The following is a 230686-nucleotide window of genomic DNA, read 5'->3' as shown; positions in this document are numbered from 1 at the left end:
AACAAAACACTGGTACTGTATTGACTCAGACAGCCAAACTGATGGTGGCAGCAACAGCGCAGTCGCAAGCTGATGTGACTTATTTAACGATTGATAGTCTTCAATCTTTAGACGTAACACAATCTGCTGAGCGGGTGGTTAAGGTTAAAGTTTATAATAGTAGTGGTGCTGTTGTTGCCAATAAGGACATTAGTCTAGCCTTAAGCAAAGCCTTTAATGGACTTAGCATTAAAGAAGGAAATAAGCTCACCACAAATGCAGCGGGTGAGGTAAGTTTTACAGTGGTTTATAATGCTGCGCAGGTATCCACTGCTGATAAGGCTGCACTAGAGGCTCAGGGACTGACATTTACTGCAAGTTATACAGGTAGTCAAGGTACGGTTTCCCAAAGCTCTATGCTGGCTTATTATACATTGCCTGCCAATATTTCACGTATGGATCTGCTGGTTGACAAGGGTGCACTGGTGGTTGACTCAATCACCGCCCAGACTGTCAATGCCATAGCAATATTAAAAGATAACCAAGGTAATCCTATTGCCAATCGCCAAGTGACTTTAGCACTGGATAATACCGCTCTGCAAAACGGGGTTAGCTTTGCGGGTGCCACAGGCGGTCTAACCGTAGTTAGTACCAATGCCGCTGGTCAGGTCAGTATAGCTATTAATGTTCAGCCAGGCAGCACAACCAGTATTAATGCTTTGGTCGCTTCCGGTATTGGCATTGGTGCATCAGCAGTTCAGGGCGATGGCAGCGGGACAATTACCCAAAGTACCAAAGTTAGCATTTTGTCATCAGCGGCATTGAGTGAAGTAGGCTATTTGACTGCTACAAGCTCTGACAGCATTGCTACAACAGGTGGAACATCAGTCATTACAGTTAAGGCCTTTAACAGTAGTGGCACAGCGCTTAAAGACAAAACAGTTGGCCTAAAACTTGATGTTGTTCCGACCGGGCTAGATATTAAAGTTGATGCAGCTAGTAAGGTAACAGCAGCCGATGGCAGCGCTAAATTTAAGATTACCTATATTGCTCCAGCAGGCTTGAGTGAAGCGCAAATCAAAGCATTGCTGGCAGGTATTAATGCCACAGCAATTTATACTAACAGTGCTGGCACTAACACTACTCAAAATACAGTAGTGCAGTTCTATGCCGATGAAGTTAATATTTCACGCATGGATCTGGTGGTCGAAAAAGGCTTGGCTTTAGTTGTTAATACTACTACGACTCAAACTTTCCTGACCACCGTGACGCTTAAAGATAAAGATGGAAATCTGATTAAAAATCGTCAGGTCTCTTTATCATTGGATAATTTAGGGGCTGATAATAATATATTATTGACCAGTGTAAACTTTAAGGATGTGATTGGCGGCTTAACCGTTGTCAAAACAGATGCTAATGGTCAGGCTGTTGTTGCTTTAGAAGTGCGTACACCAACCAAAGAGTCCATAGAGGCGCTAGTCGCTTCTGGGATTGTTATTCGTGCATCAGCAGTTCAGGGCGATGGCAGCGGGACAATAACTCAAACTCTAAAAATGAATGTACTGTCAGAAGCGACTAAAAATGAAGTGGGCTATTTGACTGCTACAAGCTCTGACAGCATTGCCACAACAGGTGGAACATCAGTCATTACAGTTAAGGCCTTTAACAGTAGTGGCACAGCGCTTAAAGACAAAACAGTTGGCCTCAAACTCGGTACAATTCCAGCTGGACTAGATATTAAAGTTGATGCAGCTAGTAAGACCACGGGATTAGATGGTAGCGCGACCTTTAATGTAACTTATACTGCACCGACCACCTTAACTGAAGCGCAAATCAAAGCATTGCTGGCAGGTATTAATGCCACAGCAATTTATACTAACAGCGCAGGCACTAACACTACTCAAAATACAGTAGTGCAGTTCTATGCCGATCAGGTCAACATTGCACGCATGGACTTGGTAGTAAACAAGGGCGCATTGATAGTTAATACAGAAAATGGTGAAACTGTACAAGCTGTAATAACATTAAAAGACAGTGCAGGTAATGCAATAAAAAACCGTCAAGTGATCGTCGCATTAGATAGCATTGCCCTGCAAAATGGGGTTAGCATTATTGATGCAACCGGTAGCTCGCGCGCTGTACAAACAAATGACGATGGTCAGGCAATTGTTGAACTGAGTGTTAAGCCCGATACTGCTGAAAAAGTCGCTACTTTGGTGGCTTCCGGTATTGGCATTGGTGCCTCTGCCGTACAGGGCGATGGCAGCGGGACAATCAGTCAAAATATTAAGATCAACGTCGTTTCACAGGCAGCGTTAAATGAGGTGGGCTATTTGACTGCTACAAGCTCTGACAGCATTGCTACGTCAGGCGGGACATCAGTCATTACAGTTAAGGCTTTTAATAAAGATGGCACTGCATTAACAGATAAAACCATCAGCTTGAAGCTCAATAATGTGTTGGCTGGCTTGGATGTTAAAGTTACTCCAGCGAATGCAACAACTGATGCCAGCGGTGCAAAATTTACTGTAACCTACACACCAGCTGGTGGCGGTGTAAGTGCTGATCAAATCAAAGCATTGCTGGCAGGCATTAATGCCACAGCGACTTATACTAACAGTGCTGGCACTAACATTACTCAAACTACCATTGTTCAGTTTAATGTCGATGCTAATAACGCAGCAACTGATATTCAGCGTTTAGAACTAATTGCTTCTAAAGGCGTGGTACGGGCAGATAATGATACATTAACGTTAAGCGTGAAAGCGTTCAACAGCAGTGGGACAGTAGCAGCGAAGAAGAAAATTTCATTAGGATTAAATCTGGCTGCTGCTGCAAATGGCGTAACGCTGTCATCAAGTACTGCTACTACTAATGCTAAAGGTGTGGCTACTTTTACACTGAATATAAATAACGTCGATGAGCAAAAGATTAAAAATCTGGTCGCTAATGGTATTGACTTAGCTGCTGCCACCATACTCAGTGATGGGACAACACTAATTCAAAATACTAAAGTAATGGCGCAATCCCCTGAATCTGCAAACCCTTCAGTCGTTGGGCTTCAGGTTATCCCATCCAAGCAAACAGTTTCAACATTAGGTGACAGTACAGATATTGTAGTTCGTGCTGTAGATAAGGATGGCAATGCACTAAAAGACAAGGATATTACTTTTGCATTGGCACCTAATTTAAGCTCACGGGTCACAGTAGACCAAGCTACTAAAATTACTAACTCTAATGGCTATGTTACATTTAAGGTGAGTGTAGCCGCTGGGACTGATCCGGCCGAGCTTGATCTGGTACAAAGTGGAATTACCTTTGCTGTTAATACCTTAAATACTGATAGTCCAATTCCTGTGACGCAGGTTGGTAAAATCAACGTGACTGTTCCACAGGAATCTACCAATCTAACTATTAGTAGCTCAAAACCATCATTACTATCTACAGGTGATAGCGCAGAGATTTATACTAAATTGGTTGACCAAAATCTCAAACCAATCAAAAACTCGCCTGTTGCTTTGACAGTAGTGGATTCTGCTTTAAATGGCGTAACCATTGAGGGTGCTAATAATGCAATCACTGATGCTAGTGGTAATGCTAGGTTCAGTATTAAACTGACTAAAATTACTGGTGCACAGTATCAGGCTTTATTAGCTAACGGTGTTACTGTTCGTGCTTCTATCACCCTTTCTAATGGTGTGGTTAGGACTCAGGATGTGCATCTAAATGTCAATGAGGCCATTAGTCAGTATCATCTGCAAATTGATCCTGACAATAATAGTTTAAGTGTTGATGGTGACAAAACACTGGTGGTAGTAACGCTACTTGATAGTGCCAATCAGCCGGTCAAAAATAAAAATGTCAGCTTAACTGTAAGAAATACTGCAGCTGGTATTGTGATTAATGGGACTGGCAGCGGAATTACAACCTTACCACAAACCGTTACTACGGATGAACTAGGGCGCGCTTTCTTCATGGTGAGTACGCCTACCGGCAATTTCGATAAGGATCTGCTGATTGCTAGCGGTATCTTATTAGAAGCTAGCCATACAGAGGAAAATGATGCAGTTACCACCCAAGTAAGCCGTTTGGCTGTTTTCAGGCCATCAACCTCACCGTCGCAAACCCAGCCGGCTCGCTATAGTCTGCGGATTAGTTCTGCCAAGCCTACCCTGAATGTTCGTAATGATAGCAGTGACGTTACTGTGACCGTGGTGGATGCAAACGGGGGAGGAGTATCCGGTCAATATGTGACCTTAAGCCTTGCGGACTTTGCTCGTAATGGTGCATCAATCCTTGGTGCATCCGGTTTAACAACTGATACTAATGGCCAAGCTGTATTTAAGGTAAAAGTGGACGAAACTACCCGTGCACAGACTTATAGCGCAACTGATTTTGCAAGTGATGATTTAAACGTCACTGCAACCTTTAAGGAAAACGGTTATTTTGATGCGGTGCAAAGTGGACGCATTAATGTTGTGCAGGCTATGATCCAGCAACCTGTTGCCTCAATTGTAATTGGGGTTAATCCTACCGAGATAAGTGCATCAAGTGATGGGGTATACTACACACGTAATCTGTCGGCAAGCGTTGTTGATTTTGATGGCAAGCCGTTGGCCAATCAGGAAGTTGCTCTTGATATCACACCATTGAGTTATGTTAAAGGTGCATATTCATGGGATCTAGTGACAGATGCACTGGGTAATCAAAGTGAAAAGTGGGTATATCATGATACCGTGACTTGTGCTGCTAGTGCGGCTGGAACAGCAATAACCAATACTCAGGTAATCAATATTCCGGTAAAAGTACCTACATTCCTGGGTAGTCAAGGAACTACGGCTACTTATACCACTGATGCGGAGGGTAAATTTGACTTTACCATTCGTTATCCGAAGATTTATTCACAATGGTTGAATATACGTATTGGTGCAGCTTCTACAGTAACTACATTGCCGACTAGAACAGTTTATGACTTAGGATTACCGTCCCTTGCTAATGATTATAGTACTGATGGAACTTATGGTCCTAATTTAATTAGCCCATATGGTACTAATTTTACCTGTCCATAATAGTCCTTTGATAAAAAACGGCTCCCAGAGCCGTTTTTTATTACCTATTTTTATCTTATAAACCTGTGCCAACACTAACCGTAGCCGTAGGCCTAATCTGCAAATTCTAACAGGCACTTAAACTTATAAATGTCATCAATAAAACAATACTCAGTCTAATCATCAAGTAGATCCATCTGCTTAGCCAGTTGATACAAATTGCTGGAACGATTACCGGTACGGCAAAACATTAAAATAGGTTTGGGTAGTTCATTGTAGTGGCGGGCAAAGGCTTCAACATCGAGCTGGCTAATTTGCCCAGCCACTACGGGCTGAAATACATAATCAATGCCGACATTTCGCGCTGCTTCTTCAAGCTGGGCACTGGTAGGTTGATCATTACCACCCTCAAAATCCGGACGGTTATTGATTAGGGATTTAAAGCCCTTTTGTGTCACTTCCACCATATGTTCAGGATAAAGCTGTCCTGCAAAACCCACTTGATCGGCCATTTTCGATTCCCCATTCATTAAAAAAATATATGGCTAAACTTTACCTAAGTTAAGGCAGTGTCAACAAATAATTTCAGCAAAAATATGTTGATGACTGGTTAAATGATGAATCTTCTATTCTATACTGTAACTGGAAAACAGGGATTAAAACCATGAGCCATCAATGTTTAGGCATCTACTTCTAGGACAGAGGAATAATAAATGGGACAGTACAGCATAGAACCATTATTTTTAAAAAGCAGCGGAGAAACACTGGGCGCGGATTTTTATCGACCTGCCAAGGTACGTAGGCCTGCGGTCATTATGATGGCGCATGGCTTTGCAGGAGAACGCAAGTTTAGCTTACCCGATACAGCCGTCGCCTTTGCTGAGGCAGGCTACGCGGTTGTATTATTTGATTATCGCGGATTTGGTGGCAGTACTGGCAAGCCACGTGAGCTGGTGTCAGCGCCCAATCATGTGGCAGACTGGAAGGCTGTATTAGCACAGGTAAAAAAGCGTAAGGACGTGGATACCTCACGTATTGTGCTGTGGGGCATGTCCATGAGTGGTGGTCATGTGATTACAACAGCTGCGCGGGAAAAGGGGATTGCTGCCATTATTGGGCTGGTGCCGCATGTGGATGGTTTTGCCAGTGCCATGATGTATCCCAAGCATCTGCTGCCGCGCGCCACGGCTTTGGCCTTGCAGGATCTGGCTGGCTCCAAGATTGGTCGTGACCCGATTCGTATTCCGGTGGTGGCTGAGCAAGGCGTGCGCTGTCTAACCGGTGATGACTGTTATGAAGGCTATATGCAAATGGTACCCAAAGGCAGTAGCTGGGTAGGGTTAGTGCCGGCCCGCATTATTATTACCGTAAATCAGTACCGGCCTACCAAGGAAGCAGCCAGGGTTCAGTGTCCAGCATTAATCTTCGGTGCACAAAAGGACAGCTTAATTCCGCTATCTGCAACCCGGAAGGCGGCAGCAAAGATCAAGCAGGTTGAATATCTGGAATGGCCGATTGGGCATTTTGATTTGTTGCAGGGTCGCTGGTTTGAAGAAGGGATTCGCGTGCAACTGGCTTTTTTAAAGAAACATATTGGTTAACGGATAAATTTACAGGATAAGATCATGATTGTTACCTGTCCGCATTGTCTGGCAAAAAACCGGCTGGAACAAAGCCGTTTGGGTGAACAGCCCAAGTGTGGTCGCTGCCATGAAGTGTTGTTAAGTGGTAAACCGGTGGAGCTGAATGATCAAAACTTTCAGCAATTTATCAGTTCTACTGAATTGCCTGTACTGGTAGACTTCTGGGCGTCATGGTGTGGGCCATGCAAGATGATGGCGCCGCATTTTGAACACGCTGCCGGGCAACTGCACGCTGTTCAGTTTGTTAAAGTCAATACTGAGCAGGCAGCCACGACAGCGCAACAGTTTGCCATTCGCAGTATTCCGACACTGGTAATATTAAAGCAGGGTAAGGAAGTGGCACGGCAGGCGGGCGCCATGACCTCAGTACAAATTCAGCAGTGGATGCAGGCGCATCAGTAATTTTATCAGGTACTTAATTGACTAGGGTGAACTATGCCAGAAGGTGATTTATCTTTACAGGTGATTCCAATGCCTGCGGACACCAATTGGAATGGAGATGTATTTGGAGGCTGGCTGGTTTCCCAAATGGATTTGGCCGGGGCCGTACATGCGCGCAGGCTTTCCCGCGGGCGTGTTGCGACCATTTCAATTAACAATATGGTGTTTCATGTGCCAGTTAAGGTGGGTGAGGTGTTGGCCTGTTATACCCGTATTGTCAAAAAAGGCACGACATCAATGCAGGTCATGGTAGATGTTTGGGAAAGTAACGATATTGAAAATCCGGTGCTGGTGACCAATGGTATTTTTACTTATGTGGCCATTGATGAGCATGGTAAAAAACGTCCACTGCCATAATTAGCTATAAATATTCAATTTACTTGAATAAAAAAGCTGCCCGTCAAATTGATCGGGCAGCTTTTTTAGTGATCAGGCTAAGTTTAAGCCATTAAGCCATTAAGCCTGTTTCTTTTTCTTGGGAAGCCATGCCCAGTTCATGGTGCATTGAATGGGTGACTGGCCAGATTCATCTACAACTGTGATCGGAACAATCAGCTCACCCTTTTCATTGTCTGCAATATACTGGCGCTGCTCATCACTCAAGGTCGCTGTGGCTACCAAATCCCCTTTTGCAATACGTTTATAATCCACATGCAGGGACTTGATCAGCATGATGCGGTTATCCGGTACATTCAGACCCACCACAAAACCTGTGGCAGTTTCAGCCAGCAGAGCCATGGCCGCAGCATGAACGCCCTTAATATGGTTTTGCATTGGGCGCTTGTTTTTAATACTGACCACGACTTTTTCCGGGGTGACATGCTCATAGCGAATCCCGGCAGTGCCTACCATAGGGACAATAGTGCCAAATGCTTTGGAAATGGCAAAAGTACGCATGGATTCAGGCAGTTTTGAGGTGGCATTCACCACTTTCATCATACGGTTTGGTTTGGTCATAAAATTTCCCCAAAATTGTGAAGTAAAAAGATGTGAAGTAAAAAATTGTGAAGTGAAAATCAGTCTTTGAAATTGTTAAATTGAAGGGGCAAACCAAATTGCTGTTCTTTAAGAAATGCCATAACCTGTTGCAAGGTATCACGTTTTTTGTCGGTAACCCGGATTTTATCGCCCTGAATGGATGATTGTGCCTTAATGCCACTTTCCTTGATTGCCTTGTTGATTTTCTTGGCGGTATCAGAATCAAGGCCATCTTTAAGCTTGATCACCTGAACAGTGTGCTTGCCTGAGGCAGTCATTTTTTGCGGGTCCAGACTTTGCAAATCAATTTTGCGCTTGTGAAAGTGGTTTTCCAGCATGTTATAAACCTGTTCAACCTGAAAGTCGCTTTCGGCACTGATCTTGATTTCCTTGGCTTTTTCATTTAGCTCAATAGTGACTTCGGAACCACGGAAGTCAAAGCGGGTCTGGATTTCTTTTTGGGTATTCTGAACCGCGTGGTTGACTTCAAAAATTTCCAATTCCGATACAATATCAAATGACGGCATGATTTATCCTTTACATTGAGTGGAAAATTATTGTAAGAATGCTAGGTGGTATTGTAGTTTTTGCCAAGTGCTGATTGTAGTCAAGGAGTGTATAAATGATTCGCAAGCTTGAAATTACGACCTTTAATTTCCCGGACAATGCAGTCATCTGGGATGTAAGGGACGCCAAGGCTTTTGCTGAAGGCCATGTGAAAGGTGCAGTAAACCAGCCAATTAATGATTTATCTGCGGATCAGTTAAGCCGGATTGATGCGGGTCAGCCAATTTATGTGTTGTGTGGCGGTGGTAGCAAAGCCCCCCGAGCTGCCGAGCTGCTACATTCTTTTGATGAAAACCGCGATATTGTGGTACTGATGGGGGGCACCCGAGCTGCCAAAGCTGCTGGCATGGAGCTTGAGCAGGGTCAGTAATTTATTCAATACCATTTTGCCTGCGAGTTTGAGCAAAACGATTAGGATCAACACTCGCAGCCACGCTGGCTGATATTGGCCAGACTTCACCCAGTAACTGGGCACATATCAGTTCAGCGCAGAGTGGCGCAAAGCTAAAGCCTTTTGAACCCAATCCTGTAAGTGTCCATAAACCTGCATGCCCGTTAATCTGGCCTGCAAGCGGTAAATAATCCGGCGACTGGGCGCGAATGGCTGCACGGCCTTGCCATGTGCTAATGGGTGGAAAGCTGTCGGCAGTGGCTGGTGCAATGGCCTTGATTAAATCAAGGTTATGCTGATGGTCAGCCAGCCGGATATCAGTCTGGTTATCCTGGCGGATAAACGAGGCACCCAGTAAAACAGTAGCTTCATGTTCGGGCTGGTTAAGCTGGGCTATATAGCCGCCATACGTCATGGGCAAAGGCAGGTCAGGCATTTTACCAGGCTTGCTAAACCATGAAACCTGTCCCCGAATTGGCTTTAGTTGCGGTAACAGGTTGCAGAGTTGCGGACTTGCTAATGCCGTACAGATCACCACATGATCATAAATGCCCGAGCTTTCATGTTTATTATTAATTAGTTGCCATTGTGCGTTTTGCGAAGGTATATCCAGGGCCTTTATCTGGGAAATTTCTACCTGATGTTGCTGAATCGCAGAATTTTGCAGAATGACTTGCGCTAGCCGGTGCGGGTTAAGTAAGCCTGCTTGTTTAAACCAGATACCGGGTAAGGCACTGCCAGAGTCAGTCTGAGAGGGCTGCCCAATAACCTGTGATGGCGCTAGTCCTTCAAGGATGTCTTGGTGGTAGGCGCTGGCTTTATCCAGTTCCTGCTCAGCACGCTTGTCCAGAATATGCAGCGTGCCGGTTTTTTCCACCACACCAGAAAATTGCTGCCAGTAGCGCAGGCTAAATAGGCAGCCTAGATTCAGGAGATTGCCAGAAAACTTTGTCAGTGAAATCAGTTTGGGTGCAAGCAATGCACGGGGATTGCCGGAGGCACCTGCCAGTGGCTGTTCCTGATCATACAAATCGCAGGTGTAACCACGGCTTGCCAAGGCATGCGCCATGGATAACCCGGCAATGCCAGCCCCAATAATGGCAATCTTGGGTGGCGCTTGCACTGATGCAGTGGTAGTGACTGCTTCATCTTCAGGGAGTAGCCACCATGCTTTGAGCATTTCACGTTTGCGGCCAAAACCAGCAGGCCGGGTGACCTTAATGCCAAACTGGCGTAAGCCCTGCTTGACCACTCCGGCTACGCTAAATGAGGCAAACGTGGTGCCGGGGCCGGAAAGCCGGATTAGGTGTTTTAGGATATTGTCCTGCCAAAGTTCCGGATTGCACTTAGGTGCAAAGCCATCCATAAACCACGCATCAACCGGATGACTAGTTTGAATTTCTGGCAGGCAGTCCGCCGCATCCCCAAGCCACAGATCAATGGAAAAGCGCTCGCCAGCAAACACCAGCCGATGACAGCCGGGCAGGGCGGGTGGATACTGGGCAATGAGCTGCGTCGATAAATGAGCAAGCTCGGGCCATGCTTTTAGGGCACGCTGTAGGTCATCACGCGATAGCGGAAATTTTTCTACGGTAATGACATGCAGGCGACTGTGGTTGTTAGGCCGGTATTGCTGCCAAAGCTGCCAAAGCGCCAGAATGTTTAAGCCCGTACCAAAACCGGTTTCGCCAACACAAAAATACTGATGCGATTGAAGCTGTGCCAAGCGCTCAGCCAGTTCATTGCCTTGCAGGAATACATGCCGGGTTTCGGCCAGTCCGTTGGCTTTGGAAAAATACACATCGCCAAACTGCTTTGATGCCGGAATTTCAACGCCGTCCTGAATGATCCAATCAAGTTCGGCATGTAGGATGGGAGCAGTCAGGCTGGAGGACACGCGTATTAAATCCAAAAAAAAGACAATTAAAACTAAAGAGGCCAAGCGCTAGTGCAGTCATTTTATCGAACTGCGCTTGCAACAAGGGCGAGATGAGGCTAAATAAATCTGGTAAAAGCCTAGATGGAGCTAATCCTGCTTGTTCAGGCGTTACTTTGCATCGGACAGTCAGATATAGCATCAGTAACAGGACAACCCAGACTTTTCACGGTCATTACCAGCGACGGGTACGTTTGCTTAAAATATAGTTAGCCAGAATAAATCCAATAAACGCCCCAACGGCCAAAGTCACGGCCCCATACAAAAACATTTGCGCACTACGTTCACTTTGCAATACCTGCACTTGCACAGTGAGATTGTCATTCATCAGTTGCAGTTCCTGATTACGCGCTAGCGCATCCTGATTGGCCTGTTCCAGTTGAGCCAGCCGGGCAGTATTCTGCTGGATTTGCTGGTGCAATTGCTGGTTAATGACAATCCCGGTAGAGGTAGCAGTTTTTGTGCTCGCAGTTTTGGCACTGGCAACAGGAGCTGCGCAGGCCAGCGTGCTCAACAACATACCAGCCAGCAGCAGCCAGCCTGTTAAAATTACCTCAATTGTGCGTGGCAGCATTACGGCAGGGCCTTAATAAATGGCTTAACATCAATCTGGCTATACACACCTTCGATTAAGTAGGGTTCCTCGGCCAGCCATGCATCCAGACTGGCGCGATCCGGAAAATCCAGCACCAGCAGGCTGCCATAAAATCCCTGAGCGGTATCTTCTGCATTTTTTGGACAAGGCCCGGCCAAAATAACCCGGCCTTGTTCATTAAGGGCTTTTAAACGCTCCAGATGGCGTGGCCGAACTTCCATCCGTTTGGCCAGCTGGTCAGGGGCATCAGTGCAGTGAATAGCAAATAAAGGCATGCGGTTTCTCGGGATTTAAATAATGATGCGCTTAGCTTTCGTTGCTGGAAATCTTGATGTGTTTTCTCAGGATGACCATTTGGGCAATCAGGAAGCTAAACATGACAATTATATCGCCGAATGCGGTAAATTCGCCCCAGTATTTGCCATTAAAAAAGATAAAAGCAAAGAAAATATGCAGTGATGCCATGAAAAAGAAAAACAGCCCCCACGCCAGATTCAACTTTTTCCAGTTGCGGTCATCAAGTTCAAACACCGGGCCAAACAGGCGCTGAATGAGCGGCTTACGGTCTTTCATCAGCATTGGGCTAAGCAGGAAGCCAAAGCCAAACACCACGTTAATGATCACGGCTTTAAGGCGGATATAAAAATCATCACTGAGCATCAGGGTAATGCCGCCAAAGATCACTGTCATGCCCAGCACAAACCATTGCGATTTTTCCAGCCGGAACTTCTGGAACACCAGTAGTGCGCCATAAACCACCAGTGTGGAAATGAGCAGGGCACAGGTGGCCACCAGAATGTTGTTGTTATCGGGCGCACCACTACTGCCAACAAGCTGTAGCAAGGGATGGCTACGGTCTGCCGGATCGGTGGTTTTGTAGAAGTAAAAGAATATAATTAATGGAACATAGTCCAATAGGGCTTTCATGCTACAGTGTCAGCCAGGTCAAGTTAAAGTGCCGAAAGTATAGAATATGCAACGCATGGATTTACATACCCACAGCCATTTTTCTGATGGAACTTTGTCACCGGCAGCCCTGATTGAGCATGCTAGTTGCAGCCGTGTGGATATGCTGGCACTAACTGACCATGACACACTGGATGGACTGCCTGAAGCACGGCTGGCTGCTACAGAGCATGGTGTCACGCTGGTGGAAGGTGTGGAAATTTCCAGCCAGTGGCACAAGCCGAATAAAAAAAATTCGTTTGGTGTACATATTGTGGCGCTGGCCCCAAAAAATCTGGCACCGTTGCAGGAATTATTGGCCGAGCAGCAGCAGATTCGGGCTAACCGCGCTGTGCAAATTTGCCAGAAACTGGAAAAAGCAACCAAGACTGATCCGTGGCCTGAAGTGCTGGCACTGGCGGATGGCCGGGCAGAAGGCGTTACCCGCTCGCATATTGCCAGCTGGCTGGTGCAAAAGGGCATTGTGGCGCGGCAGCAACAGGCCTTTGACCAGTATTTAAAAGAAGGTAAAACGGCATTTGTGCCGCTGGCCTGGGCAGAGATGGATCATGTGCTAAACATCATTAATGCCAGTGGTGGGCAGGCTGTGCTGGCACATCCCACCCGTTATGGCTTATCGGCCACCCATATTCGGTATCTGGCAGGTTTGTTTAAAAGTCTGGGTGGACATGCCATGGAGTTACCATCAGCTGTTGAGCCACCCGCAACCCGCGCCATGATGGATTACCTGATTGCCCAGCATGACCTGGCGGTATCGGTTGCCAGTGATTTTCATGGCAGCAATATGCCGTGGCTGAAGCTGGGACAAGTGCCTGTGGTCAAGGAAAACCAGCGTGGTGTGTGGGAGCAGTTTTAGCTTGCCTGTTTCAGTGATCTATGATTGATCAGGTCAGCACATGATTGACGGGCTGTAGCGGTGTAGGAATATCGGCAGCATTTAAACCCGTTAAAATATCAATTTCCATGGTGCGCAGCAGGGCATCCAAGGGCAGGTCATTTTTTTCCAGTCCAAAAGGTTCTTCCAGTTCACTGCCCAGTGCATCCAGCCCAAAAAAAGTATAAGCCAGCAAACCCACAACAATTGGGGTAAAAAAGCCAAGACTATGCGCCAAACCAAACGGTAACAGCAAACAAAACAAATAAGCCGTGCGGTGTAACAGCAAGGAATATGCAAAAGGGAGCGGCGTTGACACAATTCGGTCACAGGCTGCCTGTACACCCGCACACTCTATTAAATGGCTGTTCAGTTGCACATAGCAAATGTCAGATAGCTCATCATTTTTCAAATTTTGCATTAAGACGTGATGTGCCAGCATTAGTGCATATTGCGGAGGATTGCTGTGCTGCTGGATTTCCTGATATTGGGCTGGACTAAGCCATTGTTGCACTGCGGTAGACAGCGGAATTTTGCGCAATCTGGCCAACAGTGCATAATTAAATACCAGTACATACTGCATCAGTTGCTGGCGTTGCGCAGCTGGCAACAGTTGGCTATTGCGGTCCAGATGTCGCACTTGGGCAATCAGGTTGCCCCACAGCTTGCGCGCTTCCCACCAGCGTTCATAACAGGCATTGTTGCGAAATACCAGAAAGATAGACAGGGTCAGGCCAATCAGGGAAAACGCTGCAATCGGCACATCAGCCAGTGCATGAATCGTCCAGTGATTGAGTAGCAGTAACAACGCAGACAAACCAATCACTGTTAAAAGTTGCGGCATGATTTGCGGCAATATCGAGCCTTGCATGGCCAGCAGCAGCCGGACTGAATTGGGACGTTCACGAACAATCATAGTGCCACAAACCTGTAAATTTTAACCCGGCATATCGCCCTGTTCAGCAAAGGATAACACCCTGTCCTGACCTACAATCACATGATCCACCAGCTTGACATCCAGTAGCTGGCAGGCATGGGCCAATTGCAGGGTAAGCTGATGGTCAGCATGGGAAGGGTCGGCAGGTGCATCGGGATGATTATGCGCCACAATCAGGTTCACTGCACGATGCGTAAGCGCCAGTCGCATGATTTCCCGAATATGCACACTGCACTGGGTAATTGAGCCATAAAAGATTTTTTCAAACTGAATCAGGCGCAACTGGCTGTCCAAGAACATGGCTGCAAATACCTCACGTGGTTCATGGCGTAATTGCTGCGAAAAATACTGTTTTACCAGTGCGGGTTCATCCAGTTGGTGATGCTGTTGCAACTGATGGCCAACATAGCGCCGACCCAGTTCCAGTGCTGCCATCAGGTGCGCGACCTTGGCTTCACCCATCCCATGACAGGCCAGCAGCTGCTCCTGACTGGCATTCAGCAGGTCAAACAGGCTGCCAAATTCGCCAATCATGCTGCGGGCCATTTCAATGGCAGAGGCACGTGCGCTTCCCGTGCGCAAAAAAATCGCCAGCAACTCTGCATCGGACAGTGCAGCAGAACCTTGCTTTAACAGTCGTTCACGCGGCCGTTCAGAGACAGGCCAGCATTTAATACTCATTATTGTTCCGTTTATTTGTGGTCATGATGGCTACAATGTTCTTGTCGTTCTGTTTATAAAAATCTTTGATTTCTGGTTGTCACAGGTTTTAAAGCGTTGCCATTTTAATATGAATGTCTGGTTTGGAGCCAAGGTTTTATTTGGGTAAAAAACACTTTAGTGCTATTGTGTGCGCCATGTTGCAGGTGCGAAACAACAGGTACGGGAAAACAGCATGAGCACGACATCAAGCCAAGACAATATAAATCAAGATGGTACAAATCCGGATATGGATCAGGCTGGCCAGCAGGCTGGTCGCATTGTATTGGGCGTTACTGGCGGTATTGCAGCCTACAAAAGCGCCATACTGGTACGCCGTCTGAAAGATGCCGGGTTTGATGTGCGTGTGGTGATGACGCAGGGCGCGCTGGCATTTATTACCCCACTGACTTTTCAGGCGTTGTCCGGCAATCCGGTACATACCACCTTGCTTGATCCGGCTGCCGAGGCAGGCATGGGCCATATTGAACTGGCACGCTGGGCCGACCTGATTCTGATTGCACCTGCCAGCGCCAATACGGTTGCACGGCTGGCGGCTGGGTTGTCTGATGACTTATTGACAACTATAGTGCTGGCCAGCAAGGCTCCAGTCTGGCTGGCGCCCGCCATGAACCAGCAAATGTGGGCAAATGCACTGACCCAGCGTAACCTACAAACCCTGACTGATTATGGCATGCAGGTGATTCAGCCTGATGCTGGCGAGCAGGCCTGTGGTGATGTGGGATTGGGCCGTATGCCAGAACCTGAGGCACTGGCGATACAAGTGGCCAACTATTTTCAACAGCTTGCCCAGCCAGCACACCATCAGCCAAAAATTCTGGCAGGGCAGCATGTGGTGATTACTGCCGGGCCAACCCGGGAAGCGATTGACCCGGTACGTTATGTCAGCAATCACAGTACCGGCAAAATGGGCTTTGCCCTGGCGGAAGCCTGCCGTGATGCAGGTGCCAAGGTTACCCTGATTGCAGGCCCGGTCACTTTGCCAACGCCGCAGGGAATTGAACGCATTGACATTGGTTCGGCACAGGAATTATTGGCCGTGTGCTTAAAAGTGGTGAATCAGGGCTGTGATATTTTTATTGCAACCGCTGCTGTGGCTGATTATCGCGCCGCCGAAGTTTCACCGCAAAAAATTAAGAAAGCCGGTGAACAGCTCACTATTCAACTGGTCAAAAACCCGGATATTGTGGCCACAGTTGCCCAGCAGGAAAAACGTCCGTTTATGGTGGGTTTTGCGGCAGAAACCCAGCACATGGAACAATATGCCAGTAGCAAACTGGTGAGCAAAAAGCTGGACATGATTGCAGTGAATGATGTGTCCCGTTCGGATATTGGCTTTGGCAGCGACCACAATGCCATGACCGTGTTTTTTGCGGAAAACTATCACTTGGTGCAGCAGCATCTGGACAAGGCGTCCAAAGCGCAGATTGCATGGCAACTGGTGGAATGTATTTCCAAGGCGCAGAATAAGGTCAAGGAATAGATTCACAGTGCTATCAGTGCTTATTTCTTGAGTAGATGAGTTACATATTTTAGAAAAAATTTAAAACCAGCAGTAATTTAGAGTTATCACATGAAAATAATAACCTATCAGCAAGATCCACTCATTATGACTGTGGATAACGTTTTTACACCTGAAGAGTGTAAAAATTTGATTGAGTTTAGCCATCGTCATGAATATGACTTGGCAACTATCACACTTAGTCGTACACAATCTGAATTAAGGCAGGAAGTGCGTAATAATCAGCGCGTAATTTATGATGATGTCGATTTCGCTGAAAAAATATTTAACAAAGTTAAAAGCTTCTTACCGCCTTCGTTAAATGGATGGCAATTACATGGTTTAAATGAACGATTCAGATTTTATTTGTATGAAGCAGGCCAGACATTTAAACCGCATTATGACGCTTCTTATGAAGTGAATGATTGGTATAGCAGCCAGTTAACTTTATTAATTTATTTAAATGAAAGTTATTCAGGTGGCGAAACGATTTTCTATCGTGACAGCGGCATGCTTAAACCCTGTTCAGAAACTCAGGTTGCATCCATCGCTCCAAAAGTTGGACAGTTACTAATTTTTAAACATCAACAGTTGCATGAAGGTGCTCCAGTCGTAACAGGGCAAAAATATGTCCTTCGTACAGATGTTATGTATCAGCACTAGGCAATTAAAAATTAATTTATCCACAATATAAATTAGTATTCATTCAGCACCCAGCCACTTAAAAAAGCAAAATACTCACGCAGCCAGGCGTTATAGCGCATGAATAATGGCGTTGGTGCGCTAATCATGGTCACCTGCTGATAACCCTGTTTTCTGGCAATCGCTGCTGCCCGAATGGTATGAAAGTCACTGGTAACAATAGCCACCGGATCAGTCAGACTGACCTGATGCTGCGCCAGTATGCCTTTGCTGTTTTTCAGGTTGAGTTCGGTACTGGTGCTTTGATCTTCCAGCACCATGTGTGACGAAGGAATCGCATAATGCTGGTGGAGATAACGTGCCATAATCACAGCTTCAGCTTCCCGTTCGCCAAAATCAAGCCCGCCACTTAAGATGAGTAATGCCTGCGGTGAAGTTTTCGCTACCGGCACAGCAGCATCAAGGCGCTTGGCCAAAGCTGCGGATGGCTTGCCGTTTTCAACGCCGCTACCCAGAACAATGATTACTTTAACAGGAGTGCTTTCAATGGTGTGGGTGATGTTTTGCTGAATCGTCAAGGCAAACCAGCCCAGACTCACACACCAGAGTGCAAACAGGGACCAGCCAGTTTTCCAGAGTCGTTTGATGTAAATGTGTTGATTGAGCCATCGATGGATTTTATGCCATCCAATAGCGTAAATGATAAAAACGGTGCCAATGAGCAAGGGCAAGACAATACCAATGTGCACTTTTTTCTGAATGAGTAAATACAAGCTGTCCAGAAGTAAAACTAAGCCTAGGATCAGCAATAAAAATCTTGGTATGAAACTAATGAGTGAACGATAAGGAATCATAATTTTTTTAAGGCAGCTTTTTTTGGATTGTTAGTAAGCATCTATAGTAATAAGTTCGGGATAGCCATAAAGCTGGCTGGTATAAAAAAGCCACAGCAAAACTGTGGCTTTTAACAGCGCTAAACGAAATTAGGCATTGCCAGTAGCAGCTTGCTGTTGTTCCTGCTGGGCACGCGCCAGATTTTCAGCAAAGGCAGCATCAAAGTTGATCGGTGCCAGCAGCAGTTGCGGGAAGCTGCCTTTGGTCACGATGTCATTGATGGCTTCACGTGCAAAAGGAAACAAAATGCTTGGGCAATAAGCACCCAACAGTTGCGGTAATTGTTCCTGATCAATATTTTCCATCAGGAAAATGCCGGCTTGCTGAACTTCGGCAATAAACGCGGTTTCCTGCTGGTTTTCAGCGCTGACGGTTACTTTTAATACCACTTCATAATGAGTGGTATCAATTTGCTCAGCGCTAGAGGACAGGTTGATATTTAACTCAGGCTGCCATTCTTTGGTAAATACTTTAGCGCTGGGTACTTCAAATGAAAGATCCTTGGCGTAAATACGCTCCAGTGCCAGTTGTGGTTGAGCTTGTTGTTCACTCATAAACATGTCCCTAATCTAATGTCGTTAAACGTGTTGCAGTAAAAAAATCGGTCTAGGCCGATTAGCCATTATTGGCGTTAAGCAATTCGTCCAGCTTGCCCTGTTTATCCAGTGCGTATAGCTGATCGAAACCCCCAATAAACTGATCATTAATAAAAATTTGCGGTACAGTACGATGCTTGGTGCGTGCCATCAGTTCGGAACGTACTTCGCTGGGTTCCTTGTTCAGGTCAATTTCTTCATACGCAATATTCTTGCGTTGCAATAACTGTTTTGCACGGACACAGTACGGACAAACTGTTGTGGTATAAACAAGAACATTGGCACTCATGATCGTACTCCAGTCAATTTCTACTTGATTTCTATTCTGTCAAAAACAGCAGTCCGTTAAAAACGGCTAGCGTGCCTTAACAAGCGGTAAGCCCTGCGCTTTCCAGTTAGCGATGCCACCGTCCAAACGATAGCATTTGGTATTGGCAATCATTTGTACAGCAGAACCTGCGACCTGACCCATGTTGCAAATCATGACAATTGGACGATCACTCTCGCGCAGCTCTTCAACATGGTTTTTAAGCTGGCTGAATGGAATATTACGGCTTCCACTAATGTGTCCGGCCTTAAAGTCCTTTGCATCACGCAGGTCGATTAATAAAGCATTTTCACGCTGAATTAAAACGCCAAGGGACTGAGGAGATATCTTGTGGCCGCTACGACGGTTTTCAAGGATAAAAAACAAAACAATCAACACCCCCAGAATTCCAAACAGGAAGGGATGATTTTGCATAAACTCTAGCCAGCGTTCCACAGTGCACCTGATCACATCTAAAATTGCACACAGTATACCGATAATCTGCTGCTTTTTTGCAGGGTTTTATATGATTGCTTTGTTTTAAGCCAGCCATAGGAACATAGCCCTAGTCCTAAAAATAGGGCGCTATGTTTAAATCATAGAATCAGTAAGGATGTTTCAGACACTTTAACTGTCATTCTCGCGGACTTCGGCTTCCAGCCGGTTCAGGCTTTTAAGGCGACGTTCCAGAATTTCGCCGCGCTCGCTGGCGGCCAGCAAGGCACAGCCAGGTTCCTGCCGATGCATGCAGTTGCGGAACTTGCAGGTGCCATAATAATCCTGCATTTCAACAAAACCAGCCCGGATGGCATCGACATCAAGATGCCATACACCAAATTCACGAATGCCCGGCGAGTCAATCAGTGCGCCACCGTCCGGCAGGGGAATCAGTTTGGTGGTGGTGGTAGTATGCTGACCCAGTGCTGAGTTTTCAGAAATAATATTGGTTTTTTGCAGGGCATTGGGTGCCAGCACATTAATCAGTGAGCTTTTACCCACGCCGGACTGTCCCACGAACACCACAGTCTGCTGTGCCAATCGGGCTTTCAGGTTTTCCAGCCCCTCGTGTTTATTGGTGAGCATGGTTTCATAACCCAGTGCCTGATATTCCTTCAGCAATTGATACAGCTCGTCATTCTCCTGAAGCAGGTCAGATTTGTTGAGCACCAGCAGCGGCCTGATCCCGGCCTGTTCACACGCCACCAGATATCGGTCAATCAGCAGCGGTGAGGGTACTGGGAGCGGGGCAAATACAATCACAATCAGACTAACGTTGGCGGCAACCGGTTTTACCTTGTGATAGCGATCCGGACGGGTTAGCAGGGAAGACCGCGGATGCATGGCATTAATGACACCCAGCCCTGTATTGCTATCGGCCTGCCAGCGTACCCGGTCACCAGTGACCAGCAACTCCAGATTGGTGCGGGTGTGACAGCGCCAGACTTCACCTTCTATTACAGGACGCCAGAACGGTTCAGGTTCACCATCCTTAACTATAGGAGGGCTTTGCTGTTCAGGAACTGACAATGCCTGAACTTCAAGCTGGCGGCCATAATGCGCCACGACCAGTCCTTCAAGCTGCTGACTGTCATCAATATCATGCTGGCGGCGTTCCTGCTGTGCCTGCATGCGGCGTTCCTGTTGTTCAGTCAGGCGACGTTTGCGGATTAAAGCCATAAGCCTAAAAAAGCTCCATAACGAGGGTCAGTCCCATTTTTGGGTGCATAGGAAAGTTGCAGTGGAAAACTGCCTGTTAGTATACGGTCTAATTAATAAGGCAGGTAAATAGTTTTATCAGTGTAAAAAGTGAAAGAGGGTACGTAGTTGAATCAGCCTGTTTTTAAATTTTTGTTGTCAAAGCTGATTTTAATGAGAAAACAAAGTGCGCTTAAACTAAAAACCCCGCACCTTTCGATGCGGGGTTCCTTCAATTGCCCACTGCTAAGAGCAGGCAACAGAACAGGGACCATTAATATAGCGGAAAATACTAACCTGAGAAGCAGCAGGGAATGACTGGACAGTTTGTCAACAGCAGCATAGAAGGACTTGACGTTTTTAAAATATCAATTTTATATAAAAATATAATAGTTTTCAGTATAGCTGATCCTGATTGCAAGCAATTGGCTCAAAACTTCATTTTAAAAGTCAGTTTGGTCAATAAGTGCACATGCAAAGCTATGCTTTATGACAAACAGTCATCGCTAACTTTCCTGAGCCATTAAAATTGTTGTGAATTTTTTTTATTCATGTAGCAAGACCTGTGAGTTTGCTAATATAACTCTTTTAGCATAAGACTTGTGGATGCAACACTGATGAGTAGCAGCGATCAACGCTTGATATGGATTGATTTGGAAATGACCGGTCTGGATACCGACCGTGATCATATTATTGAAATTGCTACCATTGTGACTGATGAGCATTTGAATATTCTGGCCGAAGGCCCGGTGCTAACAGTGCATCAGAGTGATCAGGTGCTTAATGCCATGGATGAATGGAATACGCGCCAGCATGGTCAGTCCGGCCTGATTGAGCGGGTGCGCCGCAGTACCTTAACCAGTCAGGATGCGGAAGCACAAACCATTGCCTTTTTAAAAAAATGGGTAGACCCCAAAAAATCACCGATGTGTGGTAATTCCATTTGTCAGGATCGCCGCTTTATGCACCGTGAAATGCCGGCACTTGAGCAGTATTTCCATTATCGCAATCTGGATGTGTCGTCGGTTAAGGAGCTGGCACGTCGCTGGCGTCCCGAGATTATGTCTGGCCTGAAAAAGCAGGCAACCCATCTGGCGCTGGATGATATTCGTGATTCGATTCGCGAACTCAAGTATTACCGTGAATACTTTTTTAGAATCAATTAATACTGCAAACTCAATTTATCAATAAAAATAAGCAGATAGCATATTGGCATTTTGTTGTATGTTATCTGACTTTTATCACAGTTTGTTGTAAGAGTAATGATTTAGTAGACAAAATTTTCTGAGAACGCTATTGTCAAGGCTACAAGGAAGTAGCGGTTAATTTTATGCCAGTTCAACTGTAATATAAAAACAGCCTGGCAAGTTTAACCATTCAGTTGTCCCACGCAAATGAGGACAGTGTTATGGGGTTTAACAATAGCATTGTAAGGTATTTTGACGATGTGCTGGATTGGACGCCGGTACGCAAGTCACTGCTGGTTTTGGTCATTTTGATCGTTATTTTGGTGCACTACTGGGTTTTTCAGGTGTACCAGATGTACTTTCCCAGCAAATATATTAACTATAAGGTGTTAACCACCCTGCAATGGGGCTTGCCGTTCCTGATTTTTCTGACAGGCTTACTGGTATATGTGGGCAAGCAGGTACAGGACAAGGAGTGGGCACAGCAATTATTTGCCTGCATTAGTACATTTTATTATTCAATTTCGCTGGTGATTCTGGGCTACACCATTGGTCTGTCCAATATTACTACCGGACTGGTGATGGCAGGCGCACCGCTGTTTGGCTTTGTGCTATTCCAGCGTCATATTGTTTATGCAGCATTTGGCACGGCAGCGGTATTGATTATTGTGCTGTCGGCATTAAGTGCCTATGGCCATATTCCCTACGGTCCCTTATTCAAGCCTGAGTTTTTTTATGCTTTTAAGGCACGGCCGTTTTACCTGTTGTGCATGATTTATTTTGCCTTGCCGCATTTTATTACCATTTTCGGCTTTTGTGATTTGTTCTTTATTCGCTGGCGGCAGCGTGAGCGCAATATTCACCATATCAGCATTACGGACAGCCTGACCAATTTGTATAACCGGCGTGCCATTACCCATTGTCTGGAAAATGCACTGGCACAAAACGCCGAGCTGGTGTATCCCGTTTCTGTGGTACTGCTGGATGTTGATTTTTTCAAGAAAATTAATGATGCGCATGGTCACTTAATTGGCGATAAAGCCTTGCAGGTGGTGGCTGCTACCCTGCAAAGTACATTACGCAAAGCCGATCAGGTGGGGCGCTATGGCGGTGAGGAATTCCTGATTGTGTTAAGCCAGACTGAGCTAGAGCAGGCGGTAATTATTGCAGAGCGTTGTCGGGTAGCGATCAGCAATGCCTATGTGAGTGATGAACAAGACCAGCGCTTGCAGGTAACGGCCAGTTTTGGGGTGAGTTGCAGCGAACAGTGTGGTTATCAGTTGGACAAAATTGTGCGCCAGGCTGATAAATATCTGTATGAAGCCAAGCATCAGGGTCGTAACCAGGTGGTTTCAATTTTAAATACAATTCGCACCTAACTCTTCATATAATGGTGATAAAGACATGCTGTAATCTGTCTAATCTGTAGTGCAACCCAATAAAGAGAAAGAAGATGCAAAGTAATAATCCAATGTTTAAAAAGGTCGGGTTTGAGGCGACCTATACTGAGCCGATGACGGTATCCGGGGCGGTCAATAAAGCGGTACTGATGACTGGTGTGGCCACTGCCATTGCTTTGGTGTTTTATTTTTACTGCCTGAATCTGGGCTATATCAATAGTCCGGCCATGCTGGGTGCAGTGGTTGGTGCAATTGGTGGGTTTGTTCTGGCGCTGATTATGACTTTTAAACCACATACCAGCAGCAGTCTGGCTTTGCCGTATGCGGTGCTGGAAGGCCTGTTTCTGGGCGGTATTTCAGCTGCTTATGAATACCGCTATCCGGGTTTGCCGCTGATTGCCGTGGCTGCAACCTTTGTTACCACATTTGGCCTGTTAGGGCTGTATAAAGCTAAAATTATTCAGGCTACTGAAAAATTCAAGGCAGTAGTGCTGTCTGCAACCCTTGCCATTCTGATCTTGTATCTGGTGCAATGGGTCATGGTGCTGGCATTTGGCAATAGCATTCCTTTCCTGTTTGAAAATGGCATGATTGGCTTAGGCTTTGCGGCATTTGTGGCAGTTATTGCCTCATTAAACCTGATTCTGGATTTTGATCTGGTTGAGCGTTCTGCTGAATATCATGCGCCTAAATATATGGAATGGTTTTGTGGTGTTGCGCTACTGGCCACCCTGGTCTGGATGTATATTTCATTCCTGCGCCTCTTGGGTATTATCCGTTCCAACTAAAACACAGTCGCGTTATATCAAGCCTCAGGACAGAAATGTTTTGAGGCTTTTTCATTGGGCCAGCCTTAAATGTGCGACAATGGCTTATTCTGACCGTATTTATTCTGTTGAGCTTCTCGTACTTAACAAAAACGGGGGCGAGGAAAACCAAGCGTATGACATCTGACTTATCCAGCAACTCACCCGAGCAGGCCATCACTTATTTAAATAGCTTAAAGCAAACCGCGCTGGATGAAGAGGCATATGCCTTTATTCGCAAAACCTTGACTAAGTCCAATGAAGCCAGCACTTATACGCAGGCGTTTAGTCTTTTATACCAGCGTTATGAAGAAATGCTACAGCAAGCTACTATTGCAGCGTTTGGCTTAAATGACTTTCAGGCCAAGAAAATACTCTACAAGAAAGACCGGATTCGCCTGTTTAAAAAACATGGTATTGATTTTAATGCACTGGCGGGTGCTGATGCGATGAATACCCTGTCGCTGATTGTGAACGCTTCCCACTATGAGGGCTTGGTCACTGAAGCACTGGCCGATAAATTTCCATACTGGAAGGAAGGCTTTGCTATGGTACAACTGGATCAGGCCTATAAAAAACTGGTGCCACAGTGTATTGAGCACCAGCAAGCATTACTGGATGCCTTAATTAATGTGCTACAAGCGCAGCACTGAACAGGCTATCGTTTTAATTACCCGCAGCACTAAAGCTTAGCTGCGGGACAGTGATGCAGCTTAGGCCATCACGTTATCTTTTTGCGCTAGGGCACGTTGTACCGCAGGACGGGCTTTTAGGCGCTCAATCCATTGATTCACATGTGGATATTCAGCAATACTAATGTCTTGCCATTCCCAGCTTAAGGCCCAGCCAATCATGGCCATGTCAGCAATCGAATATTCACCTGCCACATAGTCACGGTCTGCCAGACGCTTGTTCAGCACACCATACAGCCGTTTGGTTTCATCCACATAACGATTAATGGCATAGGGAATTTTTTCCGGCGCAAATCGGTTAAAGTGATGGTTTTGTCCCAGCATCGGGCCAAAGCCACCCATTTGCCACATCAGCCATTGTTCAACTTCAATCCGCTGACGTTCATCCTGCGGATAAAATAAACCCGTTTTACGTCCCAGATACTGCAAGATTGCGCCGGATTCAAAAATTGAAACTGGCTGGCCATCCGGGCCATTGGGATCAATAATGGCGGGCATGCGGTTGTTGGGCGAAATGTCCAAGAACGCTGGCTTAAACTGATCACCCTTGCGAATATCCACCAGTTGAATGTCGTATGGAAGCTGCATTTCTTCCAGTGCAATGGTGATTTTATGGCCATTCGGAGTAGGAAAATAAAAAAGCTGGATGGGAGCTTGTGTGCCTGTTGTCATATTGGAACCAAAGTATTTGCTATCAAGAAAGATATAACGCGTCGCTTTTTGAATATCAAGTTTAATCGCGTATGCCTAAAAGTTAGTTTTTCCACCAACATCGTTTTATCTGCGTTGATCAGACAAATTAACCAAGGTCTGGCAACAATAAATGTTCTTTATTAAAAAATTCTGCTATAAGTTCCTTTTTGGAACCAATGCATTAATAAACAGATTTGTTTTATTTATAGCCTTGTTGAGAGCATTAAAGCTGTACAGCAGAAATGTTTAAGCCGGTCAGACGTGGCAGTATGGATAAATAAGTGATGAATACTAAAGATTTAACATCACCAGTGATTCGCCAGCGTTGTGCGGTGGTCATTGGTGTAGGCGCATCTCAGGGAATTGGTGCGGCAGTCTGCCGTCGTATAGGCCGCGAAGGTCTGCTGGTGTATGTAGTAGGGCGTACACTGGAAAAACTGGACAGGGTGGTTGCTGAAATTCAGCAGGCTGGTGGACAGGCAGAAAGTTATATTCTGGATGCTACCAAGGCCAGTCAGGTAGAAGCATTATTTAGCCATATTAACGCACGCCAGCAGGCTATTGATCTGGTAGTCCACAATGTGGGCAGTAATATGCCATCGCGGTTTTTAAAAAGTAGCCTGCGCTTTTTTGACAGCATGTGGCGTTTGACATTTTTATCAGGCTTTCTGGTGGGTCAGCAAGCGGTTAAAACCATGCAACAGCAGGGATACGGAACCATTATTTTTACCGGTGCCAGTGCTTCAGTTCGTGGCAAGCCTTATTTTGCAGCATTTACTACAGGCAAGGCTGCATTAAGAGCCTATGCCCAAGGTCTGGCAAAGGAATTAAATCCGCAAAATATTCATATTGCGCATGTGGTGGTTGATGGCATGGTGGATGGAGAACGTATTAATAAAGCTGTGTTTGGTCTGGGGCGCATACTGCGTAAAACGCGAGGCTCTGGCGGCTTAGATATTGAAGCCATTGCAGAAAACTACTGGATGCTACATCAGCAGGCTAAACCTTTATGGACGCATGAGCTGGATTTACGGCCTTATAGTGAGAAGTTTTAATGAATATTTTCAAAAGAAAAAAATCATCACAACAGGGTTGTATCGTGGTTATCGGTAGTGGTGTCGAGGCCTTATCTCAGGCATTGCTGCTGCAGGCACAAAGTCAAAAATTGGCACTGTATCAGGTGCGTCATAGTCAGCAAGACAATACGCTGCAATTTGAGGCGCTAGATCAACTCACCGATGTGAAAGCTAACTTGATTGATTCTAAAGCCGTGGCACATTTATTTAAAAAAATTAAACAGGCTGGCCATGTGGTTGAGCTGGTGGTATTCCAGCCTGCGCCACCTCTTGAAATGGCAAGCACTGATCTAACTTCGGAAGACATGCAACAACGCTGGCAGCACACGGGTTTAAGTGCCATTAATATTGCGCAACATGCCATTAAACCCATGCTGCCGCGTCAGCGGGGAAAATTTATTATACTCGGTTCAATGCATGCCAGTGCACCAGACTCAGGCTGGCTGGCAGATGGCGCAGTGCACGCCGGTAACCGGGCTTTACTGCAATCACTGGCCCGGGAGTTTCAGCCGCAGGGAATCCAGTGTTGCTATGTCACATTATCAGGCTGGAGCACTGAAAACAGGCAAACTGCACAAGCCATTGCACAAACCTGCTGGCACATTTATCAGCAACCCCGTTCAGCGTGGAGTCAGGAATTAAGTGTATGAAAATAACTGCCATTCTAATAGGTTGATGTCAGCCTGATTTATAAAAAAGGGCTGATGAATTCAGCCCTTTTAATTAGCGATTTATTCAGGCATTAACTGACCTTGTCACCCGGCTTGGCACCAGAATCCGGTGATAAGAGGAAAATGCCTTCGCCATTGCCTGCGGCCAGCACCATGCCATTGGAAATCCCAAAACGCATTTTACGCGGGGCCAGATTAGCCACCAACACGGTTAAACGGCCCACAAGGCTTTCTGCTTCATACGCGCCGCGAATTCCACTAAATACATTGCGTGGTTCTGCTTCACCGACATCCAGCGTCAGTTGCAATAGTTTGTCCGAACCTTCTACCGTTTGCGCATTGAGGATTTTGGCAACCCGCAAGTCTACCTTTAAAAAGTCATCAATCTTGATACTGTCACTGGCCGCTGTATCAGGTTTGTTGGTAGTCGTTTTACCGTCTTGCTTGGTAGATGCTGGTTTGGCAGCTTTAGGCGGTGTAACTGGTGCAGCTGTGCTGGTTAATGATTCTTTGGATGCTTCCACCATCAGCTCTACTTTGGCTTTATCTACCCGTTGCATCAGCGGCTGGAAGGTATACACCTCATGATCCAGCAAAACCTGCTGACGCGAGGCAAAATCCATGCTGTCCAGTTTAAAGAACAGTTGCACCTGTTTGGCAAGAGTAGGCAAGACTGGTGCCAGATAGACCACCAGCTGGCGGAACAGGTTAAGGCCGACGGAACAGACATCCTGTACTTCAGTGTACATGCCATCCATTTTGGCCAGTGCCCAGGGTTTTTTCTCGTCAATGTACTGGTTGGCTTTGTCAGCAAGACTCATAATGTCACGAATAGCCGTGCTGAATTCGCGTGCTTCATAAGCCTTGCCAATTGATTCACCGGCATCAATAAAGCTTTGCACCAGCTCAGGTTCACTGCACAGTGCGGACATTTTATTGTTGTATTTGGTGTTAATAAACTTGGCACAGCGGCTGGCAATGTTCACCACTTTACCCACCAGATCACTGTTTACCTTTAAAATAAAGTCATCAAGGTTCAGGTCGCTGTCTTCCACTTTATCCGACAGCTTGTTGGCAAAATAATAGCGCAGGTATTCTGGGTTCAAATGCTCCAGGTAGGTTTCAGCCTTGATAAATGTACCGCGTGACTTGCTCATCTTCTGGCCGTTTACCGTCAAAAAGCCATTCACAAAAATACCCGTTGGTGTGCGATAGCCAGCACCTTCCAGCATGGCTGGCCAGAACAGGGCATGAAAATACACAATATCTTTGCCGATAAAGTGATACAGCTCAGCCGTACTATCCTTGCCCCAGTAATCCATAAAGGTCAGGCCAGCCTGTTTCCCGGCATGCGTGCTGACATAGTTCTCAAAGCTGGACATATAGCCAATTGGCGCATCCACCCAGACATAAAAATACTTGCCTGGCGCATCCGGAATTTCAAAGCCAAAATATGGCGCATCGCGCGAGATATCCCAATCATTTAAACCGGCTTCAAACCACTCATTCAGCTTGTTGGCAATACTTACTGGCAAGCGATTTGGCGTGCGGGTCCAGTCCTGCAAATACTGCTCAAAATCGGGCAGTTTAAAAAAGTAATGAATCGATTCTTTTTCAATTGGTGTGGCGCCACTCAACGTGGAATAGGGGTTTTTAAGCTCGGTGGCATTATAGGTGGTACCACACACTTCACAGGAATCACCATATTGATCCGGCGCACTACATTTGGGGCATTCACCCTTAATAAAACGATCAGCCAGAAATAAGCCTTTTTCCGGGTCAAACAGTTGCTTGACCGGACGGGTGCTGATATGACCCGCATCACGGTTTTTAATATAAATTTCCTGTGAGCGCTGGCGGTTTTCTTCACTGTGCGTGGAATGATAGTGATCAAAACTGATATCAAAGCCAGCAAAATCCCGTTCGTGTTCACGCTGTACCTGTGCAATTTGCTGCTCTGGCGTCACGCCATTGGCCTCGGCTTTAAGCATAATTGCAGTGCCATGGGCATCATCCGCACAGACATAAGTTACCTGATGGCCCATGGCGCGCATTGCACGTACCCAGATATCAGCCTGAATATAGCCTAATAAATGGCCTAAATGGATGGGACCATTGGCATAGGGAAGCGCATTCGTGACTAAAATGCGACGTACAGAATATGGCACGGGCTTATACTCTCTTGGTAGTCTTATGATAGCGGTTAATATAACATGCTTCACCGCTAAAATTGCCCGCTGTTGACCTGTTTGGAGTTGTCGTTATGTCGTGGTTTAAACCTTTTAAAATGGAATTTGCGCCATTTGCTGAGTTCGGAAATCCGCAGATTGATGAAATCCTCAAAAACCATTACTTACCGAATACCCAGCATACTGTTCTATCGCTAGTTACCCAGCGCCAGCAGCAAAATGATGTGCTGGGCTTAACGCTTAAGCTGCCAGCGGGTTATCAGGTCACCTCAGAAGCTGACTTTGAACAGTTACATAACAGTCTGGCAAGTGATCTGGAAAAAGCTGGCATTCGCGAGCTTAACCTGCATTTTGTGACGCAAAAGGCCAGTGGAAGTCAACAACAGCAAAGCCAGGTTAATTTACCCCCAGTGACTAATGCACAAGCCCAATCTGCTGTTCAACGTCAAACAGCACACGCTGAAGCAGGCCGCAGTGAAGCCGTACAGCGAGAAGATCAACTCACCGCAAAGCGTCCGGCACCACCCACCCAAAGCCAGCTACAAGCCCATCCACGCATTAAACACGTGATTGTGGTGGCGTCAGGTAAAGGCGGTGTAGGCAAGTCCACCACGACGGTGAACCTGGCATTAGCCTTGCAGCAAACGGGTGCCAAAGTCGGCGTGCTGGATGCTGATATTTATGGCCCAAGCGTCCCAACCATGCTGGGCACAGCAGGCAAAACCCCGCTGATAGAAAACGAGCAGTTTATTCCATTAGAAGCGTTTGGCATGGCGGTGTTGTCCATTGGCAACTTAACGGGTGACGACAACACTCCTGTTGTTTGGCGCGGCCCCAAAGCAACAGGCGCACTAATGCAACTGTTTAACCAGACAGCATGGCCTGATCTGGATTACCTGCTGATTGATATGCCACCGGGCACAGGTGACATTCAACTCACACTGGCGCAACGTATTCCAGTAACGGGTGCTGTAATTGTCACCACACCGCAGCATGTGGCGTTAATGGATGCGCAAAAAGGGATTGAACTATTTAATAAAGTCAATATTCCAGTGCTGGGCGTGGTGGAAAATATGTCCACGCATGTGTGTTCCAATTGTGGCCATACTGATGAAATCTTTGGTACAGGCGGCGGTGATAAATTAAGTGCTGCCTATCAGGTGCCCTTATTGGGTCGTTTGCCGCTTAACGCCAGTATTCGCCAGAATGCAGATCGGGGCACGCCCAGCGTGATTGCAAAAGACAGTGCCAATGATAACGTTGCCAGTCACTATAAAGACATTGCGCTGGCCATGCTGGTGCAACTAGCTAAAATTCCCAGTCGCGAGCGAGATAGTAACCGCATTTTTTAATGAATCGCTTGGGCAGGAATTTTTAACCCACCACTTTTTTGCAGGCTGCTTTTTAAGGTAAAGTAGCCGCAATTTTTTAAACCATATCTGGGAAAATCAATGAGCATTAAATCGGATCGCTGGATTCGTGAAATGAGCGAAAAACATGGCATGATTGAACCCTATGCCGACAATCAGGTGCGTCTGGATGGCAATGGACAAAAGCTGATTTCTTATGGTGTGTCCAGTTATGGCTACGATGTGCGCTGTGCGCGTGAGTTTAAAGTCTTCACCAATGTACATTCAGCCATTGTCGATCCCAAGAATTTTGACGAAAAAAGCTTTATTGATATTGAATCCGATGTTTGTATCATTCCACCTAACTCTTTTGCCTTGGCACGTACCGTTGAATACTTCCGCATTCCACGTAATGTACTCACCATTTGTCTTGGCAAGTCTACCTATGCGCGCTGCGGTATTATTGTAAATGTCACACCACTAGAGCCAGAGTGGGAAGGCCATGTCACACTGGAGTTTTCCAATACCACCAACCTGCCAGCACGTATTTATGCAGGTGAAGGCGTGGCACAAATGCTGTTTTTCGAAAGTGATGAAGTTTGTGAAACCAGCTATAAAGACCGTGGCGGCAAGTATCAGGGGCAGATTGGGGTAACTTTACCTAAAGCCTGATCCTTGACCAGTGTAGTGATAAGAAGTAAGGGTGGTGATACCATACATTCACCCCCTTATTTTAAGGGAGTTTTAAGAAAACTCTTTCTATATTAGCTTCAAGGATAGATGGAAAAATAACCCGACGAGCGGTTATGTTAATTAAGATATTGTTTTTAATGAAATTAATTTTGAAAGTAAAAACAAAAGACTGCTTAAATTAAAGCGATCAGCAAAACATTTTTGCATTTTGCCAAATAAGCCTCATAATATAAAGTGTAGTACTGTATACCGTACTATAGACATCAAAAGGAACAATAATAATACCTTTGATGTATGAGGACCAAGAGGATTGAACTGCTTTAATGCAGTATGGCAATTAAGAAGGAAGGCTAGGTAGCATGTCTCATCTACGTTTACGCGTTAAATCTGGTTTTAGACTCAGTGCGTTGGCACTATCCATCGGCCTTTCTTTAATGTCGTCTCGTGGTTTTGCACTTGAAGCACTGGATGATGATAGTCTGGCCGATTCTACAGGTGAAGGGATTGCTTTTTTGCCAGAAAATGCCTCAATACGTTTAAATGGTGCTGATACAAATAATAGTGGCGCTGGCACTTATGATACTGGTTATATTCGCCTGATTCCTGTAGGTCCTTTAACCGCTACCGCTGCTGCCAGTGGTGCGGGTAAAGCCGATGTCTTTATGTATGGTTTGGCAATTTCTCAGTCTAACAAAGCCTATAATGCAGCACGAGATAGTACCGATACAAACTCCAGATTTTCCAGAACAATTGATTCATGGGGAAGTGCCATCAACCCATGGCTTTTGAAAGTAACTACAGATAGTGGTATTCCTAATTTTTCCACAACAGACAGTGGCACCTATAGCGTAAGTTATTTAAATCTGGAAGCACCACTATACCATGCCAATATTGCTGGCCTTTCGGATGCTGAAAAAAGTGCCTATAACCTGAAACTGGGTTTTTGGGCTGATGCATTTGTGCGAGATCCCAGCGTTGTTGAAAATATGAGCGCAACAGGCACACAATTTAATCTTGGTGGAGCTGGCCGTGCCAACCGTCTCCGGTTACAGGCGATCTGGGACGGATTAAGTATTAATGGCAGCAATATAAAAATGTTCCAAACGCTTGGTGGAGCAACTAACACTGGTGGAATGAGTACATTTTATAACAATACCTTAGGCTTATCAGGTTTATTACGCTTTAATAGTAATGATGCTGGCGTTTTACGTTTGAGTACCCAGGAAACAGCTACTTCAAGTAATTCAGGTTTATTGGATACACCAGCTATTAATGGCGGCGTTGCACCAACCTTTAATGACAAGGAAGGTATTTATATTTATAAACCCAATATTAACTTAGTACTGGGTAGTTTATATCAGCCACTGGTACTAGGCACTGATGGGCAAAATATTACTTTGGAAATTGCCAGAATTCCAAATAAGGCAAGTATTTATAATCAGATTTATACCAATTATGCCAACCCTGCAGATACTACTTACTTAGGTTCAACCTGTAGTCAGTTTTACTGTGGCAGTAAGGTTGATGGTGTGGCTAATGCAACCTACCAGGGCAATAATGCTACTCATAGTAGTATTACCATGGGTGATGTGGTTTATAACAATACCAGTCGGACAATCACTGCCAGCACCGCTGCCGATGCAAAAGGAATTACCTTTAGTAATGGTACAGGCACAACTACCAATTTAGGTTCAGCAGTCATTGATGGCTTGTTGATTCAGCATCTGAAGTTTACGACTAAAGGCTTATAAGGATATAAGATGAAAACCGTAATTTTATTATCTTCTTTATTGCTGTCAGCTTCAGTGAATGCTGCACTTGAGCCACTGAATAATACCGACTTGCAGCAAGTTGAAGGGCAGGCAGGTGCAGATATCAGTTTGAATTTATCCTTGAACCAGTCTAGTCCTGGCGTTTTTGATACCACGTTATGTAGTGACCTAAAATTCTGTCGTCTGGGTATTGCATTAAATAATCGTTCTACGACTGATGGAAAAAAGCTTTGGCTAGTGTTTAAAGGGATTCAGGGGACGATTAATATTCAACAAGTTGCACTGGATGGTGTTGACCTTATTTACGGTTCGACCGTTAAACCTGCTATCCAGTTAAGTTTTAATCCATTAAAACCGATTCAGTTCCGTAATGTTGGCTTTAATTCAGTGTCTATTGAAACAGATACCGTTGCGAATGAAGGGGCAGGTAATATTCCTGGCTATTTGGCCACAGGGACATATACAACTGCAGGATTTGATGCCAATCGCGAAAAGGGTTTTACCGGCCTGATGATTAACGGCAATCTTTCAGTAGCAGGTACTATCAAAATATTCAGTTGTGACAGTTCTCATCCACGCTGTTAATAAATATTGGTTCAGGGATTATGGCCATGACATTTAAAAATGTAACTTCTCGCAAATTTGCATTATCTACTTTAGCCAGCAGTTTAATGATAATGCAGCTGCCTGCGTACGCGTTACAGGAAATGAATGAACAGGATATGCGCAAAATAGATGGTCAGGATGGCATCTATATTGGCACTGAATATGACCGAATTGATGTTGATAAGGTGTATTGGGAAGATAAAACCGGTACTGCCGGAAATACTGAAGAAACCTTGCGCGGTTATGCCAATGGCATTTCTATTACGCCGGCTGTTGCAGGACAAAAAATCGGAACAGAAATTAAGATTAATACGGGTAGTAACGGGACTACAGCTGGTATAGATCTGGATGTAAATTCAACCTTAGGTACTGTAGCTGCTGATAGTTTTCAGATCTGTAATGGATCAGGTGGGAACTGTGGCCCCAGTATTGGTAGCATGGCAATCCAGTCCAGCACACCCGTACAGTTTCATTTAAATAGCCAAAATGGTTTATTTAGTGAAGCTGGCCAGGCTGAATTAACCTTGGGCCTAAGAAATATCAATATTTACTTGGGTCAGAAACAAAGCGCAAGTGTTACCAATCAGTTGATTATGAGAAATTTTAATTTTAATTTCTATGGTAAAGGTAATATGTTTGTTAGCGATTCTGGAGGTTTACGCTTACAAACAGGTTCAACCGGGTATGTTGATTTTACTCGGGTTAATGATCCTCAATATACAGGTGGTACTTTTGGAGGAACGAACTCTGGTTTAAATCTTGAGTTTATGCATAAGTCCAATGTAACTGCTGGTACTTATAATACAGATAATGCCAAAGGAATTATTCGTGCGGGTGCTAGTGGCCGCATGAAAAATGCTTATTTAGTTGTTCGTGGTACTGATGCACGAGATGTAGCAAATCCTGCTCTAGGGTTTGCATCTAATAATGCAACTAGCCCGACCAGTGGTACCAATGCCAGTATTATTGGCAGTACTGGTATTGCAATAAGAATGAAAGGTGAATTTACACGGGATGCTGCAGATGCAGGGGGCGGATCACCTACTACATTAGAGTTGGGCGGTGCAGGTAAGAATGCGTATGGTGTGGAATTTGGTAAATTAACACCGCTCTTAACACGTACAGCAGTTAATGGTGGGTTAAATACAGGTCGTGCATATTTTGACAGTGGCGATGTGTATATTAATCTTGCAAATACAAAAACTTTGAACATGCCTGCCAACGATGTCCTAAATACATCCAAAATTGGTAATAGTGATTACTTAACAAAAACAACTGACTATACCCAGCAAATACATGGTGATGCTACTAATCCATATAGCGTGGTTATAGGTGTCCGTGGTCTTGAGTTCCAGGCGTTAGCACGGCAAGCACGTTTTATTGCAAGTAATGATATTACTGGTGCTGCAAATATACCAACCACCACTGTAGGGCAGTGGGGTATTGGCTTACCAATCTATAATTTAAATGCCAATATTGCTACCTATGGAACAACCTATACTGGTTTGTTGCCAGATGGCACAAGTGTTACAAATTCTGAGCGCTTGGGTTTTGCAGCTGCATTGAGTACACAAGGTGTCAATAAGGAAGTAGGTAGTACTGGTTTGGATGCCAATGGTGCAATTGCCGGAAGTAAAACCACATCTATCTTTTTGATTGATGGTGGGCCAAATGCCAATGATGGTAATAATCCAACCGATTATTATTTTGGGTTGCGTAATATTGATATGTATCTCAAAGGATACGGTAGTATTGGCGTAGAAAATGGCAAATTGAACGTAAAATTACCCAATTTATTGATGGCGATGTCGGCAGAGATTGCTGCAGGTTATTTACCAGGCGCAAAATCTAAAACAGTGGGTACGAACTATTATTCGCCAATTAATAATTTCCTTCAGAAAACTGATGTACTGTTTGGTTTGAAAATTAAACTAAATGGAGATATGAATTTTGCTTTGGTTCCTAGTGAAGCAGGTTCTCTTTCAGGCCCACAAGATGGAGCTAACCGTTTAGGATTTGTTGGTTCCTATTTGGTAGATAGTGGTGCAATACAGATTGTAGAACCAGTTGACGGTTCGATTCTGGGATTGGATAACCTATCAGGTAGAATTGGTTTTGATAATGCCATTGTAGTTAACAAGGATAATGTTGGCTTTAATTTTGGTCTTAATTTTAATCCAAATAAACTAGCTACAGAAGTTTTCCGTGTAAAAGATATTAATATGTATCCTTCCGGTGGAAATGCTCAGCGTTTAGGCGAGATGGTCATTACTGGCGGTAGATTAAATGCCAATATGACAATTGTTCCGCGTAATTAAATTCTAGATTTCTAATTTTATATGAGCCGGATCTATAAAGATTCGGCTTTATTTTTAACAGTTATATAATTAATTTCTATAATATTATTTACTCATTAGAATGAATATTTTTTCAATAAATCTGCTTAATTTAGGAAATATGAATCATAAATGGATAAATTTTACTTAAGCTAAACAATACGGCAGCATGAGTCCACCTTTAGTACAAGTTCCTGCCCTAATATCACTCGTCAGATGGAACATTGGATGAAGGAAACATGTCTGGTATTAAGTCAGTAATGTTAAGTCGTACAATAATAATGAGTAGTATCACTTTGAGCTTAAGTATGCTTGCAGTAGAGTGTTACGCAGCATCAAACTTAAAACTATTAAATGATGATGAGCTTTCCCAAGAAACAGGTCAGGGATTACTAAATTTAAATTATATTGCACCAAATCAGTCAAGTAATCCTAATACAGATATAGGATTTTATCGATTGGGCGTTGAAGGTGAAATTGCACTAAATGCCAACGTTAATAAGTTACAGTTAGGCTGTGGTGGCTCCAAAGGCGTTGGCTGTGATATTGACATTGACCAGGTACGTCTTACCGGGGTTGATGCAACAAGTGATACTGATTCTGGGCCAGGCACTGACTTTTTATTAAATAATCCTTTTATTGAATTTGCCATTAAAAATCCTGATTCTGCATCTACACGTGAAATGGTAGGCCTGCGTTTAGGCGCTTTATCAGCATTAGGCAAGATGAGTTTCGGTAGTAATGCCAATACAGCATCATTAAGTGATGATACAGGTATTAATAGCTTAAGTGGTGATATTGGTGTCACAGTAACAAATGCTGTATTAAATAATGTAAAAGCTTGTACTTTCCAGCTTTTTGGAGGGTGTCAGCTGGCTTTAAGTGGTTCTGCAACTGTAGCAAATTATGCAACCACATTGTTAGCCAATCGTAGTTCTAGCTTTAATTTGACTGGCATGAGTGCGAAAGCTTCTTCAAGCTTATTAGGTTTAACATTATCCAATGTAAACATGAATAACATTCCTTATAGTACTGTACACCAGTTGATTGTAGCTAATGCTGATGGTACAGCGACTAGCAATGCGTATTTATCATTACAGAGTCAAGCTATAAATTGGCAAAAGGTGGGGGATGGCACTTGGAATACCACAGCAGCACAGAAGGGTTGGTGGTTATCTATTCCTGAAACTCAGGTTAGTAATTTAACGATTACTCAGGAAGTCCAATTAGGCTTGATTGAAGCGGGCAGCGGTGCATTAGGTATTCCAGTAAATCTAGATGCAGTAGATTTAGGACAAACTCCAGTGGACAACTGCTATGGAGGCCTAACATTTTGTTAGAGTATATATAATACTATAGACTTTATTTATTAGAACATAAGAACCAAGTCTTATTTTTAATAATACAGGTTATGATATGTAAAAAAACATATCATCTATCGTATTCTTATTCCTATTTTGGTCAAAATTTGTTAAGTTATTGTGATCCTATCTCCATATTCAAGGATAAAGAATATGTGGCAAACAATAATTAACTTAATAGTCTATATTAGTTTTACTATATTAAGCATTAGTAATACAGTCTATGCAGATTCTACTTTGCAAGCTTTAGATGACGAGGCTCTTGCAGCTGAAACTGGGCAAGCTTTATTCAACTTGTCTTATTTAGCGCCTGGACAAGCTGGTAATCCTATGACTAGTGGGTCAGGAATAGGATTTTATACTCTAGGTATGGAAGCTGAATTAAGCATAAATGCTAACATTAAAAAGCTCCAAGCAGGTTGTGGTGGTATAAATGGTGCCAATGGATGTGATTTAGATATTGATAATTTTTCACTAGGATGCATTGCTAATAGTGCTGGTACATGTATTTCTCTTCCTAAGACAGGAAATCAAATTGATGGCGCAGTAACTGATAATTCAATAGCCAATCAGTCACAGATGAAAGATTTTGTTTTAACAAATCCTTTCTTTCAATTTGCTATTAAAGATCCTGATACTGCATCTACTCGGGAAGTGGTAGGAATTAGAATAGGTGCTTCTAATGTTAAAGGCCCCATGAGTTTTGGTCAAATCAATAGTTTCAGCGGATATTTAACAGTGACCGCTAATCTTTCAATGATTGGTGGTGATAATGTTGCTGTTACATGTCGTTATCCAGCAAGTTGTATAGCTCCAGGCGCTAATACTTCTGGAATTCGTAATAATGGAGCAAGCAGTTGGGGTGCTCCTCAAACAGGAAATATTTTTACAGGTGTTCGAGGCGGAAAAGGCACGCCTTCTGGAGGATATTTAGGTTTGGGGGATGATATGATTTTGGATATTGGATTAGCTCATATCCGCTATCAAGAAGCATTGGTTAGTTATCAAACGGTTAATCGTACTGGCATTGGAGTATTATTAAACGGTAACCGTCAAACCCAAGCTCAGTTAGCAGGTATTAATTTAGCTGGTGTTGTAAATAGTATCGTGTATGGAAATACTGATGGAAGTACGACAGTAGGAGCAAGTCCCCTAGAATTAAGTGACTCTGATGCAGGAGCTTTAGTTGGAGCTTTTGGACCTACATTATTGCCTTTATTACGTGGAGGTATCGCTGATCAAATTAAACGACAGCTAGCTCAAGGTTTATTAATTTATAATTCAAATTCGACAAGCAATCAGACTACTATTAATGGAAAATCAGATGAACAAATTCATGCTGATTTGAATAGTTATATTCTTCCTTATAATGTATCAAATCTCCATCAGGCAAATGTTGATTCACCTCTATTTGGGTTATCTTTACAGCAACGAAGTATCCAGTATCCCGGTTATGCAGCAGCTGTAGCTAGAGGTTGGTCGATGTATATGCCAGATGCATTTACTTTAAATATTAATAGTCCTGTGGCTACTCAATATAATTCAGCTGGTACTATCACTCAACAAGGTTTAATTAATAATATATTGCAAAGTAGTAATGCTCGTGATGGGAACATTGTGGGCTTGGAACCTGCTTATCGTACTTGCTATGGCGGAATAACCTATTGTTAGTTATAGTAAAAAAGCGGCATTAGCCGCTTTTTTACTTTTTGTAATCATATAGGCAAAAATTATAGATTAAATATAAAAAGAGTCTTCTTATGCCAATTTGATAAAAATCAAAATTTGCTATTGTATAAATAATAACCCACTATCCCAAACGGAATGGTAGATAAAATGATTCTAAAACGGACAGGGCTGAGTGCTCTCATGCTTATAAATAGTCTGGGAGTAGCTTATGCAACTACTACTTTGCATCCTCTCAATGATGAAGAACTTGCCGCTCAATCAGGTCAAGCTTTATTCAATTTGTCTTATTAGGCACCTGGCCAGACTGGAAATTCTAACTCAGGAATTGGTCTTTATAAGTTAGGATTAGAGGCAGAAGTAGAATTAAATGCAAATATAAAGAAACTACAGTTGGGTTGTGGAGGAGTTAACGGAGCAGGCGCCTGTGACATTGATATCGATAATTTAAGCTTAAGTGGGGTTTCTGAAACGAGTGATGGCCGAGCTAGTTCTTCAGCCGTTCTCACCAACCCATTTATTCAATTAGCGATTAAAAACCCTACAAGTGCATCTACTAGAGAGTTAGCGGGCATTAGGTTAAGCGCTGAGAAAATCATTGGCATGTTAACTTTTGGTACAGAGAATTCTAATCAGCTGAATGGTATTAATCGGCTAAGTGGTTACCTGGAAGTCGCGCAAACTACAGGGACGGCATTGGTGAATGGCTTTGGTGATAGTATGGTAGCGGGGGAAGCGGCTAGAGGTCAGTTAAAGCAATCTGATGGGTATGATGCAATTACTGGTAAAGCTTGCTGTGCGCTCTTCATCCCTCTAAACTTTAAAACAACTGCTTATAATTTGAATCTTCGTGACAAAGCTACAGGTAGTAATATCTTAAAAGGTGATTTAGATTTACCTCAGCAAGCCATTACTGGAAGACGAATAAATAGTGCTACTTTATATGCAACTGCTACGGTGCGAGATATTGACTTAAGTGGTACTCTTAGTGCACAAGCTGCAGGATTCATCGGCCTAAATGATAAGACAACAACAGGACTTATTAAAAATTTAAAAGTAGATGCAACTATTAATGAAAATTTAGGTCTGTTTCACAAGATTGATTTAAATGGCACTCCTGCCTCGTTATCATTGCAATCGCAAGATATTAAATGGCCAGGAGCAAAATCTGTGGCGCAGCGAGGTTGGTGGCTGGAATTCTCTAATCCGGTTGAGATAGGTAAAATTGATCCTGTAGAGACAGTTGATATTCCAAAGGCCACTTTAAATGAAGCTTTTAGACAAGTAAGTAACTATCTGGATGATAATCCCGTGCAGTGTGGAAAATTAGCTGCTACAAGCTGCCTTCTGGGCAGTGCCATTCCAGTGGGTACAGTCGATTTAATAAATGCTCAGCATGCTTCTATGCCGTTAAATAATTTACAGTTAGTGAAACAAGATTTTGCTCCAAACTGCTATGGTGGTCGTACTTTCTGCTAATTATTTCATTTTAATAAAAAAGCGGCCTAAGCCGCTTTTTTACTACCTTCAGGTTTATAGCCTGACAAATTCAACAATTTGCTCAACTGCTTCTTCAAGCACTGTTGCTGTCACTGTGGAGTCAGCCTGAGCTTGCTCACTTATTAATACGGTGATGCCTGTATTGCGCAGTAAAGCAGCTTCATGATCATTCAATTTAGCAGTAGCAATAGAAACAATACCGCGCTGCAATAACTGTCGCTCTAAAGCTTCAGTTTGACCAAGCAAGTTAGATGGCAATGCTAAAACTGCGGGTTTTTGACCCAGACGGGCTGCACGCTCTTCAGCGCTGACTGGACGCTGTTGATCAGACAGTTGCACTGAATCTTCAATCATGCCTGCGCCAATAGTGACGTTGCTCAGGCGATCAATAAAGATAAACGCGCCGGTATAACGGCTATCGGCATAGCGATCAAAAGCAATGGGCGCGTCAAACTCCACCACTACATCGGCAATACCATTGAGTTCAACCTGCTCGGCAGCATTTTGTGCCAGCGTGTTCACATCAACGCGGTAGTTAATCTGGCTGACAATGGCTGGTACGCTTTGAGTACCAACCTTAATATTATACAGCTTGCCTTTAACCAGTGGCTGTTCAGTCATCCACACTACAGTGGCCCGTACCGCACGTGAAATCAGCGGTGCACTCTCGGCATGGGTAAGCATGTTGCCACGGCTAATGTCAATTTCATCATTCAAAGTCAGCGTAACAGCTTGCCCGGCAAAGGCCTGTTGCAGGTTACCATCATAGGTCACAATTTCCTTAACAGTGCTGCGCTTGTTTGATGGCAGCGCTACAATTTCATCACCCACGCGCACCGAGCCCAAGGCGACAGTACCCGCAAAACCGCGGAAATCCAGATTTGGACGATTCACGTACTGTACGGGGAAGCGGAAATCACGCTTGGCCGTATCCCGGTTGATCTGCACAGTTTCCAGAATCTGCATCAGGGTCTGGCCGGTATACCATGGCGTATGTTCTGATGGGTTAACCACGTTATCGCCCTTCAATGCAGACATCGGCACGAAGTGAATTTCACTGGGCTTGCGGTTGCCTAACTGGTCAACAAAATTCAGGTAATCCTGTTTAATTTCATCAAAACGAGTCTGGGAATACTCCAGCAAGTCCATTTTATTGATTGCCACAATAATGTGCTTAATGCCCAGCAGGCCAGCAATATAGCTGTGACGGCGGGTCTGGGTTTGTACCCCATATCGCGCATCAATCAGAATAATGGCAAGGTCACAGGTAGAAGCACCAGTGGCCATGTTGCGGGTGTATTGTTCATGTCCCGGCGTGTCAGCAATGATGAACTTGCGTTTTTCAGTGGAGAAATAACGGTAGGCCACATCAATGGTAATACCTTGCTCGCGCTCAGCTTGCAGGCCATCAACCAGCAGCGCCAAGTCAGGAGCATCACCAGTAGTACCCACTTTTTTACTGTCACGGGTAACGGCTTGCAGGTGATCTTCATAGATCAGCTTTGAATCATACAGCAGGCGGCCAATGAGGGTGCTTTTACCATCATCCACATTACCGCAGGTTAAAAAGCGGAGCAGGTCTTTTTGTTCATGCTGCTTTAAATAGGCCAAAATATCCTGGCTAATCAGCTCGGACTGATGAGACATTCAAGTAACTCCAAAAATTCTATACGGTGGCTTCTACACAATGGCTATACGGCAATCAGAAAAACAGTAGCGTGGCATTCCATGTGATGCCAGCACCAGTGTTTTTCATTAGGCAATTTTCATTAGAAATAGCCTTCCTGCTTTTTCTTTTCCATTGAGCCGGCTTCATCATGGTCAATCATGCGGCCCTGGCGCTCTGAACTGGTGGTCAGCAGCATTTCCTGAATAATTTCAGGTAGCGTATCTGCGTTAGATTCAACCGCACCCGTTAATGGATAGCAGCCCAGCGTACGAAAGCGCACCGATTTCATTTGAGGCACTTCACCCTCGCGAAGTGGCATGCGCTCATCGTCCACCATAATCAGGGTGCCGTTACGCTCAACCACCGGACGCTCGGCTGCATAATACAATGGAACCAGCGGAATTTGTTCAAGGTAGATATATTGCCAGATGTCCAGCTCAGTCCAGTTAGACAGTGGGAACACGCGAATACTTTCGCCCTTGTTCACTTTGCCGTTATAGATATTCCACAACTCAGGACGCTGATTTTTGGGGTCCCAGCGATGCTTGGAATCGCGGAAGGAATACACGCGCTCCTTGGCACGGGATTTTTCTTCATCACGACGTGCACCACCAAAAGCAGCATCAAACTGGTATTTGTCCAGTGCCTGCTTGAGTGCCTGCGTTTTCATGATATCGGTATATTTGGAGCTGCCGTGGGTAAAAGGGTTGATGCCCGCTTCACGACCTTCCTTGTTCTGGTGAACAATCAGCTCAAGCCCCATTTTGCTGGCCATTTGATCACGGAAGGTAATCATGTCCCTGAATTTCCAGCCGGTATCTACATGCAATAGTGGAAACGGGAGTTTGGCCGGGTAAAATGCTTTCATGGCCAGATGCAGCATGACCGCAGAATCCTTGCCAATGGAATACAGCATCACCGGATTATCAAATTCGGCTGCAACTTCACGAATGATGTGAATGCTTTCAGCTTCAAGCTGTTTCAGATGTGTGAGTCTTTCCTCAGTCATTTATTTACCCAGCAAGGACTAAATTTTAAACGCAGTATTGTAACACGTTTTGTCTTGGGCTATGGCGGCTTTTACAGGAATCAGACTCAGATAGGCTGATAAGTGATATTGATAAAACTGCTAAATGCGCGGGTATTGATTAATTTTGGTTAGAATAATAGGGGTCAGAGAACTTAGAGATCATTTTGAAATTCGTCTAGCCAGAGAAATTTAAAAATAAAGGTTTCAGGAAATAAAAGAAGTAGATAGTCAGTTGAAGGTTAAAACCATGAGTGTAATAGTAAGGCTGATCCAATAAAAGCGGTGCTTAGGCAGTCCTAAACACACGCTGTTTTTCACGCGACCAGTCCCGATCTTTTTCGGTTGCACGTTTATCATGCAATTGCTTGCCTTTTACCAGCGCAATTTCACACTTAACCAAAGCACCTTTCCAGTAGCACGCCAGTGGTACACAGGAATAGCCCTTTTGGTTGACCGCACCTATCAGTTTTTCGATTTCACGGCGCGACAATAAAAGCTTGCGGGTGCGATTGGCTTCAGGAACTACATGGGTTGAGGCAGACAACAGTGGCATGATCTGGCTGCCGAACAAAAATGCCTCGCCATTTTTAAAAATGACATAACTTTCGGACAGGTTCATTTTGCCGGCACGTAGGGATTTAACTTCCCAGCCCAGTAGCGACATACCAGCTTCAAATTTTTCTTCAATAAAATAGTCGTGACGGGCACGACGGTTCTGGGCAATCGTACCGCCCTGATGCAGTTTTTTAACAGTGGCTTTATTCATATTCATCAAGAATCCAATAAGAACACTAGTTTACCTAATTTTGGCGGCTGGCTTTAGTTAATTTTGGTTATAGCATTAATCAATCATGCTGGCTTCGCGTTAAAAACAAGTTTTTGCTAAACTAGGGCAAATTTATCGGCAACCGAGCATAAGCAATGGCCACTAAAGTACTTTATCCGGGCACATTTGATCCTATTACCAATGGCCATGTTGACCTTGTTGTGCGTGCCTCCAAGATGTTTGATGAAGTGGTAGTCGCCATTGCAGCAGGTCATCATAAAAATCCGGTCTTTAGTCTGGAACAGCGGGTTGCACTGGCACAGCAATCATTAAGTGATCTTAAAAATATCAAGGTGATTGGGTTTAGCGGCTTACTGGTGAATTTATTTCAGGAACAGCAGGCAACCGCAGTGCTGCGTGGTTTACGTGCGGTGTCTGACTTTGAGTATGAATTTCAGCTGGCCAATATGAACCGTCAACTGGATAGCCAGTTTGAATCGGTGTTTTTAACCCCATCCGAGCATTTGTCTTTTGTATCATCGACATTGGTACGTGAAATTGCCCGGCTTAAAGGTGATGTCACCAAGTTTGTGCCTAAAGTCGTATCTGAAGCCTTTGCCCAAAAACATGCACAAGGTGGCTGGTAAAAAAGGCAAGTAGTTTTACTGATAAACCCGGGATAAACCATGGCCTTAAAAATTACGCTGGAATGCATTAATTGTGATGTGTGCGAGCCGGTTTGTCCCAATCAGGCCATTTATATGGGTGAGGAGATTTATCAGATTGATCCTGACCTGTGTACCGAATGCGTGGGACATTTTGATACGCCACAATGCCAGCTATTTTGCCCCGTAGACTGTATTCCGCATGACCCTGAGCATGTGGAAAGTCGGCAAGCGCTGATGCAAAAATATGAAGGGTTGCAGGCTTTGCAAAATGAGCCTGCAAAACCCGAGTAAAAAAACCTTTGAAAAGTAACAGCGCAAGGCTGTTTTTTTTGTTACCATGCGCGCCTTGAAGTGAGTTGGACGGTCGCTGCTGTGGAGGTCTTCGTGACTAAAGCAGGGGAGGAAAGTCCGGGCTTCATAGGGCATGGTGCCAGGTAACGCCTGGGCGGTGAAAGCCGACGGAAAGTGCAACAGAGAGCAGACCGCCAGCTTGCTTAGGCAGGTTGGTAAGGGTGAAAGGGTGCGGTAAGAGCGCACCGCGTGTCTGGTAACAGGTCACGGCATGGTAAACCCCACCAGAAGCAAGACCAAATAGGAATCCCTTGGCGTGGCCCGCGTTGGATTCGGGTAGGTTGCTTGAGCGTATTGGTGACGATACGCCTAGAGGAATGATCGTCCTCGACAGAACCCGGCTTATAGACTCACTTCAAGCCTGATTACTGAAAACAATTTGGTTTATTTGCCTGCTTTTTATGCGCGCACGCTGAAAATAGGCTTGACGGCAGTCGAAGAAATAATGATAATGCGCACAGTTTAAGGCTATGTAGCTCAGTTGGTTAGAGCACAGCACTCATAATGCTGGGGTCGCAAGTTCGAGTCTCGCCATAGCCACCATTTTATAGGTCACTCACCCGAGTGACCTTTTTTTATGCCTGTTTTAAGCCGTCTCAAATAGGATCAAAACCCTTGCTGTTAAAGCGTTTCAATAAAATCGTAATGGTATCGGGATCTTAATTAGAACTTTTTTGCTGTCTCATTCAGCCTCAATAAATCTCAACATAGATTAATTTTTTGGTATTGCCGCAACTGGCGAAAGACGGCAGAAGCCGCTTTTGACAAGTCACTGGTCAGTAGTAGACAGTAATTCACTGATAGGCGCAGGGGTGTTATAGCTTAAAACTTACCTCAGCCATTGTTTAATAAGGCTTAAGCAATGACATCAGCTGGGCTTGACCATTGAACAAACCCCCGTAAATAACCAGCATGAATATAAGCCCCAGCAGGCAATGAAACATGATGTCGTTGGCTTTCATACTGACAGGCGCTTCCATTAATCAACTCATCCATTATCATAACGATTTTATGTTTAATAAATAAAACAGTTTTATCCAGATTGATAGAAATGCTATCTGTTTTATTCATTATTTATTTTATACAAGGTAAGTGGGGCATACCATACAATGAACAAAACGCCTTTTATTGTCATGTGGAGTATTCTGCTTGCCGGCATAGCAATGACATTATTTGTGGTTAACATCGCCTTAAATCAGCCCTGGTTTGGTTTTACGTTAACGCTGGATCAGCAGCATGTGGTGGTGGATCGTATCAATAAACCACTGGTGGGTGTACAGCGTGGGCAAGTCATCCAGTCCATTGCCGCCGCAGATGGCCAGAACAGGATAATACTGACCAGACAGGATGTGATAGAAGACCCTGACCAGCTGGAAACCTATACGCAAGGAAGGCAGTTTTTTGTCCGTCAGCATCACATCGCAAGCCTGCTACGCCAATCGCACATCACTATGCAATTTGCCGATGGTAGCCGTATGCTGCTGAATGTAGAACCCAGTCGGCCATTAACAAGTTTGGCTGCTGTATTTTGGGTGCAAATGCTGGTGGGACTTTGCAGTTTTTTAATTGGCGGCTGGGTATGGGGCATGACGCCCAAGCGCTATACCACGCTCATCCTGTTTATTGCTGGTTGCTGCATTATGGTCGCTGCATTTTCAGCAGCCATTTATAGCAGTAGGGTACTTGCCTTACCAGCGCCTTTATTTGAACTGTTATCCAACGCTAACCATACCGGTGCCGTACTGTTTAGTATTGCACTGGTGTTGCTGTTTTCCAACTATCCTAGCGCCCGCCTGTTGCCTGCTGGCTTGCAAATTTTGTTTGCGGCCAGCGCATTCTGCTGGTGGCTATGCGATATGTTTAAGATGGTTTTTTCAGGGCCTCCAGTAGGTGCCTTTATGCCAATGCTCATTGGCATGAGCCTGATGCTGCTTTTGAGCTGGCTGCAATACCGCAAGGCAAGATATGATCCGGTTACTCAGGCGGCCTTGCGCTGGTTTGCTTTGGCGATTGCGCTTGGCGCAGGTGTTCCTGTGCTGCTGATGAGTATGCCAAGCCTGCTGGGAATGCAGGCAGCAATGTCACAGGGCTATGCTTTCCTGTTTTTTCTGCTGATTTATGTCGGGGTAGTGCAGGGAGTAGCACGTTATAAGCTGTTTGAACTGGAAGGCTGGGTATTTCGTATCCTGTTTTACCTGTTGGGCGCTTTCTTGCTGGTGACACTGGATGCCCTGCTGATTGTAGTGACGGCCATTGATCAGACGCCTGCATTTGCAATTTCTTTGTTACTGGTTGCCCTGATTTACCTGCCACTACGCGATATGCTGGCACGGCGATTTTCCCGCCGTCGCTCGATAGACCGGGAAAAGCTGTTTCAGCAGGTGGTCAGCCTTTCTTTAAGCCCTGCCGATAATCAGACTGTTAGTGCCTGGCAGCAATTGCTGAAAAACCTGTTTAATGCCCTGCATGTTGAGAGTGAACAAAACGTATCACCAGCCGATATGCCGCAGGTGCAAATTAAAAATGAAGGAATAACACTGTGTATTGCTGCAATTGGCTATTTGCCACAAACACAATTGCATTATGCCGCAGCGGGCAGACGCCTGTTTGCTGCTAGTGATCTTGCCTTGGCAAATGAGCTATATCATATGCTGCACTATGCGCTACAAGCCCGGGATGCCTATGATCTGGGGGCCAGTGAAGAGCGCAGCCGGATTGCCCGTGACCTGCATGATGATATTGGCTCAAGACTGTTATCAGGACTGTATCAACAGGATATTAAACAGACCAAACACATTATCCGGCAGTCCATTGCAGATATGCGTACCATTATTAGTGGCATGACGGGTGCAGGTCTGGCGCTTGAAACAGTGGTAAATGCGCTGCAGCAGGAGATTAGCCAGCGCTTGCAGGAAAGCCAGATGACGCTACAGTGGCATACTGATATTGAAGATGGATTGATTCAGCTCAATTATCAGGTCTATAAAAACTACAGTTCGATATTGCGTGAGTTGATCACCAATCTGATCAAATATGCAGAAGCAACTGCGGTGTCCATCCAGATTACTTACAAGCAGGGCAAGCTTTACACTTGTCTGGCGGATAATGGTGCTGGTTTTAACCCTGAAACGGTAAATGGAACAGGACAACAAGCGGGCAATGGTTTGGCTAACCTGCGGCAACGGATTATCTTATTAAAAGGTCAACTGGAGTTTCAGGCTGCTAAAGCGGGACAGGGAACCGAAGTGCATCTTATGGTTCCTTTAGCCTTATGCAATACAGAAAATGTGTAATGCAAACAATAGTGGAAATGACATTGTAATTCGTAAAACTGATACTTGAGTCGTGATTTTAGTATAAAAAATAATCAATATACTAAAGAGGTGCTGTATAATACAAAGCAGGATAATTTTATCCTCATACCTTCAAGGATTCTAATGCCGCATTATACGAGACTATCGTATGCGAGCACCTCCACAGCTTTACCTTCCATGATCAGAGAGCATTTGATTACCCTTACAAAAGATGCTGAGAAACATACCGCCAGTGGAGAAATGGCGGGAATATTAATATATGGCAATGATTATTTCTTTCACTGCATTGAGGCGCCGGCTTCCTGTATTGACAAGATTTATGAAGATGCAATCCAGGGATCTTTTTTTAAGGAAGTTAAATTATTAAAACGCGAGCTTATTGATGAGCGCTGGTTTAGCCATTGGGAGGTTAAATATTTTTTAAAAGAAGAACGGTTAAAACAACTGTTTTTAAAATATCAGCTTTCAGAGTTTAACCCTTATCGCCTGGAAGGCGCTTTACTTGATGAGTGTCATGCCTTGCTTAGAGAGTATGGGAAAATGATACCCGGCAATCATCTTCAGCATTTCGATAGACAGAGTCAGGATAAAGAGGCCAGCGCAAAACAACAGCTGGAAACCTATTATCATGCCTTGGCGTTTATTGCATTTATTGTGCTGCTCTTCCTGCTTTGCTTCATCTTTTATCATTGTGGCGTCTTTAATGGCCAGAGTGTAAAACCCATGTCTTAAATTAACAGGGTATCTTGATTTATAGAGATACCCGTTTTGTGGGTTTAATAGTAATGAATCCTGCAAATAGCCAATATAAATAACCAGCACAAATAGCTAGAACAACGTAAAAGCAGAAGCCAGGTTTGAGGGATTTTTCAAACTTTCTTAGTGCCTTCGTGTAATGCTTTGGGCCGTATTTGTATTTAATGTAAGGCAGCGCAAATTATTGCCCTGTGATAAAACAGCTTAACTAACTAAACCTTCTGCCTATTTAGATTGTAACAAGATAAGCCTGCTTACCTTCTTTACCCAGACATTGCCAAAACAGGTATAAGGTCTTATTTGAACAACAGTGTAAGTGGGCAAGGAGCGTACCTTGGAAAGACCAGAGTAGCTGGTTAAAAACTTAAACAAACTAAGGTAGGTGTAATGTGGCTAATCAATCCAATAATCAAGGTAATAATCGTGGTAGCAACCAGAATAGTAAAAATGATGACAACCGCCAGGGCAATCAGCATCAGCAGCAAGGCGGTCAAGGTCAGCAACAATCTGGTAGTAACGGTGATACCTCCAACCGCGGCTTTGCCAGTATGGACCCAGATCGTCAGCGTGAAATAGCCAGCGAAGGCGGACGTGCAGCTCATGCCAGTGGCAATGCCCATGAGTTTAGCGCTGAAGAAGCCCGTGAAGCCGGCAGCCAGAGCCATAAAAATGATGGCAACCAGGGTGGTCAGCAAACCCAAAGCAATAGCAGTGGTGGCCAGCAGGGCGGCCAGGGCGGTAGTAACCAGCAAAGCCAGAGCAATAGTAATAGTAATAGTGGTAACCAGCAAGGTGGCCGTGGGGGCAATAATGCCAACCAGCCTCGCGACGAGGATGGCCAGTTCACCAGCAAGCAAAACCGTTAATTACTCATTTAACATCAGTACTTTATTCTTTTTTGTAGCATAGCCATCCTGACAGGTGGTTATGCTTCCAATCTCTATCTAGCACTCATGTTTCCCATAATAATCATTATAGGGAGTGCTAGAGCATGCCTACTAAAGTCCGCTTATTTTTAATAATCAGCATTATTGTATTTTTCCCCCTGACAGCAAATGGGTCGCCATTAGCTCCGGAGAAACACTGCCATTTATTCAGCGATATAGTAATTGCCAATTGCGTCAAACAGGGCAAGCTGGGCACAAGGTGCGCGTCCAGACTCACTAGTGGCAAGCAGGAGTGTTTAACCCGGAATCAGCCTTCCCTGCAACAAAGACTACAAGACCTCCCCACACCAGAAAAATCCCTGGGAATCCTTACACCTGTTCCCACGCAGGCTAAGTCTACTACTGATTAAGTTTTTAACTTACAGCTCGCATTTCCCTTAATTTACAATCAATGGATGAGTCCAACATGAACAAAGATGATGACTTACTGCGCAAGCAGGCATTGCTTCACCAGCAACAGCAACAACAGCAAAATGAAATTCCAGTACAACCTGAGGAAAAGCCCGCCCATATTGAGGAAATAGAAGCGCCACGCGCGCTAGACGATGCACCAGAGGAGGACGCACAGCCATTAGAGCAAGAACAGGACATTATTCCGATTACACCTGTGCTCAGTCAGCAGCCTAACCAGCAACCAGCGGAAAGTGAAGATAAGGTTCAGCCCAGCCCGGTTGGCCGCCATTTGCCTTAGAAATGCGAATGGCTGAGCTGGCAATACTTGATTTGGAACGCACCGCCTTATTAAATAAGGTGAGTGTCCATAATGGATCATACTAGCAATTGAACAAACCAACAATTGATCAAAATAACAATTGATCAAACCAATAATTGATTAGGCCAGCTCAGCAGCGGTTACTATTTTTTCTTACTTTTCTTACTTTTCTTACTTTTCTTACTTTTCTTACTTTTCTTACTTTTAAATCAATGCCTAAACACCTAATGGAGGCTCAATAGTTTTAATTAAAGTAATGAACCCTATGCAAGATACTTAAGTCTTCCAATGAACTTATCTTAGCTAGGCTTTGCCACTACCACGCCATAGATTCGCGCTAGGGGCTGTCCATCATAATCTTCCACTAAACTGGCTCCATTGATTTCCAGTACTAAAACCTGATCACCGGACTTTGGCACCAGATCACAATTGATATAAATTAATTCGCCGCTAATCACCGTACTAAAAATATGCGAATGTTCTGGGTGCTGAGTTGTTTGCATGGTGGTTGCCGAAGCATTTTTGCTTTCCAATGTCATTATGATTACCTCTTTACAGCGAAACGACTATCAGGCCCGAACGACTCAAACTTAATCACCCGTAGCTTGCCATTATCAATTAAACGGCTGAGAAAAACGCAGGTTCTATGGCTGGGCGTTTGGCCAGACGCTCAAAGTCATGCACATCGTGTGAGCAAAAAATATCAATTTCCTGACTGTGTGAGGCGCGTAACTGGCGCAAGCGATCCTGATTACCCAGACGTGCTGGCCGGTCTTTTTCCAGCATAGTTTGATAAAAGCGCAAGCCTGGGGTACAGCAGGGTTTTACCGGGTTGATCTCATCGTGATAAAAATAAGCATCGGCAGCATTGAGCAGCCATTTATCTTCGGATTGAATGGCAATCCCGGCATGGCCAAAGGTATGGCCGCGTAAAGGTACAAATAAGATTTCCGGTGGTAGGCCCTCTAAATCACGGACTGTTTCAAACCCATACCAGTTCTCGCCAACCCCTTGATCATAAACACGCCATTTGTTCTGATAGTGCCACTGCTGTGGCCGGAAGCGCTGTCGATCCAGCCAGGTTTTTTGGGCAAGGGCATAGTCACGCTCATCTCGCATCATGTGCACCGTGGCATGTGGGAAGTCATCAAGACCCCCGGCATGATCAAAGTCCAGATGGGATAACACAATGTGCCTGACATCACGGGGATCATAGCCCAACCGTTCGATTTGCCGGATTGCTGTCATTTCTTCCCGAAATTCAGGCTTAACCAGAAAACGAAAAAACCAGCCAAGGCGGGTGCGCGGAGAGGCAATATCCTTTAAACCAAAGCCGGTATCTACCAGCACCAGACTGTTGGCAGTTTCTATTAATACACAGGTACAGGTTAAGCGACCACGTAAATGCCCGTAGGAAAAACCATCCATGAGTGCCCCGCCCAGTGGACAGGTTGAAATACTGTTCAGGTAGTGAATACGCATGAAGCTTAACCTTTTTTAAAATCCATCCTGTTTTTATCATGCTGAGGTTGGCTACTCAGTGTGAGTTGCTTAAAAAACAGCTTATGCAAGTAAGGGAATGAATAATTCTTGTTAAGGTACAGGGCTATAATAAGTAGTGAAAGAGCTTAACTAAAACAGGCAAGGGTTTCATGCAGTTCGTGCAAACCAGAACTATAGCAGTCAGTAACGTGCCGAGCCGACGCTAGGCTATTAAATAGGATCGTTAATACTGAGCTTATCTTTCCATGTATAAGTTTGATCGTGTTTGTAATAAATAAGAGGATAGCTTTTATTTCAGACTGGTATCCATTTTTATGGATTACTTAGACGATTGGGCCTACAAATGAGTTTATAATGTATTTTATCTACACTATTATACTGCATTGTAAAATATAAGTTAATTTGGTTTTGGGAATTATGTTGTCTTATGTCATGTTCCCAGAGTGAAAATTATACTATGCTATTGTTTTGAGCAATTTAATTGTTTATGGATCTAATTTTTAGCATGTCTATTCTGTAGCTTAATTTAATCTTCATAGCAGCTTATGAGAAAACTATTGAAAAGCATTTTAGTTAAAGAAGATAGCCTATTACACGGGTTATCACATGAAGCAGAAAACACTTTAGAGCATGCCGTGATCATCATGCAGGAGCTGGCACGCTGGTTGATTAAGTCCGGGATAGGATATACAGAGTTCTCTGCAGTGCTAAAACCTGTTTTTTATAATGAAGCTATTCGGGAAATTGAAAGACTCAACCAGAAAAAGACAGATTCATCAATTAGCCTGCTTTCTGGACTGAATAGACGGGATGTCAGCACATTACGACATAATAATAATGAGGTGCACCAGCTCATTCAGCATTTTACCGAGCCTGCCTGGGCGATTAGTGTTCCTGCCAGGGTGGTTGGCTTATGGATCAATGATGGCTTACCTGAAAGTATTCCCTTGTCTGGCCGTGAGATGAGTTTTGAAAGTCTGGTAAAAAAAGTATCTACAGAAAAGCATCCCCGTTCAATTTTACTGGAACTAAAACGCATCGGAATAGTCAAAGAGGAAAACGACAGGGTTATATTGCAGACCAATAGCTTTACACCGTCTCCAGAAAAAGATGAGTTAAAGCAGCTATTTGCGGCCAATATCACTGATCATCTGGCAGCAGGGATTCATAATGTGGTCGAAAAGGAAAATAAGTTTTTAGAGCAAGCGATTTTTGCAGATGAATTAACCCTGAAATCAATTGAGCAGCTCAAAGAAACCAGCATTAAATTATGGAATGAGATGTCCAGGCAGATTCTGGCAGAAGCCATTGAGTACTGTAGGCAAGATGAAGGTAAGCAGGATGCTGTTCTTAATTTCCGCTTAGGTATTTTTCAATATGATAATAGTGATGAATAAGCGGTTATTGATTCCATATTTATGATAAAAACTGCTTCCATTATAAGCATGCCGCTTTTAATGGCCGAAGAAAAGGCAAGCCAGACAAGCGATGTTTGATTAATGCGCTGGGTCTGATTGTTCAGGTAGCTGATTAATTGTCATTAATTTTACATTAATCGAATGTATAGTTGGGAAAAGTGATGCAGGCCACAAAGTTTTATTTCCTAGTTTGTAGTGTATTATTTTTATCGGGCTGTGGCGACGAGAATTCGACTGCGGGTGTAAGTCTGGGAGGTTCTGGTACAGGTTATCCTCAACCGCAGCCTCCCATAGATATTCCAACTGTGCCAAACCCATCGCCACCTATTGAACCTTCATCGCCGAATGAACCACCCCTTGAGCCAACGCCACCTGTTGCTCCGGCACCAGCGCCGCCTCCGCCACCACCTATTGTTTCCAAACTTAAATTTGTTAATCCTGGGGTAGTAAAGCAGCGTTGTGAAGGTATTGAGCGTTCGATTCAGTTTGAGAGTATTGAGACAGGTGAGTTGCTGGAAGAAAATGTGAAGAAGGCAGTTTTACCGCAGCCTAATACAAATTCTAACAATATGGCGGTGCGCATGTCTGTGTGCAATGTAATGCCAGAAGCAAGATTTGAGCATGTAAGCTCATGTACTAGTCCAGTTAAATTATTGGATTTTAAGGGTGATGTAATGCCAGCTCAGGCCAATTTTACGTGCTCATCAGGTGAAAGCTTAGTTGTTTATCAGCCTTCCGAATGCAAGGTATCACGCTATGAGTTTGCTGTACCAACGCACACTGCACAGTGGTACTTATCTTATGAAAGCAGCTACTCAAATAAAGCCACTCAAAGTAATCTGAATTCATGTTTACCGATGATTTATCGGTTTAGCGTTGTGGCAGAGTGATAGAGAAGTTATTATCTAATGATAATAACTTCACAGCAATTCAATCATGGTTTTAAGGCTACTCTAAGAAAGAGCCATCGCATGTCCCGATGGTGCAGCTAAAGATAAGAATAATTATCATTAAGTACAAAAAGCATACAGAGAATTTAACATTTATCCAATAAAAATGTTCAATTTGCACATATTTTCATTAGAATGCCCTTGCTACACCTACATTCTCTTCACGATTAGAGATGCAAACCATTTGTAAGGGTACAAGTATGAATAAGATTTATAGAGTTGTCTGGAATGCTTCAACAGGCGCTTGGGTGGCTGTTTCAGAAACTGCAAAAAGCAAAACAAAAAGTCGTTCAAAAAAAGCCGGCGTTGTGACAACTGGCTTGGCCAGTTTAGTACTCGGTTTTGCACCGCAGGCTTTTGCTGAAACTGGAACGGGTGGTGGCACTGGTACTGGCACAGCAATTTCCAGTTGTACAGGAACCACAGGTGCAACCAAGCAGGCAACAGCCTCAGGCGGTAATGCGGTTGCAATTGGCTGTAATACCACAGCCGGTAGTGATTCGGGTATTCTGGATCGCCAAAATCCATATAACAATAGTACTACTGCCAATACCAACAATATCAAGTGGAGTACTGATAATGGTTATACCGGTGGCAGTACAGCCATTGGGACTGGCGCTGAGGCTGCTGGCTTGGCCACTGCCTTGGGTACTTATGCCAAAGCAACCAATACCGCGGCTGTCGCCATTGGTGTTGCGGCTGCATCTACTGGTAATACCTCATTGGCGATTGGACGTCAGTCCACTGCAACGGCTGATTATGCGCAAGCGATTGGTAACGTATCTGCTGCCACAGGTAAAGGTTCGCTGGCAGTAGGTCATTCTGCAACAGCAACTGGTTACCGCGCAATTGCCATTGGTTCACCTGATATTGAAAATGCTGGCAGCAGTGGTAGTGGACAGTCAGGAACAAATTATCAAACTACCGGTCAAACGAAAGCAACTGCCCAGGATTCTATAGCATTTGGTGGTGGTGCACAGGCCACTGCAAATAATGCGCTTTCAATTGGTGCCTTTTCACAGGCTACTGCTGAAAAATCAGTTGCCATTGGTACAGGTGCAACAGCAACTGCTGCCAATGCGGTAGTTATTGGTGAAGGTGCCAACACTAACGTGGCAGGCGGGGTTGCACTGGGCTTAAATGCGCAGGTAACTGGTATAAACAGTGCGGCCTTGGGTCTGAATTCTGTAGCCGCAGCACAAACCGGCTCAGCTTTCCTGACCAATACTGCTGCAACAACGCAGGGTACTGTATCATTCGGTAATACAACAACAAAGCGTCGCCTGACCAATCTGGCTGATGGTGCAGCAGCCAGTGATGCCGTTACTGTTGCGCAATTACAAAAACAGAATGATCTGAGTAATCAACAGGGTGTTGATACCGCAGCAGCATTGGGCGGTGGTTCAAAGTATGATGCAAGTACTGGTGGCATCACTGCACCTAGCTACAGCGTAGACGGTACGACAGTAGGTAATGTAGGCGCGGCGATTTCCAATGTTGATGCGCGCACAACGGCAAACAGCAGCAACATTACTACTTTGCAAAATCAGACCTTTAAAATTCAGGCCAATAAAGATACTGCAACTGCTGTAGGTGCAAACGATACAATTACCTTTGCTGATGGCAATAACATCAATATTACCCGTACTGGTAATACCATTAGTGTTGCCACCTCAGCAACCCCGACCTTTACTACCGTAACTTCGACTGGTGCAGCAAGCATCGGTGGTGCTTTAACGGTTACTGGAGCTACGACCGTCGGTGGTACGTTAACCACGACAGGTGTTGCCAACTTAAATGGTGGCGCTAGCTTAAATGGCAATCGCTTAACCAATGTTGGTGCAGCAACTGCTGGTACAGATGCTGTTAACCTTGATCAGTTGAATAATGCGCTTTCCGGTGCAGGCAACGCTGATGCTCTGGGTGTTAGCGTTGCAACCAATCTGGGCGGTGGTGCAGCTTATGACAAGACAACAGGTGCTGTTAGCGCGCCAGATTATGTACTGGACACTGGCAACAATGATGGCAGTACAACCACTTACAACAATGTAGGCGATGCCTTGGGTAACATCGATGGCCGCACCACTACCAATACCGCAGACATTGCTGACCTGACATCAGGTAAAGCTGGTCTGGTTCAGCAAGCCAGCAATACTGCTGAAATTACTGTCGGTGCAGGTACGGGTGGCACCAGCGTAAACTTTGCCAATGATAAAGGTAGTGATCGTCAGTTAACGGGTATTGCCAGTGCAGGTGACTATACCTTGGCTGGTAATGCCAACAATGCTGTAAATGCAGGTGATCTAAACAGTGCAATTGGTGATGTTACAACTACCGTAACCAACACAGGCTTTAACATTACCAGCAATGGTAGTGTGGCCAGCGATAACGTAAAACTGGGTGAAACAGTTAACTTCACCAATACAGATAGCAATCTGGTGGTAAGCCATACCAATAATGCCGTGAACTATAATCTGGCAGATAACGTTACTGTTGATAGCCTGACTGCAAACGATGGCAAGGGCAATGTCAGCACAGTAACAGCGACAGGCACTAATGTCACTGATGGCACCAATACTGCTAATTATGCGGCAACTGGCATTACACTGACCAATGCGGCTGGCAAAGACACCATCCTGGAGAGCACTGGTCTTACAATTAGTGGCGGCCCAAGTATTACAGTGGATGGTATTGATGCTGATGGCAAGACTATTAGTAATCTGGCTGATGGGACACAGGCAAATGATGCCGTAAATCTGGGTCAGCTCAATACTGCTACTGCAGCTGTTGATGCCAAAACTGATACCTTGGGTGCAAGTACAGCAGCCAGTTTGGGTGGTGGCGCAACCTATAACAAAACTACAGGCACCATTGATAAGCTGGGTTATGTGCTGGACGATGGCAGCAATACTGCTACCACCACAACCTACAACAATGTAGGCGATGCCCTAGGCAATCTGGATGGTCGTACTACTACCAACACCGCAGACATTGCTGACCTGACATCAGGTAAAGCCGGTCTGGTTCAGCAAGCCAGCAACACCGCCCAGATTACTGTCGGTGCAGGTACGGGTGGCACCAGCGTAAACTTTGCCAATGATAAAGGTGAAGCCCGACAACTGACCAATGTTGCCAATGGTAATGTCGCCACTGGTTCAACCGATGCAGTTACGGGTGATCAGTTAAATAGCAACGCCCAGTCAGTGGCTAGCGTGATAGGTGGCAATGCAATCAATAAAGCCGGTGTGATTACCACTACCAATATTGGTGGAACTGGTAAAAACACGATTGATGGTGCAATTGACAGTGTACGTCAGTCTGCCAACGCAGGCTGGAATGTGACTGCCAATGGTACAGGGTCTACCAGCAGCAATATTGGTCCTAATGGTACCGTGACCTTTAATGGTGACAGCAACCTGACCGTGACTCAAAATGGTACAGATGACAACGGCAGTGTTAATGTTGCACTGAACAAAGACATTAGTATTAATACTATAACTGCGGATGACGGTAAGGGTAACAGCACTGTACTAAGCACAGATGGCACCTATGTAACCAATGCAGCTGGTAGTGCAGCCCGCTACAATGCGGATGGCATCACAGTAACTGATGCAGTTGGTAATTCAACTGTGGTAAACCAGACAGGCTTAGGTTTTACTGATAGCAAGGGCAATGCAACTGGCCCAAGCATTTCTGCAGGAGGTATCAATGCGGGTGGTCAACGCATCACCAATCTGGCTGATGGCACAGCGCTGGATGATGCTGTTACTGTAGGTCAGGCGCTAAATGCAGCACAAAGTTTGGGTGACAGCGTTGCAACCAATCTGGGCGGTGGCGCGGTCTATAATCCGGCTACTGGCACCGTAACTGCCCCAACCTATACATTGGATGATGGCAGCAACACTGGCACCACTGCTGACTTTAACAATGTCGGTGATGCCTTAACCAACATTGATGGCCGTACTACTACCAACACCGCAGACATTGCAAACCTAACCGATAACCTAAACAACGGTACTATTGGTCTGGTTCAGCAAGCCAATAACACCGCAGAAATTACTGTTGGCAAGGATTCCTTGGGAACAACGGTTAATTTTGCTAATGCCAACGGTGATGCGCGTCAGCTAACTAATGTGGCCGCTGGCAGTGTTGCAGCAGGTTCAACTGATGCCATCAATGGTGATCAGTTAAACAGCAGTACTCAGTCTGTAGCGGATGTGATCGGTGGTAATGCCACTAATAACGGCGGTGTAATCACTACCACTAATATTGGTGGTACTGGTGAAAACACCATTGATGGTGCCATTGATAACGTACGTCAGGCTGCCAGTGCAAATGATGCCAAGACTGATGCATTGGGTACTAGCACAGCAGCCAATCTGGGCGGTGGTGCAGCTTATGACAAGACAACAGGTGCTGTTAGCGCGCCAGATTATGTACTGGACACTGGCAACAATGATGGCAGTACAACCACTTACAACAATGTAGGCGATGCCTTAACCAACCTCGATGGTCGCACTACTACCAATACCGCAGACATTGCTGATCTAACCAGCAACCTGAACAATGGAACTATTGGTCTGGTTCAGCAGGCTAACAATACGGCCTCTATCACAGTCGGTAAGGATTCCTTAGGCACAACCATTGACTTTGCCAATGCCAACGGTGATGCGCGTCAGCTAACCAATGTTGCCAATGGTAATGTTGCTGCTGGCTCAACCGATGCAGTTACGGGTGATCAGTTAAATAGCAACGCTCAGTCGGTCACTGATCTGATTGGTGGAAATGCATTTAATAATAATGGTTCAGTCTCTGCCAGCAATATCGGTGGAACTGGTGAAAATACCATTGATGGCGCAATTGAAAATGTACGTCAGTCTACTCAGGATCTGTCTGCTGGTGCCGTACAGTATGAGCGCAACCTGGATGGCAGCGTAAATTATGACCGTGTCACCTTGAATGGTAACAACGGTACTGTGCTGGGTAATGTAGGTTCTGGCGAAATCAGTGCAAGCTCTACTGAGGCTGTTAATGGTAGCCAGATTCATGCGGCCAACACCTCTATTGCCAATGCACTGGGTGGTAACGCAACACTTAATACCGATGGTACTGTGTCAGCGCCTACCTATACATTGGATGATGGCAGCAACACCGGCACTACTGCTGACTTTAACAATGTCGGTGATGCGTTGGGTAACCTCGATGGCCGTACTACTGCCAACACCGCAGATATTGCTGATCTGGCCAGTAACCTGAACAATGGTACTATTGGCCTGGTTCAACAAGCCGGTAATACCGCAGAAATTACTGTTGGCAAGGATTCTCTGGGTACAAGCATCAGCTTTGCCAATGCCAACGGCGAAGCCCGTCAGCTCCGTGATGTTGCCAATGGTGTAGATGCTACTGATGCAGCCAACATGCAACAGTTAAAAGACCTGACCACAGCACTCGGTGGTAATGTTGATCCAAACACCGGCGTGATTATTGCACCAGAGTATACGGTGAATAATTACAGTATTGACCCAAATACCGGCATGATGATTGTTACCCCATCGGTGGTAAACACTGTAGGTGATGCGCTGAACAGCATTGGTGGCCAGATTAATAACCTGCAAACCAGCGACGTTGGGATTAAATACTTCCGTACCAATTCTACGCAGAGTGATGCTGTAGCGCTGGGTGAAGACAGTATTGCCATCGGGCCAGTTTCAGCAGCTCAGCAGCAGGGTAACCGCACTATTTCCATGGGTGTGGATGCCAGCAGTGCAGCAGATAGTGCAATAGCAATTGGTGATGGTGCCAATATTGCACAGGGCGCTGATCAGAGTATCGCTATTGGTAATAACGCGCAGGTAAATGGTGAGCAATCCATCAGTATTGGTACTGGTAACATCGTGAACGGTGACCGTTCCGGTGCGATTGGTGATCCAAGCATTATTAACGGCAGTGACAGCTATTCGGTTGGTAACAACAATACCGTAAATAGCGATGACACCTTTGTACTGGGTAATAATGTTACAACCACAGTAGATGGTTCTGTTGCGCTGGGTTCCAATTCTGCAGCAACCACAGGCGCTGGTGTAGCGGGTTATGCCCTGCAAGCAGCATCAGCTGCGGATCAGCTTGCAATTGCGGCAACCACCAGTACTACAGGTGCTGTGGCAGTCGGTGATGCAGCCAATGGTGTTTACCGCCAGATTACAGGTGTTGCACCAGGTACAGAAGATTCTGATGCCGTTAACCTGGCACAGTTAAAAGCCGTAGACAATGCATTAGCCAACTTAACCAGCGGTATTGGCAATGGCAGCATTGGTCTGGTACAGCAAGTGGGCATTACTGCTCCAATTACAGTGGGCGCTGCAACCGGCGGCACGATAGTGAACTTTGCTGGCACCGACGGTAATCGTCAATTAACAGGTGTTGCAGCCAGTGGCCAAAATAACGCTGCTGCAACCGTAGGCCAGATCAAGGATATGGCCAGTGCATTGGGCGGCGGTGCTGCTGTTAATGCAAATGGCACATTGACGGCTCCAACCTACAATGTACAGGGCGGCACCCAGAGTAATGTGGGTGATGCACTGGGCGCACTCGACACTGCACTGAATGATGTCAAAAATGCTAACCAGTCTTTAAGTAATGCTGCTGTTCAGTATGATAAAAATGCTGACGGCACAGTGAACAAAGGCCAGATTACTTTGGGCGGTGGTGCAGATGGCACGACATTGACCAATGTTAAAAATGGTGCGCTGACAGCCGGTAGTAAAGATGCAGTAAATGGTGGCCAGCTCTATGAAACCAATCAGCAGGTTAATAATCTGGCCAGCCAGATTAACAACGGTTCAGTTGGTCTGGTTCAGCAAGCTGGTAATACAGCACAAGTGACTGTTGCTGCAAATACTGGTGGCACTTCCGTGAGCATGGCCGGTACAAGCGGCAACCGTACTGTGACAGGTGTTAAAGCCGGGGCCGTAACAGCCACCAGCAGCGATGCAATAAATGGTGCCCAGCTCCATGCGTCCAACACCAGTGTCGCCAATGCGCTGGGTGGTGGTGCGGCAGTAGATGCCAGTGGCAACATTACAGCGCCAAGCTATCAGGTGGCTGGTGAAACAGCCACTAATGTAGGCGATGCGTTAACCAAACTTGATAATCAATCCAATGCTTTAAGCAACCGCTTGGATCAGGCGTTCTACCGTACCAACGAGCGCATTGACAAAGTTGAAAAACGTGCCAATGCCGGTATTGCAGCAGCGCTATCAATGGAATCTGCACCATTTGTACCGGGTAAATTTACTTACTCGGTTGGTGCTGGTTTCCATGGCGGTGAAAACGCAGTTGGTGCGACCTTGCGCCGCACTTCGGATAGCGGTCGCTGGAGTCTTACCGGTGGTGTAGCTGCTGCGTCTGAAGGCGGAGCAAGTGCCCGTATTGGTATCAGTGGCATTATTGACTAAGGCATGGACCGGAGAGGTGATTGAGTTTCTGAATCACCTCTTTCAACCGATTTGAGAGAAAAAACTATGAAAATTATTCTGAAAAGTATGGTATTCGCTGGTGTGGTTGGTTTGTCAGCATGCAGTAGCGTTCCGATGTTCACGCCGCAGCAACCGGAAGCATTTCCATCTGTCGCCCAAAGTCCATTAAAAGGCCTGCAACGCTACGATGTTAGCCAGGTACAAAAACTGGATATTGGCCTGCATAAGGACCAGGTAAGACAGTTGTTAGGTAATCCTCATTTCCGTGAGGGGATTTTTAGCCCCAAGACATGGAATTATGCCATTGGGCTACAGCAGTCAGGCTCTAAGGAATACCAGAACTGTCAGCTAAGAATTAACTTTGATAAGCATAACCAGGTTCAACAGTTGAGCTGGAAAGATCAAAGCTGTGCTGACCTTGTAAATGCGACAACTTAACTGAGCTTTTATTAATAGTAAAAAAACTAATTCCATGAATTAGAAGGTTTTACGCACTATTAATGATTAAAAAGTCCTGAGTAATTCAGGGCTTTTTAATAGGTTAACAGTAATTCTCAAATGAATTTGAGTAAGAATAATCAATGGCATGCAATTTAAAGTTGCTTGTGATAGTGGATAGCTTAAATGCCAATACTAATCGTGATTTTGAATATATTTGCAGTCATCTGTTTTATCTTGACTTTATACTGGTTAATAAAAGATATTGTAGTAACGAACAAAGAAAATAAAAATTAAATCAGTTAATTAAAAAGGCGTTAGACATATTCACCTATGCGAAATGATGACTCAAAACAGTTTGGCATTTTCTTCTAGAGGATAATGTAATCACAATACTAATGTTTTTGGTGCATTACAGCGTTTTTATCTGATGAGTTATATATCTGAAACTTCATAACGTGAGGATAAACAGAATACTTAATGATGTGATCCTATAAATAATATTTTGATTTTAAAAATAAAAAATTTAAAACTGAGGCATTAAAGGCCATACTACATAGTCTGCATAATATTTAACTTTTAGCCTTTTATAAAATAATTGAACCCCGCTAAAAATAAAAAATGTGTTGTGTGAACATTTTTGCTATGCTGTTATTTCGCTTTACTGGTATTCAGCTTAACAATTGAATAATTTTAAAAAGTTTGAACAGTAAAAGATTTACCATGACGCTGTGATAGAGATGATTTAGTGAAGAAGTTTATACTTGTCTGCTCGGTATATGGATTATGTTTACTTACAGGCTGTGGTAACGAAGATAACCCTTTAAGCGCAGGTGGAGTAAGCCTGGGAGGCACAGGTACGGGTAGCCCTAGCACAGGCAGCACGATTCCGCCTACTTTGCCGGGTCAGGGTCATGTGGTTTTTAAGCCTGATTTCTATAAGGTGACTTATCCTGACAATGCCCAGCAAAACTGTGCAGGTATACAGCGTTCATTCCGTTTTATTGATAAAGAAACCGGTCAAGTGATTCCAGCGGGTGAACAACGTATCATTCCAAAAGTTACTGATATAGACCCGACCAATATGGTTCTGCAAATCAGGGTGCAAAATACCACCTCACACATCATGTATGAATATCATAATGCCTGTGCATTGCCATTTAAGTTGGTTGACGATCAAGGCTATGAGCACTTTAGTAATCAGCAGTTTAGCTGTTCCAGTGGCGAATCGATCCACATTATTCAACCACATGAATGTAAAACCTACGAGTTTAAATTTGATTTGCCAAAACAACTTCAGCAATGGCAGCTTAACTATCAAATCAGCTATGAAACTCAATATTCAGCTGATATTTCGCTAAAAAAAGATCACCAGTCTCAATGTGATGCTCTTCAGACCAGTATTCGTGCAGAGCCAAGCGATGATGATTCCTCTTCAACATCGGCTGATTCTGTTCAATCAGATGTAAATAGTACAGATGACCCCTGCAATATCGAGTAGTAGGATGGGCTTTAATAAGTCTATTGGCATGCTAAGTTGTTTATGTGGATAGTCCTTAGACTGAAAAGTCGCGGCTCTTAATATTGACCAGTAAATTATGAGTTTGTTGCTAATTCAGCATATCCCAAGCAAATTTATGTTGTTAATTCATCAACTACTATTTAAATAAAACATAAACTGCTGAAAATTATTAAAAAAATAATGGCATGGAAATTGTCATATATCCATAGGCAACCTCAGTGCTTTTTAAGCATGCGTTCTTTGAGCTATGGAGCTAAATAGTATGAGCAGAAAAATTCGATTAGGGGCATTTATTCCAACCACCGGCCAGCATGTAGCAGCATGGCGATTGCCGGAGTCCCAGCCAGCACGCGCGCTGGATTTTGAATATGTGAAGGAAATTGTCCAGACCGCCGAGCGTGGCTTGTTTGATGCCTATTTTCTGGCAGACGGTTTATCGGTCAATTTCGGTGCCAGTGAAACCATTGGCGTGAGTGACAAAGTGGCAGGCTTTGAACCAGTCACATTGTTTGCTGCATTATCCGCTGTAACCAAGCATATCGGTTTTATTGCAACAGCATCTTCAACCTACGAAGAACCGTACTTGCTGGCGCGCAAGTTTGCCTCCTTGGATCACATTAGCAATGGACGGGCAGCATGGAATGTGGTGACTACCGCATCAGAATCTGCGGCTTATAATTTCGGTTATGACAAGCAGCCTACCCATGCTGACCGTTATGAGCGGGCGCAGGAATATGTTGAGCTGATTCAGAAGCTCTGGGATAGCTGGGAAGATGATGCGTTTTTATATAACAAGGACACTGGCATTTTTTATGATATTGATAAGCTGCATCATCCTAACCATAAGGGCAAATATTACTCGGTCAAAGGTGCGCTAAACGTGCCACGCTCGCCTCAGGGTTATCCGGTGATTGTGCAGGCAGGTTCATCTGAGCCGGGCCGTGAACTGGCTGGCCGCTATGCTGAAGTAATTTTTACGGCGCATCAGGATCTAACCAGTGCGCAGGCGTTTTACCGTGATGTTAAAAGCCGTTTAGCCAAATATGGCCGCCACCCTGAAGAGCTGCTTATTCTGCCTGGAGTATCAGCTTTTGTGGGGAAAACCGAAGCAGAGGCACGGGAAAAATATGAGCAAGTTACCAGACTGATTCGTCCTGAAGCAGGGCTTGCCTTGCTCAGTGGCTTAACAGGCGGCTGGGACTTGTCCAAGTATGATCTGGATGGCCCATTGCCTGAATTGCCAGAAACCGAAACCCAGATTAGCCGTCGTGCCCTGATTATTGATATTGCCAAGAAAAATAATTACAGCATCCGCGAGTTGTATGAGTGGGTGGCAGGAGTGCGCGGACACTGGCAGCTCATTGGTACGGTTGAGCAGGTGGCAGACCAGTTACAGGAATGGTTTGAAAATGAAGCTGCGGATGGCTTTAACGTATTGCCACCGACCACACCCGGCGGTTTGAATGATTTTGTTGATCTAGTGGTGCCAGAGCTGCAGCGTCGTGGCCTGTTCCGCACCGAGTACGAAGGCAAGACCTTAAGGGAAAATCTGGGCTTGGCACGTCCAGAAAACCAGTATGTGCTGGCAAAGCATGCGGCCAAAGCGTCTTGAGCTGGAGACAATAAAATGTCCGTTTTATTTGAGGCAGAGCAGCGCCAACCAGCGCATGAGGTGGACGCACTGTTTGTACAGCGTTGGTCACCCCGTGGTTTTAAACAGACAGAAATTGACCATGTAACCTTAAAACAGTTTTTTGAGGCTGCACGCTGGGCGCCGTCGGCATAGAATTCACAGCCGTGGCGTTTTGTTTATGCGCTTACCAATACGCCACACTGGAATACATTATTTGGAACCCTGTCTGAATATAATCAGTCATGGGCAGCACAGGTTTCAGCGCTGGTACTGGTCTTGTCAAAAAAGACATTTTTGCCGCCAAATCAGCAGGATGCAGTGAATTTAACCAGTCATTCCTTTGATACAGGCGCAGCATGGGCGCATCTGGCCTTGCAGGCATCCTTGAAAGGCTGGCATACCCATGCAATTGGTGGTTATGATCAGGCACAGGTACGCCAGCGTTTGCATATTCCTGAAGACTATCAACTGGAAGCGATTATTGTGATTGGTCAGCAAGGCAGTAAAGATCATTTGCCGCAAGGCTTGCAGGCTAGAGCACAACTAACCGACAACAACCGACGCCACGACGATCAATTGATCGTTTTGTGGCCGAAGGAAAATTTTTATTTAACGAATAGATGAATCAATAAAAATGCCTGAACCCTAAACACTGATGGTTTCAGGCATTTTTTACAGGATTAAATGAATGCAATATAGAAAACTGGGTACAACCGATATTGATGTCAGTGTGATTGCATTAGGTACGATGACATGGGGCGAGCAAAACACTGAAGCCGAGGCGCATGCGCAACTGGATTATGCCATTGGGCAGGGGGTGAATCTGGTTGATACGGCCGAGATGTATCCGGTGCCGCCACGCCCGGAAACACAGGGTTCAACCGAAAAATATATTGGAACATGGCTGCAAAAAACAGGAAAACGCGGCCAGATCATCCTGGCAACCAAAGTGGCAGGACGGGTGCGTAATGCTGGACAGGCCGGAAACGTGCGTGGCGGCCAAACCCGTCATGACCGTGCCAATATCGAAGCGGCACTTAATGACAGCTTAAAGCGCTTGCAAACTGATTATGTTGATCTATACCAGTTGCACTGGCCTGATCGAACCACCAATTTTTTTGGTCAACTGGGCTATGAACACGTCGAGGATGAAGACACTGTACCGATTGCAGAGACCCTGCAGGTATTGGATGATCTGGTGAAGGCAGGCAAGATCCGGCATATTGGCCTGTCCAATGAAACGCCGTGGGGGGTTAACCAGTTTTTACGCATTGCCGAGCAGCAAGGACTAGCCCGGGTTGTTTCCATACAGAATCCCTATAGCTTGCTCAACCGTACGTTTGAAATTGGCAATGCCGAAATTTCCATTCGTGAAAATGTGGGTTTACTGGCCTATTCACCACTGGCGTTTGGGCATTTAACCGGGAAATACCTCAATGGTGCCAAGCCAGCAGGCGCCAGAATCACGCTGTTTGAACGGTTTGCCCGCTATAAAAGCGAGAATGCAGAACAGGCAACCCAGGCCTATGTTGATTTAGCCCAAGCCCATGGCCTTGACCCGGCACAGCTGGCGCTGGCTTATGTCAACACCCGCCGTTTTGTAACTAGCAATATTATTGGGGCAACCAACCTTGCGCAGCTTAAAACGGATATTGACAGTATTGATGTGCGCTTATCTGATGAGGTGTTGCAGGAGATTGAAAGGATTCACCAGTTGTTCCCAAATCCAAGCCCTTGATCAATTAAAATGAGTGGCTATAGATAAACTAGTTATTGGTGAATACGAATTAAATACTTTTTACCGATAATATTATAACGATTATTTGGTATCAAACTAAAATAGCCATAGAACACTTTAAAAAACCTGCCAGTTTTACAATAAAATGTAGGATTGGCAGGTTTTTTTATTTTTAATTTTCCTATTGATCATAATAGATATTCTATTAATTTTTTATTCTAGATAATGTTAATAATTTGACAGAGTTAAGGTGAGTTGTTGGCATAATCATTAACAGAGACAGTAAAAAGCTGTTTATTAGAATCTACAGAGGTTATTTAAAATGAGCCAGCTAGCAATCGCCAATACCGATGTCCACACCCATATACCTAGCCATGCAGATCATGCCTATAATCCCGAATATCAGTACCAGCATATTCAGGTAAATCCCGTTACCGTACGAATCGGTGCCGAAATTTCTGGTGTAAAACTGGCAGGTGATTTAAGCAGTGATGTGGTATCAGAAATTCAGCATGCCTTATTAAAACATAAAGTCATTTTCTTTCGGGGCCAGCAACATTTAACCGATTTGGAGCAGGAAGCATTTGCCAGTTTACTGGGCAATCCGTTAAATCATCCGAGTGTCCCGATTAAAGATGGCACAGCGCATACCTTGTCGATTGATTCACGCGGTGGCCGTGCTGATTCATGGCATACCGATATTACGTTTTTGCCCAATTATCCTAAAGCCTCGATTTTAAGAAATGTGGTAACCCCGGATGTGGGCGGTGATACAGTCTGGGCAAACACCACTTCAGCTTATGCAGGCTTACCCCCAGTGTTAAAGACGCTGGCGGATAGCTTAAGGGCAGTGCATACCAATGCCTATGATTATGCCGATCATGGTGTACCGCATCATGCTGAAAATACGGTAGAAAACCGCAAACTGTTCAGGACTGCGGTAGAAATTGAAACCGAACATCCGCTGGTGCGTGTGCATCCTGAAACAGGTGAAAAAACACTGGTACTTGGCCATTTTTTTAAGCGTTTTAGTGGACTAAATAGCACGGATTCGCGCTATTTATTTGAGGAATTCCAGAATCATATTACCCAGTGGGAAAACATTGTGCGCTGGCGCTGGGCCGTAGGTGATGTGGCGATTTGGGATAATCGTGCTACCCAGCATCGTGCCATCAATGATTATGGCGATGCGCTGCGGGTGGCTTCCCGGGTAACGATTGAGGGAGATATCCCGGTTGGGGTAGATGGCCGTCCAAGTCAGGTGATCAAGAATGTCAAAAATCAGGATATTTCCAATTTACGTTCAGAGGAAGGACGGATTTATGAAAAGGCATCCTGAGTTTAAATTGCCTGCTTTAATCTTAATTAGTACATAGCATTTTTAAAAATAATATTTTATCAATAAAACATCGTGGCTTAGTCTTAACCGGATTAAGTCATTTTTTATTTTTATGATGTTTCATCAGGATAGTGAGCCTAACGCACGGCAACGGCTGAGTGCAATTTTACAGCAGGATGCGGCGTTTAGCGCATTCAGTCAGGACGCTCAGCAGGCGCTGTGTGATCAAGCTATTGTTAAAAAATTTAATTCGGGACAATTGCTGTTAGCACATCAGCAAGTGGTCGAAGACATTTATGTGCTGTTAAAAGGCACCTTGCAAGTGGGCTGGTTGCAACAGGATGGCCAGCTCAAGATCAGTGATTATATGACCCAGCATTCTGTGTTTAATCTGGTGGCGGTATTACAGCATCAGGCTGTCAATTATGATTTTTTTAGCATGGGGCAGGTTGAAATTGCCATATTGCCCGGATCAGTATATATCCAGCAACTCAGGCAGCAGCCCCTGGCCCTCTGGCAGGTGTTGCAGTTAATGAGCCAACGTATGTATGGATTATTTGAACAAAGCCGCTATATCCAGACTGCCAGTTTAACCCAGAAGATTGCCTATTATTTAAACCGCTTATATAGCCAGTATGGTGAGGTAAAAAACCATCCCGGCCTGATTCATTTAAAAATCCGCCAGCAGGATTTTGCCGAGCAATTTAATATTTCCAGACAAACCCTGCATAAAAGCCTGCAATGGTTTTTTGCCGAAGGAATTATTGAGTGGAATTATAGTCAGGTGCGTATTATTGATTTAAATCGAATACGGCAGTTATCAAGGCTGGATTAATGTAAGGGAAGAATAGATTAAGTTAAGATATTTTATTCATCAAATCTATTGATAATAAATCGAGAAATATCTAATCAACTTAATGTAGCGTTTTCAACTGATCAAAAGAAATTTAATATTTCCTGGTTTCAAAAATTTCATCTCATCGAAAGTAAAAAAAATGGCTTGGACCACCCGGCCATTTTTATTTTTTTAGGTTTGATTTTAATAAAAGAATTTAACTTTTTATCCCCTTTATCTAAAAAACGCATTTTGATTGCCATTTTAAAGATGAATGTGAATAAGCACCATGCTGATTTCTCAGCACATTGGGCGTTGTAAAACACGCACCTCATCAATAAATTTTAAAATAATTCAATAAAAACAAAAACTTATTTATTGGCACACTTGTTGAAATAAGAAAAGGGACAAAACAGTTTGGTTTTAAATCAAACCAGAGATCGTTATTTAATTTAGGGGTTTTAACGTGAAGCACACTATTTTGGCAGGTTCCATTGCCATTGTACTGGCGGGAGTTGTGCCAAGTACCACCGTCTGGGCCGATACCAGTCTGGAAGAAAATCTGGCGCAATTGCAGGCTCAACTGGTGGCATTGCAGCAACAGGTTGATGCGCTCAAGCAGCAAAAAGCAACCGACAATACAACTGCTTCTGACACATCGGTGACTTCAGCCACTGACGAAAATGGCGAGGAAGATACTTCAATTCAGACTGCAACCCAAAGTGATCTGGCTGGATTCAGGACTGATCTGGAAAATTATAAATACGATGATGGTCGCCAGTATGAGCGCAAAACGGTGAAATCAACCCGGGATACCACGCTGTATGGCACGGTTCAGGTGCGTGCACAGGGACAGGATGAATCCACGACAGCAGGCAATCCGGCACCCAATAGCGCCCGCCGTAATACCTTTGATATTCCAACTGCCCTGATTGGGGTACGTGGCAACTTATACCGTGATTATAAGGAAGGCAAGAATCTGGAGTATCAATTGTCATTTAGCTATGGCAAGCGTACGACTGCAACGGGCAGTGCCAGTGATCTGAATCTGGCTGATGCATTTGTGCGCTACCACTTCACCTCAACCAATGGCGGGCTGGAGATTCCCAAACTCAATGTCACCTTTGGCCAGCAGCTTATTCCGTTTGGGTTGGACCCTCAATCGCCCGAAGATTTACGGCCCACCATTAATGTGGCTACAGGTCTGGCTCAACTGGGATTGTTTAATCGCCAGAGCGGGCTGATTTTACGCGGTGATGTTAAGCCCTTTGTGGATTATGGCTCCAACTATCGCGCACCGTTACTTGAGTATGCGCTGGGGGTGATCAATGGCAATGGCACCAACAAGCTGGATGACAATAACCACAAGGATTACATTGGCCGCCTTGCATTCACCCTGCCTGTGGACTACGCCAGCATTTTCCGTGAGCTGAAATTTGGTACGTCCTATATCAAGGGTAGCAAGAATGTGGTCAACGGAACCACAGTTCTGGATGGTAATGGCCGCAATGACCGGCTGGGCTTTGATGTGTATTACAACCATGCGCCATTTGGTGTGACTTACGAATATGTGCAGGGCCGTTCGGATTATGCCACTGCCAGCGGCAATGCCAGTGAAGTCAAAGCGGAAGGGCATACCGCCACCCTGTTTTATACCCTGGGTGACCAGTTTTATAACAGTATCAAATCCGCCGCCAAGTTTGATGATTCATGGCCAAATTCCATTCAAACCTTTTATCGCTTTGACACTTATAACCCGAATAAAAGTGCTGATGTGACCGGCATTGCCGGGCAAGGGCAAGGCAAAGTCACCATTCAGACACTCGGACTGAATTTCTTCTTTGCCGAAACCACCAAGTTTCAGGTGGGCTTAAATCACTGGGATTATGCCCATGAAACCCCGGTGCAAAAAGACTTTAACGAAGCACAGGCCCAGTTCCAGTACACCTTTTAATTTCACTGTGAGAGTTTAAACATGAAACAAATAACACGACGTTTTTTAATTGCTGCAACCGCTGGATTATTTTTAAGTGCAGGCTTGCCTGCGCTGGCTGATGTGGGTAAGCCGGTTGAAATCCGGCTGGGTGTGCCGGGTGCTGGTGTGGGTGGCAAGCCAAAAGTGGGTTATTCCTTTGTGGCCAGTGCGCACTTGCGTGGTGTGCTTGAGGAAGAATTTAAAAAAGATGGCATTAAGGTCAAGTGGATCTTCTTTCCCGGTGCAGGGCCTGCCTTAAATGAAGCATTAGCCAATGGCAAAGTGGATTTTGGTGCAGGGCATGGTGACTTGCCTGCCATTGTAGGGCGCTCCACTGGACTGAAAACCAAATTGCTGTTTGTGGCAGGACGTTTTGGCCCGGTTTATTTTACGGTTCCCGCAGATTCATCCGCAAAAAGTCTGACGGATTTAAAAGGCAAAACCATTTCTGTATTCAAGGGAACCAATGCCCAGTTAATTCTGGGACGCTTGCTGCGCAAGTACGGCTTTACGGAAAAAGATTTTCGCATCATTAGCCAGGATACCTATTCTGCCCAGACTTCACTGGCCACCGGGGATATTGACGGCACCATTACCAGCCCATGGACACTGGAATCACGCGGCGTGGCCAAGCGCATTATTGAAATACGCAAAGACCCAAATTTAAACGGGCCTTTGAGTTTCTGGGTAACCGAGGATTTTGAGAAAAAATATCCAGGTGTCGTGCAGCGTGTGGTAACCACCCTGATCAAGCAGGATGAGTGGAGTTCACGCGAAGCTAACCGTGATGCGCAGTACAAACTGTGGGCACAAAGTGGTACGCCTTATCTGGACTATAAAAAAGACTGGGCTGATGCTGACCTTAAAGACCGCAATAGTCCTTACTGGGATGATTATGCGATTAATTCACTTAAAAAATCTGTACAGCAATCCATTGATTTTAAATTGATCCGTCGTCCTGTCACTGTCGACAACTGGATTGAACCGAAATACCTCAATACTGCCTTAAAAGAGCTGCATCTGGAAAATTTCTGGCCGCGTTTTGATGTGAATGGCAACAAGGTGGCAGGCACAGGTACAGGCAAGTAAATCAATGAGTTGTGAGCATCTGGTGGCTGGTACACCAGATGCGCTTTAGGGTTCTGGCTGGGTAAAAGTTGATGGGTATGTTGATGGTTATTGTGGATAACAATGTATGGCAAAGCACTGGTTATTAAATAAAGTGGAGAAAAACCGGTTCTTGCTGGCCTTTATGCTGGTGGCTTCAACCGCTGGGCTTGGCGTCGGCACCGCCCAGATTGCAGTGTCGTTGTATGCGGTGCATTTGCATGCTTCCGAAGTACAACTGGGCCTGATTGCTGCTGCGCAAAGCATTGGCATTTTACTCATGGGAATTCCTACCGGAATCCTGATTAACCGTTTTGGCCCGTTGCTGCTGTTTGCCCTGGGTAGCCTGCTGGCCGGGCTATGGTATGGCCTGATTCCAGCGGTGGGGCAGGTGTGGTTTCTGCTGGGCTGTATTGTGCTGGTGAGCTTTTGCATGCCGCTGCGGTTTATTTCACTCAACACCGTATTCATGAGTCAGCTAAACCGGCTGGGCACAGTCAAGGCAGGCTGGTTTCGTGGCACGCACATGATTGGTTTTATGCTGCTTGGGCCACTGCTTGCGGTATGGCTGAGTAACCATTTAGTACCTAGTGGCGTGTTTGCAGTGATTGCACTGCTATTTACGGTGCCGGTGTTCTTGTCGCCACTGATTTTTTCAGGTTATGAAGTTGCAGGTAAACAGGCACCCAAGCTGAGTTTTCAGCTCATTGGCCAGCAACTCTCGCTGTTCAAGCGCGACATTACCTTGCGTTTTACCAGCTTGTTTGAACTGCTGGACAGTGCCGTGATGGGCTATTTCACCTTTTTTATTGTGGTGATTGCCATCCGCAATTATGGCTTTAGCCCGGCAGTTGCTGCCAGTCTGGTGACGCTATATGGCGGGGTATACATGGCAGCGCTGTTTGGGATGGGCGTGGTGGTGCAGGCACTGGGTGAAAAACGCGCTTACCAGCTGGGTTTTGGGCTGGTGGCAATAGCCTTGCTTTGTCTGGCTTTACCACTGTCTGCCTTCTGGTTATGGCTGGGTTCGCCACTACTGGGTGTTGGTTTAGGCACACTCAATGTCATTAACCTGTCGGTATTTGCCCGCATCGGCCAGCATCTGGGCATGGCCAATGTATCCGCCGTATCGCTGACCTGTGGGCCGTCCGGCAGCATGCTCGGTAGTTTGATTGGTGGCTGGCTGGCGCACCTGTGGGGTTTGCAGGCAATCTTTTTCCCTTTATGTGCAGTATTTGTGGCTTTGGTGGTGCTAGTGCAGTTCAAACATCCGTTTGTCCGCGCTGTGGTTCCGGCCAAAGAACCCAGAATCGATATTTTAACCAATTCGTATGAGTGATCTTTACCATGAGCGTTCTTGAGTATGAAGAAAAAACAGCAGGACAGGACTGGCAATGGTCATCCCGTCTGGTTTACCACGCCAAGCGTTTAGGCATACGCCTGAATCTTATGTTGCTGGGTTTGCTGGTTCCGCTGTTGGTATTGGCCTTGTGGACTACGGTCTATCACCAGCAGTGGCTACCTGAACAGATTTTGCCTAGCCCAAAACTGGTCTGGCAAACCTTTATTGAACTCAGCCAGTCTGGCGAGTTACCAGATAACCTGCTGATCAGTTTAAAACGGATTGGCTGGAGTGTCTTGGCTGGCGGCTCAGTCGGCTTGATTCTGGGCTTTGCGATTGGCTTATCGCGTCGAGCTTACTTGTATCTTTATCCAACCTTTAACCTGATTGCCCAGTTCCCGGTGATTGGCTGGATTCCCTTGTTGCTGATTTTCCTGGGTATTGGTGAAAGCTTGAAAATTGTGGCGATTTCACTGGCTGTGGTCGTACCCGTAATGGTCGCCACCTATAAAAGTGTGCTGAATGTTTCTGCAAAATTGCTGGAAGTGGCCAGAGTCTACGAATTCAACCAGTGGCAAACCCTGCAAAAAGTGATTATTCCTGCGGCATTACCCAGCATTGTGGGTGGCTTGCGTCAGGGCGTGATGCAAGCGTGGTTGGCACTGGTATTTGTGGAGTTGCTGGCCAGTAGTGAAGGCATTGGCTACCTGATCGTCTGGGGGCGGCAACTGATTCAGCCCGATATTGTTTATATGGCAATTATCGTGATTGGCATCATTGGCTTTTTGCTGGACAACATGTTGCGCCTGATTGAGCAACGCTTTAATCGCTGGCAACGCAAGGCATTTTAAGGGGCAGATCATGGCACATACTAAATCATCACCTTCCTTTAACTGGCGTGGCTGGGTTATTCCGGTTCTGTTTATTCTGTTATGGGCGCTGGCGTCCTGGCAGCACTGGCTTAACCCAAAACTTATTCCTGCGCCAAGTGCGGTCTTGCATGTGGGCTGGCAGCAGTTATTTACGGCAGCGTTCTGGCAGGGTGTTGGAGCTAGCCTGCTGCGTGACTTAAGTGGCTTTGCCGTTGGCAGTTTTCTGGGAATTGCTTTTGGCATTTTAATTGGCGTATCGCGCTGGGCCAGCTATCTGTTGGCGCCCAGTTTTAATGTATTGCGTCAGGTGTCCCTGTTTGCCTGGCTGCCCTTAATTTCCACGTTTCTGGACTATGGCAATAGTGCCAAGGTCTTGTTTATCACACTGTCAGTATTTTACCCGGTGGCGCTGCATACGCTGGCAGGGGTTAATGCCATTCCGTTACAGCAATATGAAGTAGCACGGGTGTATCAGTTTAGCCCCTGGCAATTACTGCGCAAACTGATTCTACCTGCCGCAGCACCGCAGATTTTTGTGGGTCTACAGCTTGGATTGATCTTTGCGTGGCTGGCCACCATTGGCTCGGAATTTTTGCTGGCCAGCTATGGCGTAGGTCTTGGCAATATTGTGATCAATGGCCGCGCTGCGCAGGATGTGGGACTGATTGTATTTGGCCTGCTCACCATTGGCATTATTGGTGTGGGCTTAAACAGTGTGGCTGTATATCTGGAACGTCGCTGGCTGGTTTGGCGTCAGCAGGGTTAGGAGAAAATCAATGATATTAAATAAACGAATTGCGGTATTGGCCCTTGCTCTATCTAGCCTATTGACTGCCTGCAGCAAGCATTCAGAAGATCAGTCTGCACGTGTAGGGCAACCTGTCACCGAGTTACGCTACCAAAGCCTGCCTGGCACGGTCAGCTTGCCTGAACTGGCTGAGGATCTGGGCTATTTAGGGCCATTGAAGCTCAATTATGTGGGTAGTGTACAGGGCGGCCCACAGGATCTACAGGCACTGGCGACGGGTGATGTCGATGTGGCCACTGCATTTAATGGCGCCATCATTAAGCTGGCTGCTGCCAATGTCAAAATTAAATCCGTGGTGGGTTCCTACGGCAGTGACGACAAAAGCTGGGTGGGTTATTACGTCAAGGATGATAGTCCCATTCATACTGCCCGTGATTTGATTGGTAAAAAAGTCGCGGTCAATACACTGGGCGCTCATTATGAATTTGTCTTGAAGGACTATCTGGCCCAGCAGGGCTTATCGCCTGAAGACATTAATAAGGTTGAACTGACCGTGCTCCCGCCTGCCAGTACCGAGCAATCTTTGCGGGCAGGACAGGTGGATGCTGCGTCGCTGGTTTCCGTGTTTCAGGATAAGGCACTGGCACGTGGCGGCATTCGCAAGGTGTTTTCCGATACCGATTTATACGGCAGCTTTACGGCGGGTAGCTATGTGTTTACCCAGCAGTTTATCAAGGATCATCCCGACACCGTGAAGCAGTTTGTCACAGGTGTGGCCAAAGCCGTGGAGTGGAGCAAAAGCACGCCACGCGAACAGGTTATTGCCCGTTTTAAAGCCATTATTCATAAACGCAAGCGGCAGGAAAATGACCAGTTTGTGCAGTACTGGCACAGCTTTGGCGTGGTGGATAAAGGTGGGCTGCTCACTACAGCCCAATTTCAGCGCTGGATTGATTTGTTTGTAAAACAGGGCCTGCTAAAGCCCAATCAAATTGAGGCCAATAGTCTGTTTACCAACCAGTTTAATCCGTATGCCACTCAAGCAAGCCCTACAGCCAGTGAGAAATAACATGAGCACTCAAATAAACCCGGTCAATAAATTACGGATCATCAATGTGCATAAAACCTTTCCTGCCAAAAAAATCAAAGGTAAAAAACAACAGGCTGATGATTTTGTGGCGGTTGATAACGTATCACTGGATGTGAAAACAGGTGAATTTCTGGCCATTGTTGGCCCTAGTGGTTGTGGTAAATCCACCTTGCTGGATTTGCTGGCCGGCCTCACCACGCCCACCAGCGGACAAATGACCATTGACGATAAACCCATCACTGGGCCTGCGCTGGACCGGGGCATTGTGTTTCAGCAATATGCCTTGTTTCCGTGGCTAACCACGTTGGAAAATATTGAATTTGGCCTTGAAGCCAAAGGGGTGGACAAGACCGAGCGCCGCAAAACTGCCCGGCATTTCCTGCAACTGGTGGGCCTGTCTGATTTTGAACATCATTATCCGGCAGAACTGTCCGGTGGCATGAAACAGCGCGTTGCCATTGCCCGCAGTCTGGCTTATGACCCTGAAGTGCTGCTGATGGATGAACCGTTTGCCGCGCTGGATGCCCAAACCCGCGAAACCCTGCAGGCAGAGCTATTGAGAATCTGGCAGCAAACCGGCAAGACCATTATTTTTATTACCCATAGCATTGATGAAGCCATTTATCTGGGGCAGCGCATTGCCATCATGACCTCACGGCCGGGTCGCATTAAACAGGTTATTGACGTGCCTGCGTCTTTACGTAGCAAGCATGAGGATGTGCGTTCGCGCGCCGAGTTTGGCCAGTTAAGACATCAGGTCTGGACGTTGCTGCGTGAAGAAGTGCTCAAGGCGCAGCAACAGGAAAAAACCAAACAGCGGGTTGCGTGATTACGCAGATGATTTAAAGCATTCGGGAGAATAATGATGTCTGGCACCAAACATACACAAACGCTGATCTTACCCAAAACCACCTTAAAAGCGCCGCAAGTGGATTTCAGTATTTTTTATACTATCTTTAAGCGCTCCATTGCCATTGTGGTATTTCTGGCCTTATGGGAAGTGTTACCACGCGTGGGCGCAGTTGACCCGGCATTTTTGCCGCCATTTTCCGTGGTCATGCAAACCGGCTGGCAACTGACGTTAAACGGCCAATTACTGGCACATTTGCAAGCCAGCTTGATTCGTTCACTCAGTGGTTTTGTAATTGCCATTATCATTGCCATTCCATTGGGGCTGGCGATTGGCTGGTATAAACCATTTTCTGACCTGATTAGTCCTTTGCTGGAGCTGTTTAGAAATACAGCCGCGCTGGCCTTATTGCCGGTCTTCATTCTGTTTTTGGGGATTGGTGAAACCTCCAAGATTGCACTGGTGATTTATGCCTGCAACTGGCCGATCCTGCTGAATACCGTCAGTGGGGTACGCAATGTTGATCCCTTACTGATTAAATCAGCACGCACCATGGGTCTTGGGCCGGTAAAACTGTTCCGTAAGGTCATCCTGCCTGCTGCGGTTCCCACCATTTTTGTAGGCATTCGTCTGGCGGGTGCATTTTCAGTGTTGATCCTGATTGCCGCTGAAATGATTGGTGCCAAAGCAGGGCTGGGTTATCTCATTAATTATGCGCAATTTAATTTCCAGATTCCGGAAATGTTCTTTGGCATTGTCATTATTACTGTCGTAGGGCTGATGTTTAATTACAGCTTATTGCTGATTGAACGACGCTTAACCGCATGGAAAACAGAGCGTTAATTGTTGATGGATGGCGTAATGCTGCCCAGTTTGCTGATTTCATGGATTATTAAGAATGATTAGTGATTTCTAACGCTCAGTGGATTCATGCAATATAACTGACTGGATTTCATGAGAATAGAACAGCATTATGTCAGTATTAACTCATCCTGATTCACGCCGGTTATTTCGGTCAGAGCGTGCCACTGCCATGGTCTATGAAGATCAGAAGTCCTGCGAGTTACTGGAAAGAATAGAACAGATTGCACCCAGCGAAGCCAGTGTGCTGATTATTGGCGATACCGGAACCGGCAAGGAACTGGTTGCCCGGCATGTTCATATGCTCAGTCATCGGTATAATGGGCCATTTATTGCCGTGAATTGTGGGGCATTTACCGAATCGATTGCCGAAAGTGAACTCTTTGGTCATGAAAAAGGTGCCTTCACTGGGGCCATTCATAGCAAGGTCGGCTGGTTTGAGGCCGCCAATAATGGCACCCTGTTTCTGGATGAAATTGGTGATTTGCCCTTAACCCTGCAAGTTAAACTGCTGCGGGTGCTACAGGAACGGGAAATTTACCGGGTTGGCTCACTTAAACCGATTAAACTCAACGTCCGGGTGATTGCCGCAACCAATGTCCGGCTGGAAGAATCGGTGCAGGCTGGCAAGTTCAGGGAAGACCTGTACTATCGCCTGAATGTGGCCTTATTGAGAATTGCACCGCTGGCGGCCAGGCCAGGCGATATTTTGCCGCTGGCCCGCTATTTTGTGCAGGATTATTGCCAGCGTCTGGGCTATCCGCAGGCTTCATTTAGTGCCAGTGCTGAGCAAAAATTACTGCGTCACACTTATCCGGGCAATATCCGTGAGCTGGAAAATGCCATTCACCATGCCTTGCTGGTGTGCAAAAACCATCAGATTCAACCTGCCGATTTTTGCTTTTCCTCTTTAACTGGGCAATCACATCTTGATGTAGAGCAGGCCCGCTCAGGTTTGATCAAAACAGACCTGCTGCCCAAGCAACACTTACAGCAGGCCCTGTTAAACCTGTTTGAATCCGCTTCAGTGCATTCCGGGGAAATACTGGATCAGTTGATTGAAGAAGCCACGATTCAGGTCGCCTATGAATACTGCCACCGCAATCAGGTGCAAACTGCCAAACTGCTTGGGATTAGCCGTAATATTATCCGTGCCCGCCTGATTAAATATGGCCTCATTGGTGAAGAGCGCAGCTTGTCTGTCAAAGCAGCTGACAAGCTGGATTTGGCATTCAATTAATCCTGCTGTGCTGCGCTTTATGCGCCCTGAATGAATCAGCATTAAAAATGCATCAGCATAAAAAAAGCTATCCCTGGATAGCTTTTTTTATAGGTTACTCAATTTGCTAAAACGGACGATTACCCGCCAGACTCACCCGTTTGAGCAAGCGGCGCTGTTCAGCCGGAAATGCAGTGCGTGAATGCAAGGTGACTTGGTTGTCCCAGTACACAATATCGCCGGTTTCCCATTGATGCTCATAGCGATACTTTGGCTGCACAATGTGCGCACGCAATTTTTCAATCAATGCGGCGCCACGCTGGTCATCATAGCCGACTACTTCAACTTCCGTGTGGGTATCCAGATAAATCCCGCGCTTGCCACTTTCAGAATGAGTGCGCACCAAGGGATGAGGGAAAGCGGCGCCCAGCACAGGTTGGTTAGAAAAGCGGTATTTGGGGAATGGCCCACCAGACTTGATCCGCAAGAAGGGATTATAGGTAATTAACTGAAGCTGGTCGATTTCCTGTCGGGCATCATCATCCAGATCTGCATAAGCCTGCACGGTGTTGTACCAACTGGTTGCACCGCCATCTTTGGGCAATTCAATGGCATACAGCAGTGAGCCACTGGAAGGCTGGGGTGTCCAGTGATGGTCGCTGTGCGGAGTCAGTTCGCCATGACCCGTATAATCCCCGGCGCCTACTGCATTGGATACAGGCACGACATCAGGCGGTAAACCGGTATCGGTCTGAGTGGCCAGTACCGGAATATCAGCGGGTGGTTTAAAAATGGCACCAAAATAGCTGGCAAAAGACAGCAATTGCTCATCTTCTAATTGTTGCTGTTTAAACACCAGAATCAGGTGTTCATGCAAAGCCTGTTTAAGCGCCAGAATCACTTCAGCACTTTGCGGCAAACTGGCGTTAATTCCAGTAACAATTGCCCCTAAAGCACCTTGAATTGGCGTAATACGCACGGTATCCAGGGTTTGAATGCTGTGCTCATACCAGCGCGGGGCCTGAGCAATGGAGCTGGAAAGTTGGGTTAAAGCTGACATGATATAACCTCATAACATAACTTATTATTAATGGCTGATAATAGCTGTTCATTAATAATATGAAAGGTCTGATAACTTTGGATTAATGAACTTAAATTAGTTAATCCGGCTTAATAGATTTAATAAAAAGCAAAGTAAATATAATGACTTATACTTTTATTTAAAAATGATTATTTCTGATTAACTTAGCTTATTTTAACTATGTATTTTCCATGCTAAAAAATAATCTGCACATGGCAGATTATTAGAGATAACAGATTTAAATTTTTTGCTTTACCATGAAAACTGAAACTCCTCAAAGCGCTGTCTGGTTAAGGAAAGCTCATTAAGCTGGTCTAGGGAAAACTGGCTAAAATCCCTTAAAATATCATGTTTAATGGCTGTCAGCCGGACACTATCCCGCTGTCTGGGATGCGGTAAATCAACCGACACAATTCGCTTGATTTTGCCGGGATTGGGCTGCATCACCACCACACGGTTACCCAGAAAAACCGCTTCTTCAACGTCATGGGTGACAATAATCATGGTGATTTTTTCAGTGTGCCAGATGCGTTGCAATTCCTGTTGCAAGTTACTTCGGGTCAAGGCATCCAGTGCGCCAAATGGTTCATCCAGCAACAGGATATTGGGACGGTTAACCAGACTGCGGGCAATTGCCACGCGCTGACTCATACCGCCTGACAACTGCGATGGATAGGCATTCTGAAAAGCAGTCAGACCGACCAGTTCCAAATGCTCATCAATGGTTTTATCCTGTTCACTACGGGATAATTTGCTGTTTTGCAAGGCAATGCGGATATTGTCGCGCACCGTTAACCACGGAAATAAACGGTGATCCTGAAACACAATGCCGCGCTCAAGACTGGTGCCCTGGATCGGCTGGCCATCAATCTTGATGTTCCCTTCAAACGACGGTTCCAGCCCTGCCAGCAGGCGCAGCAGGGTGGATTTCCCGCAGCCGCTACTGCCAACAATGCCGATAAATTCGCCCGGTTTAATATCCAGTGAAATATATTCCAGCACGGGTAATGGTGCTTCACCGGCACGGCTATAGGTTTTATTGACATGCTGTATTAAAACAGCACCGGTTGATTGCTGGGTCATGGTGTACTTATCCCTTCTGTTTTAATGCTGGAATAAACTGGTTTACAGAGCAGGCTAAAGCTTTGCCAGCGAAACTTCAGTGGATTTGATCAGCACAATCACTTCACTGCCCACTTGCAGGTTCAGGTCTTTTACAGAGCGCGTGGTGATAACCGAGGTAAACAGGCCCGGTGCTGCTTCCACGTCCACTTCCGACACCACAGGGCCTTCAATAATTTCCTTAATAATTCCCTTAAACTGATTGCGTACATTAATTGCAGAAATAGTCATGGTTAAATAGCTCATATCAATGGATATTAAGAGCATAAACAGTTATTTATTATTTAAAAATGAATTATTAGGAATAACAAAAGCTAAAAATATGATTTTGACAATTTATTAATTTTATAGTTTTGTTTAAATGAAAATAAGCATCCCAATAAAATTAATTATTAAGATGCTTGTCATTTTATATTATGGAACGCTGTTAGTATATAACTAAAATTAGCCTAATAACGCTATCACTTCATATGATAAAAACTGCATCCAAAGATTAATATATCAGCTTGGCTAATTGATGGTTGAAATCATCCATTCACCACTTTAAATGTGGCTGGGTTACGCTGTTCGACAGGCAATTCCTGTCCTGCGCCTGCAATACCGGAAGCCTGTGCAGATGGCAGGACAGCAGGTTGGGCAATGGGCTGGTTTAATTTAACTGTACCCTGTTTATGTTGCCCATTAGTCTGGCGTGCAGGCAGGGTAGCGGCATACTGAAATACTGGCAGGGCACGAGTGGCAGCCAGTTTAATGCGTTCCAGCAAGACACTGCTGCTAACCTGATAATTGGTAAAATCCTGATCGGTGGCATACACCCCAATAGGCAGGGTTTGTGCCTGAAAGAAGCTAAACAGGGGACGCAGTTGATGTTCAAGCACGAGCGCATGCCGGTCACTACCGCCCGAAGCTGCGAGTAGCACAGGCACATCCACCAAAGCAAACTGGTCGACAAAATCAAACAGATGCTTAAACAAGCCCGTAAAGGATGCCCGGTATACCGGTGTACCTACGATCAGGACATCAGCAGTTTCAATGGCAGATAAGGCCTGCTGCACACTGGCTGGCAAATCATTACGGCTAATCACACCACCCAGGCCCGTGCCAATTTCACTGAGCTTAATATAGTGCACATTAATAGCAAGGGCATTTTGTAATTCGTTGAGAATGGCATCAAGCAGGCTTTCGGTTTTGGAGGGCGTATTTAAACCACCGGATACGGCGACGACCTTTAGTGGACGAGGCTGCTGATAATGACTCATGGGAGAACTCCGCTGCATTTTAATAAGTGCAAACCATAAGGCGAAATCCATGCCAATTATAGAGTCATTTAAATTCAATGGGTTATAAAATAAAATTGTTGGAAGGCTGGTGAGAAATAATTAAAACTGCTGATCAGGTGTTGAAATAATAGCAGTTGTTGCATCAGGTTTTATGGATCAGAAAGTCATGGAAGCCTATCGTCAGACGGTGCACCAATTCATACCTTTGCATTACAAGATCATTTAACCAACTAAAATATGCTGCTGGATTTAAGCATGCGTAGGCTAGCCTGCTGCATTGTCCTATAACTTATATATTCAATTTTAGGCCACTCACCCGAGTGACCTTTTTTGATGCCTGTTTTAACCAGTTTCAGCAGACTGGTGTCTTAAGCTATCTTCTAGCTTACACTACAGAAAAAAGTGCTAATTCCTGTACATCAATAGTGGCTAGAGCTGCTCAAAATGCAAGCCAGCGTATTGGGTAAGGCGTTCAATAAACCGTTGGTCAAACATCGTGGCGGGTGTCCAGAAACCACCCTGACGACCAGTTTTATTGCCGTCCTGAGCATGATCAAGTGCCAGGCTAATCGCAGCCTGACCCAGCATTTTGCCAGTAGAGCCATAGCCGGGATCGCGGTCACCCGTCACCTTGGTTCGGATTGTTTGTCCTGCATCGCTTTGGCCAAAAAAGCGCAAATCAAAACGGCCTGAGCGCTGCTCCTCAATACTTGGGCCTTCACCGGGTTTGGGCAGCAGGAAACGCTCCATCAACTGGCTTATGGGTTTGCTGACTGCACCCAGCATGAATGCACCAAGCCCCGCCACAATACTGGTGGCTTTTAGGCGACCCTTAAAGCCGTCACCAGTCAGCATGGCTTCGTTATAGCTAAAATTTGTGCCATACGCATCATTGGACAAGGCATTGGAGCGATGCACCACACGTTCATTCACAGCGGCCATGACAAAAGGCGCAATCCATGCCTTAAAATCTGGATCATATTCGGCAGATTTTACGAAGTGCTGCCGTGTAATAAAGCCATGATTTTTGGGACATAGTGCATAAGGATTAAGCAATTCCTTGCGTAATACCGGGTCAGCCGCTGCTTCTTGCACCACATTAATCAGGCTGGCCACAGTACCACCTGAAGCGCCGCCTTTTAGGGTTTTAACCCGCATCTTGATCTGGGTTGCAGGTTGTTGCCATTGCTGCATGGCCTGCTGTTGCAGGAAATAAACACCCATATCTGAAGGCACAGAATCAAAACCACAGCAATGCACAATTCGTGCACCGGACTGCTGGGCAGCGGTTTGATATTTTTCAATCATTCTTTTGATCCACTGGGTTTCGCCAGTCAGGTCACAATAGTCCGTACCACTTTCCACACAGGCTTTGATTAGCGGTTCGCCATACAGGGCATACGGGCCAACAGTAGACACTACCACCCGGGTTTGGGCGCAAAGCTGCTTAAGCTGATCTGCATTGCTGGCATCGGCAATAATAATCGGTACGGACTGTCCGCCATCACCCAGCGAGGTTTTAACCTCCTGCAATTTGGATTGTGAGCGTCCGGCAATGGCCCAGCGCAGGGTTTCTGTTGCGGTTGACAGATATTCAGCCAGATACTTGCTCAGGATTTGCCCTACAAAGCTGGTGGCGCCGAAAACAACAAGATCATATTGTGGTGTGGTCATGGTTTTTCCTTTTTAGCCCTGATTTTCAGATTTAATGTCAAGTTTGGTTTTAAGTGTATTCCAATGACTGTAATGGTGTTGGCATATTCAGTACCAGTTGTGCATCTTTAACTACATCCACATCATGGTTAACCTTGTGATGAATGGATTGGACAAAATAGCATCGCTAGCACGCCAGATCACTGCGGTTAGAACGTACTATAAGTTTTAAGCTCACTTTAAGGTCAAGCCCAAAAATACAAGTTTTTTTAATAGGCCTAAAAAGGGTAGGTGTGGCTTGGATGCAATTTTAAAATGATTTAGTTGGAATGAAAAAACGGGTTGACATTAAAGTTCACTTTAATCTTAGAGTGTAAGCTGAATCAAATAAGGTGATTGATATGAACGTGTTTGACCGCTTAGTACTTCCTAATGGTTCAACGATTCCCAACCGTCTGGCCAAGGCTGCCATGGAAGAAAACATGGCAGACTGTGAACAGGCGCCATCTGGGCAACTGATGCGGCTCTATCAGGCCTGGGCTGATGGCGGTGCTGGTTTGATTATTTCCGGCAATGTGATGGTGGATAGCCACGCCATGACTGGGCCGGGTGGCGTGGTGCTGGAAGATGATGAATATCTGGCGCAGTTTAAACAGTGGGCGAAAATTGGCCGCTCTAAAGGTGCCCAGTTCTGGTTGCAGATCAATCATCCCGGACGCCAGATGCAATCAAATCTGGGTCAAACCACCTATGCACCCTCTGCCATTGCGCTGGATTTGGGCAAAATGTCTAATCGTTTTGATATGCCACAGGCAATGTCCCAGCAAAAAATTGAAGACGTGATTCAGCGTTTTGCCACAACGGCCAAACTGGGTCAACAGGCTGGATTTACTGGCGTGGAAATTCATGCCGCACATGGTTATCTGCTCAGCCAGTTTTTGTCTCCATTAAGCAATCAGCGTAATGACCAGTGGGGTGGTTCCCTTGAAAACCGGGCGCGCCTGCTGATTGAAATTGTTAAGGCGGTGCGTGCCGTGGTTTCCCCACAGTTTGCAGTGGCCGTAAAGTTAAATTCGGCAGATTTTCAGCGTGGCGGGTTTAGTAGCGAAGATGCGCAGCAAGTGGTCATAATGCTGAATGAGTTGGCTGTTGACCTAGTGGAACTATCCGGTGGCAGTTATGAAGCGCCCGCCATGCAGGGACAGGCGCGTGATGGCCGTACGCTGGCACGCGAAGCCTACTTTCTGGAATTTGCCAAGGAAATCCGTAAGGTGGCGCACATGCCAATCATGGTCACGGGTGGAATCCGTCGTCTGGAGGTGGCACAGCAGGTGATTGATAGTGGTGTTGACATGGTCGGGATGGGCACCGCATTGGCAATTGAGCCTAACCTGCCCAGTCAATGGAAACAGGGTAAGGCTACAGCACCTGAATTAAAGCCAATTGAGTGGAAAAACAAAACATTGGGATCACTGGCCAATATGGCTGCGGTGAAGTTCCAGTTGCGTAAACTCAGCCAAGGTAAAGCACCTGATCCAAAGATTTCACCATTGTGGGCCTTGATCCTGCAACAAGCAGCCATGGCACGTCGTACCCGTCAGTATAAAAGCCGCATGGCACGCCGTTTTTCCAGTTAATTAATCCCTAAGCCATGCCCAGCCAGTGTTATTTCAGGCAGGCTGGGCGGGTGCTCGTAGGTGTTCACATCATTAATTTAAGTCTGGAAAATAGGCCTTAAATAAACGCTCGGCATTTTCCTCACAGCTCACATCATCAGGTTTATTGTTAATAACCTGAATCAGGCTCAGCAGGTGCTGTTTATTTTCGGCCAGTTTTCTTTCCAGCGCTTCAATTTCACTGACTTTATGGCTCAGGCTTTCAATGAGCTTGTCATGGTTCCAGCGCGACAGATTTTCCGGCAATCCCTCACACGGTAATCCTTTACCGGGCTTACCCGGCAAGTCTTTTTTGGGCAAAAGGGATTTGATTTCAGTCAGGGAAAATTCTGCCTGCTGGGCCTGTTTAATCAGCCGCAGTTGTTGCAGGTCTATATCGCTGTATTCACGATATCCATTTGCCTGACGTTTGGCTTTGGGCAGCAGTTTGATTCGCTCGTAATAACGGATCGTTGGCGTATTGAGTCCACTTAAGCGGGACAGTTCACTAATGTTCATCTGAGCTTTTCCAGTTTTAGCCTTCAAAAGCCAGCGCTCTATCTAGAATATGAGCAAGAAATTTTAGCTCAAATAATGCTTCGTTCAGCCCATGTCTCAATGCTTTTAACTGGCAGTTACCAACAGTTACTAGGGTGGTAAGTTTTTTTCCTTCGAAATATCTATTCTTAAGTAAATATTAAATAATAATGATAATTAGTATCATTTATGTTTTTATTGTGATAGTTTGTTGCCGAAAATTAAGTGTCTGTATTTTTGGGCTTTAAAGGCTTGCCCTCTGGCTGACAGGGATTGATGAAACAAGCTAAAGCTTGTGTAGTTGCAGGTCATCTGGTCGGGCAGGCATTAAGAAAAATACATGCGCTGGTTGAATTGGCTATTTGTTGAAAGCACTGTATTGAAGGGTTGCGCTGATATGTTTAAAACTTCTCATTCCACCATGAAGCCATTATATGTGGCCATGCAAATGGTATTTCTGACCTCGGGTTGTCTACTGGGCGAAACGGTTATCGCCGCAGAAACTACGGCTGATAATGCAGGTAATGGTCAAAACACAGAGCTATCAACAATTGTAGTTACTGCTAACAAAACTGCGGTAACAGAAGGGTCAGACAGTTATACCGCCAGTTCGGCCAGTACCGCTACCAAGCTTAATCTTTCTTTACGCGATACACCGCAAGCGGTAAAAGTCTATACCCGTGAGTATCTGGACGACAGAAATATTGAATCTTTGCAGGAGTTGATGAGCACGGTGACTGGGGTTACCGCATCACGCACGGATGAGCGCCAGAGTTATTATGCGCGTGGTTTTCAGGTGGATTATTCGCTGATTGATGGTTTACCCAGCACGCTGAACCTGTCTGAAGGCGATCTTGACCTGAGTATTTTTGATCGGGTAGAGGTGGTAAAGGGTGCTAATGGTTTAATGACCGGGGCAGGCAATCCAGCCATTGGCTTAAACCTGATTCGCAAGCATGCCAATGCCCGGGAATTAACCGGCAGTGTGAATGCTTCTGTCGGCTCATGGAACAGCTATTCCAGTTCTGCCGATATTTCAGCGCCATTAAATGCTGACGGTTCTTTGCGCGGCCGGGTATTTGTAAAGCATTCGGATGAAGATTCCTACATGGATTTTTATGCCAGAGAACGCAATGTGGCCTATGGCGCGATTGATTATGATATTACCGACACTACCAGTTTATCGCTGGCAGCTACCTATCAGGAACTCAACCGTGATGGTATTCGCTGGGGTGGCTTGCCGGCATTTTATAACGATGGCAGCCGTACCAAGTTTGACCGTTCCCTGACTGTTAGCTCGGACTGGACGTATTGGAATGTAGATACTACGGCGTTATTTGCTGGCCTTAAACAAAAGCTCTATGGTGATATTAATTTAAACCTTAACTATTCCTATCGCCGTGATGATAAGGAATCTGCATTATTATACATTGCAGGCAATGTCGACAAGGCAACCAATAGAAGCTTGGGTGCGGTATCGGTTTATTCTTCTGACAAGCGTCAGGATGAAAATAATATTGATGTGTATGTTTCTGCACCCTTTAGCATTGCAGGGCGAGACCAGGAAATTATTGTGGGGGGTTCCTGGAATAAAAATGAATACCTAAAAGATAATTTTGGCACGATTCAAGGCAAAGACAAAGGCACCAATGATCTGGATATTAATACGCCCGACTATCTGGATTTTTCCAATATGAATACCCAGTTGTTAACGCCAATTACCAATCCCAGTAAGATTGCGTTAAATGAAACCACTCAAACAGGTATTTATCTGGCAGGCAAGTTTCAAGTGCTGGATGCGTTAAAAGTAGTGGCTGGTGCCCGCTTATCTGATTGGGAATATACAGCAGAGGATGGCAATGGAAATCGTGAATTTACCAATGAACTGACGCCATATTTTGGTGTGATTTACGATGTGGCCCGTGATCACTCGCTGTATGCCAGCTATACCGATATCTTTAAGCCACAAAACCGTCGTGATGAAAATGGTAATTATCTGGATCCTATTGTAGGCAAGAACTATGAAACCGGGGTTAAAAGTGAATGGCTAGGTGGAAATCTGAATACGGCTCTGTCCATATTCCGTATTGAACAAACTAATTATGCTGAAGCAATTACAGGTGTTTATGTGCGCAATGCTGCAGGCGTTATAACTACCGAGCAGGCTTACCGGAGCGTGGATGGCGTAGTGAGTGAAGGCGTTGAATTTGAAGTGGATGGCGAAATCAATGATAACTGGAGTGTTAACTTTGGTATTGCCAATTTTGAAGCCAAAGATGCCAAAAAGCAAAAGGTCAACACGAATAATTCCCGTACCACCTCTAATCTGTTTGTGAAATACAAAATGGATAAATGGCGTGCCGGTGCTGGCTTAAATTACAGAAGCAAAACTTATACTGGCGCTGGCGCTAATCGTGTTGATCAGGGTGATATCGTGTTGGCCAGTGCCATGCTAGGCTATCAGGTTGATCCCAATATCAGTATTCAGTTGAATGTTGAAAACCTGTTTGACAAGGAATATTACGAAGGCATTGGCGCCAATAGCATGAACTATGGCGCGCCGCGTAATGCAACCTTGGGTATACGCTATAAATTCTAGTTGGTTAAGGTTTATGTTAGCCCATCAATAAAGTTGAAGCGCGGGCATTAGCTATTAATGCCCGTGCTTTAACTTGGTAAAAGCCTGCTGTAGAAATGCCCAAATAACAATTCAAAAGCCTAGCAGCTCAAAAACAATCTAAAAAATCTAACCTTTAAATCATAAACTGGAGTAGCTCGGAGCAGCAAAAGCTCTAGCCCTTTCTTAAAATATCATTACAGTGACTTAGTATTTTTCTCTAAGGAAAAGAACGGGATTGATTCATTTTTTTAAATAATCTTTTTAATACTATTGAAAAATGCTGAAGAAATAGGAATGATACATAACGGTACATAAAAATTCATAATATTTACACAACTAGGGTAGCACATGATGCCAAAGCTTGCCTTAACGCCAGGGACGCGGTTAATTATTGCCACCAGCTTGATCATTGCTTGCCTGTTACTGACCATTTTATGTGCGATTCACCAGCCCTATAGTGGTTTAACATTAAAGGTTGCAGAGCAAGGCAGCGCGCAACATCCTGAAAAAATTATTCAAATTACAAATAGCATTCATCCCCAGATTCCAGCCAGCGCTGAGCTAATCAGCATTCAGGCCGGCGCACAGCCTGCATTATCCCTCACCGCCAAAGACCTGACAGAAGACCCGCATTTTCTGGAAAGCTATGCGGCCATGCAGCAATTGTTTGACCAGCAAAGTGTTTTGCATGCTCAGCTAAGGCAGCATCAATCGATTCAAATTGGCTGGCGGTTAGGGGCAAATCAGTCCATTAACTATACAGAAATTCCAGTTGCGGCCAGCCGTCCATTGACCAGTTTACCCGTGGTGTTCTGGTTCCAGCTGGCCGTCAGCGCACTGGGCTTTTTACTGGGCTGCTGGATCTGGGCCTTGCGTCCGCAGGAGATTGCCGCACAAGTGTTTGCGCTACTTAATGCCATGTACCCGGTTTTTGCATTTGCTGCTGCCATTTATAGTACGCGGGATCTGGCATTGAATGGCCAGTTGCTGCATGCACTGGTAATTGTCAACACTGCCGGGTCATTGCTGTATGGCAGTGCGCTACTAAGCCTGTTTTTGGTGTATCCCAAAGTACTGGTACAACCCGCAAAACTATGGCTGATTCCGGCTTTTTTCCTGTTATGGCTGCTGGCCGATAGCCTGTATCTGCTGCCAGAACCCAGCATGGGCGGTGATCTGCCAGTCACCCTGCAAATGCTGGGGGCAATTGTGCTGGCCCTCTGGCAATGGCGTATTAACCGTAATGACCCACGTGCCCGGGTGGCTTTACGCTGGTTTGCAGCCTGCATTCTGGTCAGTTGCGGTTTGTTTGTATTTCTGGTGCAAAGCATTCAGTTACTGGGTGTTGAAACCAGCCTGTCACAAGGTTATGCCTTTGGCTTCTTTTTGCTGGTGACCATTGGCATTGCACTGGGTCTTAAGCGCTACCGATTGTTTGACCTTGACCAGTGGGCATTTGGTATTTTGTTCTGGCTGGCTGGTGCAATAGTGCTGATGCTACTGGATGCCTTGCTGATTATGGTGTTAAGTCCAACCGTCTCTTTTGGTCTGGCGCTGCTGATTTGTGGCCTGTTGTGGCTACCGATACGCGGCATGTTGCAGCGACGTTTTTTAATCAAGGAAGGCCTGCAACAGGAAGAGCTATTTCAGGTGGTGCTGGATATTTCCTTTGCCAATACGGAACAAAACCGACGTCAGCAATGGCAGAAATTGTTGCACCGCTTGTTTCAGCCTCTTGAAATTGAAGAAATCTATGATAATGATCTCACCGGTGAAACGGTAAATATAACTGCTTCAAGTCAGGCTTCTGCAACTAACCAACCTATATTGTATGCTGATGGACTTGCTTTGCTACTACCCGCTATTGGTGATATTCCGGCCCTGCGGGTACAGTATCCACGTCAGGGACGGGGTCTTTTTTCCGGGCAGGACTGCAATCTGGTTCGTCATTTAATTACCCTGATCCAGCGTGCAGATGATAGTCGCTTTGCCTATGATCGCGGTGCCAGCGAGGAGCGCAGCCGTATTGCACGCGATTTGCATGATGACATTGGCTCACGCCTGCTATCCGGTCTGCATCAGCAAGACCTGCACCAGACCAAGCAGGTGATTCGGCAATCCATTGCTGACATGCGGACCATTATCAGCGGCATGACCGGAACTGGCCTTGCATTAAGCACGGTGCTACATGCCTTAGAGCAAGAAGCCACACACCGCTTGCAGGAATCCGGCATTGCACTGGACTGGACGATCAGGCTGGAAGACGAGAGCATTCCGCTGAATTACCAGACTTATAAAAACTACATTTCGATGATGCGCGAACTGCTTAGCAATATTATCAAGTATGCAGAGGCATCCCAGGTCAGCATTGAGATTAGTTATCAACAGGGAATGCTGATAACCATGCTTAAGGATAACGGCACCGGTTTTGACCTTGAGCATCAGGCACAAATCAGGACATCAACGGGAGCAGTGCAGACAGGTCAGACAGGACATGGATTAACTAATCTTAAGCAGCGCATGCAGATGCTAAATGCGCAGCTTGAGGTGCAGACACAGCAGGAAAACGGTGGCACCAGTCTATGCATCCAGATTCCACTGGCCTGTTCCTGAACCGGTTTAACCTGAAAATGCTTGATGACCTGAAAATGCTTTATGGCTACGGACGTGCAGAATGCAGCAATTAGAGGAAAGCCGCGTGTTTAAGACAGCACTGGTGGTTGAGGACATTGAAAGCAGCAATCACTGGATGAGTAACCGTCTGCGTGATACTTTTCCTGCCATTCAGGTGGATCAGGCGTTTAACCTGCGACAGGCTTGCCATTTTTTCAAACATACGCCGGCCTATGATATTGCCCTGATTGATCTGGGCTTGCCGGACGGTAATGGCCTTGAGCTGATTGAGCATTGTGCCCGCCATTGTCCGCAGATACTGACCGTGGTTGTGACCATTTTTGAGGATGACCAGCATCTGTTCAAGGCAGTGCAGCAGGGTGCGCAAGGCTATTTGCTTAAAGACATGGAAGCTGAATGTTTTGTGCAGCAACTGCGGCAAATTGCTCAGGGTGATGCGGTGTTATCACCCTTATTTATTAAAAAAATCATGCAGTACATGCGACATATTGGCCAGAGCCAGACAACAAAGTCACTGCCGATTGTCCTGCCATTAACCCGGCGCGAAAAAGAAGTGCTGGCTTGTCTGGGCCGTGGCTTGCAGGTCAATGAAACCGCAGCGCAACTGGGCATTTCAGTGCATACTGTTGCCAGTTATGTAAAGGAAATCTATCGCAAGCTGAATATTTCATCGCGGGCAGAAGCCGTCATGGTTGCATTGCAATACGGCTTAATTTAAGCCAGTAAATCAATCGGTCTTTAAACAATAATTGATGGCTACAATTTAATGGCAGGATTATAGATTTACCCCCCTAAACAGGGGATGCGCCTCATTTTAAAATCTTTGTATCGTATCCCAAAGCAATCACAATGATTAAAACGGGGACGACCATGAAATACCTGCCATCCAGCGCACTAAGCGCCTGTTGCGTCACAGCACTTTTGCTTGCAGCCTGTCACAATGACCATGATAACCAGCACAACAGCAATACACCGGCACCAGTTGCAAGCACCACGGTGTCTGGTGTGGCCGCGGTAGGAAGTGCGATTAACAATGCTAAAATTGATCTGAACTGTAATGGTTATAGCAAGGAGTCTGCTGCCACCACCGACAATCAGGGCAAGTGGCAAGCCAGTGTCCCCACCAGTAGCCTGCCATGTGCCATTCGCCTGACTGGTGGACGGGCAGCAGATGTTGCCAATCAGCAGACTTTGTACTCTCTGGCTCAGGGTAGTGGCAACAATAATGCCCGCCAGGTTACCGCCAACATTACGCCGCTTACTGACCTGGCTCTGGCCAAAGCTGTTAATGACAGCAAGGGCATTGCTTTAAATGACTGGTACAGCAGTAGCAGCTTTAAAGCCAGTCTAAACGATATTGTCAGCCAGCTTGACCGTAGCCTGAGCAGTATTCTAGCGCAGCTTAAAGCCAAAAATTACACGCTACCTGCCACCAGCTTTAATCCGTATACCAGTGTCTTTAATGCAGCCCTTGATGATGCCTATGACCAGTTACTGGAACAGTTTGCAGCAGCCATCCAGCAATCAGGTGCAGCCAGTTATACCCAGTTCAGGGCCAATTATTTAAGCAGTAATAGCATTCCATCTCCCATTACGGATACCACTGATACGGTATCCGAGGCATTAACGGTTGCTGGTTCCAAAGATACCGCCACTTTCCTGAATGCACTGGCTGGTAGCTATCAATTGCAGGCAGTTTCCAGTGCTGGCGGTGCAGCAGCCGAGTTTCCGGTTGACAGTATTCATCAGGTGAGCATTAGCAAGGATGGGCTGGTTACTATTAAAGGCAAGGAGCAAAGCTATAGTTATCAATACAAACAGCACACCTTGTCGGACTACCAGCGCAGCCAGCCAGACACGGCAAATGAAGTGGATGCCTTAACTTTTTATAATGCTGCAGGCACCGGGGTTGCGCTTTATATCAAATACGATGTGGCCACTGGCTACCTGACCCTTGAGCCACAGGGGATTGCAGGGGCAGAAGGTGCAGTAAAACTGGCCAGCAAAAAAAGAACAGTTACACCTGTTTGTAGCAATCAGGCGGGCGATGACAAGCTGGCATTTACTGGCGCACCCAGCGATTTTTGTGGATTTAGCAAGGAAGCCTCAGCCAATACGATTGCTGATTATTACCAGTTTACATCCACAGCAGGCAACAATGGCACAACGTATGTGAAGTTCAACATGAGTGGCAATAGCGTGCAAAGCTTGATGATTGAAAATAACAAATATGCCTTTAACTGCGGTGCAGGCAGCCAGACTCCCTGTGCCGGTATTACTATTTCAGCAGTCAACAATTACAAGCAGTTTTATCTCAAGGATGTCAAACTGGCGGCAGTCACGGGTGCAAGTTCTGGCATAACAGTAAACGGCTTGCTGATTCATTTTAACACTGCACCTACCAGTCCTACAGGCTTTAACACCAGTGCCTGCACCAAGCCTGTAACAGCATCTACCTGGTATCAGTGCGGGGCGGGAATTACAGCAGACTTTACGTCACCCGTCCTGAAAGTAAAAACAGGGGGCGTGACTGACAGTAGCTGTGTGATTAGCAAGTCAGGCAACATGGTAAGCTTAAAAGTAAATGGCACCACTTATACTGCCAACCTAAACAATGAAGAAACAGATGCCTTTAATACCTTCCCTTCAGGCAATTTTACTGAGCAGCTCACTGCGGCAGAAGGTTTTAGCAGCCGTGTTGATGCCAAGTGGACACAAGGCAAAATTACGGGTGCCAGCTATTATGGGTCAGCCGGACTTATTGCCTGCCTGCAATAACCAACTCAAATAATCCAAAGCCTGCGCCCTCACTGGAGCAGGCTTTTTTTATTGTTTAGAAATTTAAATCATCAAAATACTGTTTAAGAATTGTGAAATAAACCACAAATTAACCAGAATAACTGGTACTGAATCTGAATATTGTACCGAAACTGGTTTCGCTGACCTAATTGTTTAGCGAGCTTGATGCAGTGCACAGGTTAGGCACTGACTGATAATAAGTAGCCTATTTCCTTATGAGAAAGGTACTGGTTTTTAAAATCAAATAATTGATATTAAATAAAATTTTTAATATTCTTACTGGAATATCTCGGCTTAAAAACTCAAAAAATATGGTCTGCATCAGCCTGAAAAAAACCTGGTCACCCTATTCTAAACCTAACAAAACACCCGAATTGAATCCGAACAAATTTTCATTCTACGATAGGGTAAGGTGAGATCGAACTCAATTTGTGCAAAAGGAATGTTTCACTGGTAGATAACAGCATCACCCTTGCGCTATCAGCCAGCAACTGCTTTTGCGACCAGAGGATCTCAATTTTTATAGGCTGCTTTGAACAGGACAGGTTTTTTAACCAGACTGTTTGTCATATTGATGCAGCCATATTGTCTTTTTTCGCTTGATCAACATTTAGATGCAGAAGTAACCACGACAGGGCTTCGGCAGTTTCGGTTGAACCATTTCAGTGTGAGGTATTTGTGATGATTACGACAGCGATTCGGAAAACAGTTTCCCGTACATTCAAGGCCAGTGCATTGAAAACACGGCCTCAAATACAATTGCCCGATTTTGCCACAAAAAGTTCTATTCCAATCCGCCATTTAGCTATTGGATTTAAGGGCAAGGAAATTGATTTGTCGTTTTATATGAACAATCAGTTTGCCACCCTGTTTTTTGCCACTTTATCGGTTTTTTTAACCTATGGCGAAGATCTGGTCATTGAAACGGCGCGCCATCACCGGGATTTTATTAAAGATCCTGTATTAAAGCAGCGTGTCACCTCGCTGATTGGCCAGGAAGCCATTCATTCCAAACTGCATAACGAATTTAATGATGCGATTACCGAGCTACAATATCCGGTAAGGTTGTATCGCTTTCTGGGCGAGCAGTTCTTTAAGCACGTTTTCCTGCGCTTTCCACAGCCCTTAAAACTGTCGATGATGGCCGGTATTGAGCATTTTACTGCGGTGCTAGCAGAATACATGATGAAGCATGAACAGAATTTCTATCATTCTGACGATGCCAAAACCCGTGCACTATGGATGTGGCACATGCTTGAAGAATCCGAGCATAAAGACATTGCCTACGATGTGTATCAACTGCTGAATGGTAATTATAAGCTGCGGGCTGGGGGCTTTTTGCTGGCTTATATCACCATTCTGGGACTGGTGCCATTTGCTGCCTTTATGGTGCCTGTGTTGCGCAAACCGCAGGAAATGCTAACCGGTAAATTCTGGAAAGACATGAGCCGTGGCGTTAACCTGCTGTTTAGTCCTACAGAAGGTGTGTTTGGCAGTACACAGGGCCAGATTTTTGATTATTTGCGTCCGGACTTTCACCCCAATGACCATGACACCACCGAGTATCTGAATTATTACAAGAACAAGCTGCTGACCGAGGGTGGGGCATTGCATCCATTTTTTGTGAAGGAATTCACCCCCAAGGTACAACAGGCAGCCTAACGGCTTATATGGTTCTAGCTACCCAGCAGCAATAAGAGGCGGGTAGCTAAAACTATCAGAAAACTGGCAAGTTTTTCTCATTTGCAAGTTATGGTCATTGTGCTGAAATGCTAGCTCTTAACCAAGCAAGCGCTTGCTCAATTGATGGAAAGGCCCGGATCAGGGATTTACTTTGCAAGTGTTTCTTAAGATGAAGTTAATCCTTTTATTTAGATAGGTGTTGTTATGGTTACTACCGCCGTTCGGAAATCACTCAAGAAGCTCAAGTTCTATCGTGAAATTCAGCTACCTGATTTTGCCAGCAAACAGCCCATTCCAATTCGTCATTTTAACTTTAAGTTTGATGCCAAAGAACTCAATCAACGATTTTTCCGCAATACTGAACTGGCATCTGCTTACTTTCAGGCATTGTCAATCTTCCTGACGTTTGGTGAGGATCTGGTGATTGAAACAGCACGCTATCATCGTGACTTTGTGCAGGATCCAGTCTTAAAGCAGCGGGTAACTGCCCTGATTGGTCAGGAAGCCATTCATTCCAAAATACACAATGAATGGAATGAAATCCTGAAAAAACACGATTTCCCGGTTGAGTTCTACCGGTTTCTGGCGAAAAACGTGTTTGACTATGGATTCTTAAAGTTTCCACAGCCGTTAAAGCTGTCCTTAATGGCCGGGATTGAGCACTTCACTGCCGTGATTGCCGAATATGCCATGAAGCATGAATACATTTTTGACGAAATTATTGATGATGAAAAAACCAAAGCCTTATGGCAGTGGCACATGCTGGAAGAATCAGAGCACAAAGATATTGCCTATGATGTCTATCAGCTCCTAAATGGCAGTTATGCCTTGCGCATGGCAGGTTTTGCCCTGGCAAGTTTTACGATCATTGGGCTGGTGTCGCTGGGTGGTTTTATGATTCCCTTCCTGCGCAAGCCGACCAATATGATCAGTCCCACCTTTTGGAAAGATGCGTTTTATAGTGCCAAAGTCATATTGAGTCCTAAAGATGGGCTTTATGGCAGTACGCTGAGCCATTTACTGGATTATATGCGTCCGGATTTCCATCCCAATGACCATGATACCAGTGAATATCTGGACTACTACAAAGACAAACTGCTGAATCAGGACACTGGCTTGCTGGCCCGCTATATGACCAAGGAATTCTTTCCCCCAATTCGCTCAGCCTAAGTAGCCCGCGCAGCTTAAGTAGCGCACTGATTATTAGCCCCAGCTATTGCCCAAGTGATGGCTGGGAGTGGTGTTGGATTAATAGTGGTTTTGGATAAATTATGATTTTATTTGGCAAGAAAAAGCAAAAGCCCAGCCAGAAAGCCTATGCGGTGGTCACCGGTGCAGGCAGTGGGATTGGCCGTAGCTTTGCGCTGGAACTGGCTAAACGGGGTGGCACGGTGGTGTGTTCAGACATTAACCTTGATGCCGCCAACGAAACAGTAAACCTGATTGAAGCACTGGGCGCAAAAGCCTTTGCCGTGCAATGTGATGTGGCAAAAGAAGAGCAAGTCACGCAGCTGGCCGAACAAGCCGGGCAGTTGATGCAAAACCCGGTTACGCTGGTGATCAATAACGCAGGTATTGGCCTAGGTGGCAAATTTGATGAAATGACCATAGAAGACTGGCAATGGTGCATGAATATCAATTTATGGGGCGTGATTTATGGTTGCCGTGCCTTTGTGCCGAAATTTAAGCAACTGGGTCATGGCGCCATTATTAATGTGGCTTCCGCTGCCTCTTATACTGCCGCGCCCGAAATGACCGTTTACAACGTGTCTAAAGCCGGGGTTCGGGCCTTGTCAGAAACCCTGTCGGCCGAACTGAAAAAATTTAATATTAAAGTCAATGTGTTGTGCCCAACGCTAGTGCCAACCAATATCATCAAAAATGGTAAGGTGCCGCATAAGGGACTACTGGATTATGCCTTGACCAATCTGGCATTTACCACCAGTGACAAGGTGGCAAAACTGACACTGGATAATTTGGATAAAGGCAAGTTGTATACCATTCCGCAAATTGATGCCAAGCTGTTCTGGCTGATGAAACGTGCATCACCAGGCCTTTACACCAAGTTTCTGGGCACAGGCTACAGACTGTTTAAATAAGCAGGCTGTTTAAGACAGCGTCTGTGTAATTCACCAATTTAGAGGTAGGTTTTTTCATGACAACAGCAGCAAAAACAAACAGCCGTGCCAAAAAAACGGCAACCCCGGCGCATATTTATGACACCTTTATTGTGGGTGCCGGCATTTCCGGGATTGCGGCAGCCATCCGCTTAAACAAGGAAGGCTACACCAATTTCAAGATTATTGAAAAAGCCAGCCGCGTAGGTGGAACCTGGCGCGAAAACACCTATCCGGGGTGTGGCTGCGATGTACCTTCATCGTTGTATTCCTACTCCTTTGCACCAAGTGCCAAGTGGAGCCACCTGTTTGCTCGTCAGCCGGAAATTCTGAATTATCTGGAAGAAACCAGCAATCAGTTCAACATTACCTCGTTGATTGAATTTAACAATGAGCTGCTAAGTGCCGAGTGGAATGAAGCCCAGCATGTGTGGCAACTGGAAACCACTAACGGGCCGTATTTATCCAAAACAGTAATTTTTGCCACTGGCCCCATTACTGAAGCGCAAATTCCAAAACTCAATGGTATTGAAACCTTTACCGGTGAGATGTTCCATTCTGCCCGTTGGAACCATGACTATGACCTGACCGGCAAGCGCATTGCCGTGATTGGTACTGGTGCATCTGCCATCCAGTTTGTGCCACAAATCCAGCCACTGGCCAAAGAACTGTATGTGTTCCAGCGGACTGCCCCGTGGGTAGTGCCAAAGCCGGACACCGATTTAAGTGAATTTAGCAAATCCATTATTGCCAAGTATCCGGTGATTCAGAAAAGCTGGCGCAAGGCTGTGGCACAATCACTTAATGCCATTAACTTTGGCCTGAGAAATCCAGCCGTGCTAAAGCCAGTGGGTGAAATTTTTAAACAGGTGCTGAAAGCTCAGGTAAAAGACCCGGAACTGCTGAAAAATGTGACGCCTAATTTTACCATTGGCTGTAAGCGCCTATTGTTTGCCAACAACTATTATCCGGCCTTGCAGCAACCCAACACCAAGCTGATTCCGCATGGTCTGGTTAAGGTTGAGGGCAATACCGTGGTGGCTGCCAATGGCGAGCGCCATGAAGTAGATGTAATTATCTGGGGCACGGGCTTTGAGGTGTCTCATCCGCCAATTGGCAAGCGCGTGAAGAATGAAAAAGGTGAAGTGCTGGCTGAACTGTGGAAAAACACATCACCAGAAGCCTACCTGGGCACCAGCATTGAAAACGTACCCAATGCCTTTTTGGTGCTTGGGCCAAACGTGCTAGTCTATGATTCTTTCATTGGACTGGCAGAAGCCCAGTTGGACTACATTGTGGATGGCCTGCTCAAGATCAAGCAACAGGGCATTAGCAAACTGTCGATTAAGCCTCAGGTATTAAGACACCACAACGAGCAGGTACAAAAACACCTGAAAACTACGGTATTTAATGCGGGCGGCTGCCAGAGTTATTATCTGGATGCCAATGGCCGCAACTTTGCTGCCTGGCCGTGGTCGCTGAAAAAGCTGAAAGCCCGACTGAAAACCCTGAATCTTGAAGACTACACCCTGCAATATGGTGCAGCCGCCAATAGCGATAGCAATACCAGCAGCGTAGCCAACCCAGCAAAGCAGGCTTCATAATCCTGTTTAACGAATCATGAGTTGTTGTTGCAACACAATAAGGCCTGTCGATTGATGGGCCTTAATTTTGTATGGGCATTCTTACAGAGATGCCCGCAAGGGTTAGGTATTTAATTGGTTACTGAATTTCGACTTAATCATTACGGGCACTGGCCTGTTGCGGAATACCAAGACTCAGGGTTTGGCAAATTTGCTGTTTCTGGCTGGCGCTTAGGGGATGGGTGAGCAGGCCTTCAATAGTAAATACCCAAATGTTCATCACAGCCTCAAGGTGATTTGCAGAAATTCCTGCGGCCTCAAGCTCCACGCGCAGCATTGCTTCAATCAGGCGATGAAACTGCTCATGCCAGACCTGAATGGCCGGGGCCAGCAGGGCACGGGCATGTACTGTGCTCACCAGTGGGCTGACCAGTTCCAGTTGATGGACTACCCACAATAAGCGCGCAGCCATGTCGGTAAATGACTGCTTTAGGTAATCTGCCAGACGTGCTGCCAATTCCCGGTCCAGCACCGCAATCAGCACATCATCCTTATCCTTGAAATACCAGTAAATGGTGTTGGGGGCAATACTGGCCGCATTGGCCAGCCGGGTCATTGAGGTGGCCTCGTAACCCTCGCGCAGAAATAATTGCTGTGCAGCGTCAATAATCAGGTTACGCTTTTCTTCCCGATCCTGCGTGCGGTTATTGCGTGGCATCAGGCCTCCTGTAGTTAAATCAAGGTTTAAATCAAAGCCTAAACCAAAATCCGGTCTTAACTATTCAAACTGTCAATAAATTGCTCTTGCCAAACAGACAGTGACAACGATCCAAAGTAGCTTGACAGCCCTACATTAAGCTGGCTAGTATTATATCTTGAATGACGTTCAAGATAAATAACCAGTTTGGGAAATCCATGAATAACAACAGCAGATTAATTGATGTACATCAGCTTTCCACCGATCAGCTGGTGGCACTGTTTTCCACCTTGCAGGCACCCACCATTGAGGAAATGCATGGTGAATATGCTGCCAGCATGCTAAACCAGCCCAATCCACTGGCCACCCTTGCAGGCTTAAGCCTGACTAATCCGCTATTGCCATGGCAATCCAAGGCATTTCGTCCAGTCGACCAGCATACAGGCCGTGGCTACAACACCTTTTTGCTGGGCCGCAAGACCATCCAGCTTTATCCCATGCACACCCTGATTGCACCCTCACGTTTTGACGGGCAGCCTGCCTATCAACTGGTGTACCGCTATTTTCATTCGCTGTGCGGTGCCATCAACATGGTGGATGAAATCCGCCGACTGGATGATGGACGTTATCTGGGCATTGGCACCTGGGGGTTTAACAAGAAACAGTGCCAGATTCCGTATCCGTTTTTATTGCAAGGCCCGCATCATGGCTACCGTGGTGACATTGGTCGTAGCCGCCGTGGTTTTGAGGTGAGCAGCGCTCAAATTCCAGCTTTAACTTAATCATACCAGTGAGAAACATGATGAAAAAACAAAACCGTACTGCATTAATTACTGGCGCTTCAGCAGGGATTGGCGCGACTTTTGCGCGTTTTCTGGCCAGTGAAGGCTATGACCTGTTATTGGTTGCCCGCCGGGCTGAACGACTTGAAACGCTGGCCGCAGAACTCACCAGCCAGTATGGCATCCAGTGTGATATTTTTGCTGCCGATTTGACACTGACCAGCGCCCCTGCTGACATCATGGCCTATGCACAAGCGCAGGGGATTCGTATTGATGTGCTGATTAACAATGCCGGGTTATCTGGCAAAGATGCCTTTGCTGATACGCCATGGGCGACATTGGCGGCTGAAATTCAGCTGATGGTGACCGCAGTAACCGAGTTGTGTCACCGGGTCATTCCAAACATGCGCAGCAAAGGCTGGGGCCGTATTATCAATCTGTCATCGGTTGCTGCGTTTTCACCACCGGGTGCCAGCCTGCTGTACACCGGGATTAAAAGCTATGTGCTGGATATTTCACAGTCGCTGGACATGGAGCTCAAACCGCAGGGCATTCATGTGACTGCCTTATGCCCGGGTTTTACCCACAGTGAATTTCACGACATCATGGGCACGCGCAATCAGGCCAGCAAGTTGCCGGATATTTTGTGGCAGCAGCCAGAAGAGGTAGTGCGCGAAGGCTGGGCAGCAGTGATGAAGGGCAAGCCAGTGTGTGTACCCGGCACTATAAACAAGCTGATTGCCAGCAGCGTGCGACCATTACCGATTAGCCTGCAATATCACTTGGGTAACCGTCTTAATCCCTTTAAAAACTGACAGGTTTAAACATACGTCCGTTTAATCGTTAGTCTTTTAAGATTTTAATAATCGAATGAGCAGCGCTATCCAGTTCATTTTAATGACAGCGCTGCTACCAGAACTGTATTTTAAAAATAATTAATTAAGGCAGCGTTAGGATTTAAACATAGTACTTTGGTTTATCTTTCTAAAGAATATAAATGACTTATTCAGGCAAAATGTTGTTGGCTTTGCCGATGAAAATTCTGTGGTTTTATGTCTTTTTAATAAAAAAAGCGCATAATTACTGCACCATGATAACCAGTAATACGGAAAAAACAGCAATGCGCAGACTGATTATTATTTTATTAATTATTGGTGGATTAGGGTTTTTGTTTTCAAAAAGTTTTAATCAGCAACCTGCACCAGCCACTGTACAGAATCCGGCTGCTACCACACCAGCTACACCCGTTGCTGGCCCGGATCATGCAACCATTACCAATATGGCGCTGCAAAGTGAAGCCAAGGCCAAACAGGCCGCAGCCATTGCAGCCACTGATCCTGTGGCCGAATATGAAAAAAGCCAGGCTGAGCAGCCATAAGCTTTAGTGAGTATTGACTGATTTGTCGGCTTAGTTAGCCCCTGTTAACTGGTTGATGCGAGCTGGTTAATGCTAGCTGATCAATATTAGGGCGCCGAAGCTTGTTAGCCAAGAAAACTGGTTTTAAACAGGCACTGGCTCTGCATTAAACGGAATATGCTTGGCATTTTTTATGATTTCCCCATATGAGCTTCTTCTTTTAAACTGTCACGTTATGCGCTGATATGAGCCTATCAAGATCAGCCCATTAACAGCAGCTCGTTAAAAGCAATCTGAAAAGCGGTTTAGCCAAAAGGTAGGCCTTAATTTTTCCTATTTCGCTGCTATTTGCTGTCAGGCATTTTTTATTCAGATTTTATTTAGAGTCACCAAATTGCTTTATTCCGCAAATCGTATTTACACAATATGCTGTTTCATAGCAGCTTTACTACACAAATGAACTTGCAGGAATAGGGGGCAGGCGCGATTTAATAGCGTGTTCATTAAATAAATATAGCCTGAAATTTTTAAGTTTTAGAGGCCAGATTTCGGGTGCTGATTTTTTGAGGTAGTTGCAGTGGCAAACTGGAAAATTGACAATATTGTGCTGGGCTTGCAACAGGCGCGCCATGACTGGCGTGAGTCACAGCATCGTCCCAAGGAGTTTGGTGGCCGTGAATTGCCATCAAAAGAAACCTTAAAAGCCATTGTTGATGACCTGTGCGGTATTTTGTTTCCCATGCGACTTGGCCCGGCAGACTTGCGGCAAGAAGGCGAGGATGTCTACATTGCCTTTACGCTCGACAAGGTATTGTCGGCACTGTATGAGCAGGTACGCCTGACACTCAGCTATGAAGCGCGCTACCGAATTTCAGCCACTATCCGTGACAGTAATCACCAGCCTGATCCGGCCATCATCCAGCAACAGGCCAGCAGCGTGGTACAAACTTTTGCCAATGCCTTGCCGGATATCCGTCGTCTGCTGGATAGTGATGTACAGGCTGCCTACGAGGGCGACCCAGCCGCGCGCAGTGTTGACGAAGTATTGCTATGCTATCCGGGAATGCTGGCAATTACTTATCACCGGCTAGCGCATGTGCTGTACCAGAACAATATCCCGCTGCTGGCACGCATGATTGCCGAGCTGGCACACTCAGCCACTGGTATTGATATTCATCCGGGTGCGCAAATTGGCAAAAGTTTTTTTATTGATCATGGTACGGGCGTGGTGATTGGTGAAACCTGTATTATTGGCGAGCGGGTACGCATTTATCAGGCAGTCACTTTGGGAGCCAAACGCTTTGAAGTGGACGAGGCAGGCCACCTGCAAAAGGATTATGCCCGTCATCCGGTAGTTGAAGACGATGTGGTGATTTATGCTGGCGCCACGATTTTAGGCCGGGTTACGATTGGCAAGGGTTCGGTAATTGGTGGCAATGTGTGGCTTACCCATGATGTGCCAGCGCATAGTCAGATTATGCAAAGCATGCCCAAGCCCAAAATCAGTGTTTAAGCCTGTTTAGTCCAGCAGGCTTAAGCGGATTATTCATTCAACGGACTGTTGGGTATTGAGCAGCGCCATCAGCTGCTGGCGAAACCACAGGGTTTGCTGCTCCAGATTTTTGCCCATATCCCAGTACAAATGCAACTCAAGGTCTTCAATGGCAATGGGTAGCGGCAAAATCTGAATCTCCAGATGTTCAGCCACCTGATGCGCCAGACTGCGCGGCATGGTTAGCAATAAGGCACTGCTTTGCACAATACGGCCTGCCGATTCATACTGCTGGCAGCGTATTTTAATCTGCCTTTCAATCCCTTGTTTGGCAAACAAAAAATCCTCTACCGCACGCCCAGTACGCCGGGCAGACACGGCAATATGTTCAGCCTGAATATAGTGACTGGCCGCAGTTTCCGCATTAAGACCCGCTTGTGCCAATGGATGTTCGGGACGACTCAACACCACAAATTCATCACGCAGCAGCAACTGGTGGGCAATGTCGCGCTCACTGGGCTGGGCAATATCAATCGCCAGATCAATGCGTCCGCTGCTTAAATCGCTGCGCAGGGTTTGCCGGTCAATCCGTACACTATGAAGCTGGATTTGCGGCACTTGCTGCTGAAACCATTGCACGATTTGTGGCAAAAACACAGGTTCAATTTCATCATTCATGGCAATGGTCAGCTGCTTGATGTCGCGGCTGGCCTCAAATGATGTCGAGCGCTGCATGGCTTGCTGAAGCAATAGGAGTGCCTGTTCAATGTCTGGCCACAAACGGTTTGCCAGTGGGGTTGGGCACACGCCGTGGCCTTCACGTATAAATAGTGGATCATCCAGTTGCTCGCGCATGCGTCCCAGCGCATGGCTAACGGCAGATTGACTTAAAAACAACTGTTCGGCAGCGCGGGTCAGGTTACGCTCACGGTAAACCACGGCAAAAATACGAAACAGGTTTAAGTCCATCCGGCTTAATGGATTACGGCTTGGCGTGACGTTGTGGTTTGACGTGCTGTCATTTGGCAAGCTGCTATTTTGGGAATTACTATTCAGTAAGGGATAATCATGCACAGTATTCATACTATAAAATTAAAATAATTCATTTTATTCATTGTATAAAACTCATTAGATTTAAGCCAGTCGATAGAAAAAACCATGCCATAAACAGCATCACCGCACAGAAAGGACAGCTTATATGAACTTTGAACTTAGCCAGCGCGGGCAGCAATATCTGGAAAAAACCAGACAATTTATTCAGCAACATATTGAACCCATCGAAGCGGATTTTTGGCACGAAGTCCACAGCACCAACATTGGCGGTGACTGGACCACGTGGCAATGGCCGAGCGTGCTGGAAGACCTTAAAGCCAAGGCTAAAGCAGCGGGTCTATGGAATATGTTTTTGCCGGATGACACGCTGGGCGCCGGCTTGACTATTCAGGAGTACGCGCACATTGCCGAGCAAACCGGACGCAGCCTGATTGCGCCCACGGTGTTTAACTGTAATGCGCCCGATACAGGAAACATGGAGGTGCTGTGGCGCTATGGTTCTGAGGCGCAAAAACAGCAATGGCTGATGCCGCTGCTGGCTGGCGACATCCGTTCGGTATTTTGCATGACTGAACCTGCCGTTGCATCCAGCGATGCCACCAACATGCAGGCTACTGCCGTTGTTGAAGGCGATGAGATTGTACTGAATGGCCGCAAGTGGTGGTCATCAGGGTTGGGTGATCCCAATGCGCGCATTATTATTTTTATGGCACATACACCCGATGACAGCAAGGATCGCCATCATCAGCATTCCATGGTACTGGTGCCAGTCAATACACCGGGCGTGACCATTGAGCGCATGCTGCCGGTATTTGGTGATTATGATGCACCACATGGCCATGGCGAGGTGAGTTTTGACAGTGTGCGTGTGCCAGTGGCCAATTTTATTGGCGGGCCGGGTGAAGGCTTTGCCATTGCACAAGGTCGCCTTGGGCCGGGCCGCATTCACCATTGCATGCGCTGCATTGGCGCGGCAGAAAAATCGCTGGAACTGATGATTGACCGTGGCATGAACCGGGTGGCTTTTGGTAAGCCCATTTTAAATCTGGGCGGCAATCGCGAAAAATTGGCTGAAGCCCGCATTGCCATTGATCAGGCTCGTTTACTTACCTTATATGCGGCGTGGAAAATGGACAATTTTGGCAATATGGCAGCCATGACTGAAATTTCAGCCATCAAGGTGGTTGCGCCAAATGTGCTGGAAAAAGTAGTGGACATGGCGATGCAAATCCATGGCGGGGCAGGCATGTCACGCGATACGCCACTGACCGGATTTTTTGCACAGGCGCGTAGCTTGCGGTTGGCGGATGGCCCGGATGAAGTGCATAAGGGCGTGATTGCCCGCATTGAACTGGCCAAACGCGGCTATTCCAGACGTTCCAAATAAGATGAAAGAATAGGGATAACAAGATGTCAGTGATTGATATTGGCGGCACAGTCCGTAGTGGCGAGGAGCTGGATATTGCCGCAGTGGAGCAGTGGTTAAGCGCTCAGGGATTAGACTTGCAGGGCAATGCGCGGGTGACCCAGTATTCTGGCGGTGCATCCAACTGGACGTACCGGATTGAATATGACAATCAGGATTTGATCCTGCGTCGTCCACCGGCAGGTACCAAGGCCAAGTCCGCGCATGACATGGTGCGTGAATACACGGTACAAAAAGCTCTTAAGCCCGCCTATCCACTGGTGCCGGACATGGTGGCACTGTGTACTGATGAATCAGTGCTGGGCTGTGATTTTTATGTGATGCAGCGGGTGGCAGGCATTATTCCGCGTGCCAATTTGCCCAAGGAAATCAACTTTGGCAAAACTGAGGTTCGGCAGCTCTGTATCAACGTGCTGGATGCACTGATTGATTTGCATCAGGTCGATTATCACGGCACTGCGCTGGAAACGCTTGGTAAGGGCGAGGGCTATTGCCAGCGTCAGATAGAAGGTTGGGACAAACGTTACGAAAAAGCCCGCACTATTAATGTGCCCAGTTTCAAGCTGGTGCGGCGCTGGCTCAAAAGCAACCTGCCCGCTGATAGTAAAACCTGCGTGATTCACAATGACTGGCGCTTTGACAATGTGATTTTAGACCCGCAAGAACCCATGCGGGTAATTGGCGTGCTTGACTGGGAAATGGCGACCCTTGGCGATCCGCTAATGGATCTGGGCAGTGCACTGGCCTACTGGGTACAACCGGATGACAACATGATTTTGCGCGCTATGCGCCGCCAGCCAACTCATTTACCCGGCATGTTTAGCCGCAAGGAAGTAGTGCAGTATTACCTTGATAAAACCGGCATGCACACCAGCAACTGGACATTTTATGAGGTGTTTGGCATGTTCCGCCTAGCGGTGATTGCGCAGCAGATTTATTACCGTTATTACCACAAGCAAACCCGCAATCCGGCCTTTAAGAATTTCTGGCTGATTGTGCATGCGCTGCATGTGCGTTGCCTGAAACTCATGGCACAGCAGACGGTTTCAAACGTCATATCACATTCAGGCCTGTTGTCAAAACTAAACAGCCAGCGAAAAGGACAATAAGCAGCGATGGCACTCATTACCTTAATCCGGCACGGGCAGGCCTCCTTTGGCGCAGCCAATTATGACCAGCTTTCATCCAAAGGCTTTGCACAATCCACACATTTAGGTGAATTATTTGCCAATCAGCAACAGCAGTTTGACCACGTCTGGATAGGCGCAATGACCCGCCACCAGCAAACCGCAGAAACCTGTCTGCAAGCTGCCAATTGTGCGCTGAATCCAGTCATTCATGCGGGCTTTAATGAGTTTGACCATGAACAAGTCTTGATGAAACTCGATACAGCGCGCTATCCCACCCGGGAGGCGCTGATGCAGGCGATTGCAGCCACTGAGCATCCCAAAAAAACGTTGGGCAAGCTCTTTGGGGCAGCCATGCAACGCTGGCAATGCGGTGAATATGATTGCGATTACAGTGAAACATGGCTGCAGTTTCAGGCGCGCAGTCTTGCTGCACTCAATGACATTGTGACGCAAAGTGTAGGGCAGCATAGCGTGGTATTTAGCTCTGGCGGGGTGATTTCTGTGATTGTGCAAGCGCTGATGGGCTTAAGTGATCAGGCCACCTTTGAGCTGAACTGGGCACTGGTTAATTGCGGCATCACGCAAATTCGCAGCGATGGCCGCAAACATACTGTGCTGAGTATTAACGAGCATAACCATTTTCGTGGTCAGGCCAGTAACTTGCTCACGTGGCATTAACAGCAGGCATTAAAATCGGGCATTAATCCCAACTATTCATGATGTGCTGGTGGGCTGGTGGGCTGGTCGCAGTCTGGTTTTTTTATTCTGATAAAGCAGGAACAATAATATGGCAACAAATCCGAAAGTATTAAGCAGCAATGGCAAAGTGATTTTAATTACGGGTGCCAGTTCAGGCTTGGGCGCTGGCATGGCACGCGAATTTGCAGCAGTGGGTTATAACCTTGCCCTGTGTGCACGCAGGCTGGAACGGCTAGAGCAGCTAAAAGCCGAGCTTGAACAGCAATATGGGATTACGGTTGCCATTCAAAGCCTTGATGTCAATAATTATGACCAGGTGTTTAGCGTGTTTCGTGAGTTTGCTGCGCAGTTTGGCAGGCTTGACCGCATTATTGTTAACGCTGGCGTGGGTGAAGGTCGCCGTATTGGCAAGGGCCATTTTGAGATTAACCGCAAAACGGCTGAAACCAACTTTATTGCTGCACTGGCGCAATGCGAAGCTGCGGTTGAGATTTTCCGCAAGCAAAATTATGGTCATCTGGTGACCATGTCTTCGATGTCGGCCATGCGTGGCTTGCCAAAACACCTGTCGACTTATGCCGCCAGCAAGGCAGCACTGGCGCATTTAACTGAAGGCATCCGCGCTGAGCTGATTGATACACCAATCAAAGTCTCAACTATTTTCCCCGGCTATATCCGCACGGAACTCAATGAAGGCGCCAAAAAACTGCCGTTTGAAGTCAGTGAAAAAGTGGGCAGCAAAGCACTGGTTAAGGCAATAGAAAAACAGCCGATCAAGGCCTATGTACCCGACTGGCCGTGGAAACCATTGGGCTTTTTGATGCGTAATTTGCCGTTGCGACTGGTCAATAAACTGAGCTGAGTACATTAGACTTCTTTCATAGCCCCCTCTTGCGCTTCGCTCACTCCTTAATAAGGGGAATGAAAAATATGTTTTGCAAGAGGGGTGAAAGCTACTTATAAAAGAAGTCTATTGTATTTAAAACGGAGATTTTAGCAGGGAGCAGGACATGAATTTAATTAATTTTCCAATTGTTGACCCGCATATTCACCAATGGGACCCGTACCATACACCGCATACTGCAGCCCTACTGGTAAAGCTGCTGGGTCAGCATCCCGCCTTAATGGACAAGGTAGTGCGGCTGGTTAAACCTCAGCCACTAATAGATATGCTGGGTCTAACGGATTATGCACTGGCACCGTACTTACCAGCTAATTATGCTGCTGATCTCGGCGATAATGGATTGGCTGGCGATCAACAGTCCGGTTATCAGGTCGAGCAAGTGGTGCATATTGAAGCCAGCTGGCACGACCACAAAGGCAACGGTGTAGTGGGTGAAACTCGCTGGGTTAAACAACTGCCGTTTGAACAGCACGGCATTCGTCTGGGTGGCATTGTCGCTACAGCTGACTTTACAGACCGCAGGTTTAAAAAAATCCTGCAATTGCATCAGGCACAAACGCCCTTGTTGCGCGGCTTGCGGCGCATGGCCTCACATCATCCTGATCCGGGTGTGCATCAATGGAGCGATGAAGCGCATTTGTATACCAGCCGCAAGTTTCTGGCAGGCTTTGAACAGTTTGCCAAAAACGGCCTTAGCTTTGATGCATGGGTTTATTCCACGCAAATTGCAGATGTGACGCAACTGGCCAGCACCTTTCCAGAGACGCCGATGGTACTGGATCATCTAGGCACACCCGTTGGCCTGTTTGGGCCGGTGGGAAACTATACCGGGGTAACGGATGCTGCCCGTCAGGACATTTTTGCGCGCTGGCAAGATGATATTGCACAACTGGCTGAACAGCCCAATGTGTATGCCAAAATTTCCGGCCTGATGATGCCGGTACTGGGTCATGCGTTTTATAAAAACCGCCAGTTGGCCAGTGCCAGCCAAATGGTTGATTTACTTTCACCACTCATTGAAAACGCCATTGCCGTGTTTGGGACCCAGCGCATCATTTATGCCTCCAACTTTCCCATGGACAAGGTCAATACTAGCCTGAGCAATCTGATGGAGGCTTATGCCCGCATGATTCAGCCTTATGGAGACGCCGCCATGCAAGCAATTTTCCGCGATAATGCCAAGCGTTTTTATCGACTGGATTAATAAAGTAATTCATTTAAATGAAAATTTTTTATCAGAAAATCTGGCTGTATGATGAATATGCAGTCCGGATTTTTCTTAAAAAACCTGGAAATTAAGCTGTTGAATATAAAAATATTTACGGGAAATTTTTTGCACTGTAGCGCAAATTGTTAAAATTATGCGTGTGGGAAATATGCGTTCTAGCAGCAAAAGAAACAACCTGAGCAACTGTCTGGCGCAATTTGTATAAAAGCTGGTAGAAGCTGTCAAAACTTTTATCTTAAAAAAAATAATACTGCCAGTTGAAGAGCAAGCCTCATGCCAAGCAATTAGTCAGGCCAAGCAATCAGCCAGCAGGAAGCCAAGAAGCCATGAATGACAACAAAAATCGTGCAACCCGTGCTTTGCAGTCTCCCATGCTTAAATGGAATGCACCCAAAATGAATCGCTTTAAAATCAGCACAGCGGCCATTCAGGATATCAACAGTAAAGCGACAGCTTGTGCTACTGATGACCAGCCCGACAGCCAGGATAAACAACGTGGCCACAGCAAGGCTAGTATTGTGCGTATTCATCATTTAAATTGCGGCACCATGTGCCCGGCCTGCCAAAAGCTGATTAATGGCTATGGCAGCTGGAAAAAACCGGCCCGGCTGGTTTGTCACTGCCTGCTGGTTGAAACCACGCTGGGTTTGATTCTGGTGGATTGTGGCTTTGGCAGCCGCGATATCCAGAATCCCCGTGGCCGATTGGGTGACACTTTTTTACGACTGGCCAGACCCACGCTGGACAAGACCGAAACGGCGCTGTACCAGATTCAGGCGTTGGGTTACGACTTAAAAGAGGTACGCCACCTGATGCCAACACATCTGGATCTTGATCATGCTGGCGGCTTAAGTGACTTTCCTGATGCCAAGGTGCATGTACTTGAGCCGGAATTCCTACAAATTGTACAACCCGACATGCGAGACCTGTTGCGCTTCCGTTCAGTACAGTTTGAACACCAGCCACAGTGGGTGGTACACAGCCAGCATCAAGGTCAGGCACAAAAATTATGGTTTGGCTTTGAAGCCATCGCCCCAATTGCCGAACTGGCTGATGACCTGCTGTTGATTCCATTAATTGGTCATACCAAAGGGCATGTGGGTGTTGCAGTACGGCAAGACAAAAAATGGCTATTGCACTGTGGTGATGCCTATTTCCATCACAGCCAGGTGAGTGCTCAGCCACGTATGCCAGCAGGACTGCGGTTTTTTGAAAAGCTGGTTCAGACCTATGCGCAGCCACGGCGAGAAAACCTGGCACGCTTGCGGCAACTGGCGCTCCAGCATGCTGATGAAGTATCGCTATTTTGCGCCCATGATCCAGAGGAGCTAAGGCGTTATCAGGTTAGTTAAGGCAGGGGGAGTCAGCCTAGGCCAGTCAAGGCATGATTAGCAAAATAATAGCAAGCTATATAATAACTAGCTAAATCAGCGAGGCAATGTTCTAGCTGTTCTGATTGCTGGCGCGTTAACCCACAGCAGAAAATCTATTGGTTAAGCGCTTGCTGGCCATGACGCCCGTACTGTAATCGGGCTTAAATATCTATTCAGTAGTCTATGGCTTCCTTATTGAGGTAACTGAGAGCCTGCCATGAAAATGAACCAGATCATCCTGATTTCTGTTTTTTTACCCTTGTTCCTGATTGCCACTTATGTGCTGGTTAGTACTGCAATGATGAGCTATCACTAAGCTATTTTTTGAGCAAAAACACACAGAATTACTCAAAAAACGTGCAATAGATAAAACAAACCAAAATTTATGTTGACGCGGCAGCCACAGGCGCGTATAAATGCCACCTCTGCTGCGGGGTGGAGCAGTCTGGTAGCTCGTCGGGCTCATAACCCGAAGGTCGTTGGTTCAAATCCAGCCCCCGCTACCATTGTTTATTAAGACAATGGTAAAGATTTTTGAAATACAAGTTTTATAGTCCAGTCTCTCAGACTGGACTTTTTTTATGTCCGTCTTTTATCTGCATGTAGTGGTATTAAATCACCTACAGGATTGATAAGCCCCAGCTTCATAATTAGTAAGAAATATTTACGCTTATATTAAGTTATTTTTATAAATAATGGATTTGATTATTTTTTAGGCGTACACTGAAGCCTTGAGAAGCCAAGATGGCTCCACTTAATAGAAGATAATAATGATACCTTATGTTCGACTGGCCTATGCCAGTACGGCAACTGCCAATCCGGTGCATATCCGCAATGATCTAATCCAGATTTTTGAATCCGCCCGGCAGTATAATTTTAACCATCAGCTTACTGGCGTACTGCTCTACGGCAATGGCTATTTTTTCCAGTATATAGAAGGCAGAAAACCCGAGGTTGACCGCCTGTACCAGCACTTGCTAAAGGACTTGCGCCATCAGGGTGTTTCACTGCTGTTTTACGATGTGGCAGAGCAGCTCAAGTTTGAGCAGTGGGGCTCGCGCTATACCCACTTTGAACAACCTATTGAACATTTTTTCCAGCACAACCAGCTGGCAGGCTTTAATCCTTATTTACTCAATAATCAGCTGATCCATTCATTTCTCGATGTTCTATACAGCCGTAATTCCAGCAATTCTGCCACTACTATGCAGGTACTGAGAGGACTTGAAGCTGATCAAAATACTTATGTCATGAGCCTTAAGGATATGGCCACTGTGGGTGTGCTTATCTTGATGCTACTCATTCCATTGTATTTAATTGTTACCTTAATGCCCAGTACATCCGGTTTTTTCCTGTTTTAAGCCAGCTTTGTGAAGATTAGATCATTTTGTTTAACCAAACAGATATAGCACCGATTTTTTCTCGTTTTACCATAAAAGGACAGGAAATGAAGGGAGAGCAGCATGATTATTGACTTACTGGTACAAGACAATCCCAATGTCTCTTTTTCCATTGATGGCGAACCTGCCTATATGGAAGACGATTTATACATTCACCGCATTACGTCTGGCTACGAAAAACTGTGGCAGCAACTCAAGCTGGAAAAATTCATGCATGTGGCGCTTAAAAAGACTTTCCAGCATACGTTGAGTAAGGTTTATCTATACGATTTACAGCATCATACGGTACTTGACGAAATCGGGTTTTGTGAAGTTATTACCATTCGCTAAGCCATGCCGCAAGCAAAATATTGCTTGGATAAATGCCTCTATACATTTGCCTACTTAAACACTACTTAAAAATGGCCCAGATCTGATTAAGGTAAGGATTCATTTAGAAAAACAAGGACTACAAATGAATCCTTATTTGAAATTGTGCCTGATGATTCTAACTTCCACACTAGCCATGTTTGTCATGATGTATAGCAATGTGTATGAGGCTGAGCATATTTATTTTAGTGAAACCCGGGTCTATATGGCTATTTTTATGGGCGCAGTCATGGCAATCATCATGCTGACTTTTATGCAGGGCATGTATAAAAATAAAAAACATAACCTGATGATTTATGCGGCCAGTGGAATTGTTGCCGTGCTGTCATTGTGGCTGGTGCGCAGTCAGGCCACAGTGGACCAGATTTCATGGATGAAAGCCATGATTCCGCATCATTCCATTGCCATCCTGACCAGTGAGCGCGCCAGTATTCAAGACCCGCGGGTGCGGGAACTGGCAGATGGAATTATTCAAACGCAAAAAGAAGAAATTACCCGGATGAAGCAGCTAATTAATGAGCTGGAGCAGGATAAAAACCAGTAACCAGCGCCGCTGTACAGCCTGTTAAAGAAGGATTGCCTATTTATTCAGGTGAGGCTGGCTGGATCGTGGTGGTTGTCAACAAACTTTGCTGAATTAAATTTAAGGTAGACGAACTGAGATAAAAATCGCTGAGTTGCAGGCGGATTAGTTGATCCAGCACATGATGCTGGTTGAGGGCTGCAATGGCTTGTGGCAAAAAACGGTTCCCGTCATTGATTAGGTGCTGCTTGCTAATGCCAATTTCTTCCAGCAATTCGGATACCGGATAGTCGCCATACACTTCAAAAAATACATCAATGCCAGTGAAGATCAGGCGCTGCAAATATTCAGTCTGGCGCAACTCACGCCACAGCTCATAAATCAAAACAAAAAATTCTTCAATGTCCAGCGCTTCAATACCACTGGATAATTCATTCAGTGGAATGTCCTTGATATTTAGCCAGACTTGCCATGCAATATCTTTTAGTTCTTCAGCATCCAGATTCAGTAACTGTGTGCCCTGATTCTGGATAAACTGGCTTAAATGCTGCTCAGCAATGGATAACAGTTTTTCTTCCTGTTGCAACAACAGTTTCATCAGGCGTGGCAGCAAAGGCGTTTTGGCCATCCAGCCGCTGCCCAGTTGCTCTGAAATTTGTTCACGCCAGTTGGGCAACTGTTTTTTTAGCAGGCTTGAAATAATCTGCCCAATCACCTCGTGAGCTGCCGGGCTTTGCAACACGGCCTGTACCAGATGATGCCGCACCTGATCCAGCTCCAGAATCTTGTCAATCCACTGTTCCAGCTGGTGGCTGGAAATCAGGGTTTGCAGGGTAGGCGCCAGATGATTGGCTTCACTATACAAGCGTTGCGCCATCGCACCAATCAGTTCAATGACACCAGCACCCAGATTCAGGTCAAAAGCATAGACCTGAACCACATCACGAATGCTTTGGGCACTAACCACTTCTTCCAGGGTAATGTCCTTGCCCTGTTCCAGACAAAAATTAATCAGGCTGGCTGCGTGATCACTCACCTCGGCATTACTCAGACGCGCTTTGACAAACGCCACCTGGGCTTCAAGTAACTGTTCAGCCAGTAAGCGTGCCTGTGTTGCAGGAACACAGGATGCTACCGGTTGATTTAAAGCCTGATCAGGTGTCTCAGAGGATGGATTGGAGGATGACTGGGTCATTAAGGATTAATCTCCGGCCTGCCAGCCATTCACCAGTGGATAGCGACGTTCGCGGCCAAAAGCACGGCTGGTAACGCGGGGACCGATGGCTGCCTGACGGCGCTTGTATTCGTTCCGGTCTACCATCTTGATAATACGGTTCACCACATCACAATCAAACCCTTTTTCCACCAGTTCAGTCTGGCTCAGGTCATGCTCAATGTAACCCTGTAGAATGGCATCCAGAATTTCGTATGGGGGTAATGAATCCTGATCCACCTGATCCGGGCGTAACTCGGCAGAGGGCGGACGGGTAATCACGCGTTCCGGAATCACCGGGCTTTCTTCCAGCGAATTCCGGTAGCGGCACAGCTCAAACACTTCAGTTTTGTACACATCCTTAAGCACATCATAACCACCAGCCATGTCGCCATACAGGGTAGCATAACCCACTGCCATTTCCGACTTGTTGCCGGTGGTAAGTACCAGATGGCCAAACTTGTTGGATAGTGCCATTAGCAAGGTGCCGCGGGTACGGGCTTGCAGGTTTTCTTCAGTAACGCCCACATCGCTGTCCCCAAAGAACGGGTGCAAAGTGTTGGCAAAGCTATGCACAATGTTGTGGATTTCAGCCACGTGATAAGCCACATTCAGGCGCTTGGCCTGTGCAGCCGCATCGTCAAGACTAATTTGCGCGGTATAGGCAAATGGCATCATTACGGCATTTACACGTTCTGGCCCCAACGCATCCACGGCAATGGCAAGGCAAAGGGCAGAATCCACCCCACCTGACAAGCCCAGAATGACACCGGGAAAACCGGAGCGGTTAACATAATCGCGTACACCCACCACCAGGGTTTGGTAGGTTTCAGCGACAGCAGACAGCGCTGCAACCGGTGGCTGCTGGTTAAAGGCATGCTTTTCGCAGTCAAACTCAACCAGCAATAGCTGTTCGCTAAAGCGGTTGGCTTCAGCAGCAATGCTGCCATCGGCATTCACTGCCATTGAACCGCCATCAAATACCAGATCATCCTGTCCGCCAACACAATTGACATAAGCCAGCGGGATTGCATTGGTTCTGGTCTGGTTTTGCAATAATTCCTTGCGACGGTCATGCTTGCCGGTTTCAAATGGTGAAGCATTGAGCACCACGGCCACATCCGCCCCCAGTTTTTTCAACTGGCAAATGGGCTTTTCCTGCCAGATGTCTTCGCACACCAATAGGCCGACTTTCTGGCCTTTGATTTCCAGAATCACATGCTGCGAACCCGTTGTAAAATAGCGGCGCTCATCAAACACACTATAATTGGGCAAATACTGTTTGTGATAAACACCCAGAATCTTGCCATCACACAGGACTGCTGCCGAGTTATAGCGCGGTTGTGGCTGGGTGGCATCATCATCCTGATGCGGATAACCTACCACCATGGTAATGCCATTAACCTGCTTGAGAACATCCAGTGCATGACGCACCCGCTTGTTCATGCTGGCACGTAATAACAAGTCTTCAGGTGGATATCCGGTTACTGCAAGCTCAGGGAAAACAATGACATCAGCACCTTTTTGTTTGGCTTGTTCAGCAAGCTGTACCATTTGTTTTGCGTTTGCCAGCAGGTCACCAACACGGGGGGAATATTGCGCCAGGGCAAAAGTTAACACACTCATAATAATCCGATTTCCTTAATACCCTAACCAGTGGCAGGGTAGGCGTTACACTGCATTGTTGATTGGCGAATGCGATATGACTGTTATAAATTGCATTGCGACAACAAAGGCTTATAGTGCAAAAAAGTAATTAAAATTAGCAGATATTGTACTGCATTTATGTTGTCGATAGAAAAGTTTCGACGAAAGAAGCCCATAAAAACAGCGAAATATCATAACATCCAATGTTATAAAACCGAGTTCCTGATATCACCATACTATTTTTAACAGTAAATTAATGTAAAGAAGTGATGTAGTACGCTTATAGTATGGACTGTTTTTTAATGACTGCTGACTGGCAAAGCCGAACAAGGCTTGGGTTGGTGATTGCAGGCTAATACAGATGACAGTGCATCGTTCTGCAATGTCCTATCCTACAGTATATAAGTTTTATGGATAGCCCCTGATTTGCTAAATCATTTTTTGCGTCTAAAAACCAGCCGTGCCCTGACGCTGGGTGAAAAAAGTCTGGCTTATTCTGTTTTTCATGAGCAGCTTGATCTGGACATACCCCGTATTTGTGCCAGTTCATGGGTAATCCGCGGTTATGCCATTAGCCCAAATGGCCATATTTATTTTAATCCAGCAGATTATCTGGATGACTTTTCTAAAGCACCTTTGGGTAAGCAGGCCTGGTTTATCCATGAAATGACCCATGTCTGGCAGGTACAGCAGGGCATGAAGGTGATCCGGCGTGCGGTACTGGATCGGCGTTACCAGTATTTGCTTAAGGAAGGCAAAAGCTTTTTTCAATATGGCATCGAACAACAGGCGCAAATGGTACAGGACTTTTTTATTCAACGCAGTCTGGGTCAGGACTGCCGCGCACTGGAAAATTGCCTACCATTTTTTGCCAGATCTACCACAGCAGTACCTTCCTCAGTATAAGGGCAGTAAGCCTTAGACCCTATTTATCATGGGCACTGTACTAATTAACAAGCATAGTCTGCCCAGCCATATGTTTAAGCCAGTTGATCGGAAAAATACTGTTTAAGCTTGGAGAGCTTGGGTGGAATGGCAAAATTACAATAGCCTTGAGTTGGATTCTTGGCATAAAAATCCTGATGATAGCTTTCAGCCTCGAAAAACGGCACTGCCGGGCTAAGCTCGGTGACGGCATTAATGCCTTGCTGTTTGAGCTGCTCAATTTTGGCCTGTGCAGTCTGTTGCTGCTGTTCATTCTGGTAGTAAATTACCGAACGATACTGACTGCCGACATCATTGCCCTGACGGTTTAAAGTGGTTGGGTCATGGGTGGCAAAGAAAATATCCAGCAGGGTTTCAAAGCTAATGATGCTATCATCAAAATCCACTGCAATCACTTCGGCATGGCCTGTTGCACCGGAACACACCTGTTCATAGCTGGGGTTGGGTCGTGCGCCACCTGCATAACCACTAATGACCTGGCTTACCCCTTTAACCTGACGAAAAACGGCTTCCGTACACCAGAAGCAGCCACCACCAAAGATTGCCCGTTGCTGTGCCATTGCTCTCTCCTAATCAATTTAATCTAACATGATAAAATCTAAAAAATTCTCAAGAATAGTTTTTAACTAATTGGCTGTTGAGCTACCGGCCTTGCGTAGCGTAATCAGTTTATCACCCTTATTGTCCAGCAAAATCAGATAATCACTTTCAAACCGGTAAGCGCTAGTACGGTTTAATGCGTCACTAAAATTGCGTGACACGGTTTCATTACCGGGAATGCAAGCCATTCTGGTGCTAGCCACTTGGCCGAATTTCAGGCTGGTCATGTCGGCCTGATAGCTGCCCATAATCCGGTTGCAGCCATCATTGCCGGAAAAGCGCTGGGTACTGGCTTCAAGCTGAAGCGCAGGACGTAATTCCGAATTTACCGTGGTGCTGGAACCATCCATTGGCTGGATAAGTTCCCAGCGTGAGGCCGTTAGAATTTTAAGCGGATTGGAAGTGGAAATATCCGCCTTTGCTTGCAGCTCACCTGCCTGATTTAAAGAAGGGGTGGTGCTACAAGCTGTCATTCCAATAGTGGCACAGGCCATCAGACCATAAAAAAAATGACGATAATGAGAAGAGAAATTAACAAGGGACATTATTGGGATTTTCCTGTTTTCTGCTTGAATGACAAATTATAAAAGCAGAAACCTGCCGGACACTCTATAGACGCTGTATGGAAACTATGTCACCGAATGTTGATTCAGCTACTTACCGCTACACATTGTGGTGACAGTTTCATCGTCCCTTAAATATAATGAACACACAATACTAAGGCACAGGCTGAATATTAGGCTGGTGCCGGATTGCGGCCGAAAAAGCAGCGGAGTTACTTTGCCCGGACGAGTTGCCAGATGGAATATAGTGCTGAGCATAAGGATTAATATACGCCTGCTGCTGCAAGACACTAAAGGGTAATTGCTGGTTTAGCCCGCGGTGTTCATAAATATACTGCGGCAAATAACCACTTAAAATAATGCGGTAATCCAGTGGTAGCCCAGGGTCAATCAGCCGGGCCATGTTAAACACAATGGTGGTGCAATTACTGGTCAGGGTATTGTAGAAGCGTGGCTGCTGTTCAAGCTCACGTGCTTCTTGCAGATAACTGTTAAACAAGCTGCGGATGGTTGCTTTTGAAACCTGCATGCGATACAGGTAAACCTGCTCTTGGCGGATATTGGTGCGGGTATAGATAATGTCGCGTTCATCAGCAGCAATCAGGCTTAATTCAAACTTGCGAAAAAAACCGCCAAACGTGGAAAAAGTTTCATGCTGTTCACGGCGGGTTTCAATGGAAAAGGTGACATACTGACCATCAGTAAATCCAAAGCTCAGCAGTACATGGGCAATCTTTGGCCCCATCCAGTATGAGGTAATAACATCCAGCGAGGACAGTTTGTTGAGATCATACTGACGGGTTTCCCAGCGCGGGGTAAAATCCGTAGGACTGCGCCAGTCAAAGTTTCTGACATTATGCAGGGTGACCAGATGACCTGTTTGCTCAACCTGCAATTGCCGGGCAACATCAGGCGCCCATGGTTTGTTTTGTTGTGGTTGAATGGTATGCCACCAGCCAAGCAGTATCAGCCAGCACATGGCATAAACCCCGGCAATCCCAAAAGCTCGGTGTCTGGATGAGTGTCTGGTGAACCAGCCTATCAGCACGGCAATACTAAGCAGCCACCAGCCTGTAATCATAGTAATACTTAGCCATGCACTTGCTGGCAACTGAAACCACAACGCCATACTCGCCCATACACCTGAGCACAATACAGCAAGCACCAGCAGCACTTGCAAGACAAACGACAAGCCCCGTTTAAGGCTAGGGGCCAAAGCGTAGTTGCCGTTTTGCCGGTTCATTAAGCAGTGATACGTTATAGAAGGACTGGCTGGCGCTGGTAGCGCACGAATTCAAAGGCGACCCCGGTTTTTTCATCCTGCATGGGCTGGCGGCTAATCGCCTGAAAGCTTTTGGGAACCACTGGATAAAAAGTATCGCCCTGAACATCAAGACTGACATGGGTGAGTTCCAGCCGGTCAGCAATATCCAGCGTTTGCCGGAAAATTTCGGCACCACCAATAATAAAAATGGATTGCAGTTGCAGTTGCTTCACATCGGCACTGGCCTGATTGAGGATGTCGTCCAGCGTATGTGCAACCTTTACCTGATCGGCCTGCCAGCTTGTATCACGAGTGAGTACCCAGTTCACGCGGTTGGGTAAGGCGCGGCCCATCGAATCATAGGTTTTACGCCCCATCACGATAACACCACCTTGAGTGATGCGTTTGAAGTGCTTGAGGTCTTCAGTTAAATGCCAGGGCAACTGGTTATTGACACCAATGCAATGCTGCTCATCCATGGCAACCACATGCACAATTTCCAGTTCGTTCCAGGCCATGTTGATTTCTCTTAATTTAAATAGGGTGAGAGCAAACTTTATACTGCGACAGGTGCCTTAATTGCCGGGTGATGCTCATAGCCCATCAGTTCAATATCTTCAAATGTAAAGTCAAACAGGTCAGTTACTGTCGGGTTGAGCTTTAATTGTGGCAAGGGCAATGGATCACGGCTAAGTTGCAGCTCAGCCTGTTCAAAATGATTGCTATACAGGTGACAATCGCCGCCAGTCCAGACAAAATCGCCTACCTGCAAATTGCACACTTGTGCAATCATATGCGTGAGCAGGGCATAGCTGGCAATGTTAAAAGGCACACCCAGAAAAATATCAGCACTGCGCTGATACAACTGGCAGGATAGCTTGCCATCCTGTACAAAAAACTGAAACAGCGTATGGCAGGGCGGCAGTGCCACTTCATTGGCTTCGCGCGGATTCCAGCCGGAGACAATCAAACGGCGCGAATTGGGATTGGTCTTGATTTCATTGATCAGCCATTTCAGCTGGTCAAAACCATCATTGTTATAGCTGCCATCAGCCGCTTGTGTTGCGCCAAAATTGCGCCACTGGTGACCATATACCGGCCCCAGTTCGCCAGCTGGGCGGCCAAAACGTGCGGTTTGCTCCGCAGTTGCCCATTCATCCCAGATCGTGACTTTATTGTCTTGCAAATACTGCACGTTGGTATCACCGCGCAAAAACCACAACAGTTCTATGGCAACCGAACGAAAATGCACGCGCTTGGTGGTGACAATCGGAAAGCCTTTAGACAGGTCAAAGCGCATCTGGTGACCAAAAACCGAAACTGTGCCTGTGCCTGTGCGATCTGACTTTTTGCCACCGTGTTCAAGCACCAGTTTTAATAAATCAAGATATTGTTGCATAGCAGTCCAGCCGGTTTTGCGATTAATCAGAGTCTGCCAGTATAACGCAAAACGGGTAGGAGGCCAGCAGTGCACTCCAGTTCTATCTTGTAAAAAAGCCACCTTAAAAATGGTGGCTTAGTGTTGGATTCATTATACTTTTAAGTATTTTTCTGCGGTCCCCAGTCATAAATCCGGCGACGGTAGGCATACCACAGCATCCATAGGCCAATGATAATCATCGGGAAACTCAGCATTTGGCCTTTGGTCACCCAGCCCAGCAGGATAAAGCCCTGGTCGGCATCCGGTTCGCGGAAAAACTCAACAAAGAAACGCGCCAGACCATAGCCGATCAAAAATATTGCAGACACGGCCATACGCGGACGCGGCTTGGCACTAAACCACCATAACAGGATAAACAGTAAAATCCCTTCACCCAGTGCCTGATAAAGCTGGGAAGGATGCCGTGGCAATTTGTCTACATGCGGGAAAATCATTGCCAGTGGGTAATTGAGGTTTTCAACCGGGCGCCCGACCAGTTCACCGCCAATAAAGTTGCCAATCCGGCCAAAAAACAGGCCAGTCGGCACGCAGGGTGCAATAAAATCCAGGGTTTGAAACGCTGTTTTTTGATATTTGCGGGCAAAAAATACCATGGCAATCATCACGCCAAGAAAGCCGCCATGAAAGCTCATGCCGCCAGTCCAGACTTTAAACAGCCATACCGGATCACTTAAAAATTTATTAAATTCATAAAACAGTACATAGCCAATGCGTCCGCCTAGAATCACCCCAATCGCGCCATAAAACACCAGATCGGAGACCATTTCTGCCGTCCAGCCATCACGGGATTTTGCCCGGTAAGTGGCCAGCGCATAAGCCGTCAGGAAAGCCAGCACATACATCAGGCCATACCAGTGCACCTCGACAGGCCCAAGTGATACGGCAATAGGATCAAATTCCGGGAAGACAAGCATAATTATTCCAGTACGATTACAGCTTGGATAAGCAAAGTTGAATTGCAAAGTAGCCGCATTCTAGCGCATTCTATAGCCCAATTTGTGACTGTTTTTATTTGAAATTTATGTGCATTACTGCGTTGGCATGGCAAATATTGCCGGATCGTCCGGTATTTATGATGAGTAACCGCGATGAGTTTTATGCCCGTCCGGCTGCGCCACTTGGTGAGTGGGTGGATAGCTGCATTATTGCAGGGCAGGATTGCGTGTCGCATGGCACCTGGCTGGGCATGACCAAGCAAGGCAAGTGGGCAGTACTCACCAATTACCGTGAACCCCAGTCAGCTCAGGGTCAGAAGCTGCACGATCGATCGCGTGGCCTGCTGGTGACCGATTATTTAAACAGTGATATGCCGCCTATGGCATTTGCGCAAAAGCTGGCTGCCCAGCATAGCTATGCCGGTTTTAACCTGATCGTGGGTAATCTGGAGCAGGCCGTGGTGCTGAGTAACCGGGGCACGCCACCGACGCCACTGGCTAGCGGGTTCTATACCTTGTCCAATGGTTTGATTAGTGAACCGTGGCCGAAAATGGAACGCTTGCGCCTACGGGTAACTCAGGAAGTCCTGCCATTAATGCTGGCCAGCAAAGCCGGGCAACCCGTGCCAGAGGATGTGGTGAATACGGTATGGCACATTTTGAATGACCGTATTCAGGCTGAAGATGATGCGCTACCTGTAACCGGCATTAGCCCGGATTGGGAAAAACTGCTATCGTCGATTTTTATTCAAACGCCGATGTATGGCACCCGGGTATCCAGCATTTTAACGCTGGATAAGCAAGGCTATGAATTTCTGGAAAAAACCTATGTGCCTGAACAGCCAGAATCAGTGATAATTAAAACTGGTTACTGGAATGTATAGCCCGATTATGGGGCAGGGCTGGATTGCAATTGTTGCAAGGTTTTATGTATTGCCTCATGAAGGCTGTCACTGGATAAGTCAGCCAGTTTGACCGCAACAGCGGGATATTTTGCAGCAACTTGCTGTCCACCGGGACTTTGGTAAAAACCAATAAGTGCTTTCATATCCTGTTCGGAATAAATTGAACCGTACGCCTGAATCAGATCATTCAGCATTTTTTCCTGATCAATATTCTGCTCGAGATTGGTAAAAAAGCTTTCAGGGGTATCTGGCGGAAAACTACTGCGGGTTTGCTGTATGACAGACTGAATGGTGGCTTTCAGCATTTTCTTGGAATTATCCAGTGTGACAATTTGCTGGGCTAGCGCCAGTTTTTCTGGGGTAAGGTTATTGAGTGCGGCATAACTTGGACTAAACCATAAGCCCGCTAAAATTAATACCAGTAATGATTTCATTGCAGCCTTCCTTTATTGTTGGAAATAAGTTTTTAGCATTAAACCAGACTTTGCTTAAACAATTGCATCGCCTGCCCGCGATGGCTGATTTTGTTTTTCTCAGCCTTGTCCAGCTCAGCGCTGCTTTTACCAAGCTCCGGCAGCCAGAATAGCGGATCATAACCAAAACCGGCACTACCACGTGGCTGCTCCAGAATTTCGCCCTGCCACACGCCCTGATAGATCAAGGGTAAGGGATCATCCTGATGGCGCACCAGTGCCAGCACACAGACAAAATAACCCTGAATGGCCATGTCATTACGATACGGTTTTAAATCGTCCAGCAACTTCTGGTTATTTAAGGCATCATTGCCATGCTCACCGGCATAGCGGGCAGAGTAAATACCGGGTGCGCCATTTAATACAGGCACACATAAGCCTGAATCATCCGCCAGTGCAGGTTTGCCCGATAGCCGTGCCGCATGCCGCGCTTTTAAAATGGCATTTTCAATAAAACTTAAACCATTTTCCACAGCATCAGGAATTTCAAACTGCTTTTGCGGAACTACCTGAATTGGCAGATTTAAGGTTGAAAAAATATGCTGGAACTCGGCAATCTTGCCTGCGTTGTTACTGGCCAGAACCAGCTGATCTTGCGCTAACCAGTCGTACTGCATATTTTTTCCTGTTGCTGTGTGCTATTTAATTTGAAGTTTTAATAAAATGAGTAGGATATAAAAAAGCACCGATGATCACGGTGCTTTTGATTAACCTAATATTGCATCAGGGCTTTTAATCCGCAGTTTGGAACCAGCGATCCGCACGATCACGCGCGGCCTGAATATCCTGCTGGGTTAGGTTGGCAGCCAGTTTCAGGATTTTACCCTGTGCCTGCTTGCTCACATTACGGTCCAGCATGCCATCACGGGAGGCCAACTCATACCATTGATAAGCAGAAGACAGGTTCTGGTTGCGCTCTTCAATTAAAGCCAGATTATAGCTGGCCCGATTGTCACCCTGTTTGGCCGCTTTTTGTAACCAAAGCTTGGCATTATTAATATCCTGTTTCACGCCACGGCCTTCGGCATACATTTGCCCAACGTTTAGTTGCGCAGCCGATACACCCTGATCCGCTGCTTTTTTGTACCATGAAAATGCCTGAGCAAGATCAGCACTAACACCCTGACCCAGCTTGTAGCGGGTTGCCAGATAAAACTGGGCAGGGGCACTACCTGCTTTGGCAGCAGCCTGTAGCGAGGGCACGGCCATAGTCGCATAATTGGTTGATGCGTTGACACTCGCCGGGTTCATAATGAGTTCGGCATGCGCAGCACCCGCTGTAATGCCAAGGCTTAGCATGAGAATAGCAACTTGTTTTTTCATGTTCGGCTCACTCGATAAATTGCAATTTCCCCAAAAAGATTGGGGATATGCTTCATTAGAAAGCTTCCTTGCTGATCACCATTGACCGCAAGACGGTTAATTATGTGTATGTGATTTGCGGCACAAAGGGCTTCAAAATCACGAAAGGTACACAAATGGATATTTGGCGTATCGTACCACATATATGGCAATGCGTCAGATACAGGCATTTTCCCTTTTATACCTAAATAGCTTCTGGTTTTCCAGTGGGCAAAATTGGGAAAAGTGATAATGGCCTGCTTGCCAACCCGAACCATGTCCAGCAATAACTGGTCTGGTGCTTCTACAGCTTGCAACGCTTGTGCCATAACCACAAAGTCAAAACTCTGGTCATCAAAACGGCCCAAACCTTCGTTAAGGTCTTGTTGAATAATGTTTAAACCCCGGCCCAGTGCCGATGTAATCTTGTCTTCATCAATTTCCAGACCGTAGCCATTGATGTGCAATTTACGCTGCATGTGGGCCAAAAGCTCGCCATCACCACAGCCCAGATCAAGTACACGGGAATGCGGCTTAATCCATTTTTCTGCCAGTTGCTGATCAAGACGCATGGGTATTGCCTCCCGCAACATCGAAATTTTTTATTGAGGAATGTGTAAAAGAATGTGTATTTTGTGGCTGATTCTGTGGATAAAGCGGGGCACTTAAAAAAGCTTTCAGGCTATTCACATAGCGCGGAATTGGAAACAGGAATGAGTCGTGGCCTTGCGGTGCATCAATATCCAGATAGCTCACCGACTGGCGATTCTTGATGAGTGCATCCACAATTTCCTGCGAACGGCTAGGGGCAAAGCGCCAGTCAGTGGTAAAGGAAATAATCAAAAAACGGCACTGGGCACGGCTCAGCGCTTGGGTCAGGTTTTCATCATGATCGCGTGCAGGGTCAAAATAATCCAGCGCCTTGGTCATAATCAGGTAGGTATTGGCGTCAAAGTTGCGGCTAAACTGTTCACCCTGATAGCGCAGGTAGCTTTCCACCTGAAACTCAACATCATAGCCATATAAAAATTTACCGGATTTAAGGTCGCGGCCAAATTTTTGTTTCATGGCATCATCAGACAAATAGGTAATATGTCCCACCATACGGGCCAGAATCAGGCCACGCTTTGGAAAAGTATCCTGCTCCAGATAACGGCCGCCATGAAAATCCGGGTCTGACAAGATGGACTGGCGTGCCACTTCATTAAAGGCAATATTCTGGGCAGACAGTTTTGGTGTACTGGCAATCACTGCACAGTTTTTAAGGCGATCCGGATAGTCCACTGCCCATTGCAGCGCCTGCATACCGCCTAATGAGCCACCAATTACGGCATGCCAGACAGTAATACCCATACGATCCGCCAGTAGTGCCTGGGTATGCACCCAGTCGCGCACCGTTACTAATGGAAAATCCGGACCATAAGGACGGTTTTCATTATCGGGATTGGGCGAGGTTGGGCCAGTAGAGCCGTGACAACCACCAATGTTATTGAGTGCCACCACAAAAAACTGGTTGGTATCAATGGCCTTGCCGGGGCCAATACAGCTTTCCCACCAGCCGGGCTTATTGTCCTGCGTGCTGTGATACCCCGCTGCATGGTGATGGCCGGACAGCGCATGGCAAATCAGAATGGCATTGGACGCATTATTATTTAAGCTGCCATAGGTTTCAACCATCAGCTCAAAGCGTGGCAGGGTACGACCACATTCCAGCAATAAGGGTTGCTCAAAATGTTCGCAGCGTGGTGTTACAAGACCCACTGAGTCGGCAGGAAACCCGTTAGCAGTAGACGAGTCAGACGATAAACCCACGATAAAAAATTATCCTGATAGCAGTTAAACCAAACCCCCGAGTGTACGGGGGCTGGGCTGGGAGGGCAAGAGGAGAATGCCCGTTTGCTGTGCAAATCAGCATTAACATTGATGCAGTACAGCGCACTGAACCAGCAACAATGTTAGCAGCAAATCAATACCTTAAGCGTTGAGCTTGGCCTCAGCTTTGCGCAGTTGCAAGCGATTGGCACACGACAGAATAGCCTGAATGGATGCCGTAACAATGTTGTCATGCACACCAAGACCAAAGGTGCTGTGCTGTTGCTCGGTATCATTCAACTCCACAATCGCCAGTGCCTGTGCATTAGCACCCTGACCAATTGACCGTTCTTCATAGCTCAGTACATCAACGGGCAAGCCCAGCGCATTAATCACTGCTGAAATCGGGCCATTACCGGTGCCTTCAAACACATGGTCGCCACCATTATGCTCAATGAATAGCTTGATATGCTGTTTGCCGTTTTTGTCGGTTAGTTCATAATTAATGTGCTGGTAGGGACGATGCACCTGCACATAGGCCTGATTGAGCAAGTTCCACAGTACCTGTGCCGTTACCTCGCTACCATGCGTGTCGCTATAATCCTGCACCACCTGGCTAAACTCAATTTGCAGACGACGCGGCAACACCACGCCATAATGCGCTTCCAGCAAATAGGCAATCCCGCCCTTGCCAGACTGGCTGTTGACCCGGATCACGGCATCGTAGCTACGGCCAAGGTCTTTGGGATCAATCGGCAAATAGGGCATATCCCAGAAGCCATTCGGGTCCTGCTGCTCAAAGCCTTTCTTGATCGCATCCTGATGGCTGCCGGAAAACGCGGTAAATACCAGATCACCCGCATAGGGATGGCGTGGATGCACAGGCAGGCCAGTGCATTCTTCAATGGTACTGATAATTTCATTGATATTGGAAAAATCAAGATTTGGGCTAATGCCTTGTGTGTACATATTCAGGGCAATGGTAGCCACATCCACATTACCAGTGCGTTCACCATTGCCAAACACACAGCCTTCCACACGATCAGCACCTGCCATAATCGCCAACTCTGCGGCGGCCACCCCACAGCCGCGATCATTGTGCGGATGTACGCTAATAATCACGCTGTCGCGCATAGCAAGGTTGCGGTGCATCCATTCAATCTGGTCGGCATACACATTGGGAGATGCCACTTCCACTGTGGCAGGCAGGTTTAAAATAATCTTATTATCCGGCGTAGGCTGCCAGACTTCACACACCGCATCGCAGACTTCCTTGGCAAAATCCAGTTCGGTTGCGGTAAAGGTTTCTGGGCTGTACTGGAATGTCCATTGGGTTTCCGGTTGCAGTGCTGCCAGTTCCTTCACTTTTTGCGCGGCATTAATGGCCAGTTGCTTGTTGCCTTCGCGATCTACTTTCAGCACTTTTTCACGAAAGGTCGGTGAGGTTGCATTATAAATATGCACAATTGCCTGTTTGGCGCCTTTTAACGATTCAAAAGTGCGTTCAATCAAATGATCGCGGGCTTGGGTGAGCACCTCAATGGTGACATCATCAGGGATATAATTTTCTTCAATCAGCTTACGCACAAAATCAAAGTCAGTTTGTGAGGCAGAAGGGAAGGCAACTTCAATTTGCTTAAAGCCGATTTTGACCAGTATTAAAAACATTTTGAGTTTTTGTTCAGGATTCATTGGTTCAAACAAGGCCTGATTGCCATCACGCAAATCGGTGCTCATCCAGATGGGGGCTTTATCAATTTGCTGGTTGGGCCACTGGCGGTCTGGCAAGTTCACTTGCTGGTACATGCGGCGATATTTGCTGGCTGGATTGGCTAACATCATCATTCTCCCGGTCAGTACTGGGCTGACTGAATATTAAAATGGATATCAATAAATTTTGAAAAGTATTAAAAATTCTTGGCTAAAAATCAGTACACTTTAGTTTTAAACACATAAAAGATTGATAAAAGCACAATACTGATTTTTAGCGGGTGTCTGGACGACACAGGGGGCGAGGAAAAATATTATATGCGCGCAAGGCGCAGCAGTAACAGCAGGCCAAGATTGCGGTTAAGCAGGCCTGAAAAAGAAGGGGCAAAAGATACAGCGTTATTTTTCATAACCCTGATAATAAGCGTTTTAAGCAAGCTGTCAATAGCCAATGTCTATATTCTTATATGAGGCATTGATGAGCAGTCAAACCTCGGCCCACATCCGGATCAGGTTATGGTACAGGCTGGTGAGCTTGATCACTTCAGGATATAAGTCTCCGTGCTGCGTGCGCAGGCTTTGAATGCTTTCATCCAGATTGAACAGCAAGTGGCGCTGGCTGTCATCACGGATCATGCTTTGTACCCAGAAAAACGAGGCAACCCGGCAGCCACGCGTGACTGGCGTCACCTGATGCAGGCTGGTGGACGGATATAAAATCAGGTCGCCGGCGGGCAGCTTGATTTCATGGAAACCATAGGTGTCTTCTACCACCAGTTCACCGCCGTCATAGTCGTCGGGATCGCTTAAAAACAGCGTGCAGGAGACGTCGGTACGGATATGCTGGTTGGTGCCGCGAATCAGGCGAATGGCATTGTCAACATGAAAACCAAATGATTCGCTGGCTTCATAGCGATTAAACAGTGGTGGAATGATCTGGTGAGGCAGTGCAGCCGAGACAAACAGCGGATGGTTCCATACCGCAGCAATAACCTGTTCACTGAGAAAATGGGTGAGGGGTGAATCTTCTGGCAATTGCTGATTTTTCTTGACCGCAGCAGACAATGTTCCGGCAGTAAGCTTGCCATTGGTCCAGTCGGCCTGATCCATGCGCTGGCGAAATTCCTTGACTTGTTTTGGCGTTAGGACATTGGGAATATGATGAATCAAGACTGCGCCCTCAGATAGCCCTAATAAGAATGACAATGTTAAAACGTGATCAGCAGGCCTTCATCCTAAATGAAGGGAATAAATAAAAATAGCCTCGCAGCGGAGGCTATTTAGACATTGTAGCTAGGTATTATAGCGCAATCCCATAAATTAATTATGGGATTTTTCTGCTGTTTAGTACTTGAAGTTCAGCGATAAAATGGCATTACGGCCATCTGCTTCAGTCGCATAATGAGAAGCATAGGCCTTAGTGAAGTAGCGCTTGTCTGACAGGTTGTTGACATTAAGCTGCAGGTTGACGTTTTTGTTAACGATGTATTGTGCCATTGCATCGTAGCGGGCATAACCAGGCACATATTTGGTATTGGCCGTATTGCCATAAACCTTATCCATGCCAAATACGCCTGCACCTAATGTTAACTGTGGCAGTATCTTATAGGTTGTCCACAAAGAGCCGCTATTTTTAGCAACATTGGGTACCGTATTGCCATTATAGGCACCAGCGACATAATTGGGTGCTGCAGTAGTACCCAGATTAATAGCGCCACCATCTACCAGTTCACTGTCCAGATAGCTATAACCAGCAAAGATTGCCCATTGCTCAGTAATGTTGCCGCTCAAGCCCAGTTCTATACCATCAACACGGGTTTCCCCAATATTCTGGCTATTGCCGTTGACATCGGTGGCACGGGTATTGGTTTTTTCAGTACGGAAAATGGCTGCTGTAGCATTCAGTTTCTGGTCCAGAAAATCCCATTTGGTACCAATTTCCATGGTACGGATTTCTTCAGGCTTCAGGTTCTGGTTGGCTGCACTGATGTTTTCGGAGCCGTCACCAGCATCCACACCTACTGGATTAGCAGAGGTTGCGTAACTGGCATAAATGCTGCTGTTGCTAGCTGGCTTGTAGGTTAAACCCGCCTGATAGTTAAAGAAATCACTATCATTGCTAAACTTGACGCCACTGGCATAGGTCAGCATGTCAGTATTGAATTGATCCCAGCGAACACCCAAATCCACTAACCATTGTGGATTTAACTCAATATTATCCAGCAGGTAAATCCCTGTGGTTTCTGTATCAATATGCAGGACACGCTTGTTGGCAATCAGACGATCTTTCCATACATCCTGTGGATTAGGATTGTTTAGGTCTGTACACCAGCCATTGGAAGCAGCACCCGTACCCAAGGCACAGGCATTGTCGTTCACAGGTGTCTTGGTGTCATCTGCACCCAGAATCGGCTTGCCAGAATTTGAAGCAGCGGTATAACTGCCACGCTCAGATTCCTGCTTGCTGTATTCTGCACCTGCATTAAAGCTGTGTTTTAGCATGCCCGTATTAAATTTGCCGGTCAGGGCCAACTGGTCATTAAAAGTATCGGTATCGGTTATCCGTGAGTTGGCACGGCGCCATACCTGACCATTAACGATATTACCCTTGCTGTCATCCGGCTGGGTCCAGGCATAGTCATTTTTAGAGTTTGACCATACCGCTGTATTGGCCAGGGTTAGCTCGTCATTAAAGTCATGTTCCAGCTTTAATGTACCAATCTGGTTTTCCTGCTGCTGAAAGTCACGATCTTTCCAGCCATAATAAATGCCTTGTTTGGCTTGCAGCGGTTTACCTGTTGCAGTATTGGTTGCTGCATCCCAATAAGGTACACCCGAATCAGGCATATCATCAGTTTTCAGGTAATAGTAGCTTAAAACTGCACGGTTTTCCGTGCCTAAGCCCAACGCAATCGATGGGGCAATACCGGCACGCTTGTATTCAGCGCCATCGGTTTGGCCAGCTTTTTCATTTTGATGACCCAATACGGCTACACGGCCTGCAACTCCGTTGCCAAAATCTTTATTACCATCCAAAGTAATGCGGGCATAGTTATCAGTGCCGCCTGATACCGTACCTTCCAGTGCATCACCCTGATGAGCAACCTTGGTCACCAGATTAATGCTACCGCCAGTTGAGCCACCACCACCAATGGTAGAGCTTGAACCCTTGATCACATCAACCTGTTCAACTGCAAACATTTCACGGTTTTGTGAGGTGGCATTGCGCACGCCATCCACATAAATTGAGCTTTCAGAGGTAAAGCCGCGAATAAATGGACGGTCGCCATTCGGGTTACCGCCTTCACCAGCACCCAGCGTAATGCCGGGAACAGTACGTAGTGCATCGCTTAGTGTAGTTGCCTGAGTGTCTTCAAGCACTTTTTTGGGAATAACCACAACCGATTTTGGCGTGTCCAGCAGCGGGGCAGTAAATTTGGAAGACTGAACGTTGTCAACTTTATAGGAATCGTTGCCTGAAGAACCCTCAGCAGTAACCTGAATGGTCGGTAATACATCAGTTTCGGCAGCAGTAGCCATAGCAGGCAGGGCCGCTAGCGATAACATGGACACAAGCACAGTTTTATTGTGTCTTGCCGTATTTTTCTTGCGACTAACGATATGTGTCATACGTTTATTCCAAAAAACCCAAAGAAGTGCTTTGTTACAAATTGTTGGCTATTGTAGTGATAATTATTATTATTAACAATATTTCTTAGCGTGTTTTTTCATAAATTATGAGGAAATTAACACATTTCCTTCACGAAGCTGACGATAGAAATTCACTGATTCTGTGTCGACCAGGATGTCATTCAGGTGAAGTTTGCGCGAAAAAGACAAGCCTTCCAGCGTACGGCAACGGCTCAACGCTACATAGGTCTGGCCAGTTTCAAACGCGCCCTTACCCAGCTCCAGATGCACCTTGTCAATGGTACGTCCCTGGCTTTTATGAATCGTCATGGCCCATGCCAGCACCAATGGAAACTGGGTATAGCTGCCCACTTCAATTCGCTCAATTTCCTGTTTGGCCGCGTTCCACTGATAATGATATTCCGGCCATTCCACCCGTTCGACGTCTACTTTTTCACCAGTACTTTGCAGGCTTACAATAATTTCATCATCATGCAAGGCAGTAATCTGGCCAACCGTTCCATTCAACCAGCGCCGCTGCGTGTCATTTTGGGTAAACATCACCTGTGCGCCAACCTTAAGGCGCAAATGTAGGGGAGAAGGCAGGCGGTCTTCCTTGAATTCACCTTCAAGCTCGCCGCTATAACACACTTCAGACGCATCAATACGGGTCAGTTCAGCCTGATTCTTGTGTTCAACTTCAGCGTTTCTGGGGGAAAGCCATACTGCACCCTGCGGCGGAGTTTTGGTAATCAGGCAGCGCTGGTTTAACTGTTCAATACTATCAGCAAGATCATGGCCTTCACGGATATTGCAAAGCAATTGCACAAAATCCTGCTGGGTTTGCCGATAGGTATGGGTGAGTTCAATGGCACAGTAATCGGTAGTTTTAAGACTACGTGCATTGTAAAATTTGGGGCTGCCATACACCTGTTCAAACAGGTCGCGGGTTTTTTCACTAATCACCGGCGGTAACTGGAACAGGTCACCTACCATCACGACGGTCAGGCCACCAAATGGCTTGTCAATGCCGCGATTAAGGCGCAAATAGGCGCTAATACCATCCAGCAGGTTGGCAGTAACCATGGAAATTTCATCAATAATCAGCAGCTTGGCTTTCTTGATTTCACGTTTTTTACCAGGCTTGATGTCCTGCTTAACAATCCAGGCTGGTGGCAACTGAAACATGGAGTGCAGGGTACGGCCACCCACATTAATGGCTGCCATGGCGGTAGGCGCGCCCAGCAGGACTTCGCCCCGATATTCACGGCATAACCATTTAATAAAGGTACTTTTGCCAGTGCCTGCACCGCCAGTTAAAAAAATGACTGGAAATTGCTGCTCAACCAGCTGCTTAACAAACAGGTATTCCGGCAGTATCTCAATGCCCCTGACAGTGCGAAGGCAGCCCTGATGCTGCACCATTTGTGTCATGGTTTTTAACGCATACTGTAGTTCGGCGCTTTGCACTGAAGCCGCTATTTGATCTTGGTGCTGGGTGTCAACATCATGGTCAATCAGTTGCAACTGAACCGATTTTTTAAGATGAAAAAATACATTGTTCAGGGCAAATGGTGCCGCTTGCACCGCAGTATCACTGGACGGATCATCAGGCTTCATAGAGATTTATCAGCGATTGATTACAGAAAAAGTAGTAGCCCTGTCACAGCAGACAGATGCCATAAATAGTTTGATAGAGAGATTTTATGCAAACACAATGCATGCTTGTACATTAATGGAGCTTGATCACCTGCACATAAAGTATTCGTTTATTCGCAGTTGTAACAAATTATGAAGGGAATTTACAGCTTGAATATTCAGACCTGCGCTAAACAGCAAAACTTCATTCACAGTTTCTCCCCAAGCCAGTAATAAATTAAAGCTATGGCGATGATTCGCGCCACTAGCAATGAGTGTTCAAACAGATCATGAAAAACACAGTAACCTTAAAAACCCTGATGATGATTGGCTTGAGTGTGGTTTCAATCCATTCCTTTGCTTACACCAGCCATGATGACCATAACAACCATGCCTATGAGCATGCTAAAGATCATCATGCAGTAGATTATCGTCCGGTTAAGGTGGTTCAGGTCAGCCATGATTCACATCGTGACCAATATAATCGCAAGGACTTTACACCGCATACCCACTGGAAAACCGGCTATGTTTTGCCAAACCAGTATCGCGCAAAAGGGTATCAGGTTTATCGCTATAAGGGCGCTGGCCTGCAAGCACCGGGTAAAAACCAGCAATGGTTTAAGATTAGAGGTGATTATGTACTGGTTAATGTGGTCAATCATCACATTATCCGGATCGTCAGTGGCCGCTAAATAAAGCCAGACTTTAATAAAAAACAGCAGGGCAGGAGCATCACGCCATGAAAATTCTGAATAAGGACATGACAGCAATAAAAACGGGCAGCATGCAAAACAGGATGCTGGGTCTGGGCATGCTGGTTGCTTCACTCATGCTGGTCAGTGCATCGGCCAGTGCGTGGAGTAATAATCACGCTCAGCGTTATGAGCACCGCCATGACTATCGCCATGAACAGCGTGTACAACATGACCGTGAATTACAACGGCAGCATGTCAAGCAGCAGTTAAAACAACGGGCACGTTATCGCGCAGCACAGCGTCATGCTGCCTATCACCAGTGGCGACGAGGCGAGTATTTACCGGTAGCCTATCATTCACCGCGTTATGTGGTGCATGACTGGCGTGCCTATCGCCTGAGTGCGCCACCGCGTGGCCATGAATGGCTACGGATTAACGGGCGTTTTGTTCAGGTTTCTGTAGGGAACCATCGTGTTTCCCGTATCTGGTAATCGTAAACTTTCACAACGCCATCCACACAACAAAAAAGCCTACATCATGTAGGCTTTTTTGCTTAACACCAATTTTAACAGCAAGGCTTAATCACTGGATGTATCGCAATCCAGCCATCAGTCTTATCTAGGCTTAGGCATAGGTAGTGAAATATTCAGGGCTAAATTGCATCAGCAGTGCGCCACCAGCCTGAATCTTGGCAATACGGGAATCCAGTTCTGGCAGCATACGCGCCACAAAGTACTTGGCCAGATTCAGCTTGCTCTCATAGAATTCACCGGACTTCTGGCTGGCTGCGGCACTGATTTTGGCAAACATATACGCATAGCTCACCAGACCAAAGGCATGCAGGTAATCCACAGAAGCGGCATTGATTTCATCAGGATTGCCCTGGGCATTTTCAATGACCAGCTTGGTGACTTGTTCCAGTTTATCGGCAGAATTCAGGGTTGCTTGCTTAATGAAATCCAGATCGGCAGACAGGGTATTGGCAAACTCGCGGATTTCTGCCAGATAGGTGGCAACAAATGCACCGCCGTTTTTCACCACTTTACGGCCCATCAGATCCTGTGCCTGTATGCCATTGGTGCCTTCATAAATCTGGGCAATCCGCAGATCGCGCACGCACTGTTCCATACCCCATTCACGGATATAGCCATGACCACCAAAGACCATTTGCGCATCCAGTGTGGCGCTTAGGGCAACATCGGTCAGGTAGGCTTTAGCCACCGGGGTCAGCAGGGCAACCCGGTCATTGGCTTTCTTAACCGTGTCCTGATCTTCACAGAACTTGGTCATGTCCAGTTGCTGGCCTACATACACCGCAAAGGCGCGTGAGGCTTCGTTGGTAGCACGCACGTTAAGCAACATGCGGCGTACATCCGGATGAACCAGAATGCTGTCAGCTACTTTTTCAGGCTGCTTGGCACCGGTAGCACTACGGCCTTGCAGGCGGTCAGTGGCATACTGGGCAGCATTCTGGTAGGCATATTCAGACGCACCAATGCCCTGAATACCCATAGACAGGCGCTCGTAGTTCATCATCACGAACATGGCTGCCAAACCTTCGTTTTCCTTGCCAACCAGATAGCCTTTGGCACCGTCAAAGTTCATCACACAGGTTGCAGAGGCCTTGATACCCATTTTATGTTCAATCGAACCCGGGCCAACCGGATTGCGCTCGCCCACGCTGCCATCTTCATTGACCAGAAATTTTGGTACGATAAACAGTGAAATCCCGCGCGAACCAGCAGGTGCATCCGGGGTTTTGGCCAGTACCAAGTGAATGATATTTTCGCACAGGTCATTATCACCACCGGTAATAAAGATCTTGGTGCCAGTAATGCTGTAAGAACCATCATCGTTGGCAACGGCTTTAGTCTTGATAATACCAAGGTCAGTACCGGCATGTGGCTCAGTCAGGCACATGGTGCCACCCCATTCGCCACTATAGATTTTTGGCAGATAGGTTTGTTTTTGTTCTTCAGACGCATAGCTGTTTAAGGCCATACCTGCGCCAATGGATAACAGCGGATAGAGCTGGAACGACGGATTGGTGGCAAACAGCATTTCATCCGTCAGTACAGTCAGCATTTTTGGCATGCCCTGACCGCCCCATTGTTCATCGGCACCCAGACCAATCCAGCCGCCATCGGCAAATTGACGGAATGCATCCTTGAAGCCTGCTGGCGTATACACCTGACCATTTTCAATGCGCGCACCTTCTTCATCACCACTGCGGTTCAGCGGCAGGGTCACGTTCTGGGCAAACTTGGCCATTTCTTCCAGAATGGCATCAACAGTGGCGCTGTCAATGTGAGATAGACCGGCATTGCTTTGCCAGAACTGTTCAGCCTGGAACACGTCATTAAGAATAAAGCGCATGTCTGCAAGAGGGGCGTTATAAATTGGCATGATTCACCTACAGGAACAAGTTAAAAGAGATTGGAACAGCAATCAGCAATGGGCTGAAAAACAGCAACCGGATAAAATTTGCAGCATTATAAGCTAAAATCGTGCCCGAGACGTAGGGCGATGCTGGCAGATAGATGATAGGTGCATTAATATCTATCTGAATAAAATACACTCGACAAATAAAACAAAAAGCTGGCATGACGCCAGCTTCTGTTTACAACAGCTTAGAATGCAAAGTGTTCTGCATCCAGCGCCATTAAGGACTCTACACCAGTAGCAATCACGTCCACATGCGAGCGGGTACGTGGCAACAGTTTCTTGAAGTAGAAACGGGCAGTGGTGATCTTGGCATTGTAGAAGTCGGTTTCGGTGGTGTCACCGGCCAGTTTCTCCTGGGCAACCAGCGCCATGCGGGCCCACAGGTAAGCAAAGGTCACATAACCAGAGAAGTACAGGTAATCAACCGCAGCAGCACCCACTTCATTTGGGTTTTGCATGGCTTTCATACCAATCTGCATGGTCAGGTCGCCCCATTCCTTGTTCAGCGCAGCCAGTGGCTCAATGAACTCTGCCATGGCAGCATTGTCCTTGTTGGCTTCACAGAATTTGTGAATGATCTTGGTGAAGTCTTTGAGCAGCGCACCCTGAGTTTGCAGCACTTTACGGCCCAGCAAATCCAGCGCCTGAATTTCAGTCGTACCTTCGTACAGGCAGGCAATGCGGGTATCGCGCACAATCTGTTCCATACCGTGTTCACTGATAAAGCCGTGACCACCGTAAATCTGAACACCATGCTTGGCAGATTCAGAACCAGTTTCGGTCAGGAATGCCTTGGCAATTGGCGTTAGCAAAGACAGGATATTGTCCGCGTATTTTTTCTCTTCTTCGTTGTCACCCGCTTCAACGATATCAGCAAACTGGGATAACAGGTAAACCAGCGCACGGCCACCTTCAGCAAATGCTTTCTGGGTCAGCAGCATGTTGCGTACGGCAGGGTGAACGATAATTGGATCAGCTTCTTTTTCCGGGTTTTTAGGGCCGGTTAAAGAACGCATGGCCAGACGCTCGCGGGCATACATCAGCGCGCCCTGGAAAGCACCTTCAGATGCTGCCAGACCCTGAACCGCCGTACCAATACGGGCGGTGTTCATGAAAGTGAACATGCAGTTCAGACCACGGTTTTCTGGCCCAATCAGGAAGCCTTTGGCGCCGTCAAAGTTCATGACGCAAGTGGCGTTACCATGAATACCCATTTTGTGTTCAATCGAACCACAGCGAACAGTGTTGCGCTCGCCGACGCTACCATCTTCGTTCACGTTGAACTTGGGAACGATAAACAGGGAAATACCCTTGGTGCCTTTTGGTGCGCCAGGCAGACGGGCCAGTACAATATGGATAATGTTTTCTGCCATGTCGTGTTCACCGGCAGAAATAAAGATTTTCTCACCGGTAATCGCATAGCTGCCATCTTCATTTGGCTCAGCTTTGGTACGGATAATGCCCAGGTCAGAACCCGCGTGGGATTCAGTCAGACACATGGTACCAGTCCATACACCGGATACCAGCTTGCTCAGGTAAACTTCTTTTTGCTGCTCGTTACCATGATGCTCAATGGTACGGATCGCACCATGAGACAGGCCAGGATACATGCCCCATGACCAGTTGGCAGTACCCACCAGCTCAGAAATGGCATTGCCGATAGAACCCGGCAGGCCCTGACCGCCATGCTCAGCAGATACAGCCAGTGACGGATAGCCCAGCTCGATATATTTCTGGTAGGCTTCTTTAAAGCCTTTTGGCGTGGTAACAACGCCGTCTTCGTAATGACAACCTTCCTGATCACCAGAATGATTGATTGGGGATAATTCGTTTTCGCAAAAATCAGCAGCAGCTTCAATAATGCCATCGATCAGTTCGCGATTTGTACCAGCATAGGCAGAGATTTTGTCATAATGCTGTTCGGCATTGAGCAATTCGTGCATTACAAACTGAATGTCACGTAACGGTGCTTTGTACTGTGGCATATTTTATTTCCTCGAAACGGCAAAAAATTGCACTAAATAAATCACATCAATGGTGGCACGAAAGCGCAATCTGGATTGATGGACCGCATTATTCCCAATAGAGATTGGGCCAATTTAAACGGATGCAAGTTTGGTTCAGTCAGGGGTGGCCTACCACCATATTTTATGACTGAATAGTCAAGCATGGTAAAAAATCGCCGCATTATAAATGATTTTTTCAGGGCAGGGCGGTAAATTGGCAGGGTTAAAGCGAAAACTAAGCAACAAAAAATATTTGAACTCAAAAGCCTGAATGCAAACTGCAATTACAGGCTTTTAAGGGTACGATAAATCAATTAGGGTCGGTTGCCAGCATCGGGTAGGTCAGGTTTAAAACGCAATTCACAGCTGCCTTGTAGCGTTTTACCATTTTGTAGATTAATTGTAACTAATTGTCCGGCGGCTTTACCGTTACAGGCCTGCTGCAATTGAGCGCGAACTTCGGGGTTACGCCAGCTATCCTGTATACGTGGGCCATCACCCTTATGAAAACGATGCATGCGGTGCTTGCCTTCTTTATGCCTCATGTCACCTGCCGGATCAGGATGTAGTGGGTTTGCTGAGGGTGCAGTTTGACAACCTGCCAGTACACCTGCCAATGAAAGTGCCACCAGTGCCGGTTTAAACAGGGAAGCTGATTTCATCATAATACTCCTTGGATTACTCAAAAAAATCTGGCATAAAAATAGTAGGGAATTCCCTAAAACTTAAAATAAAAAAACAAGTTGGAGAAATGATGAAGCAGCGATATCTTGCATATTTGCCAATTTACGGGCAAGGTTTGCATCTTATGGATCTGAGTGCCTGATTGTGACCAAATTACGTCTACCCATTGCATCGCGCCTGTTTATTGCAGTGTTGATGACGACATTGATCATTAGCCTGGTGGGGCTGCTCATGCTGCACTTCACTATGCAAAAAGGCTTTTCGCGTTATGTGGCCGAAGTCGAAATGCAACGGCTGGACGTGCTGGTCGATGGCCTTGCCAATCAATATCAACGTTATGGCACATGGCAGGATGCCATGAATGCCTCGGTGCGGTCTGGCGTCGTGCCCTATGACCGAGTCAAAAAACGCTGGCTGCGTTACCAGTATGAACTGGCCATGCGTCGCAGTCTCAAGCGTCGGCTGGAAGAGCGTTACTCGCGCGGCAATCCGGCCAATGGTTCCTATCTCGAAAATGGCAGTCTGGCTTCTCCATTATCTCTGGCCCCGCTGTTAATGGATGACCAGGACGCGGGACGTGCCTATTTACCACCTTTTCAGCCCTCCGGGCCACCACCAATAATGCCGGGTCTTGATCGGCTTGAGCTGGGCAAGCGACTGGTGCTTTATGATGGCGAAGGCAATTATCTGGTGGGTCTGCGCTCGGCAGAGGATTTGCCCCGACGTAGCATCAAGCTAAATGGCAAGACTATCGGCTATCTGGGTTTGCAGCCGGCACTTGATCCGGAAGATACGCTATCGGTTAATTTTTTCTCGGCGCAAAGCCGTTATTTAATCTGGATTGGCCTAAGCTGTTTTCTGGTGAGTGCAATTGTGTCCTCCTTGCTGGCGCGTAATTTTCGCCGTCCGATTGGCGAGTTACTGGAAACAGCGTCTGAACTGACGCATGGCAATTATCAGCAGCATATTGAAATCCGCCGCAATGACGAACTGGGTGATCTGGCACAGTCCATTAACCAGTTATCGACCATTTTATACCAGCACGAACAGTCACGCCGGCAATGGGTGGCAGATACGTCGCACGAGCTAAGAACACCTATCAGCGTATTACAGGCACAAATTGAAGCCATGCTGGATGGTGTGCGTGAAGCCACACCAGCTCATTTACAAGGCATGCAAAGACAAGTACTTACGTTAAAGAAACTGGTACAAGATTTAAATGAACTTGCCAAGGCAGATGTTGGACAATTGCAGTGTCACTTTAGATTATGCAATCCGTGGAATATTGTGTTGCAGGAAGTTGAAAGCTTTGAACATAAATTTGCAGCCAAGCAGCTCCATGTCAATGTAGTACCACCTGTCCATGAAATTGAACTGAATATTGACCCCGACCGCATTCGGCAGGTGATTGCCAATTTTCTGGAAAATACCCGCCGCTATACCAACGATAACGGTGAACTGGCGCTAAGCGTTGAAATTACTGACAGCCAGTGGAAACTGCATGTGGATGACAGCCCACCCGGCCTCAGTGATGAAGAACTGGAGCGTCTGGGTGAACGTTTTTACCGGGTGGATAGCTCGCGTAACCGGGCAACCGGTGGTAGTGGACTGGGGCTGGCGCTGTCACGGCAAATTGCCGAGGCGCATGATGGCAGTATTGTGTTTGATCACTCACCGCTGGGCGGACTACGTGCAACCTTATGTTTGCCCATCAAGCCCACGCAATAAATTGACACCCTGACCAATGATTTATCAATAAGGAAAAGTAACATGGCAAAAATATTTATTATTGAAGATGAAAAAGAACTGGCTGAGCTGGTGCGTGATTATCTGATTCAGGCCAATTATGAAGTTGAAATCTTTAATGATGGCCAGACCGGCTTGCAGGCCGCCTTACAGGATAATCCTGACCTGATCATTCTGGATTTGATGCTGCCACGTCTTGATGGACTAGGGGTTTGCCGCAAACTGCGTGAAGTGTCTAATGTGCCGATTATTATGGTTACTGCATTAACTGAGGAAATTGATCGGTTGCTGGGCCTGAAACTGGGCGCTGACGATTATGTCTGCAAGCCTTTTAGCCCAAAAGAACTGGTGGCTCGCGTACAGGCAGTCTTGCGCCGTGCCCATAGCCAGCCTACCCAAAAAGCACTGTTCAAGATTGATGAAGCTCAGCAGCGCATCTGGTACAAGCAAAAAACCCTTAACCTGACACCTACTGAATTTCGACTATTGGCTTTATTTTTAAAGCATGTAGGCCAGATTTTCTCGCGTGGCCAGTTGCTCGATCATTTGAACCCGGACAGCTTTGAAGTGACAGACCGTGTGATTGACAGTCATATTAAAAACTTGCGCCGTAAGATTAGTGAAACGGCTGATACCGGCAGCAAGCATGAGTGGATTCATTCGGTGTATGGTGTGGGCTATCGCTTCGACTACGATGAAAATCAGTAAGCCATAATTTTGGCAAACTAAAAAGACAGCCTAAGCTGTCTTTTTTATGACAATAAACCATAGTCAAGACGAGCAACTCACTGCAATTTCCTCACCAAATGGCGGCAACAGGTCATTTTCCTGCTCAATATCCGGTTGTGGGGTATAAGGCGTTGCCAGTAACCGATACAGGCGATCAACCTCGCTAAAATCATCCTGTTCGGCTTTTTCAATAGCCTGCTGTGCCATATGATTGCGCAGGATATATACCGCATTATTTTCCTGCATCAGTGCCTGACGGTTTGTTAACGGCTGCTCGCTAATGACACGCTGGTAACGCTCAATAAACTGGTCAAAGGCAGCCACATCAATGCAGTCATCACGAAATGCCTGCCAGTGGTTTTCATCAATCAGACGTCTAAAGCTGGTGGTGTAGTCCAGTTTTTCGGCTTGCAGGAGTCGTAGAAAATCCATGCCAATGTCAAAGCTCTCGGGATGTTCCGCGTCAATACCGAGTTTTTTGGCCATGCCTTCACGGTAATGATGCAAAAAGGCAGGTTCAAATTCCGCCAGTGCAGCTTGCAAATCTTCCTTATCCAGACCCAGTGGCAAAAGCTGGCCCAGCCATACCCATAAATTCCAGTGGGCAATACTGGGCTGGTTCTGGTAGGTGTAGCGTCCACCATGATCGGAATGATTGTTGATCCACGCCGGGTTAAAGCGCTCCAGAAAACCAAACGGGCCAAAATCCAGTGTGCTTCCGGTAATGGATAAATTATCGGTATTCATTACACCATGCGCAAAACCCACCAGTTGCCAATCACTAATGGTCTTGGCCGTGCGCTGAATCACCGCCTTGGCAAAGCACAGCACCGGATTAATGCCTGTATTTTCAGCTTCGGTTTTACATTCCGGATAATACCAGTCAATCATTTTACTAGTGAATTCTTCAAGCAATTCGGGCTGGTATTGGTTGATCCACTCAAAATGTCCCAGCCGCACATGGCAATCCGCTACCCGAAGCAAACAGGCTCCACGTTCCAGTTGTTCCCGCTGCACTGGGGTTTTGGAGCTAACAAAACCCAGTGCATTCGATGAGGCTACTCCCAGATTACGGAGCGCATGGCCTGCCAGATATTCGCGGATGACTGAGCGCAGGACGGCACGGCCATCACCCATACGGGAGTAGGGCGTGAGACCCGCACCCTTTAAATGTAAATCCTGCAGCTGGCCATTGGTATCAATCACCTGCGCCAAAAGCAGCCCGCGACCATCACCCAGCTGACCCGCCCAATGACCGAACTGATGACCTGCATAAGCCATGGCCAAAGGGTCAAAGCCTTCCAGCAGGGTTTGCCCAGCCAGAATACTGACCCAGTCTGTGCTTTTGGGCCAGTTGAGTTGCGCTGCCACTTGGGCATTAAAGTGCCCAGCAATGGGCTGTTGCAATGGAGAGGGCGGCTGGCGATGAAACAGTTTTTCATCAAGGGTGGCATAGCGATTATCAAACTGCATAATCAGGCTCGGCAAACGGTAATTTGCAACCAGTGTAAATGATTCACGCTGATAAAATGCTAAAACTCTAATGGTTTTTCATTGCATTTTTTTGCTGCAAGATTTTTTACTGTCTGATCAGTTTAAAAATCAGTCCCCAAATCCGATCAGCGCCATTGCCAATGATTTAAAAAAAAGCATGATAAAAGCTCATTATAGGGTGGGGCAAAAAAATGTTAATACTGGCGCAAATCCTGATTGGCCTAATTGGCGTGTTGCATGTTTATTTTCTGGTGCTGGAAATGTTTTTGTGGGATAAACCGCTTGGCTTAAAAGCGTTCGGCAATACACCTGAAAAAGCAGCCCTGACCAAAGTGCTGGCACAAAATCAGGGCTTATATAATGGTTTTCTGGCAGCTGGCTTATTCTGGGCTTTAACCCTGCAAGATGGTTTTTTTGTTCAGGTTGCCACTTTCTTTCTAGGTTGTGTTCTAGTCGCTGGTATTTTTGGAGCCATTACCGCTAGCCGCAAAATTTTATATATTCAGGCCATGCCAGCCCTGATTGCGTTAATCGTGTTATATGCCGCTCGGTAAGCACTAGCAAAATAAACATCCCGCCGAAGCGGGATTATTGTAAAGCATCAATCATTCGAGCCAGTACTTAAACCGGATTGGTCTGGCGACGGACATAGCGCTTTAGATTCAGCATCATGGTTTCCATACGGGCGCTATGTTCATGCATGCGTTGCTCAACCAGCTGGAATTCCACTTTCAGGCGTAAATCAACCTGATGGATTTTTTCAGCAAACTTATCTGCAACCATAGCCTTTTTGGCTTCAATGCTTTGCTCCTTCAGCTTGGCCCAGTCGTTTAGGGTGGCGCTAAAGGCTTCATATTCCTGGGCAATCTTCTGGCGCATGTGCACAATATCTTCATGCATGTCGTGGCCATAGGTTTCAAGGTGTTTTTCAGCACGCTTGAACTTCATGGCAACTTCTGCCTTGCGAATGGTAAATGCCGGGATACGCTTTAAATTGCGGGTCAGGCCAACTTTGGACAGGCTTAAAATCAGCCATTTGGTAGGGTCAAACTGCCACCATTTTACCCCATTGCGGTAGTCATACTGGAAAATATGATGGAAGTTATGGTAACCCTCACCCCAGGTAAACAGCGCTAGCCAGAAATTGTCACGGGCTGTATTTTCATCAGTATAGGGCTGGCTGCCAAACATATGACACAGTGAATTGATAAAGAAAGTCACGTGGTGATTGGCAATCAGGCGCAGCAGGCCAGCCAGCAGTACCACGCCCCAGAGGTCGCCAACCATCAGGCCCAGTGCAACTGGAAAGCCAATATTGGTCAGGATTACCATAGGAACATAATAGCGGTGCTGAAACATCACCATTTTGTCTTTTAGCAGGTCAGGCGCATTTTTATAGTCGGGTGTACCGCTGGAATAATCCCGCAGCATCCAGCCGATGTGTGAGTACCAGAATCCACGCTTGGCTGAATACGGGTCTTTATCCACATGATCCACATGGCGATGATGGGTACGGTGGCCTGATGCCCAGAACAGGATTGTATTTTGAATGGCCAGGGTGCCACCCAGCATTAATACAAAACGCACCGGCCATGCGGCTTCATAGGCACGGTGTGCCCACAGGCGATGGTAGCCAGCAGTAATGCCAAGGCCACTCCACGCAAAAAATACCAGAAAGCTGATCCACGCGGCCATTGAAAAATCATGATTCCAGGCATACCACGGAATTAAGATCAAGGCGGCCAGTGGCGTACCCAGCAACACAATCACTGCAGGCCAGTTAATGGGAGGACGAGCAGGAGAGGAATTCATGTCCAATAAAGCTCCGCAACAAAACAGATAAGAGGGGAATACAAGGCAGGGAATGACAGCTCACTATAATCGACGTATTTAGTGCGCGGTTTATCGTCATCATAACATGGCGAACAGATGTTCACTAGTCAAACAATACCAATCGGCTGGATTTTTCTGCAAGTCAGATTTAACGATTTAACCCATTGAAAATTATTGAAAAGGAGATGTCATGTCTGACCCATTACAGCAACAGGCACTTGCGTCAAATTGTCCGACCAGATTAGGGTGGCTAAAACTTGTCTTATTAAGCAGTAGCTTAGCAATTACAGCGTGTCAGTCAACACCAGCACAAAAAATTGTAACTCAAAAAATCACCAATTCAACTGCCTCCACCGCAAAAGCAACCTCACATCAGCCGCCTGCCAGTACCACAGCTTATCGGCCCCTTGCAGTTAAGAACGTCGGTATTCCCGGATTGACAGATTTTAGATGGGATTTGGTGTCTATTAACAGTAAAAACCCCCAGCCATTTATCAATCGCCCATACCTGTTTTTGCAATCCGCTGCAAAAACGATTTCCGGTTCTACAGGCTGCAATGCCTTAACGGGCAACTACCAGATTGCTGAACCACAAGCCCTTAAAATTCAGGCTCTGGCCGGGCATATGGCCTGTGATGATGCACTGGCCCAGGAAGCCGAAATTATGGATGTGCTGGGACGAGTAACCCGTTATCAGTTGCAGCAAAATATGCTTTATTTATATGACCAGAATGGTGCTTTGCTGATGACAGCACGTGCAGGCCAATAGACAAAAAATTTACAGAAAATGTTATAGAAAACAGCCTTCAATGTGCGCGGCCAGCATTTGACTGGGCACATCAGTAATCAGCCCGTCGATTTTCCAGCTGGCCAGTTGCCGGGCACGTTCTACATTATTGACCGTCCAGACACTACACTGCAGTTGTTCAAAACGGATTTTTTCAATTAAATCCTGCGTGGCAAAGCTGTCCCGCAGGCCAATACGCTGGCAACCCAGCTGTTTGGCAATCGGGATAATGGCATCACCCAATGGCAATTCCACCAGTAAGCCACGCTGAAAACTGGAATTGAGGCTTTTAAAGGCTTCCAGTACTTTAAGGTCAAAAGAGGTAAAGGTCACCCGATCCTGCCAGCCTTCTAGAACCTGATGCAGTTTACTGGCAATAAGCTGGGCCTGTTGCTCATCATTGACTGCCTTGATTTCCACTTCGATATGTTCAAAATGGCGAATCAAGTCCAGTACTTCAGCCAGCAGCGGCGTTGGCTCTGCCTGTGGCCAGTGATCCCAGCCCACCCGATTGTCCGTATGCGCCAGCTGGTAACTGCTGGTCATGGCAATGGTTTGGTCAAGCCCGGTGGTGCGCAAAAAGTTATCATCGTGGATGACTGCAAGCTGCTGATCCTGCAACAAGCGCACATCAAACTCCACTGCTTTAAGCCCAAGCGCAATGATGTGCTTAAACCCGCCAAGGGTATTTTCCGGTGCTTCGTTACGTGCCCCGCGATGACCAATCAAGCGCATATTTATCCTTGCGATCTGTATGATAATGACAATATATGTGTAATGACCGCAGTGTGCCTTAAAAGTTAGCAGTGATGATGAAAAACAGTTTAAAGCATAACAATAGGCTAAATTTATTCAGTCTTAACCCATAACACTTCCGTGCCGCCATCTTCACGACTAATATGACGGGCAGCCACAAACAGCCAGTCGGACAGGCGATTTAGGTATTGCAGCGCCAGTGGGGAAATATTGTCATCGCGCTGGCTTAGGCTATATACATGGCGTTCGGCACGTCGGCAAATACTGCGCGCGGCATGCGCATAAGATACGGCCAGTGAACCTGCTGGCAGAATAAAATCCTTGAGCATCGGCAAGGCTTCATTCATACGGTCAATTTCCTGCTCAAGACGCTGGATGCTGTGCTCCTTAACCAAGATAAAATTGGGAATGCACAGTTCACCGCCCAGATCAAACAGTTCATGCTGGATGCGGCTTAACTGGCTGTCCAGATCATGTGGCAGGGGAGAACTAGCAACATTAAGCTGTGCACGCAGCACACCGACAAAACTGTTGAGTTCATCCACCGTGCCATAGGCTTCAACTCTTAAATCATCCTTGGGCACACGGCTGCCATCACCAAGGCCAGTGCTGCCGTCATCACCTGTTTTTGTGTAAATCTTGCTTAACCGATGTCCCATGATTGATATTCCATAAATGCATATCAGAAAGATAAAAATCTGAAATTGATGTTCATTAAATCGCTTATACCGCAAAAAATAAAGCTTCTGTCTAAAAGAAGCAGAAGCTTTATTCAGGGATAATCTTAACTGATTAGTAGCTTAAGGTAATACCTGCGGTGGCTTGGCGTGGTGCGGCGATATAGTACTCGGCGCTTGGAAAGTCACTGTACAAGGCAGTTTTGTACGTGTTGTCACCAATATTCTGAATATTGGCAAACACGCGAATATTAGGATTATATTGATAAAACCCACTCAGATTGGCAGTCATAAAACCCGAGGTAGGGTTGTTGGCGCTATATTCCTTAGCACGGCTTTTGGCCACTAGACTGGCACTAACGCCATAAATACTATTGTCCCAACCCGCACTTAAAGTAGCAGTCTGGCGTGGACGACGGGTTAGCTCTGTATGTGTGGTTTCATTTTCTGCTTTAACATAGGCATATTCAGTACTGGCAAACCAGTTATCCTGCTTCCACTTCAAGCCTGCTTCACCACCTGTGAATTTGGCTTTGCTCACATTTTCATAAGTTGAAATTGGAAAGCCACTGACATAATCAATCAGGTTTTTGACTTTGGTCTGATAAGCAGAAAGATAAATATCAAGGCCTTGCATAATATTCTGGTCAATTCCCAGTTCATAAGATAGGCTTTCTTCCGGCTTAAGATCAGGGTTGCCTAGAGTGATATATGTAACACCATTATAAGTGTAGGATGACAAGTAATAAAGCTCATTTGCGGTGGGTGCTTTAAATGCACTGCCAATGTTGGCATAGACACTGGTCTGAGGCGCTAACTGGAAACGCCCTGCCAATTGACCTACGGTGTGTGTACCGTATTTATCGTCATCCTCAACCCTAACCCCTGCTTGTGTGCTTAAGCCATCAGCCTGATATTGGTGCTGCAAATAATATCCGGTTGTTTTAAGGTCTTTGTTACTGTAAAGCGCAGAGTCTACTTCAGTTTTACGATCGGTTAATCCGAACAAAAGGTTCTGGGCAGGTAGGAAATTCCATTGTGCAGAAAGATCACCTTCATTTGTTTCAGTATCAAAGAAGCTACTGTTATTTTTTTGGCTTAGGTCATCACGGAATTGGGAGTAGCGCGCATTAACTTTAAAATCAGCATTAATATTATAATTACCTTTCAAGTTAATTATACGATTTAGAAAATCCTGATTTCCAGACAAAGAAGGATTGTAACGAACATTCCCTTTGTTTTCCTGCAACTGAGCAGATGCGCCAAACTGTTCATTATCAATGCCAGCTTTAATACTGTAGCCCTTTTGGTCATAATCAGCATCTTTAGCAGTAGGAGCATCAGTTACTGGCGATCCAGCAGTTTCAAGACGCTGTCCACGAACCTGCACATAAGCGTCATCCTGTACCAAATCAGCGCCTACAATTGCTTTGTAGGTGTCCAGCTCGCCGCCTTCCATCGTAGTAAACAGTTTTTGTTTTTTGGGTGCTTCACTAATGAGCTGAATCACACCGCCAATCGCATCAGAACCATACTGTACAGAAGCTGGCCCTTTGAGCACTTCAATACGTGAAACATCTGAAAGATCAAACAAGTTAATATTTGCAGCACTGATAGAGCCAGTGTTGGTGCGTACACCATCTTTTAATACCAAGGTATGGTCAGATTCTGTGCCACGGGTAAAAATTGAGGTTTGCTGGCCATAACTTCCAAGTTGCACAATGTTTAATGCTGCTTCGCGTTGCAACAGGTGCGGTAGGTCAGCAATAGGGGATTGCTGGATGGTTTGTTCATCAATTATGGAAATTCGGGCAGGAACTTGTTCAATGGCTTCGGGTGTCTTGCTGGCAGTGACCACAATAATAGGTAATGCAGCCGAAGAATTGGCATCTAAAACTGTAATGGCTGCGGTAGCTGGCAATATGCTGGCAGAAAGAATGGCTGCCGTCAGGGCAGACGGTACAAAAATACGGGACATGGCTGTGCTCCAGGACATTCACCCCACGTGAATGTGTCAGGGGTTATAAGAAGCATTGAGTCGGTATCCAGACTTGTGTTGGGTCGGTGCTGACCTGTTTTCAATAACCTTCCCACTTAAAGCTTAAGCAGTGGTTGCTATCTGAGATCGTCCAGATGGCGCATTGAACATTAAACACATACTGTTGCGGGGGCAGTGCTGGATTTTCACCAGCTTCCCATTTGTTTTTGAGATAAAACAAACGCTTGTTAGGCACTCAAAGCGCGGGCAGTATAGTAGTGTTGCGAATTTGTTGCAATTTATTAAGAATTAACTGCATCAGGTCTTATTTTAATCTTTTAGTTTTTTATAAAAATTACCTTGCAAAACAACTGGCTAATTTTACAGAGCATTAATAAAGTTATGGCTTAAAGCTGGGTATGCTGTAGCAGCAATATACTTCTTACTACTGCACAATGAGGTTGGACATGGCAATTGTAAAAAAAGGCTCAGCGCACTGGGAAGGTTCTATTAAAGAGGGGCAGGGCACGGTATCGACTGAAACGGGTGCTTTAAAAGAACATCCTTATGGCTTTAAATCACGCTTTGAAGGTGGAAAAGGTACTAACCCTGAAGAAATTATTGGTGCAGCACATGCAGCCTGTTTTTCCATGGCATTTTCCATGATGTTAGGCAACGAGGGCTTTCCACCAGATACCATTGATACCACTGCTGCTGTATCACTGGAAAAACAGGGCGAAGGGTTTAGTATTACCAAAATCCATCTGGACACGCAGGTGGTTGCATCCGGCATTGATCAGGCGACATTTGACCGCATTGCCCGAAATGCCAAAGAAAACTGTCCGGTGTCCAAACTGCTCAATGCAGAAATTACCATGGATGCCAAACTGACCATGCGTTAAGTAAACTTAAGCACGAAATAATCTGGAAAATGACTGCTCAACATTTTTATAAACAATGGTGTTTTAAGAAGGTCGCTGCCAGTCATTTTCTATTTAAACAGATTTTATTACAGCGTTTGACTATTGCCAGTTCATACTTTTAGGGCAAATTGCTTTACAATAGGAGCAAGTAAATTCTGATTTTTGCTGGTTTGTATTTTTATTATTTTCACCGGGTGATCCATGACTGATAAGCTGCAAGTCCGCGCGAAAATTTGCGGTTTAACCCGTGCTGAAGATGTGCAATGCGCCGTGGCAGCTGGTGCAGATGCAATCGGTCTGGTTTTTTATGCACCAAGCCCCCGTGCAGTGAGTGTAGAAAAAGCGCAGACATTGCTGGCTGTAGTAACCCCATTTGTGCAGGTGGCAGGCTTGTTTGTTAATGCCACAGTGGCAGAAATTCAGCAGGTTTTGTCTCAGGTAGCCCTGGATATTTTGCAATTACATGGTGATGAAACACCTACCCAGTGTGCTGAAATTGGTCAGTTAACTGGCCGCCGCTGGATTAAGGCCTTGGCTGTTAAACCAGACAGCAATGTGCCAGAACTTATTGAGCAGTATATAGCAGCCGGAGCCAGTGGAATTTTGCTGGATACTTGGCACCCACAGTTAAAGGGAGGCACCGGTCAGACATTTGACTGGGATAGCTGGCCACAGACTACTGGGAAAACAGTGCCACTTATTCTGGCTGGTGGCCTAAATCCCGATAATGTCGCAGATGCCATTGCCCAGACCCGCCCGTATGCCGTTGATGTGAGTGGCGGGGTAGAAAGTCAAAAAGGTATTAAAGATCATCAGTTGATCCGGAAATTTATGCAAGGAGTCCAACGTGGCTAACGATTTACATGACATTGAGTCAAATGGTACAGCACCGATTAATTATTTTAACTATCCAGATCAAAATGGTCATTTTGGCAAGTTCGGTGGCCGCTTTGTGTCAGAAACGCTGATGGCAGCGTTGCAGGACCTGGAGCAGCTCTACAACCGCATGAAAGATGATCCAGAGTTCTTGCGCGAATTTGATCATGACATGGCGCATTATGTGGGTCGTCCAAGCCCGCTGTACCATGCAACCCGTTGGTCCAAAGAGTTGGGCGGCGCGCAGATTTATTTAAAGCGTGAAGACCTCAACCACACTGGCGCGCACAAGGTTAATAACACTATTGGTCAGGCATTGCTGGCCAAGTTATCTGGTAAAAACCGAATTATTGCTGAAACCGGTGCCGGGCAGCATGGTGTAGCAACGGCAACCATTGCCGCGCGTCTGGGCATGGAATGCGTGGTGTACATGGGTGCAGAAGACGTAAAGCGTCAGGCCATGAATGTATATCGCATGCGTTTGCTGGGTGCTACCGTGGTGCCAGTAACAAGTGGCTCTAAAACCCTGAAAGACGCCATGAATGAAGCCATGCGCGACTGGGTGACCAATGTAGATAATACCTATTATGTGATTGGGACAGTGGCCGGGCCGCATCCATATCCGCAACTGGTGCGTGATTTTCAGTCGATTATTGGCCGTGAAGCCCGCCAGCAGATTCTGGACATGACTGGTAAGCTGCCTGATGCATTGGTGGCCTGCGTGGGCGGTGGCAGTAATGCAATGGGCTTGTTTTATCCATTTTTAAATGATGCAGACGTTAAAATGTATGGCGTTGAAGCATCCGGTTTTGGGGTGGAAAGCGGCAAGCACTCTGCGCCACTCAATGCCGGACGGGTTGGCGTGCTGCATGGCAACCGCACCTATTTAATGAGTGACGATGAAGGCCAGATTATTGAAACTCACAGTATTTCTGCCGGTCTTGATTATCCGGGTGTCGGCCCTGAACACAGCTTCCTAAAAGACATGAAGCGTGTGGAATATGTACCGATTAATGATGAAGAAGCCTTGCGTGGTTTCCGTGATTTAACCCGGATTGAAGGCATTATTCCGGCGCTGGAAAGTTCGCATGCGATGGCCTATGTGACCAAGCTGGCGCCAACAATGAGTCCTGAGCAAAGCATTATTGTGTGTCTGTCTGGCCGTGGTGACAAGGACTTGATGACAGTTGCTAAACTGGATGGTATGGAAATTATTTAAACTGGCAGGTTTAGGTAAATAATCATGCCTAAACCCTAACCTGATAAGGTCAAATCCATGCTGTATGCGGTAATGCTTGGCGGTAAACACCCTAAAGCCCACATTGAGGTGCATGATGTGGTGTTTGCGGTTGGGGAGTCATTGCAGGATATTTATCCGCAGCTTAAGCAGCAATGGTTTGGCCTTGCCAAGGGACTGCATATTGATGCCTGGATTGCCATTGATGGCGTTGAACAGTATCAGGTGCAGTTGAGCACAGTTGCACCCAAGCCTGATGCACCGCGCCTGTATTTTATTAATCTGGGCGGTTATCTACCAGATGAGTTTGGCGAAGCACATCGCTACGTGTTGCTTGTGGCAAATAGCAAAATGCAGGCACGCGGCAGGGCACGCAAATATACAATAAAAACTTGGCAGCAACCGCATGTTGATGCCGTGCTGGACGTGGATGACTGTGTACTGATTGATCAGGTGGATGGACGTTTTGTGCACCTGGTTGAAGGCAGTCATCAGGGCGTAAAATTTGAGAATTGCTATTTGGTGATTGGTTAAAATTCCCCAAGTTTATTTTTAAAAGTCCTTTTTATTAGTTTCATCATTATAAATATACCAGTAAAAATGATGATACAACCAATTAATAATGCCCATTTCCATTGTGGTTCAAAGCATGAATAATCACCATAAGAGTTGCATATCTTGTAATAAATTGGGCTATTGAAACGATTAGATTGGAAAATTTTAAAAGAAAAATACAGTATAAAAAGGCCAGCTATGAGCCAAAAAATTATTAATAAGTAAGTTATAAAAGTAATTAAAAAATTAAACCATCGTTTCATCATTTTTAAATAGTGTAGTAAAGATAAGGTAACAAGAATTTTATTACCTTATCGTTGAAATAGCGATTACTTCCCAGCTTCCCACAAGGCTTCACCAGCCTTAATTGGATCGCCAGTTTTTTCCAGCGTTTCCACCCAAACCGGATACTGCGCCAGTACCGGATGCTGGCTGGGATGAAAGTCGCGTTTGTACCAGTCCATATAGGGTTTTTTCATGGATGACAAAATGCCTTTTTTACCAAACAGCCACGGCATGCCCTGAGCAAACATTTTGATGCGTTCGCGCTTATTAAAACCATCTGTTTTCAACATGATATTGGTGCGATACAGGGTAAAACCATACATCATGACGCTAGTTAATGCCAAGGCACGGGCACGCACTGCATAGGGAACTTTGGCCACATTTTGCATTACATCAAAGGCCACGTCCCGATGCTCCATTTCCTCAATGGCATGCCAGGCAAACAGGGCACGGACATAAGGATCAACCTCGGCCAGCGTTTCTTTTTTGGCATAAAAACATTCAGCCATTAATGCAGTCAGGTGTTCGCTAGCGGCGGTAATGGCAATATTGATTTCAGGACTTTTGTGCTTGAGCCAGTATTCAAAACGCGATTTCATCTCGCCAATCATGGCATCCACTGGCATGCCCTGATCTTTCATGATCTGGTTCATTTTGTCATGCGCAATCCCATGTTGCGCTTCCTGTAAAATAAAGTCCTTGACCTTGGCTTGCAGTTCGGGGTCAGTAATCTGGTCGCGGTACAGCCGCACGCTACTAATAAAATAACGTTCACCATCCGGAAAGGTCAGGCTAAGTGCATCAAACACACGGGTTTTAAAAGGATGGCCACCAAACCAGTAACGTGGCATATGCTGTTCAAGCTGAAAGTCCAGATTGCGTCGAACCAGCATGTCTGCAGAGTATTGAGCGTTTAATGGCGCATTCATGCTAATGCCCTCATTTTTCATGTTGATGCATACAGTATTGATTTTTTATGGTAGAAAGTTTTGACAGCTTTCGCCAAAATTTATACAAATCACGCCATGCAAAATACAGCAATCGTTAATAGTAACCAGTTACAGCTCATGGTGCAGTTTATGCAACAGCGCCAGATTGCATTGTCTGAAGTGTTTGATGCCGAACAATTGGCGCTGGTGAGTGCAGCCTGCGCAGGCCAGCAAATCAGCCATGTGCCCGTGCCACAGTTCGTACTAATGCTGGAGCAACTGGCAGAATATTTACGTGAACCGACCATTTCCCTGTCAATTGCGCAAGGGATCAATACGGCTAATCTGGGAATTCTGGGCTATTTGCTGCATGCCTGTGAAAATATGGGCGAGGCTTTATTGCGCTTGCATCGTTATGGCAAGTGGATTAGCAATAACATGGAATATATGCAGATTGTGCAGCAGGGTAACCAGATTGAGCTGCGCTGGCCAAAACCCAAGCTGGTAGAAGGCATCATGCATGAGTTAGGCATGGCCGTGATCCAGCAGTTTAGCCTGCAACTGGTCGGGCGGCCACTTAATATCAATCATGTGCATTTTGTGCATGCCTTGCGGGGTGCGCCGGAAAACCTGCAAATTTATGAACAGTTTTTTGGCTGCCCTGTGTTGTTCGAGCAGCCCTATTCGGCATTCAGTTTTCCAGCCAATACCCTGAATATTCCCATTGAAAAACCGGACAAGGCCTTGCTGGATATTTTACAGCAGCAGGCAGAGCAGGCGCTCAACAGCATGCCCAGCACTGATATTTTTTTGCAGCAAGCCCAGCGCAAGCTGATTGAGTTGTGCCAACTGGGTGAGCCAACCTTGGCACAACTGGCGCGACAATTGCATTTAAGTACCCGTACCCTGCAACGCCGCCTGATGCAGCATGAGGTGAGTTTCCAGCAGTTGCTCGATGAAGTGCGTCAGCAGCTATGTACACAGTACTTGCATCAGCATGTGCCCTTAAGCGATATTGCGCAGTTGCTGGGCTATTCTGATCAGAGTGCGTTTACCCGCGCTTATAAACGCTGGACAGGTAGTACACCACTTCAGCAGCGCCGGTTGAAAAATTAAAGGCAGATAAAATGGAATACACCTGCTTTCTCAATAACTTGGCTAGATAAATGTAAGGCTGATTTTTTTGTTGTATAACCCAATTGGTAGAAAATAGGACAAGCTGAACCATATTAAGGACAATAAATCATGAAAAATCTATTTGAGCAGGGTAAACCACGCTATGGACGCTTTAAGGCAGTGCCGCAGTGTATTGATATCCATGATTTTCATTATGTATCGCCTTTTAAGCGGCATATTACCGGCCTTGAAAAAAACCTGCGCTTTAAAAGTTTCCAGTTTATTAGCTTGAACAATAGCCAGTATATGGTAGGCCTGGCAGTAGTTGATCTGGGCTGGGTTGGTCATGGATTTTTTTACTGCCATGACCTGCAAAGCGGCAAAGTATTAGAAAAATCCTTTTTACAGCCTTTTGGCAAGCACACTCATGTCTGTAATCATCAGGTGGGTAGTTCATCCTTTAAAAAATCCAGCTTTTTAATTGAAATCAAGAAAACCGCTAGCGGACGCATGGTAAAGGCACACCGTGGCAAGCACTTGCTGCTGGATGCAACGATTGCGATTGATGACACCGAACCACTGGTGCTGTGTAGCCCAACGGGTGTATCAGGCTGGACCTACACGCATAAGCAAACCGCGCTATCAGTTACGGGCAGTTTGTACTTTAACCAGCAGGCCATTGACCTGAAAAACCAGCAGTTTGTGGCGGCCCTCGATGATACCTGTGGGATCTTGCGGCCGGAAACGGCATGGCACTGGTTGTCACTTTCTGGCGTGGAAAGTACAGGTCAGCGCTTGGGGCTTAATCTGGCCAGTGGGGTAAATGAAACCTTTGTGAGTGAAAATTCACTCTGGCTTAATGGCAAAATTTTTGAACTGCCTGCCGTGCTGTTTGAGCAACGGGCCAAAAATCAGTGGCGGATCTATAGTGCTGATGGCAGCATTGACCTTGGCATTCAAACGCATTGGCGGCGGCATGAAGCCAAGAATTTTGGTGTGGTCGCCAGCCAGTTTAACCAGTGGGTGAGTACCATATCAGGCACTATTACTTGTCAGGGTAGTCGTGTCGATATTGATGCGCAAATGGGACTGCTGGAGCAGCATTATGCCCGTTGGTAGCCATAAGCCTTTAAGGGTATAATCTGCCGCCGGATTTTATAAGTATTTTAACAATGACACAAAGAATTAATGTGGTCGGCACCAGTGCTAGTGGCAAAACAACATTTAGCAAGGCATTAGCGCAAAAAATGGCTGTACCGCATATTGAAATGGATGCTTTAAATTGGCAATCCAACTGGGAAGCATGCACTTTTGAAGAGTTACTTATAAAACTTAAACAATGTCTAGCTGCTGATAGCTGGATACTGGATGGTAACTATAGCAAAACTACACCTGTAAAATGGCAAAATGTAGATATGGTGATCTGGCTGGATTATGGATTTGGTCGAAATTTGTATCAGTCGGTCAGCCGCACTATTAGACGCCTGATGAGTGGCACACCGCTTTGGGAAGGCACCAACAATATTGAGAGCTTTCAGCGGGCTTTTTTAAGTGGTGATTCGTCCATTATCTGGTGGATGATAAAAACACATGGCAAAAACCAGCGCAAATATCAGCACATCATGGCTAACCCTGAATTTGCGCATATCCGTTTTGTCCGTTTAACTTCACCAAAGCAGGCTAGACAATTTTTACAGCAGTTTAATGCCTGCTATTTTTTGTTTAAAAGCGATAAAAATTAAAGCACTACCGCCAGTGTAAACCCATCATGGCCCTTGCAGCCAACGGTTTGCAGGGTGGTGCTGGTGAGTTTTTTCTGCTGGGCGAGGTGTTCAAAATATTCACGCAGGCCGGTCATGGTACGGGTGTTGTTGTCAAAGTTCACAATGCCACCACCACGGATCACATTGTCCAGAATAATCACAGTGCCCGGACGTGACAGCTTAAGTGCCCAGTCCACATAATCCTTGTAGCCGGACTTGTCGGCATCAATAAAAATAAAGTCAAATGGCGCAATGCCGGATTGCTCAATCTCCGGAAAAATATCCAGTGCCTTGCCTGCATGAATCTCTACCAGATGCGAAAGTCCGGCAAATTCAATATTCTTGCGCGCCAGTGTCACATTGGTGGGCACTGCTTCAAGACTGATCAAGCGGCCATCTTGCGGCAAGGCCCGCGCCAGCCAGATGGTGCTATAGCCAGCCAGTGTGCCAATTTCCAGAATTTTTTTGGCGCCATGAATTTGTGCCAGCATTTGCAGGAACTTGCCTTGCAAACTGGATACGGCAAGGTGAGGCGGCAGGCCAGCATCCAGTGTGGTTTGCAGCACATGCTCAAGCGCTGGATCAGCAGGCATAAAATGCGCTTCCAGATAATCATCCACGGCTGTCCACAGTTGCTCGCTCATCTGTACGTACACCACATATTGCAAAAATTAGGCGCGGTATTGTGTCATTTTCAGCCCCAAAATTAAACCCACGGTCTAAACGATGGATTGGACAAAATTTAATGCGCCATTGCATTCGGTTGTGCGGAGGTTGAGGCAGGCGGTTTTAAACGGGGATACTGAAAAATAATACTCAGCACGGCAACAATTCCTAAAATCCAGCAATAGTAAGTCGTTCCAGTGAGTGCCAGCGGAGAGATTTTACCAATGGCACTGGCCAGCAGGATTTGCGCGCCATACGGAATCAGGCCCTGTACCACACAGGAAAAAATGTCCAGATAACTGGCTGAACGCCGTAAATCCATGGCCTGTTCAATGGCAATATCCTTGGCGACATCGGCAGCAACCACAATTGCCACCACATTATTGGCAACAAACAGGTTTGCTATAGTAATCAATAAAGCAATACCAAATTCACCGGCGCGCTTGCCTGTCATTCTTAAGCTGCGCGTGAGGGCAAGAATGGCATTGACTAACCAGCGCATGCCGCCCTGATCATGCATGAGCAGGGATAAGCCGCTAATAAAAAGTGATAGCAGCATGATTTCAAACAGTTCAACAAATCCGGCATAAATGGCCGTGTTCAGGCTGGTCAGGCTATAGTTCGGGCTAAGCCAGATGCCCAGCGTGCCTGCCAGCATAATGCCAATCATTAAAATAGCCAGTACATGCATGCCAGTAAATGCCAGCGCAAATACCACCACATAAGGAATAATCAATAGGGGCGACAATGGCTCACTACTAATGTGGTGCTGGCCATTGCTAAGCAGCATAAACACCAGAAAGGTAATTACAGCGGCTGGCAGCGCAATCCAGGCATTAACCCGGAACTTGTCACGCAGGCTTACACCCTGACTCCGGGTTGCGGCAATAGTGGTATCGGAAATCATGGATAAGTTGTCACCAAACATGGCACCACTAATGATTGCGCCCAGAGCTAACGGGGCAGCAATCCCGGTGGCACTGGCAAAACCTACTGCAATCGGCGCACAGGCGGCAATGGTACCCATCGACGTGCCCATGGCCGTGGCAATAAATGCGGCAATCACAAACAGCGCCGGTAATACCAGACTGGCTGGAATAAACTGCAAACCAAACTGTACGGTGGCATCTACGCTACCAATGCTTTTGCTTACACTGGCAAATGCCCCGGCCAGCATAAATACCATGCACATCAAAATAATGTTGGGGTGAGCCGCTCCTACCAGAAAGCGCTCAATAGAGTCATTAATGGGTTGTTTGTTCAGCATAATGGCCAGCACAATGGCAGGCAGGGCCGCAACCGGCGCTTTAAGCTGGTAAAAAGCAAACTCAGTCCCTTGCAGGGTGTGATAAATACCACTGCCTAAAAACAGGGCTAGAAATAGCAAAATCGGCAATAGTGCTGTAAAGCGGGGCAGGGGAGCAGTCATACAGGCAAGAAAAATCTGGAGAGGGTAAGAATTTTGATAATGTTAAGCAATTTGACTTAAAACACCAAAGTCATTCTGCCTGAAAGCTTATAGAAAATTGTTAAATGGCTTGTGGCTGTCAAGACAGGCATATAAACCCGCTGATAAATGCACGGGCAGATTGTTGAATGGCGTCATTTCAGGCTAGAATCATACCCTTTATGGGAACACAGAAAAATCAGTTATGTCACGTCTTGCTGCGCGCTTTGCTTCTTTAAAAACCACAGGTCGAAAAGCACTGGTATCTTACGTTATGGCCGGTGATCCAGCCCCGCACGTAACTGTACCGCTATTGCATGATCTGGTGGCAGCAGGGGCAGACGTACTGGAAGTGGGCCTGCCGTTTTCTGATCCCATGGCTGATGGCCCAGCGATTGCACTGGCCGCAGAACGCGCACTGGCTGGTGGCACCAATACCCTAAAAGTGCTGGACATGGTGGCTGAATTCCGCCAGACCAATACTGAAACTCCCATTGTGCTGATGGGTTATTTAAACCCGCTGGAAATCATTGGCTATGAAAATTTTGCCAAACGTGCCAGTAGTGCCGGAGTTGATGGCCTGCTGCTGGTAGACTTGCCGCCCGAAGAAGCCGGTGAGCTGGATGTCATTTTAAAACAGTATGATCTTGACCCGATTTTCCTGCTGGCGCCAACCTCAACTGACACCCGTATTCAGCATGTGCTCAATCAGGCACGCGGCTTTATTTATTATGTGTCGCTCAAAGGCGTAACTGGTTCAGCTGCACTGGATACCACCGAAGCAGCTGCACGTATTGCCAAGGTCAAGGCACAAACCAGCCTGCCGGTTGGTGTGGGCTTTGGCATTCGTGATGCAGCCACTGCCAAGCAAATGGGACAGGTTGCTGATGGCGTGATTGTCGGGACTGTGCTGGTACAACCTTTTGCTGAACATTCTCCTGAAATCGCCCACCAGATGGCGGTTGAGAAAATCAAGGAGCTTCGGGCTGCGCTCGATGAAATTGTATGACCCCAAAAATCAAATCGCCTGTACTGGAAAAAAGTGATGTAACCCCCTGGATTGAGCGCCCAGTGCCGGGTGTGGCACCGCGTGATTATCCGCAAGGCCCGATGTCGCTACACACTGAACCCACGATTGAATGTCCCGAATGTCATTCGGTGGTGACCCGTACAGCGATGGCATTTAATGCCTATGTGTGCCCGCAGTGCGATGAACATTTGCGCATGAAAGCCCGTGACCGCCTGAACTGGTTTTTTGACCAGGTGGAGTGCGAACTGGGGCAGGAGTTTACGCCCAAAGATCCGCTGGGTTTTGTGGACAGCCAGCCTTATCCTGAGCGACTGGCCAAGGCACAAAAACAAACCAATGAAACTGAAGCACTTCTTGTGATGCAGGGTTTAGTGGGTGCCATTCCCATGGTGGCTTGTGCCTTTGAGTTTGATTTTATGGGCGGCTCAATGGGTTCAGTGGTGGGTGACCGTTTTGTGCTGGCTGCCGAAACCGCCATTAACCTGCAACAGCCGCTGATCTGTTTTGCTGCTTCCGGTGGCGCCCGCATGCAGGAAGGCATGATTTCCCTGATGCAAATGGCACGTACTGCCGCCGCAACCGAGCGCCTAAAGCAGGCCCGGCTACCGTATATTGTAGTGCTCACTCACCCGGTGTATGGCGGGGTAACCGCATCCTTAGCCATGCTGGGTGATATTCATTTGGCTGAACCCAAGGCCATGGTTGGTTTTGCGGGCAAGCGCGTCATTGAGCAAACCGTGCGTGAAGTGCTGGACGAGCCCTTCCAGCGTGCAGAATTCCTGCTGGATCATGGCGTGATTGACCAGATTGTGCATCGTCATGCGCTTAAGGATACCGTTCAGCGTCTGGTTGCCAAGCTGATGAACCTGCCTTAAGTATGTGTGCATGAATCCTGAAAATACCGCAACAATAGCGCCAACCATTACCTCCTCATTACAGCAGTGGCTGAATTACTGGAGCAGTATTCATGTCACGGCCATTGATCTGGGGCTGGAGCGCATTCGCCCGGTGGCTGAGTACCTGCAACTGCTTAAGCCCTCAGCGCATGTAATTACAGTGGCCGGTACCAATGGTAAAGGTTCAACCACCACTACCATTGCAGCCATTTATCAGGCAGCGGGCTATCAAGTAGGATTGTATCAGTCGCCGCATATTTACCGTTTTAATGAGCGCATCAAGAAAAATGGCGTCGAGGTCGATGATGCCACTTTAATTGCTGCATTTGTTGCCGTTGAGCAGGCGCGGCTTGCCTGTCAGCTGCCATTATCATTTTTTGAAGCCACCACACTGGCTGCCTTCTGGATTTTTCAGCAGCAGGCCTGTGATATCTGGGTGCTGGAAGTAGGGCTGGGTGGCCGTCTGGATGCGGTCAATCTGATTGATCCCAATGTGGCCGTGATTACCAATATTGGCCTTGATCATGTCGAATGGCTGGGCAACAGCATTGAAAAAATTGCTTTTGAAAAAGCTGGAATCATGCGTCCTGCCATTCCAGTGGTATATGCCGAGCCTGCAACACAAGCCCCAGAATCAAATCCAGTGCCACAAGCCATTATTGAGCGGGCACAGCAGTTAAATTGTCGGTTATATGTGGCAGGCCGTGACTATAGTTGGCAAGGCACGGGTCACTGGCAAAAAACTGATGACACGTTTTACTATGCCAGCCCATCCTGTACGCTGGCCTTGCCTGTACCCAAGCTGGCTCCTGTAAATGTAGCCGCTGCCATTAGTGCCGTACTACTGGGCACGCCAAAAGTTAGCAATGCGGCTATTGTGCAAGGCGTCGACACCGCTTATATTGCCGGGCGCTTTGAAGTGCGTCAGTTTAAAGGCCGCACCCTGATACTCGATGTTGCCCATAACGTGCATGGGGTACAGTTCCTGCTCAATCAGCTACAGGCTTATCAACAGCAGCAGCTATCAGCTAAAGGCGTGAATGCAGATAAAAGCCCAAATAGCGAAAACCTAAGGGGCAAAAACCCAAAGATTCACTTGGTTTTTTCCATGCTTGCTGATAAAGATATGGCAGGGGTTGCCAGCCTGCTAAGGCCAGTTGTAGCGCACTGGTATATTGCGGCACTGGACAATGAGCGTGCTGCCAGCCTGACACAGTTGCGCCATGCCATTACAGGTTTGGAAGCTGTTCAGCAAAGCCCTGAAAGCCAGCCAGATCAGGCACAACCCGTTAGCGAACATGAAACAATCACGGCAGCATTTAGCGCTGCCTTAAATCATAGTCAACCACAAGATATTATTATGGTGTGTGGATCGTTCCACACCCTAGAGGCAGTCTGGGAGTCCTTAGCAACATGGCAATGAACAATAAACAGCGTTGGATGGGTGGCGTTGTATTGCTGGGTGGTGGGGCACTTCTGGCGGTTTTGTTATTAAAGGGACAAGGCGAGCAGGCACTCAGTAATACCACGAGCCAGCCGGCCCAAACAATTAGCCAGCAACAGGCACAACCTTCCCAGAACTGGGGTGATGCTGAACTACAGCCCCTGTCCATTGATGTGGAAACCGAGCGTCGCCTGCTGGAAAAACAGCGTGCCCAGCGTGAAAAAGCGGTGGCTGAACAGGAAGCCAAAACTGCCGAATATCTGGCCTTGCAACAAAAAGCAGAAGCAGAAGCCGCACGCCGGGCTGCTGAGGAATATGCCAGCCAGTTAGCCAAGCGCCAAGCCAAACTGGATGCCCAGATGGAAAGTTCTGATTCCATTCCGCCTGAACTGGTGGATGACGACACCCAGCAGAAAACTGCTGAACAGCGTGCTGAGATAGAACGTCTGGCTGCACAGGCCAATGTGCGCGCCGATGCAGCACAAAAAGCCAGTTTACAGGCCGAACAAGCTGCTCAGGCTGCACGGGACAGGGCCGAAAAAGCCCGTAGCGAAAAAGAAGCCCTGCAAAAGGCACAGGCGGAAAAGCTGGAGAAAGATCGCCTGCAAGCCATTGCTGACCGTAAAGCTGAGGCAGAAGCCAAAAAGAAAGAAGCTGAAGCCAAGAAAAAAGAAGCCGAACTAGCAGCCAAACGCAAAGCGGAAGAAGAGGCCAAGCGTAAAAAAGAGGATGCCTTGGCAGCCAAGCGTAAGGCTGAAGACGACGCCAAAACTAAAAAGGAAGAAGAGCAACAGGCCAAGCGCAAAGCAGAAGATGAAGCCAAACGCAAGAAAGAAGCCGAGCTGGTAGCCAAGCGTAAGGCAGATGAGCTAAAAAAAGATGAAGCCAAAAAGGAAGGTATTAAAAAAGAGCAAGTGAAAAAGGATGAGGCCCGCAAAAAGCAGGAGGCTGAAACTGCCCAGCGTAAAAACGCCAGTGGGGATGAAAAAGACTTACAGGCAGCCAGCAAGAAGCTGGAAGAAGAGCGTGGTCGGGCCATTCTGGAAGGGGATACCAAACCGTGGATGGTACAGGTGGCGATTGCTTCCAGTCAGGCCAATGCCGATTCTGTAGTTGCCAGATTACGGGCTAAAGGCTACAAAGTAAAAACCAGCCAGACTTCCAAAGGGGTGCGTGTCATGGTTGGGCCTGAAAAGGGCCGGGCTGCTGCTGATGCCCTGCGTAATCAGGTTGCAAAAGATGATAGCTTAAATGCCAAGAGTGCCTGGGTCATTGACTGGCAGCCGCCTGAAACCAGCGCCAGTTCCAAAAATTAAACCCCGGGCTAGTTGGCTAGCCCTAAAATATAATAACTAACATCAGAGGTTTAGTTTGCAGGACTAACCTTGTGTAAAAATAACAGAGGATAATTTCAATGATTAAAGGCCATTGCTTGTGTCAGGGTATTCAGTACGAATATCACGGTGAAATTAATGAAGTGGCAATATGTCATTGTTATCAGTGCAAGCAGGCACAGGGCACGCCATTTGTGACCAATGCACCTGTTTCAACTACTGCTTTTCAGATTGTGCAGGGGCAGGCACTGTTGAAATCCTATTTTGCATCGCCAAATAAACGCCGGGTATTTTGCAGCCAGTGTGGTAGCACGCTATTTAGCCAGCGAATGGATCACCCGGAAACAATCCGGTTGCGGCTGGGTACAATTACCGAAGGTCATATTCCAGCGCCGCAATACCAGATTTATTGTGATTCTAGATCAGCATGGTTTGTGCTGGATGAACAAACGCCCTGCTATCCAGCCAATAAGCCCTAATGCTTTTTAATCTGGCATTGCCACGTCAGTACTGTGGCTTGAATCCGGGTCATCCCTAAACTGGAGTACTAGCATGAGCAGCAAAACCCTTGCGTTTATCCACCGCAACGACACCCGCTTTGCGGTTGGTGATTTTTCGCCAGTGCTGTCGGTTTTTTCTCATCTGGAACTGGGCAACACCATTTCGCCCTTTTTGTTGCTGGATCATATCGGCCCCGGTAAGTTGCGGCCTTCCAACAAACAGCAGGGTGTACACCGGCATCCACATCGTGGATTTGAAACCGTAACAATTGTGTATGCTGGCGAACTGGAGCATCAGGATTCATCTGGTGCAGGCGGGCTGATCCGTGCTGGCGAAGTTCAATGGATGACTGCTGCGTCTGGCATTATTCATCAGGAGTTATTTAGCAAGGAATTTACCCGGACTGGCGGCGCATTTGAAATGATCCAGCTTTGGGTGAATTTGCCTGCGGCCAGCAAAATGGGCCCAGCTCGTTATCAAAGCTTGCGCAGTAGCGATATACCAGTCGTAACTTTGCCCGATATAGCTGGAACCGTACGGGTAATTGCTGGTAAGTATAATAACGTTACAGGGGCAGCTCAAACCCACACGCGGATGAGTGTACTGGATGTGCGCTTAAATGCAGGCCATCCTATTAATTTTAGTATACCGGAAGGCGATACCACACTGGTTTATGTCTGCTCAGGCCGTTTGCAAATCCATGCGGATGAGTGGCTGGAAGAAAATGCCATGGCGGTGATGTCCAGTCAGGGGACTGACTTTATGCTCACGGCCAGTGAAAACAGTAAGCTGCTTATTTTGGCAGGTGAACCCATCAATGAACCCATCAACGGGCATGGGCCTTTTGTCATGAACAGTTATGAGGAAATCCTGCAAGCCTATGATGATGTTAAACATGGCAGGCTGGTGCAATCCTAAAAATTTTTAAAATGAATGTTCTATAAAAAAACATGCCCTGTTTAATGCAGGGCGTGTTTTTTTATTGCCTGATTTTATAACCATTATTTATTTGGTTGTGGGGTTAGGCGCAGGTAAGGGGTAACGGCCTTATAACCTTTAGGAAAGCGCTGCTTGATTTCCTCTTCATCCTTAATGGAAGGTACAATCACCACATCATCGCCATCCTGCCAGTTGGCGGGGGTAGCAACCTTGTGACTGTCGGTCAGTTGCAGGGAGTCAATCACGCGCAGCACTTCATGGAAATTACGGCCAGTACTAGCGGGATAGGTAATAATTAAACGTACCTTTTTGTTGGGATCAATAATCACCAGCGAGCGCACGGTGAGGGTGTCACTGGCATTCGGGTGAATAAAGCCATACAGTTCTGATACCTTGCGATCCTGATCGGCAATAATCGGAAAATTGACCGTGGTATTCTGGGTTTCATTAATGTCATTGATCCAGCCCTTGTGCGACTCGGCATCGTCGACAGACAGGGCAATGGCTTTAACGTTGCGCTTGGCAAATTCATCTTTTAATTTTGCAGTAAAACCCAGTTCGGTGGTGCACACTGGCGTGTAGTCTGCTGGATGAGAAAACAATACGCCCCAGCTGTCACCCAGCCATTCATGAAACTTAATCGTACCTTCGCTGGAATCCTGTTCAAAATCAGGGGCGGTATCGCCTAAACGAATGGTCATGCTCATGCTCCTTTTATTGTCTGTGTACTCATTTGAGTATTTAAGCAAGCTGTACTATGCACCCAATCTTATTGAATTGAAAAGCAATGTTTCTGCATTTTTATATCATTTTTGTAGATAAGCAAACCGCTAAAGCCGCCTGTCAAACGGTAATATCACGCCCAAGACAAAGTGGCAGCGACAAAATAAAATCAGCTTTTTGCAGTTTCTTTGTCATCTAGTACTTGCACTTATTTAAGCTGCCACCATAATAGCCAACAGGCAAAAATAACGCTGTTCATATTAAGTTAGGGTATTTGAGAGTTTAGTCCATGTTAGCAAGTCTTATCGGAGGTATCTTCGGTACTAAAAATGAGCGTGAGCTCAAAAGAATGCGCAAAAATGTCGAAGCCATTAATGCATTAGAACCGACGATATCAGCGTTAAGCGATGCTGACTTATCCCAGAAAACCGTAGAGTTCAGGCAGCGCTATCAGCAGGGCGAAACACTGGACAAGCTGTTGCCAGAAGCCTTTGCAGTATGCCGTGAAGCGGCAAAGCGTGTGCTGGGCATGCGCCATTACGATGTACAGCTAATTGGCGGTATGACCCTGCATGAAGGCAAGATTGCCGAGATGCGCACGGGTGAAGGTAAAACCCTGATGGGAACGCTGGCCTGCTATCTCAATGCCATTAGCGGTGCTGGTGTACATGTCATTACAGTTAACGACTATCTGGCCTCGCGTGATGCCGAGCTGAACCGTCCGTTATTTGAGTTTTTGGGCTTAAGCATTGGCGTGATTTACTCCATGCAGCCGCCACCGGAAAAACATGACGCTTACCGCGCAGACATTACTTACGGCACCAACAACGAATTTGGCTTTGATTATCTGCGCGACAACATGGTGTTTTCGCTGGATGAGAAAAAGCAGCGCGGCCTGAATTTTGCCATCATCGACGAAGTGGATTCCATTTTAATTGATGAAGCCCGCACGCCGCTGATTATTTCTGGACAGAGCGAGGATTCCTCGCGCATGTATGCCATGATTAATTTGCTGGCGCCTAAGTTGAAACGCCAGAAAGAAGAAAAAGTGCCAGATGGCGGCCATTTCTGGATTGATGAAAAGCAGCGCTCCATTGAAATGACCGAAACCGGTTATGAGTTTGTAGAGCAGCAACTGATTGAAATGGGCTTGCTGGCGGAAGGCGAGAGCCTGTATTCGGCTGCCAATTTGAATCTGGTACATCATGTCAATGCTGCGGTGCGTGCCCATCATCTGTTCCAGCGCGACGTGCATTATATTGTGCATGATGGCGAAATTGTGATTGTGGATGAGCACACTGGCCGTACCATGCAGGGCCGCCGCTGGTCAGAAGGTTTGCATCAGGCAGTTGAAGCCAAAGAAGGCGTCAATATCCAGCCGGAAAACCAGACACTGGCCACCACCACTTTCCAGAATTATTTCCGCTTGTACACCAAACTGGCTGGTATGACCGGGACTGCGGATACCGAAGCCACTGAATTTCAGCAAATTTATAATCTGGATGTGGTCATTATTCCAACCCATCGCCCGATGGTGCGTAATGACCAGAATGACCTGATTTACCTAACCCGTGAAGGCAAATACAACGCCATCATTGAAGAAATCAAGCAAATCAAGTCGCAAAAAAATGCCCCGATTCTGGTCGGGACTGCCACCATTGAAGGCAGTGAATACCTGTCACACAAGCTGACCCAGGCCGGGATTGCGCACGAAGTCCTGAACGCCAAGCAGCACGAGCGGGAAGCGGATATTATTGCCCAGGCTGGCCGTCCCGGTGCCGTGACCATTGCCACCAACATGGCAGGCCGTGGTACAGACATTCTGCTAGGCGGTAACTGGAAGGCAGCGGCTGCGCATATTGAAAACGCAACCCCTGAACAGCTGGAACAGCTCAAGCAGGAATGGGAAGTCAATCACCAGCAGGTACTGGAAGCAGGTGGCTTGCATATTATTGGTTCCGAGCGGCATGAATCACGCCGGATTGATAACCAGCTCCGTGGTCGTGCCGGTCGTCAGGGCGATCCGGGCGTTTCACGTTTCTACCTGTCGCTTGAAGATGACCTGATGCGCATTTTTGCCGGTGACCGTGTGGTTGGCATGATGCGTGCGATGGGTCTCAAGGAAGATGAAGCCATTGAACATAAAATGGTAAGTCGCTCTATTGAAAATGCCCAGCGCAAGGTAGAAGCCCGTAACTTTGATATCCGTAAAAACCTGCTGAAATACGATGATGTTGCCAACGAACAGCGCAAGATCATCTATAGCCAGCGCGATGCCATTTTGGCAGAAAGCTCGCTACAGGATGGCATCCTCAATATGCACCATGATGTCATTGCCGGACTCGTTGGTAACTATATTCCACCCGGTAGCATTGAAGATCAGTGGGATGTACCGGGTCTGGAAGCTGCTTTAAAACAGGAATTAAGCCTTGAGCTGCCGGTTCAGCAATGGCTGAATGAAGACCGTCGTCTGGATGAAGAAGCCCTGCTTGAAAAAGTCATTCAGGCGGGCACAGACCGCTATCTGGCGCGTCGTGAACAAATGGGTGAAGACACGGCACCAATGCTGGAACGGCATTTCATGCTGCAGTCACTGGACAAGCACTGGAAAGAGCATTTGGCCGCTATGGACTACTTGCGTCAGGGCATTCATTTGCGTGGCTATGCGCAAAAGAATCCGGAGCAGGAATACAAGCGTGAAGCCTTTAGCCTGTTTCAGGCCCTGCTGGGTGGCATCAAAACCGAAGTGGTACAGGATCTGGCACGTGTTCACCTGCCAACCGCTGAGGAGCTGGCCGAACTGGAAGCGCAGCAACAGCGTGATGCAGAAGCCATGAAGCTGTCATTCCAGCACAGTGAAATGGATGGCCTAACCGGTGAAATGCATCAGGATCCTGAACTGGCTGCCTTGAATGAGGCAGAAGCCCAGCGTGCATTCCAGCAGCAACAGGCTAACAATCCGTATGCCAATATCAGTCGCAATGCGCCATGCCCTTGTGGTTCTGGCAAGAAGTTCAAGCAGTGTCATGGTCGTTTGGCTTAAAATGTGACGCTGCTTTTGAGCGGCAATGAAAAAACGGGCAAATAGCCCGTTTTTTTACATGAGATTTTAGGCAGGCTAAACAATATCATGTCGGCCGATTTGGCCTGTTCAGCGTTAACAGTACATTGTTATGTGTGTTTTGGAAAAGTGAATGAAAGTGGCTAAAAATCTGTTACCGTGGTTATTGATTGCAAGTAGCGTCATTATTGCTTCAATAACCTATCGTCATCAGGCTAGTCTTGATGAAACCAAAGCAGTAGATAAAGCAGCTCAACAGGATAACAAGCAACCAGCAGCCACAGCAAATCAGGCTAATGCGTCCAGTTCCCTTGAAGCACCGATTCAGGTCACTTATCAGTGTGATGATCAAAACCCGATTCAGGCCACCTATTCTGCCATTAATTCCAACCCATCCAGCGTGACACTACACATCAATGGACAGCAGTATCAGCTGTATCGTGTGCCTTCGCAGGTTGGCAAGCTGTATGCCACCGAACAGGGAATCAATCCGGGGCAGGGCATGCGCTGGCATGTACAGGGACTGGAAGCACGACTGGTGACTATGACGCTTGACCACACGGCCACAGCCGATAAGGAACAATTGCTGATGCGCTGCCAGCAACCGGTATAGCGCAGGAAACTTAACCCCTTAGTCATTTAGCAAATTGGTCAGATAATCCTCGGCAAAGCCACTCAAGAAAAAGCATGAGTTTTTTTAAAGGCTGTCCATGCTTATTCAACAGTTTTTTGTATACTAGCAATACGAAAAGCCCAATTCTTCAAACTGACGATAACAGGAATTAAATCATGGCAGTTGGTGATCTTTCGATGCCGGAAATGCTTCCCATACGAGGCATAAAAATCGGAATTAGTGAAGCGTATATTCGGTATAAAAATCGCCGTGATCTGGTGGTGTTTGAGCTGGCGGAAGACTCCACTGTTGCTGCCGTATTTACTAAAAATGCGTTTTGTGCTGCACCCGTGCAACTGGCGCGTCATCATTTGCAGGTTGCTGCACCACGCTATCTGGTGATTAATACAGGAAATGCCAATGCCGGAACCGGGTTGCGCGGACTGGAAACCACTGCTGAAACCTGTCAGGCACTGGCCCAGTTGACGGGTGTTGAAGCCAGTCAGGTGTTGCCATTTTCAACAGGGGTGATTGGTGAGCAATTGCCGGTTGACCGTCTGATTACTGGTCTGCCAGCCGCCCTAAAAGACCTGTCCATTGATGCCTGGTGTGATGCCGGTGCTGGAATCATGACAACCGACACCCTGCCAAAAGGGGCATCGGAAGTTATTGAGGTTGAAGGCCAGCGCTATACCATTACCGGGATCAGCAAGGGTGCAGGCATGATTCGTCCGAATATGGCTACCATGCTGGCGTTTGTAGGCACTGATGCTCCGGTTGCCAAGCCATTGCTGGAACAGCTATTAAAAGCAGTGGTTGAGCAATCTTTTAACCGTATTACCATTGATGGCGATACCTCAACCAACGATGCCTGTGTTCTCGTGGCGACAGGCAAGGCTGGCGGTGCAGTGATAGAAACTGCGCAGGATAACCGTTATGAAGCGTTGCTGGCTGCCCTACAGCGTGTGTTTACCCGTCTGGCGCAACTGATTGTACGTGATGGTGAAGGCGCTACCAAATTTATTACCGTGCATGTTGAACAGGGCCAGAATACGCAGGAATGCTGTGACATTGCCTATAGCGTGGCCCATTCTCCACTGATTAAAACCGCTTTTTTTGCCTCAGATCCAAACTGGGGACGTATTCTGGCGGCCGTGGGCAAAGCTGGCGTAGCGGAGCTGGATGTGTCCAAGATTCAGGTGTGGCTGGATGATGTGCAAATCTGTCGTGATGGCGGTGCTGCGCCAGATTATACCGAGGCTCAGGGCGCGCGCGTGATGCAGCAGGAAGAAATTACTATCCGTATTGCACTGGGACGTGGTGAGGCTAGCGATACCGTATGGACCTGCGATTTGTCCTATGATTACGTGAAGATCAATGCAGACTATCGTTCCTAATAAGGCTGCTCCTGATAGGGCTGGTAGCTAAATTCATGCAAAAAAACGATCTCAACAGAGGTCGTTTTTTTATTTGAGATAAAAAATTGAAATAGACCATTAAAAATAAAGATGCAAAACAAAGCGTGTTTAATACTAAACCACAATCAAAAAAAAGCATTTTTCTGCTTCAATGAAGTTTATTTGTTCAGGCAAGAGGAAGAAAACGACCATGACTCAACATGATAACCAGACAGAAAACCAGACCTTGCAATCCGAGTCGCGTGACTTTCCAGAGTATGTTCCTGATGTGGTGTTTAAAACCCGGGTACGTGACGAAAGCATTGTTGGTGAAAATCCGTTTCGCTGGGAGGAAGTCAGTACCGACGACATTTTCAAGGGCCGTAAAGTGATTGTAGTGGCGTTGCCGGGTGCATTCACACCAACCTGTTCCAGCACGCATTTACCAGGTTATGAAGAACAATACGATCAGTTTAAACCATACGGCATTGATGACATCTATTGCGTAGCGGTTAACGATGCTTTCGTCATGTACCAGTGGAGCAAAAAACTGGATGTTGAAAAAGTTAAAATGCTGCCTGATGGCAATGCTGACTTCACCAATGGCATGAACATGCTGGTGAAAAAAAATAATCTGGGCTTTGGCGATCGCTCATGGCGCTATTCCATGCTGGTGGATGACAAGAAAATTGTCAAAATCTTTGCTGAGCCAAATCTTTCTGACAATTGTCCAAGCGATCCGTTTGAGGTATCTGATGCACTAACCATGCTGGATTTTCTGGCACAGCAGACATCCTAAAATTATCCATTCATTTGAATAACTAATAAAATTCTGGCGCAGGTGAGAATATTTGGTAATGCCTGCGCCAGCTTCGTGTTTTAAAAAATTTTTATGTTCACCCTGTTTTTTCATGCTTCAAAAAGATTCACCATTGAAATTGGTAAAATTTGCCCTATAAAAACAGCATAATCTGCTCGTATACTATGAGTCCTGCCACCCTTTGATGAAAGCCCGTTATACCTGTTTCTCCGGTGTGACTGCTTTAAGTCAAAGCCAGCCCATGTTACACACTGCAAGAGATATTCACGTCCATGACAGAAACCATCCTGATTGAAAATGAGGCCAAGGCACTGGTGCAGGAGCATCTGGATCGTTTGGGACAACCCCGGGAAATTCAGCTTACCAATGCCGAAAAACAGGCACTGTATGATGAAATTGCTGCTGAGCTTAAGCAACGGAATGCCGTGCTGGTGGCTCATTATTACTGTGATCCTGAAATTCAGGCGCTGGCTGAAGCAACTGGCGGCTGTGTTTCCGATTCATTGGAGATGGCCCGCTTTGGTCGTGATCATCCTGCCACCACACTGATGGTCGCAGGGGTTAAATTTATGGGTGAAACCTCCAAGATTTTGTCACCTGAAAAAACCGTCCTCATGCCAACCCTAGAGGCCACCTGCTCACTGGATCTAGGCTGTCCGGTGGATGAGTTTAGTGCGTTTTGTGACCAGCATCCTGACCATGCCGTGGTGGTCTATGCTAACACCTCGGCGGCAGTAAAAGCGCGGGCAGACTGGGTAGTGACCTCAAGCTGTGCCGTTGAAATTATTGAGCATCTGGACAGTCTGGGTGAAAAAATTATCTGGGCACCGGATCAGCATCTGGGCCGTTATATCCAGAAAAAAACCGAGGCAGAGATGCTGCTATGGGATGGCGCCTGCATTGTGCATGAAGAATTCCGTGCACGGGGCATTGCACAAATGAAAGCCTTGTATCCCGATGCTGCGGTGCTGGTACATCCTGAATCACCAGAATCTGTGGTGGCAATTGCTGACGCCGTAGGTAGCACCAGCCAGCTGATTAAGGCAGCGCAAACCTTACCGCATCAAACCATGATTGTGGCTACGGATCGCGGGATTTTTTATAAAATGCAGCAGGCTGCACCTGGCAAAACCCTGATTGAGGCGCCAACCGCAGGTGAGGGGGCAACCTGCCGTTCCTGTGCGCATTGCCCATGGATGGCCATGAATGGGCTGGATAATATTTTGCATGTACTCAAGACGGGCGATCAGGAAATTTTTGTTGATCCGGCGCTGGCACAACGGGCAAAACTCCCACTAGATCGCATGCTGAACTTTACAGCCAGTTTAAAACGCTGAAAAAAGCTGCAATATCAGTTATTTTGATGGATAAATAAACGGTTGATGTATTAAAACGTATTTTTTTAAATACAGGTGTTGACGAGTGACGCGCTCACGCCTAGAATGCACACCGTACCGCACACAGTGTGATACAACAAGCTGAGATGATCGGAGTATGGCGCAGTCTGGTAGCGCACCTGCTTTGGGAGCAGGGGGTCCAAGGTTCGAATCCTTGTGCTCCGACCAGTTAATCGGCGGTTTATTGTAGTGCAGCCGCGTGATAACCTAAACACTTGTTAGGCATCAGCAATCATGCGCCTGTAGCTCAGTTGGATAGAGCACCCGCCTTCTAAGCGGGTGGTCACAGGTTCGAATCCTGTCAGGCGCGCCACATCATGCCGCCAGCTTTTATATTAAAGCATCAAAATAATGCATCTTGCATTGTCTATGGTGGCTATAGCTCAGTTGGTAGAGCCCCGGGTTGTGATCTCGGTTGTCGTGGGTTCGAGTCCCATTAGCCACCCCATTTCCTGATTATAAAGCATTGTAAAACAGCAAGTTAGTGTATTAGTACGTTGCTAGTAGCTGCCTTTCTATTCCCATTCCATTCCCATCGTTTTTAAAAGTTTTGAATGAAAAACCACCAAAACAGCCAGATTTTGGGAGTCTGAAAAAAGTTGGGGACTAGCGTTTTTTTGAGGTAATAAAGTAATATTTTTTAAATACCATAATATAAACAATAAGATGCAGCTAATCAGTGAAGTAACAATGAGGTAATATTGAAGTAACTTATTACTGTATAAAAAGGCAATACCTACTAATATATATTTATAGTAAAAACAGATACTTATAAAATATTACTTATAAAATTACAAAAAAATACTTCAAAATGTAATATATGTTTATTAATAAAATCAGCAGTTTAAGTCTAGTTATTACTTTATTACTTCAAATTCTTGCTAATCCCTCATTACAAACATTCCTATGGTCTTTTATCTTTTACTGGTGATACCAATATGCTTTGTAAGACTGCCTAAAATGAGCGAATTTTTGTCAGTTCAGCGAATGTAGGGTGGTGTCGTAAAATGCAGTACAGAAAAAACATATATTTCTCTTAAAAGCCCTAATACCAGCGTACTTTTCCCTAATTTTTTGGCTTATCTGGTCTTGCAGTAAAACAGCCCTATTTAGACAACGCAGGTGGGGTGGGGCAACTGCCCGGAGCCAGGTCAGCTGGTTGCCTGATGCCCCATTGTGGTGCATTTTCTTTGGGCAAAAAAAATCCCTCAAATATCGAGGGATTTTTTATTGGTTCTGCTTATAGCGTTGGCAATTCCTTAAACCGGATGATTTCTTCACCTGCCCATTCATTAAACTGCATCAAGCGTGACTGCAGAGGAATAATTTCATTCTGGTAGAATACATCACGTGCTGTCTTTGGATCTCCAAAGCCACCTGTGTTACTGGGGATAATGCCCATCAGTTGTGGTGGCACCCGGATGCCTGCCAATACATCATCACGTGATATGGATTTAATATGGGCAAAATCATCCTTGGCCGCGATTTCTGATACTGGAATAATCTGGATGCCATCCTTCTTGCCATTGGGACTATAGAAGAACAGGTTACGGAAGTTGCCTGGACCTTTACTTTCCTTTAAGGCCTGACGTAATGCGGTAATGTCATCAGGATCATTGGCTGGGTCATTCACATACATAATAAAACCGGCATGGCTGCCATTGTTGTAATACTTGCGCCGGAATAAAGTAGCGGCTTCATTAAGCCAAGCACTTTGTAACACTGAAATATATTCTGGTGTGCCGTAAATTTCCTGATCGATGTCCGTTTCCTTGATATGGCAAACACTGCCAGGCTTGAACTCATATTCCTGATAACCGGTATGGCTTAGATTCAACATAAAGAACTGGTCATCATATTCACCACGGCGCATATATTTAGCCAGGGCTGGCTGATAGCTCATGGTTGATCCCAGACGTGATGGGATTTTCTCAAGATACGCATTACCACACCAGATAAAGTCCAGTGCTACCTGTTCAAAGGCTTTACGTTTTAGCAATCGGTGGGGAATAAACAGATTGGCCAGAAAATTACGCTTGAAAATAATGCCACTGGATAAATATGGCGTGGCTTTAAAGGTTTTGGCCAAGCCATTCATGCTGACCTGTGGTTCGTAAAAACGGCCATTAAACCAGCACTCCATATAGTCCAGCAGCTCACGGCCATCATTCACTGGTACTGGATCACCAAAGGTAAATGCTTCTGCTTTATGGCTGGGTAGGGCAGGCTGTACTGTTGCTGGTAAATGACTTAATGCTGTGGACAGCAGATTTTTTGCTGATGAAAATGGATTCATGAATAAATTTCCAGAATGGATGAATTGGTTTGGGTTAAGCCTTCTAGTGGCTCGTTATAAATCGCGTGCATAAGTGCCCAGGCTAAATCGGCGTGTCCGGTTTCTTCGGATCGTCCAGCCACGAAGGTCATTTGCCGTTGGCCTGGTGTCATGGTTTTTTTGATGCTCATCAGGGATGAAGCAATATCGGTATTACCGGCATCAAATTCCAGTCGTCCATTGCGGACAACATCCAGGGTTTTTAAAACCAGCTGGGTTTTAACTTCAGGGCTATATTTGAATGTAGTGACAGCAGGGAAGAACTGGCGCACCAGCTGGGCAACACCAGTACCCATGCCAGTTGTATCAATGCCAACATAACTAACATAATAACGTAGTGTAATTTGCCGGATATGTTCTGCCTGTGCCTTAAAATCCAGTCCACGGAACTGATGGCGTTCCAGTACCCGGAACTTGCCACCAGCCACAGCTGGGGGAGCCAATACAATTAATCCGGCGCTGTCCCCAGATTCAGCCGGATCATAACCAACCCATACGGGGCGGCTGGCAAAAGGACGGGCATGTAATGGTTTATAATCTTCACGCCATACTTCCCAGCTATCCACCATGCACGGCTGCAGCAAGTTCAGTGGAAAAATAGACTGACCATCATCCACAAACTCACACATCAGTAAGTTGGCAAACTCTTCAGCTGAATATTCCAAGCGTAATTCATCAATATCAAACAAATCACAGCCACCGGCTTCAGCATCCAGCAGAGTGACAATTTGCCGCCATTTGCGATCCTCACAGGTACGGCCACGCTTTAAGGCATCATGTGAGACATCAAGGGTAATGCGCTTATCCTTGGGTCGACCTTTATTGGATCTCTCACCAGTCCAGAAATCATAAGCCTGGTGTGTCATGGTGGATGGTGTAGAAAAATAGGTTTTGCGCCATTTCTTGTGCATGGCCATGCCGGACGCGACCTTGTTTAATTCATTAAAACCATACGTCCAGAAAAATTCATCAAAATAAAAATTACCGTGATGGCCCTGGGCGGTTCTGGCATTGGTTCCTAGAAATGTCATCTCAGCCCCATTGGGCAGAATAATAGGATCGCCAGTTAATTCCACACCGCAGCTATCAAGGGCAAAGCGTTTAATATAATTCTTGAAAATATGCGCCTGGGCTTTGGATGCTGACAGGAAAATCTGATTACGTCCGGTTTGTACCGCATCCACCAGGGCTTCACGGGCAAAATAATAAGTAGCACCAATCTGGCGGCTTTTTAGAATGACACGGGTGCGCTGATCGCCAGCCCTGTACCAATCCCATTGATAATCAAACAGGTTTTCTTCAAAGGCAATAACCAGCTGATCCGCCTGTTCCTGGGTAAATTCATTGGTGGCTTTTTTCTTTTTATCGCCTGCATTACGCCGAATAATATTGGGATTCAGGTCAGCTTCAGTGCCACCATCACTATATTTTTCAATCCGTGCCAAGCGTTCCAGTTGCCGACCCAATAAATCAATTTCCTTAAAGTCGCCACCTGATTTTTTATCTTTAAACGTCAGGCAGATCAGGCGCACTTCAATCGCATCACACACCCGACTATTGGGCTTGGTCGCATCCCAGTCTTCACGGGCTTTCCATGCCTGCACTGTTTTTTCATTTTCATTTAGGACTTTGGCAATATCCACGAATTTCCAGCCCAGCCAGTATAAAAACTTGGCCTTGCTTCGGTTATCCAGGAGCGTGTTTAAATTCGCCAGTTGTGAGAGTTCAATCATTGGAAAATAAAGGTTTGCTGTAATGTGCAAACATTGGCAGCACGCAAGCCATTTATCAGTCCAAGGCGGTTGTATAACTATTTATAACAACCCAGTGCAATTGCAGGCCTTATGCCTGATTGCTCATTCTGCACCTATTGACGAATACCCTTTTTTATACGGTTTACGAATAGGTTTGCACATGAGCAAAGAAAAGCAGCAGCAAAAAAAATTCAAGTCCAACTGGTTTCAAGTAGCCACTGCTGGCGATACCAGCGATGGCCGCCAGATTGAAGCCAGTTGGATTATCCAAATGGCGAAAAATTTTAACCCAAAAACCTACGGTGCCCGTGTTTGGTTAGAGCATTTACGCGGAATTTATCCTGATAGTGCTTTTGGTGCCTACGGTGATGTAATTGCCGTGAAAACTGAAAAAGTCACGATCAACGGTGAAGAAAAAGATGCGCTGTTTGTACAGATTGAACCCACTGATAGCTTGATTGAGCTGAACAAACGTAAGCAGAAAATTTACACATCCATTGAAGTGTCTGAAAACTTTGCCAATACCGGTGAAGCCTATCTGGTCGGCCTTGCTGTAACTGACAGCCCGGCATCGTTGGGCACTGACATGCTGCAATTTGCTGCTGGTGCTGCCACGAACCCGCTGGCATCCCGCAAGCAACACAAGGACAACCTGTTTACTGCTGCCTGTGAAGCCAGCATCCAGTTTGAAGAAGTTAAGGAAGTTAAATCTTTTTCAGCTGGCCTGGTGGACAAGGTTAAAAAAATGTTCACGGTAGAAGAAGAAAAACCAGAGCAGGAGCAATTTTCTGATAGCGAGCAAGCCATTCTTGCTATTGCTCAAGAAACTGCCGAGCAGGGCGAAGCTGTAGCCAATCTTGGTAATGATTTCAATGAATTAAAGGCACAGCATGAGCAGCTGAAAACCAGCTTTAATGATTTGAAACAACAGCTGGAAAACACCCCGGATTCTAGCCAACGCCGCCCAGTGGCAGGCAACAGCAATTTTTCTGAAGAAGTGGACTGCTAATTAGCAGTTCACCACAGGTTTTTATTCCCTGATTTATTAACCCCAGTTTATTGACAAAATTACAGAGTAATTAAGATGCGTACAGAAACCCGATTAAAATATACCGCTGCAATGGTGAAGTTGGCCAACATTAATAGCGTTGCTAATGTTGGTGAAAAATTTACCGTTGCACCATCAGTGCAGCAAAAGCTGGAAGAAAAAATCCAGCAATCTTCCGAATTTCTGAAGAAAATTAACTTTTTTTTAGTTCCTGATCAGTCCGGTTCCCGCGTAGGCCTGGGCATCTCCCGTCCCATTGCATCCCGTACTAATACCGATACTACGGATCGTCAGGCCACTGACCCAACTGGTCTGGATGAGCGTGTGTATTTTTGCCGCAAAACTGATTTTGATACGGCTATCAAGTATCAAAAACTGGATCAGTGGGCGAAATTTCCAGATTTTTACACACGTTTCCGTAGCGTCATTATCAAGCGTCAAGCCCTTGACCGTATCATGATTGGCTTTAATGGAACGTCCATTGCTTCAACGACTAACATTGTAGCCAATCCAAAATTGCAGGATGTCAATAAAGGCTGGCTGCAAAAGCAGCGTGAAGAAAATCCTTCACGTGTACTGGATGAAGGTGCTACCGCTGGCAAACTCAAAATTGGTGCAACTGGTGACTATAAAAACCTTGATGCGCTGGTGATGAACCTGGTTGATGAAATGATTGATGAAGTTCATCAGGAAAACCCGGACTTAGTGGTTATCTGTAACCGCAAGCTGGCAGCTGACAAGTATTTTCCAATCGTTAATAAGGATCAGGACAATTCAGAAAAATTGGCTGCTGATTTGATTATTAGCCAGAAGCGTATGGGCAACCTGCCACTGTATGCAGCACCATTTTTCCCTGAAGGCGCACTGATTGTCACCACCTTTGATAACCTGTCCATTTATGCACAAGAAGGTGCACGCCGCCGCACCGTGATTGATAATCCAAAACGTGACCAGATCGAAAACTACGAATCTTCCAATGAAGATTATGTAATTGAAGATCTGGGCCTGATGGCAATGGCTGAAAACATTGAGATGGTTTAAGGAGTAGGCCATGAACCTAGCCCGTCAGCATTTCCAGAAACATTCTGCCAAGGTAGCGGCTGAACAAGCCACTGACTTTGGCAGCATGCAAAACCTAAACGCGTATGAGCTGCAATTGCTGCAGCTCAACAATGACCGTGCGCGTTTAAAGCAGATCCAGTCCACCGAGGGCAAAGTCAAATTAAAGCAGGCCTTGCTACCGACTTATATGCCGTATGTTGAAGGGATTTTGGAAGCCAATACTGGTGTGCAGGATGACATCCTGATGACCATTTTGGTCTGGTGTATTGATACTGGCGATTATAAAAAAGCATTGAGCATTGCCGCCTGTGCCTTGCAGCATAAGTTATCTATGCCCGAACGCTTTGAGCGTAATGTTGCCACACTGGTCACTGAAAATATCTGCAACGAGTATCTAAAGCAGCTCAAAGCAGACCATGCCGTTGACCTGTCTGTCCTGCTTGTATTGTCTGACCTAATGCTAGAAGGCTTATTGCCTGATGCTGATGTGGATATGCCAGATCAGGTAAAAGCCAAGCTGCATCTTGCAATCGGCAAGGCACTAATTGGACAGATTAGCGATATCAACAGCGTGGATATGCAGACCCTGCTTGAGGCCAAGGCAGAACTAACCCGCGCAATTGAACTGGATGATAAATGTGGTGGCAAGGTCGATTTAGGCAATGTCAATAAATTGATTGCTCGCCACACACCAGCCGTCAATGACGATGCACCACCCGCATCATAACGAGTGCCCACGCACCGCACTGGCGAACAGTGGCAAGTGTCATTACATCGTAATTCACATTTAGCCACTGTTCCCACCAGTGCACCAATTCTAAAGGCAAAATCATGAGCTTTGTCGCCAATGGCAATAAAACACCAAGTCAGATCACCATCAGCAGTGACCCGTTTTATCCAGAAATTACTCTTGATGATATTCGAGAAACCGTGCGGATCGAAGGAACTGTCACCAACGAGCGATTAAACCAGATTGCCATTGAAGAAGTGATTGATGTCAATCGTTTGTTGATTAGCCTAAAAACGCCTGAAGCCCTAACGCTGGCCCATTATTCAGTGGGATTTATTGCGGGTAAACCCTACACCGACTACCTGTATTTATCAGCAGTGGCCAATGGAGTAGCCGCCAAGGTCAATGAAAAATACCGCAGTTATGACAGCTCAAACAGTGGTAACAAGCGTGCTGATGATCTCACGCCCAGCATTGATGAATCCCGACGTAATAAGAATTGGGCCATTCAGCAGATTCTTGGCAAAAACCATACCGTTGTTGAGCTGATATGAAAACCATTATTGCAGTCCAGAATGACACCATTGATGCCATTTGCTGGCGTTATTACGGACGTAGCACTGGTGTCGTTGAGCTGGTACTTGCAGCCAATCCAGATATTGGAAGCCTGGGTGTCTTTTTACCGATGGGTACTGCTGTAATTCTGCCGGATATTGAAACGCCACAACAAACCAAACAAACCATACAACTTTGGAATTAGAACAAATGGCAGAACCAGCAACAACAACCGCAACTACAGCACTGGCCATCAGCGTTGCATCACTTTTGCCGTTTGTAAATGGCAATGCCTTATTGGGTGCCGTACTAGGTGCAGCACTATTTGCTACCACCAAAAAAGATTTACGTGCTGTGTCTCGTTTATTAACCATGTTGCTTTCAACTGGTTGTGGCTACTTACTGGCACCTGAAGTCACAGCACGTACTTATATTACCAGCGATGCAACAGCAGCTATGCTGGCAGCAATTTTTGCTGTACCCATTATATTAAAAGCTATGGCTTGGGTTGACCGATCCAGCATTATCGACATCATTACGACCATACTCACTACATTTAGAAATGGAGGTAAATAATGGAAGCCTTATTTCAATTCATTGCAGTAGCTGCATATCTGTTTTGTGGCTTCCGCATTATTTGCTTTAACCCAGCTGGCAATCATCATTCTGGTTATGCCTTGCTTGCTGCATTTTTAATAGCATCATTTATGGGCCAGACCGTTCATATCCTGTTTTTTAAAGATCCTGTCACCTTATGGGATGCCGTATTTGCAGTACTGCTGGCAGTCATCATTTACCGTGCCCGTGGCAACGTGGGCAAGCTGATCTGGAGCGCAGCATGAATTTATTAAAATTTGGTGCAAAGGGTGATGCTGTCATTGCCTTACAAAAGCAGCTGCTTAACCGTGGCTTTAATGGCAAAAACGGTAAACAGGTCATTGCTGATGGTGATTATGGTTTAAACACTGAATATGCGGTGCGCCAGTTCCAAAAATCAGTTGGCCTGGTGGATGATGGCAAGGCCGGTGATAAAACCCTGGCGGCACTGGCCGATAAACCAATATCCAAGTTTTTACGTGATGCTGATTACAGCCAGGCTGCCAAACGCTTGAAAGTACCTGAGCTGGTCATTCGTGCTTTTGGTGCTACTGAATCACTGGGTAGGGGTTTTCTGGATAATGGCAAAGCTAAAATCCTGTTTGAACGCCATAAAATGTACGCCCATATCAGTAAAGCCAAGGGCAAGGCTTTTGCAGTTGAGCAAATGCGCCTTTGTCCCAACCTAGTCAATATTACAACCGGGGGCTATAAAGGCAAGGAAGCTGAATATGTCCGGTTAAATCTGGCCATGAATATTCACCCTGAATCCGCACTTATGTCCTGCAGCTGGGGCTCCTTCCAGATCATGGGCGAAAACTGGAAGGATCTAGGCTACCAATCAGTTTTTGATTTTGTGGAACAAATGCAAACCAGTGAATCACTGCAGCTGGAAGCCTTTGTCCGTTTTATTGAAACCAAGGAAGGGCAGGTGGACGGAAAACCTTGCAAACTCATTGATGCTTTACGCCAGCAGGACTGGAATGCGGTATTTAGCCTGTATAACGGTGCTGCTTATAAAAAACTGGGTTATCAAACCAAATTCCAGGATGAGCTATATCATCTTGAAAGCCTGGGCTATGCCGCATGAAAAAACCAAACAGCCTGCGTGACCATCTGCTGAGTGCAATCCGGGAGCTTAACCGCGACCCAGATCGCATGCTGATTTTTGTAGATGAAGGCAAAATCCGGTGCACCATGAGCAGTGGCATGTCATTTGAGTATGAATACAAGCTCAATTTACTGCTGACTGATTACGCAGGAGAGCTGGACGCAGTAATGATTCCGCTGTTTGACTGGATTCGTACTAACCAGCCAGAACTAATGGTCAATCTGGATAAAAACAAGGATTCCTTCAAGTTTGAAGCGGTGCTGCAAAATAATGATGCAGTTGATTTGGAACTATCTATTCCTTTAACTGAGCGTGTTATTGTCAAGCGGCTAGATGATGGCACCCTGGATATTAAATTCCCTGACGAACCACAATACAGCCGTGCTGAAGCGGCGCAGCCCTATCGATTACTGGATAAGCAGGGTAATGTCATGGCCGAATGGCTATCTGCTGAACCAGGTCAACAATATTTTTAAGGGCAGGACATGGCAGATCTAGACGCGCTGGTTGACCACCTGGGCACTACACTAAACCAGCTTAGTAATGCCGAGCGCCGTAAATTATCAATGGCCATTGGCCGTAAAATTCGTGCTAGCCAGAAAACCCGTATTACTACCCAAAAAAATCCAGATGGTTCAGCCTATATTCCGCGTAAATTTCGCCTGCGTAACAAGCGCGATAAAATCAAAAATAAAATGTTTAATCTTATTAAAAATGCCAAGTACATGCGCCTGCAGCATACCGAGCAGGGTATAGCCATTGGGTTTGTTGGCCGTGTGTCACGCATTGCCACGGTGCACCAGTATGGTTTACGGGATCGGGTGGAAAAAGATGGGCCACAGGTTAAATATGCTGCCCGTGAACTACTTGGCTTTACGCCACAAGAAATTGCCATGATTGAAAACGACTGCCTGGCTTACCTCTCAGCCCGTCTATAAATCAGTTGTAACCCTCATTTAAACAACTGCCAGCACATGCAAAGCATAAACAACTGCAACACGATTGCAGCATGAGCGCAGATACCAACCGTCGCCTTGAAAACCTGATCCGACTAGGCAAAATCAAGAGCATTCAACCGGGCCAACCCTTTACGACAGTCACCGTCAATCTAGGCGATATTACGACTGCGAATATCCGTTACTTGAATTTACGTGCCGGCAAGGATCGCACCTGGGATCCACCCAGTATTGACGAGGAAGTTATTGTCCTGTCACCAGGTGGCGAGCTGGCACTAGGCGTAGCTATCAGTGGCTTAAATAACCTGCTGTATCCGGCACCATCCGACGACCTTAATAAGAAAATCCGGCTATTTGAAGATGGCTGCCTGATTTCCTATGACATTCAGACACATGACCTGCAGGCAATTTTACCTGTAGGCGGTACAGCCACCATTACTGCACCAGGCGGATTAACCATTAATGCAGATACCACCATTAATGGCGATGTAAATATTTCTGGTACTACGCATTCGGCCAAATCCATATCAACCGATCAGAATATCTCAGCTGCAGGCAGCATGGCATCAACAGGCAATATCAGCACAGAAGGCACCGTGGCTGCAGCTGGGGATGTAACAGCGGCTGGGGACGTGACAGCTGGTTCAATCAGCCTGGGTGGACATCATCATGACCTTGTTAAAGCCGGTACAGAGAATTCAGGTGGCCCAAAATGATGTCACGTGATTATGGCACCTCATTAACTGAAATTGAGCATATCAATCAGTGCCTTACCGATTTGATTTCAACCCCGGTCGGTTCAAGGATAATGCGGCGTGAGTATGGGACATTGCTGGCCAATTTGCTGGATCAGCCCACCAGTGAAGCCCTGTATTTAAAGTGCTACAGCACAATTTATTTGGCAATTTTGCGCTGGGAACCGCGCATTGAAATTAGCAAAATTTTTATCAGTAGTCTTAATCAAGGAAAACAAGTAATCGATATTGAAGGCAGGCTTATCAATACCGGTCAAAGTTTAAATTTAAGTATACCTCTATCGATTGGAGCTTTAACGTGAGTAGTAATACTTATACGGCTATTGACCTATCCCAGATCGCGCCACCTGAAGTCATTCGCCAGATTGATTTTGAAACCATCTTGAATGAAGCACTGGCCGACTTTTATGCACGTATGGAAGAAGTAGATCCAGAATTTTCCCAGCTGCTTGAATCAGATCCGGCAATGAAACTGGCTGAAGCTTTTGCATATCGGGAAATGCTGGTGCGTGCAGAAGCAAACAACCAGGCTTTATCTGTGTTATTGGCTTACGCTGCCGGTTCAGATCTGGATCATAAAGCCGCTGAACGCAGATTGCAGCGCCGCATCATTAGTCCTGCCACATCAACCACACCAGAAATAACAGAAACTGATGAATCATTGCGCAGGCGTGTCCAGTTGGCACCTGAAGGCGAAACCACAGCGGGTAGTGAAGGATCATATATTTTTCATGCAATGAATGCAGATCCGCGGGTTAAAGACATCTTTCCCTATGCGCCATTGAACCAGGATGGCAACCCAACGGGTATTTGTAATATCTATGTTCTATCAACTGAAGGGGATGGGGCAGCGTCCGAAGAACTTTTAAATATCGTTAATGCAGCGTTAAACAGCAAATCTGTCCGGCCATTAACTGACAAGCCCATGATTTATTCAGCATCTATTCTGCACTACCAAATCGAAGCGCAGATTGAAATTGCTGATGGGCCTGATAGGGACATCATTCTGGCCAGCTGCTATCAGGCGATACAAAATTATGCGGAAGCCGTTCATTCCTATAATGATGGTGTAAGTTTATCCGGGATCTATCAGGCTTTACACCAGCCTGGTGTGAAACGTGTCAATTTGACTAAGCCTGCTGCCAATATTGATACCTCACTTGGCCAGGTTGCATTTTGCGATGACTTCACTTTAGTTGCAGTGGGGTAATCAGTGAATAAGTTACTTCCGCCAAATTCGACCAAATTTGAAATGAATTATGAGAATACATTTTCTCGTATTTCTAGTGTTGAGATTAAAACCCGAACTTTCAATGATGCAGAACAGGCACCAGTTCAAGTGCTGCCTTGGCTTGCCTGGGAAAAATCAGTCGATATTTGGGATAACAACTGGACTGAAGAACAAAAGCGGAATGTGGTTAAAACCGCTTTGTATAACCACAGTATCAAAGGAACGCTTGGCGCGTTGGAGCTGGCACTAAATTCCCTAGGGTTCCCTGTGGTTGTCCAGGAATGGTTCAATATGGTTCCGGTCGGTAAGCCCTATACCTTTAATCTATTTATTAAGACCAACCAGGACAGCGTTAGCCATTTGGCGCTTAAAGAACTATTCAAAATAATCCGTATTTATAAAAACTTACGTTCACATCTAATCAAAAGTTCACTCATCCTTGAAAGCCAAGCAGGGATTTATACATCAGCTGTTGCGGTGTCAGGCCAGGAAGTTGAGTTTTCAAAAGCAGCGGGTGGACTTCATTTGGATGGCTCATGGTCATTAGATGGTAGTAAAAAATTAAATGGAGTCAATTTAAATGGCTAATCTGCAGGGTGAAAAACAATGGTCCCCAGTACGTGTACTTGAAACCAATGAGTTAGCACGTGGTGGCTTAAACGGGAACATGAACGAACAGGCCAAGGCACTGCTTGATCGTACAGAATGGTTAAATGAACAAAAAGCCAATAAAAGCGAAATTATTCAAGGCCATTTTGCCTTTAATACCCTTGCTGATTTTAATGCCAAGAAAGCAACAGTACCCGCTAATTCCACAGTAGTTATTGCAGAAGCAGGAGCAAACCAGGGGGAAAATATCTGGAATGGCTCCACCCTAACTAAAAGTGCTTATGATCCTTTAGTACAAGCCAATGCTTATGCAGATATCAAAGAAAGCAATGCAAAAACCTATACTAAAAATGAAGTTGCAAAAATGGCCAACACGATTACATCCAAGAATTTGTATAACCCGGCGGTTAAACAGGTCAACAAATATATCCTATCTGGTACTAATTCAGGTTTTATCCGGGCAGTAAATGGATGGGGCATTACTGAGTTTATCTCGGTGGTGCCGGGCCAGTATTACACGATTAAGTGTAATGCGACCAAGCGTGGCGGCACGGCTTTTTATACTGATAATACCGGCAGTGATTCATCCTTTATTGCAGGCAGCTATACAGGCGGTGACCTTGCTGCTAATACTGCCCGCACTGTGCAAGCACCGACTGGCGCAAAATTTATGGCGGTGTCCCTGTATAGCGATACTATTGCAGAACCGTCCCAAGTGATGATTGAAGCTGGCGAGGCCGCTTCAGCTTATACACCCTACACTGAACCAACACTTGCCATTAAAGAAGATGTTTTACCTAACAATTTGGTGAAACAAGACCAGATTCCTGACCTGGTTAAAAAGCCTTATGAAAAGGTCATTACATTCAAAAACCTGTTTGACTTAACCAAGGTTAAGGACGGTCAGTATTTAAATAGTACCAATGGCGGAATCATGGTTTCTGCTGGCTGGGGTACTAGCGATGCAATCCCCGTGACCGCTGGCCAGCAATATACAATCAGCGGCATACGTGGCCGTGCCGGGGTGGCATTCTTTGCTAGTGCAACCACTACTACGGCAGTTGCAGGCAGTTATAACGGCGCTACCACAAGTCCGCTGACTGTCACCGCTCCCGCAGGTGCCACGCACATGCGGATCAACCTGTATTCATCCAGTGTCCCTACCTATTCAAATGTGCAGGTTGAAGCTGGGAGTACTGCAACAGCCTATGACCCGACATCCGGCACAAAAATCCTGGTTGATGCGTCACAAATTTACAATGCAGCTACTGCTGCCAATACTGTGACCTTTGCTGGCCAAACGGTAACTGTGAAAAGCATGGTGGATGGGCTGCCTGTTGAGATGTCTGCCTTGCTAACGATTGCAGCCACACATGACAAATCGACTGTATTTAACTTTATCCAGGATAAATTCAATAAAGTTACACAGCGCACCATGAATGATGATGTTGCGCCGATTAGGGCGTTCGGTACGACTATTGGTGCAAATCATGGCTACCTGAAAACTACTATCACATTAGCGGCGCATGGCAAAACCAATGCGGATGTGGGCAGTGTGTGGAATAGCGGCGGTAAACAATGGGTTATTGTTGAGATTATTAGCACGAGCCAGCTTAGTATTACGTCACGTACTGATAATACTGGTTTTGTTAGCGGTAAATTGGAACATTCTTCAGGCGCAGTAAATACGGCGGATATGACCCCAACGGCTGCTGCTGATAGTGCATTCCACCCGGTATTTAAAAACCGTAAATTAACATGCTCAATCGACGGCAAGCCTGTTGTTATTGCTGATGGCGAAACTGAATACCGCAACAATGTCACGTTTAATGAAAGCTATGACATCATGGCTAAGAATGACATGGTCGAATGGCTGATTACGCATGGTGGTGCCGCAGCCATGCAGTATGATGCGGATGCGTCAATCTCTTTAAGCATGAACTACTGTTTTGACATCGATGGCGGCTGTGTCATTACCAGCGACCTGTTGGCATTAAAAGCGGTGACTACTTTTACTGACTTTATGCTGCTGCAAGCAATCAAGATGGCAGCAGGTAATGGTACGGTTGAATACATCGTACCTAAATCTAAAGCATTTACGCAGGATAGTGTGTCGTATGACTTTAGCTATCCAACTGACATTATTGCTAAAAATCCAGCCAATGATATTAATTTTAATGCCGCCAAAAATGCCGATGGTTTAACGCCTGTTAACCGCTTGCTCCAGCGTAATGACCAGGTTGTTTTTGCTACTGGATTTTTACCCATTCTGGATGCCACGCCAGCCAGCCGGGTTACCAATGCACCGAACAAGTACCTGCAAATCCGCGCCAGCTCCCTAAAAGTTTATCCAGCATTAATTGATGGTTTAAAGACATCCTTAGCAGCAGGGGATTACTTTTGCGGCGTGGGCTACCGCAAATATGCCAAGCGCACGACTGATCGCACATCAGCAATTGCTGTACGGCATAAACTGGGTGACTTCCTGATCGTGGACTGGCACCAGGCTAAAACCGACAGCGTATCACTGCCAGCAGACTATGCCGGGCGTTCCTTTGAAGTATTTGAGAAATCGGCCAATGTGGAAGTGCTGTCAAAAACTGCAACAAATCGTGTTGTGTTTAGAACCAGTTCAGCCGCGCCAGCCTTTGCTGTTCTGTTATTTAAATAGTTGGGAAAAACTATGTATAAAACCATTCATACTTCACTTGGCCTGCAGCTATTAGCTCAGGCTGAAGCAACCGGCTTAAAAATAGAAATCACCCACATGGCCGTGGGTGATGGTGGTGGCAATACCATTACACCAGATCCGGCCATGAAACAATTAACCCGTGAACGCTTTCGTGCACCGGTTAATCGTATTTACCAAGACCCGGAGAATGAAAATTTATTTACTGCAGAACTGATTATCCCAGTTGAAACCAGCAGTTTTGTTGTACGTGAAATTGCTGTGTTTGATCGCAACGGCAATATGCTGATGATTGGCAATACGCCAGAAACCCATAAGCCCACGATGGCAGATGGTGCATTTACTGATTCTGTGTATCGTATTCCTTTTGTTGTGGGCAATAGTGACACAATCGAATTAAAAATTGATCCAAATACGATTACAGCAACGCACAGCTGGATCTTGAATACCTTAACCACCGCATACTTTTTACCAGGTGGCACCACTGGCCAAGTGTTGAAGAAAGCATCCAATGCTGAAGGTGATGTTGAATGGGGAAATGCCGGTACAGCAGATGTTTTTGTGAATACCACTGAAGAAGAACAGTCTTTAGTGGCCGACCAGACAATTGTTGATTTGACCACAGTTAGCACATATGGCGCGGCGGTCTATATCAATGGTGTACGCATTACCAATAAGGCCGGTGCAGATGGCTGGATCGCAACATCAGCCACGCGGATTACCTTAGGTAAAACATATCCGGACAATAAGATTCTGGTGGTACAAAATGAAACCCTGGGTGTTGCACCTTATCCATTGGCCCAAAAAAATAATTTATCCGATGTAGCGAATAAACCATTGGCGCGCCAAAATTTAGGGGTCATGAGTGCCGACGAAGCCAGATACAGTGACTGTCCCCCAGGGACTGTGATAACGCTTGCGACATCAAATATTCCTACCGGTTACCGTTTGCTCAAATGCAATGGCGCTGCTGTATCACGCACAGCGTATCCTGAACTTTTTTCAGCAATTGGGACTTATTTTGGTGCTGGCGATGGTGTAACCACTTTTAACATACCAGATGCACGTGGCGAATTTCCACGTTATGCCGATGATGGCCGAGGTATTGATTTTGGCCGTGCTGTTGGCAGTCAGCAGTTTCAACAGGTCTTGAAACATAAACATCATTCATTTGGTGAATCATATACAAATATTCAGTGGCCCTTTGGTCGTTCTGCAAAACTGGGTTATATGGGCAGTCATGGAGGCCTTGACTCAGACAATTATCTTTATTACACCAGTGATGGTACAGAATATGATAATGACAATCCAAATCCATCTGCCACAGTTGGCAATGAAAACCGTCCACGTAATATCGCATGGCTTGCCTGCATTCGTTACTAAGGAATAAATAATGAATCAAAAAACTGTATATCAAACCAATTATTCCGGTTTATTTATTGGTAAAACCCAGGCTGATGAATCACCACTGCAGCCAGGTATTTTTCTTATTCCCGCCGGTTGTGTCGAACTGGCACCACCGGAAAGCTGGCCAGAAGATCAGTGGCCACGCTGGAACGGGTTCACTTGGGAGCTGATCCAAAAGCCATGGGTTCCAGAAGCCATTTCAGCTGAAGCAAAACTAGCAGAATTTTTGGCTCAAAATCCTGATGTACTGCAGCTGATCCAAAAAACTTAAATGTGTTGTACTGCACTTTTAAACAACTGCCACCGCTACCCATCAAACCCATGATTTGTAAGCTTGTCATCTGAATATAACACCAGATCACAGGCTTAATTTTTATGGCTCAAGATTCATACCATCATGGCGTTCGCGTCATTGAAATCAATGAGGGCACGCGGCCTATCCGCACCGTGTCCACTTCCGTCATCGGCATTGTGGCCACAGCAAGTGATGCCGATGCAACCATCTTCCCTGAAGACACCGCAGTCTTAATTACCGATGTTCAGGCCGCTGTTAGTAAAGCAGGCGTGCAAGGCACACTGGCTCGCACACTGCAGGCTATTGCCGACCAAACCAACGCTTTAACTGTTGTAGTGCGTGTACCAACCAAACAGACACCAGCAGAGCAGAAAACCGCTGTTATCGGTGGTGTAGTGAATGGCAAATATACCGGCATGAAGGCTTTGCTGGTGGCTGAAGCCCAGCTCAAGGTCAAACCACGTATTTTAGGTGCACCAGGACTGGATTCAGCAGAGGTCGCACAAGCTTTGGTGTCCATTACTGACAAACTACGCGCCTTTGCATATGTATCTGCATCGGGCTGCCAAAGCAAGGAAGAAGCCACTGCATACCGTGATACTTTCGGTGCACGTGAATTGATGGTCATCTGGCCAGACTTCCTGGGCTGGAATACCACCACCAATACCACCACGACATTTGAAGCCACCGCACGTGCTTTAGGCCTGCGTGCCAAGATCGATAATGAAATCGGCTGGCATAAAACCCTATCCAACGTCGCAGTTGCAGGCGTTACTGGCATCAGCAAGGACGTATTCTGGCAGCTGCAAAGCTCTGATACCGATGCAGGCTATCTTAACGCCAATGAAGTCACCACGCTGATCCAGCGCGACGGGTTCCGTTTCTGGGGTTCACGCACCACTTCAGCTGATCCGCTATTTCAGTTTGAAAACTATACCCGTACTGCGCAAATTCTGGCTGACACTATGGCAGAAGGGCATATGTGGGCCGTGGATAAACCCCTGCATCCATCACTGGCGCGTGACATCGTGGAAGGCATTAATGCCAAGTTCCGTGACTTAAAAAGTGCTGGTTACATCATTGATGGCCAGTGCTGGTTTGATCCTTCCGTGAACCAGGCAACCACCTTAAAGGACGGGATTTTACGCCTGGATTACGACTACACCCCAGTACCACCACTGGAAGATCTCACCTTGCGTCAGCGCATCACAGACAGCTACCTGTCTGACTTTGCTGCCCGCATGAGCCTATAAGGAATTAGAAAATATGGCACTCCCTAAAAAACTCAAATTGATGAACCTGTTTAACGAAGGTAATTCCTACCTGGGCCAAACAGGTGAAGTCACCCCGCCAAAGCTTGGCCGCAAGTTTGAAAAATGGCGCGGTGGCGGTATGAATGGCGCGGTCGATGTCGATTTTGGACTGGACGATGCAATTACTGAAATGACTTGGAAGCTGGGCGGTATCGATCCGCTAGTCATCCGCCAATTTGGGGTTACATCAGTATCCGGTATTGGCTTGCGCTTTGCCGGTTCTTACCAGCGTGATGACACTGGTGAAACGTCTGCAGTTGAAATTGTTGTGCGCGGTCGGCATCAGGAAATCGACTTTGGCAATGCCAAAGCCGGTGATGATACTGAAATGACTATTAAAACCATCTGGAGCTACTACAAGCTCACTATTGATGGCGAAGTCATTGTGGAAATTGACATTCCCAACCTGGTTGAAAAGGTTAATGGCGTGGATCTGCTTAAGGCTCATCGCAAAAACATTGGTTTATAAGTTTCCTCCCCCTTGTGTGGCCACGTGTTGCACAAGGTTTTTTTAAATAACGCTGTTTTAATTCTTTAAGGATATTTTTATGCAAACCGCAAAACAAACCCAAGAACCAACCGCAGATCAACTTGAAAATCGACGCGCCGTTAATCCTGATGTTGAAGTGATTAACCTGGATACTCCACTGATGATGGGTAATCAGGAAATTACAGAAGTTGAAGTGCGTAAGCCAAATGCACTGGCGCTGCAGGGTTTAAAGATTGCCGATTTAATCCAGGGCGATGTTACATCTGTTTTAACCTTGCTACCTAAAGTGACCACACCAACCTTAACCCGTGCCCAGGTTCAACAACTTGATCCTTGTGATATTGCACAGTTCGGGGCGGTATTTATCACTTTTTTGCAACCGAAGTCGACGCGTGCAGCACTCTTACAGCAACAGTAGAAGATGCCATCGCCAATATTGCGGTGGTCTTTCACTGGCCACCGCAAGCTTATGAACACATGTCCCTATCAGAATTGATGCTTTGGCATCAAAAAGCCATTGAACGAAATGGATCAGATGCTGAATGAAAACATTAAAACTAGAAGTTATTTTCGGGGCGGCTAACAAGTTAAGCCCCGCTTTACGCACTATTGTTGGTAGTAGTAAAGCTGCTGCCAATGCTTTAAGGCAAACCAAACAACAAATTAAAGAGCTTGAAGCCCAGCAGGGCAAAGTAGATGGCTACATTCGTCAGAAAAAAGCAGTACAGGACAGCGCACGTGCCTTAAAAGACATGCAGGATAAAATCAAATCCTTACGTCAGCAGATGGCCACCAACCCATCTGCAGCTTTAACCCGTGATTTTGATAAGTCTGTAGCAGCTGCAAAACGCCTAAAACAGCAGCATGAGCAAAACAGCATCCAGTTGCAGCGCATGCGTGCCGATTTGAATCAGGCAGGCCTATCTACCAATAACCTTGCTAATCACCAGCAGCGGCTTCGTACCCAGCTCAATCAGAGTAATCAGGGACTACAGCAGCAACAGCAGCAATTGCAGCATTTAAACCAGCTGCAGCAAAACTATCAAAACACATCGGGCAAGCTGCGTACGGCAGCCATGTATGGTGCAGGGGCAGCCATGACTGGCATTGGTGCCATGTACCAGTTCAAAAAGCCTATTAATGAAAGCAAGCATTATGAAACTGAAACTTATCGCATTGCATCATTAGGTTTAGGTGACCAAGTTACTAAAGAGTCCATTAAACATGCCCGGGCTATGAAAACTTTTGGCACATCTACGGTTGAAAACCTGACACTGATGCGTGATGGTTTGACTGCATTTGCTGACGTGCATCATGCAGAAATGGCAGCACCCATCCTGGCTAAAATGAAATTTGGCAATGAAGCCATGTATGGCAATGAGCATGGTGCAGAAAATGAAAAAAAATTCATGGACATGCTTAAAGTCATTGAAATGCGTAATGGCCTAAAAAGTGAAGCTGCTTTCAAGGAACAGGCCAATATTATTCAACAGGTGATTACAGCAACTGGTGGCCGTGTTCAGGGTGAAGAATGGCTAAATGCCATTAAAACAGGTGGTATTGCCGCTAAAGGACTTGATAACAAAGCCTTTTACTACAAGATGGAACCATTCGTACAGGAAATGGGTGGGCACCGCGTGGGGACAGCTGTAATGTCGGCATATCAAAACTTGTATCAGGGCCGTACCACCAATAGGGCAATGGATAACCTGGACAAATTTGGGCTAATTTCTGATAGCCGAAAAGTGCAGCGCGATAAAGCAGGCCAGCTTGCATTTTTAGATGTTGGCGCGATTAAAGGTGCAGATTTATTTAAACGTGACCAGTTCGCATGGATGGAACAAATTCTGGTGCCTGCGTTGAAAGCAAAGGGCATTACCAAGGAAGGGGATATCATTGATGCTATCGGCAGTATTTTTAGCAACCGGACTGCATCAAACCTGTTTGCCACCATGTATCAGCAACGCACTCAGGTACACAAAAATGCCAAGCTCAATGAGGGTGCGGATAATATCGACCAGATTTATGATAAGGCAAAAGACACCACTGCAGGTAAAGAGCTGGAAGCCAAGGCCAAACTGCATGATGCTTATCTGGACTTTGGCCAGACCATTTTACCCATCTATACCCAGGCACTTGAAACGGCCACTGGTGCATTAAAAACCTTTACTGAGTGGCTGCAGCAAAACCCGGCACTGGCAAAAATGCTGGGTGTAGGCCTGCTTGGTATTGCAGCAAGCCTGATCGTTATTGGTGGCGCTTTGGCCGTATTCTCCCCATTGATCCTAGGGATGTTCAGCCTTCGCTTGATTATGGCTTCACTGGGCACAGGTGGCACATTACTTACCCGTATTTTTAGTGTATTACCCACTGTATTTAATGCTGCCAAATCTGCCTTCTTTGGTCTAGGCCGTATATTTTTATGGGTAGGCAGACTATTTTTAATGAATCCTATTGGGTTGGCTATTACAGCGATTGCTGCAGGTGCATACCTGATCTACAAGAACTGGGAACCTATATATGGCTTTTTTAGCGATTTAGGCACATCGATTACAGAAAAATTCACCTCTGTAAAGCAATCTATCACTGACAAATTTGCGCCGATCGGCAGCTGGTTTGGTGCACGCATGACAGAAGCAAAAACGGCTTTTGGTGGTGGCATTGGGGGCATGAGTAAGCTCATCACCAATTGGTCGCCGCTAGGCCTGTTTTATTCTGTATTTGCCAAGGTATTAAGCTGGTTTGGAGTTGATCTGCCTGCCAAGTTTACTGATTTTGGCAGCCTGATCATTAATGGCTTAATCAACGGCCTAACGTCCGGTTTTGAAAAACTAAAAGGCGTTTGGGCAAATATTAAAAATGCCATGCCTTCCTTTAGTTTTGGTACATCAGCCCCTGCCTATGCTGGCCTGTCAAGCAATCCAGCACTAGCGTCAATTCCGGCAGTAACGCCACCGCTAGTCAACAAGATTAAACCGGTTCAGCTGCAGACACGTCCAGCTGCTGCACCGGTGCATGTCCAGGGCGATACAAACTCATTTGTATTCCATACACAACCAGGACAGTCACCCCAGCAGATTGCCCAGCAGGTAGAGCAAATTCTAACTCGCCGTGACCAGCAAAAGCAGGCACGTGCCCGTAACAGCTACAAAGACCATAATTAAGGGGATATTCAAATGATGATGATCTTGGGTATGTTTGTTTTTTCCCTGCCTACTGCCACCTACCAGCAGCTGCAGCGTACTAATAACTGGCGGCATGCCAGCAATTCGCGGGTAGGTGATGCACCAGCCTATCAGTTTGTAGGACGTGGGGAAGACACTATCACACTGGATGGCAGCATCATGCCAGGTTTTAAGGGTTCACCTACTTCATTAACTACATTACGCGACATGGCAGACACTGGCAGTGCATTTCCATTGATCTGCGGCAATGGCACGATTTATGGCTTATGGTTTATTGAAAGCCTGTCAGAAACAAAGAGTTATTTTTTTCAGGATGGCACCGCACAAAAAATAGAATTTAGCCTGGTACTGAAGAAAACCCAGACTTCAGCCACGCTGATCGGTAATGTGATTCGCTGGATCTCAGGAAAGTTATTCAAATGAGTTTAGTCAGTAATGCTATTTCCTATGTAAACCAGCAGCTGGGTGAATCCTACCCACAGGCAATTTACCGCCTGGTTGTTAATGATAAGGACATTGGCGCACTGGTGGCCACACGCTTAATGCGGATGACCATCACTGATAATCGTGGGATTGAAGCAGATAGTATCGACATTGAGCTGTCAGACCATGACGGAAAACTGGAAATTCCACCCAAGGGGGCAGAGATCCACGCCTGGATCGGGTGGAGTGATACTGGCCTTGTCTATAAAGGTAAATATCTGGTCAAGGAGCGTGAGCATAGCGGTGCACCGGATATCATCACCATTCGTGGCGCTTCAGCGGATTTAAAAAGTACGTTTAAGAAAAAAAAGGAACGTAGTTTTGATAAAAAAACCATTGGCGACATCATCACCGCCATTGCTGGCGAACAGGGCCTAACGCCTAAAGTTAATCCTGAACTGGCAAAAATCGTGCTGGCTCATATCGATCAGAATGAATCTGATGCCAATCTGATCACCCGGATCGCCGATGAACACGACGCAATCGCCACGGTCAAAAATGGCAATTTGCTATTTATGCCTAAAGGTACTGGCCAGACTGCCAGCGGTGTGTCATTTCCAGAATTTATTATTCGTCGTATCCAGGGCGACAGCCACCGTTTTTCAGATACTGATGGGGCAGATGATATTAGCGGTGTGACCTGTTATTACTATGATCCGGACAAGGCCGAAAAGCAGAAAGTCACCATTGGCCAGTCCAATGAAAACACCAAGGAACTTCGCAACATCCAGCGCGATAAAAATAGTGCACTGCATACTGCCCAGGCCGAATTTAACCGGTTAAAAAGCAAATCCTGCACTTTTAGTTATAACCTGGCCAAAGGTGAGCCAGAACTTATCCCGGAAATGCCAATATCATTTTTAGGCTTAAAACCGGAAATTGACGATATTATCTGGCTGGGTTCACGGGTAGTGCATACACTGGATGCCGATAATGGCTATAGCACGTCAGTTGAGCTGGAAGTGTATTTGCCAGATGCCGATGATTTAAGTGAACTGATTGATGATGAACGCGGCGACTATACAGGCATCGTGGCATATTATAAGGATGGTAAAAACACCGCAAAGGTCACCTCAGGCGATCAGACCACACCAAAACGCCTGACCTATCTGTATAAAACCCAGCAGACCGCAACCATTGCGGCCAATCGGGAATATCAGGAGCTACTTGCTTTAAAAAAATCTAAAAAATAGTTACTTAAAGCACAAATATTTAACCGAATTTGCTATGATGGACATAAAATAATCAATGGAAAGTTACAGAAAATTATGGCTCAACGTAGCAAATTTCAATGCCCACATTGTGCAGCATCAATGACTATACGAAGCAGCAGGGAAGCGCATCCACTTTTGCGCCAGCTTTGGTTTCAGTGCAGTAATTATCTATGCGGTTTTACTTGTGGCGGTAATTTGGAAATCACTCACCAGATTTCACCAAGCGCCTGTCCACGTCCTGGCATCCAGCTTAAAACCCATGATGAGATCACGGCCCAGCGTAAGGCCGCGAATGATGAGCATGCAGCTATATAATTACTGTTAGCCCTACTAAAGATGAGCAGGGCTTTGAATAAATTTTATAGAAAATATTAACTTGCTAACTTAGATATGGGATCTACAGTAATATTCTGAAATTCTTGATCTAATAGTTTCTTAAATTTCTCACTCATCGCTGGCCAGCTACGCAGTTCATAATATGCACTAAATTCTTTATAGATACGTTCTTTCATATGATGAAAAGCCTGATTATCTTCTAAAAGGGCTAAAGCACATATAAATATTGATGGAGTAGGCTTTGAAGATCTATATTGATTTAACAATGATTTATTAGATTCACTGAGAACTTGATACTTAGCCTTTTCAGCACAAATAAGATTTATAGATAGAACTACTTGATTTTCATGACTTAGTTCACGTATAAGGCTTTTATTATCTTCATAAAGCTTAATTACTTCATCGTATTTTTCAGCTTTAAGTAAGAAATAAGTGTATTTAATAAGATGATTCTGCTTGTTTGTTTGAATTTCAAAAAACTCAATAAAAAATTTAAGTGCGTCTAATGTTTTATTCTCTGCATCAGTAATATAGCAGTAACATATTAAATAATCTTCGTGATCAATAAGATTTTTAATACTTTCCAATTTAACTTTAATACGACTTAAATTATTAGATGAATTATCATAACAAATTCTATTAATAATACTTAAAATATAACTATAAGATTCAACATTTTCTAATAAATCATATAGTATTTCGATACCTTGACCTAAATCTCTTTTATTATCAATTAAAAAATCAACTTTGCCTATTATAAATATCATATTAGTATTTGCATGTGGATAATTGCCTGCGTGTAGAAAAAATTTCTCAATGTTGTTAGTTGTTTCTATATCATTAAAATCTTTATGTAATAATAAAGTATTGTAAAAAGCAACTTGCTTCTCTAAAAGATTTATTTGTAATTTATTATTAACGTAAGAGTTAGTAAATGTACATGCTTGTATATAATTATTAATATCAGATGGATCAAGAGTTATTAATGCAAAGAGTTTTTTTAATTCGAGGAATTGAAGATGTATAGGATTAATTGATTCTGCAGATTTTATTAAGTCCTTTAAAGGCTGATTTAATTTATCTTTCTCTGATGGTTTTAGACTAGTTTTAAGTTTTTTCTTATTAATTTGATCTAATATTTTTAACTTAAGAGTATAAGCACTATTATCTAAGCTAGAATTAATTTTTAAGCTATCATTTATAATATCTAAAGAATTTTCAAGAGTAATAGTTTCATGCCACTTATTTCTGGATTCATTATATTCTAAAAGTAAACGTACTAATTTATTTCGTATTGTATAAGAGTATTGGTTTTTATCACAAAAATCTTTAACAGTATAAATCTGCTCCTTTAATGCTTCTAAAAAATCCAACTTCCATGTTAATAACTTTTGATTGAAAGGGTCAGTTCTGATTAACTCATCAATAAAGTCTATAGCCTTTTTTGTTTCTCCAGCCATTTTATAACTTTTTAATTTTAATTTAAAATAATTTTCTTTAAGATCAGGATTTAATTTTTCCATAAGCTTTAGATCAATTTTTTTATCAACTTCATCAAATTTTCTTTCTTTTATCAAAGTTTCTATTTCAAGCATACTTTTAAATTCTATTTGATCTAATTGATTGAGATCTGTTTCCTTTATCTGTTGCAAAAATTTTGAAATATCTTGCCTTCTATTTAATGCCTTCATTTCATCAATATGCATTGAAATGGCTTCACTTGTATTTAGATTAAAATTATCTTCAATGAAACTTTTAATACATTTATCACGTTTAGAATGGAAATCTTTATCAGTTAAAGATAATTTGCAATTTAATTGTAGAAATATATCTGCTAGAAATTGATCATATCCTTCGATTTCAATACAATAAACTTTATCTCTCCATAGAATTTTTCTAATTTCATGCGGGATCTCATCATCTTTTCTAAAACACCAATATAAACCATTTTTCAAATATTCTTCTTGCTGGAGTAAATAATTTATTACGTCCATTACTGAACGATCTTGGCCTGAATAGCCAACAATAATTAAGCCACTTTCTTTAGAAAATTCAATAAATTTCTCTTTAGTATTAGTTTCTAAGCTTTCAGTTTCTCTTAATGTATTTTTAATATCGTCAAAAAGATAATCACCATGAAGTTTGATAATTTTAGGTCTATTTGATAATACAGATAAGCTTCCTATTGATGAGTCATGAGCACAAACATGTGGTCTAATATTGGAAAACTGGTAGAAAGCTTCATTAATCAAATCATCAAAATTAGTTGTAAAAATTGTATTAAAGTAACCTTCGTTTATTAATGAGATAAGATACAGGTAACCGATAGATGGTAATTTTTCATCTACTAATTTTTCAACAAACCTTCTACGTTGTGAAGGTAAATCAAATTTTCTTTCAAATAAGGATGAATATTCATTAAGTGGATTGTACCAAGAACCTTGTTCATGAATAAGATATTGAACAGCTTGCTTAAGAGCGTCCTCCTCACTAAGAGTTTTATTCGCATCTTCGATGCTTATAAGATATGGTTTTTCACTTGTTTGTTCATATATTTCTCTTCTCCACTCATTAACAAGTTGCCCTCCACTTTTAATGCCAGATGTCACAGAAGCACCTGAACCTAGAAAAATACTATAATTCGGATGTAATTCTCGCTTCTTATCTATATATCGAGCTAAATCTTTGACAGTACGCATCTTATTTTGAAGTTCTTTCTTTAATTCAGAAAATTTCAAGTTGTTCATCATTAAATCCTTTTAAATTAACCTTTTAAAAATTACTGACACTGCCGATTATAGGCATTACTATTATGGTTACGAATTAGTTTAATTGCTCCGCAGCAGTTACTTCCGCTTTGGACATTTCTTCCCATTACCACCAGGCAAGCAGTCACAGGCGCTACCATCCTTGTCCCGATCCAGTCGCTTATAACCCGGCTTTTTGGCATCAAAATAAGCCTGAGCCTGTGCATGCGTCTTAAAGTCTTTGCAAGTTGCTGCCATAGCAGCAGGATTAATGCCAATAATTAAACTTAATAAAAATGCTTTTTTCATCGTCATTCCTTGACTTTTGAATGTTTTATAAGTATGTCAATCCAAAAAAATACTAAATTATTTTTGAATAATGACATAGCGGCACGCTAAGACACAAGAAGCATATTCATTTTACATTTTTAATAATTTCTATAGATGCTTTGACCAGCTCAGTACTCGCTTGAATCTGGTCAGTGAGTAATTCATTAGAACTACTGCTGTCTTTATCGATTTCACGACCAAAATATTTAAGGGCCAGTTCTTTACGGATAGCAGCTGCTTCACTGGTAGGAATACTTTCTATATAGCTAGGATAAGCTTGTAACTCAACTTGTGTCTGATAGTTTTGGTCAGCCAGTTTCTGATAACGAGTAGACTGTTTCAAAAAATAAGTAATTAAAGTTATTCCAATAATTAGGGCAGAACCTTTAATTATCCAAAAATCAATTGTGCTAATCACATCATATTCAATAAAGTATTTTTTAAATAAAGTAGATAAAAGTGTAAAAGCCGCAAGAATAGCTACTCCATTATAAAAATATTTTCTATATATACTTTCTAGGTCAGTATATTTTTCAACAGCCTTATTATAAAAATCTTCTGTGCGCGCATTATCAGCAATAGCTCTCGATTTTCTAAATGACCTCAATTCTTCCAAAACTTCTGTAAAAGAAACATTAAATGGTTCCCTGACAAATTTTTCAAATGAATATGCAGATTCTCTATAAATTTGAAAAGCCCTTTCAATTGCGGCTAATTCTGCAATAATGTTTCCAAATAAGGCATTTTCCAAAAGAAGTTTATTTTCATATTTTTCAATTTCTAGATTCATACTATGAATGCTTGATTCAAGCAGATTTAATAGTGTTACTTCACGAGGATGTTTAAGTTCAGTATTCATAGCATGCTTAATACTATCAATACTCTTTATGAGAGTTGAATTTTTACTTACTTTACTTAATTTGTTTTCCAACCTGTTTATATTGGCTAGGATCTTATCTTTTTCTTTATTAAATTGATTAAGTTCAGCCTCAACCTTTAATCGTTGCACTTCTTCCTCATGCTTTCGGCTATACTCCAATTCACTTAAAAACCCTGGATCTGTCATCATTATTTTTTCTCCACAGGCTCAAACCCAACCCATAAACCCGTGTAGGGACTGGCTAATGAGTAATATTTAGTATTCCCAAAGACCTGACTATGCGTATTATTTTCCGCTGTAGGATCTTTCATGGCCTTTTGGATAAGTCCCATTAAGGTAGTCGCTGTTTTTTCATGTTCAACTTCTGGATTTAATACACGGGCCGCAAAGGAACTAAGCAATAATAAATTTAGTCCAACTTTTTCACCCTCATCAGTTCTACCCATCATAAAAATAAGGCTTTTCAAATTATTCTGTTTATCGACTACACCCATCATGCCTAAGGCATCACCAAACATCACATTAAAAGTACCTGCTTTTTCACCTTGCTTAATATCAAATTCGGCTACAGGTCTTAATTCTGATAGATCAGCTTTTTTTAGTTCAGCATTAAATTTTTGCCGAAATTCTTCAGCGGTTATACCAAGGTTTTGCTGGACTGTTTCAGCAGATTGAGAACTGGCAGGTTCAGTAGGATTGTTATTATTTTGGACTGTCAGATTAGTAGGTTCTTCTTTCTTTGCGGCAGCTGGGCTAGGATCGTTAATGGCAGTTGTTACTTTCACCTTATCATCACTTGCTACTACACCAATCAAAGCAACCAGCAATAAACAAAGGGCTATCCCACTACCTAGAATCTGTTTTCGGCTCATAACCTGTTCAGGCTTTTTCTTGTTTACAAGCGTTTTTGGATTAATTAGACCAGCTATTGTAGCCACCACTACGGCTATAAGGAATAAAAATAAAATTGCCCCAATAAACGCCATACTTACCCCAAAATTATTAGTTTTATCAAAATATTCTGTCCAAATCTTGACATAACAGCACACTATGGAACAAGCTATTTTTAAAGATCATTAGGATACAAGCAAGTGACTGCAAAAAAATCAGCTACCAATAATGAAAACATGAGTGATGATGCTGTTAATGAAAAGAAAAAATGCTTTATTGTCACCCCAATTGGTGGAGACAACACGCCAACCCGTAGGGCGGCCGATGGACTAATTAGAGCAGTAATGCGCCCTGTTCTTAAGGAAATGGGTTTTGATGTTGTTGCAGCTCACGAAATCTCAGTGGCTGGCTCAATTCCTCGCCAGGTTATCGAACGTGTCCTATTTGATGATTTGGTAATTGCTAATTTAAGTGAGCTTAATCCCAATGTCATGTATGAGCTGGCAGTACGGCATTGCACCAATAAGCCAGTTGTAGTTTTAGCGGAGCATGGTACTAAACTACCATTTGATATTGCTGCTGAACGTACCATTTTTTATTTTAATGATATGCATGGAGCTGAAGAATTAAAACCAGCATTAGAAGCTGCGGTTGTTGATGCTATGAGCCAAACTGAAGCTGATAATCCAGTTCATAGGGTTTCAAGTACTAAAATTATTAGAGATCAAATTCAGGAGAATGATCCACAACGATATCTATTAGATCGGTTAGACAATATTGAAAATTTATTATCTAAGGTTACTTTAAATCAATCTAATCAAAACTTAGCCAAATCAAGTTATGATATTGAAGTCAAAAAGAATATTTTAAGATTAATATTACAAAGATATTTAACTGATATAGAATATGAAAGTTTTAAAACTCAAATAAATTCAATATATCCTAAATTGAAATTTGAAAGACTTTCAGTAGAAAATTCTAATAAAAATAACTCTCTTTTCACTGATAAGGAGGTAAACAGTATCTATATTATTTCGGATAAACCTTTTACTTTTATGCTTGATAGACTTTTAGAGTTAGTGAGAACAGTTGTACCAGATGTTAGTATTATGGAGATGATAGTACTTAAATAACCCTTGACATAACAGCACGCTATGACACAAGATATATTTACACCGCAAAATCGGTGTCGAGCCTAGGAAACTCGCATATACTTCACGAGCGCAAAAACACAGTCGCTTCAGCGGCTATTTTTTTGCCAACTGTTTGGTCATACTTTTATGGTGGATCAGATGGGGCAGCCTTCGGGCTGGCCGCGACTCGTGAAGCGGTTTTCCTAGCCTTGTCTGATCTGCCACCCTAACCCTAGGAAAGTTAGGTGGTGGATAACTTAAAACTTATTCACGAGAAAAGACTATGAAGTTACGTCAGGCACCTGCACGTCCAAGCACTCAATTCGACCTTATCTGCTATAACCGCTTAACCGCATCCAACTTTGCTATACCTCAAAGCACGCTTGCCAAACTGATTGCAAAAATCAAGGCAGGTGCCAAATGAACGATTCCATCATTCCTTACGTTCCCATTGGCGATCGTGTCATGGCCACCTGCAAGAAAAGCCGCAAAGTGCTTAAACAACTGTTTGCTGCGGTAGATTATCTGGTGCAGCAGGGGCATAACATCAACCATACTACCCAGCATGGTTTTCTGGTGATTTCCTATGAGCAAATCAGAGCCTTATTACAGCAGGAAGAACAGCCAGCCCTGCCACCACTCGAAGACATTACTGCGTCACTGGCTGACGCAAAATATCCAATTTTTCATGGAACGGGCGTTGTAAAAAGTTCCATTTGGTATGATGAGGCGGTGGCAGGCTGGCGTTTTCAGTTAAACAGGATTGCCAGCACCCAAACAATATCAACGGACAACAGGAGAACTATGCAAGTCAATCCAAATCAACAGCCCGACACAGGTTTATTGCTGGACATGGCACTGGGTAACATCCGCATCTGGCGCAGCTCACTGGAGAGTGCAGTCAACAATCCGCAGGTCACCTATAATTTAAATGACCTGGTGTATAAGCTGCTGGACATTGAGCAAAAGCTAGAGAAAGTGCAGCATAAGCTGGATAGTTAGTTTAGGCAGTGGTATCACCGGCAGCTGGTTTTCAGTTGCCGGTTTTTTTATGCAGACGATTTTTCATCGTCATCAGTTTTTATTTTAATGCTTGGCAAATCAAAATCATAATCAAGCGGTTCCATATACTGACTTTGTACCATTGCATTTTTTTCACCATCTTTTGCATAGGCCTTGGCCAAACCCAGTAATGCTTCCTGTCCTTCAGGACTAATCTGCCGATAGGCTTTTAATAACAGGCTTTCTTCACTGGTCAGCCCTGCAAAATCCGGGTCAATGCCCAGCAGCACATAACGAATATCAATGCCTTTTTCATGCAGCCTGGCTAAATACACCCACTGATCCGGCACCTTGCCCCGAACATAATTGCCCAGCGTGTTTTCATGCGCGCCAATATCACGCGACAAACTTTTAGCCTTAAAGCCATTACGTGCGACTTCATCATTAAAGCGATGCGCTATGTTTTCGGCGCTATGTATATTCGAATCTGAAGAATCAGACATAAATTTCACCTATTTCTATTGAAAGGGTAAATATTTGTGCTATATTGGGCTATAGCATATCACTATGGCCGAGTTTACCTTATGAGCACATCAAATTCACCTAAATCGACACGCGCCCGCAAAATCTCAGGTGGTCGTGAGCGTTGCGCCCTGTATCTTCCAGCGGAAGAACTCAAATTTCTGGATGAAATTGCAGAGCAGACTGATTCCAGCCGTTCTAGCGTTATTGCCAAGTTTTACTATGCCGGCAAGCTCGCCAGCCAAAATGCCAACCAAAGTCAGAACTAGGAGCGGGTCATGTCATTGCGTATCAGAAAACAAAAGCGTGACAACCGCTTCAATATCAATCTGACCGATGATGAAACAAAGATATTTGAAGCCGCTGCCAACATTACTGGCATTCAAGCCGGTGTCATCATGCGCCAAATGCTGATGAAGCAGGCACTGGCTATCCTGCTGGCTGATGACATCGAGCCGGACTTTAGCCTTGATAAATTTTTAAACAAAGGCGCGACTGCTCACCTTTCGCGGAGCGGCGAAGTATGCCAGCAAAACCAATAGACCTAAGCGATCAGGAATTAGAGGTTGTACAGGAAGTACAACTGTTTTTGGGGCTTGCCAGCGTGGAAGAAACGATTGAATTTTTGCTCAAGCAGCGACTGCAGGAAAAACTGCTGCAGCTGGCAGGACGTGAAATTCAAACTAACCTCCGGCATTCGTTGTAACTTTTAACTAGAAGTATTCTATGTACCCAGAAACATTAAATGATGCACTCGTGCGACTGGATCGTGACTTCCAGTTTAAAAGGAAAAGTGCCACTCATTTGCGTGGTGGTATTTGCCCCAGCTGCCATAAAAAAGAACTATGGACCCATGCACAAGCCCCTTGGGTATTGTTCTGCCCTAGAACCAACCATTGTGGCGAACAGTTTTATCTACGTGATTTGTACCCCGATCTATTTGAGAACTGGGAAAAACGCTTTAAGCCAACTCAGGAAAACCCGACCGCAACGGTTGATGCTTACCTGTGCGAAGGCAGGGGATTTCCACTGGATAAGCTAAAAGGCTTATATACCCAGGAATATTATAAAAACTCTGAATTAAACGTCGGTTCAGTCACTGTTCGTTTTCCCATTACAGATGAAGCTGGCAATGAAGGCTGGTGGCAGCGCATTCTGGATGATAAAGGTGTACTGCAGAAAACCACATTCAAGTGGCAATGGTCATCCAGTGGCCATGCCTGGCTAACACCCAACACTAATTATTTAGATAGCAAGGAAATCTGGATCACTGAAGGGATTTTTGACACCATCGCCCTGTGGTTATCTGGCATTACCAGTTTTTCAGCCTTATCCAGTAATAATTATCCCTCTATTTTCTTAGAACAGATTGCCACCAAGTGCCGGGAAGCCAATAAGACCCTACCAACACTGGTATGGGCATTTGATGCCGATCCATCTGGCAAAGCCGGTATTGAAAAAAATATCAGGAAAGCCACTGAAGCCGGTTTCACCTGTTTTGCAGCCCAGCCACCATCTGGCCGTACTAAAGTTGATTGGAATGACTTATATAAAGCCGAAAAATTAGGCTTCCATGATCTTGAAAACTACCGTTATTACGGCAATTTACTGACTGCCCAAAAGCCGGTTGAAAAAGCCCTGCTAATTTACAACCGGCATGGGAATAACAGCTTTCCATTTGATTTTATGAATCAGCTTTACTGGTTTAAGCTGGACATGGACAAGTACAACGATGCTTTAAAACTGGCAGATCTGGACAATGAAGACTGGCTGGAAGCCGAGAAGGAAAAAGCAGAGCTGGAAGCCCGTGACAATGCGCTAAAAAATAGCAATACCGTTACCAAGATTGTTAACTGCAAGCCTACCGCTTTGTACTACCAGTACAGCGATGAAACCGATGAAGCCTGGTATTTCTTCAATATTGATTTTCCGCGTAATGCACCGGCTGTACAAAATACCTTTACCGGTTCGCAACTGGCGGCCGCATCAGAGTTTAAAAAACGCCTGTTGGCCATCGCTCCGGGCGTGGTATACACCGGATCAGGTGGCCAGCTGGATAAATTGCTGGAACACTGGATTACCGATATTAAACGGGTTCAGCTTATCAATTACGTGGGCTATCACAATGAGCTAAAAACCTATGTATTGGGTGATATCGCGTATCAGAATGGCAAACAGTTCAAAATCAATAATGAGCAATATTTTGAATTGCCACGCAAGATCAATTTAAAAAGCCGTGCACCATTCCAGTTAAGTATTAACACCCAGCTCGCAGATTATAAAAAAGCCTGGGTAAATGACTTTATTGGTGCATTCCAGGTGAAAGGCCTACTGGCATTGACTGCATTTTTTGGCAGCCTGTATGCCCAGCAGATCCGTCACATGCACAAGTCTTTTCCATTCGTTGAAATTGTTGGTGAACCTGGTACGGGTAAAACCACCCTGATCCAGTTCTTATGGAAACTGTTTGGCCGGGCCAACTATGAAGGCTTAGATCCTAACAAAACCAGTAAGGCCGGTTTAACACGTACCTTTCGGCAAGTATCCAATTTGCCAGTGTTACTGATTGAATCAGATCGCCAGGGCGAGAACGCATCACGCCAGTTCAACTGGGACACTATTAAAACTTTGTATGACGGTGGTTCGCTTGGTGCACAGGGCATAAAAAATGGCGGCAATGAAACGTATGAGCCACCGTTTATGGGCACTGTCATTATCAGCCAGAACGCGGAAGTGATGGCATCTGAAGCGGTGATGGGCCGTATCGTTCATGTTGGTTTTAAGAAGGATCAACTGACCAAAGAAACCCTGGTTGCTTCACGCCGTTTATCAAAGTATGAGCTGGAAGATGTGAGCCAGTTTATTCTGGAATGTCTGCAAAAAGAAAAAGAAGTTCTGCACACCTATAGCCTGCAGCTAAATCATTATGACAACCAGCTGCACCAGGAAAGCTTAAATATTCAGTCCAGCCGGGTAGTGCATAACCATGCCCAGCTGATGGCCCTGTTTGATGCCATGTGCCAGCACCTTATCACTGTGCCTGCAGAGATCCAGGATCAGGTTAGGGGCGAACTGGTGAATATGGCCATTAGCCGTGACAAAGTGCTCAAATCCGATTCTGTCATTGTTCAAAACTTCTGGGACACCTTTGAGCAAATCGAAGGTCATAAGTCACTGACTGAAGAATCAGTGGTGAATCACCACTCCAAATCCACACTGATCGCCATCAACTTTCCCCAGTTGTACAAGGTCGCTTCAGATCTGCACTACCAGCTGCCGCCAATGCAGGAATTACAGGATGCCCTGCGGCACAGCCAGCATTACCGCTTTATTGAAACTAACCGGATGGTGTCAAGTCGCATCACCCGCAAATCAACCCGCTGCTGGATCTTTGAAAAGCCGGTGGCCAACAGGGATTAATTCCCATTTTTAGGAGAGAGCTATGGAAGCTATAGCAATGTATCTGGAAATTTCCAGAATGATAAATCGTTCATTACTTAAAATCATTGAGAATGAAGACGTTGATCTTTCTTCAATCAAGATGCAATTCCAAGTCAAACGTGCTGACAGTGACCAAGTTGAAATTAAGTCACCAAATATAACTTTGGCTGACTTCATCAAGGTATGGGAAAAGACTGGTGAAAAAGTAGAAGAATTTATTCAGGACAATAAGAAATGAATGTACATGCTATTGATCCTGATTTTGACAGTCCCTTTTTCACCCAGCTGAAGTCTGAAAAGGCTTTATTCACTATTCCAGAGTTGCAAGGCAATCAGCTGTTTTATTGCACCCAATGCGGTAATTGCACTCAAGCCCATTTCTATAAGCACGTGTATTCACAGAGCATCAATATGGAAACAGGCGAGGGTACAGAACTGTTTGAACATTTTTATGTGTCCCAGTGCTGCCTTGCAGATCTGGCCGTAATGGATAACGACACATTTAAAGATATTGAAATTGATCCGATTCACTACTTACCAGTGAAAGACCGTTAAACCAAGCACACAGACAGAAGCGGCCACTTCTGCCTGTGTCACATTCACGTTGGAGACGCAAAATGCAAAACGATTCTACTGTAGTTAATCTAGAACACCAAAGCCAACTGCCTACACTCGTTAGGAAATTTAAAGTCAGCTGTAACAATATGGGTGATTTCTTTTTGGAATTTACCATACTGGTTAAGTGTGATGATGCTGAATTGCATGAGCTTAATAATTTCTGGTCAGGTCATGACGACCGACTTAGAGCCAGTCAGGGTGATATTGTTAAAGCCGTTCTAAAACTAATAGGGCCTTTAGTTTTAGCTGTTTGCAGGGATGGCAATGATTATATTGGTACTCCCAGTACTGCTCATAGATATGGGATTAATTCTGTATTTAATCAAGAAGGTTTTGATCCAGCTGCTTTTGAGATAGTTGATATTGACTATTCAGATTGCATTGAAGATGACGATTTCGTTGTCATACCAATAATGGAAGCTGAATCATGATTGGAGCTAGCCCGGTTGAGATTCAAGCTTATGCAGTAGCCATGTTGCATGAAATGGAAATATCTGAGCAACAACGGCTTAAGCAGAAAATTATCCCAACTTGGATAAATGTCAAAAGACTGTATGCCCGTATTGAACAGGGTTTGCAATGCAGTAGGGACGAAGTAGCAAAGCTGCTTTTACCGTATTGGAATCAGGGCTGTATTGAGCGTCGGCCAACCAACCGCTATATCCGGTTAATCCGGCATCCTCATTAAAATCACCCAAACACACCTTGCATGCGCCTCTATGATGAGGCGTGTTTTTTTAAAATTAAGCAAATTAAACACATTCAGGAATATTATGTCAGCAGGTTTAGAAGTTCGTGGCAATAGCATCCGGATCTGGATGAAGCCCGAAGGTTCCGAGCAAATTAAAGAAACTTTAAGTTGGTCAGCTACACCGGAAAATATTGATAAAGCCCGGAAATTATCAGAACTCATTAAACTGGAAATTGAGCTTGGCCAATTCAACTTGGCCAAGCATTTTCCTAATTCAAAACATATTGAAAAGAACCAGATCAGCTATTTTGCAACAATATGGAAAGATGTCATCATCAAAGAAGTTTCACCCAGTACCTTTGATGCCTATAAAAGCCAAGTGCACACGCATGTATTACCACGGTGGGGTAAAGTTCATCCTAAAGATATAGATACCAACAGCATCAAAAAATGGATTTTTGAACTTAAACAGTCGCTTAATGCCAAAACAGTGCGAGAAGTGGTTACACGCCTGGCATCAATTCATACTATCTGGCGCAACGAACAAAAGATTGCTTATAACCCTTTTGAAACGATCACTATCCAGCAGCTGGACACGCCAGAGCCAGATCCATTTACCAAGGCAGAAATTAATACAATCCTGGATACACAGACGGATCTGGATATTGAAAACTTGTTGCCTTGCTTATTCTGGACAGGCCTATCAATCTCTGAGCAAATTCCCGTTGCTTGGGAAGATATAGACCTGGATAAAGGCACCATCCAGATCAGCCGATCATATGTGAAAGGAATTTTCCGCGTCACCAAAAATCGTCGACGTAACCGTGAAATTAAGCTGCTGCAGCCAGCACTGGACGCATTGAGAAGGCAGTATAAGATCACCAGTAACCGTAGGAGCCAGACGATCCGCGTGCTACAGCGCGATAACCAAACCTATAAAGTTGAAAAGGTACGGTTTGTATGGATTAACCAGGAACAATCCACCAATTTTGAATACCACGAATTACGCTATCGCTGGAATAAGCACTTGCGTAAGGCAAAAGTGAGAATGCGTGGAATTAACCAGGGCAGACACACCTTTGCCAGCCAGCTGCTCACCAGCGGCCGTGTACCGCCAGAATGGATTGCTGACCAGCTGGGTCATACAGACACTACAATGATTTATAAACACTATGGCAAGTTAATTGCTGAAGATGCACCAGACTATTTAAGCAAAATTAACAATTACATTAATACCTAGTATTTTTATATTTATTGATTGAGTGCTGATTTATTCAGGCATTTTTATTATCAAATAAAAGCAATTAAAGCCAATTATTATATAAAAACAAATATGGCCATAAATTTTAGCCAACCAAATTTATCACCGATAGATAAATAAGCATTTATGAGCTGTTTAATTCCCATATAAAGTAAATTTTAAAAAGATATCTATATAACTCAATAATTTATATGGACTTTAGGGGCGAATAATTTTGGGTTCGAACCCCATCAGCCACCCCATTCATCTTTTTCATCACTCAAGGCCGTTTTTGATAGGCTATTCCCATATAAGCCATAAACTAGCTTTTATTATTACCTAAGCAAGTGTTTTATATATTGTTTTAGTCTTTTATGTCTTGGGTTCGAGTCCCATTAGCCACCCCATTTACTTTTCTAAATTCTAAAGAATAAAAAGACGATTATTTTTATTATCTATTTGCCAGCTTTCGCTGATCAATTCTGTTTCTTACTTTCTAGCTAACACTTATACCAACAACAGCATTTTTATTAGCTTTTGCACATCATTTGCCTTTCAGATACAATTTGATCGATATTTCATTATGCCTGAAATCCCTAGCAATGATGCCGACCTTTCGCCAACAGCTTGTAAAGCGGCGTACCTTACTGGGTGCAGTCACTTTATTCTGTTTGCTATGGCATATTTTGCTACCCACTCTGGTGCATGTAGGGGTGATGCCAGCATTGTTTGCCTTTCCGAGCCATTGCCAGCCAGCAGTGTTTAGCAATGGGTATTCTGGTGTCGATGTAAATAGTACTCCGGAACAATCTATAATACCGGAGCATTCCAGAACAGATGGCTTCATACAGCATCAGATGCCAATGCCTGCTTCCACACAGCAATTCATGACTGCCTCCGCCAGTGATACTTTTCATACGCAGCATGCCCATGAAGTATTTATCCTGGCCTCCAAAATTATGAAGCACTGTCCCCTGTGTTCACATGGCCTAGATAGTGGGATTCTCATTCCTTTAATTGTGCTGCTTGTGATCCTGCTGGTTTGCTGGTTTGCTCTGGTACGTTCACTGTGCTACACCTGGACAAAACGGCTTTATATTCCTCACATTAGCTTTGCCTTGCCTTTTAAGCATGCCCCACCTTTTATCCTGTAAAGCACAATCTTAATTTCAGGGCGCTGGCTTTTTAGCTGGATTTGCCACTCTGTTAGTTTGCTTTATCAGGGTTCTAACCATGACCAATCAATTTCGTTTGTCTGCCTTAACAGTAGCCTGCCTGTATGCTGCCGCGTTTACTCCATTAGTGTATGCAGATGATTCAGCCACAATTAGCGATACAACGCCTACAACTAAAAATAATTCGATCCAGACATTACCGAGTATTGTTATCACTGCAACTCCTTCAATCACCAGCACGCTCACTGTCCCCAATACAGCACAAGCCATAGCCAATATCCAACGCATTCCCGGCGCGGTTGAGGTTGTCCCCGATATTGTATTTAAGGCAGGCCCGGCACAAACCATTAAGGATGTACTGGGCTGGGTACCCGGTGTATTTGCCCAATCACGCTTTGGCGATGATGCCCGGGTCTCGATTCGCGGTTCAGGGCTATCGCGTAACTATGGCAACCGTGGCATCAATATGTCCATGGATGGAATTCCAATTAATACCTCGGATGGCTTGGTTGACCTGTTTGAAATTGATCCAACCGCTTACCGTTACGTTGAAGTATTTAAAGGCGCCAATGCCATGCGTTATGGTGCCAATTCATTGGGGGGTGCTATTAATTATGTGACTCCAACGGGCCACAATGCTTCCCGATTTGATGGTCGTGTCGATGCAGGCAGTTTTGGCTACATCAAAGCGCAGGCCAGCACTGGTGCGGTTAATGGGCCTTATGATTACTTTATTACCGGTTCAGGGCAGCAGTTCGACGGCTATCGGGAACACAGTGATGGCGATCAGCAGCGCTTGAGTGGCAATGTGGGTTACCAGTTTTCACCGGATGCAGAAACCCGTTTTTACCTAAATGCCAACCGTATACGTCAGCATTTGCCGGGTGAAGTAACCAAAGATGCTGCATTGAATAATCCTGAAAGCGCCGACCCGTATTTTGTACTGGTTGACCAGCAGCGTAATATTGACTCGGTGCGTCTGGCCAATAAAACCACCATGCGCTTTGGTCCAACCACAGTGGATTTTGGCGTGTTTGGCGTCAGGCGCCATGTCATGCATCCGATTTATCAGTGGCTGGATTATACCGTACTGGACCGGGGTGGCTTTGTCCGGGCAGTAGATGACCGCTTGATCAAGGGCTTTCGCAATGAACTGGTTACTGGCCTTAACCTGCATAATGGCACAATTGATAACAAGCAATATGAGAACCTGCCCGGTGCAGTAAAAGGGGAACTGGCCGCTTCCAATGTGGATAAATCAGAAAATGCCTCGGCGTATATTGAAAATTCCTTTTATCTTCAGCCTGATCTGGCACTAATTGCTGGAACACAATTTTTGCATGCTGAACGCAAGCGTACTGACCGTTTCCTGTCCAACGGCAACCAGTCTGGCAGTAGAGATTTTGATTTGTGGAGCCCAAAAGTTGGCGTGCTGTGGGATATAAATCCTGACTGGCAGGTGTTTGGCAATATTTCCCGTAGTGCTGAAATTCCGACCTTTGATGCCAATTCTTTTACTAGCCCTGCCAGTACCAATGTGGATGCCCAGACTGCCACCACGTATGAAATGGGTACGCGTGGCAAGCTGGCGAATCTGTCATGGGAAGCCAGCATTTACCAGGCGCAACTTAAAAAGGAATTGCAATGTATTACCACTTCGCCTTATAGCCTATGCAGTGTAGTGAATGCAGATCGCACGGTGCATCAGGGCATTGAGGCTGCGCTAAATATGCCTGTGCTGGATTCACTGATGAAGCAGGGTGACCGGCTCTGGTGTAATCTGGCTTATACCTATAATGATTTCTTTTTTGATGGTGATTCTACCTACGGCGATAATGAGTTGCCGGGTGTTCCACCACATTTTATCCGCGCTGAACTGCTTTATAAGCATCCTGGCGGTTTTTATGCTGGCCCCAATACAGAATGGGTGCCAAAAGGCTATTTTGCGGATAATGCCAATCAGGTGATGGTGGATCACTATACGCTACTGAATTTAAAAGCCGGTTACGAAGCTGCTAATGCAAACTGGTCGGCTTATGTAGAAGGGCGCAACTTGTCAGATAAGCGCTATATTGCCAATGTGGCCATTGCCGGAACTGCTGATGCCACTGCTGCTTTATTTAATCCGGGAGCTGGACGCGCGGTTTATAGCGGTGTCCGGTTTAAGTGGTAAGACCAAGATCAGTAAGGCAGTTACCTGGTTGCACGATTAGCCGGGTAGCTGTTCCGAACAGGAGCACTCAATGTCCACCACGCTACAGCAGCCCCCAATGAATATAGATAGTAGCCAGGCGTCCTACAGAACACTATGGCGCTGGCATTTTTATGCAGGCCTGTTTGTTATGCCATTGCTGATGGTGCTGGCTGTTAGCGGCACCTTATATTGCTTTAAGCCACAGCTTGAACTATTGTTATATCCGCATTTACTGATTGTACAGCCGCAAACGACCGCCCGGCTTGATGCCAATCAGTTACTTGTAGCAGCACAGCAAGCGGCACCTGCGGGAAGTATCCCTGTGTCCATTCCTGTGAATAATAGTGCTGACCGGAGTAGCGAATTTATCTTTCGTTTTCCAGATGGCGGCGAGCACAGTGTTTATGTCAATCCATACACCGCCAAGGTACTGGGCAGCTTAAGTGTGTCTGACCGGTTTATGCAAACCACCCGGATGCTGCATCGCAAGCTGCTACTGGGTAAGCCCGGTGAGCTGTTAATGGAACTTGCTGCCTGCTGGACACTGGTGATGATTGGTACAGGGATTGCCCTGTGGTGGCCTCTTAGGCAGCCGGAAAATCGCAATACAAATCGCACAGGATTCTGGCCACAGTTTTCACTAGAGGGACGGCCATTCTGGAAAAGCCTGCATGCATCCATGGGAATATGGCTCGCAATTGGCGGTATTGCATTTATCCTGACCGGACTACCTTGGACAGGGTTTTGGGGTAAAAACTTTCAGGCCCTGGTGGGTATGACCAGTCTGGGTGCGCCACCGGGAGTCTGGGGTGATTTACCCTTAAAGTCAGGTCAGTCAGGTGTTCAGGAAATAAGCACACCATCACATAGCGCATCCCATCACCATGATGATGCATCGATGTCCGGCATGGTGATGGATCAACTGCCTGTAGCACAGCTGCCTTGGGCAGTTGGCCAGCTTCCTGTGCCGAATTCGGCAGCAACTCCCTTAGCAAATCAGCCGGTTCCCATCAGTCAGGTGATTGCCAAGCTCGCTGCAGTAGGCCTTATGACTGACTACACGCTGACACTGCCTGCAACGCCTGATGGAGTGTATGTGGCGACCTATTTTCCGGCTGATCCCAAGCAGGAACGTACCTTGTACATTGACCAGTATAGCGGCAAGATACTGCATGATATTCGCTACAACGATTATGGTGCGATTTCAAAAGCCGTGTCTTATGGCACCTCACTACACATGGGGCGCTATTTTGGGTTGGCCAACCAGATTATTAGTGCGCTGATTTCAGTAGGCTTGGGTGCAATGGCACTGACTGGCGCAATCATGTGGTGGAAGCGGCGTCCAGCACATTCATTAGGCGCACCAGCAAGGGAGCAAACAGCACCACCGATGCTGAGCTGGAAAGTGGGTCTAGTAATCTTAGGAATTATCTTTCCGTTAATGGGCGTAAGTCTACTGGTAGTATGGCTAATAGACAGGTTATTGTTTAGCACCCGATAAAAATAAAATGCCTGTTTTCTATTAACTATAGAAAACAGGCATGAATCGCTGCGTAATCAATCATCCCGCTTTTTAGTTTTGGTTAAAAGCAGGATTAAGCTGGTAAAAATCCGGCAGATATTAACCTTCTAATACCGCCAATAATTCATCCTTGCTGAGTTCACGTGCATCACTATCACGACGGCCCTTGTATTCAAACGTGCCTGCATCCAGACCACGTTCGGACACCACAATACGATGCGGAATACCAATCAGTTCAAGATCAGAAAACTTCACACCCGGACGTTCATTGCGATCATCCAGCAGCACATCAAAGCCAGCGGACAGTAATTCGTTATACAGTTCCTCGGCAGCGGCAACAGCACGTGGCGATTTGGCCTGATTCATGGGCACAATCGCCACTGCAAACGGTGCAATGCTTTGTGGCCAGATAATGCCCTTGTCATCAAAATTTTGCTCAATGGCAGCGGCTACCACACGTGTCACGCCAATGCCATAGCAGCCCATGGTCACCACAAATGGCTTGCCATCTTCACCCAGCACCTTGCAATTTAAGGCTTCAGAGTATTTTTGGCCAAGCTGGAAAATATGGCCCACTTCAATACCGCGCTTGATGTTAATGATGCCTTTACCATCAGGTGAAGGATCACCATTCACCACGTTGCGGATGTCTGCCACTTGGGTAATTTGTGCATCACGCTCCCAGTTCAGGCCAGTCACATGCTTGCCTGCCTGATTAGCCCCGGCCACAAAATCGGCCAGTATCGATGCGGCACGGTCTACGATAACAGGAATGCTTAACCCTTGTGGCCCGATGGAACCAGCTTCCAGACCCAGTGCCTTGACTTCATCTTCTGAGGCAAAGGTTAGCGGTGCGGCAACCTGTTCCAGTTTTTCTGCCTTGATGTCATTGAGTTCATGGTCGCCGCGCAGTACCAATGCAACCAGACCATATTTGCCCTTGCTGTTGGGATTAGTGTCATCCGCTACACCACGCACCAGTAAGGTTTTAACAGTCTGGGTTGGACTTACATTTAAGAAATTGCTCACTTCCTCAATGGTTTTCGCATTGGGGGTATCGACGACCTGCATGGCCTGCGTTGGGGCAGGACGTGTGCCAGTAACTACGGCTTCGGCCATTTCAACATTGGCTGCAAAATCGGATTCTGTAGAAAATGCAATGTCATCTTCACCGCTGTCGGCCAGTACATGAAACTCATGCGAACCATTACCGCCAATCGAACCTGTATCGGCCTGCACTGCACGGAAATTCAGGCCCAATCTGTTGAAAATGGCATGATAAGTGTCATACATGCCCTGATAGGTTTCTTCCAGTGACGCTTGATTGGCATGAAACGAATAAGCATCTTTCATGATAAATTCGCGCGAACGCATGACACCAAAACGCGGGCGGATTTCATCACGGAATTTGGTTTGCACCTGATAAAAATTCACTGGCAATTGCTTGTAGCTTTTTAGTTCCTGACGGGCCAGGTCAGTAATGACTTCTTCATGGGTTGGGCCAAGCACAAACGGGCGGTCATGGCGATCACGGAAGCGCAGCAGTTCCGGGCCATAAGCCTGCGCACGACCAGATTCTTCCCATAGCTCAATCGGCTGGGTCACTGGCATCAGCACTTCCATGGCGCTTTTATTCATTTCTTCACGAATAATGGCCGTTACTTTATTTAGCACGCGCACACCCAGCGGCAGCCACGTGTACAGACCGGTAGCCAGTTTACGAATCATGCCTGCACGGAGCATGAGCTGGTGCGAGATTACCTCGGCATCACCGGGAGTTTCGCGTAAAGTAGCAAACATTAAGCGGCTGGCGCGCATGGATATATCCTAAATAAATGAAGTCAAAACTGAGTTAAACGCTTGGGATGCTGGATGAAAAGTCCAACGCATAAAGGGCGTATTTTTTGTATGCCGTCGGCATCGTATGCGTGCATTTTAACGCTTTTTTGATGAAGACTCATCTGCTGAGTAGAAAAATGTTAGGCTAAATAGAAACGCATTATCATGTATGCCCATAGATGTATTTAAATTAACAAGTATTGAGTAAATATTATGAAAGTAGATTTTACAGTTAAAGAGAAAGATGGTTTTCAAATAGGATCATTCTTTCAAATAGCACCGTTTGATGAAGTGACCAATCCTGATTTTGAAAAATCTATTGTTATGCACGAAGAGGCTTTTTCATTAATTAAAAGATTCTGGTTCGAGGGCGAGCATCCTTATGCACATTGGGGCACTACTTATTTGAATTTAGCAAAAATGAAAGTAATTAAAGAAAGATTGCAAGAATTCAGGGGAAAGATATTAGAGGCGTCTTTTTTACCTGCTCAACATATTCATTTAATGTTCAAAGACATCACAAAAGAAGTAGTAGAAAATTTTGAATCGTATAAAAGTGAAATTTTAAAGTTATTGTCTATAGTAATAAAATTTCTTGAAATAAATATACAAGATCAAGTTGATGGAATTTCAGTATATGGGGTTTAAGGATAAGCCAATGGAAGTATTGTTATACCAAGAAATTTTTAAAGTAGATGAATTAAACTTAACGCAAATGCTTGGCTCTACAGATGAGAAAGAGGTTATAAATGCTTTATTAGCATTGGTTTTATATGGTGAAAACGATTGGCAGTATAATCAAAGGATTTGTATGAATTTTCTTGAAAATAAAGTCTTGGCTATAGCCTCCATAGCAGTAATATGTTTAGGCCACATTGCCAGAAATCATAGTTGCTTGGATAAAAGAAAAGCAATTGATGCATTAAAGTGTAAGGCGAATAATTTTCCAAAATTAGCAGGAACAATTAAGGATGCTTTAGAAAATATTAATTTATATAAAATAATTTTTGTATCAATAAAAGCTATAATTTTTTGATAAAAAGGAAATGAATGAGTTTAAATTATTTCGAAGAAAACCTATTAGTTGATTTAGAAAAGAAAATTTGTTCTTCTGAGTTGCATATATTAGCCAGTAGTGAATCTTATTGTACAAACTTGGAAAAATACTATCCGATAAAACACAACCAAATTGACTGGGAAAAACTAAAAATATTTGAGAAAAGCTATGAAGAAAATTTAACGAAGCAATTAGAGATAGAAAGTTTTATTAAGTTTTTTAGGCTAATGTCCGAAAAATACCATTTAAATGGTGAGATCGTATGGGTAGGAGATAGTGCTACAGATTTTGCAATAAGCGGCAGTGTAGAGGTAATGATGAGTTGTTTAAATCGTATTCTGGAAATACCACAACATCATTATTTTATAGGTTCAAACTATACGTGGTGTTTGTGCTTTACCTTTGAAGGGGAGATGTTTTTTGGCGTTAAACCTGATTAATTTAAAGATACTTTCTAATATATAGCTATTTATTTCTTTAAGAAGAAGTACGCCCTGCGGGACTCGAACCCACGTCGGTCGCTTAGGAGGCAACTGCTCTATCCAGTTAAGCTAAGGGCGTATTAATTAGCATTAGTTACTTGCAAATGCTAAGCGCGAAATTAAACCATAAAACTCAGCTTTTTTCAGCCATCTTGCCGTATTTAGGCCAGATTTTAGTATGGCGGTTGATCATTCTGCTCTGAATGCTGATTCAAATTTTGATTTAAGCCCAGCGTTCTAAACAGCACATACATCAGGCCAATCCATACCGGAATCATAATCACCGATTCCTGAAAACCCTTTTGCCACATGATATACAATACTAACAGCACAAAGCCTAGACATAGCCAGTTGCTTAACGGGGCAAATAGAGCCGGATAGCTGGTAGCAATATTGTTGCGCTGCACAAATTTCCTGAAGTTCAGGTGCGTCAGGCTAATCATGGCCCAGTTGAGCACCAGCGCACCAATCACAATGTACATCAGGTGACTTAAGGCTTTTTCCGGTACAAAATAATTGAGTAGCACACAACCAAAAATCAGTACAGCCGACAGCAGGGTAGCGGTTACTGGCACACCCTGACGGTTCACTTTCAAAAACATTTTGGGCGCATTGCCCTGTTTTGCCAGACCATACAACATACGGCTATTGGCATACATGCCGCTGTTATAGACTGAAAGCGCTGCTGTTAAGATAATAAAATTCAGCAGGTTGGCAGCCCAGCCAATGCCAAGCTGGCTAAAAATCATCACAAAAGGACTTTTATCCAGACTGCCAATTTCCAGCTGGTTCCAGGGCACTAAAGACAGCAGCACCGTCAGCGAACCAATATAAAAAATCAGTACCCGGTACACTACCTGATTAATGGCCTTAGGAATGGTCTTTTGCGGGTCATCGGCTTCGGCAGCAGCCATACCAATCAGTTCAATACCGCCAAAGGCAAACATGATAAACGCCAGCATGTAAAACAGGCCATCAAAGCCATTGGGGAAAAATCCGCCATGTGTCCACAGGTTACTGATATGCGAGATTGAATCAGCAGGCGCGGTGAGCAGCAAATAGCAGCCAAACACAATCATGGCAATCACAGCCGCGACTTTAATAATGGCAAGCCAGAATTCCGATTCGCCGTAAAATTTCACGTTAGTTAAATTAATGCCAGTAATAATCAGGTAAAAAAACAAAATCGACAGCCACGACGGAATTTGTGGCCACCAGTAGTTAATGTATTTGCCTACGGCAGTCAGCTCGGCCATCGCTACTAGAATATACAAAATCCAGTAGTTCCAGCCAGCCAGAAAACCCGGAAACTTGCCCCAGTACTGATAGGCAAAATGGCTAAATGACCCGGCCACTGGTTCATGTACAATCATCTCGCCCAGCTGGCGCATAATTAAAAAAGCAATCAGGCCACCAATGGCATAGCCCAGAATCACCGATGGCCCGGCCGAGGCAATCACATCGGCGGAACCCAGAAACAGGCCAGTGCCAATAGCACCGCCCATGGCAATTAGTTGGATATGACGATTTTTTAAACCACGTTTTAACTGTGGTGCAGGGGAGTTGCTCACATGAATTCCTGAGGTGTACAAAAAGGCAGGTCATTAACCGGTTATGATAAACGGATTGATGGCGCTTAAACAGTACACTTTTGCATGATGGGTATTTGAAGAGGCGATATCAGCGTGACGCTATAGTTTTGACATGAAGTATTGTCAAAAATAAAAAACGCTCTACAATCAAACCCAGCTAGTCAACCTACGAATAAACCTGAACCAGACCTGACAGCCGGGCATTAACACAATAGTGAGATCATGATGAGTACCAGTACCAACAATGTCACCAATAGCACCACCATTGCCAGCACCTATAGCCTACAGGGCTTTAATTTTAAAAACCGTATGATCAAGGGCGCCATGAGTGAAGGCCTGGCCAATAAGGCTGGTGAGGTAAATGACAAGCATTTGAAACTGTATGAAACCTGGGCGCAAGGTGGGCTGGGCTGTTCCATCACTGGCAATGTGATGGTCGATATCAACGCCAAGAATGAACCCGGCGTAGTTGCTATTGAAGATGAACATGACCTGCCAGCCCTGACCCAGTGGGCCAATATTGGCAAGCAATACAACATGATCCAGCTGGTGCAACTGTCACATCCGGGCCGCCAGTGCCCGAAAGGCCTGAATAAGGAAACTGTAGCGCCTTCGGCCATTCCGTTTAGCCCGGCACTGTCTACTTTTTTTGGTACGCCACGCGCTTTAACTGAAGCCGAGATTTACGACATTATCAAGCGCTTTGGCAATGCTGCCCGAATTTGTAAAAAGGCAGGTTTTGAAGGCGTGCAATTGCATGGCGCGCATGGGTATCTGATTAGCCAGTTTTTATCACCCTTAACCAACCAGCGCACCGATCAATGGGGCGGCAGTATTGAAAACCGCATGCGCTTTTTGCTGGAAGTTTACCGTGAGGTGCGCAAGCAAACTGGCGACAACTTTATTGTGAGCGTCAAACTCAACTCGGCAGATTTCCAGCGCGGTGGCTTTACTGAAGAAGATGCCATTGCCGTGTTCCGTGCCATTGATGCAGAAGGCATCGACTTTATTGAAATTTCCGGTGGCACCTATGAAGCGCCTGCCATGGCTGGTGCCAAGCGCAAGAAAAGTGGTGAAGCAGTGAAACAAAGCCAGGTTAAACAAAGCACAGTGGAACGTGAGGCGTATTTCCTTGAGTTTGCCGAAAAAATCCGTCAGGAAGTAAAAACCGCCCTCATGGTCACCGGTGGTTTTAGAACCCGTCAGGGGATGGATGGTGCGCTGCAAAGTGGTGCCTGTGACTTTATTGGCATTGCCCGTCCGCTGGCAGTAGAAACCGATGCACCGGATCATTTGCTGGCCGGAAATGCCAGCGTGCGTTATGCGGTTAAACCAATTAAGACTGGCGTGCCCATGCTGGATAAAATGGCAGTGATGGAAGTGATCTGGTATGCGGCGCAATTCAAGGCCATTGGACAAGGCAAAAAACCTAAGCCCAACCTAAGTCCGCTATTGGTATTGGCCAATTATGCGCGTGGTAATATCAAGGCGGTTTTGCAGCGCCGTACCCGTTTGCGTGCCTGATATCTTGCTATAGCCCAAACTTAATTTAATCTTAAGTCAATAAAAACGGTACGCTTGAAGTGCCGTTTTTGTTTTTATAACTTCATTTTGCAAAAGGCTTCGGCTATTCTGCGTGCAATCTTTAGTTGCCATTTAACGCTTCAAGCTTTGTCTGGAATTTTGCATGCAACATTTTCGTTTTTCATTTATTTTTTCATTTGTCTGTCTGGGGCTAGCGTTCTGGTGGGGGCTGTCACACGGAACAGTCAGCACTGCGCTCTCGGCACTCGCTATTGTGGGCATTCTGGCTGTGATGGAAGTGTCGTTGTCATTTGACAATGCTGTGGTCAATGCTTCCATTTTGAAACACTGGGATCAGTTCTGGAAAACCCTGTTTTTAACAGTGGGGATGATTATTGCCGTGTTTGGCATGCGGCTGGTGTTCCCGCTAGTCATTGTGGCGGTAACTGCGGACATGGGCATGGTTGAAGTGGCCCAGTTGGCACTAAATGACCCCAAGACTTACTCTGCCAAATTGATGGAACATCATTCTGAAATTGCAGCATTTGGTAGCATGTTCCTGTTGCTGGTGTTTTTAAATTTCCTGTTTGATGCTGATAAAGAAGTGCACTGGTATCACTGGCTGGAAACCAAGCTTAGCATTCTGGGGCGCTCTGGCACGGCTGCCACACTGGTTGCCTTGCTTACACTCATTGCTGCACTGCGCATTGTGCCAGAAAACATGCAGTTTGCAGTGTTTCTGGCAGGAATTTGGGGCATTGTGGTCTATCAGGCGGTTGATTTGCTCAGCAGTATTCTGGAAGGTGAAAGTCATGACACCGAAGATGGTGTTGATATTGGCAAAGCAGTACAGCGTGGTGGCATTGCCGGATTTATCTATCTGGAAGTACTGGATGCATCCTTTAGTTTTGATGGCGTGATTGGCGCATTTGCCATTACCAGCGATGTGGTTATTATTATGCTGGGCCTTGCCATTGGTGCCATGTTTGTGCGCTCCATGACCATTTATCTGGTAGAAAAAGGCACACTGGATGAGTTTATTTATCTGGAACACGGCGCCCATTATGCGATTGGAGCGCTGGCCATTATTATGCTGATGTCCATGCACTTCCATATTCCAGAGCTGCTTACTGGCCTGATTGGTGTGGCATTTATTGGCTGGTCATTGTGGGCTTCTATCGTGCATCGTCGTAAGGCCAGTCACGACCTTGCAAATTAAAGTCCTGCAAGTTAAGGCCCAGCAAATTAATTAATGGTTGATTTAATTGATCGTTTTAAAGACTGGCTTAAGCTAGTGGATGACATTAAGTTGCGGGCTTTAGGCGATTGTGCCAAAATGCCTTTACAGATTATTGCAGCACGGTGTGAATGAACGCACTTGCTGCACAAGGGGAGTAGCCTCACCCACGCCAGCTATCGTCAATACACTTTATAGGTTGTACACAGCCATAAAGTCGGTAGATGGATATTGCAACTGGAGCAAAAGCGCTTCGGTTTGACAGTATAGGCAAGACCTTGACTCATGTTGTTTGACTTAATTGATCAGGCGGCAGGTCAGGGTTTTTTTATTCCTAAAAAGCAGGGCCTGTTGTCTAAACTGGAGGATCATTGTGGAATCCATTGGCAATTTCTGGCTTTATGCCATCTTCTTTGCAATTGTGGCAGTCATGCTACTGGTTGACTTTCTAGGCTTTAAGCAAAAAGACCCAGAATCAAATCAGCAACCGGTGCCTATCCGGCAGGCAGCGCTGTGGAGTGCCGCGTGGGTGGGTGTGTCCGGCCTGTTTGCAGGGGGCTTGTGGTGGTATTTGAATGGCGAGGTTGGTACTGCCATTGCCAATCAGAAAACCCTTGAATTTGTGACCGGCTATTTGCTGGAAAAATCGCTGGCCATTGATAACGTGTTTGTCTGGCTGATGATCTTTGCAGCCTTTGCAGTACCGCCAGCATTGCAGCGTCGTGTGCTGTTATATGGCGTGCTGGGTGCAATTATCCTGCGCACGATTTTTATCTTTGCCGGGGCCTGGCTGATTCAGGAATTTTCGTGGATTCTGTATGTGTTTGGCGCATTTCTGGTGTACACCGGTATCAAGTTCCTCAAAGGCAGTCATGACGATGAGGCCGATATCGAAAACATGAAACTGCTCAAGTGGCTACGTGGTCACATGCGTATTACACCAACCCTGCGCGAGGGCAAGTTTTTTGTGCGGGAAAATGGTCTGCTCTGGGCTACGCCGCTGTTTGTGGTGCTGATTCTGGTTGAATTTTCCGATGTGATTTTTGCGGTGGATTCAATCCCGGCCATTTTTGCGGTGACAACTGATCCATTTATTGTGTTAAGCGCCAATCTGCTGGCCATTCTGGGCCTGCGTGCCATGTTCTTTTTGCTGGCTGGTGCAGCAGCCAAGATGCATTACCTGCCATATGGCCTTGGCGTGATCATGACGTTTATTGGTATTAAGATGCTATTGCTGGACGTGTACCATGTGCCCATTGCGGCGTCTTTAGGCTTTATTGGCGTGGTGCTGGCCATTACGGCATGGTTGTCATGGCAATATGCCAAAAACAATCCAGAAGCGCAGGTTTAATGCCAAGATAAACTGAAAAACCAGAAAATGCTAAGACAATGAACCGGGCTTCTTGCTACAGGCAGCATAAAGTCTGTTGACCAAGCTCGGTAATTTAAAGCGAATGTTGGCGAGCCATGCTGAAAAACGCATGGCATTTTGATCCACCCAGCGGTAATACAGTTCAGAAAAAATAATGGTTGCTGCAATTACCACTGCACAAGTGAGCAGGGCATTGGCGGCATAGCTCAGGTGGCTAGCGTGATGCAAATAATTAAACAAGGGCAGACCAACCACATAGATCAGCAATAAGTGGTTGAGATAAGCTGCAAAGGAAATTTTCCCTAAATAAACCGGTATCCGTGTGGAAAACAGGCTGGCCAGTTTTTCATTCATGAGTATGGCTGCAACGACCAGCGGCCCAGCCATGAAGTTAAGAATATTATAGGTGCGGTGATCCAGCCATGGATTTAGCCATGCATAGGACGGACTGTTATCATGCACACCGGCACAGTACAGGCCAAGTGTCAGCAAGCCAAACGCAGTAAAATTGCCAAGCTGGTGAAACCTGAAGAAACACAGCATTCCCAATAAAAAGCTGAGCATTTCCAGATTATTTTCTACAATATCCAGCCAGGATGCCTGTAGCAAGTCAGCCAGGTGAAAAGGCATCATGCGAAGCAGCAGATAACTGGCAACCAGCACGAGCGGCAGTACGATAGACCATGTGATTTTTTTGCAATGCGTATAAAGCAGCGCAAACACCAGCAGCGATCCCACCAGTTCAAATTTCATGGTCCACAGCACCCAGTTATACTGGCTCCAGCCATACCAGAAAGTACGCACCACGCCATCAAAAAAGGCATTGCTTAACGGCCCCGGATTTTCTTCACCCAGCACATCAATCCATTCGGAAATATCCTGACCCGATGGCTGCAGATAATGAAACGCTAGCCATAACAGTAAGCATGACCCGAGCGCAGGCAGCATCAGGCGGGGAAAGCGTTTAATCGTCATGGACTGGATTTTTTGCAGCGGATCCCGGCTATTCATAATGGCATAGCTCAGCACATAGCCACTCAGCACAAAGAAAATATAAACCGCTGCTGTGCCTGAATAAAAAAATGCAAACGGGGAATGGTGAATGGCCAGCTCTAAGGAATGAGCAGGCAAGCGATAGTGGTCAAATGAATGCAGATAAGGGAAAAATGACAATGATAAATGAGAAAACACCACCATAAAGCAGGCGATACCCCGGATTCCTTCTGCGGCGGCGACTTTATGCAGCATGTAAAACTCAACACTCATTTGTGGCTGAGCGCATTGTAGGGATTCAGGCTGCATGCCGTATTATAGTTTTGTTACAAACCTGTCAGTTGTCCAAATGCAGCAGCTAAAAAGTTAGCAATTGAAATCAAAATCCGGAACACTAAAATGCAAAAAGCCCAATCATAATTGACTGGGCTTTTTGCAAGTTTGCCATCCTGACAGACAGCAAAATCGAATATGGCGTCCCTACGGGGATTCGAACCCCGGTTACCGCCGTGAAAGGGCGATGTCCTAGGCCTCTAGACGATAGGGACGAGGCGTTTGGCGTGCGCACATATTAGGGATTCTGCTCTGTAGTGTCAAGCAGCATCTGCGGCCAACTGTTCAAAATATGACAAAACAGTTCAGCCGTTTTTTGCGTGTCATACAGCGCAGAGTGGGCTTCCTTGCCATCAAACTCAATGTTGGCAGCACGGCAGGCACGCGCCAGGACAGTTTGCCCATAGGCAACAGCGCCTAAGGTCACAGTATCCAGTACTGAAAAACTATGAAACGGTGTCTGGTTCTTGGTGCCTGTGCGTGCAACTGCGGCTTGCAAAAAGCCCAGATCAAAGTGCGCATTGTGACCAACCAGTATGCAATGGGTGCAACCTTGCTCACGACGAATTTCGGTTAGGCGTTTAAAAATGCGCTTTAGTGCCAGTTTTTCATCTTCTGCAATGGCCATGCGCATGGGGTTAAACGGGTCAATGCCGGTAAAATCCAGTGAGCGACGATCGAGCCGTGCACCCTCAAACGGATGTAGATGGGCATGCAGGGCTTCTCCCGGCATAAACCGGCCTGCTTCATCATAAATGATGGGAATGCAGGCAATTTCCAGCAAGGCATCAGTTTGTGCATTAAAGCCAGCAGTTTCAACATCGACCACTACCGGCAAAAAGCCGCGAAAGCGCTGGCCAATGATGGGCTGGCCATCCGGCAGCGTGGTCATTTAATACTCCACGGCAGTGTTTCACCAGCACGTAAAGGCACCAGCGCCTGATTATCCATGTACGGATAGGAAGCCGGCACCTGATAATCCTGTTTAATCAGGGTAATGGTTTCGGTGTTACGCGGCAGGCCATAGAAATCTGCCCCAAAGTGACTGGCAAAACCTTCCAGTTTGTCCAGACGACCCGCTTGTTCAAAAGCTTCAGCATACAGTTGCAGGGCAATCGGCGCCGTGTAACAACCGGCACAGCCACAGGCATTTTCCTTTTTGTCCTGTGCATGTGGTGCACTGTCGGTGCCCAGAAAGAACTTGGGATTGCCGCTAGTGGCTACTTCCAGCAGGACGGTCTGATGTTTTTGGCGTTTTAGGATCGGCAGGCAATAAAAATGTGGACGTATCCCACCAACCAGCATGTGATTGCGGTTAAACAAAAGATGTTGCGGCGTAATGGTTGCAGCCACGTTGCGGCCTTGTTCCAATACAAAGTGCGCTGCTTCACTGGTGGTAATATGCTCCAGTACCAGCTTGAGCTTGGGAAACTGCCGTAGCATGGGCGCAAGTACTTCATCCAGAAAACGTTTTTCACGGTCAAAAATATCCACATGATTATGGGTGACTTCGCCGTGCAGCAATAACGGGAACTGGTGCTCCTCAAGCTGCTCAATCACCGAATATACTTTGCGAATATCACTCACGCCATTTTGTGAGTTGGTGGTGGCACCTGCCGGATACAGCTTGATAGCCTGCATGAAATCAGTGGCTTTGGCTTTGGCAATTTCCGAGGCCGGAGTTGCATCAGTAAAGTACAGCACCATGCGCGGATCAAAAGCACTGCCTTGAGGTGCATGGGCTAGAATTCGGTCACGGTAGGCAGCTGCTTCCTCAACGGTGCGAACTGGCGGCACCAGATTTGGCATGCAAATCAGTCGATTAAAATGCTGGGCAGCGGCTGGCACCGTATGCGCAAGTGCAGCACCGTCACGCAGATGAATATGCCAATCATCAGGACGGGTGATGGTAAGAGTATTCAAAGTTCAACATCTTTGCTTAAAAACCCAATGATAATTCAATTATCGAAATGACGGAATGACTTGCAGGAAGATATCTAGTCTTGATAGTGTGAACCTATATTTGAATAAATGCTCAAATATAAAATTCACATAGGGAACATGTGATGGCTAAAGTATTAACGTGTATGACAACGAGAGCTTAAGTGATTAAACCTGCTACTGCTGCCTTGCCCGAGGACATGCTTCAAGAGGATCAGTTTATCCGCAAGCTGCTGGCAGACCGCCGGCGGATTAGCCGCCCTTTTCCGGAAAGTTTAGAGGCCCTGTTCTGGCAATCACTGGCCCAGCGCTCACTGCAAATGATCCGCAATATTGCGACGCTGGGTGTACTTATTTATTTTGTGGTTGGGTTAATCACTTTTCCCAGTATTTATTTAATTGCTGATGAGTCGCATCGCCTGCATGACATCCTGATCTGGTTTCTCATGTATTTAAATGGTGCAGTGTGTCTGGCAACCCTGCCAGTCATTGCCAGTATTCCCGGTTTAACGCCCTATTTTCAGCGTTTTATTATTGGGGTCAGCTTTATTGGGATTTTCTTTAGCAGTTTTCTAACCGTACAGTATGAAGAACCTCGCCTAACCCAGCAGGGTGGGTATATTGTCGTGTTTGTCTACATGCTGATTTATTTTCTCACTGGCACTCGCCCTTTAATTTTATGGATTACCTGTCTGATCGCAGGATTGCTGCCATTGCCAATCCTGTGCTTGATGGGAGAGAAATTTGATCCGATGCTGTATTTTTATTCAGTCATCTTCAGTAATTTTATTGGATTTTTTGTTAGCCAGAGCATTATTGGCAAG

Annotated in this window: 209 protein-coding genes, 7 tRNA genes, 1 other RNA gene, 5 pseudogenes and 1 riboswitch (2 of these 223 running past the window's edge); of the genes and pseudogenes, 148 read left to right on the top strand and 74 right to left on the bottom strand. The window is 45.7% G+C overall.

Going from position 1 to position 230686, the window contains the following annotated elements; translation table 11 throughout:
• On the top strand, positions 1-5048 hold the 3' portion of the coding sequence (locus Q337_RS0108830; RefSeq protein ID WP_026471292.1) for a beta strand repeat-containing protein. Its footprint begins 2587 nt before the window's first position; only the last 5048 of its 7635 coding nucleotides appear in the window; the start codon falls outside the window, past its left edge; its stop codon occupies positions 5046-5048.
• A gap of 155 nt (positions 5049-5203) precedes the next feature.
• Here Q337_RS0108830 and Q337_RS0108825 read toward each other — a convergent pair whose 3' ends face one another.
• Positions 5204-5539: a TIGR01244 family sulfur transferase gene (locus Q337_RS0108825; protein ID WP_026471291.1), complete on the bottom strand. Its 336-nt coding sequence runs from the start codon at positions 5537-5539 to the stop codon at positions 5204-5206.
• Between the two features lie 201 nt (positions 5540-5740).
• On the opposite strand from Q337_RS0108825, the gene Q337_RS0108820 reads away from it, so the two are divergent.
• From Q337_RS0108820 to Q337_RS0108810, 3 genes are read left to right on the top strand one after another with little or no spacing between them, the layout of a single operon-like run.
• Positions 5741-6628 carry an alpha/beta hydrolase gene (locus tag Q337_RS0108820; protein WP_026471290.1) on the top strand — a complete coding sequence of 296 codons (888 nt, stop codon included), beginning with the start codon at positions 5741-5743 and terminating at the stop codon, positions 6626-6628.
• Between the two features lie 24 nt (positions 6629-6652).
• Complete coding sequence (gene trxC / locus Q337_RS0108815; protein WP_026471289.1) at positions 6653-7072, top strand: thioredoxin TrxC; 420 nt, start codon at positions 6653-6655, stop codon at positions 7070-7072.
• A gap of 33 nt (positions 7073-7105) precedes the next feature.
• On the top strand, positions 7106-7468 hold the full coding sequence (locus tag Q337_RS0108810) for an acyl-CoA thioesterase (RefSeq protein ID WP_026471288.1): 363 nt from the start codon (positions 7106-7108) through the stop codon (positions 7466-7468).
• Positions 7469-7567: 99 nt separating this feature from the next.
• On the opposite strand, the gene Q337_RS0108805 is transcribed toward Q337_RS0108810, so the two are convergent.
• Positions 7568-8068 carry a DUF4442 domain-containing protein gene (locus tag Q337_RS0108805; RefSeq protein WP_026471287.1) on the bottom strand — a complete coding sequence of 167 codons (501 nt, stop codon included), beginning with the start codon at positions 8066-8068 and terminating at the stop codon, positions 7568-7570.
• A 59-nt stretch (positions 8069-8127) separates the two neighbouring features.
• Complete coding sequence (locus tag Q337_RS0108800) at positions 8128-8616, bottom strand: YajQ family cyclic di-GMP-binding protein (RefSeq protein ID WP_026471286.1); 489 nt, start codon at positions 8614-8616, stop codon at positions 8128-8130.
• Between the two features lie 95 nt (positions 8617-8711).
• Between Q337_RS0108800 and Q337_RS0108795 the strand changes: the two genes are divergently transcribed.
• On the top strand, positions 8712-9026 hold the full coding sequence (locus Q337_RS0108795; protein WP_026471285.1) for a rhodanese-like domain-containing protein: 315 nt from the start codon (positions 8712-8714) through the stop codon (positions 9024-9026).
• A 1-nt stretch (position 9027) separates the two neighbouring features.
• Here Q337_RS0108795 and mnmC read toward each other — a convergent pair whose 3' ends face one another.
• The 4 genes from mnmC to Q337_RS0108775 all read right to left on the bottom strand — a co-directional run bounded on the left by mnmC (position 9028) and on the right by Q337_RS0108775 (position 12505).
• Positions 9028-10944 (bottom strand): FAD-dependent 5-carboxymethylaminomethyl-2-thiouridine(34) oxidoreductase MnmC, encoded by a 1917-nt coding sequence (mnmC, locus tag Q337_RS0108790; RefSeq protein WP_156935742.1) that lies wholly within the window; start codon positions 10942-10944, stop codon positions 9028-9030.
• Positions 10945-11158: 214 nt separating this feature from the next.
• Positions 11159-11557, bottom strand: a complete 399-nt coding sequence (locus Q337_RS18630) for a hypothetical protein (protein ID WP_156935741.1) — start codon at positions 11555-11557, stop codon at positions 11159-11161.
• On the bottom strand, positions 11557-11853 hold the full coding sequence (locus tag Q337_RS0108780; RefSeq protein WP_026471282.1) for a YciI family protein: 297 nt from the start codon (positions 11851-11853) through the stop codon (positions 11557-11559). The genes Q337_RS18630 and Q337_RS0108780 overlap by 1 nt, the downstream gene beginning before the upstream one ends.
• A gap of 31 nt (positions 11854-11884) precedes the next feature.
• Positions 11885-12505: an inner membrane-spanning protein YciB gene (locus tag Q337_RS0108775; protein ID WP_026471281.1), complete on the bottom strand. Its 621-nt coding sequence runs from the start codon at positions 12503-12505 to the stop codon at positions 11885-11887.
• Between the two features lie 46 nt (positions 12506-12551).
• On the opposite strand from Q337_RS0108775, the gene Q337_RS0108770 reads away from it, so the two are divergent.
• A complete protein-coding gene (locus Q337_RS0108770) occupies positions 12552-13400 on the top strand; it encodes a PHP domain-containing protein (RefSeq protein WP_026471280.1) in 849 nt (282 codons plus the stop codon).
• 28 nt (positions 13401-13428) lie between these two features.
• On the opposite strand, the gene Q337_RS0108765 is transcribed toward Q337_RS0108770, so the two are convergent.
• The gene (locus Q337_RS0108765; RefSeq protein ID WP_026471279.1) at positions 13429-14334 is read right to left on the bottom strand and encodes a bestrophin family protein; all 906 of its coding nucleotides are present in this window, start codon (positions 14332-14334) and stop codon (positions 13429-13431) included.
• Between the two features lie 21 nt (positions 14335-14355).
• Complete coding sequence (gene radC, locus Q337_RS0108760) at positions 14356-15036, bottom strand: RadC family protein (protein ID WP_026471278.1); 681 nt, start codon at positions 15034-15036, stop codon at positions 14356-14358.
• A 268-nt stretch (positions 15037-15304) separates the two neighbouring features.
• On the opposite strand from radC, the gene coaBC reads away from it, so the two are divergent.
• Positions 15305-16558: a bifunctional phosphopantothenoylcysteine decarboxylase/phosphopantothenate--cysteine ligase CoaBC gene (gene coaBC / locus Q337_RS0108755; RefSeq protein WP_026471277.1), complete on the top strand. Its 1254-nt coding sequence runs from the start codon at positions 15305-15307 to the stop codon at positions 16556-16558.
• Positions 16559-16648: 90 nt separating this feature from the next.
• Positions 16649-17239: a prolyl hydroxylase family protein gene (locus Q337_RS0108750; RefSeq protein WP_084494766.1), complete on the top strand. Its 591-nt coding sequence runs from the start codon at positions 16649-16651 to the stop codon at positions 17237-17239.
• Between the two features lie 32 nt (positions 17240-17271).
• Here Q337_RS0108750 and Q337_RS0108745 read toward each other — a convergent pair whose 3' ends face one another.
• The 5 genes from Q337_RS0108745 to rsgA all read right to left on the bottom strand — a co-directional run bounded on the left by Q337_RS0108745 (position 17272) and on the right by rsgA (position 20692).
• Entirely contained in the window at positions 17272-18072 is an 801-nt protein-coding gene (locus Q337_RS0108745; protein ID WP_051526684.1) for a YdcF family protein, read from the bottom strand.
• A gap of 129 nt (positions 18073-18201) precedes the next feature.
• The gene (gene secB / locus Q337_RS0108740) at positions 18202-18666 is read right to left on the bottom strand and encodes a protein-export chaperone SecB (RefSeq protein ID WP_026471274.1); all 465 of its coding nucleotides are present in this window, start codon (positions 18664-18666) and stop codon (positions 18202-18204) included.
• Between the two features lie 61 nt (positions 18667-18727).
• Positions 18728-18997, bottom strand: coding sequence for a glutaredoxin 3 (gene grxC, locus Q337_RS0108735; RefSeq protein ID WP_026471273.1), 270 nt, complete (start codon positions 18995-18997; stop codon positions 18728-18730).
• Between the two features lie 66 nt (positions 18998-19063).
• Positions 19064-19471 (bottom strand): rhodanese-like domain-containing protein, encoded by a 408-nt coding sequence (locus Q337_RS0108730; RefSeq protein WP_026471272.1) that lies wholly within the window; start codon positions 19469-19471, stop codon positions 19064-19066.
• A gap of 171 nt (positions 19472-19642) precedes the next feature.
• Complete coding sequence (gene rsgA, locus Q337_RS0108725) at positions 19643-20692, bottom strand: small ribosomal subunit biogenesis GTPase RsgA (protein WP_026471271.1); 1050 nt, start codon at positions 20690-20692, stop codon at positions 19643-19645.
• Positions 20693-21327: 635 nt separating this feature from the next.
• Between rsgA and orn the strand changes: the two genes are divergently transcribed.
• From orn to Q337_RS0108700, 4 genes are all read left to right on the top strand, one after another.
• Complete coding sequence (orn, locus tag Q337_RS0108715; RefSeq protein ID WP_407636757.1) at positions 21328-21876, top strand: oligoribonuclease; 549 nt, start codon at positions 21328-21330, stop codon at positions 21874-21876.
• A 242-nt stretch (positions 21877-22118) separates the two neighbouring features.
• Complete coding sequence (locus tag Q337_RS0108710; RefSeq protein WP_026471268.1) at positions 22119-23276, top strand: GGDEF domain-containing protein; 1158 nt, start codon at positions 22119-22121, stop codon at positions 23274-23276.
• A 74-nt stretch (positions 23277-23350) separates the two neighbouring features.
• A complete protein-coding gene (locus Q337_RS0108705; RefSeq protein ID WP_026471267.1) occupies positions 23351-24085 on the top strand; it encodes a Bax inhibitor-1/YccA family protein in 735 nt (244 codons plus the stop codon).
• 155 nt (positions 24086-24240) lie between these two features.
• On the top strand, positions 24241-24756 hold the full coding sequence (locus tag Q337_RS0108700) for a hypothetical protein (protein WP_026471266.1): 516 nt from the start codon (positions 24241-24243) through the stop codon (positions 24754-24756).
• 60 nt (positions 24757-24816) lie between these two features.
• On the opposite strand, the gene Q337_RS0108695 is transcribed toward Q337_RS0108700, so the two are convergent.
• Positions 24817-25467: a glutathione S-transferase N-terminal domain-containing protein gene (locus Q337_RS0108695; protein WP_026471265.1), complete on the bottom strand. Its 651-nt coding sequence runs from the start codon at positions 25465-25467 to the stop codon at positions 24817-24819.
• A 305-nt stretch (positions 25468-25772) separates the two neighbouring features.
• Between Q337_RS0108695 and Q337_RS0108690 the strand changes: the two genes are divergently transcribed.
• Positions 25773-26543, top strand: coding sequence for an SDR family NAD(P)-dependent oxidoreductase (locus Q337_RS0108690; RefSeq protein WP_034279268.1), 771 nt, complete (start codon positions 25773-25775; stop codon positions 26541-26543).
• Entirely contained in the window at positions 26543-27214 is a 672-nt protein-coding gene (locus tag Q337_RS0108685; protein ID WP_034279267.1) for an SDR family oxidoreductase, read from the top strand. The genes Q337_RS0108690 and Q337_RS0108685 overlap by 1 nt, the downstream gene beginning before the upstream one ends.
• Positions 27215-27306: 92 nt before the next feature.
• Here Q337_RS0108685 and metG read toward each other — a convergent pair whose 3' ends face one another.
• Complete coding sequence (gene metG, locus Q337_RS0108680) at positions 27307-29403, bottom strand: methionine--tRNA ligase (protein ID WP_026471262.1); 2097 nt, start codon at positions 29401-29403, stop codon at positions 27307-27309.
• A gap of 95 nt (positions 29404-29498) precedes the next feature.
• Here metG and apbC point away from each other — a divergent pair, with 95 nt between their 5' ends.
• The 8 genes and pseudogenes from apbC (at position 29499) to Q337_RS17245 (ending at position 40706) form a co-directional block, all read left to right on the top strand.
• Positions 29499-30776 (top strand): iron-sulfur cluster carrier protein ApbC, encoded by a 1278-nt coding sequence (apbC, locus tag Q337_RS0108675; RefSeq protein WP_026471261.1) that lies wholly within the window; start codon positions 29499-29501, stop codon positions 30774-30776.
• 99 nt (positions 30777-30875) lie between these two features.
• On the top strand, positions 30876-31445 hold the full coding sequence (gene dcd / locus Q337_RS0108670) for a dCTP deaminase (RefSeq protein ID WP_026471260.1): 570 nt from the start codon (positions 30876-30878) through the stop codon (positions 31443-31445).
• A 380-nt stretch (positions 31446-31825) separates the two neighbouring features.
• Positions 31826-33217 (top strand): hypothetical protein, encoded by a 1392-nt coding sequence (locus Q337_RS0108665; protein ID WP_026471259.1) that lies wholly within the window; start codon positions 31826-31828, stop codon positions 33215-33217.
• A 9-nt stretch (positions 33218-33226) separates the two neighbouring features.
• The gene (locus Q337_RS0108660) at positions 33227-33823 is read left to right on the top strand and encodes a DUF6160 family protein (RefSeq protein WP_026471258.1); all 597 of its coding nucleotides are present in this window, start codon (positions 33227-33229) and stop codon (positions 33821-33823) included.
• Between the two features lie 26 nt (positions 33824-33849).
• Positions 33850-36162 carry a DUF6160 family protein gene (locus tag Q337_RS0108655; protein ID WP_026471257.1) on the top strand — a complete coding sequence of 771 codons (2313 nt, stop codon included), beginning with the start codon at positions 33850-33852 and terminating at the stop codon, positions 36160-36162.
• A 257-nt stretch (positions 36163-36419) separates the two neighbouring features.
• The gene (locus Q337_RS0108650) at positions 36420-37520 is read left to right on the top strand and encodes a hypothetical protein (protein ID WP_156935740.1); all 1101 of its coding nucleotides are present in this window, start codon (positions 36420-36422) and stop codon (positions 37518-37520) included.
• A 174-nt stretch (positions 37521-37694) separates the two neighbouring features.
• Positions 37695-39212: a hypothetical protein gene (locus tag Q337_RS0108645; protein WP_026471255.1), complete on the top strand. Its 1518-nt coding sequence runs from the start codon at positions 37695-37697 to the stop codon at positions 39210-39212.
• Between the two features lie 198 nt (positions 39213-39410).
• Positions 39411-40706, top strand: a pseudogene (locus Q337_RS17245) (hypothetical protein).
• Between the two features lie 54 nt (positions 40707-40760).
• On the opposite strand, the gene cysN reads toward Q337_RS17245, so the two are convergent.
• The 3 genes from cysN to smpB all read right to left on the bottom strand — a co-directional run bounded on the left by cysN (position 40761) and on the right by smpB (position 44192).
• Positions 40761-42374, bottom strand: coding sequence for a sulfate adenylyltransferase subunit CysN (cysN, locus tag Q337_RS0108635; protein ID WP_026471254.1), 1614 nt, complete (start codon positions 42372-42374; stop codon positions 40761-40763).
• 122 nt (positions 42375-42496) lie between these two features.
• A complete protein-coding gene (cysD, locus tag Q337_RS0108630) occupies positions 42497-43405 on the bottom strand; it encodes a sulfate adenylyltransferase subunit CysD (RefSeq protein ID WP_026471253.1) in 909 nt (302 codons plus the stop codon).
• A gap of 307 nt (positions 43406-43712) precedes the next feature.
• Complete coding sequence (gene smpB, locus Q337_RS0108625; RefSeq protein WP_026471252.1) at positions 43713-44192, bottom strand: SsrA-binding protein SmpB; 480 nt, start codon at positions 44190-44192, stop codon at positions 43713-43715.
• A 155-nt stretch (positions 44193-44347) separates the two neighbouring features.
• On the opposite strand from smpB, the gene coaD reads away from it, so the two are divergent.
• From coaD to Q337_RS0108610, 4 genes are all read left to right on the top strand, one after another.
• Positions 44348-44839: a pantetheine-phosphate adenylyltransferase gene (coaD, locus tag Q337_RS0108620; protein ID WP_026471251.1), complete on the top strand. Its 492-nt coding sequence runs from the start codon at positions 44348-44350 to the stop codon at positions 44837-44839.
• A gap of 39 nt (positions 44840-44878) precedes the next feature.
• Entirely contained in the window at positions 44879-45151 is a 273-nt protein-coding gene (locus Q337_RS0108615; RefSeq protein ID WP_026471250.1) for a YfhL family 4Fe-4S dicluster ferredoxin, read from the top strand.
• 57 nt (positions 45152-45208) lie between these two features.
• Positions 45209-45572, top strand: an RNA gene (gene rnpB, locus Q337_RS18365) — RNase P RNA component class A.
• A 105-nt stretch (positions 45573-45677) separates the two neighbouring features.
• Positions 45678-45754: transfer RNA gene (locus tag Q337_RS0108610), tRNA-Met, on the top strand.
• Positions 45755-46066: 312 nt separating this feature from the next.
• Here Q337_RS0108610 and Q337_RS0108605 read toward each other — a convergent pair.
• Entirely contained in the window at positions 46067-46282 is a 216-nt protein-coding gene (locus tag Q337_RS0108605; RefSeq protein WP_026471249.1) for a hypothetical protein, read from the bottom strand.
• 38 nt (positions 46283-46320) lie between these two features.
• Here Q337_RS0108605 and Q337_RS0108600 point away from each other — a divergent pair, with 38 nt between their 5' ends.
• The 4 genes from Q337_RS0108600 to Q337_RS0108585 all read left to right on the top strand — a co-directional run bounded on the left by Q337_RS0108600 (position 46321) and on the right by Q337_RS0108585 (position 50919).
• The gene (locus Q337_RS0108600) at positions 46321-48504 is read left to right on the top strand and encodes a sensor histidine kinase (protein ID WP_026471248.1); all 2184 of its coding nucleotides are present in this window, start codon (positions 46321-46323) and stop codon (positions 48502-48504) included.
• Positions 48505-48648: 144 nt separating this feature from the next.
• On the top strand, positions 48649-49257 hold the full coding sequence (locus tag Q337_RS0108595) for a BLUF domain-containing protein (protein WP_084494765.1): 609 nt from the start codon (positions 48649-48651) through the stop codon (positions 49255-49257).
• 413 nt (positions 49258-49670) lie between these two features.
• Positions 49671-50147, top strand: coding sequence for a KGG domain-containing protein (locus Q337_RS18355; RefSeq protein WP_051526681.1), 477 nt, complete (start codon positions 49671-49673; stop codon positions 50145-50147).
• 487 nt (positions 50148-50634) lie between these two features.
• Complete coding sequence (locus Q337_RS0108585; protein ID WP_026471246.1) at positions 50635-50919, top strand: hypothetical protein; 285 nt, start codon at positions 50635-50637, stop codon at positions 50917-50919.
• A gap of 320 nt (positions 50920-51239) precedes the next feature.
• Here Q337_RS0108585 and Q337_RS0108580 read toward each other — a convergent pair whose 3' ends face one another.
• Positions 51240-51479 carry a hypothetical protein gene (locus Q337_RS0108580; RefSeq protein WP_026471245.1) on the bottom strand — a complete coding sequence of 80 codons (240 nt, stop codon included), beginning with the start codon at positions 51477-51479 and terminating at the stop codon, positions 51240-51242.
• A gap of 79 nt (positions 51480-51558) precedes the next feature.
• Entirely contained in the window at positions 51559-52422 is an 864-nt protein-coding gene (locus Q337_RS0108575; RefSeq protein WP_026471244.1) for an MBL fold metallo-hydrolase, read from the bottom strand.
• 566 nt (positions 52423-52988) lie between these two features.
• On the opposite strand from Q337_RS0108575, the gene Q337_RS0108570 reads away from it, so the two are divergent.
• From Q337_RS0108570 to Q337_RS0108475, 19 genes and pseudogenes are all read left to right on the top strand, one after another.
• Positions 52989-53840: a DUF6502 family protein gene (locus tag Q337_RS0108570; RefSeq protein WP_026471243.1), complete on the top strand. Its 852-nt coding sequence runs from the start codon at positions 52989-52991 to the stop codon at positions 53838-53840.
• Between the two features lie 182 nt (positions 53841-54022).
• A complete protein-coding gene (locus Q337_RS0108565) occupies positions 54023-54751 on the top strand; it encodes a hypothetical protein (protein ID WP_026471242.1) in 729 nt (242 codons plus the stop codon).
• Between the two features lie 272 nt (positions 54752-55023).
• Positions 55024-62265 (top strand): annotated as a pseudogene (locus tag Q337_RS0108560) (ESPR-type extended signal peptide-containing protein); the annotation flags it as partial.
• Between the two features lie 66 nt (positions 62266-62331).
• Complete coding sequence (locus Q337_RS17235) at positions 62332-62724, top strand: outer membrane protein assembly factor BamE (RefSeq protein ID WP_034279265.1); 393 nt, start codon at positions 62332-62334, stop codon at positions 62722-62724.
• A 748-nt stretch (positions 62725-63472) separates the two neighbouring features.
• Positions 63473-64225 carry a hypothetical protein gene (locus Q337_RS0108550; protein WP_156935739.1) on the top strand — a complete coding sequence of 251 codons (753 nt, stop codon included), beginning with the start codon at positions 63473-63475 and terminating at the stop codon, positions 64223-64225.
• 283 nt (positions 64226-64508) lie between these two features.
• Positions 64509-65858 (top strand): LLM class flavin-dependent oxidoreductase, encoded by a 1350-nt coding sequence (locus Q337_RS0108545; protein ID WP_026471239.1) that lies wholly within the window; start codon positions 64509-64511, stop codon positions 65856-65858.
• A gap of 15 nt (positions 65859-65873) precedes the next feature.
• Positions 65874-66503 (top strand): annotated as a pseudogene (locus tag Q337_RS19375) (nitroreductase family protein).
• Between the two features lie 64 nt (positions 66504-66567).
• Complete coding sequence (locus Q337_RS0108535) at positions 66568-67617, top strand: NADP(H)-dependent aldo-keto reductase (protein WP_026471238.1); 1050 nt, start codon at positions 66568-66570, stop codon at positions 67615-67617.
• Positions 67618-67939: 322 nt separating this feature from the next.
• Positions 67940-68956 carry a TauD/TfdA dioxygenase family protein gene (locus Q337_RS17225; RefSeq protein WP_084494763.1) on the top strand — a complete coding sequence of 339 codons (1017 nt, stop codon included), beginning with the start codon at positions 67940-67942 and terminating at the stop codon, positions 68954-68956.
• Positions 68957-69068: 112 nt separating this feature from the next.
• On the top strand, positions 69069-69791 hold the full coding sequence (locus Q337_RS0108525) for a Crp/Fnr family transcriptional regulator (RefSeq protein ID WP_084494762.1): 723 nt from the start codon (positions 69069-69071) through the stop codon (positions 69789-69791).
• 466 nt (positions 69792-70257) lie between these two features.
• A complete protein-coding gene (locus Q337_RS0108515) occupies positions 70258-71745 on the top strand; it encodes a porin family protein (protein WP_026471236.1) in 1488 nt (495 codons plus the stop codon).
• A gap of 21 nt (positions 71746-71766) precedes the next feature.
• Positions 71767-72855: an ABC transporter substrate-binding protein gene (locus tag Q337_RS0108510; protein WP_026471235.1), complete on the top strand. Its 1089-nt coding sequence runs from the start codon at positions 71767-71769 to the stop codon at positions 72853-72855.
• A gap of 106 nt (positions 72856-72961) precedes the next feature.
• On the top strand, positions 72962-74212 hold the full coding sequence (locus tag Q337_RS17220; protein ID WP_051526679.1) for an MFS transporter: 1251 nt from the start codon (positions 72962-72964) through the stop codon (positions 74210-74212).
• An 8-nt stretch (positions 74213-74220) separates the two neighbouring features.
• Positions 74221-75066 carry an ABC transporter permease gene (locus Q337_RS0108500; RefSeq protein WP_026471234.1) on the top strand — a complete coding sequence of 282 codons (846 nt, stop codon included), beginning with the start codon at positions 74221-74223 and terminating at the stop codon, positions 75064-75066.
• A 10-nt stretch (positions 75067-75076) separates the two neighbouring features.
• Positions 75077-75853: an ABC transporter permease gene (locus Q337_RS0108495; protein ID WP_026471233.1), complete on the top strand. Its 777-nt coding sequence runs from the start codon at positions 75077-75079 to the stop codon at positions 75851-75853.
• A 10-nt stretch (positions 75854-75863) separates the two neighbouring features.
• Positions 75864-76904: an ABC transporter substrate-binding protein gene (locus tag Q337_RS0108490; protein ID WP_026471232.1), complete on the top strand. Its 1041-nt coding sequence runs from the start codon at positions 75864-75866 to the stop codon at positions 76902-76904.
• A gap of 1 nt (position 76905) precedes the next feature.
• Positions 76906-77754, top strand: coding sequence for an ABC transporter ATP-binding protein (locus tag Q337_RS0108485; RefSeq protein ID WP_026471231.1), 849 nt, complete (start codon positions 76906-76908; stop codon positions 77752-77754).
• A 36-nt stretch (positions 77755-77790) separates the two neighbouring features.
• The gene (locus Q337_RS0108480) at positions 77791-78618 is read left to right on the top strand and encodes an ABC transporter permease (RefSeq protein ID WP_026471230.1); all 828 of its coding nucleotides are present in this window, start codon (positions 77791-77793) and stop codon (positions 78616-78618) included.
• A 130-nt stretch (positions 78619-78748) separates the two neighbouring features.
• Positions 78749-79876 carry a sigma-54 interaction domain-containing protein gene (locus Q337_RS0108475; protein ID WP_026471229.1) on the top strand — a complete coding sequence of 376 codons (1128 nt, stop codon included), beginning with the start codon at positions 78749-78751 and terminating at the stop codon, positions 79874-79876.
• 106 nt (positions 79877-79982) lie between these two features.
• On the opposite strand, the gene Q337_RS0108470 is transcribed toward Q337_RS0108475, so the two are convergent.
• The 5 genes from Q337_RS0108470 to Q337_RS0108450 all read right to left on the bottom strand — a co-directional run bounded on the left by Q337_RS0108470 (position 79983) and on the right by Q337_RS0108450 (position 85012).
• Positions 79983-80915 carry a TauD/TfdA dioxygenase family protein gene (locus Q337_RS0108470; RefSeq protein ID WP_026471228.1) on the bottom strand — a complete coding sequence of 311 codons (933 nt, stop codon included), beginning with the start codon at positions 80913-80915 and terminating at the stop codon, positions 79983-79985.
• A 273-nt stretch (positions 80916-81188) separates the two neighbouring features.
• Entirely contained in the window at positions 81189-82019 is an 831-nt protein-coding gene (locus tag Q337_RS0108465) for an ABC transporter ATP-binding protein (protein WP_026471227.1), read from the bottom strand.
• A 54-nt stretch (positions 82020-82073) separates the two neighbouring features.
• The gene (locus tag Q337_RS0108460) at positions 82074-82289 is read right to left on the bottom strand and encodes a TOBE domain-containing protein (RefSeq protein ID WP_026471226.1); all 216 of its coding nucleotides are present in this window, start codon (positions 82287-82289) and stop codon (positions 82074-82076) included.
• A gap of 296 nt (positions 82290-82585) precedes the next feature.
• Positions 82586-83317, bottom strand: a complete 732-nt coding sequence (gene msuE, locus Q337_RS17215) for an FMN reductase (RefSeq protein ID WP_084494783.1) — start codon at positions 83315-83317, stop codon at positions 82586-82588.
• A 450-nt stretch (positions 83318-83767) separates the two neighbouring features.
• The gene (locus Q337_RS0108450; RefSeq protein ID WP_026471225.1) at positions 83768-85012 is read right to left on the bottom strand and encodes a saccharopine dehydrogenase family protein; all 1245 of its coding nucleotides are present in this window, start codon (positions 85010-85012) and stop codon (positions 83768-83770) included.
• Between the two features lie 380 nt (positions 85013-85392).
• On the opposite strand from Q337_RS0108450, the gene Q337_RS0108445 reads away from it, so the two are divergent.
• A complete protein-coding gene (locus Q337_RS0108445; protein WP_026471224.1) occupies positions 85393-86628 on the top strand; it encodes an NADH:flavin oxidoreductase/NADH oxidase family protein in 1236 nt (411 codons plus the stop codon).
• Positions 86629-86700: 72 nt separating this feature from the next.
• Here the strand turns inward: Q337_RS0108445 and Q337_RS0108440 are convergent, their stop codons facing one another.
• Positions 86701-87165, bottom strand: a complete 465-nt coding sequence (locus tag Q337_RS0108440; protein WP_026471223.1) for a MerR family transcriptional regulator — start codon at positions 87163-87165, stop codon at positions 86701-86703.
• A gap of 415 nt (positions 87166-87580) precedes the next feature.
• Between Q337_RS0108440 and Q337_RS0108435 the strand changes: the two genes are divergently transcribed.
• The 8 genes from Q337_RS0108435 to Q337_RS17205 all read left to right on the top strand — a co-directional run bounded on the left by Q337_RS0108435 (position 87581) and on the right by Q337_RS17205 (position 100640).
• Positions 87581-89782, top strand: coding sequence for a TonB-dependent siderophore receptor (locus tag Q337_RS0108435; protein ID WP_026471222.1), 2202 nt, complete (start codon positions 87581-87583; stop codon positions 89780-89782).
• A 369-nt stretch (positions 89783-90151) separates the two neighbouring features.
• Complete coding sequence (locus Q337_RS17210; protein ID WP_051526678.1) at positions 90152-92416, top strand: ATP-binding protein; 2265 nt, start codon at positions 90152-90154, stop codon at positions 92414-92416.
• A gap of 61 nt (positions 92417-92477) precedes the next feature.
• Positions 92478-93155 (top strand): response regulator transcription factor, encoded by a 678-nt coding sequence (locus Q337_RS0108425; RefSeq protein WP_034279264.1) that lies wholly within the window; start codon positions 92478-92480, stop codon positions 93153-93155.
• Positions 93156-93286: 131 nt separating this feature from the next.
• Entirely contained in the window at positions 93287-95215 is a 1929-nt protein-coding gene (locus Q337_RS0108420; protein WP_026471220.1) for a hypothetical protein, read from the top strand.
• 702 nt (positions 95216-95917) lie between these two features.
• Positions 95918-96898, top strand: a complete 981-nt coding sequence (locus Q337_RS0108415; RefSeq protein ID WP_026471219.1) for a metal-dependent hydrolase — start codon at positions 95918-95920, stop codon at positions 96896-96898.
• 225 nt (positions 96899-97123) lie between these two features.
• Positions 97124-98089: a metal-dependent hydrolase gene (locus tag Q337_RS0108410; RefSeq protein ID WP_026471218.1), complete on the top strand. Its 966-nt coding sequence runs from the start codon at positions 97124-97126 to the stop codon at positions 98087-98089.
• 101 nt (positions 98090-98190) lie between these two features.
• A complete protein-coding gene (locus Q337_RS0108405) occupies positions 98191-99018 on the top strand; it encodes an SDR family NAD(P)-dependent oxidoreductase (RefSeq protein ID WP_026471217.1) in 828 nt (275 codons plus the stop codon).
• Positions 99019-99074: 56 nt separating this feature from the next.
• On the top strand, positions 99075-100640 hold the full coding sequence (locus Q337_RS17205) for a flavin-containing monooxygenase (RefSeq protein ID WP_084494761.1): 1566 nt from the start codon (positions 99075-99077) through the stop codon (positions 100638-100640).
• A 133-nt stretch (positions 100641-100773) separates the two neighbouring features.
• Here the strand turns inward: Q337_RS17205 and Q337_RS0108395 are convergent, their stop codons facing one another.
• Positions 100774-101337 carry a TetR/AcrR family transcriptional regulator gene (locus Q337_RS0108395; protein WP_026471216.1) on the bottom strand — a complete coding sequence of 188 codons (564 nt, stop codon included), beginning with the start codon at positions 101335-101337 and terminating at the stop codon, positions 100774-100776.
• A gap of 197 nt (positions 101338-101534) precedes the next feature.
• Between Q337_RS0108395 and Q337_RS0108390 the strand changes: the two genes are divergently transcribed.
• From Q337_RS0108390 to epsC, 4 genes are all read left to right on the top strand, one after another.
• On the top strand, positions 101535-102098 hold the full coding sequence (locus tag Q337_RS0108390; protein WP_026471215.1) for a hypothetical protein: 564 nt from the start codon (positions 101535-101537) through the stop codon (positions 102096-102098).
• Between the two features lie 17 nt (positions 102099-102115).
• On the top strand, positions 102116-102913 hold the full coding sequence (locus Q337_RS0108385) for an SDR family NAD(P)-dependent oxidoreductase (RefSeq protein ID WP_211253598.1): 798 nt from the start codon (positions 102116-102118) through the stop codon (positions 102911-102913).
• A 305-nt stretch (positions 102914-103218) separates the two neighbouring features.
• Positions 103219-103476 (top strand): hypothetical protein, encoded by a 258-nt coding sequence (locus tag Q337_RS0108380; RefSeq protein WP_156935738.1) that lies wholly within the window; start codon positions 103219-103221, stop codon positions 103474-103476.
• 556 nt (positions 103477-104032) lie between these two features.
• Complete coding sequence (epsC, locus tag Q337_RS0108375) at positions 104033-104968, top strand: serine O-acetyltransferase EpsC (RefSeq protein ID WP_026471212.1); 936 nt, start codon at positions 104033-104035, stop codon at positions 104966-104968.
• 33 nt (positions 104969-105001) lie between these two features.
• On the opposite strand, the gene Q337_RS0108370 is transcribed toward epsC, so the two are convergent.
• A complete protein-coding gene (locus Q337_RS0108370; protein ID WP_051526742.1) occupies positions 105002-105916 on the bottom strand; it encodes a LysR family transcriptional regulator in 915 nt (304 codons plus the stop codon).
• Between the two features lie 229 nt (positions 105917-106145).
• On the opposite strand from Q337_RS0108370, the gene Q337_RS0108365 reads away from it, so the two are divergent.
• The 10 genes from Q337_RS0108365 (at position 106146) to Q337_RS0108315 (ending at position 115073) form a co-directional block, all read left to right on the top strand.
• Positions 106146-107387 (top strand): acyl-CoA dehydrogenase family protein, encoded by a 1242-nt coding sequence (locus Q337_RS0108365; protein ID WP_026471210.1) that lies wholly within the window; start codon positions 106146-106148, stop codon positions 107385-107387.
• Positions 107388-107410: 23 nt separating this feature from the next.
• Positions 107411-108535 carry a phosphotransferase family protein gene (locus Q337_RS0108360; protein ID WP_026471209.1) on the top strand — a complete coding sequence of 375 codons (1125 nt, stop codon included), beginning with the start codon at positions 107411-107413 and terminating at the stop codon, positions 108533-108535.
• A 6-nt stretch (positions 108536-108541) separates the two neighbouring features.
• Complete coding sequence (locus tag Q337_RS0108355; protein WP_026471208.1) at positions 108542-109234, top strand: histidine phosphatase family protein; 693 nt, start codon at positions 108542-108544, stop codon at positions 109232-109234.
• A 109-nt stretch (positions 109235-109343) separates the two neighbouring features.
• Positions 109344-110117, top strand: coding sequence for an SDR family oxidoreductase (locus Q337_RS0108350; protein ID WP_051526677.1), 774 nt, complete (start codon positions 109344-109346; stop codon positions 110115-110117).
• Between the two features lie 148 nt (positions 110118-110265).
• Positions 110266-111363 carry an amidohydrolase family protein gene (locus Q337_RS0108345; RefSeq protein ID WP_026471206.1) on the top strand — a complete coding sequence of 366 codons (1098 nt, stop codon included), beginning with the start codon at positions 110266-110268 and terminating at the stop codon, positions 111361-111363.
• A gap of 350 nt (positions 111364-111713) precedes the next feature.
• Positions 111714-112739, top strand: coding sequence for an MBL fold metallo-hydrolase (locus Q337_RS0108340; RefSeq protein WP_211253597.1), 1026 nt, complete (start codon positions 111714-111716; stop codon positions 112737-112739).
• Between the two features lie 450 nt (positions 112740-113189).
• A tRNA-Met gene (locus Q337_RS0108330) sits at positions 113190-113266 on the top strand.
• 264 nt (positions 113267-113530) lie between these two features.
• Positions 113531-114121: a BLUF domain-containing protein gene (locus Q337_RS17200; RefSeq protein ID WP_051526676.1), complete on the top strand. Its 591-nt coding sequence runs from the start codon at positions 113531-113533 to the stop codon at positions 114119-114121.
• Between the two features lie 102 nt (positions 114122-114223).
• Complete coding sequence (locus Q337_RS0108320; protein WP_026471204.1) at positions 114224-114490, top strand: hypothetical protein; 267 nt, start codon at positions 114224-114226, stop codon at positions 114488-114490.
• 124 nt (positions 114491-114614) lie between these two features.
• The gene (locus Q337_RS0108315; RefSeq protein WP_051526675.1) at positions 114615-115073 is read left to right on the top strand and encodes a DUF305 domain-containing protein; all 459 of its coding nucleotides are present in this window, start codon (positions 114615-114617) and stop codon (positions 115071-115073) included.
• A gap of 40 nt (positions 115074-115113) precedes the next feature.
• On the opposite strand, the gene Q337_RS0108310 is transcribed toward Q337_RS0108315, so the two are convergent.
• Together Q337_RS0108310 and Q337_RS0108305 are read right to left on the bottom strand one after the other, a co-directional pair.
• A complete protein-coding gene (locus tag Q337_RS0108310; RefSeq protein ID WP_026471202.1) occupies positions 115114-116247 on the bottom strand; it encodes a hypothetical protein in 1134 nt (377 codons plus the stop codon).
• Between the two features lie 6 nt (positions 116248-116253).
• A complete protein-coding gene (locus tag Q337_RS0108305; protein ID WP_026471201.1) occupies positions 116254-117891 on the bottom strand; it encodes an NAD+ synthase in 1638 nt (545 codons plus the stop codon).
• Between the two features lie 447 nt (positions 117892-118338).
• Between Q337_RS0108305 and Q337_RS0108300 the strand changes: the two genes are divergently transcribed.
• Positions 118339-118818 (top strand): hypothetical protein, encoded by a 480-nt coding sequence (locus Q337_RS0108300; RefSeq protein WP_026471200.1) that lies wholly within the window; start codon positions 118339-118341, stop codon positions 118816-118818.
• A 74-nt stretch (positions 118819-118892) separates the two neighbouring features.
• Here the strand turns inward: Q337_RS0108300 and msrA are convergent, their stop codons facing one another.
• The 6 genes from msrA to lgt all read right to left on the bottom strand — a co-directional run bounded on the left by msrA (position 118893) and on the right by lgt (position 123639).
• Positions 118893-119417, bottom strand: a complete 525-nt coding sequence (msrA, locus tag Q337_RS0108295) for a peptide-methionine (S)-S-oxide reductase MsrA (RefSeq protein WP_026471199.1) — start codon at positions 119415-119417, stop codon at positions 118893-118895.
• 66 nt (positions 119418-119483) lie between these two features.
• Positions 119484-120002 carry an META domain-containing protein gene (locus Q337_RS18350; RefSeq protein WP_051526674.1) on the bottom strand — a complete coding sequence of 173 codons (519 nt, stop codon included), beginning with the start codon at positions 120000-120002 and terminating at the stop codon, positions 119484-119486.
• Positions 120003-120174: 172 nt separating this feature from the next.
• Positions 120175-121263, bottom strand: coding sequence for an Lnb N-terminal periplasmic domain-containing protein (locus tag Q337_RS0108285; protein ID WP_051526673.1), 1089 nt, complete (start codon positions 121261-121263; stop codon positions 120175-120177).
• A 14-nt stretch (positions 121264-121277) separates the two neighbouring features.
• Positions 121278-121802 carry a dihydrofolate reductase gene (locus Q337_RS0108280; protein ID WP_026471197.1) on the bottom strand — a complete coding sequence of 175 codons (525 nt, stop codon included), beginning with the start codon at positions 121800-121802 and terminating at the stop codon, positions 121278-121280.
• 38 nt (positions 121803-121840) lie between these two features.
• On the bottom strand, positions 121841-122683 hold the full coding sequence (thyA, locus tag Q337_RS0108275) for a thymidylate synthase (RefSeq protein WP_026471196.1): 843 nt from the start codon (positions 122681-122683) through the stop codon (positions 121841-121843).
• Between the two features lie 140 nt (positions 122684-122823).
• Positions 122824-123639: a prolipoprotein diacylglyceryl transferase gene (gene lgt, locus Q337_RS0108270; RefSeq protein WP_026471195.1), complete on the bottom strand. Its 816-nt coding sequence runs from the start codon at positions 123637-123639 to the stop codon at positions 122824-122826.
• 107 nt (positions 123640-123746) lie between these two features.
• Here lgt and Q337_RS0108265 point away from each other — a divergent pair, with 107 nt between their 5' ends.
• Positions 123747-124544 (top strand): NRDE family protein, encoded by a 798-nt coding sequence (locus Q337_RS0108265; protein WP_026471194.1) that lies wholly within the window; start codon positions 123747-123749, stop codon positions 124542-124544.
• 5 nt (positions 124545-124549) lie between these two features.
• Here the strand turns inward: Q337_RS0108265 and Q337_RS0108260 are convergent, their stop codons facing one another.
• The 9 genes and pseudogenes from Q337_RS0108260 to Q337_RS19335 form a co-directional block, all read right to left on the bottom strand.
• Complete coding sequence (locus Q337_RS0108260) at positions 124550-124999, bottom strand: DUF2059 domain-containing protein (RefSeq protein WP_026471193.1); 450 nt, start codon at positions 124997-124999, stop codon at positions 124550-124552.
• A 38-nt stretch (positions 125000-125037) separates the two neighbouring features.
• Positions 125038-125655 carry an RdgB/HAM1 family non-canonical purine NTP pyrophosphatase gene (gene rdgB / locus Q337_RS0108255; RefSeq protein WP_026471192.1) on the bottom strand — a complete coding sequence of 206 codons (618 nt, stop codon included), beginning with the start codon at positions 125653-125655 and terminating at the stop codon, positions 125038-125040.
• A 115-nt stretch (positions 125656-125770) separates the two neighbouring features.
• Positions 125771-126361 (bottom strand): tetratricopeptide repeat protein, encoded by a 591-nt coding sequence (locus Q337_RS0108250; protein ID WP_034279261.1) that lies wholly within the window; start codon positions 126359-126361, stop codon positions 125771-125773.
• Positions 126358-126951, bottom strand: coding sequence for a methionine biosynthesis protein MetW (metW, locus tag Q337_RS0108245; protein ID WP_026471190.1), 594 nt, complete (start codon positions 126949-126951; stop codon positions 126358-126360). Before metW ends, Q337_RS0108250 begins: the two co-directional genes overlap by 4 nt.
• Before the next feature lie 94 nt (positions 126952-127045).
• Positions 127046-128191, bottom strand: a pseudogene (gene metX, locus Q337_RS17190) (homoserine O-succinyltransferase MetX); the annotation flags it as partial.
• Positions 128192-128353: 162 nt separating this feature from the next.
• Positions 128354-130033: a 2-isopropylmalate synthase gene (gene leuA, locus Q337_RS0108235; RefSeq protein ID WP_026471189.1), complete on the bottom strand. Its 1680-nt coding sequence runs from the start codon at positions 130031-130033 to the stop codon at positions 128354-128356.
• Positions 130034-130387: 354 nt separating this feature from the next.
• The gene (locus Q337_RS0108225; RefSeq protein ID WP_026471188.1) at positions 130388-131071 is read right to left on the bottom strand and encodes a Fe2+-dependent dioxygenase; all 684 of its coding nucleotides are present in this window, start codon (positions 131069-131071) and stop codon (positions 130388-130390) included.
• A gap of 174 nt (positions 131072-131245) precedes the next feature.
• A complete protein-coding gene (locus tag Q337_RS0108220; protein WP_026471187.1) occupies positions 131246-133531 on the bottom strand; it encodes a TonB-dependent receptor in 2286 nt (761 codons plus the stop codon).
• Between the two features lie 105 nt (positions 133532-133636).
• Positions 133637-135151: an ATP-dependent DNA helicase gene (locus Q337_RS19335; RefSeq protein ID WP_051526672.1), complete on the bottom strand. Its 1515-nt coding sequence runs from the start codon at positions 135149-135151 to the stop codon at positions 133637-133639.
• Positions 135152-135459: 308 nt separating this feature from the next.
• Between Q337_RS19335 and Q337_RS18345 the strand changes: the two genes are divergently transcribed.
• The gene (locus Q337_RS18345; protein ID WP_051526671.1) at positions 135460-135861 is read left to right on the top strand and encodes an RcnB family protein; all 402 of its coding nucleotides are present in this window, start codon (positions 135460-135462) and stop codon (positions 135859-135861) included.
• 47 nt (positions 135862-135908) lie between these two features.
• On the top strand, positions 135909-136355 hold the full coding sequence (locus Q337_RS17180) for an RcnB family protein (protein ID WP_034279260.1): 447 nt from the start codon (positions 135909-135911) through the stop codon (positions 136353-136355).
• A 133-nt stretch (positions 136356-136488) separates the two neighbouring features.
• Here Q337_RS17180 and Q337_RS0108200 read toward each other — a convergent pair whose 3' ends face one another.
• From Q337_RS0108200 to Q337_RS17175, 3 genes are all read right to left on the bottom strand, one after another.
• Positions 136489-138270, bottom strand: coding sequence for an acyl-CoA dehydrogenase C-terminal domain-containing protein (locus Q337_RS0108200; RefSeq protein WP_026471185.1), 1782 nt, complete (start codon positions 138268-138270; stop codon positions 136489-136491).
• A 224-nt stretch (positions 138271-138494) separates the two neighbouring features.
• Positions 138495-140294 carry an acyl-CoA dehydrogenase C-terminal domain-containing protein gene (locus tag Q337_RS0108190; protein WP_026471184.1) on the bottom strand — a complete coding sequence of 600 codons (1800 nt, stop codon included), beginning with the start codon at positions 140292-140294 and terminating at the stop codon, positions 138495-138497.
• Positions 140295-140629: 335 nt separating this feature from the next.
• A complete protein-coding gene (locus Q337_RS17175) occupies positions 140630-140980 on the bottom strand; it encodes a hypothetical protein (protein WP_169733750.1) in 351 nt (116 codons plus the stop codon).
• A gap of 163 nt (positions 140981-141143) precedes the next feature.
• On the opposite strand from Q337_RS17175, the gene baeS reads away from it, so the two are divergent.
• Both baeS and Q337_RS0108175 read left to right on the top strand, forming a co-directional pair.
• Positions 141144-142727, top strand: a complete 1584-nt coding sequence (baeS, locus tag Q337_RS0108180; protein ID WP_034279259.1) for a sensor histidine kinase efflux regulator BaeS — start codon at positions 141144-141146, stop codon at positions 142725-142727.
• 42 nt (positions 142728-142769) lie between these two features.
• Positions 142770-143453: a response regulator gene (locus Q337_RS0108175; RefSeq protein ID WP_026471182.1), complete on the top strand. Its 684-nt coding sequence runs from the start codon at positions 142770-142772 to the stop codon at positions 143451-143453.
• A 63-nt stretch (positions 143454-143516) separates the two neighbouring features.
• Here the strand turns inward: Q337_RS0108175 and Q337_RS0108170 are convergent, their stop codons facing one another.
• A complete protein-coding gene (locus tag Q337_RS0108170; protein WP_026471181.1) occupies positions 143517-144947 on the bottom strand; it encodes a protein adenylyltransferase SelO in 1431 nt (476 codons plus the stop codon).
• Between the two features lie 218 nt (positions 144948-145165).
• Here Q337_RS0108170 and Q337_RS0108165 point away from each other — a divergent pair, with 218 nt between their 5' ends.
• Positions 145166-145522 (top strand): DUF1304 domain-containing protein, encoded by a 357-nt coding sequence (locus tag Q337_RS0108165; protein WP_026471180.1) that lies wholly within the window; start codon positions 145166-145168, stop codon positions 145520-145522.
• Positions 145523-145589: 67 nt separating this feature from the next.
• Here the strand turns inward: Q337_RS0108165 and Q337_RS0108160 are convergent, their stop codons facing one another.
• Positions 145590-146780: an acyl-CoA desaturase gene (locus tag Q337_RS0108160; RefSeq protein WP_026471179.1), complete on the bottom strand. Its 1191-nt coding sequence runs from the start codon at positions 146778-146780 to the stop codon at positions 145590-145592.
• 211 nt (positions 146781-146991) lie between these two features.
• On the opposite strand from Q337_RS0108160, the gene Q337_RS17170 reads away from it, so the two are divergent.
• Positions 146992-147570 (top strand): META domain-containing protein, encoded by a 579-nt coding sequence (locus tag Q337_RS17170; protein ID WP_051526669.1) that lies wholly within the window; start codon positions 146992-146994, stop codon positions 147568-147570.
• A 21-nt stretch (positions 147571-147591) separates the two neighbouring features.
• Here the strand turns inward: Q337_RS17170 and Q337_RS0108150 are convergent, their stop codons facing one another.
• From Q337_RS0108150 to Q337_RS0108140, 3 genes are all read right to left on the bottom strand, one after another.
• Positions 147592-148323 carry a glycerophosphodiester phosphodiesterase gene (locus tag Q337_RS0108150; protein ID WP_026471178.1) on the bottom strand — a complete coding sequence of 244 codons (732 nt, stop codon included), beginning with the start codon at positions 148321-148323 and terminating at the stop codon, positions 147592-147594.
• A 113-nt stretch (positions 148324-148436) separates the two neighbouring features.
• A complete protein-coding gene (locus tag Q337_RS0108145) occupies positions 148437-149003 on the bottom strand; it encodes a cob(I)yrinic acid a,c-diamide adenosyltransferase (protein WP_026471177.1) in 567 nt (188 codons plus the stop codon).
• A gap of 133 nt (positions 149004-149136) precedes the next feature.
• A complete protein-coding gene (locus Q337_RS0108140; RefSeq protein ID WP_026471176.1) occupies positions 149137-150999 on the bottom strand; it encodes a TonB-dependent receptor plug domain-containing protein in 1863 nt (620 codons plus the stop codon).
• Positions 151000-151040: 41 nt separating this feature from the next.
• A riboswitch (cobalamin riboswitch) is annotated at positions 151041-151256 on the bottom strand.
• Positions 151257-151466: 210 nt separating this feature from the next.
• On the opposite strand from Q337_RS0108140, the gene Q337_RS0108130 reads away from it, so the two are divergent.
• The 4 genes from Q337_RS0108130 to Q337_RS0108115 all read left to right on the top strand — a co-directional run bounded on the left by Q337_RS0108130 (position 151467) and on the right by Q337_RS0108115 (position 154569).
• A complete protein-coding gene (locus Q337_RS0108130) occupies positions 151467-151901 on the top strand; it encodes an OsmC family protein (RefSeq protein WP_026471175.1) in 435 nt (144 codons plus the stop codon).
• A 222-nt stretch (positions 151902-152123) separates the two neighbouring features.
• Positions 152124-152777 carry a phosphoribosylanthranilate isomerase gene (locus tag Q337_RS0108125; RefSeq protein WP_156935736.1) on the top strand — a complete coding sequence of 218 codons (654 nt, stop codon included), beginning with the start codon at positions 152124-152126 and terminating at the stop codon, positions 152775-152777.
• Between the two features lie 13 nt (positions 152778-152790).
• Positions 152791-154017, top strand: coding sequence for a tryptophan synthase subunit beta (gene trpB / locus Q337_RS0108120; protein WP_026471173.1), 1227 nt, complete (start codon positions 152791-152793; stop codon positions 154015-154017).
• A gap of 57 nt (positions 154018-154074) precedes the next feature.
• The gene (locus tag Q337_RS0108115; protein WP_026471172.1) at positions 154075-154569 is read left to right on the top strand and encodes a DUF1543 domain-containing protein; all 495 of its coding nucleotides are present in this window, start codon (positions 154075-154077) and stop codon (positions 154567-154569) included.
• 350 nt (positions 154570-154919) lie between these two features.
• Here the strand turns inward: Q337_RS0108115 and Q337_RS0108105 are convergent, their stop codons facing one another.
• Positions 154920-155804: a metal-dependent hydrolase gene (locus Q337_RS0108105; protein ID WP_026471171.1), complete on the bottom strand. Its 885-nt coding sequence runs from the start codon at positions 155802-155804 to the stop codon at positions 154920-154922.
• A gap of 96 nt (positions 155805-155900) precedes the next feature.
• On the opposite strand from Q337_RS0108105, the gene Q337_RS17165 reads away from it, so the two are divergent.
• The 3 genes from Q337_RS17165 to Q337_RS17160 all read left to right on the top strand — a co-directional run bounded on the left by Q337_RS17165 (position 155901) and on the right by Q337_RS17160 (position 158662).
• Positions 155901-156920: an AraC family transcriptional regulator gene (locus tag Q337_RS17165; RefSeq protein ID WP_051526667.1), complete on the top strand. Its 1020-nt coding sequence runs from the start codon at positions 155901-155903 to the stop codon at positions 156918-156920.
• A gap of 129 nt (positions 156921-157049) precedes the next feature.
• Positions 157050-158039: a DUF2804 domain-containing protein gene (locus Q337_RS0108095; RefSeq protein ID WP_026471170.1), complete on the top strand. Its 990-nt coding sequence runs from the start codon at positions 157050-157052 to the stop codon at positions 158037-158039.
• A 53-nt stretch (positions 158040-158092) separates the two neighbouring features.
• Positions 158093-158662: a P-loop NTPase family protein gene (locus tag Q337_RS17160; protein ID WP_051526666.1), complete on the top strand. Its 570-nt coding sequence runs from the start codon at positions 158093-158095 to the stop codon at positions 158660-158662.
• Here the strand turns inward: Q337_RS17160 and Q337_RS0108085 are convergent.
• Both Q337_RS0108085 and Q337_RS17155 read right to left on the bottom strand, forming a co-directional pair.
• On the bottom strand, positions 158659-159327 hold the full coding sequence (locus tag Q337_RS0108085) for an O-methyltransferase (protein WP_026471169.1): 669 nt from the start codon (positions 159325-159327) through the stop codon (positions 158659-158661). The two genes, Q337_RS17160 and Q337_RS0108085, sit on opposite strands and share 4 nt — an antisense overlap.
• A 98-nt stretch (positions 159328-159425) precedes the next feature.
• A complete protein-coding gene (locus Q337_RS17155) occupies positions 159426-160778 on the bottom strand; it encodes a Na+/H+ antiporter NhaC family protein (RefSeq protein WP_051526665.1) in 1353 nt (450 codons plus the stop codon).
• 223 nt (positions 160779-161001) lie between these two features.
• On the opposite strand from Q337_RS17155, the gene trpA reads away from it, so the two are divergent.
• From trpA to Q337_RS0108050, 6 genes are all read left to right on the top strand, one after another.
• Positions 161002-161805, top strand: coding sequence for a tryptophan synthase subunit alpha (gene trpA, locus Q337_RS0108075; RefSeq protein WP_026471168.1), 804 nt, complete (start codon positions 161002-161004; stop codon positions 161803-161805).
• On the top strand, positions 161802-162701 hold the full coding sequence (gene accD / locus Q337_RS0108070; RefSeq protein WP_026471167.1) for an acetyl-CoA carboxylase, carboxyltransferase subunit beta: 900 nt from the start codon (positions 161802-161804) through the stop codon (positions 162699-162701). Before trpA ends, accD begins: the two co-directional genes overlap by 4 nt.
• A gap of 10 nt (positions 162702-162711) precedes the next feature.
• Positions 162712-164145, top strand: coding sequence for a bifunctional tetrahydrofolate synthase/dihydrofolate synthase (gene folC / locus Q337_RS0108065; protein ID WP_026471166.1), 1434 nt, complete (start codon positions 162712-162714; stop codon positions 164143-164145).
• Positions 164136-165482, top strand: a complete 1347-nt coding sequence (locus tag Q337_RS0108060; RefSeq protein WP_026471165.1) for an SPOR domain-containing protein — start codon at positions 164136-164138, stop codon at positions 165480-165482. The genes folC and Q337_RS0108060 overlap by 10 nt, the downstream gene beginning before the upstream one ends.
• Positions 165483-165580: 98 nt before the next feature.
• Entirely contained in the window at positions 165581-165979 is a 399-nt protein-coding gene (locus Q337_RS17150; protein WP_034279258.1) for a GFA family protein, read from the top strand.
• 73 nt (positions 165980-166052) lie between these two features.
• Positions 166053-166919, top strand: coding sequence for a pirin family protein (locus Q337_RS0108050; RefSeq protein WP_026471164.1), 867 nt, complete (start codon positions 166053-166055; stop codon positions 166917-166919).
• An 83-nt stretch (positions 166920-167002) separates the two neighbouring features.
• Here the strand turns inward: Q337_RS0108050 and Q337_RS0108045 are convergent, their stop codons facing one another.
• Complete coding sequence (locus Q337_RS0108045; protein ID WP_026471163.1) at positions 167003-167641, bottom strand: peroxiredoxin; 639 nt, start codon at positions 167639-167641, stop codon at positions 167003-167005.
• A gap of 311 nt (positions 167642-167952) precedes the next feature.
• Between Q337_RS0108045 and secA the strand changes: the two genes are divergently transcribed.
• The 8 genes from secA to Q337_RS0108005 all read left to right on the top strand — a co-directional run bounded on the left by secA (position 167953) and on the right by Q337_RS0108005 (position 175399).
• A complete protein-coding gene (gene secA / locus Q337_RS0108040; protein ID WP_026471162.1) occupies positions 167953-170706 on the top strand; it encodes a preprotein translocase subunit SecA in 2754 nt (917 codons plus the stop codon).
• Positions 170707-170857: 151 nt separating this feature from the next.
• Entirely contained in the window at positions 170858-171337 is a 480-nt protein-coding gene (locus Q337_RS0108035; RefSeq protein ID WP_026471161.1) for an MliC family protein, read from the top strand.
• Between the two features lie 176 nt (positions 171338-171513).
• Positions 171514-172734, top strand: coding sequence for a bifunctional glutamate N-acetyltransferase/amino-acid acetyltransferase ArgJ (argJ, locus tag Q337_RS0108030; RefSeq protein ID WP_026471160.1), 1221 nt, complete (start codon positions 171514-171516; stop codon positions 172732-172734).
• A 211-nt stretch (positions 172735-172945) separates the two neighbouring features.
• On the top strand, positions 172946-173533 hold the full coding sequence (locus Q337_RS0108025) for a peroxiredoxin (protein WP_084494758.1): 588 nt from the start codon (positions 172946-172948) through the stop codon (positions 173531-173533).
• A gap of 293 nt (positions 173534-173826) precedes the next feature.
• Positions 173827-174891: a quinolinate synthase NadA gene (gene nadA / locus Q337_RS0108020; RefSeq protein WP_026471158.1), complete on the top strand. Its 1065-nt coding sequence runs from the start codon at positions 173827-173829 to the stop codon at positions 174889-174891.
• A gap of 151 nt (positions 174892-175042) precedes the next feature.
• Positions 175043-175119, top strand: a tRNA-Pro gene (locus tag Q337_RS0108015).
• A 68-nt stretch (positions 175120-175187) separates the two neighbouring features.
• Positions 175188-175264 (top strand) — tRNA-Arg (locus tag Q337_RS0108010).
• A gap of 59 nt (positions 175265-175323) precedes the next feature.
• Positions 175324-175399, top strand: a tRNA-His gene (locus Q337_RS0108005).
• Positions 175400-176191: 792 nt separating this feature from the next.
• Here Q337_RS0108005 and Q337_RS0108000 read toward each other — a convergent pair.
• Positions 176192-177247: a phage portal protein gene (locus Q337_RS0108000; RefSeq protein ID WP_026471157.1), complete on the bottom strand. Its 1056-nt coding sequence runs from the start codon at positions 177245-177247 to the stop codon at positions 176192-176194.
• A complete protein-coding gene (locus Q337_RS0107995) occupies positions 177244-179019 on the bottom strand; it encodes a terminase ATPase subunit family protein (protein ID WP_026471156.1) in 1776 nt (591 codons plus the stop codon). Before Q337_RS0107995 ends, Q337_RS0108000 begins: the two co-directional genes overlap by 4 nt.
• A 181-nt stretch (positions 179020-179200) precedes the next feature.
• Here Q337_RS0107995 and Q337_RS0107990 point away from each other — a divergent pair, with 181 nt between their 5' ends.
• From Q337_RS0107990 to gpM, 3 genes are all read left to right on the top strand, one after another.
• The gene (locus tag Q337_RS0107990; RefSeq protein WP_026471155.1) at positions 179201-180049 is read left to right on the top strand and encodes a GPO family capsid scaffolding protein; all 849 of its coding nucleotides are present in this window, start codon (positions 179201-179203) and stop codon (positions 180047-180049) included.
• 75 nt (positions 180050-180124) lie between these two features.
• Positions 180125-181129 (top strand): phage major capsid protein, P2 family, encoded by a 1005-nt coding sequence (locus Q337_RS0107985; protein ID WP_026471154.1) that lies wholly within the window; start codon positions 180125-180127, stop codon positions 181127-181129.
• Positions 181130-181139: 10 nt separating this feature from the next.
• On the top strand, positions 181140-181877 hold the full coding sequence (gene gpM / locus Q337_RS0107980) for a phage terminase small subunit (protein WP_026471153.1): 738 nt from the start codon (positions 181140-181142) through the stop codon (positions 181875-181877).
• Here gpM and Q337_RS19300 read toward each other — a convergent pair.
• A complete protein-coding gene (locus tag Q337_RS19300; RefSeq protein ID WP_265596966.1) occupies positions 181849-181983 on the bottom strand; it encodes a hypothetical protein in 135 nt (44 codons plus the stop codon). The two genes, gpM and Q337_RS19300, sit on opposite strands and share 29 nt — an antisense overlap.
• Between Q337_RS19300 and Q337_RS0107975 the strand changes: the two genes are divergently transcribed.
• From Q337_RS0107975 to Q337_RS18620, 22 genes are all read left to right on the top strand, one after another.
• Entirely contained in the window at positions 181982-182434 is a 453-nt protein-coding gene (locus Q337_RS0107975) for a head completion/stabilization protein (protein WP_026471152.1), read from the top strand. The two genes, Q337_RS19300 and Q337_RS0107975, sit on opposite strands and share 2 nt — an antisense overlap.
• A complete protein-coding gene (locus tag Q337_RS0107970) occupies positions 182431-182640 on the top strand; it encodes a tail protein X (protein ID WP_026471151.1) in 210 nt (69 codons plus the stop codon). Before Q337_RS0107975 ends, Q337_RS0107970 begins: the two co-directional genes overlap by 4 nt.
• A 5-nt stretch (positions 182641-182645) precedes the next feature.
• A complete protein-coding gene (locus Q337_RS0107965; protein WP_026471150.1) occupies positions 182646-183011 on the top strand; it encodes a putative holin in 366 nt (121 codons plus the stop codon).
• Positions 183008-183277 carry a phage holin family protein gene (locus Q337_RS0107960; protein ID WP_026471149.1) on the top strand — a complete coding sequence of 90 codons (270 nt, stop codon included), beginning with the start codon at positions 183008-183010 and terminating at the stop codon, positions 183275-183277. Before Q337_RS0107965 ends, Q337_RS0107960 begins: the two co-directional genes overlap by 4 nt.
• Complete coding sequence (locus Q337_RS0107955) at positions 183274-184122, top strand: N-acetylmuramidase domain-containing protein (RefSeq protein WP_026471148.1); 849 nt, start codon at positions 183274-183276, stop codon at positions 184120-184122. Before Q337_RS0107960 ends, Q337_RS0107955 begins: the two co-directional genes overlap by 4 nt.
• Positions 184119-184619 carry a phage tail protein gene (locus Q337_RS0107950; RefSeq protein WP_026471147.1) on the top strand — a complete coding sequence of 167 codons (501 nt, stop codon included), beginning with the start codon at positions 184119-184121 and terminating at the stop codon, positions 184617-184619. Before Q337_RS0107955 ends, Q337_RS0107950 begins: the two co-directional genes overlap by 4 nt.
• Positions 184620-184628: 9 nt before the next feature.
• Positions 184629-185081, top strand: coding sequence for a phage virion morphogenesis protein (locus Q337_RS0107945; protein WP_026471146.1), 453 nt, complete (start codon positions 184629-184631; stop codon positions 185079-185081).
• Between the two features lie 71 nt (positions 185082-185152).
• Entirely contained in the window at positions 185153-185815 is a 663-nt protein-coding gene (locus Q337_RS0107940) for a phage baseplate assembly protein V (RefSeq protein ID WP_026471145.1), read from the top strand.
• A complete protein-coding gene (locus tag Q337_RS0107935) occupies positions 185812-186156 on the top strand; it encodes a GPW/gp25 family protein (RefSeq protein ID WP_026471144.1) in 345 nt (114 codons plus the stop codon). Before Q337_RS0107940 ends, Q337_RS0107935 begins: the two co-directional genes overlap by 4 nt.
• Complete coding sequence (locus Q337_RS0107930) at positions 186153-187064, top strand: baseplate assembly protein (protein WP_026471143.1); 912 nt, start codon at positions 186153-186155, stop codon at positions 187062-187064. Before Q337_RS0107935 ends, Q337_RS0107930 begins: the two co-directional genes overlap by 4 nt.
• A 3-nt stretch (positions 187065-187067) precedes the next feature.
• A complete protein-coding gene (locus Q337_RS0107925; RefSeq protein ID WP_026471142.1) occupies positions 187068-187673 on the top strand; it encodes a phage tail protein I in 606 nt (201 codons plus the stop codon).
• Positions 187666-190365, top strand: a complete 2700-nt coding sequence (locus Q337_RS0107920) for a hypothetical protein (protein ID WP_026471141.1) — start codon at positions 187666-187668, stop codon at positions 190363-190365. The genes Q337_RS0107925 and Q337_RS0107920 overlap by 8 nt, the downstream gene beginning before the upstream one ends.
• A gap of 12 nt (positions 190366-190377) precedes the next feature.
• Positions 190378-191766 carry a phage tail-collar fiber domain-containing protein gene (locus Q337_RS0107915; RefSeq protein WP_026471140.1) on the top strand — a complete coding sequence of 463 codons (1389 nt, stop codon included), beginning with the start codon at positions 190378-190380 and terminating at the stop codon, positions 191764-191766.
• A gap of 10 nt (positions 191767-191776) precedes the next feature.
• Entirely contained in the window at positions 191777-192061 is a 285-nt protein-coding gene (locus tag Q337_RS0107910) for a hypothetical protein (protein WP_026471139.1), read from the top strand.
• Positions 192062-192165: 104 nt separating this feature from the next.
• Positions 192166-193338: a phage tail sheath protein gene (locus Q337_RS0107905; protein ID WP_026471138.1), complete on the top strand. Its 1173-nt coding sequence runs from the start codon at positions 192166-192168 to the stop codon at positions 193336-193338.
• A gap of 13 nt (positions 193339-193351) precedes the next feature.
• Positions 193352-193867 (top strand): phage major tail tube protein, encoded by a 516-nt coding sequence (locus Q337_RS0107900; RefSeq protein ID WP_026471137.1) that lies wholly within the window; start codon positions 193352-193354, stop codon positions 193865-193867.
• A 79-nt stretch (positions 193868-193946) separates the two neighbouring features.
• Positions 193947-194306 carry a phage tail assembly protein gene (locus tag Q337_RS0107895; RefSeq protein ID WP_026471136.1) on the top strand — a complete coding sequence of 120 codons (360 nt, stop codon included), beginning with the start codon at positions 193947-193949 and terminating at the stop codon, positions 194304-194306.
• Entirely contained in the window at positions 194249-194434 is a 186-nt protein-coding gene (locus Q337_RS19330) for a GpE family phage tail protein (RefSeq protein WP_322835826.1), read from the top strand. The genes Q337_RS0107895 and Q337_RS19330 overlap by 58 nt, the downstream gene beginning before the upstream one ends.
• Positions 194431-197052 (top strand): phage tail tape measure protein, encoded by a 2622-nt coding sequence (locus tag Q337_RS0107890; RefSeq protein WP_026471135.1) that lies wholly within the window; start codon positions 194431-194433, stop codon positions 197050-197052. Before Q337_RS19330 ends, Q337_RS0107890 begins: the two co-directional genes overlap by 4 nt.
• 12 nt (positions 197053-197064) lie before the next feature.
• The gene (locus tag Q337_RS0107885; RefSeq protein ID WP_026471134.1) at positions 197065-197496 is read left to right on the top strand and encodes a phage tail protein; all 432 of its coding nucleotides are present in this window, start codon (positions 197065-197067) and stop codon (positions 197494-197496) included.
• Positions 197493-198749, top strand: a complete 1257-nt coding sequence (locus tag Q337_RS0107880) for a phage late control D family protein (RefSeq protein ID WP_026471133.1) — start codon at positions 197493-197495, stop codon at positions 198747-198749. Before Q337_RS0107885 ends, Q337_RS0107880 begins: the two co-directional genes overlap by 4 nt.
• 75 nt (positions 198750-198824) lie before the next feature.
• On the top strand, positions 198825-199085 hold the full coding sequence (locus Q337_RS18620) for an ogr/Delta-like zinc finger family protein (RefSeq protein WP_084494756.1): 261 nt from the start codon (positions 198825-198827) through the stop codon (positions 199083-199085).
• 56 nt (positions 199086-199141) lie between these two features.
• On the opposite strand, the gene Q337_RS17145 is transcribed toward Q337_RS18620, so the two are convergent.
• The 4 genes from Q337_RS17145 to Q337_RS0107860 form a co-directional block, all read right to left on the bottom strand.
• Positions 199142-201853, bottom strand: coding sequence for an SIR2 family protein (locus tag Q337_RS17145; protein WP_051526663.1), 2712 nt, complete (start codon positions 201851-201853; stop codon positions 199142-199144).
• A 99-nt stretch (positions 201854-201952) separates the two neighbouring features.
• Complete coding sequence (locus Q337_RS0107870) at positions 201953-202162, bottom strand: excalibur calcium-binding domain-containing protein (RefSeq protein WP_034279257.1); 210 nt, start codon at positions 202160-202162, stop codon at positions 201953-201955.
• A 106-nt stretch (positions 202163-202268) separates the two neighbouring features.
• Positions 202269-203252 (bottom strand): hypothetical protein, encoded by a 984-nt coding sequence (locus Q337_RS0107865; RefSeq protein ID WP_051526662.1) that lies wholly within the window; start codon positions 203250-203252, stop codon positions 202269-202271.
• A complete protein-coding gene (locus Q337_RS0107860) occupies positions 203252-204049 on the bottom strand; it encodes a hypothetical protein (RefSeq protein WP_026471130.1) in 798 nt (265 codons plus the stop codon). The genes Q337_RS0107865 and Q337_RS0107860 overlap by 1 nt, the downstream gene beginning before the upstream one ends.
• Positions 204050-204154: 105 nt before the next feature.
• Between Q337_RS0107860 and Q337_RS18340 the strand changes: the two genes are divergently transcribed.
• The 3 genes from Q337_RS18340 (at position 204155) to Q337_RS0107845 (ending at position 206089) form a co-directional block, all read left to right on the top strand.
• Entirely contained in the window at positions 204155-205087 is a 933-nt protein-coding gene (locus Q337_RS18340) for a hypothetical protein (RefSeq protein WP_051526661.1), read from the top strand.
• 283 nt (positions 205088-205370) lie between these two features.
• Positions 205371-205511 carry a hypothetical protein gene (locus Q337_RS18815; protein WP_156935735.1) on the top strand — a complete coding sequence of 47 codons (141 nt, stop codon included), beginning with the start codon at positions 205371-205373 and terminating at the stop codon, positions 205509-205511.
• Entirely contained in the window at positions 205508-206089 is a 582-nt protein-coding gene (locus Q337_RS0107845; protein WP_026471129.1) for a hypothetical protein, read from the top strand. The genes Q337_RS18815 and Q337_RS0107845 overlap by 4 nt, the downstream gene beginning before the upstream one ends.
• 149 nt (positions 206090-206238) lie before the next feature.
• On the opposite strand, the pseudogene Q337_RS17135 reads toward Q337_RS0107845, so the two are convergent.
• Positions 206239-206592 (bottom strand): annotated as a pseudogene (locus tag Q337_RS17135) (hypothetical protein); the annotation flags it as partial.
• 81 nt (positions 206593-206673) lie between these two features.
• Here Q337_RS17135 and Q337_RS0107835 point away from each other — a divergent pair.
• The 12 genes from Q337_RS0107835 (at position 206674) to Q337_RS0107780 (ending at position 217471) form a co-directional block, all read left to right on the top strand.
• Entirely contained in the window at positions 206674-206880 is a 207-nt protein-coding gene (locus Q337_RS0107835) for a hypothetical protein (protein ID WP_026471128.1), read from the top strand.
• Positions 206881-206889: 9 nt separating this feature from the next.
• Positions 206890-207153, top strand: a complete 264-nt coding sequence (locus tag Q337_RS0107830; RefSeq protein WP_034279256.1) for a hypothetical protein — start codon at positions 206890-206892, stop codon at positions 207151-207153.
• Positions 207135-207317 carry a hypothetical protein gene (locus Q337_RS0107825; protein ID WP_026471126.1) on the top strand — a complete coding sequence of 61 codons (183 nt, stop codon included), beginning with the start codon at positions 207135-207137 and terminating at the stop codon, positions 207315-207317. The genes Q337_RS0107830 and Q337_RS0107825 overlap by 19 nt, the downstream gene beginning before the upstream one ends.
• Before the next feature lie 20 nt (positions 207318-207337).
• A complete protein-coding gene (locus tag Q337_RS0107820) occupies positions 207338-210031 on the top strand; it encodes a toprim domain-containing protein (RefSeq protein WP_026471125.1) in 2694 nt (897 codons plus the stop codon).
• 22 nt (positions 210032-210053) lie between these two features.
• Positions 210054-210290 carry a hypothetical protein gene (locus Q337_RS0107815; RefSeq protein WP_026471124.1) on the top strand — a complete coding sequence of 79 codons (237 nt, stop codon included), beginning with the start codon at positions 210054-210056 and terminating at the stop codon, positions 210288-210290.
• Positions 210287-210607 (top strand): hypothetical protein, encoded by a 321-nt coding sequence (locus tag Q337_RS0107810; RefSeq protein ID WP_051526660.1) that lies wholly within the window; start codon positions 210287-210289, stop codon positions 210605-210607. The genes Q337_RS0107815 and Q337_RS0107810 overlap by 4 nt, the downstream gene beginning before the upstream one ends.
• A 62-nt stretch (positions 210608-210669) precedes the next feature.
• The gene (locus Q337_RS0107805; RefSeq protein WP_026471122.1) at positions 210670-211101 is read left to right on the top strand and encodes a DUF2528 family protein; all 432 of its coding nucleotides are present in this window, start codon (positions 210670-210672) and stop codon (positions 211099-211101) included.
• On the top strand, positions 211098-211358 hold the full coding sequence (locus Q337_RS0107800) for a hypothetical protein (protein WP_026471121.1): 261 nt from the start codon (positions 211098-211100) through the stop codon (positions 211356-211358). The genes Q337_RS0107805 and Q337_RS0107800 overlap by 4 nt, the downstream gene beginning before the upstream one ends.
• An 85-nt stretch (positions 211359-211443) precedes the next feature.
• A complete protein-coding gene (locus Q337_RS0107795; RefSeq protein ID WP_026471120.1) occupies positions 211444-212601 on the top strand; it encodes an Arm DNA-binding domain-containing protein in 1158 nt (385 codons plus the stop codon).
• Between the two features lie 602 nt (positions 212602-213203).
• A complete protein-coding gene (locus Q337_RS0107790; RefSeq protein WP_026471119.1) occupies positions 213204-213755 on the top strand; it encodes a hypothetical protein in 552 nt (183 codons plus the stop codon).
• A 79-nt stretch (positions 213756-213834) separates the two neighbouring features.
• Positions 213835-215949: a TonB-dependent receptor family protein gene (locus tag Q337_RS17130; RefSeq protein WP_084494754.1), complete on the top strand. Its 2115-nt coding sequence runs from the start codon at positions 213835-213837 to the stop codon at positions 215947-215949.
• A 70-nt stretch (positions 215950-216019) separates the two neighbouring features.
• Complete coding sequence (locus Q337_RS0107780; RefSeq protein WP_026471118.1) at positions 216020-217471, top strand: PepSY-associated TM helix domain-containing protein; 1452 nt, start codon at positions 216020-216022, stop codon at positions 217469-217471.
• A 120-nt stretch (positions 217472-217591) separates the two neighbouring features.
• On the opposite strand, the gene Q337_RS0107775 is transcribed toward Q337_RS0107780, so the two are convergent.
• Positions 217592-219310, bottom strand: a complete 1719-nt coding sequence (locus tag Q337_RS0107775) for a proline--tRNA ligase (RefSeq protein WP_026471117.1) — start codon at positions 219308-219310, stop codon at positions 217592-217594.
• A gap of 234 nt (positions 219311-219544) precedes the next feature.
• Here Q337_RS0107775 and Q337_RS0107770 point away from each other — a divergent pair, with 234 nt between their 5' ends.
• Genes Q337_RS0107770 through Q337_RS0107760 form a run of 3 tightly spaced genes read left to right on the top strand, consistent with a single transcriptional unit; the run spans position 219545 to position 220828 of the window.
• On the top strand, positions 219545-219979 hold the full coding sequence (locus Q337_RS0107770; RefSeq protein WP_026471116.1) for a hypothetical protein: 435 nt from the start codon (positions 219545-219547) through the stop codon (positions 219977-219979).
• Positions 219980-219989: 10 nt separating this feature from the next.
• A complete protein-coding gene (locus tag Q337_RS18335) occupies positions 219990-220367 on the top strand; it encodes a hypothetical protein (RefSeq protein WP_156935734.1) in 378 nt (125 codons plus the stop codon).
• 14 nt (positions 220368-220381) lie between these two features.
• Positions 220382-220828, top strand: coding sequence for a hypothetical protein (locus tag Q337_RS0107760; RefSeq protein WP_026471115.1), 447 nt, complete (start codon positions 220382-220384; stop codon positions 220826-220828).
• Positions 220829-220876: 48 nt separating this feature from the next.
• Here Q337_RS0107760 and Q337_RS0107755 read toward each other — a convergent pair.
• Positions 220877-220949, bottom strand: a tRNA-Arg gene (locus Q337_RS0107755).
• A 94-nt stretch (positions 220950-221043) separates the two neighbouring features.
• Entirely contained in the window at positions 221044-222441 is a 1398-nt protein-coding gene (locus tag Q337_RS17120) for an amino acid permease (RefSeq protein WP_051526658.1), read from the bottom strand.
• Between the two features lie 330 nt (positions 222442-222771).
• On the opposite strand from Q337_RS17120, the gene Q337_RS0107745 reads away from it, so the two are divergent.
• From Q337_RS0107745 to Q337_RS0107730, 3 genes are all read left to right on the top strand, one after another.
• Positions 222772-223986, top strand: a complete 1215-nt coding sequence (locus Q337_RS0107745) for an NADH:flavin oxidoreductase/NADH oxidase family protein (protein WP_051526740.1) — start codon at positions 222772-222774, stop codon at positions 223984-223986.
• 163 nt (positions 223987-224149) lie between these two features.
• A complete protein-coding gene (locus tag Q337_RS0107740) occupies positions 224150-225205 on the top strand; it encodes a DUF475 domain-containing protein (RefSeq protein WP_026471113.1) in 1056 nt (351 codons plus the stop codon).
• A 391-nt stretch (positions 225206-225596) separates the two neighbouring features.
• Positions 225597-226574: a TerC family protein gene (locus Q337_RS0107730; protein WP_026471112.1), complete on the top strand. Its 978-nt coding sequence runs from the start codon at positions 225597-225599 to the stop codon at positions 226572-226574.
• A gap of 30 nt (positions 226575-226604) precedes the next feature.
• Here the strand turns inward: Q337_RS0107730 and Q337_RS17115 are convergent, their stop codons facing one another.
• The 4 genes from Q337_RS17115 to pyrC form a co-directional block, all read right to left on the bottom strand.
• Positions 226605-227843: an acyltransferase family protein gene (locus Q337_RS17115; protein ID WP_169733749.1), complete on the bottom strand. Its 1239-nt coding sequence runs from the start codon at positions 227841-227843 to the stop codon at positions 226605-226607.
• Between the two features lie 217 nt (positions 227844-228060).
• Positions 228061-228136: transfer RNA gene (locus Q337_RS0107720), tRNA-Glu, on the bottom strand.
• A 23-nt stretch (positions 228137-228159) separates the two neighbouring features.
• Positions 228160-228813 carry a ribonuclease T gene (gene rnt / locus Q337_RS0107715; protein ID WP_026471111.1) on the bottom strand — a complete coding sequence of 218 codons (654 nt, stop codon included), beginning with the start codon at positions 228811-228813 and terminating at the stop codon, positions 228160-228162.
• Positions 228810-229844, bottom strand: a complete 1035-nt coding sequence (gene pyrC, locus Q337_RS0107710; protein ID WP_026471110.1) for a dihydroorotase — start codon at positions 229842-229844, stop codon at positions 228810-228812. Before pyrC ends, rnt begins: the two co-directional genes overlap by 4 nt.
• 182 nt (positions 229845-230026) lie before the next feature.
• Here pyrC and Q337_RS0107705 point away from each other — a divergent pair, with 182 nt between their 5' ends.
• Positions 230027-230686: the 5' portion of a GGDEF domain-containing protein gene (locus tag Q337_RS0107705; RefSeq protein ID WP_026471109.1), read on the top strand. Its footprint extends 597 nt past the window's final position; only the first 660 of its 1257 coding nucleotides appear in the window; its start codon is at positions 230027-230029; the stop codon falls past the right edge of the window.

The organism is Alkanindiges illinoisensis DSM 15370 (genome assembly GCF_000619845.1).
GTDB lineage: Bacteria > Pseudomonadota > Gammaproteobacteria > Pseudomonadales > Moraxellaceae > Alkanindiges > Alkanindiges illinoisensis.
This window is presented reverse-complemented; position numbering and strand designations above follow the sequence as displayed.

Coding starts and splice junctions, on each gene's coding strand:
- Q337_RS0108825 (WP_026471291.1), bottom strand. CDS start 5,539: ATGGCCGATCAAGTGGGTTTTGCAGGACAGCTTTATCCTGAACATATG.
- Q337_RS0108820 (WP_026471290.1), top strand. CDS start 5,741: ATGGGACAGTACAGCATAGAACCATTATTTTTAAAAAGCAGCGGAGAA.
- trxC (WP_026471289.1), top strand. CDS start 6,653: ATGATTGTTACCTGTCCGCATTGTCTGGCAAAAAACCGGCTGGAACAA.
- Q337_RS0108810 (WP_026471288.1), top strand. CDS start 7,106: ATGCCAGAAGGTGATTTATCTTTACAGGTGATTCCAATGCCTGCGGAC.
- Q337_RS0108805 (WP_026471287.1), bottom strand. CDS start 8,068: ATGACCAAACCAAACCGTATGATGAAAGTGGTGAATGCCACCTCAAAA.
- Q337_RS0108800 (WP_026471286.1), bottom strand. CDS start 8,616: ATGCCGTCATTTGATATTGTATCGGAATTGGAAATTTTTGAAGTCAAC.
- Q337_RS0108795 (WP_026471285.1), top strand. CDS start 8,712: ATGATTCGCAAGCTTGAAATTACGACCTTTAATTTCCCGGACAATGCA.
- Q337_RS18630 (WP_156935741.1), bottom strand. CDS start 11,557: ATGCTGCCACGCACAATTGAGGTAATTTTAACAGGCTGGCTGCTGCTG.
- Q337_RS0108780 (WP_026471282.1), bottom strand. CDS start 11,853: ATGCCTTTATTTGCTATTCACTGCACTGATGCCCCTGACCAGCTGGCC.
- Q337_RS0108775 (WP_026471281.1), bottom strand. CDS start 12,505: ATGAAAGCCCTATTGGACTATGTTCCATTAATTATATTCTTTTACTTC.
- Q337_RS0108770 (WP_026471280.1), top strand. CDS start 12,552: ATGCAACGCATGGATTTACATACCCACAGCCATTTTTCTGATGGAACT.
- Q337_RS0108765 (WP_026471279.1), bottom strand. CDS start 14,334: ATGATTGTTCGTGAACGTCCCAATTCAGTCCGGCTGCTGCTGGCCATG.
- radC (WP_026471278.1), bottom strand. CDS start 15,036: ATGAGTATTAAATGCTGGCCTGTCTCTGAACGGCCGCGTGAACGACTG.
- coaBC (WP_026471277.1), top strand. CDS start 15,305: ATGGATCAGGCTGGCCAGCAGGCTGGTCGCATTGTATTGGGCGTTACT.
- Q337_RS0108750 (WP_084494766.1), top strand. CDS start 16,649: ATGAAAATAATAACCTATCAGCAAGATCCACTCATTATGACTGTGGAT.
- Q337_RS0108745 (WP_051526684.1), bottom strand. CDS start 18,072: ATGATTCCTTATCGTTCACTCATTAGTTTCATACCAAGATTTTTATTG.
- secB (WP_026471274.1), bottom strand. CDS start 18,666: ATGAGTGAACAACAAGCTCAACCACAACTGGCACTGGAGCGTATTTAC.
- grxC (WP_026471273.1), bottom strand. CDS start 18,997: ATGAGTGCCAATGTTCTTGTTTATACCACAACAGTTTGTCCGTACTGT.
- rsgA (WP_026471271.1), bottom strand. CDS start 20,692: ATGGCTTTAATCCGCAAACGTCGCCTGACTGAACAACAGGAACGCCGC.
- orn (WP_407636757.1), top strand. CDS start 21,328: ATGAGTAGCAGCGATCAACGCTTGATATGGATTGATTTGGAAATGACC.
- Q337_RS0108710 (WP_026471268.1), top strand. CDS start 22,119: ATGGGGTTTAACAATAGCATTGTAAGGTATTTTGACGATGTGCTGGAT.
- Q337_RS0108705 (WP_026471267.1), top strand. CDS start 23,351: ATGCAAAGTAATAATCCAATGTTTAAAAAGGTCGGGTTTGAGGCGACC.
- Q337_RS0108700 (WP_026471266.1), top strand. CDS start 24,241: ATGACATCTGACTTATCCAGCAACTCACCCGAGCAGGCCATCACTTAT.
- Q337_RS0108695 (WP_026471265.1), bottom strand. CDS start 25,467: ATGACAACAGGCACACAAGCTCCCATCCAGCTTTTTTATTTTCCTACT.
- Q337_RS0108690 (WP_034279268.1), top strand. CDS start 25,773: ATGAATACTAAAGATTTAACATCACCAGTGATTCGCCAGCGTTGTGCG.
- Q337_RS0108685 (WP_034279267.1), top strand. CDS start 26,543: ATGAATATTTTCAAAAGAAAAAAATCATCACAACAGGGTTGTATCGTG.
- apbC (WP_026471261.1), top strand. CDS start 29,499: ATGTCGTGGTTTAAACCTTTTAAAATGGAATTTGCGCCATTTGCTGAG.
- dcd (WP_026471260.1), top strand. CDS start 30,876: ATGAGCATTAAATCGGATCGCTGGATTCGTGAAATGAGCGAAAAACAT.
- Q337_RS0108665 (WP_026471259.1), top strand. CDS start 31,826: ATGTCTCATCTACGTTTACGCGTTAAATCTGGTTTTAGACTCAGTGCG.
- Q337_RS0108660 (WP_026471258.1), top strand. CDS start 33,227: ATGAAAACCGTAATTTTATTATCTTCTTTATTGCTGTCAGCTTCAGTG.
- Q337_RS0108655 (WP_026471257.1), top strand. CDS start 33,850: ATGACATTTAAAAATGTAACTTCTCGCAAATTTGCATTATCTACTTTA.
- Q337_RS0108650 (WP_156935740.1), top strand. CDS start 36,420: ATGTCTGGTATTAAGTCAGTAATGTTAAGTCGTACAATAATAATGAGT.
- Q337_RS0108645 (WP_026471255.1), top strand. CDS start 37,695: ATGTGGCAAACAATAATTAACTTAATAGTCTATATTAGTTTTACTATA.
- cysN (WP_026471254.1), bottom strand. CDS start 42,374: ATGTCTCATCAGTCCGAGCTGATTAGCCAGGATATTTTGGCCTATTTA.
- cysD (WP_026471253.1), bottom strand. CDS start 43,405: ATGACTGAGGAAAGACTCACACATCTGAAACAGCTTGAAGCTGAAAGC.
- smpB (WP_026471252.1), bottom strand. CDS start 44,192: ATGAATAAAGCCACTGTTAAAAAACTGCATCAGGGCGGTACGATTGCC.
- coaD (WP_026471251.1), top strand. CDS start 44,348: ATGGCCACTAAAGTACTTTATCCGGGCACATTTGATCCTATTACCAAT.
- Q337_RS0108615 (WP_026471250.1), top strand. CDS start 44,879: ATGGCCTTAAAAATTACGCTGGAATGCATTAATTGTGATGTGTGCGAG.
- Q337_RS0108605 (WP_026471249.1), bottom strand. CDS start 46,282: ATGAATAAAACAGATAGCATTTCTATCAATCTGGATAAAACTGTTTTA.
- Q337_RS0108600 (WP_026471248.1), top strand. CDS start 46,321: ATGAACAAAACGCCTTTTATTGTCATGTGGAGTATTCTGCTTGCCGGC.
- Q337_RS0108595 (WP_084494765.1), top strand. CDS start 48,649: ATGCCGCATTATACGAGACTATCGTATGCGAGCACCTCCACAGCTTTA.
- Q337_RS0108585 (WP_026471246.1), top strand. CDS start 50,635: ATGAACAAAGATGATGACTTACTGCGCAAGCAGGCATTGCTTCACCAG.
- Q337_RS0108580 (WP_026471245.1), bottom strand. CDS start 51,479: ATGACATTGGAAAGCAAAAATGCTTCGGCAACCACCATGCAAACAACT.
- Q337_RS0108575 (WP_026471244.1), bottom strand. CDS start 52,422: ATGCGTATTCACTACCTGAACAGTATTTCAACCTGTCCACTGGGCGGG.
- Q337_RS0108570 (WP_026471243.1), top strand. CDS start 52,989: ATGAGAAAACTATTGAAAAGCATTTTAGTTAAAGAAGATAGCCTATTA.
- Q337_RS0108565 (WP_026471242.1), top strand. CDS start 54,023: ATGCAGGCCACAAAGTTTTATTTCCTAGTTTGTAGTGTATTATTTTTA.
- Q337_RS17235 (WP_034279265.1), top strand. CDS start 62,332: ATGAAAATTATTCTGAAAAGTATGGTATTCGCTGGTGTGGTTGGTTTG.
- Q337_RS0108545 (WP_026471239.1), top strand. CDS start 64,509: ATGAGCAGAAAAATTCGATTAGGGGCATTTATTCCAACCACCGGCCAG.
- Q337_RS0108535 (WP_026471238.1), top strand. CDS start 66,568: ATGCAATATAGAAAACTGGGTACAACCGATATTGATGTCAGTGTGATT.
- Q337_RS17225 (WP_084494763.1), top strand. CDS start 67,940: ATGAGCCAGCTAGCAATCGCCAATACCGATGTCCACACCCATATACCT.
- Q337_RS0108525 (WP_084494762.1), top strand. CDS start 69,069: ATGATGTTTCATCAGGATAGTGAGCCTAACGCACGGCAACGGCTGAGT.
- Q337_RS0108510 (WP_026471235.1), top strand. CDS start 71,767: ATGAAACAAATAACACGACGTTTTTTAATTGCTGCAACCGCTGGATTA.
- Q337_RS17220 (WP_051526679.1), top strand. CDS start 72,962: ATGGCAAAGCACTGGTTATTAAATAAAGTGGAGAAAAACCGGTTCTTG.
- Q337_RS0108500 (WP_026471234.1), top strand. CDS start 74,221: ATGAGCGTTCTTGAGTATGAAGAAAAAACAGCAGGACAGGACTGGCAA.
- Q337_RS0108495 (WP_026471233.1), top strand. CDS start 75,077: ATGGCACATACTAAATCATCACCTTCCTTTAACTGGCGTGGCTGGGTT.
- Q337_RS0108490 (WP_026471232.1), top strand. CDS start 75,864: ATGATATTAAATAAACGAATTGCGGTATTGGCCCTTGCTCTATCTAGC.
- Q337_RS0108485 (WP_026471231.1), top strand. CDS start 76,906: ATGAGCACTCAAATAAACCCGGTCAATAAATTACGGATCATCAATGTG.
- Q337_RS0108480 (WP_026471230.1), top strand. CDS start 77,791: ATGTCTGGCACCAAACATACACAAACGCTGATCTTACCCAAAACCACC.
- Q337_RS0108475 (WP_026471229.1), top strand. CDS start 78,749: ATGTCAGTATTAACTCATCCTGATTCACGCCGGTTATTTCGGTCAGAG.
- Q337_RS0108470 (WP_026471228.1), bottom strand. CDS start 80,915: ATGTCAGCTTTAACCCAACTTTCCAGCTCCATTGCTCAGGCCCCGCGC.
- Q337_RS0108465 (WP_026471227.1), bottom strand. CDS start 82,019: ATGACCCAGCAATCAACCGGTGCTGTTTTAATACAGCATGTCAATAAA.
- Q337_RS0108460 (WP_026471226.1), bottom strand. CDS start 82,289: ATGACTATTTCTGCAATTAATGTACGCAATCAGTTTAAGGGAATTATT.
- msuE (WP_084494783.1), bottom strand. CDS start 83,317: ATGAGTCATTATCAGCAGCCTCGTCCACTAAAGGTCGTCGCCGTATCC.
- Q337_RS0108450 (WP_026471225.1), bottom strand. CDS start 85,012: ATGACCACACCACAATATGATCTTGTTGTTTTCGGCGCCACCAGCTTT.
- Q337_RS0108445 (WP_026471224.1), top strand. CDS start 85,393: ATGAACGTGTTTGACCGCTTAGTACTTCCTAATGGTTCAACGATTCCC.
- Q337_RS0108440 (WP_026471223.1), bottom strand. CDS start 87,165: ATGAACATTAGTGAACTGTCCCGCTTAAGTGGACTCAATACGCCAACG.
- Q337_RS0108435 (WP_026471222.1), top strand. CDS start 87,581: ATGTTTAAAACTTCTCATTCCACCATGAAGCCATTATATGTGGCCATG.
- Q337_RS17210 (WP_051526678.1), top strand. CDS start 90,152: ATGATGCCAAAGCTTGCCTTAACGCCAGGGACGCGGTTAATTATTGCC.
- Q337_RS0108425 (WP_034279264.1), top strand. CDS start 92,478: ATGCAGCAATTAGAGGAAAGCCGCGTGTTTAAGACAGCACTGGTGGTT.
- Q337_RS0108420 (WP_026471220.1), top strand. CDS start 93,287: ATGATTAAAACGGGGACGACCATGAAATACCTGCCATCCAGCGCACTA.
- Q337_RS0108415 (WP_026471219.1), top strand. CDS start 95,918: ATGATTACGACAGCGATTCGGAAAACAGTTTCCCGTACATTCAAGGCC.
- Q337_RS0108410 (WP_026471218.1), top strand. CDS start 97,124: ATGGTTACTACCGCCGTTCGGAAATCACTCAAGAAGCTCAAGTTCTAT.
- Q337_RS0108405 (WP_026471217.1), top strand. CDS start 98,191: ATGATTTTATTTGGCAAGAAAAAGCAAAAGCCCAGCCAGAAAGCCTAT.
- Q337_RS17205 (WP_084494761.1), top strand. CDS start 99,075: ATGACAACAGCAGCAAAAACAAACAGCCGTGCCAAAAAAACGGCAACC.
- Q337_RS0108395 (WP_026471216.1), bottom strand. CDS start 101,337: ATGCCACGCAATAACCGCACGCAGGATCGGGAAGAAAAGCGTAACCTG.
- Q337_RS0108390 (WP_026471215.1), top strand. CDS start 101,535: ATGAATAACAACAGCAGATTAATTGATGTACATCAGCTTTCCACCGAT.
- Q337_RS0108385 (WP_211253598.1), top strand. CDS start 102,116: ATGATGAAAAAACAAAACCGTACTGCATTAATTACTGGCGCTTCAGCA.
- Q337_RS0108380 (WP_156935738.1), top strand. CDS start 103,219: ATGCGCAGACTGATTATTATTTTATTAATTATTGGTGGATTAGGGTTT.
- Q337_RS0108370 (WP_051526742.1), bottom strand. CDS start 105,916: ATGGACTTAAACCTGTTTCGTATTTTTGCCGTGGTTTACCGTGAGCGT.
- Q337_RS0108365 (WP_026471210.1), top strand. CDS start 106,146: ATGAACTTTGAACTTAGCCAGCGCGGGCAGCAATATCTGGAAAAAACC.
- Q337_RS0108360 (WP_026471209.1), top strand. CDS start 107,411: ATGTCAGTGATTGATATTGGCGGCACAGTCCGTAGTGGCGAGGAGCTG.
- Q337_RS0108355 (WP_026471208.1), top strand. CDS start 108,542: ATGGCACTCATTACCTTAATCCGGCACGGGCAGGCCTCCTTTGGCGCA.
- Q337_RS0108350 (WP_051526677.1), top strand. CDS start 109,344: ATGGCAACAAATCCGAAAGTATTAAGCAGCAATGGCAAAGTGATTTTA.
- Q337_RS0108345 (WP_026471206.1), top strand. CDS start 110,266: ATGAATTTAATTAATTTTCCAATTGTTGACCCGCATATTCACCAATGG.
- Q337_RS0108340 (WP_211253597.1), top strand. CDS start 111,714: ATGAATGACAACAAAAATCGTGCAACCCGTGCTTTGCAGTCTCCCATG.
- Q337_RS17200 (WP_051526676.1), top strand. CDS start 113,531: ATGATACCTTATGTTCGACTGGCCTATGCCAGTACGGCAACTGCCAAT.
- Q337_RS0108320 (WP_026471204.1), top strand. CDS start 114,224: ATGATTATTGACTTACTGGTACAAGACAATCCCAATGTCTCTTTTTCC.
- Q337_RS0108315 (WP_051526675.1), top strand. CDS start 114,615: ATGAATCCTTATTTGAAATTGTGCCTGATGATTCTAACTTCCACACTA.
- Q337_RS0108310 (WP_026471202.1), bottom strand. CDS start 116,247: ATGACCCAGTCATCCTCCAATCCATCCTCTGAGACACCTGATCAGGCT.
- Q337_RS0108305 (WP_026471201.1), bottom strand. CDS start 117,891: ATGAGTGTGTTAACTTTTGCCCTGGCGCAATATTCCCCCCGTGTTGGT.
- msrA (WP_026471199.1), bottom strand. CDS start 119,417: ATGGCACAGCAACGGGCAATCTTTGGTGGTGGCTGCTTCTGGTGTACG.
- Q337_RS18350 (WP_051526674.1), bottom strand. CDS start 120,002: ATGTCCCTTGTTAATTTCTCTTCTCATTATCGTCATTTTTTTTATGGT.
- Q337_RS0108285 (WP_051526673.1), bottom strand. CDS start 121,263: ATGAACCGGCAAAACGGCAACTACGCTTTGGCCCCTAGCCTTAAACGG.
- Q337_RS0108280 (WP_026471197.1), bottom strand. CDS start 121,802: ATGGCCTGGAACGAACTGGAAATTGTGCATGTGGTTGCCATGGATGAG.
- thyA (WP_026471196.1), bottom strand. CDS start 122,683: ATGCAACAATATCTTGATTTATTAAAACTGGTGCTTGAACACGGTGGC.
- lgt (WP_026471195.1), bottom strand. CDS start 123,639: ATGCTTGTCTTCCCGGAATTTGATCCTATTGCCGTATCACTTGGGCCT.
- Q337_RS0108265 (WP_026471194.1), top strand. CDS start 123,747: ATGTGCATTACTGCGTTGGCATGGCAAATATTGCCGGATCGTCCGGTA.
- Q337_RS0108260 (WP_026471193.1), bottom strand. CDS start 124,999: ATGAAATCATTACTGGTATTAATTTTAGCGGGCTTATGGTTTAGTCCA.
- rdgB (WP_026471192.1), bottom strand. CDS start 125,655: ATGCAGTACGACTGGTTAGCGCAAGATCAGCTGGTTCTGGCCAGTAAC.
- Q337_RS0108250 (WP_034279261.1), bottom strand. CDS start 126,361: ATGAAAAAACAAGTTGCTATTCTCATGCTAAGCCTTGGCATTACAGCG.
- metW (WP_026471190.1), bottom strand. CDS start 126,951: ATGCGTCTTGATCAGCAACTGGCAGAAAAATGGATTAAGCCGCATTCC.
- leuA (WP_026471189.1), bottom strand. CDS start 130,033: ATGATGTTAGCCAATCCAGCCAGCAAATATCGCCGCATGTACCAGCAA.
- Q337_RS0108220 (WP_026471187.1), bottom strand. CDS start 133,531: ATGACACATATCGTTAGTCGCAAGAAAAATACGGCAAGACACAATAAA.
- Q337_RS19335 (WP_051526672.1), bottom strand. CDS start 135,151: ATGAAGCCTGATGATCCGTCCAGTGATACTGCGGTGCAAGCGGCACCA.
- Q337_RS18345 (WP_051526671.1), top strand. CDS start 135,460: ATGAAAAACACAGTAACCTTAAAAACCCTGATGATGATTGGCTTGAGT.
- Q337_RS17180 (WP_034279260.1), top strand. CDS start 135,909: ATGAAAATTCTGAATAAGGACATGACAGCAATAAAAACGGGCAGCATG.
- Q337_RS0108200 (WP_026471185.1), bottom strand. CDS start 138,270: ATGCCAATTTATAACGCCCCTCTTGCAGACATGCGCTTTATTCTTAAT.
- Q337_RS0108190 (WP_026471184.1), bottom strand. CDS start 140,294: ATGCCACAGTACAAAGCACCGTTACGTGACATTCAGTTTGTAATGCAC.
- Q337_RS17175 (WP_169733750.1), bottom strand. CDS start 140,980: ATGATGAAATCAGCTTCCCTGTTTAAACCGGCACTGGTGGCACTTTCA.
- Q337_RS0108175 (WP_026471182.1), top strand. CDS start 142,770: ATGGCAAAAATATTTATTATTGAAGATGAAAAAGAACTGGCTGAGCTG.
- Q337_RS0108170 (WP_026471181.1), bottom strand. CDS start 144,947: ATGCAGTTTGATAATCGCTATGCCACCCTTGATGAAAAACTGTTTCAT.
- Q337_RS0108160 (WP_026471179.1), bottom strand. CDS start 146,780: ATGAATTCCTCTCCTGCTCGTCCTCCCATTAACTGGCCTGCAGTGATT.
- Q337_RS17170 (WP_051526669.1), top strand. CDS start 146,992: ATGTCTGACCCATTACAGCAACAGGCACTTGCGTCAAATTGTCCGACC.
- Q337_RS0108150 (WP_026471178.1), bottom strand. CDS start 148,323: ATGCGCTTGATTGGTCATCGCGGGGCACGTAACGAAGCACCGGAAAAT.
- Q337_RS0108145 (WP_026471177.1), bottom strand. CDS start 149,003: ATGGGACATCGGTTAAGCAAGATTTACACAAAAACAGGTGATGACGGC.
- Q337_RS0108140 (WP_026471176.1), bottom strand. CDS start 150,999: ATGTCCCGTATTTTTGTACCGTCTGCCCTGACGGCAGCCATTCTTTCT.
- Q337_RS0108130 (WP_026471175.1), top strand. CDS start 151,467: ATGGCAATTGTAAAAAAAGGCTCAGCGCACTGGGAAGGTTCTATTAAA.
- Q337_RS0108125 (WP_156935736.1), top strand. CDS start 152,124: ATGACTGATAAGCTGCAAGTCCGCGCGAAAATTTGCGGTTTAACCCGT.
- Q337_RS0108115 (WP_026471172.1), top strand. CDS start 154,075: ATGCTGTATGCGGTAATGCTTGGCGGTAAACACCCTAAAGCCCACATT.
- Q337_RS0108105 (WP_026471171.1), bottom strand. CDS start 155,804: ATGAATGCGCCATTAAACGCTCAATACTCTGCAGACATGCTGGTTCGA.
- Q337_RS17165 (WP_051526667.1), top strand. CDS start 155,901: ATGCAAAATACAGCAATCGTTAATAGTAACCAGTTACAGCTCATGGTG.
- Q337_RS0108095 (WP_026471170.1), top strand. CDS start 157,050: ATGAAAAATCTATTTGAGCAGGGTAAACCACGCTATGGACGCTTTAAG.
- Q337_RS17160 (WP_051526666.1), top strand. CDS start 158,093: ATGACACAAAGAATTAATGTGGTCGGCACCAGTGCTAGTGGCAAAACA.
- Q337_RS0108085 (WP_026471169.1), bottom strand. CDS start 159,327: ATGAGCGAGCAACTGTGGACAGCCGTGGATGATTATCTGGAAGCGCAT.
- Q337_RS17155 (WP_051526665.1), bottom strand. CDS start 160,778: ATGACTGCTCCCCTGCCCCGCTTTACAGCACTATTGCCGATTTTGCTA.
- trpA (WP_026471168.1), top strand. CDS start 161,002: ATGTCACGTCTTGCTGCGCGCTTTGCTTCTTTAAAAACCACAGGTCGA.
- accD (WP_026471167.1), top strand. CDS start 161,802: ATGACCCCAAAAATCAAATCGCCTGTACTGGAAAAAAGTGATGTAACC.
- folC (WP_026471166.1), top strand. CDS start 162,712: ATGAATCCTGAAAATACCGCAACAATAGCGCCAACCATTACCTCCTCA.
- Q337_RS0108060 (WP_026471165.1), top strand. CDS start 164,136: ATGGCAATGAACAATAAACAGCGTTGGATGGGTGGCGTTGTATTGCTG.
- Q337_RS17150 (WP_034279258.1), top strand. CDS start 165,581: ATGATTAAAGGCCATTGCTTGTGTCAGGGTATTCAGTACGAATATCAC.
- Q337_RS0108050 (WP_026471164.1), top strand. CDS start 166,053: ATGAGCAGCAAAACCCTTGCGTTTATCCACCGCAACGACACCCGCTTT.
- Q337_RS0108045 (WP_026471163.1), bottom strand. CDS start 167,641: ATGACCATTCGTTTAGGCGATACCGCCCCTGATTTTGAACAGGATTCC.
- secA (WP_026471162.1), top strand. CDS start 167,953: ATGTTAGCAAGTCTTATCGGAGGTATCTTCGGTACTAAAAATGAGCGT.
- Q337_RS0108035 (WP_026471161.1), top strand. CDS start 170,858: ATGAAAGTGGCTAAAAATCTGTTACCGTGGTTATTGATTGCAAGTAGC.
- argJ (WP_026471160.1), top strand. CDS start 171,514: ATGGCAGTTGGTGATCTTTCGATGCCGGAAATGCTTCCCATACGAGGC.
- Q337_RS0108025 (WP_084494758.1), top strand. CDS start 172,946: ATGACTCAACATGATAACCAGACAGAAAACCAGACCTTGCAATCCGAG.
- nadA (WP_026471158.1), top strand. CDS start 173,827: ATGACAGAAACCATCCTGATTGAAAATGAGGCCAAGGCACTGGTGCAG.
- Q337_RS0108000 (WP_026471157.1), bottom strand. CDS start 177,247: ATGAATCCATTTTCATCAGCAAAAAATCTGCTGTCCACAGCATTAAGT.
- Q337_RS0107995 (WP_026471156.1), bottom strand. CDS start 179,019: ATGATTGAACTCTCACAACTGGCGAATTTAAACACGCTCCTGGATAAC.
- Q337_RS0107990 (WP_026471155.1), top strand. CDS start 179,201: ATGAGCAAAGAAAAGCAGCAGCAAAAAAAATTCAAGTCCAACTGGTTT.
- Q337_RS0107985 (WP_026471154.1), top strand. CDS start 180,125: ATGCGTACAGAAACCCGATTAAAATATACCGCTGCAATGGTGAAGTTG.
- gpM (WP_026471153.1), top strand. CDS start 181,140: ATGAACCTAGCCCGTCAGCATTTCCAGAAACATTCTGCCAAGGTAGCG.
- Q337_RS0107975 (WP_026471152.1), top strand. CDS start 181,982: ATGAGCTTTGTCGCCAATGGCAATAAAACACCAAGTCAGATCACCATC.
- Q337_RS19300 (WP_265596966.1), bottom strand. CDS start 181,983: ATGATTTTGCCTTTAGAATTGGTGCACTGGTGGGAACAGTGGCTAAAT.
- Q337_RS0107970 (WP_026471151.1), top strand. CDS start 182,431: ATGAAAACCATTATTGCAGTCCAGAATGACACCATTGATGCCATTTGC.
- Q337_RS0107965 (WP_026471150.1), top strand. CDS start 182,646: ATGGCAGAACCAGCAACAACAACCGCAACTACAGCACTGGCCATCAGC.
- Q337_RS0107955 (WP_026471148.1), top strand. CDS start 183,274: ATGAATTTATTAAAATTTGGTGCAAAGGGTGATGCTGTCATTGCCTTA.
- Q337_RS0107950 (WP_026471147.1), top strand. CDS start 184,119: ATGAAAAAACCAAACAGCCTGCGTGACCATCTGCTGAGTGCAATCCGG.
- Q337_RS0107945 (WP_026471146.1), top strand. CDS start 184,629: ATGGCAGATCTAGACGCGCTGGTTGACCACCTGGGCACTACACTAAAC.
- Q337_RS0107940 (WP_026471145.1), top strand. CDS start 185,153: ATGAGCGCAGATACCAACCGTCGCCTTGAAAACCTGATCCGACTAGGC.
- Q337_RS0107935 (WP_026471144.1), top strand. CDS start 185,812: ATGATGTCACGTGATTATGGCACCTCATTAACTGAAATTGAGCATATC.
- Q337_RS0107920 (WP_026471141.1), top strand. CDS start 187,666: ATGGCTAATCTGCAGGGTGAAAAACAATGGTCCCCAGTACGTGTACTT.
- Q337_RS0107915 (WP_026471140.1), top strand. CDS start 190,378: ATGTATAAAACCATTCATACTTCACTTGGCCTGCAGCTATTAGCTCAG.
- Q337_RS0107910 (WP_026471139.1), top strand. CDS start 191,777: ATGAATCAAAAAACTGTATATCAAACCAATTATTCCGGTTTATTTATT.
- Q337_RS0107905 (WP_026471138.1), top strand. CDS start 192,166: ATGGCTCAAGATTCATACCATCATGGCGTTCGCGTCATTGAAATCAAT.
- Q337_RS0107900 (WP_026471137.1), top strand. CDS start 193,352: ATGGCACTCCCTAAAAAACTCAAATTGATGAACCTGTTTAACGAAGGT.
- Q337_RS0107895 (WP_026471136.1), top strand. CDS start 193,947: ATGCAAACCGCAAAACAAACCCAAGAACCAACCGCAGATCAACTTGAA.
- Q337_RS0107890 (WP_026471135.1), top strand. CDS start 194,431: ATGAAAACATTAAAACTAGAAGTTATTTTCGGGGCGGCTAACAAGTTA.
- Q337_RS0107885 (WP_026471134.1), top strand. CDS start 197,065: ATGATGATGATCTTGGGTATGTTTGTTTTTTCCCTGCCTACTGCCACC.
- Q337_RS0107880 (WP_026471133.1), top strand. CDS start 197,493: ATGAGTTTAGTCAGTAATGCTATTTCCTATGTAAACCAGCAGCTGGGT.
- Q337_RS18620 (WP_084494756.1), top strand. CDS start 198,825: ATGGCTCAACGTAGCAAATTTCAATGCCCACATTGTGCAGCATCAATG.
- Q337_RS17145 (WP_051526663.1), bottom strand. CDS start 201,853: ATGAACAACTTGAAATTTTCTGAATTAAAGAAAGAACTTCAAAATAAG.
- Q337_RS0107870 (WP_034279257.1), bottom strand. CDS start 202,162: ATGAAAAAAGCATTTTTATTAAGTTTAATTATTGGCATTAATCCTGCT.
- Q337_RS0107865 (WP_051526662.1), bottom strand. CDS start 203,252: ATGATGACAGATCCAGGGTTTTTAAGTGAATTGGAGTATAGCCGAAAG.
- Q337_RS0107860 (WP_026471130.1), bottom strand. CDS start 204,049: ATGGCGTTTATTGGGGCAATTTTATTTTTATTCCTTATAGCCGTAGTG.
- Q337_RS18815 (WP_156935735.1), top strand. CDS start 205,371: ATGAAGTTACGTCAGGCACCTGCACGTCCAAGCACTCAATTCGACCTT.
- Q337_RS0107845 (WP_026471129.1), top strand. CDS start 205,508: ATGAACGATTCCATCATTCCTTACGTTCCCATTGGCGATCGTGTCATG.
- Q337_RS0107835 (WP_026471128.1), top strand. CDS start 206,674: ATGAGCACATCAAATTCACCTAAATCGACACGCGCCCGCAAAATCTCA.
- Q337_RS0107830 (WP_034279256.1), top strand. CDS start 206,890: ATGTCATTGCGTATCAGAAAACAAAAGCGTGACAACCGCTTCAATATC.
- Q337_RS0107825 (WP_026471126.1), top strand. CDS start 207,135: ATGCCAGCAAAACCAATAGACCTAAGCGATCAGGAATTAGAGGTTGTA.
- Q337_RS0107820 (WP_026471125.1), top strand. CDS start 207,338: ATGTACCCAGAAACATTAAATGATGCACTCGTGCGACTGGATCGTGAC.
- Q337_RS0107815 (WP_026471124.1), top strand. CDS start 210,054: ATGGAAGCTATAGCAATGTATCTGGAAATTTCCAGAATGATAAATCGT.
- Q337_RS0107810 (WP_051526660.1), top strand. CDS start 210,287: ATGAATGTACATGCTATTGATCCTGATTTTGACAGTCCCTTTTTCACC.
- Q337_RS0107805 (WP_026471122.1), top strand. CDS start 210,670: ATGCAAAACGATTCTACTGTAGTTAATCTAGAACACCAAAGCCAACTG.
- Q337_RS0107800 (WP_026471121.1), top strand. CDS start 211,098: ATGATTGGAGCTAGCCCGGTTGAGATTCAAGCTTATGCAGTAGCCATG.
- Q337_RS0107795 (WP_026471120.1), top strand. CDS start 211,444: ATGTCAGCAGGTTTAGAAGTTCGTGGCAATAGCATCCGGATCTGGATG.
- Q337_RS0107790 (WP_026471119.1), top strand. CDS start 213,204: ATGATGCCGACCTTTCGCCAACAGCTTGTAAAGCGGCGTACCTTACTG.
- Q337_RS17130 (WP_084494754.1), top strand. CDS start 213,835: ATGACCAATCAATTTCGTTTGTCTGCCTTAACAGTAGCCTGCCTGTAT.
- Q337_RS0107780 (WP_026471118.1), top strand. CDS start 216,020: ATGTCCACCACGCTACAGCAGCCCCCAATGAATATAGATAGTAGCCAG.
- Q337_RS0107775 (WP_026471117.1), bottom strand. CDS start 219,310: ATGCGCGCCAGCCGCTTAATGTTTGCTACTTTACGCGAAACTCCCGGT.
- Q337_RS0107770 (WP_026471116.1), top strand. CDS start 219,545: ATGAAAGTAGATTTTACAGTTAAAGAGAAAGATGGTTTTCAAATAGGA.
- Q337_RS18335 (WP_156935734.1), top strand. CDS start 219,990: ATGGAAGTATTGTTATACCAAGAAATTTTTAAAGTAGATGAATTAAAC.
- Q337_RS0107760 (WP_026471115.1), top strand. CDS start 220,382: ATGAGTTTAAATTATTTCGAAGAAAACCTATTAGTTGATTTAGAAAAG.
- Q337_RS0107745 (WP_051526740.1), top strand. CDS start 222,772: ATGATCAAGGGCGCCATGAGTGAAGGCCTGGCCAATAAGGCTGGTGAG.
- Q337_RS0107740 (WP_026471113.1), top strand. CDS start 224,150: ATGCAACATTTTCGTTTTTCATTTATTTTTTCATTTGTCTGTCTGGGG.
- Q337_RS17115 (WP_169733749.1), bottom strand. CDS start 227,843: ATGCTGCATAAAGTCGCCGCCGCAGAAGGAATCCGGGGTATCGCCTGC.
- rnt (WP_026471111.1), bottom strand. CDS start 228,813: ATGACCACGCTGCCGGATGGCCAGCCCATCATTGGCCAGCGCTTTCGC.